Source organism: Candidatus Bathyarchaeia archaeon, from assembly GCA_041447175.1.
In the GTDB taxonomy this organism is placed as follows: Archaea; Thermoproteota; Bathyarchaeia; order Bathyarchaeales; family Bathycorpusculaceae; genus JADGNF01.
The window spans coordinates 1,123,304-1,353,989 of sequence record CP166960.1; the positions used below are offsets into that span (position 1 = coordinate 1,123,304).

The window sequence follows — 230,686 nt, forward strand, 5'->3', positions numbered from 1 at the left end:
ACATCAAATATGGACCACACATTTGGTCAAACAACCCAACCACCTTAGCTCTTATCAAAGCCTACTTCACTATCTTATGGATGGAATTGGAAGAGAAAACATAACCAACCGCACTTCCAGCCGATATTCATTCAATAACATGTAGGCATGTTGCCATTTGGGCTACCTTCCTACTTTTCCATCGTAGTTTACGGCATGTTGGCTAGTCTCCAGGCGTCCGAGCAGCAACGCGATATGTAGCGCAGGCGGCAACGTTGCTCCATAAAATTTGGAGAAAAAGAGAAATGACCACAAAAATTAGAACCCATGAACAAAACGCGCAAAGAAAACAAGCGATATTCGCTATTGCTTTGACCCTGCTACTGACTGTTTCTTCATTCATGACAGCTACGCCTATGGCTAACGCTAAAAATATAGAAACCTTCGCATTTCTAACAGTCGCGCCCTCACCAGTTGGCTTAAACCAGCAGGTAACCATCGTTATGTGGCTTAGCATGCCGCCCCCTACAGCTTCAGGATACGTCGGTGATCATTGGATATTCAACGTGGATGTAACAAAACCAGACGGGTCAACACAAAAACTAGGACCGTTCGAATCAGAGGCTGTGGGCTCATCATGGACGATATACACCCCCGACCAAACAGGCACATACTACTTCCAAATGACATTTGCTGGCCAAAGAGTTAACGGCACAAACGCATATGGGTTTGCACAGGTAGATAACTACTATGAACCCAGCAAAAGCTCTACAACATCACTCACCGTACAAACCGAACAAATAAGAATGAAAACCGAAACACCTACTCCAACGGGCTATTGGTCTCGACCCATAAACGCCGAAAATCGCGAATGGTACACAATCGCTGGAAATTGGCTACAGACAAGCTATAATGCCTCATTCGCGCCTCTCTATGGCACAGGCGGTGGCTTTAACCCCTATACTACTGCACCCGACACCGCACACATTGCCTGGACAACCGAGTTTGACTTGGGAGGCATAGTCGGCGGAGATTACGGTGCCGCAAGCTACTACACTGGGCAATCTTACGAGAACAAATTCAGCACACGAGTAATAATGAACGGGCGCCTCTACTACAACACACGTCTAGGCTCATCTGATTGGTCAGGCGTAACTTGTGTAGACCTTCGGACAGGAGAAGAACTCTGGTGGAAGAGCGGCACAATCATAAGCATGGGTCAAATACTCAACTATGACTCAATGAATCAGCATGGAGCCATACCATACTTATGGTCCACGAGTGGAAGCACGTGGAAAATGTACGATGCCGCAACCGGAACTTGGATTCTTGACATTGAAGGCGTACCTACCGAGAGAGCTATTAGTAAATCTATTCTACTCGGCGAAGATGGCTCAATAATTATTTATTTGCTTTCGGGCGCCAACAACTGGATGGCTAAATGGAACTCAACAACCGCAATTTCACCGACAACAACCCTAGCATGGACAGTTGGCGAATGGCGCCCCACCACTGGAGGAAAATACAACTGGACAACAGGAATTGAGTGGAACGTTACGGTGCCTGATGTTCCAGGGTCACAAAGCATCGCAAAAGTCGGCTCTGGAATAGCCCTCGCATACTCAGTGCTAGACACGACACCAGTAACCGTTGTACATGTTGGCTATAACTTAACAAACGGAGCTCAAATATGGGTCCAAAACCGAACAAACCAGTATGACTATTCGATCGTCAGCACAGGCGTTACGATTTGGGGAATGTTGCTGAACGGTGTCTACACTGAATGGGTAAAAGAAAAAATGCAGTGGTACGGCTACAGCGCCTATACTGGAGAACAGCTGTGGGTGTCTGAGCCTTACAACACTAGCGATTGGGGCATGTATCAAACAACCATAGGAGCAGCAACTTCAATGGCTTACGGCAAATTCTATGCAACTGGATACGATGGATGCATACACTGCTACAACACAACCACTGGAAAAGAACTATGGACTTTCTATGCAGGAAGCAGCGGATTTGAAACCGTCTACGGCACATGGCCCTTCTGGGGCTCTATTGTTATTGCAGACGGCAAGGTTTACGCATCCACAGGTGAGCACTCCCCTAGTTCGCCTTTGCCTACAGGAGAGGCACTTTACTGTGTCAATGCTGAAACTGGAGAAGGCATCTGGAACATAACGGGATTGTACGAGAACATGGCTGTTGCAGACGGCTATATGGTAACATTCAACGGCTACGATAACCGCATCTATTGCTTCGGCAAGGGCCAAACAGCCACCACAGTAACAGCATCACCAAAAGTCACCACACAAGGCTCCACTGTACTCATTGAAGGCACAGTTACAGACCAATCACAGGGCGCGCAGAGCACACCAGCCATCTCAGACAGCGACATGACCGCCTGGATGGAATACCTGTACATGCAGCAGACGAAACCCGCCGATGCAACAGGCGTCATAGTACACTTAACGGCAACTGACCCCAACGACAACACACAAGACATCGGCACAGCCACAAGCAACGCACTAGGCAACTACGCTTTCGAATGGACGCCCCCAGTTCCAGGACTCTACACCGTGACAGCTACATTCGAAGGCTCTGATTCTTACTACCGCAGCGAAGCAGGCACCGCATTCATAGTGTCGGAAGCAACCGCAACCACACCAGCAACGTCAGCTTCAGCAGGCACAACCACCCCAGCAGCATCTACGCCAACACCTGTGCAGTCGTTTTCGCCTTTGCCCAGTGACGCTCCACAGCCACCCACAAGCGGCACTCTAACAACCACCTACATCACCATAGGAGCAGTCATAGCGGTCATTGTTGTAACTGCTGCAGCGCTTGCGCTAAGACGGCGGAAATAAACAATGACAAAAAACCAACAACCTTCCCCATTTTTTGTTTCAAAGAAGTGGAGAATCACAAAGGGACTGAGTGGGCTTTGGAGATGATATCCAACTTTGCTCGTTGGGTTTTCATTTCTTCTCTCCTAAATTTCCCGTTCCAGAGCCCCAGCAAACCCTTTCCTCTGAAACTTCTGTTTCTTCACTTGGTGGCTGGTTGACCAGATGAAAGAGCCAAAAACGTCTGCAAAACAAAGACAGCCCCAACCAACAGTAACCAAACTCAAACAGCCAAACTTTCAATTCCCGTTAGTTGGGATTACCCTTTGAAGCATTCGTAAGCCACAAAACGAGAGTGCCTCGTATGGTCACTTTCAATTCCCGTTAGTTGGGATTACCCTTTGAAGCGCGATTAGCGTTTTCCGCAGCCACAGAGATTATGTTTTCTTTCAATTCCCGTTAGTTGGGATTACCCTTTGAAGCAGCGAGGAGTGCAGCGTGGAGTGCAGAGAGTGCAGCGACTTTCAATTCCCGTTAGTTGGGATTACCCTTTGAAGCGTTGCCTTCTTTATGCTGATGCCTAACGCGCGTATAGGCTTTCAATTCCCGTTAGTTGGGATTACCCTTTGAAGCCTGCGCAGACGCCCTTTTGGAGCGGCTGAAAACAGATGCTTTCAATTCCCGTTAGTTGGGATTACCCTTTGAAGCTTTCAGGCTTGCGTATGATCATTTCGGAGTAGAGCATGTCTTTCAATTCCCGTTAGTTGGGATTACCCTTTGAAGCGCTTCTCAAGGGGGAGAAAAACGGCGCATCTGCCTCGGTCTTCAATTCCCGTTAGTTGGGATTACCCTTTGAAGCCGCTGGGCTGGGCTATCTGCCCGCCATCAATTGCACTCTAATCTTTCAATTCCCGTTAGTTGGGATTACCCTTTGAAGCGCCGATACTACACTGAATACAACGATGTTGCCTATGTCTTTCAATTCCCGTTAGTTGGGATTACCCTTTGAAGCCACCACGCATAGCATCGGAACCTGCCAATACGAACCAACCTTTCAATTCCCGTTAGTTGGGATTACCCTTTGAAGCTTCCGGTATGACAAAAATCCTCAAGTGACACGCACTCTAATCTTTCAATTCCCGTTAGTTGGGATTACCCTTTGAAGCTTGCAAATAGGTCGTAGAGGCTTTGCATGTATGCGGCTACTTTCAATTCCCGTTAGTTGGGATTACCCTTTGAAGCCAAAACCCAAATCGACAAACTCTTCCGCTTCCTTAATGACTTTCAATTCCCGTTAGTTGGGATTACCCTTTGAAGCTTACTCCGCTGCTTCCATGGGCAACGTCTACAACTTTCAATTCCCGTTAGTTGGGATTACCCTTTGAAGCAAACGCAAAAAGGTTCACTGGGTACTCTTTGACATCTACTTTCAATTCCCGTTAGTTGGGATTACCCTTTGAAGCGGAGCAACGCTTCGCTAGGGTTGTGCGTCATCCGGGTTTCTTTCAATTCCCGTTAGTTGGGATTACCCTTTGAAGCGGGGCATACAGTTCTGTTCCCTCCACGTTTTGACGACATCTTTCAATTCCCGTTAGTTGGGATTACCCTTTGAAGCGCCTGCAGCGATGGTTTGATTTGAATAGTTCCAGGTTACCTTTCAATTCCCGTTAGTTGGGATTACCCTTTGAAGCCAATCCTGCGGCTCATCGACAACCGCATCGTAGTAGTCAACTTTCAATTCCCGTTAGTTGGGATTACCCTTTGAAGCGCAGAACCAAGTGAGTTTTGATTTATACCCTGAAGACAACTTTCAATTCCCGTTAGTTGGGATTACCCTTTGAAGCCGAGCCAAAATATGCTCCATTCTCGAATTCGAGGCAAATTTAATCATCATTCAGATAGGTAGCTTCGATTATCACTAAAACGTCAAACACCTTATAAACATAATCGAATAAACAGCGCGCCGCCGCGGGTTAACCAGAATACACTCCCTTTCTGGCATCAAACAAAACGACGCCTCTCAAGCTTTGACCGATGTCAGAGAAGCAACCGTAAAAAATCAACTGCCTACCCGACTATGTTCGAGTTTCAGAATTCGGTTGTTGTTTCAAAAGCTCTTATCGCAGCAACAAACATAACCAAGTTAAACCCAACCAGAAAGCCAAGGGAAATAAGTAACTCATTTAGCGGGATAGTGTAGTGGATTCCAAAAGCGTAGAAGTCTGAGCCGATTCCAAAGCTTCGCATGCCGTTGATGAAATGGGTCAGCGGGTTAAGGTAGGCCGCGGCTTTTAGCACGGCGGGCAGGGAATCCAGCGGATAGAGGGCGTTGCTGGCAAAAAACAGTGGTAGGGTGAGCAGGGTGATTATAGCTTGGCTAACGTTATGGTCACGGACTTTCATAGCGATGGTGCTGGACAGGAACATAAGTCCCGTGGCGAAAATCACGGCAAACAACGAGACCCCTCCTACGGCGACCAAGGTTTCTGCAGCGGTTAAGCCGAAAAAGAACTGGATGCCTAAAACGTAGCCGAAAGCAATCACGATAACGGTTTGGATGAGAGCTTTGGTTATGCCGCCCAATGTGACTCCGATGAGTATCTGGGAGCGGGGCATTGGGGAAACCACAATTTCTTTCATCAACCCGTACTGTTTGTCAAATTGCACGTTCTGACCCGCATAAAGGCAGGTGAAAAGGATAGTCATACCTACAACGCCTGCCGCCATGAAAGTCATGTAGCTAACGGTGACCACGCCTTGAGGGTTAGGGGCAGGAGAAAAGAAGATGTTGATATTGTTAGACATAGAAATGCCATACAGAACAAGCCACAGCACGGGCTGAATCAACGCCGAGAAAAGAAGCGCTTTGGAACGAAAGAACTTAACCATGTCGCGCCAGTAAATTGCAACAAACCCTTTCTCCATACCTTTCGCCTTCGTTTTCAGTGGGTGTGCCCCATATGCCCCGTGTTTTCAGGGTTTACTTCGCCAAGTCCTCGACCAGTATAGTGAATGAAAACATCATCCAAAGTGGGCTCCACCATTTTGACACTCAATATTTCGATGTTTTCTGCGCGGAGGGCATCAATTATGTTTGTGAGTAGATGGCTGTTTTCTTTGAGGTGAACAATCAGGCCGTCAGGTGAGTTTTGAATGTGAACGATGCCAGCTATTTCTTGGAGGAGACTACTGGTTTGTTTGTCGTCGCTGGTTTGAAGATGTAAATAGCCTTGACCGATTGATTTTTTCAGATTCTCGGGAGTTCCGTTAGCGATGATTTTTCCTTTATCCATGATGCAGATGATGTCGCTGTTTTGGTCAGCTTCATCCATGTAATGTGTCGTCAAAAACACGGTTACGCCTTCACGGTTTACTTTTTTGATGTAGGACCAGATGCGTTTTCGAGTCTGCGTATCCAAACCGATGGTGGGTTCATCAAGGAAAAGCACTTTAGGCTTAACCAAAAGCCCTCGAGCAATTTCCAAGCGGCGCTTCATGCCACCGCTCAAGTTTTTTGTAAACTCATTTCGTTTTTCGTTCAGTTCCACCAGCTCTAAAAGCTCGTCGATTCGGGGTCGGCGAACCTCTTTGGGAATTTCATAGATTCTGCCGTGAAAATCAAGGGTTTCCCAGACGGTGAGGTCGCGGTCTAATCGTTGGTCTTGAAAGACTACGCCTATGGATTTGCGGACGTTTTCTTTTTCGTTTTGGACATCAAACCCCGCAATGGTTACTTTGCCTTCTTGGAGGGGCAACAGGGTTATTAGCAAGTTGATGGTGGTGGTTTTGCCTGCGCCGTTAGGTCCCAAAAACGAAAAAATCTGCCCTTCTTCGACGTTAAAGCAGATGTTGTCGACTGCACGCAGTTTCCCGTAACTGTAGGTTAATCCTTCAACGGTTACAGCATGTTTGGTCATTTAATACTCGAGTCCTGTCAAACGTTCGTAGCGCCGTTCGGTTAGCCCATTTATGGGTGGATTATCCAGCCGAATATATGTGCTGTGGCTTACGCACGCATTTAAACATTTCTCAGGCCTCATGCAGCCTAACAGTTACGCCCTCAAGTTGGGAGCAGTATGTTTACCTTCCAAGCAGCGTTTTCCGCCTGACAGCCCCCGTGTACACACTAAAAGCAAGAACCGCCGCCAACAGAGCAACTTTGTAAAGGGACATTCCTTGAAAAAGGGAAACGATCAGCAGAGCTGCTGGCAAAGCGCTCAACAGGAGATAAACAAACGGGAACAGTTTCAAAGCCCGTCGGTTAACGTTTGCCGTCCCGCCTTTTCGGAAGAAAAGCTCAGGCAACTTGCCCATGCCAACTGTGCAGGACTTGCAGTAGTAGCAGGTTACGCAGCCATGCTTACCCAACTCAAAGAAAATCAAAAAAACCACTAAAGCAAAGAAGCCAAGCGCAGCCAACGGATAGAAAAGGGCACAGGAGAGGGCGCCTAAAGCAATCCACAAGATAATAGTCAAGTTGCCCAAGTACAATTCGCTCTTTGAATATTCCTTTCTGAAATGACCCGAAGTTTCCTGCGTCATGGTTTTATCAGCTTGCCTTGCGCGACAATTTTTCTGGCTACACGTAAAGACAGCGCTGAGGTAGTTAACATTGCTGGTAAACCTTGGGAACGCGGCATAAGCGAAAGGTCAGCAACCCAAAGACCATGAGGCAACCAACTATGATGCATTGTTTCCACGTCCGCCTTGGTCAACAGAACAGTGCCCCCCAAGTGTCCACCGTGAATCATACCATCAACAAAGGGTCCCGTCACGCCTGCTGCTTGCATTATTTGTTTTGCCTCCGCTTTGGCTTTCTCAAGACCCCCATAATCCTCCTGGGTCAGCGGTTTTGTCACTGTTCCGTCGGCGGCCACAGAACCCTGTTCAGTATCTGCCAGCTTAATCATCATGCCCACCCTGTCCTCGGCAGCTACGTCTTTCCAAGGCTTGTGGAACCAGAAAGATAACAAGTCAAAATAGGGGGAAAGAATATAGTTTTCCCGTTTGATGAACCAAGCCATAGGCGGCTCTTTAAGCATCCGTGAACCCTTAGACACCCCACCCACGGTAAGCAAAACATCAACCCACAATTTGTCGCTGGCAGGTAAGTGGGAAGCCCGCAAAATTTGCGCTGTCCCAATGCCACCAGCAGATAAGATAACAACGTCGGCTTTGATTACTTCTGTTGATTTGCCCTGAGAAACCGTAACGCCGCGGGCTTGGTTGCCTTCTAAGAGCACCTTTTGAACGCGGGTGTTTGTCAGCAGAGTAATGCCTTTGCCTAAGTAGTCGTTGTAGACGCGTCGGCTGTCCCATTTAGCTCCCGTCATGCAGCCTAATTCGCAGTAGCCACACCCAACACATTTGTTGTGGTCAACTACCTTCGGTGTCGGTTGGGGGGAGTAGCCAAGTTGTTTTGCCTTATCAAACATTTGCTGTGTGAGAGGACGCCAACGTTCTCTCGGAGTAGGGGTAATTGTTAAGGTCTGCTCAATTTCCTCAAACTCCGCTGAGAGGTCCAACCCAATTTCTTTAAGTCCAGTCTCTGCTCGGATGAAGGCTCCGCAGGCAATTGAGGTGCAGCCGCCTTCAGTGACGCCCCTAAAAATCGCGAGGTCATCGCTTCCACGGGTAACGGCGTAATGAGGAAAGACGCGTCGGATGGAGTTTTCACCTTTAAGAAGCCATGAGCCCCGCAGGGAACTAAACCAAGAAATCTTGTGCGTCAAAGGACTAAACGGCTTTCCCGCTTCCAGAATTGTCACTTCAAAGCCGTTCTGAGCCAATTCTCTTGCGGCAACTGACCCGCCAGCGCCAGACCCCACCACAATCGCCTTCATTTTAGTCCCTCCGCGTTGCCAAAGTTGAGGTCTGCCGTGCATTGGGCGCAGCCGTTGGTCATGTACTCCTTAAACTTCATGCACACATTTGGCTGCAATCCCTTTATGACGCCCTCATCCGCGGCGCTAAGAACTTCGCAGGTCAGCTTGGAGTATTTCTCAGCTAATGCGCATCGGTCAATGATGGCTTTTGCTTGCGAATTGTCAAGCCATTCCAAACGGAACTCGATGCCTAAAACACGGTACAAAACCTTCGCCGCCTTAGCAAGGTCTTTGGGGTTGTTACTGACACCGAGCCTGACCCGAGTTTGCCTGCCCAATTCTTCGCCTACCGCAAACAAGGCTTCCCGTCCCAACGCTACAGCTTTTTCGTGTCCGACAAGAGCTGCTAATTCTTCGACGAGGATTGCGTGGGTTTGAGCCATGTTTGCTCTTTGCTGCTTAATGCTTTTGGAGACCTCGGTTTCTGTGTGTACTGGGGGTGTTGTTGAGTTTTTTTCAATAAGCGATTGCAGAGCTAGCGTTGTCTGACGGGAAACCTTGGCGAGCTCTTTTCGGATAACAAATTTTGGAGTCCAACAACTAAGAATTAGAAGCCTAACACCCATGCTATCCACCGGGTTTTTCGACCCCGCCGAGGTGCACTTCACCTTCAGGGGACACACCACTGTAAAAGGAGTTTATGATTTTTTCGAGTTTCTGAGAAACCACCCGACGCTTCAGCTTCAGGTTTGGCGTCAACTCACCACCGTCAACGCTTAAATCATTTACAAGAATTGCCCATTTCTTTATCTTTTCTGGGTTTGAGAGGCGACGATTCATTTCTTCAATAGCTTCATCAATGGCAGAAAGCGTTGTATGGTCGTAGTGCGCCTTGTCTACCCAAGCTATTGCGGAGCAGTATGGTTTGGATTCGCCCACCAGCAACGCTTCCGATACGAAGGGCAATTCCCGTAGCATGCCTTCGATTTTTTCGGAGTAGATGCATTTGCCATAGGAGGTTTTGAGGATTTCTTTTTTACGTCCATAAATGATGAGGCTGCCTTCAGCCGTTAATTTGCCAGTGTCACCCGTCAGTAACCAGCTGTCTTTCAGGGGAGACGCCATTGACTCATCAAAATAGCCCACAGTAACTTGAGGACCCCTAACCAGTATTTCTTCATCGTCAGCTATCTTAACCTCGGTAAAAGGCATAGGCTCTCCCACAGTGCCCAACCTGTTTCGTCCCAGCCGATTCAAAGTCACCAACGGCGCTTCAGTTAATCCATAAGCATCGTGAATTTCAACGCCCAAGCTACGGTAGTTTTCCAGAAGTTCACGGCTGGAACTTGCGGACCCCGTGATAAGTTGGGCACATTTATTTAGACCAGCTCGCTTAAGCAACATGCTCCTCAGCAGCCTTCTGGTCACCCGTTTAAGCAGAGCGCTCTTGGTTTTTAGGTAAAATCTGCCCAACGGATTGGTTTTTAAGGCTTCCCAGATTTTCTCGTAGATACGAGGAACCGCGAAAAAGATGTTGGGTCTAACGGTTGGGAGTGTTTCTTGGAGTTTTCTAAAGTCTTCCAAGAAATAAATCTCCAAAGGTGCAGGGGCAAAGTATGGAGAATAAGCAGCCAAGATGCCTTCAACAACGTGCCCCATAGGCAGAAAGGACAAGTAACTGCATTTTCGAGTTCGTGTTTTCCACGGGGTGATGGACACTAAAGATTCTGCCATGTACCGAAGGCTATGATGGGTAAAGATGGCGCCTTTAGGCATACCAGTGGTTCCTGAAGAGTACCGAAGAGTTGCTATGTCCCCAAACCCAACAGGCGCCTTAAACACGACGGGGTCTTTGCCTTGAGAAAGAAAGTCGCCCCACGAAACAACAGCTCGTTTAACATCTGGAGATGTTGGAACATGACAAATGGAAACTATTGACACATCTGGCGTTAGTTCATCGGCTCGAGCAAGCAACCGCGGCATGCCAATAAAGAAAAGTTTTGCGCCACTTGCTTTTAAAACATCATTAACGTCAACGGGCGGCGCCGTATAGTAGAGCGGAACGCTCACCGCACCAACGAGTCCTATGGCAATGTCCACAGCTAAATATCGGGAACTGTTCAGCCCAGTCAACGCCACACGGTCCCCCGCATTAACCCCAAAAGTTTTCATGGCACTGGTCAGAGCCAAAATGTCTCGGTGCATCTCTAAAGCAGATTTCTTTACCGCTTTTCCCTCAATTAGGTCGAAGTAGGTGACGGGGTAGCTTTTGCTTTCTAACCGAAAAAGAACTTGCTCAAACACGGTGTGACTGAAGCGATGCATGAAACTGTTGTAAACTGCGTAGTCAAGCAGGTTGGGCAGTATTTCCTGCCACTTAAAATCGTAAGGTCCCAAAAGGCAGTCGAGGTTTTCTCGGCTGAAACGGCGGTTTTCACTAAAGTAGGGTGAAAGGGCGATAAGGGCGTCGGAGACTTTGTGGTTGCCTGTGAAGGCTCGTTGGAGCTTAAGCAGGGTCTTCATGGAGGACGCCGACATAGGCAAGCAGATGGGGGTTGGCAGGGTACAGGCTAATTCTGTTTTTGCCCAGTTCTGCACAAAATCCAGAAGGTCACCAAGCCGTGGCAGCGACTCATACGGCGAGACCACATGAAAAGTCTGCCCAGCCGCTTTAGGCTCAAAAGTTAGCTGCACAACAGCTTTTGCAACATAGTCGACCGGAACAATGTTAATTCTCAAGGAGCGGCTGACAGGCATAAACCGAAGGTTACCCATCAAGAAAAGCCGCAAAGGGAAGTAAAAAGTGTTGAAGGTTTTGATAGCGCCTGTTTTTGAATCACCCACAACCATTGACGGACGAAAGATGGACACGGGCAGGTCCTTCTGGGCAGAGTGCACCAGCAGTTCGCCTTGGTATTTGCTCTGCTCATAAGCAGTAAAAAAACCAAACTTGTCAGTCAACTGGTTCTCCAATATGGTGCCTGTTGCGGCTCCTGCCACATAAGCCGTAGAGAGGTGAGACAAACGTTCTAAGCGGTGGTGTTTGTTTGCTTCTTTGGCAAAGGCGATTACGTTAGCGGTTCCTTGAACGTTGGTTTTTCGGAGTTCCTCAAGCGGAAGCAAACGCCAGTCAGCGGCAGTGTGTATTATGTAGGTTGTTTTCGCAGCGAGGCTCAGGTACTCTGTTTGGTCGATTCCGAAATTTGGTTGGCTGATGTCCCCGGGAATTGCGTGGATTCGTGTTCCTAAAGCACGGGTTAGTTCGGGGTAATCCCACCATTCGCGAGCTAACTTTGCTTGAGCACTGGGCACATCGTTGGCTCGCACTAACGCAAAAATAACCACAGCCTCGTCGGCAACAAGAGCCCTAGCAATATGGGTAGCTATAAACCCGTTGGCTCCAGTAAGCAGGATGGTTTTCAATCTAACCACTCCGAAAAGTTTGCTTCTAAAAAGGCTCGAAGCAGAGGGACATTTCGTTTCTCAAGCTCTAGATACCAGGCGTAGCCTTTTTGGAGCTTAGTTTTTATCGTGTTGTAATGGTTGAAGAGGGCTTCCACGTTGTCATGTAAGACTTTGTATCGGTCGGGGTCTTCGTGGTCAACATACAATTCGGGTATGTCTAAATCAGAGTAAAAGTCTTTAATTCGCAGGTCATGTCCGATAGCCGTCTGCGGAACATGACTATGTAAAGAAAGAACCCCCGCATGATACCGGGAAGTGACCAGTAAATCTAAACTTCGCAGTATGCTAGTCATTTGCGAAGCATTATATTGAGTGGAGCTGAACACTTTGGTTCGGTCGGCATGCTTCATTTGCTGTTGAAGTTTATTTATGAAAACAGTATCCAACCCCTCCATGCTAAGAAGAGCTATGTCTTTATCGTATCGTTCAACCATTTCGTCAGCTTGAACAGCAAGAACATCAACAAGCAAATCACTTTTCATGCGGCACTCCTTTGAATTTTGGAAATAGTAGGGCCATCGGTAGCAATACGCTTTTTTGCCCCAAGGTCTGATTCGCACGGGCCACAAGTAAATGTCCTCTGCTGCCACCCCCACCACATGTGATGCCTCAGGCCAAACGCGTTTGAGCAGGTTTTGGTCTTGGGGTTTGGGCTGAAAAGCAAAGGCGTTGTCAGCTGTGACTTGAATTGGGGCTTGCACGTTCCAGTTTCGGAGCCGTTGAGCGGCGTTTTTGGTTCGGGCGAGTATGAGGCAGGTTTTACGTGCCTCGCGTCGAATTAACCAGCGGTTAAATCGGGATGCTTGGCCAGCGTCAACAGCGTAAGAAATGCAGGGTTTTTTCATTGCATGAGCGTATCTTGTAGCAAGCAAGTATGACCAGAGGAGAACTGAGCTCCAAGTGTCCATGTAGCAGCTGCCTTCGACCAAAACGACGAAATCATGTTCTTTAACCAACTTCTTAAGGTCTACGAAGAAAAGCGAAGGGCGGATAGGTCTGATTTTTAGATTTGGTCCCTCTTGCAGGTATCGCCGCAGATTTGCTTCGTTAAGAGTTGGGACAGTGACGCAGACGTCTGGACCCAGAACTGAACGTATCTCATCAATGCTAACAAGCAGTTTGGCTTCAGCCCCTGTGTTGTTTGCCCCATTATAACCAACGAGCAAAATCTTCGGCTTCAAATTGACCCCCTCGAATGTTTGTCAGTTCTGGGCTTTTTTTGCGAGCTCTGTTGCCCAACTTCTAATTTCGTCCCAATCACGCAAATCGTAGACGCCAGACTCAACCTCTTTGAAGCCGTGTTTTTGAAGTTGCGCCTTGTAGCCTGTTTTCATAGCTTTTCGTGTTAGGAATCCCATCTTGTTGTAGTCCAAAATCCCACCAAAGAAACCCACCGATATAGGCTTGAGTTGGTACTTTAAGATTTTGTCGTCTAACCCAACTTTTCTTATTTTCGCAACTATAGCTGTTTTTCCCTCTTTCTCCTCAACAGGCTTCAATGAACTGATAAATAGCGCCAACTTTTTGGCTTCAAAGCCGCTGTGGAATTCTTTCAGAAAAGCCTCGGCTTCGCCAACCCAGTTGCCCATCGCCATGCCACTCCCAACAACCACCAAATCGTATTCGGAAAGGTCCTTTACTTTTTCTTCCTTCGCATTTACGATTCGTGTTTCAAAACTGTGTTCTCGAAGAACTTTGGCGATTTCCTCTGAGGTGCTCTTTGTCGCGCCATACCGTGTGGCGTAAACAAGTATTGCTTTCTTGGATTCGGTGTTCATTTTGATTCACCTACTGTCTTCAGGAAATACTCGGTATGACGAGCTAAAGAAGCCGAGTGCAGGTCCATAAAAGAACCGGATGTTCGACCATACTGCACGAGGAAGTAGTCAGTGAATGCGGTCCAAAAGACCGCCAAAAATTCTGAGGCAAGCATTTGAGGGTCAGCAGGTTTGATGAGACCCTGCTTCATCATTTTATTGAAGACTGAAGCCCAAAACATTTCGCCTTGATTAACCAAATTAACGTATGACTGCATGATTTGGTCATTGTGGTATAGCTCGATGTAGAAAATTCTCAGAACTTTGACTGTGGTGGGGTCGGTTATCCAGTTTGTGAACACCGTTCCTGATTCGGATAAGAAGCCGTCGACGCCCATTTTGGTGATGAGTTGTTCTGTTGTGTCGTCTCGTTCAGCTATTGTGTATATTCTTGTCAGGGGATACTGGAGGATTTTTTGGAGGATTTGGTTTTTGCTTGCGTAGTGTTTGTATATGGAGCTTTCTTTGATGCCTACGGCGGCTGCGATGTTTCTTATGGATATGTTGTTGTAGCCTTTTTGTGCAAAGAGGTCTATGGCGGCATCGATTATTTTTTCTGGGGTTGTTTTTTGTCCGGGGGTTTTTGTGGGTCTGCCTGTTTTTCGTTTTTGGGTCAAACCAATTCACCAAAGCTAACGATTGTTAGCTTTAATGCTGTGTACAGAAGACCCATATAAAGCCAACCACCGTTAGCTAACCGCAAAAACGAACCACACCCTAGAACAAAAAAAGACCACTACACAAAGCCACAGGTGCCGTCCGAGTAACTCTGAGTTGTCATCCCACAAGGGTCAAATAAATGCCTTCTCATCATCCGGCAAGAAAACATAGTCACCGTCAACAATAAAGGTTTAACACAATTCTGTCTGCAGACGGGCGGCTTGAGAAAGGTTTATCTGTTCACGTGTTCAAAATTTATTCACCGGATTTTAGGAGAAAATTAAATGAACAATCAGAAAGCTAGGTTTTATGCGGTTTTTGCAATATTTCTATTGGCGTTTTCAGTTGTTAGCATAAGCATCGGTGCAGTCAATACACAGGAAAATGTACAGGCAACATACGCGTTCATTGCAGCAAGCCCCAACCCCGCGGGTCTAGGTCAAGAAGTCGCAGTAAGCTTCTTCCTCTCAAATGTTCAGCCAACAGCAGGCGGTGCAGGAGGAGAAAGATTCCACAACTTCACCGTTGACGTAACCAAACCTGATGGAAGCGTAGAAACGTTTGGGCCATTCACTGCAGACCCTGTCAGCGCAGCCTTTTTTGTGTTTACCCCTGAGGAGCTTGGCGAGTACACCTTAGTCTTCAAGTATCCTGGAGAATTCACACCCGCAGGCACTGGCCCCTTTGGTCCAGTTCCAGACACAACCTATCTGCCCAGCGAGAGTGACCCATTGATTCTCACAGTCCAAGAGGACGCTTTACCCATTTTAATTGGTAATCCTGCCCCCAGCAGCTATTGGACCCGACCAATAAACAACCAAAACTACGCGTGGGAAAGCATCTCCAACAACTGGCTCATGGCAGCATGGGATAGCACCTCTCGCCAGTTTGACCAAGGCGCATGCTACGTTCCCTACGGCACTGCACCTGACTCGGCACATGTCCTGTGGACTAAAGAGTTGACTTTTGGAGGCTCAGTTGGCGGCGCACTTGACAGCGCGCAGTTCCATGACGGCAGGTCATATGAGCAGTTTTTCAAGCCGCCAGTGGTCATCAGCGGACGATTGTACTACAACGAAATTGTCGCTGAAGAACCCATGACTTCAACTGATGTAAACACGATTGTATGCGTTGATATGGTTGATGGCAGCACCATTTTCACCATTCCAAATGCAACTCTGTCTTTTGGTCAAATCTACAACTACATCTCCCCCAACCAAGCCGGCGCATTAGCCTACCTGTGGGAAACTAAAGGTACAACATGGCGGATGTTCGATGCGTACACAGGCCAATACATATTCACCATTGAGGGCGTGCCCAGTGGAACAATTCTGCTCAATAGCAACTTTTATGGAGAATCACCCAAAGGCAATGGAGACGTCCTGGTTTACAGTGTCAACTCCACTGCAACTCCACCGACACTGACGATATGGAACTCGAGCAAGTGTATTCCAACGGCTCCAGATGGACCAACGGGCACCAGCACGGGTTCAAATGCTTGGCAGTGGCGCCCAGTAGCGTATACGGGTTCGGTTTTGAATGCAACAGGAAACTCCTCGCTTTACCTGCAGGCATATAGCACGTTTGCAGAAGTTAACACTGATGGACGACAACTAGTCACCGAGCTGGAAGACTTTCCAGTTGGCGGCTCTATCGGGCAAGTAGGCTACGATAACACCATGTACATCTACAACGGGACAGCAGCAATTTTGACGTTCCCGCAGGTCAGCACTTGGGTTGCTTACGACATGACGACCGGCGAAAAAATGTTTGGACCAACAACAATAGATGTTACGACACAATTCCCAGAGAACGGCACAGCGATTTTTGCAAACGTTATCAGTTCGGCGCGTCAAATCTATGAGGGTGGCATATTGCCTCTTTGGTGTAAGGAATCGCTGCAGTTCTTCACTTGGAACCTTCAAAATGGAGAATTCATGTATTCTACTGAACCATTAAACACCAACGGTTTTGCTTTGTACAACTGGGAGAGCAAAATTGTGACTCCAGACGGCTACATGTTTAACTGGGGCTACGACGGTTTTGTCCACGCATACAATGTCACGACTGGCGAGTATTTGTGGAATTTCAGCACAGGCGATGCAGGGCTCAACACACCTTATGGTGTGTGGCCAACCTACAACGGCATCACCATTATGGATGGTAAACTGTTTACGCAGACCAGTGACCACGGCAACGGAGTTGAACCGCTCTACCAAGGCGAAGGCTTGTATGCTCTTGACTACAAAACAGGCGAGCAATTGTGGAACGTTACAGGCTGGTGGGAACAACCAGTTATCGCTGACGGCATATACGTAGCTCACAACTGCTATGACAACCAAATCTACGCCATGGGTAAAGGACCCAGCGAAGTAACGTTGTCACAGATATCAACAGTTCAAGCACCAGGGACAGAAATACTGATACAAGGAACAGTAGGCGACATATCTGCTGGAGCTAGACAGAAAATGGCAACGGGCGAATTTAACTTCATTCCGTTAGTTGCCGATAAATACCAAGGCGTCTACATGAACTACATCTACCAGCAACAGGAATGCCCCGCAGACGTTGAAGGAGTTCCAGTGCTTTTAGCAGCCTTTGACCCTGACGGTAACCCACTGGAAATTGGCACAGTTATGAGCGATGCTTTTGGCACGTTTAACATGCTGTGGACTCCACCATCGACAGGCATATACAAGATTGTTGCGACCTTTGAAGGAAGCGATTCCTACTGGCCATCATATAATCAAATCTCTGTTGGCGTTTCACCGTCAGCTGCGGGAGGCGGTCAAACCCCCACACCATCAGCGCCACCCACTGGAACAGGTAGCCCAGCAGTTTCGCCCAGTTTGACATCCACCCCAACAAGTGCGCCTTCGCCGACTGGAGGCACCCCCGTCACAGTCTACATAGCCATAATTGCAATTGTAATCATAATTGCGGTAATTGCAGCGGCAGTCATCCTTCGAAGACGTTAATAAAACCCTTCTTTCCTTCTTCTTTTTTTGTTCCCAGAATTGTTGAAGCGTAGCCGTTTTTCAGGTTTTTTTGTAGGTGGGCAAAAAGGTTTAATACACATTTGCAGGCTTGTTTTTGTTCAGCACGGATGGGAAATGAGTGAGAGTTGTTGTCCACTGGAGTGGCGGCAAGGACTGCTGCACCGCGTACCACAAAATCATTGAACAAGGTCACGAAGTCGCGTGCCTAGTCACCTACGTTTACATGGAGCCCTACATTTTTCACAGCTTCAAGGTCATTGAGCAGCAGGTTAAGGCGCTTGGTGTGCCGCATGTTTTTGTGAAAATCACTGACAACCGTTACGACGACATCATGGGAACTCTGGAACGGCTGCACAAAGAGCAAAAGGTTGAAGCTATCGTCACTGGCGACATTGATAACGTGCATCACAGGAGGGTTTGGAGGGAAGCCTGCAAAAAATTGGACATGAAACTAATCATGCCCTTGTGGGACAGACCGTTAAACTTGATTCCAGGCAGCCGCTACCGTAAACGCATCATGAACATGGAGCTATCAACGGGTGTTAAGGCGATCATGAGCTGTGTTGACCAGCGGTATTTTACGCCTGAATGGTTGGGACGCAAGATTGACAAGCAATGTATTGAGGACATGAAGCCACTCGTGGGTCCAGCCGGCAAGGGCATAGATGTTTCAGGTGAACCTGGCGAGTACCACTCTACGACGTTAGATGCACCGTTGTTTAAGCAGTCCATTGAGATTACCAAGTTCACTAAACGCAATAAGGTTGTGGATTTTGGGGGTTCGCCGTATCGGGAAGGCGACTTCTTGTACTTGGACATTGAAGAAGCAGTTCTAAGACCCAAGAAAAACGCAGAACCCCAATAGGCATTCATAAGGCGCCAAGAAAGTTACTTGGCGAGTTATTCGCCAGTGTATTTCTCAGGTTTAGGCGGACGTACAAGTTTATAGCTTTGTTTTAGCGTTGTAAAGAAACCTTCGCGGCGGATTTTACGGAGAATTCTTCGGGGTGAGCGGCTAAACGCCATGTGGAAACGCATCTGGATTTTAGTCAAAGACTCATAATCGAAATCATCAGTTTTCACGTAAAGCAAGAAGTCTTCTTCGCGGTTGTAGAGCTTGTTTTGTTTGACTTCATCGTAGAGGACGCTGTCTGGGTAAGCCACGTAAATGTTGAACCTGCACCAGTCAGGGTCTAGTTTAATGGCGAACTGTAGGGACTTTTCCATGTCTTCAACGGTTTCGCCAGGGATGCCCATGATGAAGGAGCACGCGACTTGCAGGTGTTCTTTGCGGCACATCTTCACGGCTTGTTTTACTTGTTCAAGGGTTATCCGTTTGTTTAGCCGCTCCAGTATACGTGGAGAACCTGATTCAACACCAAACCAGATGGTTTCGCATCCAGCCTTGTGCATTTTGTGCAAAAGTTCCTTTGAAATCAGGTCTGGACGTGTGTCGCATGCCCAGCGGATGTCGATGTGGCGACGGTTGATTTCGTCGCAGATGCCTTCAGTAACTTGCTTTTTGATGGTGAAGTTGTCGTTGATGAAGTAGATGCCTTTGGAATTGTACTTTTCTTGCAGATACTGAATCTCGTCAACAACGTGGTTTGGGCTGAAGGTGCGACAGGCGTTTCCCCAAAGTTTTTTGGTTTCGCAGAAAGCACAGTTGAAGGGGCAGCCGCGTACGATACTCATGGTGTCAGCGGGTTTGACGCTTAGAAACTCTATGGTTCGGTCGTAGAGCTCCATAGGCAGCAGGTGCCTTGCGGGTATGGGCACTTGGTCAAGGTCTTTGATGAATTGGGGCGGGTTTTTCATGATTTTTCCGTCGAGTTTGTAGCCTAAGCCCGCAATAGCTAAAAGGGGTTTGCCGCCGCCGTTTCTTTGGGTTAAGGTGGTGGCAAGCTCTACCATGGCTTGTTCGCCTTCACCCATGACAACATAGTCGATTTCTGGGATTTCTAGGATGCTGTCGGGAACGTAGGATGCGTGCCATCCGCCAACCACGATTTTGCAGTTGGGCAAAACGGCTTTGATGGCTTTAGAGGTTTCAACGCATCGGCGAAAAGTTGCTGAACCACAGGTTATGCCCACAATTTCGGGATTCAGCTTTTGGACGAGTTCTTGGACTTCGCGTATGGTTTTTTTTAGCATGTAGTTGTCTAGAACCTGCACATCAAAGCCAGCTTTCTCCAACGCGCCCGCAACAAAGGACAAGCCAAGCGGGGGCAATTTTTTCCCGAGGTACCAGGGTGCGTCTGAGGGTGGCGCAGTGGTCATGAGCAGTATGGTCATAGGCGGGTTCTCCAAGTAAAAGGGAAATGTGTGGTTGAGGGTTGCTTGGGGCAATTCTGACCAAATTTGAGGGGTTTTCCCGATAGGCTGGTGCGGTTGTGCCCCAAACGCGGACATTGCATATCAGCTTGATATCTTGCGAATTTTATAAGCATTATTGAGCACGCATGCTTCGGACCAGTGGAGGTTTTGGAGCAGAAAACTTTTGGGCAGTTTGTGGCAACGTTCATAAGCCAACGGTAGCTCTATAGGGGTGTTAACTTGATGGTGAACACGTGGATGGCTGACGAAAACTCCGCATTTAACCTGCCCGTGAAAGTGGTTTGGCTTTGCGGCGGCAAAACCGCGGACATTACCCCAAATCAGCCCATGAAGTTCAAAATGAGCGAAGCCCAAGAACGCATCAAGAAAAACCGCTGCAAGGTGCGCATGAAGTCCCAGATGGCGACCATTTTTGATTATGACAAGCTGGAGGTCAGCTTGTTTGATGGTGGACGGATGCTTTTGAAGAACACGACGGATGAGCAGGCCACTATGCGGGCTTATCGGGAAATTCTGCAGTTATTAAATGTTGTCTTATAGGTAAGCTCTAGTAAAAGGCTTGGTTTGTCTTAATGTTTTCGACATTGTTCCTTGTGTGGAACGATTTGTTCCGCAACCAACAATAAACCATAGAGCCCTTCTAAATTGTGGTGCAAACATGAAGCCCGCTGTCTGGGTGCTTATGGGCACCCTTTTGGGAGCGTTGGTTGGGTTACCCGTAGGTTACCTCATTACCCAAACCACAGTTGCAGCTTTGGAACTGCAGACGCAAGTGGCAGACCTCCAAACCCAACTGGGCACCCTGCAAAACCAGAGCGCGACGCTTTTGACAGAAAACTTGGAGCTCCAAACAGAAAACGCAGCCCTCAAAGCAGTAAACAAAGAGCTTCACGAAAACAATTCAGCGCTCCAAACTCAAAACATAATGCTCCAAAATCAGGCTGACGATTTTTTGCAGCCCCGTTTGGTCACGTTGTTGGGCAACAGGGACTGCAACTGGGACGCCTCCGACATGCGCCTGTACATTCAGGGTGAAGTCTGGAACGTGGGTGCGGTACCTGCCCACAACTGCAGCCTCCACGTGACTTTGTATCGGGGCAACGTTTCCATACAAGACACCCAAATCGCATGGGCAACATTGAAAACGGTAAATACGTGAACGTCTCAGAAGACCTGCATTACCGCGGCTCAGCACTCACCAACTGGACCATAGTCCCCACCTGTAAACCGTAGAAAACAGAAACCACACTTCACTACTACAATTAAAACAGCTCATTTTAGATTATTCAAAAGTTTTAAATGGACAATGAATCATAAACTTGGGCGTTTCTGAAAGGGAGATACAGGAGAATTGACAGGAGACATAGTAGAAGTTAATTCGCTAGTTAAAGAGTACGGCGAGTTCCAAGCCGTCAATGATATTTCTTTTACCGTTCGCGAAGGCGAAGTTTTCGCTTTTCTGGGACCCAACGGCGCAGGCAAAACCACTACCGTAGAAATTTTGGAGTGCATCCGCCCGCTCACAGGTGGCTCGGCAAAGGTCTGCGGCTACGACGTAACCCGAGAGTCGGAGGTCAAGGAGATTAAGAAACGCATCGGCGTGCTACCTCAAGACTTCAACGCCCTTGACAAGCTTTCCGTGAGGGAGAACATCAGCCTCATCGGCGACATGTACGAGAAACATATCAATATCGACGAAGTCATCAAGATGCTAAACTTGCAAGACAAAGCAAAAGCCAAGTTTGACAGCCTCTCAGGGGGATTAAAACAGCGGGTCGGTGTTGCCGCTGCGTTGGTAAGTGACCCTGAACTGGTCTTCTTAGATGAACCCACAACTGGTTTAGACCCCAAAGCGCGGCGAGATGTGTGGTCGGTGATTTCAAACCTGAAAAAGCTGGGCAAAACCGTGTTCCTCACCACTCATTACATGGAGGAAGCCCAAACGCTGGCTGACCGCATAGCCATCATTGACAAAGGCAAAATCGTCGCCAGCGGCTCCGCACAGGAACTTATCTCCAAATACGGTGGACTCAAAATCCTAATCATACGCAAAGCGCCCAAAACGTTGGCTGACATCCTGAAAGCCAATTATGACCAAATCAACCTCAACGGCGAAGGAGACATCGAGATAAAAATCGATAACGTAGACGAGCTTTGGCGCATTATGGGGAACCTGACGAATATGAAGGTGAGCAGTGATGTTGAAATTCAGACCCCCACAATTGAGGACGTGTTCCTCAAAATTACAGGCACTCGAATAACGGACGAGGGGGACCTTAAACAATGAGAGTCATAACCGTTTTCAAAGCCGTCACCAAAAACTGGCTGCGCAGCCGTGCGGGACTCTTCTTTAGCATCATGTTCCCAATTTTGCTGCTGGTCGTGTTTGGCTCCATATTTGGAGGCACAGGCGGCGCCAGCCAATACCGTTTGTTTGTGCAAAACCAAGACCTCACAGCAGACGGGCAACCAACCGAGCTTTCAAACGCCTTCATAACCGCATTAAACAGCACCGAAACCTTCGCCTTAAACCATGTGCCAGCAGACGAGAACGCAACCGACTACGCACAGGAAGAGTTAGGTGCCCTTGGCGGAGACATACGCGTCCTTATAATTTCGGAGGGATTCCAAGATGACGTGCTTAACGGCACCATGGGGGTTAGAGTGGGCATATGCTTAGACACTCTGAACAGGACCTACGAGTATTTCTCGCCTTATATGAACGACACCGAAAAAATCATGCTTCAGGAAGGCTTCAGCCAGATGGAAGAGTTTACCCAAGCCTTCCCGGACATCAACGCGTCCTTAACGCTCATGCTGGACTCCTCCGACCAATCGGCTGGCGTAGTACAAAGCATCGTATCGAGTGTGACAAACGCCTTCAACTATGAGTTGATAGGCGCCGAGAACGTCATCGTTATAGACCACGAAGCTGTTTCGAGCACGCAGTTTCGAACCATCGACTTCTATATTCCGGGAATCACTGCAGCTTTCATCATGACCAACGGCATTATCGGCTTAACCTCAACCAACACAGAATTTAAGCGACGCGGCATCATAAAACGCCTCTCAATCACGCCTCTGACCAAAATGGACTGGATCCTTGGATGCATCCTCAGCCAAACCCTGCTTAACCTGATCTTAAGCTTCATCACGATTAGTATTGGCTGGGTCCTCTTTGACGTCCGCGTGATCCCAGATGCCTTAACCATTCTGCTGATTTTCTTGGGCTCCGTCATGTTTTCAGGTATCGGCATGATATTCTCAGGCGTAATTAAAGACATCGAAGCTGCCAACGCTATCGGAAATGCAGTTGCTTTCCCAATGATGTTCCTGTCAGGCACATTTTTCCCGCTAGAGATAATGCCATCTTACCTTCAGGCGTTCTCAAAAGTGCTGCCCTTAACCTACTTCGCCGAGGGACTCAAAGCAACAATGATAACACACTTCGCCGACACCATAATCTACAACATGGCAATTGTAGGCGTACTCGCCGTGGCATTCATCTTGATAGGGGTTAAAGTTACCCGATGGAGAGAAAAATAGCATTTCTCTCTTCTTTATTTTTGTTTTAAAGAAGGATATGTTTTTCTTGCATTTATTCTGATTCTCAGAGTAACCTTCAAAAGTCACTTCTAAGCTAGAAAAGAGTTAACATGATAATTCCTTTGTTAGATGTCACGTTGCAGGGGTTCCCCGAATGGTCCCTTAGCGAACGCGACGTAGATGTCGTTGAGTTTCTGGGCGAAGAAGAATTCCACTTCTTCACCTTTGAAGGACTCAAACGCCGACTCGGCATGCACCCCGAAACCCTCTCACGTATCCTTAGCCGCCTTGAAGCTGAAGGCGTTATCAAAAAAAGCAGCGAGGGCTACACTGTAACAAAGGAAATCGCCAAAAAACTCCGCCACCAAGCAGGCAACAATGGCGGTTCAAGAGTGATGCTGCTGCAGACGTTTTTGCCCTCCGACTTGCCCGTGGAAGCGTTGGTTGAGAACCTGCGGGGACGATGGTTTGGGCTGCTGAGATGGTTGGGGCTCTCAGAAAATCAGGAAGGCATTGCGTTAAAATGGGTCACTGAAGATGGCGCCATCCAAATCGACGCCAAAGTCACGTTAAATGCGCTGTCAATTGAAGCTAAATACCTGCATGGGTATGACCAAAATCTTGCGTTGAAGGCGGCGTATCAGTTGATGACGCACATAAGCAAGCTTAGCGCCCGCTCGCATGCGCAGACACCTGTGGCTAGGCATGTTGGCTATTTTGGAAGTCAAGACTTCTACTATATGCCCGCCTAAAATTTTCCACCCTTCTTTTGTGATGGACTTCTGCAGTGTCTTAGTCAACAAATACCATTTTGCCCATTATATTCTGTAGAGGTGCAACAAGCATGACTCAACTGGTTAACAGTTTAGAATTCCTCAAATCGTTCAGCGACGCCACATCCGCTCTCGTGCAGAAACTCTCCAAAAGCGTCGTCAGCGTCAACGCCCGCATGTCAAGGGGCACAGGAGTCGTTCTGGACAAGCAAGGATACATCGTCACCTGCAATCATGTTTTGCAGGGATGCAGCGCCGTCCGAGTAGGACAGGGTGAAAGAACCTTTGAAGCCCACGTTGTCGGTGCAGACCCATACAACGACCTCGCCTTACTCAAAGTAGAACAAGGCAACTTTGAACCCATCACTCTGGGAGACAGCGACAAACTCAGCACTGGACAATTCATCTTAGCCGTAGCAAACCCGTTTAACCGTAAACAACCAACCGCAACCACAGGCATAATCACAAACCCCGAAGGCTCCGTAAGGGGCTTTAGAGGAACATCCATGGAAAACGTCGTCGCCACCGACGCCAAACTCAACCCAGGATTTAGCGGCGGACCCCTCGTGGACGCCGAAGGCAACCTTATCGGCATAAACACCGCCTACGTCTGGCAACGCGGCATCGCCATCCCCGTCAACAAAGTCAAAACCGTAACTGACCGCCTCTTAACAGGCAAAAAACCCACCAAAGCATACCTTGGACTCATAGCCAACACGGTAGCTCTTCCGCAGGAGATTCAAGACGAAGCAGGTTTAGATCAGGAGACAGGCGTGATGGTGTTTCAGGTGGAAGCCGGCGGACCAGCCCGATTAGCGGGAGTAACCATGGGAGACGTCATTGTGGCGTTTAACGGAAAACCCGTTGTCGAATTCTATGACCTGCCACGGCTGCTCTCGGAAGATGTCGCAGACAAACAAATCACAATCACTGTGATTCGCGAAGAAAGACTCCTTGACCTGACAGTCACACCAACCGCCAAAGAGGAGGGAAACGATTGAAAACTGATTTAGCTTCACCTGAGATTATGGCACCAGAATCGCCACAGCCACTACATCCTTCACCTGGACCTCACCGACCCTTCCCCTCACCAACACCCCACATAAGCCTACGTGAAGCCTCCTACGTGCCCATCCCCTATATTTCTTAAACGGGGAAAACACCCTTTTTCTAACTACACGAAAAAAAGTAACTGCCCCGAAAACGTAGAGGGGAAGGGGGCTATTGGAAACGTAGCTGACCTACTTGGGGTAGGGTTATCCGAATTTGTAATGTTTGCGGATTTTCTTCTTGATATCCCAAGTGCATTTGAGCCCAACAGGGAAAACCACGTAGTCGCCTGCCTCAAACTCCACTTTTCCCTCGGGGCAGCTAACTTCAGCTTTGCCCTCTAGAATCAGGCAAGTTTCCTGCTCGTCGTATTCCCATGGGAAAGTAGATTCTTCTTTCTCCCAAGTGGGCCACGCTTGGGCTTCTTGCTGTTCATCTTGGGTGGGTTTTTTCACTGCAGGTTTCATTTTTTGTCCTCCAATTTGCTCATTGAAGTGTAGTTTTTGGCGGTTATAGGTGTTGCCGTTCACTGCTCACGTTTCTTTGAGTAAGAACAGCAATGTTGCTAAGCACTCGGTAAACCACAAGCAAATGGTTGTTACGTATTCGTTCACTTCGAATGAGCTCCAAGTTAACTTTATCTTCCAAAAACCTAAACAGGTTGGTTGATTCTTTGCCGACGATTACAGGCGAAATCAGCAGCGCCATCTCATCCACTAACCCTTCACTGAGCAGCACACTTGTTAACCCGCCGCCGCTGTCAGTGAGCACCGTTCGTACGCCAAAGTACATCGAGAGCTTATCGAGGGCAACTTTGAAATCTATGTTTTCGTCGCCAGCAACAATCATGTTGAAGTTGCGTTCCTTCATGTAGTTGATGTAGTCTTCAGGGGTTTTGCTTGTAACGATAACGATTATGTCTTTGCAGTAACAGGAACGCCTATACACATGCAGCATACCTTTGAGTTTGCCTCTGCTATCAACTAGCACCCAAAAAGGTTTGGTTTCATCTTCTTTTACAATTGGCTTGTTAAAGTCCGCGGGGGCTTCAGGCGGAACATTTTCAGTAAAGGATTCCACGCCTGTGCGGGCAGTCTCGGACCCAATCAAATGGGCATCAGCTTTTATCCTGTCCGCAACCTCATAATGTAAGCCTATATCTAACTCGTAATCTTTTATCGACCCATCAACACTGATGGTGTTGAACATAATAACGCGGGGCACCATTCATTCACGCCTATTCATCGATTGACTATCCGTTTCAAAGGATTCTCTGTAACTCCAGAGCTATAATTATTTCGAAACGGCAACAGTGCGCTTAAAAACTTTCTCTTGATTCAACATTATCCATTAGTTTTTCGACAACCGTTTTAGTCTGAAGAATTTGCGCCGTGGTACATTTTCGGTTCAACTCCAAAGTGACAGGCCCCGCGTAATGGTACTGCGCCAGTTGGGTCATGAAATCCCGTAGCGGAGGCGTTTCCTCAAGTAGCGGCTCATGCATCAGGCTACTTAGGTGGATGTTACGTAAACGGTTATGGTAGGTCTCCAATAGGCTTTGAGTAACTCCTATGGCGGATGCATGACAGAAATCAAGCGTCACACCCATGTTGGGGTCGACTATGGCACTGAAAATTTCTTTCAGTTCCGCCACGTTTTTGCCAAACCCCATCGAGGGGTAGGACAGGTTTTCCAAAGCCAACGTGATTCCCAAGTTTTCGGCGTAAGGCGTGATTTCTTTAAAGATTTCCTTTAACAGACGTGTTCTATGCGCGAAATCAAGCAAGTAAGAGACGTTAGAATGCACAACCATCACTGGCGCGCCGAGGAGATAAGTAAGGTCGGCGGAGAGTTTGCCGTAGTAAACTGCACGGTGAACTTCAACAACGTCCGTCACGGGCAAAGTGGCAGCGTGAACGGTGAGGCAATTAAGTCCGTGTTCTTTGATGAGTTTTTTAACCTCGTAAGCTGCCATGTCGTTTCGGGGTTCTATGGTTTTTAGGTTAAACTCCAAGTTTTCAAAGCCAAGGGATTTCACTGCTGCTATGTTTTGGTCTAGTTTCTTTTCACAGAAAATCCCGTTGGAAAAGCTCAGCTTCACTTCTTTTTCACCAGACCTTGATAGTGAAGCGGCTGTTTTTGTAGTTATTTTTTCGCTTTTACTTTTCCCCTGAAGGAAGTACCTGAAAGGGGCATGCTTATTTTTGGTTGTTGTGGTTGTAGTGTTACAGTCACAACAGTTTTTATAGAAAACAAACCAAGAAAACCATGCGGAACGGGAAAGCCATAGCAAGGTAGAACACCTTGACCTTGGCGGGTCAACGTTACCTAGATGCGCACAACATAAGCTCCTCACGGATTTTCGTTTAGTACGCATCAAGTGACTGTGCGACCCGTCCAAGGAAAGTTTTCACAGCAGACAGGAACACCTTTGCGGTTCAGGTTCATGAATTAAACATACGATGTACAGTGTTTGTGTTTATTTCAGTCAATCAGAGTTGGCTCTTGCCGCATTTTTCTGCTACACACATACCGTTTTATCTCATTTAGATGTTATAGGTTAATGCCGACTCTGAATCGCAGCAACGCAGTGCAATTGGCGGGTCACCGGCAAGTTGCGGGCAGCTAACGCCATCTCCCCCACTGGTGGTTTCTTGTCCTCCCCACAGCAAGACGGTGATCTGCCGAGCCAACGTTCTGTAAGCAACAAACCGAACAGATGTTGTTGTGTAATTGATGCAGCATTAATTTTTATTGCCTTAACTCCTAATAAATTACAGGTGACAAAAAGAGTACATAGCAACCAAATGGGTTTGGCGGGTCAGAACCTTTGGTTAACGTGACCCGTTTTTCTCCTTTCTCCTTTGAGTTCACGTTGATCTTTCTTTCTGGTCCGCCAAACCAAACCGAGAGTTATTTTGTCTCTTTTTTCTTGGAAGCTGATGATTCGGGGTTGAGTTGTTTGTATAGCGAAAACAGGAAGGTGTCTATTCGTTCACGGGTGCGTCCAAAATCTACGGTTCCAGTTATGGTTGTAACGGGGGTTTCTGCTGAAAGAGCTACCTGCGTTTTGTTTTCGCCTGAAGCCGCAGCTTCAGCCGTTATGTTCGAGGCGTAAGCCATAAAGGTCCCTTTGGTTTTGGTTTTAAGCTTATGAGTTTCGTTGTCGGATTCTTCAAGCGTCCACTCTAAACTGGAAACAGCTTTGACCATAGCTTCCCACACCTTACCAAGTGGGTAATCCAACTCTACAAGCTCGTTCTCTTTGCGCAAATACGCCATACTTTCCACGAAGATTTCGTAACAAAACTCGTATTTAAAAGGTTCATCCCAAAAACAAACAGCAACTCATACAGAGGCTGCTATAGGTTGTCGACTACGTCTCAAAAAGAAAGCAACCCCTACCAAAAAAACTGCACCAACTGCAAGTTCAATCCAGAACCACCCGTTCACCCAAATAGGCAAAGGAGAAGGTGAAGGTGACTTTGCGGTGGTGCTTATTGAAACCTCGTCTATTGTGCTGATGGAGTCATGTCCGATGTAGAATTCTGTTCCCAGAGCAATGTTTCCAACGGGATTTCTGACGCCCGACGTAACTGTAACCTCCTGCTCAACGCCATCCACGTAGATGTGCATGCCATCGTCGAGGCTGCGAACAAACAGGACATGCAGCCATTTGTTCAGCGATACCACGGGTTGAGTTGTGACAATTTCGTTAAAGACACCACTTTCGTCTAAGAGGAACCCTCGAAGAGCACCCAACTGGGGTGACGTAGCGTTTTCTGGGGACACACCATTTATTGCAAAGCCCATGATTCGAGTGGGGTACTTGTCTGGGGTTCGCATGGCTTCAACCATGATGTTTTCGTATTCTACCCCCTTGTATTCTTGAACGTTAACCCAAGCCTCAATGGTAACTTCCCCACTGATGTCAAGGGTTGGTGAAGCCGTCACGTAAGTGTAGTCGGTTCCGTTAAACCGCAACGCATTGCCTTCCATGCCTTGGACAAGCACAGGCGTGTAAGTGTTGTCGCTTGAGGGTTCCAAAACCACGGGGTTGCTGTCGGCATAGTCAGGGGTTACACCGTTAGGGAAAACTTCGTCAAAATGCCACAAACCCACCATGGCTTCTGCTTTGGGTGTATCGGGAAGCGTTGACACTGCGGTTTCTGAAGGCAAAACGTAAGGTGCCTCCAAGGGAAAATTGTCGGCGTTACCTTCGTAGACCACATAGGCTTTGTCTGGTGTGGTGTTGCTTTCCCAATAGTTGCCTTGTTGGTTGCGGTCCCAAAACTGAGTGTTATAGGTGGAGGTTGTGCCCACGGGTTCACTGTTATCTACAAGGTTGTTGTTGAAGAAGGTGTTGTTGTTTGGGGCTGCGAAATAGGAAGTAAAGTAGATGCCCCACCCGTTTTGGGTAATGTTATTGGCTACTATGATGCTGTCAGAGGACGCAATGTACATGCCGCTCTCTTGGTTGCTGGACAGGTTGTTTCCAAAAACTACCGAGTAAGAGGCGCCTAACCCTATACCGCGGTTGTTGCCGTAAATGTCGTTGTGTATTATAATGTCAGAGTAGCCGTCTATGGCAACGCCTGACTGAGCGTTCCCTGTTATTATGTTGTTTGAGATGGTGTTTTGGGAGCCGCCGCAGATGCGTATGGCGTCCTTGAGGGTCGCCGTGAGGCTGTTTTGGGTAATTGTGGTTTTGGATTGAACCGAACAGAAAACCCCGTAATATGTACCCACAATGGTGTTGCCTGAAATTGTGCAGTTATCTCCAGCGACTTTCACGCCAGTAGCGTAGTCTTTGGAGTCAGAGTAGTTGATGCTGTAGATGGTGAAGCCTGAAAGCGTCACGTTGTCGGCGGCTAACGTGAAAACGGGTCGCCCTCCGCGGGTTACTCCGCCTTCACCCACAACAACGGCGCCGTTTGGCTCTTGGCTTACGAGCGAAAGCGGTTTGTCGACTATGGGGTTTTCCGTGTATTCGCCTGATTTAACGACGATTACGTCGCCTGGGGAAGAGTTCTTGATAGCTTCACTTATGGTGGGGTAGTCGTCGGGGACTAAGAGGGTGTTTGAATTCGCAAGCTGGGCATTCACAGCTGCGCTGAGTATGACTGTTAGCGTTAAAACTGCAATCAAAGCCAAAACGCTCATTCGGGAAGAGGCGGAGGGTTTCACCATCCATCACCATGTATCCTAAATGACCATGCACTTATTAGCTCTCTCTAGAGAACGGCATGGTTCCCCAAAAAGAACAATGCAAATGGCAGGCGTTCACGGTTCACTTCAACTGTCCCCTCTCCTCTCACCAGCAGGGTCTTTTCTACATGCCTCTTTTAACCGTTCAAAGCAAATGCTTGACCGAAGGCTAAGCCCGTGAAGAAGAAAACACTACAGGTAACCGCCATTGAAAATGAATTACTCGTCGACGTAACGTTCTACAAGTTTCCCGCTGACCTACTCAAAGACTTCACCTTGCTAGTTGCCAAACGTTACTATGCAGGAAGCCTAACAGCGGCAGTGAAAGACCTGATGCAGCAGGCAGTTTCTGACCAAGAATTCATGCAAGAACATGTTCGTCCACAATAAACCACGAGTCAAAACAAAAAAAGCAGGCGAAGAAAAAGGGAATTTTGGTGGTTCCCGTTATCGCCCTCTTCTACGCAAAACGAAAACCAGAACTGCAGCTACAACAACTACCGCAATGACAACGATTATTAGAATTGTCTGGATTGAGGAAAGGTCAAAGCCTGAAGTGCTTGAGGCATCCCAGAGGTTTGTTTCAGTTAGGGTCCAGACGATTGAGAGGGTTTCCTTGGGGTCTGTTGTGTGTTCGAGTTCGGTGTCTTGTTCTACGATTACGCCGGTTGCTTTGTCGATGTAGAAGCGGGTAGTGCTTGTGCCAACAATTGTGGTGTCAGTTTCGTTGTTCTGAATTGGGAGGATTATTTCAATCAGGTTGGTGTCTCTGTCTCCGCTTGGATAGTTGCGGGTTATTGTTTCGTTCACGGCGTAGGTATCGTTACTTGCGGGGTGAAGGAGGTCTCCGGCGGTTATGTTTGCGCCCACCAAAATTTCCAGTGGGGGTGCATTAAAGCTGTGATAGTAGCTTTGCCCGGACTCAACATCCTGCGTGAGCAGAAACGCATACTGCGTGCCGTTATCCAAATTCCAAGTGTAGGTTGCGGTAGCGTTCACACCTGTAACATCTGAAATCTGAACGGTGTAGCTGGCGGTGCTGTTCACGTCTGCTAACCCAGCGGGTTCAGGTTCAGTGGCGTTTTCAGTTGACCAGTGAGACGTCACCGAGTAAGTGAACTGGTCACCCCGTGCCACGCCTGGAACACGCGTCTGAGCAGAAACTTGACCCATTAGCCCAACACACAAAACAGCTAACAAGGTTACCGTGATGGCTACTTTGGTATTCATGTAAATCACGCTTAATGGTTGGGTCAGCTTTTTATGGTTTTTCCCAAAACCGCCCACTGCAATTTTTATTTTCTACCTGAAGCAACAGGTTGCCGTTTACTTTGAACCAAGAAGACCTGAAGGCTTACCCAGCAGGTTTCTTATCGGGAAAAAGTGTGGTCATCTTTGGTTGGTTTCGTTTTCACGGAAACAAACGGGTTATTTTTTATGTAAAACCGCCAAGGCATATGTTTCCATTCGTCAGCGTAATCCACACCTACTCGTTTTGCGCAAACAATATCCTCCTCAGCCACGGTCACACCATCGTCTTTGACGCAGAAAGGCAAGGCACAGAGGTCAAAACCGTTCATCTGCTTGTTGATGCCCATTGCCATGCAGAGCCTGCTGGGTCCATTGGTTAAATTCGCCAGGTTACCTTTAGCAGCGGGTCGGCGTTTAAACATAAGGTCCACGCCCTCAAGCGGTTTTAGCGCCCTGAAAAACACTGCCTCAGGCTTCCCCGGAACTGCCCCTGCAGTGACGTTAAAACAGTGGTACATGCCGTAAATTAGGTAAATGTAGGCGTGTCCTTTGGGTCCAAACTGGGTGTGGGTACGTCGGGTGCGGCGGTTGCCAAAGGCATGAGAAGCCTTGTCTTCGGGTCCAAGGTAAGCTTCAGTTTCAACAATCATACCAGAAACTTTGCCTTCACTGGTTTCATACAGTAAGGTTTTTCCCAGCAACTGTTTTGCTACCGTTAGCGAGTCTTGTTGATAGAAGTCCCGTTTCAGCATCATGCCTTAAAAATACCTCTTCAGCGGCAAATAAGGGTTCCCACACCAGCACTTCAGCATAAAGGGCGGTTTGATTGTGGCAAGGTTGCTTGCCTGTGGAGAAGTTGCCGCCGAATCGCCAGCCCTAACACTGCAGCATAAACCAAGTCCACTGCTATAACGAAGAAAAGCAGGTTGTATCGGATGCCTGCAGGGATAAAGGCGTATGCGAGGAAAAAATGGAAGTTGCATATTGCTGCATGGAGGTTCATGGAGCCCATCAGAAGCGCCACGACGGCTATTGGAACAGCAGCGTAGAGGGAGGTTTTCTGTCTTATCCTAAAAAGCAGGATATAAGTTAACACGACCGTTGGGGCATAGTAGGTAAAAGCGCCCAAAGCGCCCAGAGGCCACCTCAAAGGAGTCACTTCGTAGGCAACCCGCGCGACAGCTATGGCGTAAAATGTTGTGGCTAAATCGACACCCAAAAAGCCAAACTGACGCCCAACAAAGAAAACAAAAAGTTACTCCAACGCACGTATGAATCAACATGCAACTGGGGGCGGCTTCGGTTTTGCCACCATAGATACGAGAAACCGGAAAGGGGAAGCATAAGGATTAACAGGTATGTCAGCCCCAGCCAAGCGTCCCCGCTACGGATTAGCGCGAGGATGCTAAATATGGAGATGACGCCAACCGTGGCCAAGAACATTTGCCCTAAAACTCTTCAGTGGATTTATGCGCATGCTCCCCCAACAGTATGCTGGTATCGTAGGTTATAAGATTTCTTCCGCTGTTAGATTTCGGGTCAGACTCGCGCTATTGTTCTTAAGGGTTTTATGGAGGAAATTGTTATAGGCAACTTCAACAAACCCTAACAGGGAAGCTCAAATTATGACCAAAGTAAGCGCCACAATAGGTCAAAAAAAACGAATCGCTCTTATCGCTCACGACAACAAAAAAGCCGACCTGCTGGACTGGGTCAAATACAACCGCGAAACCCTACTAAAACATGAACTGTACGCCACTGGAACCACAGGCAAAATCTTAGCCAACGAGTTGGGCTGCGAAATCACGGTCTTTGAAAGCGGGCCGTTAGGAGGCGACCAGCAGATAGGCTGCCGCATCGCTGAAGGTCAGATTGATTTTTTGATTTTCTTCTGGGACCCCTTAGAGCCGCTGCCCCATGACCCCGACATAAAGGCGCTGTTGCGTGTCGCTGCAGTTTGGAACATTCCAGTGGCTTGTAATCGGACTTCGGCGGACTTTATTGTTTCTTCGCCCTTGATGACCCAAGATTACCAGCGTATGCTACCTGACTACGAGACGTACAGGCAACGGTTCAAAGATAGGCAAATCAGGCTCTAACGCTAAACACTGCTTTTTTCTCTTTCAAGAAAAGGTTGGCAAAAGTCTTTTTAGAAGCAGACCCAAAATAAGAACATCGTATGTTTCTTCAGCTTCCAAGAGCCGCCACTGTTCATGAATCTACAAGAAAGGGAGAGAGAAAATGATTCACCAATATGACGCCGTAATCGTTGGCGCAGGAATCGCAGGGTTAACAGCAGCTCTGCAAGCCTCCCAAACCTGCCATGTTGCGGTTCTTAGCAAAATCTACGCTCCTCGCGCTCACAGCGGCTCCGCGCAGGGCGGCATCTCTGCAGCGTTGGGCAACGAAGAAGAGGACCACTGGGAGTGGCACATGTATGACACTGTCAAAGGCGGCGACTACCTCACTGACCAAGACATCGCCCAGATTCTCGCCCGCGAAGCCCCCCAGCGCCTCATCGAACTCGAACATCTGGGCGTGCCCTTTAGCCGCAACACCCAAGGCAAAATTGAGCAGCGGCGGTTTGGGGGACACACCCGCAACTTTGGGGAAGCTCCTGTTCGCCGAGCTTGCTATGCTTCTGACAGGACAGGACGCGTAATTATGGATGCTCTCTATGACCACTGTATGGTGCGGGGTGTAGAGATTTTTGATGAAGTTTTTATCACTTCCCTTTTGCGTTCAGAGGGCAAAGTTTGCGGCGTCGCGGGGTACAAGCTGGCAACAGGGGAACCCATGATTTTCCACGCTAAAGCAGTTCTGCTGGCTACTGGCGGCTGCGGACGCATCTTCAAAACCACTTCAATGGCGTTTGCCGCCACAGGCGACGGCTTTGCTTTAGCTTACGATGCAGGCGTGCCTTTGGAGGACATGGAGTTTGTTCAGTTTCACCCCACAGGCATCCACAAACTGGGGATTTTGGTTAGCGAGGCAGCCCGAGCGGAGGGCGGAATTTTACGAAACGGCAAAGGCGAAGCGTTCATGGAACGGTACGCGCCGACGTTGAAGGATTTGGCGCCACGCGACATAATTTCCAGAGCCATCCTCACCGAAATCGCAGAAGACAGAGGCATAAACGGCAAGGATTTTGTGTATTTGGATTTGTCCCATCTGGGCAAGGCGCAGTTGGAGCAGAAGCTTTCGGAGGTCACCTCGTTTGTCCAAACGTATCTGGGAATTGATGCGAGCCAGTCGCCTATTCCTGTGGCTCCAACCTGCCATTACATGATGGGCGGCATCCCCACAGATGCAGTTGGACACGTGTTGGCTGATGGAAAAAACCAAGTGCTTGGGGGATTGTATGCAGCGGGCGAATGTGCCTGTGTAAGTGTCCATGGCGCCAACCGTTTGGGGACAAATTCGCTGATTGATTTGGTGGTTTTTGGCAAACGCGCGGGAACCGACATCGCCAGATATGTTGCCCAGAACAATTTGCCCTCACTGCCTTCTGGTGCAGAATCCGCAGTGAAGGAGAAGGCGCAGGGTTTGCTGGAGTCTCAGGGAAACGAGCGGATAAGCCAAATTCGGGCGGAAATGCAAAAAACCATGACCCAACAGTGCAGCGTGTTTCGCGACCGCCCAAACTTGGAGGAGGCGTTGTGCAAGATTGGAGAGCTAAAAGCACGTTACGCTCAAGTTGGGTTGTCGTTTAAGGGGAAACGTTGCAATTACGAGTTAGAGGACGCATTGGAGCTGGGAAACATGCTAAAGCTCGCTGAAGCCATCGCGTACTCAGCGCTGTTGCGGCAGGAAAGCCGCGGTGCCCACTTTCGCAACGACTATCCTCAACGCAACGACCACGACTGGCTCAAGCACACCCTGCTTGCCCAAACCCCAAACGGAATCCAAGTGGACTACAAACCCGTCACGGTCACGCGGTTTAAACCAAGAGCAAGGACTTACTGATGCAAGTCAAACTGCGCATTTTTCGTTTCGACCCCCAAACCGACCTCCAACCCCACTATGACACCTTCACCGTTAACTCGGAGCCTACCGACAGAGTACTGGACTGCCTCAACAAGATACGCTGGGAGCAAGATGGCAGCTTAGCCTACCGCATGAGCTGCGCCCATGGCATCTGTGGCTCCGACGGCATGACCATCAACGGCGTTTCAGCGTTGGCTTGCCAAAAACTCGTCAAAGACTTTCCGCCTGACAAAGAAATTCTTATTGAGCCGTTGAGTGTGTTTGCGGTGGTGAAGGATTTGGTGGTGGATTTGGAGCCTTTTTTTGAGCGTGAAAAATCCGTTCACCCATCGGGAGGCATTGCGTTAACAGAGGCAGCGGAAGACGTGGAGCATCTGCAGTCGATGGAGGAGCGTGCACGGTTTGATGACGACATTAAATGCATCATGTGTGGCTGCTGTGTGGCGGCGTGCCCTGTTAATCAGGGAGAAGACCCGGCATATGTGGGTCCAGCGGCGGTGGTTAGGGCGCACCGATACATTTTTGACTCCCGCGTAGGCGACACTTTGAAGCGGCTGCAAATTATGGATACCCCGCATGGTGTGTGGAGCTGTAAGAGTTACTTTAAATGTACGCAGGTTTGCCCAAAAAAAATCCAAATAACAAAGCACATCGTGGAAGTTAAGCGTAAAATCCTAAGTGACCTAAGACACAAAAAGTGACCCCAACTCGGGTGGGTGCGGGTAGGTCGACTACTTTTGGGTAGACCCTTAGCACTCTACGTTTTGAACAGTTTATAGCTGAGAAGTCCCATTTAGAAGTGATGCACTATGACTTTAGAGGGTTACTCGGAGTATAAGAGGCGGGAATTTTGCAACGACGTCAAATGCCCCGTGCAAATGACCCTTAACGCACTTAAGGACCAGCCGGAAACCTACGAGTTGATTCGCCAAACCTGCAGCACCGCCTGCAGGTACACTACATGGCAGTTTCACCATTGGCTTATAGAAAAAGGCTATTTGATTGTCCGTCAGAAGGAAAAAGTTGAAAAAACAAAAGCAACCCCTTAAATGTGAGCAAAAAATTCAAAAAGAAGCAACATCACACTTTTCAATAACTTAGTTTAACTCAAAATTAAATAGTCAATAATATATTTTACGCAAAAAGAAATCAATTCTGCAAACAAACAAGTGTCGACCTGAGATTACACCTGAGCAAAAGCGATAAATATTATGTCCTAATATACCGTTGACCTTGATTTTGTTGAGGGAAAGTAAATGTCAAGAATTGTTAAACCAGAAGAAACATCAGAAAATACATCGAAGAAAGTCTTGCGCTTTCTAAACGCTGCAACCACAAGCGAAGAAATTGCAAACGCAATTGAAGTACCCGGTGAAAGAGACGTTGACCTAAAAATTGCTCAACGCATCTTGGACACCAAAACAAAAAGCGGTCCATTCACCACATTGACAGAAGTAGCCGACATCCCCCTGATAGGCCCAAAACGTTTCAGCGCAATAGTCGACCAAATTGGCACGATGCAGGAAGGGGTAGAAAAACAGAGAACACAATTCAAAACCCTAATCGCCGCCAACCCAAACTACTTCGGAAACATGACCAGCAAGCTGGTAGCCGAAAAATTCAAGCCGATAGTTCCAATGGCAACAAACACGAAATATGAAGAAATTGTCTGCGTAGGCTTATACCCCGAAGACAACGTTTTGGAAGCTGTAATCAAAGTCAAATTACCTAACGGCTACCTCGGACCTTTATGCGCCCAAGGGAGCAAAGAATACGTATCATTCTACATTGACTACAACGACGGCGCAGGCTTCGAGTTAGCAGGCGCAACCGCAGAAGTAAACGTCCATGACCTCTCATCAGTTGACGGTGAACACATCTATTATGCTGTAAGAACCTCATTCACACCCAAAAAACAACACTTCTGCAATTCTCCCCAAATCGTAAAAGTGCGCGCAATTCTTTCATGGCAAACAATTCCCACAGGACCCAACTACCCGCCAGCATGGGGCAACGTGGTGGAATGCTGGGTACAAATCAAACCATATAAAACACTAATCCTTGCCCTACCCGAATTCACGAAAACAGAAAACATGGTTTTCGTCGGCGACAAACTCGAAGTCAAAGCCATGATTGAAAAATCAATAGCCGCCGAAGAGATGATGAAGAAAGAAGGCAAAATTGAAGCAGAACGCGCTAACTTCAAAGAACTTATCACCAAGAACCCCAACTATTTCGGTTCCATCAGTAAATCGCAAGAAAAATCGCCACTCATGAAAGCAGTAAAATCAATGCCGTCTTCAACCGTCAAAGATTTGCTACCCAAACTTGTAGTAAATCCCGACCTGCTCATTCCAGTAGTCCTGGTTGACCCCAAAGTAAAGTATGAAGAGCTTAAATGCGTGGGCCTTTACCCAGAAGGCGACCTCTTAGAAGCCATAATCGAACTGAAGCTGCCCTCAGGATTCAACGGTGACCTCTGCACGTTAGGCAGCCAAGAATACGTGGCATTCTACATCGACTGGGGCACAGGCTATCAATACGTCAACACCGCATCCGTAGCCGTCCACGATATCCCTAAAGCTGCAGACAAACACTTGTTCTACGCTGTCAAAGCCACCATTCCAAAAGAAATAATTGAATCAAAGCTTGAGGAATGCACAACTGAAAACGTAGTCAAAGTAAAAGCCATCCTGTCGTGGAATGCTGACCCCACACCTTATGGGCACACCTACACGCCAGCGTGGGGTAACGTGCTTGAGAAACAAATCCAGATCAGACCACTAAACGGTGCGAGCGCCGAATGCAAACTTGAAATTGTAAGCGGGATACACGTCGACGACATCGCACAGGTTGGAACCCAAAAAGGCTTAGCCATTAAGATTTATGCAGGCGACACTGTTCCAGGAACCTATGACCGCCCATTTGGTGGGTTGGTTGCGGTTTGGGCAAACATAAACCTCTACCAAGTCGAATACTATCGATTCAGATACAGCGAAGATAATGGTCTAACATGGAAAAACGTTATGGACAAACGAACCGCAAGAAGCATTTTCGGTTACAGCATCAAACGCGGTCCTGACGCGGATGGATGGTTTAGCAGAGCTGAATATGAAGACGACCTTGACAACTACAGTCTCACATCACTTGCGCAGTGGAACACAGCTGGCAAAAACGGAAACTATCTTCTCAAGTTGGAATTAGCAAACGGGGCACATACATTACTTAAGAGCAGCGAAGTGCACCTCGTCATCGACAATGTACAACCAAAACTGTTCACTTTTGGAGGAACCCCCACACCCTTACCAGCCAAAGGCGTAGTTATAAAAGATACAGCAGGCAACTATCGGAAATGCGGAACATTTACGGGACCAGAGCCTATTGTCATCTATGGCAACTTCAGCGACGACTACTTCAGAAACTACTCCCTGACAGTTTTCGGCGGAAACATCAACGTTTCAGGTGTCGGAATCGGTTCTGGAACATACGACCCCCCGACGAGCACAACCAACGAAACTGGGGTAATTGGAGCTGCTGACGGCGGAATGGGACAAGAACTGATGCAACTTAACCTCTGTGGAGTAACTCAATCTCCTGCAAAAGTCAAATGTGCCTACGGTGTGAAGCTTGGAATTTGGACGCGAACTATCGTAGGTTACATGAGCGGATACCAGTTCGACACCACAAGCCAACACCAAGAGGCATTCGTTACTTTCGACTGGGACCCCTCCGGCTGCCCAACATAAAAGCCCAGAAAACGTTGAAGATGTCTAAACATCTTCCCCCTTGTTTTTCTTTATAATCTTTTTAGCAATATTGCAGCTTATGGTCTTATCATAGGAAGGGTTATTTAATCGTTAAGCCAGAACACTCAACGGAGATATGAAATATGGATTGGGGAATGAAAAACCGCTTATCACAACTCATTCAGAAAGACGGCAAAGCCCTCTTTTTGCCCATTGACCACGGATACTTCCAGGGTCCAACTCACTGTCTGGAAAAACCCGCCGAAACCATAAAGCCGCTCTGGCAATACGCAGACGCCTTAATGCTAACCCGCGGCGTGCTCAGGAACTGCATTGACCCCGCAATCTCAAAACCAATTATAATGCGCGTGTCAGGCGCAGTCAGCGTAGTAGGCGACATGACCGCCGAAAGCATAGTCACATCCGTCAAAGAAGTCATTCGGCTCAACGCCTCCGCAGTTTCCATGTCCGTTTTTGTGGGAACAGGCGGCGAAAACAAAAGCCTAACCAACCTTGGCAAACTGGTGGATGAATGCGAAGACTACGGCATACCCACCATGGCGGTAACCTCGGTTGGGCGTGAACTGGAAAAACGGGAAGCCCGATACTTGGCGTTGGTGGCAAGAATCTCCGCTGAAATCGGCGCCCGCGTCGTTAAAACCTACTACTGCAAAGAAAACTTTGAAAAAGTCGTCGACGGCTGCCCTGTACCCATCGTTATCGCTGGCGGACCCAAAACGGAAACCCAGAAAGAAGTTTTTGACTTCGTTTATGACGGCATGCAAAAAGGCGCCATAGGCGTGAACCTCGGCCGAAACATCTGGCAAACCGCCCACCCCGCTGCGGCGATGCGCGCCATCCAAGCCATCATACACAAAAACTACAACGCCAACGAAGCCAACGACCTCTACGAGCAGGTTATCGCAGGAAAAGCATAACCACCCGTCGTCTTTTTTGGTGACGCGAATGCTTGTTGCCATGTACTACAACAACAAAGATGTCCGCATACAAGAAATGCCAAAACCCACAATCGGCGACGATGAATTTCTCCTCAAAGTCATGGCGTCAGGCATCTGCGGAAGCGACGTCACCGAATGGTACCGCGTCCCCAGAGCCCCCAAAGTGTTGGGGCATGAAGCAACAGGCGTCATTGAAGAGACGGGAAAAAACGTCACCAAATACAAGATGGGCGACCGCGTCTTTGTCTCGCATCACGTGCCCTGCAACACGTGCCGTTACTGCCAACGTGGACATCACACCGCATGCGAAACACTACACACAACCAACTACTACCCGGGCGGCTTTGCGCAGTATATTAGGGTGCCAAAAATCAATGTGGAAAACGGCGTATACCCCTTGCCCAGCGACATGTCATTTGAGGAAGGCACCTTCATTGAGCCACTAGCTTGCGTGGTTAGGGGACAGCGGCTCGCGGGGCTTAAAAAAGATGACACTGCATTGATAATCGGTGGCGGTTTAGCAGGAATTCTTCATACACAGTTGGCTAAGGCAAATGGCGTGCAAAACGTCGTGGTTTCCGACATTAACCCGTTTCGGTTAACCCAAGCCGAAAAATTCGGCGCAAACCACACGATAAACACCAAAGAAAATGTCCCCCAAAAACTCAAAGAAGCAAACAATGGGCGCCTAGCTGACCAAGTTATTGTTTGCACTGGAGCAACACCCGCGGCTTTAACGGCGTTGCAGTGTGTGGATAAAGGCGGCTCCATCCTGTTCTTTGCTGTACCCGACCCCACCGTGCGCATTCCCGTGCCCATCACGGACTTTTGGCGCAACGAAATCACCATGCGAACCAGCTACGGCGCTGCCCCAGAAGATTTGGAGGCATCGTTAGGGTTGCTTTCGCACCAGAAGTTAAATGTACAGGACATGATTACCCACAGACTGCCTTTGACGGAGGCAGCGGAAGGATTTAGGCTGGTAGCTACTGCAGGGGAATCACTGAAAGTGATTTTGCAACCCAACAATCCATAGCCACATCCTTCCTGTTGCAGGTTAGATTTCGAACCGTTCCACAATTTTCTGCTCTTTCTCGCCGGTGATTTCAGCCACCACATGAAAATACTTCTGCAGCCCTGAGGTTTCGATGCGCGGCTTAAGCAGCTCATCTATCTGAAAAACCCCGGCAGAGTTGGACATGCTGATTTTTATAGTGATTGGCTTAGCGTCGGGGGACTCGTTTTCTAGGATTTCGACTTTTTCGATGCTTAGAGCAGAAACGGCGTGAATGTCCACTTTCCCTGCGCTGAACGGGATGCGGGCGCGTCCAGCCTCCATGTCTAAGGCGTCTGCGATGCCCACGATGCCTGCCTCCAATGTTAACGGGTTATTGTTGGGCAAATAGGGGCGTTCATGCGAAACAATGGCGTGGAGAACTTCGGAAGTGAGTATGGCGGCTTCTTCTTCGGTGTATGCGGGTTTGAGGCATGCTTCAAGAAATTCCAGCGCCAACAAGCCACTGTACATCTCGTGGTGGTTCCGAATGACCACCATGCCTAAGTCGTGAAAGATGGAGCCTAAAACCACCACAACCTCCGCATCCTCGTTTCGCATGCCGTAGTCTTTAACGATGCTGGGCGTTACCTGCCTGCCGATGAGGATACGCAAAAGCTTCAACGCTAAGTTTGAGACGATTTTTACGTGGGTGGGTCCATGGTCAGTGTAGCCCAAGCGGTCAATAGCCATTACATTGCTGCACCGCCAGTAAGTGTGCAGTTTACGGTTTTGCTTAACCGAATCCATAACTTGCTGAAGCTTAGGGTTATCTCTGTAGGGTATGTTAAAAGTGTAAGACATCAGGCGGCACCTCAAACTACAAAGCTTATTGTGCATCCTGAAAATTTAAACTTACGTCAACCGATAAGTTAATCTGAGGTGCGGTCAAGCATCGGATTCTTTTTAGGAGGCGTATAGGTGGCTTTTTTGGCTTTCTTCATTGCTTGAACGCCTTCGTCCCAGGTCATAAGCGGCGTAATCTTTACTTGCCTGGGGGCACCGCCAGCCATGAACAGCATAGAAACCACCGCCGCATCCACATTGTTTGGCAACTCAAACAACGCAACCACATCAAACTCACCAAACGAGAGAAAAGCGAACTCAACTTTGCCACCCAAATTCTCAATTGCGGGACGAACAAGCTCAAGCCGGTTTTGGGGCTCTTTGATTAGGGTGTTCCAAGCAATGTTAGTGTAAGATAACTGCACCAAGTAGAAGGGCATTTCTAAAAACCTCTCTAGAAATTCTTTTGTGACCCAAGATAAACTTTACCTTCAGAGTGGAAGCGTCGCCCAATTTGTGGGGCAACTCTCTGTTGAAGCGTTTTTTGTGAAAACGGATAAACAGGCTTTTAAGCAACGTCTTCCACTCTTCAAAGCAATTAACCCGAGAGATGTGTTGGATGGGTAAGAAAAAAGTGTTAAACGAAGGAAACCTCAACGAAATGGTTTACCCTTCACAAGGCGAATTGCTAGGTGTAGTTACGAAGTTACTGGGCTTTGACCGCATCATGGTCAAATGCCAAGACGGCAAAGAGCGCTTATGCCGCATCAGAGGAAAAATGAAACGCAGAGTCTGGATACGCGAAGGCGACGTGGTTTTAGTTTCGCCGTGGGACTTCCAAACCGACACACGCGGTGACGTTACATGGCGTTACACTCACGGGCAAGCAGAAATTCTGCGCCGAAAAGGCTTCCTCACCGTTTAAACAACCCAATCTTCTTCTTTGTTTGTTAAACCCTTTTATGCTCCTTAAACGATTTTGCTGACGGATACGTTATGTCAAAAGCCCGCGAAAGAATCACCCGCCAAGAAAAAAGAATCGAACGCCGAGACCGCATGCTCGTCCACGACTTCAGCAACGAACGCGCAACCATCGAAGAAGTTTTTGACCAATCCACACGGATGGTTCTGTACCGGTTTCTCACCAGCGGCATCCTGCACGAAGTGAACGGTGTGGTGAGCGCGGGAAAAGAAGCGCGGGTTTACTGGGGCAAAACTAAAACTGGGGAAGAGCGGGCAGTCAAAATCTACTTGACTTCGTCTGCGGAGTTTAAGAAGGGCATGCTCATGTACATTGAAGGGGACTATCGTTTTCGAAATGTCAAGCGGGACACACGCTCGCTGATTTCGACGTGGGCACAGAAGGAGTTTCGGAACTTGGATGCAGCCGAGAAAGCAAAGATTCGGGTGCCCAAACCCATCGCTGTCGAGCGAAACGTGGTTATTATGGAGTTTCTTGGGAAAGACGGCGTTAGTGCCCCTTCGCTTAAGGAGCAGTCGCCAAAAGACCCCCAGAAAACATACAAGCAAGTGATAACATTCATGAAGCGGCTGTACCGTAAAGCCGAGCTCATCCACGGGGATTTAAGCGAGTACAACCTGATGATTTGGAAAGGAAAACTGGTTATGTTTGACATGTCCCAGTCTGTGCCCACAACTCACCCACTCGCAAGCTCTCTTTTAAACCGAGACATAAATAACGTGAATAGGTTCTTTAAGCGCCAAGGCGTAGAAGTTCTGTCAAACGAAGAAGTTTACAAACAGGTTACAGGTAAAAATGTCAAATCTTAATTCATTTGTACGAATACCCAAAGAACGTGTCGGCGTACTCGTTGGCCCTGAAGGCACCGTGAAACGCGACATTGAAGAACGGTTACAAGTTAAACTAGAAATTGCCAGCGAGGATGGCGGGGTGACAATCAAGCTTGACGAACAAGCCCCTGATCCATCGTTGATTTTACGAGCAAAAGACGTAGTTACAGCAATCGGCAGAGGCTTTGCGCCTGACCAAGCATTTCGCCTCATCCGTAATGAAGATGCCATCTTTGACTTTGTTGATTTACGGACGATTTTCGGCAGGTCCGACTCGGATATTCGACGTGTAAAAAGCCGCATAATAGGCATGAACGGCAAAACCCGACGCACCATCGAGGAACTAACAGAAGCGGATGTGGTGGTTTACGGGCACACAGTCGGCTTCATCGGCGACTTCAGCGAAATTGAAGTGGTAAGGCACGCGGTTCAGATGATTATTCAAGGCAGCGAACATCACACCGTCTACAATTACCTACAAAAGAAACGCCGCGAACTCAAAAAAGAAAAACTCGAACTCTGGGAAAGAAAAGAAGAATAAACATTCCGCACAAAACAACCTTTTTTAGTCAACAGAAATACCAAAATAGCCAAGAGTCAGGCTGAGTTTTTAGCTTCTAATCAATTTTTGCTCCATTTTTCAGCAGAAAAGAAAAAAGAAGAGGATGGGGGCTATTTGTTGCGTCTTCTTAGGACAAGAGCTAATGCGGCTACAACTATTACAACGGCGGCTGCTGCTATGGCTAGATATGTTGTGGTGGGCAATGCGCTAGTTGGGGGAACAACAGCGGTTGACGGTGAAGAAGAGGAGGTCTGCACTGGTAACGTAGGAGATGGAGAGGGGGTCTGTGAAGGCGCGGTAGGTATAGGCGAAATAGCCGTAGGTGAGGCTTTGGGTGCTTCTTGCACGTTTATGGCGGTTTCCGCAAATGAGCTGTAGTATGAGTTGGAGCCTTCGAAAGTAGCGATTATGGTGTAGGTGCCTGGGACTTCAGGTGTGAATGCATATGAGTAGTAACCGCTTGCATCGCTGGTGGTTGTGCCAATTTCGTAAAAGTTGCCGTTAGGGTCAAGTGTTTCCAGCTTTACTTCCACGCCCATCGCATTTGCGGGCATCGGTTGCTGCATAAACATATATTCCATCCATGCTGCCATGCTTTCGTCAGATATCGCCGGCGTGTCCTTGAGGGTGAAGTCTAAAATGCCGTTGGTATTACGCCTTCCCGCGGGTGACTGGTCAGTGACTGCGCCTTCCACTAATACGTTATTTCCGAATGTTGAAACCTTTGGTGAAGCGGTAACTGTGGTGGCGCTAGGTCCCTTGCCGAACGCGTATATCGACATGTCGTAGTAATTCAAACCCACGACAATGCCATCTGCGATGTACACGTTTGGCTCAGTAGGGGACATCCTGCCGCCCCAGAAGAGTATACTCCATACTTCTTCTCCAGTCTCTGCATCGACACAACGTAAGTTTGGTCCACGCCACAGTGGCTGCGTAGGAGAGTGCTCGCTTGAGACAGTGTAGATTTTTCCGTCAGCAATACAGGCAATGCCGATTGGATAGTTGCCAGCATAGGGGGATTCGTCGCCGACTGTTGTGGCGTTGTAGGTCCATAGGATGTCTCCGGTCGTAAGGTCATAAGCTCTTAATTGTCCGCCGTAGCCATAGGAAAGCAGTTTTCCTTCATAGATGGTCTCACTCAAACCGTAAAAGTTGAAGGCTTCCTCGGGTTGAGTTGGACCCCAAAGGAGCTGCATTGTATCAAGGCTGTAGCCCCACCGCTGCAATGTCATTCGTTCTTCAAAGAGAAAAACACCATCTTCGGGGTCTACCTCTCCTAGACCTACGCCGTAGCTTGTTAAGCCGCTGCCTGCAGCTAAGTCGGGTACGGATTGGGGTGGCGTAAAGGTTTTGTTCCACAGCAGTGTGCCCTCTTCACCGGGTTTGAGGCTTAAACACCACAGGTTACCTTCTTCAATGTAGGTGCCGTTGTTCTTGCCAGCAGTTCCACCGATTACAAAGTCGTCTTGACGAACCGTTAGTAAGCTTCCCTTCATTGCGGGTGTGATTGTCACGTTTAGTGACCAGCCTTGGTTACCATCGTGAACATAGTATCCAAGAGGTTTAGCGTCGCCACCGAAGGCGCCTCCCATAGGTCTCCATTGCCAGTAGTTGGTTCCAGTTGAACCCCCAAGCATGGAGGGTATTGCAGAGGAATTCCACACTTGCAAGTATTGTACTCCGTCGATTGTGTTAAGGCTGTAACGCAATATGCTACCGTCTATGCCGTAGACTCCGGTACCGCCAGCAGAAACATTAGCTACTTTTGCCACAGACTGCAAAGTATATCCATCAAGCATCTCCCAAGTCTGCTTTCCCAGCTCGGAGGTATTATTCTCAGGTAGAGTGACACCAGATGTTCTCCACAAGTAGGGGAAGCCTCCGTGCTGGTTTGGTGACTCATAATTGTAGATCTGCCCAAATGCGGGTTTCGTGCTGTTTTCGAAAGACAACAGCTCGCCTGTGTACAGGTCAATGACTAACCAGCCGCTTGTGGAGTGGGCGGTGTTGCGCCAGTCGAGGATAAGTTTTCCTTGGATAATTATGGGATTGCCTAAGTTGATGCCTTGATAATGCGAGGTTGCATAACCGGTGTCGCCAAACCATTGGTCCATAATGCCTCCAGCGTAATAGGGCATTGTCCACAGTATGTGAGCGCTTTCAGTGGCTATACCATGCCCATAGACCTCATTTGGGGTAAACATGCTGGTCACGTAGGCGCTGCATCCGGGTGCGATGCTTTGCGCGTCACCGCCTAGCCAGTTCCCGGCAATGGAGGACCAGTCCCTATTTGCGCTGTTTATCGGGCGGGTCCAGTAGCTGGTGGGAGCGGGATTTTCGTACCAGCCTGTAACTGGGTCTTCTTGTACGGTAAGGTATACGGGTTCGCTTGTGGCGGGTCCGTAGACGTCGTTGAGGCTTGGGTCATTGATGGGAACTCCGGAGGCACTGGGAAGACCCGTTATGGTGTACGCAGGCATCTGAACTACGATTGCGTAGGTGCCTATTTGGGTGGGTGTGTATGTGGTGTATGAGCCGCCTACGGGGTCAGAATCAAATGGTCCTAGCGTTTCGGTTGTTCCGTCAGGTGCAGTTACGTCCACGTTAAAGACCCATCGGTCACCGTATCTGCTGTCTTCAGCAGCGGTGGGGGGAACCCAGTTGCACCAAAAGACGATTAAAGCTTGTTGGTTCACGCCTACGGTTCGTGGTGAAACACCGGCATAGCACCAAGCGGGAATGCTCAATGGCGGGTCGTGAGCGGCTGTTATTGGCAAAGCTACAAGTGCACCAGTGATAGTCAACGTTAGTAGTAAAGCAATTGCGGCAGCTAATAGTTTATTTCTAAAAATTTTCATTTCGTTCTCTCTCCAATAATGGTGGTTTCATATATGATTTGGTGCGGTTATAAAATTTTTTAGAAATCAAGGCACACGAGCGCTCTTGACAAACATATTTTATCAAATTTAACGCATAGATGAACCACTCACTACACTAAAGACACAAATCACCTAAAATTCAAAAGAACGCTCGTTTCCTGATTGGGGGCTCTTAGAGGCACAACACGCACTCAAAGAGCAACGCATTTGCCTCCCGCACTCAAGATCGTAATCATCCTACGCGTCTTTGGGCCAAAGTCGTCATCGCCCACCAAACCAAAACAACCGTTCGCAGCATTAAAACATTCAGGCATACCCATGCTTAGAAGACGTAGACTTCGTTTATGCTTATGATGCCGTTGTCATCCACGAGTCGTTTCAGCTCTGGCAGCAGTGGCTCCAGTTTCTCCTGCTCGTCAACAACCTCTATAATTAGGGGCATGTTCACGGTGACGCCTTCCAAATGCAATGTGCTTTTGCCGCGTTTGCCAAACCCGTCCACGCCAGTCCAAGCAGTGGCTCCTGCAATGCCCGCTTTTCTGAGCAGGTCCATGATGAGGGTTTCTAAGCGTTTGCCACATAGTTCGTCGTTCTTTTTTATACGTATGGTTAGGTTCCACATTTTCTGCATCAACGCAGCAAGCCCTCCAGAATGATTGTAGCTATGGTTCTGCCGCCAATGACTGCGCCAAGCGACAAGCCCACGTTTGCAAGAATGTTGACTGCTGCAAGGTATAAACTGTTGTTGTCCAGCAGGTTGCTGGTTTCCAACGCAAACGAGGACATCGTGGTCAAGGAGCCACAGAAGCCCACGGCAACCATCAGGGAGTATTTTGCGTCAAAGTTTAACGCCAAAGCAGCCACTGAGAAAGCACCTAAAATGAAGCTACCCAAAATGTTCACGAGCAAAACGTTGACTTTTAATGCGCCAAACAGGATTGGGGTTTCGGTGATTTGGTACCGTAAAAGTGCACCCAGCACTGCGCCTGCCGCCAGTAATCCGATTTCTATCAGTTGCGTTTTTGTGCCCACCTACGTTGTCTCCGCTAAGGTAGGCATCATCAGCGACCGCTGTGGCGCGGTTTAGACATTCACTGTCTAGGCTAATGCCATAGCCACCTCAAAACGGGGTTAAACAATATTAATACTTATCTCCACACAAAAAGCGATGAATATGCTGAGTAAAATCAAAGTGACGCCATTAGCTGCGGAAAGCTTTGGAGTCCGCTCCATGTGCACGCTCGTGGAGACGCCAGATGTTGCGGTGCTGCTTGATGCAGGGGTTTCGTTGGCGCCATACCGTTTCCGTTTGCTTCCGCATCCCTTGGAGTTTGAAGCCATAGCTAAGCTTCGGGGACGCATTGCGGAGGCGGCTGCTAAGGCTCAGGTAGTCACCATCAGCCACTACCACTTTGACCATCACACACCCAGCTACACTGATTGGCTGGTTAACTGGACAAACGAAGGCGAAACCGCACGCCAAATATACCAGGGCAAAACCGTGCTTATGAAGAACCCTAAAGAACACATAAACGCGAGCCAGCGGCAAAGGGCATGGATGTTTCAGAAAACAGGCGGCAAACACGCCAAAACCATGGAAACAGCAGACGGCAAAACCTTCAACTTCGGCGAGACGGCGGTGCGGTTTTCAGGTGCAGTTCCGCATGGCCCGGCAGATTCCATGCTGGGCTGGGTCATCATGACAGCCGTACAGCACGGAGAGGAAAGGTTTTTGCATGCACCCGATGTGCAGGGACCAATGGAAAAAGCAACTGCAGAATACATCAAAGCAGAAAAGCCGGATTTGTTGATGATTGGGGGGCCACCATTTTATCTGGGCGGCTTTAAGGTGGATGAAAATCAAATCCGTAAAGGCAAAGAAAACCTTCAAAGCATCGTAGAGGCGGTTCCCGTAACCATCATGGAACACCATGCACTGCGGGATGCCCAGTGGCGCACCGTGGCTGAACCGCTTTTTAAGGCAGCTGAGGTTTCAGGAAACAGGTTGGTGACGGCGGCAGAGTTCGTGGGGGAGAAGAACTTGTTTTTGGAGTCGAGGCGAAAGCAGCTTTACGCCGAGTTTGAGCCTTCAAAAGAGTTCCTGCAGTGGACCCATACGAGTGATACGCAAATTAGCCGCGTTAAACCGCCAATTTTAAAATGAACCCCAAGGATGGGGGGTTTATTAAATGAAGGAAGGGAGGTTATTCTGTGGGTTCTTGCTGTTTTTTCCATTCGTCTTTGGTTGCGTTGATTATCTTTTCCATGGTTTGGGGTTCTTGCATGTCGGCGATGGCGTTGGTTAACTCGTATTTGATGAGATAACTCATTTGGCTGGGCATTAGGGGTTCAGGGGTGCCTGTTTGATAGAGTTTTAGGGCACGCAGTCCAAAGCGCACCAGAAGGCTTTGGAGTTCGGTTCTGAGGTTTTCAAGTTCGTTGGCGCTGTTGGTCATGGTTTGGGCGTATTCTTTTGATTTCTGGGGGTCGGTTAGGTTATCGCGTTCAGTCATTCTTACACATTCCTAACCTGTTAGTGTCAGGGTAAGATTATAGCTTTTCCATCTTATCCATAAGGAGGAGCTTGGTGTCCGCGGTATTCTGTAGGGAACTCTGTATTCGGGATTCACAACAATTAAATCACGTCTTCTATATAGTTATCTTGATAGGTATGGTGGACTATTCAGAAATGCCATGCGTTTCCTGCCAGCGGCATAGTGCAAAAAACAAAGAATCCCGCTGCATTCCAGGTAAATGTCGAAAACTTAACGAATGGCTTATGGACAAAGAGACGCCTAAAACAGAAAAACTCAAGGCGCCTATAAATCAAGAAATTCCATACATCGTCTAAAATAAAGTTCAACTTTTCTTGCCCTTTTTAAGGCTTAATTTTGACAACATAGAAGTCGTATCTTCCGCCATTGCCAACCGAGTTAGTCCACCCAACCAAAACAAAGCCACCATTGTCTACAGAGACCGCGGCATAGGCTTCTTCAAAACCGCTTCTGCCCACGGTGCCGCTCCAAACTTCCCGCCCAACATCATCAACTTTGAAGAGCCAAAAATCCCGTTGCCCATTCCCAAAAGAAAAAGTCGTTCCAACAACCAAGAACTCGCTATTGGGCAACGTTTTTCCTTCGGGGTCAAGTTTGAAGAAAAGAAAATCATAGTTGCCAGTTCCTGCAGGGGCGCTATACCCTGCAACCATGAAAAAACCGTTTTCGGTTACTGCGACTGCTCGTGCAGCTGTTTCAGAAAACTCGGGGTAGGTTTTGCTCCAGAGCGGGTTGCCAGAGCAGTCAAGTTTGGCGACCCCAGCTTGAGAGGCTGTGGCGTTGTTTGCAGGTTGGGTTAAGCCTGCAACCACGAGGTTGCCGTTTTGGTCTGTTGTTGCCGAGAACAGCTTGTTTATGCCTTCATTTGCCTTTAACGTGCCATTCCACAGCAGGTTACCTTGCAAGTCCAGTTTAACCACGTAGCCTTCAACAGCGCCAGAGGGCAAAAAGGTGTTCCCAGCAACCCAGAAGCCATCCTGTAAGCTGTGACACCAGCGGAATTCTGCGCCAAGGTTAGGGCAAAAAGTCTGATTCCAGAGCTGGTTTCCGTTGCTGTCGAATCGAACAGCACAAGCTACGGTTTTGCCTTGTTCAAAAGAGGTTGAAGAACCTACAACAACAAAGCCGTCTTCGACGCTTTCAACAAAAAAAGCGCGGTCATCACCGGTTCCGCCAAAAGTTTGCTCCCACATAAGTTCTGCACCTTAGCCACATCAAACGTGTGGGGGCAGAGATTATTGCAACCGTTGAAACCGAAATAATCATGACAATTAATGCTGTGGTAACCAAAAGATGCGTGTGTGGTTTTGGCTGAGAACACTCAACCGGGCAGTTAAGTGATTGGAGAAAAAGGGTTAAGTGTGGTCAGATTTCGTCAGGAAATTCGCTGGTTGTTGCGGTTTCTTCGCTGCTTGTGAGTTTGGTGAAGAGCATTTGCAGGGTCCAGATAAATGCGTTGTAGTTTGTCCAGATGGCTGCAGTTTTGAATTTTTTCTTATCGCCGGATTCGGTTGTGTTTTCGTTTTCGTGGAAGGCGATTAGCAGTTCTTTGTGGTCAGAAATCATGAAGCAGGGCAAACTTTCAGCGTCAACCATGCCTGTTTTGCCTTTGGGCATTTGGAGTTGGTCAAGGAAGAACTGGCTTTTGGGCGAGTTTTCGGTAAGCAGGGTGATGTTGAGGGTTTGCTGGTACTTTTTGAGTTTGTCAGTGAAGTCGCTGTAGTAGAGTTGGCTAAGGTATTCGCTTGGGGCAAAGATTTGAAATTCGCTTTGGGTGCGTTCAAGCAGTTCTTCAGCTTTGATGATTACTTGCTGTTCGCCTTCAAGCATTTGGAAAAGCTCTTTTTTGGCTTTTTCCACCTTAATCTGGGGCATGCTCAGCCAAAGTTCCACCAAATTGGCTTTCTCTTTTTCGAGAAGCTTGATGTTCATTTTCTGCGCATCCACCAACAAGTCGATGGCTTCGTCCAAGGGGACAGCTGTGAATTTGAGGGGTTTTTCAAAAACGCTGAAAAGGATGCCTTTCTTTTCTAAGTCGCGCAGGATACGGTAGGTTTCGGTGCGGTGCAGAGAAATTGCTTCGGCGATTTCGCCAGCTTTCTTTTCGCCTACGCGGGCTAAGTAAAGGTAAACTTTGATTTCGTTTTTCATCAAACCGAACCGTGCAAGGGTTTCTTCAATGGTGCTGAGTTGTTTGGTGAAGCCTTTATCTCGTTTGACGAACCGGAGGGAATCGTTGCGGTCGTCATGAATTTTTATCAAGTCTCTGTTTTGACTTTGGATTGCAAGTTCCATTCTATGTCCCTTCTCATGTTTCTCCGTCTGAATCTGTGCTACCGATTCGGCTGACTTAATATTAGATGATTACGACCTTGCAATTAGGCTTGAAAATACTGATTCTTAATTCAGTTTTCCCGTCCAAACTCGAGGAGTTGGCAGCATTTGAGGTTCTGTTTCGGAGTCTTTGAGTTTAAGTTTTTAATGTGAAGTGTGTGCAGTCTAAAACGTCGCGCGTCATTGTTTGTGCGAAATAAATAAAGAAGTAGTGTGGATTGTTGAAGAAGAATTGTTTGGCAGGCGTTTGCAGCGGGGTTGAGTTAGGGTTTTGTTGTGCGGTCTTTTGGGAAGTCGTTGCATTTGTAGATGTGTAGAGGTCTTTGGGGGTCTATGCGGCACCGTTTTCTAGCGTTTTTCCGCCGGATGATCGGTGCCAACTGAAAGAAGGGGCATTTGGCACAGAGAGTTGTCATAATGGTTCCTCCGAGGGGGTGCGCATCTTTAACCGACACGCTATTGTCGTTGCAAATATATTTGAGCGCAATATAAGTTTTCCGTATAAAAACCTCCCGCACAAACACCCAAAACAGGAAAACCACGCACTTTAATCAGCCAGAAACACAAGTTGCATTCGCCCAAACAGACACCCCACGCGCATCCAAACAATGAATCGACACCGGCAAACCACTCAAAGTTGCATTTTCCGCCGCAAAAAACACTGCGCAGGCGCCGTTTCCAAAGTAAACCACAGAGGGCACATCCACCGCAACCCAACCCGCAGGCGCATCCTGCTCATAATACGCCTCTAAACCACCTATCGAGGCAGGTTTACCCTCATTAGAAACACCGCAAGACAGGGTAACTTGACGACGCGTCTCATTCAACTGCACGTAGGAGCCGCTGACTTCAATTGCCGAGGTCACATTTACAGTGTAGCCTGAATTGTAACTTGAACTTAACCCCGCGGCATCCAAAGCAACATCAACAGCCATGCTTGAAACGCCCACACCGTTTGTGCCCCAAGACAAACAAACCCCCTCCGCATACGCTTGGCCAGTTACTGGAGCAAAATCCAAAGCCAAGGTTTCCCAATGTGAGTGCCCTTCAGCGGCAGCTTCAAACTGCGCCAGATTCTCCGCAAGGACTCCCGGGCTTCCTCCATTTGAAGCATTCACCAACGCACTGACAACCGTGTGCTCAACCCCCTGCTTAAGAGCCACAAACCCCAAATCGACACCAGAAGAGAAAGAGGGCGAGTTTTTTTGGATTTCATTCACGTAAACCACTGTGGAAATCAAAACAAAACCACCACCAAAGACGTGATGATAAGCACCTGCCCAGAATTACGCCGTTGCGCCGCCATTAGTTCAGCTCCGCAAGCTGTAACCGAACACGTAAACGGCGTATGTTCCGCCGCCTACACTGGCGCACAGGTAGTCCGCCGCCTCGACATGGTCACTTACCGCGCCGCCGATACAAATTGCCACACCATTTAGTGGTACCATGTCCGGGTCAAAGACGGAGAGGTTAAACCAGACCGTTGGCGAAACCACCGCTTCAAAGCAACTTTGCACCGCCGACCAGTTTCTCTGGTCCAAAAGCAATCCCAGATTCCCATCGCAATCCAAGCTTGAAAGCAGGTTAAGCGCAGAAGACGACGTAGCGCTGCCGTTTGGCTCCGAGGAGAGCCGCTGCACTGTAGGAATGAGGGTTAATGAGGAAAGCAGTAAAACTGCGGCGAAAAACGCCTCTATAACGCGTATCTGCCCTCGCTTGTCACCAAAAAAGCCGCGTTTCATTTCACAACATCTCCAAAGCGCAGTGTCAACATGCAGAGGGCACCGTCAATGGTGACGGGGTAGATATAGAGGTTGGTTTCGGAACGGGAGAAGTCTGCGCCAAAATCCAGCGGAACCTGCGGGTAAGCCACCCACTCAGCAAAGTCTGCCGTGCCGTTGGTGCCCTGCAAAACGATGATTGTGGGGCTTGCATCAGTAAAATCTGTGAGGGCATAAGAGTTGTCGGGCAGTGAGGTTAGGTTAGATTGGTAAGTGTAGCTGAACGCGCAAACCGCATCCACAGTTGCGCCAGAAACTTGAGGCGCCACAGCTAACGTGTTGTTGAGGGGCTTAAACCCAAAAACGTGAGGTTCGGCTGGGGCTCAGTAGACAGGTGACTAAACGGGAAAACTTGACAGGCAGTTATGCGTTCGTCAAAGAGGGCGCGGGCAAAAACCACAAACACTGCCTGTCCAGCTTCTGAGTTGGGCAAACTGAAAGTTGCCTCCGCTGCGCCTTGGCTGGAGGTTTCCCCAGAAAAGTCAGGGATTTTTTCACTTTGGCGTCTTCCATGTTGTGATGAGGGAAGGCTGCCAAAAAATGGATTAAGCTATTTGTGCGTCAAAAAACCTACAAATTACACAGATAAAGCAGGGAAATGCCACGGTATTTGAGCTCGACAAAATTTCGGTTAGGTTAATGTTGACGAGAAAAACTGCTCAAAATGCAGAGTCTGTATTTTTATGACACCCGTTAGCAGGTTATTTGTTTGTCTTATGCATGTTGTTATGTGTTTTTGTTATTGTGGTTGTGTGTGTTAGCTAATGTACGTACGTTAGTTTCGTGTTTAAGCGTCAGGGTTTGTTTGAACGAATTTTGAGGCGTGTGTTGAAATATGATGTTGTTGTGCACGGTTGTTCTGGTTTTGTGAAGAAATGTTTATATAAAATTTGTGTGATTGGACAATCATTTCAGCTTGTGTCGGTGAAGCAGCTCTTGCCTAAACAAGAAACAAACTGTCTCAAACAAAACCTCGATCAAGTAGACCACCAAATCCTCAACTTGCTCCAAGAAGATTGCCGCCTGAGCTTTAACAAAATCGCCGCTAAAACCCAAATCTCGGTTGGCACGGCCTACAACCGCATCAAAAACCTCGAAGCCGCGGGTTTAGTCAAAGGCTACACCGCCGTCGTGAACCCCGCAAAAGTAGGGCACGCATTAACAGCAGTTATTTTCATCCAGGTAGACGGAGAACATTTGCCCGAGGTTGAGCAGCAAATCGCCGCAGAAAACAAAGTGGTCGCAATCTATGACATAACGGGCGAGTTTGACACCGTTCTAATAGCCAAGTTCAAAGACCGCGTTGAACTGAATAATTTCGTTAAGCATTTAGCCGCTTCACCCCACATCAAACGGACGATAACCGCCGTATCCTTAGAAACCGTGAAGGAAGATTTTAGAGTCAAGCTTCCGTAAAGTCAAGAAAATCTAAAATGTGAGAAAAAAGAGAGATGTAGCCATGTCAAAAAACCCTACACGAATAACCGTTGCGTTTGATCAAACCACAGCTGCCTTGCTAGAGAAAATCAGCAAACAAACAGATATGTCACAAAGCGAAATCATGCGCCGAGCCATCAAATTCTACAATGACAACCATGAGTTAACAGACCAGAATACCCGCAAAAAAGCATACGCATACATGGATTTGCTGCTGGATGGAGAACACGTCATTTTAGATGTTGACCATTGGCTGCTTTTCCTGCAATTAGTCGAAAACAGCCCTGACGCCGACAAGTTTTGGGACGAACACCGAGAAGTAGCCCGCGCACACAAAGACCAACTGAGAAGCAAAGTCCATTCAGCCGAGGAGCTTTTGACGCGGCTTTCGATGTGTAACTTTTACCGACTAACCAAAAACTCTGAAAAAGACTTCACGTTAATCTTCGGCTCGGAATTGCCCAAAAAGTTTGTTCGCATATTTTTAGAAGAATACTTTGCCGCCATGATGATTAAAGCAGAAATCAGAGAAAACTTTACGAAGCTTAACATTTCAATAAAGACAGAGCCGAAATAAACAGGCGATAAAGAGGGAAAGTTGGTTTTTAGCCAGCGTTACTCTTCAACCATGATGAGTGTTAGGGTGGAGCGCACTTTTGGTAAGGCGCGAACGTTTCGAGTGACAGTTTCTTTGAGTTGCGCCATTGTTTCAGATTTAATCTTGGTTAAAATGTCGTAAACTCCGTATGAGAAGTAGGCTTCTTCTACGCCGGGGATGTCTTTGAGTTCACGCAAGACCTTATCTTCAAAACCTGACTCAACGTTTATGAGGACAAAAGCTCTGGGCATACGCGTTTCTCCTTTGCTACCTTAAGAAAGTTTCGGAATTAAAATATTGTGCCCCAGAGAACAAGGTTTATTGAAATCCCTTAAGGAGCACCCACGAGGCTGGTTCTTGAAAAGCCTAAGCCGCGTAGGTAGACTATGTTTTCTTTAGCCTCTACCCCTCTACGCTTTCCCTCACGTTGGTTTGGACAGGAAAAGACCCAATGAGCCCATCTGTGAAGCCAATATTGAAAACAAAACTCGCGATAACGTTCTTCTGAAGTCGTCTAAGTCACACTGTAAGAAAACTGTTTACGTGTCACTTTCCCAACAGCACAAGCAACAATAAACAAATAAACAAGCTTAGAGCTCCTGTTAAAGTGATTAACGTGTCAGAGAAAAAACGTGCCTCCAACGAAATTGAAATCGACTTCGACCGATTAGCCCGCATCGGCAGCAAACTCAACGAACTACTCACAAGAAAAACCAAAGGCACCGCCGAAGCATACGCGGTTCTGCGGTTTCTTTGTGTCTGGTATGAGGAAGATTTGGGGATAGCATTTGCACCTGACTTTGAAGCGGAACTGCACAGGGTAATCAAAGAGAACATTGAATGCCAAGACAGTGAGCTAAAGAAGCCCGCGGGCGCATAATAGTTTGTTTCCACATGTGCTGATTGATGGTTTTTCATTCAGGAAAAATTTTCAAACCTTGATTTTTAAGAGACGCAAAGTGTTTTAAGTCGAAGGTGTAGAGGCTGGCGCCATTGTTTATTGCGATAGCACCTATCATAGCGTCCGTTCTGTGAAGTGGGGTGCCATTTTTCTCAGCTTCAAGTTCAAGTCTGCTTGATAACAATGCGTCTTTTTTTGTATATTCAAAAATTGGTAACTGCAGGATTTCTTTGACAGATTTGCCATATTTGTATAAACCAAACAAAACTTCGTGTATGTTTATTACTGTAGTGCATACTTCTGTGCCACTTTCCAGAATTCGCTTAATTGCTTCATCGCCCCTCTTGGACTTTTTATCTAATATTTCAATCAGAACATCTGAATCAGCAAGAATCATCGTCTACGTTCAACTCGGGCTTCATATAACTCCGAAAGCATTTTTTCTTTGTCCGAAAATTCAACACTGCCTCTTAGCTTCAGCAGTACCCGCCTTGAATCCTGACATTCTGCGAGTCTTTCAAAAAGGTCGCTAAAACTTTCATTCTCACGTTTGAGTGACGTCAACTTATGGTAAACTTCATCCCGTATGGTGATTGTTTTAACCAAAGAATCACCAACAGATATGTGTTTAAACATGCATTTAAACACTGTGACATTTTAGCAGAGGCTATTTTGGTTTGTTGTAAGGTTCCCTAAGCAGGTTTGCCTTGAGGAAAAGCTGTTTCAGTTCCTCGTCGGTTGCCCCGTTGCGCATGGGGGTTAGGATGTCGATGAGGTTGTCGTTGCGCATCAGGCAGGGTTTTAGTTTGCCGTCGCTGGTTACCCTCATGCGGGTGCAGTGCATACAGAAGTCGCTGTTCTCTGTTGGGTGCACCACTTCCACCGTCACGTCGGGCAGGTGGTAGATGAGGCGGTTGTGCATGAGTCTGCGGGTTTCAATTTTTAGGGCGCTGTCTCGGAGCATGGCTTCTTGCTCGGTCAAAAAGCGGTGGTGCTTAGAGTAGTACTCGTTGCTCACGTTGATGGGGTCCAACTCGATGAGCTGCAAAATCACGCCCATGTCTCTGGCAAAACCAATCATTTCCGAAACGTCTTTAACGTTTACTCCGCGGAGAACGACCATATTCAGCTTAATCAGAGAGAAGCCTGCTTCGATGGCTGCTTTGACGCCTGCGAGGGCGTTTTCAAGTTTGCCGCCTGTGAGGTTGTGGTAGGTTTCAGGGTTTAACGTGGACAGGCTTATGTTGACCCGCTTAAGCCCCGCCTTACGCAAAGGCAAAGCCAACCCGTCCAGCAGCAGGCCGTTGGTGGTCATCGAAAGGTCGCGCAGCCCAGAAATCTCCGACAGCTCCTGGACCAACTCGACAACGTCGACGCGCATCAACGGTTCCCCTCCCGTCAATTTGATTCGGTAAATGCCAAGGCTGACGGCGGTTTTGGCGATGCGCACAATTTCTTGCAGGGTCATTTTTTCCTCGGAAACGTTGGCATGGGCAACTTCGCCTTCGCGGTGGCAGTAGGTGCATTTTAGGTTGCAACGCTGGGTAATTGAAATTCGCAGATTCAGAAGCGGTCTGCCGCAGTTATCCTTTAAAACCATCTTCGTTATTCCCGAGCATGCTTAACGATATGACCAACCTCGGGTGATATAAGCCGTTCGACCGCAATTTGCACAGCGTCAGGAGAACCAGGTATGCAAAACAGCGCTTTCCCTTGGGCGACGCCAGCCGCCGCGCGGGACATAACCGCCGCGGAGCCGTTCTTGTCAAAGCTTAAACGGCGAAAAATCTCGCCAAACCCGGGCAGGTTTTTCTCAAAAAACGGCGAAACCGCTTCGATGGTGACGTCTTTGTGGGTTACGCCGGTGCCTCCGCTGAAAACTGCTGCTTCGACGCCGCCGTTGTCTAAGACGCTGTGGACGGCGTGTTCAATCATGGTTTTGTCGTCGGAAACTACGCGCCGAAACATCACTGTGTGCCCCGCCGCCTTGAGCAGAGCTTCGATGGTGTCGCCTGAAACGTCGGTGGTGTCTTCGCCTTGCTGCATGGCTTGGTAGCGGCTGGTGCTGCATATGAAAACAGCGAAGGCTACTTTGCGGGGGGCATGTGCTTTGTGGGTTTTGGTGGTTTCGCTCATCAAATCACATCTGCTTAAGCTTTTTAACCACGTGAATATCTTCGATGGCGGTGCTGGGGTATTGTCCGCCTGCGTCTTTTTCGTACTGTTTAGTCATGTCCCAAACCGTCAACAACCCCGCTGAAACCGCCGTTAAAGCCTCCATTTCTACGCCCGTCTGCGCCTTCGTCTTCACGACCGCGGTGACTGCCACTTCTGTTTCGCCGACCACTTCTGCCGTCACATCCACCTTGGTGAGCGGCAGGGGGTGACAAAGGGGGATTATTTCGCTGCATTTTTTTGCGGCTAAAATCCCTGCAATCTTGGCTGTGTATAGGGGGTCGCCTTTGGCGATTTTGCCGCTGCGTATGAGGGTTATGGTGGGGGGTTTTAGCTTGATTTTTCCTGTGGCGGTTGCTTCACGAAATATTTCAGGTTTGGCTGATACGTCTACCATGGTCAACTTTGTTTCACTCCTTGAGAGGGCGGTTTCTTTTGGTTTTCAGCTTCCCAGACTTCAATTAAGTTCTGTACCGCTTTTGCTTTTGGGGAAGCTTGGTTAAATCTGTACATACGAATTCTGCCATATGTCCTTTGCTGCAAGATGCCTTCGGACTCCAAAAGCTGCAGGTGCTTGCTTGTGGTGGTGAAGTTTACGCCGATGCGTCGGGCAATGTCTGACACGTTCAATTCGCCCAGACGCTCAATCAGTTTGAGGATTTTCATCCGCGGTTTAGAAGAGAAAACTTCCTCTAACTCCACATGCTTCACCTTGCTCCGCGTTCAAGAATCAGCCTCAGCGACTTTGCCAGTTCTTCAGCTGAAACCGACGGCAAAGAAACCCGCGATGTCCGACCACGTTCCGTTGAAACCTCGGATTTCAAAATGCCCAACACTGATAGCCGCTTCATGTAGTTCCACACTTGCGTGTGGCTCACAGGGGTTTGCCCGTATTCTTCGCAGGCTACCGCGTAGGCTTTTTCAATCTCAGTTAGGGTTGCGTAGGCTTCGGCGCTTTCCAAAAAAACCTCCGCGGCGCCCAACAGGAAAAGCTGCTCATGCAGCCCTAAGCTGTCTAACTCGCTTTTCTGCAGGGTGGGAATTATGTTGGAGAAGGCTCTGCGGACGCATTCAGGGGTCACGACCTCTAAGTCTTCGGCGTTGGCGTAGGTTCCCGCGCGTCCAAGCAACTCGATGCCAAAACGTGCGTTTCCGCTTTCATCTTGCGCAAGGTCCGCCACCAACGAAACCACATCCTCAGGCACAGCGTAAGGTTCAAACGCCAGCGACACACGTTCACCCAAGATGTCTTCAAGCTCGACTTTCCCGTAACGTTCCAGACGAATTATGTTTCGTTGCAGGGTGCTTTTGGCGCTGTCGTCCAGCCTGCGGGTGGCTTCCAAGTCACGCATGATGCAGACCAATGAAATGCGTTGGGGTTTGTTTTGTCGCATCTCCTGCATCCGCGTCAAATTATAAACCGCATCCGAACCCTCGGCTTCAATGAGGCTGTCAAACTCGTCTAAAGCCAAAATCACATAGGCGTTTTCTTCGTCCAGATGTTGCAGCAGCGCCCGTAAAAGCTCCTCGGCGCCGTAGCCTCGCTGCGGAAACGTTGGCTTTAAGATTTTCATGACATGCTGCAGTATAAGCAGCAGTTTGCCTCGGTTCTCACGGCAGTTAACATGTACATAATGGAGGTTTACGCTGCGTTTATGCGCTTCCACAATCAGGTCGGAGCCGAAACGTTGGCATAACGCGGTTTTTCCGGTGCCGATTTCGCCAGTTACGATGACGCGCTGCGCCATTTTGTCAGGTATGCGTAGCAGAAAACTGAAAAACTCCGTGAGTAAGCGTTGTTCTTTTTCTCTGTGAGGCAGGCGGCGGGGAATGTAGTTTATGTCCAGTTTTGCCTCGTCTTTGAACACGCTGTGACCAAACTTCACGGTTAAACCTCAAGCTGCAGTCGTTCGCCGTCTTGTGGTGTATAGCTTAGACGCTTTTAAGGTTACGTCTAATAAATCCGTTAGGGCACTTTGAAAATCTTACGCATTTGAGAGGCTGCGCTTAAGGGTGTGGACGCCGCGTTTGCGAATTAAGTAGCCTAGATTCATAACCAAAGACAAGCCGATGAACAAGCCGCTCGAGAAAGCAAAAACATGGACACCAAAACCAAAAGGTTCAAAGTACGAAGCGGCAAAACCCAAAACCAAGAAGGTCATACCCCCAGCCAACATGTTGGATTCAGAGAGCTTCATTTAGACACCACCAAGTGGAAGGGCACTCATTGTTTTAAGAGTTCCCCCTGCTTCGAAGAAGAACCCCAAAAAAGCTGCGAAATTCCGTGTAAATGCGGTTTTGAAAGCGTGAAAAAAGGGGTTGCAAAACCGAAAAAGAGGACGCTAATGAAAGAAATCATCATAAAAACCTTTTTAAAATGCCTCTAGTACTGTTTTTTCCGTCATGATACCCAAATACTTCTTCCTAACTAAAGGCGTAGGCCGACACAAAGAGCAACTTCAATCGTTTGAGTTGGCACTGCGAGACGCAGGCATTCAACACTGTAACCTCGTCGCGGTCTCCAGCATCGTGCCCCCAGGATGCGAACTGCTTTCCAGGGAAAAAGGCTTAAAGATGGTTAGCCCTGGAGAAATCACATTTGTCGTCATCGCCCGAAACGCCACCAACGAACCCCACCGACTTGTCGCTTCCTCCATAGGCGTCGCAATTCCGTCCGGCAAAAACCAGTACGGCTATCTGTCGGAGCATCACAGTTTTGGGCAAACCGACGAAACCGCAGGCGACTACTCTGAGGACTTGGCAGCCACGATGCTTGCCACAACCATGGGCATCCAGTTTGACCCCGAAACAGCTTGGGACGAGCGAAAACAGCTTTTCAAAACCAGCGGGTTAATCATCAAAACCGCGAACATGACCCAAACTGCTGTAGGCGACAAAAACGGGTTGTGGACAACAGCGATTGCGGCAGCAGTTTTTGTTCCCCCAGAAAACGGCAAACCGCCAAGATCAGCCAAAACCGCCAAATAACCCCTACGCTTTTCTTTCTTTTAAACAAGAATTGGTATGACTAAGTTTTAAAAAAAGGAAACATTGTTTGCGGTTAAGATTTGCGCGATTCCAATATTCCGCGGCATTTGTCTGCGTACTCGCAGTACTCTAAGCATGCGGCAGTTTTGTCGGGACGCTTCCACTCCGCACCACATTCTGTGCAGACGGTGCGGTCTTCGTCACTCCAGATTTCCAAGTCTGCGCCGCAAACGTGGCATTTGATGAAGGCGGGTTTGGGCTGAAGCAAATCGCGCAGGCCAGGGCATGTCTCAGGACTCTTCACCAGGGGCTTGTCGTTAGGGCTCAACTATTTCACCTCCAACCTTTACCTCATACTCCTTGATAGGAAGCTGTTTGCCTGAAGCTGCAAGGGCTTTGTCAACGGCCCACTTTAAGCCAGTGCAGCAGGGTACCTCCATGTGGGCAACTGTTATGCCAGCGACGTTGTTTTGTTTGAGAATTTCTGTGAGTTTTTCAGCGTACGCCAGGGCGTCGTCAAACTTGGGGCAGCCGATGGCCACCCATTTGCCCTGCATGAGGGTGTCATGGAAGTTTTTGACTGCCACGGGGGCGCAGTCAGCGGCAACCAGCAACTGCACGTTTTCATAGAACGGCGCCTTCACAGGGAGAAGGCTGATTTTGACGGGCCACTGGGGCTTCTTGGGTGCGGGGCTTGTGGCGGGGGTAACTTTTTGGGCTTTGCTTTTGAGGTATTCGTGTACTTCTTGCTCGTCGAAGGCTTCTGCTTCCCGTTCCGTTATCGTTATGGCGCCTTGCGGGCAGTGCCCCAGACAGGCACCAAGCCCGTCGCAGTAGGTTTCTTTGATTATCTTGGCTTTTCCGTTTACGATTTGGAGGGCGCCCTCGACGCAGTTGGGGATGCAGTTGCCGCATCCGTTGCAGAGGGCTTCGTTTATGTTCACGATTTTTCTTTTAACCATGCGTTTTTTCTCCTTGGAGGCATTTTCCGCCTGTGGGGCAGAACTTTTCGGCGTGGTGCTCGATGGATTTTAGGATGGGGTCGAGGGTTTCGCGGTTGACGGAGTAGACGTGTTTTTTGCCGTGGTTTTCGACGAAGACTATGTTGCAGGCGAGCAGCGGCTGGAGGTTGTGGGATATCATGCTTTGTTCTTGTCCAAGCGCGGCGGCAAGTTCGGTTACGCTCATGGGTTTGGTGAGGAGTTGTTGGATGGCGGCGAGTCTGGTGGGGTTGGCGAGGTTGGTGAAGAAGTGGTGGCAGATGGTGGTTAAGCCTTTTTTCATGGTTCACGCCTTAAGTTCATTTGCATGAATACTACTTCATATGAATAACTATTCATATAAACTTGTTGGTGAACAACCAACACCACACCACCAACCTATTTGGATGCTATTAGCAATTGTATGCAGAACCTATAGAAAAACTACGCAAGGAGCGTTTAGGTTTTAGGGGTTCTAGGTCTCTTACGTTTTCACCGTTTGAATAGGGAGCAACTTTGTTTAGGTTTATTTGTGTGTTCATTTTACCACTCTTCGCTCCAATCTTCTGATTCATCCACTTCGCTTTCTGATTCACTCTGCCAATTCTCAGAATCGGCATTAATCATTGGTTCAGTTTTAACGGTTGAACTATTACCGCTTTTTTCAAAAAACTCGTTAGGTTTGACTTGTCTAAAACCGAAAACGCGGTCAAGGAATCCCCTAAGACTAAGTGTGGGCTTTGGCTTCTCTTCAGGCTTCAAATTTTTAATGTAGTCCGCTTTGATTACTTTGTTAACTTGAAATGGCTTACCACTTTGTTTGAAATCTGGACTTGTAAACGTTGAACCTTCAAAGAACCATGTTTTAGGTTGCATCTTACTGAAATCAATCTTTTGGGCTTTCTCAATTCTTCTAAGGTTTGGCGTGATGTCTTCGCTTGCCAATTTCCCAATACACGGTACTTGCTTAGACCTTATAGTTTTTGAGAAATCGGTTAAGCGTTGAGATGCTGTATAGAATGCTTCTCTGTTGTTTCTTGCTTCATTAAAGACCGTTAGGAATTCTTCCATTTCCAGCCTTCCAGAACTTCGGTTATTAAAACAGTCTTGAGCCTCTTCAATGAAGTAAGATATAGCGTTAGTGTTTTCGTGATTCGCTGAATCGGCTTTTTCTTGTCTCTGTAAAGCGTCTAAGTAGTTAACTATGGTTCTAACAAAGAAGCCACGTTTTGAAGGCTTACGGGTTTTCAATCTAAACAGAATGTCTTTATGGGTTTCAAGTGCTAATTTAACAAGGTTCCAGTTAGCCAGTGTGTAATGTTCCATATCTTCAGTGCTTTTAAGTTCTTGACTGATAATGTCACGTTCTTGAATGGTGAACACTGGAACCTTTGAGGCACTGTAAAGCCATGTTTCGCTTCCATCATAGGCTATGCATCGGACATCAGGCTGTTTTTGTAACGTTTGGAATATGTGAAACATTAGTCTGCTTTTGCCATGACTTTTAGATGCTACAATGTGGACTCCACCAGACTTTAAGCCTTGAACTAAGAAGTCTTCAAAAGTCACGTTTTCGCTATCTTCTATGATGTTGGACTGCTTGTCAGCGTTTTTAGCGGTGTTTGGTTTGCTTGTTATGTTCTCACACTCCATTTTTATCTAAAGTATAAGGACAGGGCTAGATTTAAGGTGAATCTTCGATAAGCTTCGATTGAACCGCTTTTGTGAAACTGAAGGTTTAAATAGGCTTTTTTTGGTTTTTGGCGATTTTGAGGGTTACATATAGCCACATATGTCGTTTTTTGGGCTAAATTATTTTTAGAGCTAAAAATTTTGAGGATACACCGATTTTAAGGAAGCCTTGTTAAAGATTTTCTGTAAAGGTTTACACTGGTTTTTGGAAAAGATTTGAAAAAGGTTTAACAACTTTTTTTGGTTTGGTATGTAATAACTGTTTTGGAAAAGACGTGTTTTCTGCTACGGATTTTTCTGGGAGCACTTAAAATATTTTTCTTGGAAAGGTAGGGGGAGTTAAATTTTCTCCAATGTCGTATTTTGTATTTGAGCATCTATATGAAGCATAAACTTTCCTCTGCACGGTGGAAAATCTTCGGAAAAAACAACATAATCTATTTCATAGTCGCCTGTACCACTGATTTGATAAGCATTCAGGTATCCTGTCCAATCAAAAATAAATGGATTCAAACCCAGATATGCAACAGTGGGTGTTGAGAAGTTAATGTGTAGTGCGTCCAAATATCTGACGGCTTGAGGAACAATGGACACTGTTTCTTTTATGACTCCCCTCCATTTTAATTCTACAAGTTCAAGGATTCTTTCATTTCCAGTTGCAAGGTTTCTAATGCGTTCAATATATGCAAAGCAATTTCGAGCGATTTTGTCTTTGTGCTTGTTGACAACCTTTATGTGGTAATATCGTCCAGCTCCCACTTGTGGTGCATCCGCATTTTCATAATTATTTTCATCCCTATCGAGACCAAGCTCGTTTCTCCATTTGGGGTTCCAATTTCGTTCTTTTACTTTCTGCGAAACAAGGTTTGGCAGACTTTTAAAATCAGTAAAAGGAATGCAATTTGTTTGAATAAATTTGAGAAGACCATCATCTTTCTTTACACTTTCTTCTTGAAAAGCCAACACTTCATAATCTTGAAAGGTAGCAATAGCTAATTCCTGATGTGAAAACAATGAACCTCTATACACACCAGTATCTTCGAAAGAATGTTCCTTGAACAATTTTTCCCTTTTGAAGTCTATAAACAGAAAATATTCTGAAGAACGAAGCTTCGTGAAAATGTTTTCTTTAACACCTCTAAGCGTTTGTTCAGTTACAGCGATATATGGTTCAAAACCCATTTCTATTAACTTGTCTCTAATTTTCTCAGCGATTTCGACTTCTTGTGAGTCTTTTCTTTGCCCACAACTAATGAAAACTCTAGCTTTTTTACTCATTTTTTCCACTAATGGGCTATTTCTAATCTTATTTAGGTTTAAGTTTTTGCATTAGAAAAAGTGAAAAAGTTCGGTAAAAGAAAAATTTTTTAAGGTGGCAATTTTAATCAGCGTTATTTCTTGATTAAACTAGGTATTTTTATATGTATATCGCCACAGAACAATTTTTTCATGGTGCTCCGCATTTTGGACATTTATGTGTTTTGTTTAGGTCAAAAGTGGTTTGACAATACTTACAGATTTTGAAATTGCTATCAGTCAGCGGATTGATTTCTCCACTGAGAGCTTTTTCCTTGTAAACCTCTTCAGTCATGTAGCTTGTGCATTTCTCTGCTTCTTTACCGTCTTTTAGGCTGAAACCAAATTTGGCGCAGTAAACGGATGTGAATGTAATCATTTTTGGGTTTGGCATAAACAACCCAGTGTCTATTACCTCACTGTTACTGTATGACCTGTAGTAATGGCAGTTTTCGCATAAAGTCATTTTTTTCCTGTTTTCTTCCCACTCTCTTATTGCCTGTTTAACGCATTCTGGATGCAGCTTTTTTCCTTTCCATTCAGGGTGGATTTCCGTTGATACCCATTTTTGCACACGAGCAATAAAACCGAAACCTTTTCCGCACTTGGGGCATTTTCCACTCATGATTTCCACGGGGCTTCTGTTTGTAGCTATTTTCTTTTTATAATTTGCGTTTTTGTTACACCAAATTGCTGACCATTTTAGTGTTTCAAAATACATAACTCGCGTCACAAGCTTGTTCACTAAATTGTGTCCTAAATGTTGGAAAGCGAAAGCAAGCTTGTAAACAGACCCACTCAGACGGCGGGAAAACTCTACGACAAATTCTACATTTACATACCTGCTGAACTATCCAAAGACAGCGCATTTCCCTTTAAGGCTGATGAAAAAGTAAAAATCAAAATAGACGTAAAAAACAAACGGCTAATAATAGAAAAACTGGAATAAAAGAAGTTCTTTCGTCACATATATGCACATATTATTTTTAGTATTATTCTATTGATTGTTATTGTATCTGTTATCATTAGTTATTACAGTTAAGTAATTGTCTACTATAATATTTTCAAAGTTTTTGATAACGAATCAATTAATGACAATAACTCTTCGACGTTCATTATCTTTACTGAGTTTTCTTCAGCCATTCGTTGAACTGGTTTTGGAGTGAAATTCTCTGGTCTATTCGTTAAGATTATCCATAAAATTTTTTCAGTGGGTTTAGGACAATCCCTAAACCTTGACAATCTGTCTTTCATCCAGTCTTTTTGGTATCGTTGATAATACTTCGTATGCTTGGTTTCCTCAACAAATAACTTGTGACCGCGAATTTCCATTATTAGGTCTACTCCTTTCCCTTCGTTTTGCTTCCAATCAAACGGATGTTCAGGATTATTAAAAAATATGTAATCTCCAAAACCAACTTCTCTTAATTGTGGCAACACCTCTTTGATTTCAAAATCATAACCTATTTGGCTTCGAGGCTCTAACTGGTAAGTTGCTCTAAAGTAGTTCCACCTCTCAATTTCTTGCAGAGTTAGTTGGCGATTTTGTTTAGCATATTTCAATCTTCTATATTCTAATTGTTCTGTATGACTTCTCAACTTTACACCTGAACTGAAAAGTTCAGGTGCTTGCGCTCAGGTTTTTTGAATAATAATTTTTCATTAGGAGCTACCTGATAGAAAAAATTAGAATGTTGTGGTTATGCGTTCACGCCGATGCTTCTCAGCATCACGATAATGTTCTTTTCTGGCTGTTACTTCGATACCTTTTATCTCTTCGATTGTTACCCTAAATCTTACCCCATCTCTAATGCCAATCTGTTTCAAAGGCAAGCTGATTTGTCTCAACAATTTACAGAATTAAGTGCCAGAGGATTTTTTCACCTCAATCGTCTGATGTTGTATTTATTTATTCACCTGAACAAAAAAGGCTCTAATCCTTCTTAATTTGTATCGATGAATGATGTTGCACCTTCGCTAATGTTTTCAACACATTTTGAATAAGAATTCCTTTTCGAGAATATCAGTCTCACATCTATTTCCCTGATAAAAAGTAGAATCACTACATTCTCACCTAAAAATATTGCAATTAATATTTATGTTTTTTGGTTTTTGAACGGGTAACGGAAAATTATTGTTAAGGCAAACAAAAATTTTTAAATACTACAAAATCACAAAATGTGTCATAAATAAAATATTTTGGTGTTTTTGTATGGAATCAAAATTTAGAAATGAAGGATTTGTAACTTTGCAAATTCACAAAGAGGCAAAATCACAAATTGAATATTTGGCAAAGCTTCTAAATAAGCCACAATGTACTTTTCTGGATGAGCTAATTTATCAGATGTTTGTTTTAGGTGCAAGTTACAAGAGTGCAAATGTCAAATACGAGAGCAGAGTTACAAGCGGTGAGCTTATAGTTAACTTCTATGGAGATAGCCGTTTAGTTTCTGGACATTTTCCATGTAAAGGCATGACAGAAAGTCAGATTGAATTAAAAACAAATGAAGAAACTGAAAATGCCTTCAACAGTGGCAAGGAGCAAAAATAGCCATGAGCACAGAAAACATCAAGAAACCTTTGAGCTTGGAGCTAACCGTTAACACTAAAAACTCTGATATTGAACGCCTCACGAAAGAAAAGCTTGAACTTGAACAGCAACTTGAAATTGAAAAGAAAGCAAGAGAAGAGCTTGAACAAAAAATAACTGAACAAGAAGCTTCACCTGAAGAAGGCTCCGCTTCTGGAAGCGTTCCGTTAACACACGAACAAAAACAAAAGGAAAACCCATATGGAAAGTATGGTGACGGATTCTCTCAAGGATTTGATAGTCACAGTGACATGGTCGAATTCTTACAGAATAAAGCCCATTTTGGAAGCGGAGAAGAAAAAGTTAGGGCAAAAGACACGCTTCAAAACCTCTTAAGGCAAAACATACAAGCTATAAAGAAAAGTGGTCAAACAGTAATTTTTGAAGATGACTTCAGCAGTATCGACCCTTCCACGGGACAAAGAGAATCCCTAATCAAAAGAACGCTGAGACTGCAAAATGAGCAGGAACGCCAAAAACTTTTGGAGAGCCGATAGAATGGAAAATCCATGTAAAGTTCAGAGCGTAACTAAAATTGTCAGCGATAACAAAAATGGTTTCTGCGTGGAAAAAACCGCAGTCACAAAAGAATTCAATCAAATATTCCACAAATGGAGCGAGAAAAACAGAAAGGTCGAACTTCTGCCCTTATCCAGCTTAGGCAAAAAAGAGCCAAAAAAACATATAGACACCATTATCCTGTTGAAACGAGAAGCAATTGACACTTATTCACTTAAACCTTTAACGGGTTTTTTCAAGCAGAGAGTAATCTTAGATGTTAGACCTGACCTTTCAAGCTATTACATCACCATTGGAGCTTTAGGAAATTTTGTAATGAACAACCTTGCGAATGGAAGCAGTCAGCCTTTAGCATTAAAATCGCCTTTAATCAATGTGAAACGTTTTCCTGAAGGACGTGTCAATCTGGAAGAATGCCGAGAGCTATTAAACAAAGGTTATAGGCTTTTCACGGAGATGCCTGACGGAAACTTGGTTATCGAGCTTTCGCTTCCGAAAATAGGTTTTCGCTAATGTATTTGTTGGATGGTCTATGAAGAGAAGTATACACCTTATTCTCCGAGACCATAAATAGGAGATTAAACAATGGGGTTCTTTAAAGAATTAGACAAGCAGATTTCACGAGAAGTTTTGCAGAGGATACCGCTGTCTTCTAAACTCAGGCTCAATAAGGAAGGTTACTTTAACAGATTAACTTCTGAAACGCGAACAGTTCTTGAAGGCAAAGATTGGGCACACTTTTGGCTAGACTGCAACTGGTTAAAGAAGCCGTCATCTGATGATAGTGCAGAGTTATCTGAGACATTCCAAGGAAGGAATTCTTTTTCAGATTACAGCTTATCTGAATGCTTCATAGTAGTCGCTAATTCACTGAAGCAACTAATTGATTCTAATCTGGAAGATGAACAAGTAACGAAGTGGCTTTGGGAATATTACAAGCGTGCAAAGTCTGAGATTAACACAAGACTAAGCATGCCCCATTTCAGGGAAGGCATTAATGAATTTGAAGATTACATCCAAACAAAAAGCCAACACGTAAACAAAATTCATCTAATGGAACACGCACGCAAACATGGTGATATTTGCCCTTACTGTGAAAACAAAAACGTACGAAGCTACAACACAAGCGAATGGAAATGCTATGCGTGTGGAAAACGCTTCCGAAAGCATTGACTTTGAAAAAATTCAAATTACTAAACAACCTAATTTAGCGATGGGAGCTAATCTCGATGAGTAAAGAAAGCGAAGGGGAACCCATAGAAGAGATAGAGAGTATGCAAATTAATACTCCGCAGAAAAGTCAGTCGAAGAAAGATGAAACTGGGTACATTGGGCTGATAGAAGCTATTAAGCCTCTTGTAGAGATATACCTCAATCACAAGAAGGATGAATCGGAAGCCGCTACAGACTATTTTCAAAAAGCGTCAACACATAACCGTAACATGCTCTATGTCATGACAGTATTTTTGGCGGTCATAATTGGATTTATGAGTTGGTTAACTTACTCTGGTTTGGTATCTGGTGATGCTTTGCTTTTCTTGGTTGGAACGGTTACGGGTTATATACTTCTCTTCATTCAGAAACTAATATCGCCAACTAATGAGAAAACAGAAGATAATTGAATGCCCATTTGCGCTACTTACACGCATTCTATTTTCATATATGCACTAATTGACCACGCCACTTTTTTTACGATTGGCTTTTTTGACCATGGGGGCGTTTTAAGCCTATTTTGGGGTTATTTCTGTAATTAAGAAGTTTTTTATGTCGAAATTTTTCGCACCTTAAGCCTGCATTTTTATGGAAATTTGAGGGTTCACGGTCTCATCGCTACCTCTCCATACAGGGAACACGGTAAACAATTGGCTACACGCACCCACGGAAACAACAGCAAGAAAAGCAAACGGTGCCTCATTCTGTTTTTCGGGCAATTCCGTCTTTATTGTGAAAAAACTTTAAAATGAAATGAATAAATAATAATTATGCCAAAAATCGATGCGTTTAGTTTGATGTTGGGAGTATTATTATCAATTGTAGTTACTGGCTGCTACAATAGTGCTTTTTATTTTTTCCAGACTCCTGATAAAATTACAGAGTTCAATAGCGCTTTTTTGGCTACCCTTCTTACATTTGTTTTGTTTGCTTTTTATGGTCTGTTTTTCTTTTTCTTTTTAAAAAGAGGAAATGATGTAGCATCGAAAACGGCTACAGCGAATAGCACCCCACAAAAGCCATTTGATAGAGTTAGAAATTACGAAGATTGAAACTGTTAAAGAGGCATTCTTAAGTTATTTCAAAATCGGAAGTTCAATTTTGACAGGTGGTTTAACAGCTTTAGTTGTTCTGATAATAACTCTCTATTTTAGTCATACTCTTGACTTAGTAACGGCAATCATTGAAGCTATATTGGTGGGGGTTGTAATGGGTACTGCTTTCTTGGTAAATAACCGCCGTTATAAACGATTTCTACAGCGTTATGATAGTTGGCTAACTAAAATTGAAAACAAAACACCTCTTCCATCTGTATTCGAGATGACTAATGAGGTATAAAGAGAATATAGTTTTAGATTAAAAACAAGAAAAAGAGTATAGCTCTTCTATTATGTCCTTCTTTTTGCTTCTTCTTGGAATTTGTTAATTGCATCTATTGCTTTCCGCATTGTTTCGGCAAGTTTAGCTTCAAATCTGTCTTCTAATTCTTCGATTTTCTTGTCTTGCTGTTCCATTTGTTTTTGCTGCTGTTCAATAATGCGGTTAAGGTTGTGAAGCGTCTTATCGTTGTTGTCTCTAATCGCACGCATTTGGTCTCTCATAACTTCAATGTCTTTTCTTGCTTGCGTCCCGTGATTGACACTCATAAACTGAAAAGCCTTATTGTAGGCATCTATCACGGTTGTTTGGCTAATAGCGTACTTCTCTCTTGCACCTTCACGTTTGTGACCGAAAAGAGTATCCTTAATTTCTTGCGTTAAGTTAGCTCTCAATAAAGCGTCATTGTAAGCGTCTCTTAGGCTCTTAGTCTTAAACTTATCCGCTTGCTCTTTCCCATAGGTTTTTTCAACCATGCCCTTGATAGCGTCATTTATGAAACGAACAGACAGCCGTTTTTCCTTTTGGCTTATGAAAAGCGGTGTTCTTTCAGTCGCATCTTTTTTTAGCTGACCATTATTTTCACGTTCTTTGAGCATCTCTCTGATGTCATGAACCGCTTCTTCGCTGATGCACGTTCTCTGTAACACATTGGTTTTTTCCCTATACATCGTAATGGGGTAATGTCCTTCACATTCTTGGATGTTGGGCAAATCCTCAAGGCTTAGACTGCTAACATCGGTCTCAGAAAATCCGCTTTGATACAACACCAATAATAAGGCTCTGTCTCTGATTTCTCCGTGCTGATAAATCTGTTTCATTTGCTGGTTTTCTGGAATCCATTCCCGAACCACTTTATCTTCTATTCTTGCATCCACATTCAGTTCTCCGCGTTTAAACCTCAAAGGTACTCTATGAGCCGAAAAGAAGCTTTGCACAGGAGTAAGCATCCCATGTATGGTTGACGGAGAAAGGTTTTGTGTAACTAAAGCATTCTTGAAGTCTATCAATTTATCCTCAAAGAATCCGCGTTCTTTAGGATTGCTGCTTTGTAAATCTTTGGCACGCTTTAGAAATTGTTCTGTTGGTGTAATACCAATGAAGGCAAGCCATTTAGGGTATCGTTGCTTGTAGTTGTTCTGTGTTCGTTCTCCAACCTTGGAAAGCCACTCTTTAACGTAGGCATCTTTTTCCCAATCTTGCTCTGCTCTTTTTGTGGTCATTGAGCGGTCACTCCTAATGGTTTTGTTCTCCCTCTAAAACTTTCGGTAAAACCGCTTAACCCTGTAGTTTCTAAAAATCGCTCTAACCGTAGCCTCTCTATAGAGGGGTCTACCTGCGAAGGTTGCCAGAAGAGATATGTCTCACCAAAAACTCTGTTAACTCATGAAATTCCAAGGCCGAACCACAACCGCCATCATAACCTACCCCCCAAACCAAATCCTACTCATCAAACGCTCAACCCCGCCCTTCATCGGGTACTGGGCACTGCCCGGCGGAAGAGTAGACCCCGGCGAAACCGTCGAGCAAACCATAGTCCGAGAAGTCAAAGAAGAAACAGGGCTGAAAGCGGAAATTGTGCGCAAAGTCGGCGAATACCACGAACAAGGCGTCGAAAGCGGATACGAATACGACTATCACCCCGCATGCTTTCTCGTCAAACCTGTGGGGGGAGAGCTTAAACGGCAAGAATCAGAAATCGCCGAAATCAAACTCTTCAGCTTCGACCAAATTCCACCTGTCCTGGCGTTTGTGCATGCGCGGATGATTAAGGACTATTTGGCTCAAGAAAATCAGAGTGGCGTTTCCTAACTGCCAGCCGCCGCCTTCAAGCCGACACAGCAGGACGATAGCAGAAATTAGTTGGAAAATCAGCGGCACGTATAGGCTATTTTGCTTGGGGGTACGATTGCATTACGCCAAAAACGTTACCTTCGGGGTCTTTGCAGTAGGTCATGTAGCCTACTCCGGGAACCGCCATTTTTGGCATCAGAACTTGACCGCCCGCCTCAGTTACTTTCTGAATTGCCTCCTCAAAAGAGGCAACATTAATCGTGTTTGTCGTGGCTTGCACGGTTTCAGATTTCTCCGCGATGGCACCATTTATCCCGGGCTCGGCGTCGTCTCCAGTTGTGATTAACCAGTAGTTTACAGGCCCATTCCACTTGTCGATTTTCCAGCCGAAAACCCTTGTGTAAAACGCAATCATTTTTTCAGGGTTGGCGGCAGGAATCTCAAAATGTATTACTCGCGACAGTTTTTCACCTCCAGAAGTTTGAAAAGGACCTTATTTTTTCGCGGCTTGGATGTTGAACTCTTCGCTGGCACGTAGTTTTTGACGAAGGGTCTTGAAGGCTTCTTCGGGCGTCACGCCTTCGCCTATGCACAGGCGAACATAGTCTGAAACAACGGAGACTTCAACATTGCGAGCTTCCAAGGTGGAAGAAGCGGTTTTTCTTCCCAAATTTAGGTCTCCTTGTGGTTTATCGACGCCTCTACATCGTGCGATATTTTGCAGAGTTTCATTAAGTATTGGCGGTACTTCACCATTTCTTTATCGTGGGCTTCTCGACCTTTAACCGACCAATCGTACAGTTTAAGTATGCCAGCATTTGAGTAATCATCAGGTGTTAGGCGCTTTGACCCCTCTTTTTGCGGTTTGCGTTCATACCCGGTTTCTTCACTACAAACGGTTGATGCTTGCATCTTTAACTCCCCTTAAAACCTGAATTCTCTCTTAAGGTCTAATGGTCTGACTGATTACTCTGTTTAGACAAAAAATATTTAAAATCTTGTTGCTGTGCTCAAACAACCACTATCATAGCCTGCGAAACAAGCAGGTTATGCAGCTTCTTCTTTCGCCCTGAATTTCTCTTCAATTAAAGACAAAAGCTCTTCAGGCTTCACAGGTTTAACCAAATAGGCATCCGCACCCTCATCCAGCGCCTTAACCCCTGTTTCTAAGGAAGGAAACCCTGTAATCATGATTTTTATGCTGTTATGCATGGTTTTTTGCATCTTAACCAGCAGGTCGGTTCCATCCATGTCGGGGAGGCGAATGTCTATGAGGGCTAAATCGTAACTTTTTGCTTTGGATTTGTCAATCGCCTCTTTAGCGGTTTCGGCTACGTCAATTTCGTAACCGCTTTTCTGAAGAATACGGGTGAACGTCCTAAGAATGGACTTATCATCATCCACAACAATTACGCGTCTTCTTAAATTACCCAAAGGATTACCTTCCTTGTGGTTTAAGCTCAAACCGTTTGTTCAACATATGTACTCTACTCTGAAGAGCAAGATTGGATAGCAAAGAGTTTAAAGCTTCGCCCAACTTGGGACTCTACATAAATCTCAGTGGTTCATCCTTATAAATTATGCTTTCTTCAAGAATCATATCCGACTCAAAAACAGTCACAAACCCCGCTTTTGCAAGCAGACAAGACGTTAATTGAGGGTTTAACAACAAACGCAGTAGGCTTATATAGGTAAGAAACAAAATAACATATTGTAACACTTAGTTGTAGCAGACTCATTATAACACATCACGTTCAGGTTAGGGTTGCGTTGACAGAAAAGGATATTTTGAAGTTTCTGCAGAACTTGGGTTTCTCAAAACGTGAAGTTCAAGTTTACATGTTTCTAGCTAAAAGCGGAGCTCAATCCACCAGTTTTGTAGCAAAACGTCTGAAAATGGAGAGAGTCCAAGCCTACCGAACATTCAAAAAGCTACAGGAAAAAGGCTTCATCGAAGCCACCCTTGAACGCCCCACCCGATTCACCGTTGTTCCCTTCAGCAACCTCTTAGAGTCATTTATTGAATCCAAAAAAATCGAAGTGGAAAACCTAAACGAACAAAAAGAAAGCCTAATAAACTCCTGGAGAACCATCAGCTCCCCCGAATCCGACTACGCCGTCGCAAAATTCAGCGTCATAAGCGGGAAAAAGAAAATCCACTCAAAAATGCTGGGCATGATTGACGAGTCTCAAAAAGACATCTACATCTTAACCACTGGGTTGGGGGTTATCCAAGAAGATTTAGGCGGAGTTTTTGACTCAGTGGTAGATACGGCGAAAAATCATAAGATAACAATCAAAATCATCGCAGACATAACCAAAGAAAACTACCGCATAATGGAGCGCCTACAAAAAAGAATCACCGGAAACGGCTTCCAAGTTGAAATGCACCACCTAAACCTAAACGCCCGCTACTTCCCCCGCTTCCTCATAAAAGACGAAGAAGAAGCCATCCTGTATGCATCCAGCGGAGATGAAGCATCCATTCTCAACATTGAGGACGAAGGGTTATGGATAAACGACAAAATGTTCATCTCCATTCTAAAAGCATTCTTCAGCCAAATGTGGCAGATAGGCATCGAAGCCGACAGAAGAATCGAAGAGCTTAAAACAGGCATACCCATAGGCGAAACCGTGGTTATAAAAGACCCCCAGCAGGCATGGCAAAAAGTAGTCGAGATGCTGGACAACGCCAAAGAAGATGTTATCCTAATCACATCTTCTCAGAGTTTGATTAGCCTCTTGGAGAAGGATCCTTTTGAAAAACACCACAAACCCGGCGTCAAGTTTAGGCTTATGGCACCTATTGATTTTGACAACTTGGAGGCGGCAACGAAGCTTTCTTCAGCCTACGAAATCAAACATGTACCAATTAACTACATGACCATGATGCTTGTGGATGACCGAAACCTGTTCATGTTCAAGTCCGCGCCAATTGACGACGTCTCAGATGAATCCTTCTTTTACCTTAACGACACTTTCTTCACCAACGACAAACGGTCCAGCGAGCGGGTCAGAGAAATGCTTAACGACACTTGGAAGCGAGGCATGGAAATCTCTGAAATTTCAGCTCAAGCCGCAGGCATGAAGCTGCCAAAGATGACTGTTTCAATAATGAGTCCCGTGTCAAAAATTGTTGACACCATGCTCAAAAGCAACATAAACGCGGTTATTGTGACGCAAAAAGGTGAGCAAGTAGGCATCTTAAGTGACCGCGATATTCTTAAAGAAGTCGTAAAATCAAGAAAGGACCCTGAAAACGCTTTGATTAAGGATTTGGATTACACGCCGCTGATAACGTTAACTCAAGAGCAAACCATGACCGACGCGCTAAGAATTCTAAATAAAAAAGGAACCAAACGAATGGCAGTAGCTAAAGAGGGGCAACTCATCGGTTTACTGACGCAGGACATGACGAAGCGGCTTAAGGTCGCTACAACCGCAGCATCCTAAACAGTTGCCGCAAAAAGGTTCAATTCACAATATTTCAGGTTTGGAACGAAAAAAATTTGAATACACAGACGGGTGTCGTGGCAAAATCAATCGCGGCAACGTTCGGCGGTTTTTTCTGAAAGGCAACCGTTATTAACATACAAACCCAAAAGCATAGCGGTGAAATAAAATTTGAAGCCTAAGCTTCAGCCGCCAATGATAATAGTGAACTTCAAAACCTACCTTGAAGCCACGGGACAAAGAGCCGTGGAGCTTGCCAAGCAAGCTGAAAAGGCAAGTAAAGAAACAGGCGTCTACATTGCAGTAGCTCCCCAATCAATCGACCTGAAAGCAGTTGTTGACGCCGTGGAAATTCCTGTTTACGCCCAACATATAGACCCAATTAAAGCGGGCAGCAACACGGGGCACATTTTGGCCGAAGCGGTTAAGCAAGCAGGCGCCGTGGGCACACTCATTAACCATTCGGAAAGTCAAATGACGTTGGCTAACATCGACGCCGTGATAAAGCTCGCCAAAGAACATGACCTCATATCCTGCCTGTGCACCAACAACCCCACCACCAGCGCTTCAGCAGCCTACCTTTGCCCTGACATCATCAGCATTGAGCCGCCTGAACTCATCGGCACAGGTGTCGCCGTTAGCAAAGCCCAGCCGGAAGCAGTCACCAACACAATTAAGCTGGTTCGCAAAGTCAACAATGATGCAGTGATTTTGTGCGGGGCAGGCATAAGCCACGGTGAAGACGTCAATGTCGCTCTCAAACTGGGTGCTCATGGAGTGCTTGTTGCAAGCGGCATAGTGAAGGCAAAGGACCCTTACAGGGTGCTTCGGGAGTTTGCTGATTCCGCAACGGTGAAGCCTCAATGAAGGTCGAAGCTGAATGTTCAGCGTGCCTGCTTTCAAGGGGCTGCGCTGAAACTTACATGTCCACCACTAACCCTGCGTTGCGGTTCCGGTGCATGGCGGAAATAGTGAAGCTGGTGAACCGCGAATTTAAGCCCACCTCAAACTCCGCCGATTTAGGCACCAAACGCGACAAGATAATCAGGGAATTAACAGGCAACCCTGACCCCTACCAGCGTACCAAAAAACAAAGCAACGAAAAAGCCAAAGAGCTTTTGCCCTTCGCCAAAAACTATGTTGACGAAGGCTACAGCCAGCAAGACCGCTTCAAACGAGCCTGCCTTGTCGCCATCGTGGGCAACATCATGGAGTTTGACATTCCGGGACACAACTTCACCCTTAAAGACCTGCGCAAAACAATCAAGGACGCCGCCAAAGACCTGGTCATAGACGACATAGACAAAGCCTACGACTTAGCGGAGAAAACGGGCAAGCTACTGTATTTGGCGGATAACGCAGGCGAAATCGTGTTTGACACCATCCTTGTTGAACAACTCAAGAACATGGGGGTACATGTCACGTATGTAGTGAAGTCTGCGCCAGTCATAAACGACGCCACCATGGAAGACGTGGAGTTCAGCGGCATGGACAAAATCGCCGACGAAGTCATAACCACAGGCGCCGACGCCGTTGGCTTGCAAATGAAGCTGGTTAGCCCCGAATTCCTAAAAACTTACAAAGCCGCAAAGCTGGTTTTCGCCAAAGGCATGGGCTACGCCGAAACCCTAACCGAATACGAACTCAAAAACCCGCATTTCCTGATGTTTCGCACCAAATGCACGCCCGTGGCTAACTATTTCTGTGTCCCTAGACACAAAAATGTCGCCAAGCTGATGCCTTAACATGGACACGCCCACCCTGAGGCTGAGCCGAACCGAACTGGCAAACTTTCAAGAAGCCACCCAAAAAGAGTGGCTCATAACCAACGGGCTGGGCACCTACGCATCCAGCACAGCTTTAGGCGTGAACACCCGCAAATACCACGGGCTACTTGTAGCCGCCCTGCATCCCCCCGGCGACCGAACCGTCTGCTTAGCCAAGCTGGATGAGGAAATCAACGTGGACGGCAAAGTGTTTTTGTTGGGGGTTAACCAATTCAGCGACGCCCTTTTCCCCCAAGGCTTTAGACATCTGCAAGAGTTTTCGGTTTCACCCTTTCCAACCTTCACTTACAGGGCAGACAAAGTCTTGGTAAAGAAGACCGTTTTTTTGCCTTACGAAAAAAACGTCACAGCAGCAGTTTACGAGGCGCAAAACGCAGGCAACTCAGAGGCGGTCTTCAAAGTTACGCCGCTGGTAACTTGCAGGCACTTCCACGCGGTCGTGAACCTAAAGGACAAGCCGCTGCAATTCACCCAACAGAACACCAGAAAAGAAGCGGAACTAATCTTCACCTCACCCAAAGCCACCGTAACCTTAAGGGCTACGCAGGGCGAATTCTACGTGCATCCAAATTGGATTGAAAAACTGTTTTACCGAGAAGAAGCTCAACGCGGCGAAAGCAGCATCGACGACGCCTATCAACCAGGCTACTTCCAAGTAACCATCGCACCATCCAGCCGAGTGCAGTTTGCGGTTCTGGCAGCGGCTTCCACCAGTAACCAGCAAAACGCGGAAAGCCTAGGCGCATCTGGGACATCCACGGCTGATGTGTTACGCCTTCTGGGTAACGAGAAACAACGCCAAAATGCCCTTCTGACGGGGTTCTACTCGACGCATCCTGAGGCACCCCCAAACGCTTGGCTAAGCTGGATTCTTTTAGCGGCTGACAGCTTCCTCGTCAAGGGCTTTGGCGATTCAAAGAGCGTTATTGCAGGGTATCACTGGTTTGAAGCTTGGGGCAGGGACACCTTCATCGCCCTGCCAGGCTTGATGCTCGTTTTGGGAAGGTATGGGGAGGCGCAGAAGGTGCTTTTGGGATTCAACAAGTTTGCCAAAGCGGGGTTAATTCCCAACTTTGTCAGCGACGCCACAGAGGAGCCCGCACTCAACACGGTGGACGCCACCTTATGGTACGTCAACGCGGTTCTGCAGTACCTAAAATACACGGGAGATTTCAAATTCGTTCGCAGCCAACTTTGGGAAAGCCTCAAAACAATCGTGCATAGCCACATGAGAGGAACCCTTTTTGGCATTCACGTAGACGGGGACGGCTTGCTCATACACGGTGCAGGTTTAACTTGGATGGATGCTGAAATTGACGGAAAAGCCGTGACACCCCGCAGAGGAAAAGCGGTTGAGATACAGGCACTCTGGTATAACGCGTTGCAGACAATGCAGGTTTTAGCTGGTGAGTTTGGCGAACAAAAGCGTTCCGAAGAGTATGCAGCTTTGGCGGACAAAGCCAAAACAAGCTTTTCAGCGAAGTTTTGGAACAAACAACGAAACTGCCTCTACGACGTTCTCACCGAATCTGGACCAGATGCTTCGTTAAGGCCAAACCAAATCATCGCGGCGTCCTTGGATTTCACTATGCTGGACAAAGTCCAAAACCAGCAAATCGTGGACTTAGTGTTAAAAGAGCTTTGGGCGCCCTTTGGGCTGCGGACCCTAGAGCAGCAGAACCCCAACTACAGGGGCATCTATCAAGGCGATAAAGGCAGCCGAGACCGAGCCTACCATAACGGCACCGTGTGGCCTTGGCTTTTGGGACCCTTCACAACAGCGTTTCTGAAAGCCAAAGGTGCAAACGCAGAAAATCGGCGAGTTGCCGCCCAAACCTTCCTTGACCCCTTGTTTAAGACGCAAATTCAGCAGGCAGGGTTAGGAACGGTTAGCGAAATCTTTGACGGACAACAACCCCACAACCCAAGGGGCTGCATCTCGCAGGCATGGAGTATAGCTGAGCCCCTTCGGGCGTATATGGAAGATGTTTTGCAGGTTAGACCAAGATTTGAAAAGCAGGTTTTGGCAACTCCATAAACCCTCCCTAACCCGTGAAACTATCAAGGCGGTTACTGGGGTAGGTTGGCTACCTGTTCTATCGACCCCTTCCCCTCTACGTTTAGACAGGCAACAAATTGAAGCTATGGCTTGCCTTACGTAGCGGTTATTTGCAGGGTTTTCTTGAGTTCAGCCGCCGCGGTTTCGGGAGTAACCGTGTTTATGTACATCCCCGTGCTTTTTTCAAAGCCTGCCCAAGTCGTCAGCTTCGGATAAACCTCCAAGTGCCAGTGATAATAGTCCTTAGCGTCAGGGTCTATCGCTAAATGGAAGCCATAGTTGTAGGGTGGGTCATTAACCAAATCCTTAAGCGCCTTAAGCATGTTTTTTAGGGTCTGCGCCAAAGCCGCCGTTTCCTGCGGGGTCAAGTCAAGAAAGTTGGGTGCGTGCCGTTTAGGAAGAATCCAAAATTCCATAGGGTGCACACTGGCGTATGGCGCAAAAACAACAAAGTGTTCCCCGTCAAGAATTAACCGCACGGTTTGCGACTCTTGCCTTATGAGGTCACAGAAAACGCATCTGCCATGCTGGCGGTGGTAGGTTTGGGCTGCATCCATTTCCTGCTGCACAATTTCAGGCACAAAGGGCGTGGCAACGATTTGGCTGTGAGCATGCGACAGCGAGGCGCCAGCTTCTATGCCGTGGTTGCGGAATATCTGCACATATTTAACGTAGGGTTTTTGGGATAAAGCGGACAGACGGTCCTTGTAAGCGTTAACTATGTGGATAACCTGCGGCAAGGGAGCGTTTGAGGGGTGATCCATGTGGTTGGGGGATTCAATCAGAACCTCATGATGCCCTATCGCGTAGCCAAAGTCAGCGCGTTTTAGGATTTGTTCCGCGTCCTCGGAGTTTTTGGGGGGAACAAAAGCGGGATAAAGGTTGGGGATATTGCGTAGAACCCAGTTTTGGAAGCGGAAGGTGCCTTGTTCGTGGTCTTTTTTTATGCCGCCGTCGGAGGGCAAGTAAACCAACACCGCGGGAGGCGTTACATGTTCATTTCCCGGGCAGAGAGGGCAATTGGCTGTTTGGGCTTGTTCGGTTTTTTGTTTGGAAAAGTCCGTGGGTCGGCGGGCACGTTCAGTTGCGATGATTACCCAGCGGTTCAGAAGGTAATCTTTCCTAAGCTCGTTATAGGGCATACGCTTGGCTCCTGATGCCAACAAGAAAGAGCTGGAAGCTTTTAGCGTTTGCGCATATAGTCTCTTTTCCAACCAGCAAGCAAGTCAAGAGGAAAACGCATGACGTTAGTACAGGGGAGCTTCCTCAGAGGTGGTTTTTTTGCGTTTAACCACGATTACAATGATGGAAACCGTTGTGACCACAAAAACCACAGCCAAGAAGGTAGCCAGATACATCAGTATGCTGATTGTGCCGTTGGTTGCCTGCAGGTCTTCAACCTCTAACTGCAATGCAGCTGCTTTGCTGTTAAGGGTGTCAACGATGACTTGCATGTTGGTATTGTTAAATTCTAATCGTCCCATTTGCGCCTCAAGAGTGGAGGCCTGGTTTAGGTAAAGGTCGTTTTCAGCCTGCAATGAGGCTAGGCGGGTTTGGAGTTCAGTGTTGTTCTCTTGAAGGGCTGCAGCGTCAATTGAAAGGGAAGTGCTTTCAACTTGGGCTTGGTTAAGCTGTGTCTGAAGCTGGGTGTTTTGGGATTGCAAAATTGAAATTTCTGCTTGAAGGCGATTGCTGGTGGAGTTGAGGCTGTTTAGCTGGTCTTGCAGGGTGCTGATTTCGTTCAGTAGGGAAGATTTGTCGCTTGTGGTATTATTCATAAGAGATGTGTAGTTAGCTAGCAAAGAAGTGTAGGTTGAGTTAAGTTCAGTTAATTGGGTTTGTAGTCGTGTGCTTTTTGCTTCTGCTTGTTGCAGCTGGCCTTGAAGGTTTGCAACCTGTACGCCCAGACTGGTTAGGTTTGCGTCTAACTGTATGGAAGTGGTCTGCAACGCTGAATAGGTGGGGTTTTGCACGATGCCGACAACAAGGTTTGAGAAGCGTTTGGTTCCTACTTCAACGGTTGCATAAATGTAGTTGTTGTTTAAGGGGTTATTTGGAATAACAACTGTGTAAGGCTGGTTGAATGAGGACCCTGCAGTCCAATTCCTAAACGCCATCAGTTCTTGGTCAACCAAGTACACTGAGGCATAGTTGGACATGTTTAACCAAATTTGGACATAAGCGTTTCCAGAAAGGTAAGTGTTGAGGGTCAAGGAAACGGTGAAGACTGCGGTGTCTCCTGCCTTGAGGGGGGTTGTTGGACCGGTAACAGAAAGATCCATCAAGTTGGAGTCAGTGAAGCGGGAAGTGAGAGCCTCCGCGTTTGGTGCAGATGCAAAAAGGGTTAAAGCCAAAATGGTTAGGGTCAAGACTGCAAAGAGCCGCTTCTTGATGCTTGTTGTATTCATGTTCAACTCGGTGCCCACGTTATTCCACATGGGATTTAACGGTTACGGACCAAAAATTAATCCTTGTGCGTCACAAAAAGCACAAATTTTCTGCGTCCCGAAAAAAGAGAAAAGGCGGGTGTAGCCTAACCGCGATTATCGAAGCTACAGGAATCGTCTTGGGTCAGTATCTATATCAACAATGGTGGCTCGGTCAGCCGCTAAAGCCTTATCCACTGCTGCCTCCAACGCGCTGGGCTCAGTTACTTTTATGCCTATGCCGCCTGCGTTTTCCGCAAACAGAGCAAAATTGTAGTCGTAGAGTTCAGTTTGGCTGCTTTGGTAGCCTTCCACTTTCTGCTCCTGCAAAATCATGCCCAAATGCTTGTTGTTAATGAGGAACACTTTGATGGGCAACTTGTACTTGAGCGCGGTTGCGAAGTCCCCCATGACCTGCGTGAAGCCGCCATCGCCCGTTACACATATGATTTGGCGGTCAGGGTAAGCAATCGCCGCTGCCAATGCACCCGGCAATCCCGAGCCCATTGAGGCTAAAAGCCCGCTCATGACTAACTTTTGGGTTTTCTTCATCTGGAAGTTACGTCCAAACCACCAGCAGTTCTCGCCCACATCCAGCGAGAAAACCGCGTTTGAAGCGACTTTGTCGGTTAACACTTTCATGATGTAGGGTGCACGGATGGACTTTGCGGAGGAGTTGGCTTCTTGGGCGAGTTTGAGGTTCCAGTTTTCTTTTAGCCGCGAGATTTCGTTAAGATAGTCGTTGTTGGTTTTGGGTTTCACTTTTGAAGCCAACTTGGGAATAAGGATTGCGCTGTTGCCCAGCAACCCGACTTCTACGGGGTACTTTTTGGCGATGTTTTTCATGTTTATGTCAATCTGCACGGTGCGTTTTTGAGGCAACAGGGTAAAGTCGCTAAAAGATGAGCCAATCACGATAAGCAAATCTGCGTTGCGGACAAGGTCAGCAGCAGCCGTGGAACCTAACCCACCGTGACACCCCGCCAAAAGCGGATGGTCTTCATCAACCACGCCCTTTGCCCTAAACGTGGTTACAATGGGGGCGCAGATTTTGGTCGCTAAAGCCACAAGCTTGTTTCCCTGTCCTCGGCAGCCATAACCCGCCACAATCACTGGACGCTGCGCGGAGTCAACCACTTGGGCAGCTTTCTCAACCACAGAGTCTTCAACGCAGAATGCAAGGTTGGGCATGCGCCCCTCAAATGGGAGGAGGGGAGCGTCATAGGGAAGTTTCTGAACATCGTTAGGGATGCCTATGTTGCTTACGCCCCGGTCCAGCAGTGCAGTTTTTATGGCAAGCGTTGCAAGCATGGTGGTTTGCTCTTCAGACATGAGAATTTTGTTAAAGACACATATGGGCTCAAAGAAGCTGTGTTGGTCAATTTCTTGGATGCTTCCCGGACCGATGAATTGCCGTGCCACCATGCCAGAGAGCACCAAAACGGGGGAACCATCAAGGCTTGCATCGTACAAGCCTGTCGCGAGGTTTGTGGTTCCGGGTCCTGAAACAGATAAGCATGCGGCTACGTGCCCCGTGAGTTTTCCGTAAGCGGACGCCATGAAAGCGGCGACTTCTTCGTGGCGCACTTGGATGTATTTGACTTTGCTACTTTTCCGCACGGCATCAACCACACCCAACGTGGAGGTTCCAGGCACTCCAAAAATGTAGGTTACGCCCCAGTCAGCAATTTGGTCTACGAGAACTTCTGAAACGGTTTTGCCGGCTTTTTTTGTGTCCTCGGTTTTTTGGTTTAGGCGGACAAAACTGGTTTTGGGAACCCCGCATACGGGGCAGACCCAGTCGTCGGGTAAATCTGAGAAGGGGGTGCCTTGTTTTTCTTCATCATAAATGTAGTTACACACGGTGCATCGGTATTTTGCCATGTTAAGAGCCTCGAAAATTAACGGATTAACTTACGTGTTTAGGGTTTATCTGCCTTTTGGAAAACCAAACGCGCTCAAAACAGAAAAATGGGTAAGCAGAAAAGTGGATTGAGTTCGGCGTTTGCGGAAGTTGCTTTAGGATGGCGAACCACCTAAGCAGTTCCCACCGAACCCAACCCAAGTCTATCGACGTTTTTGGCTCCTTTAAAGGTTTGTGATTACAGTTCTGCACATACTTTTCTTCAAAAAAAGCAAGTCCCAGATTTTAGAAGATGGTTTCTGCTGCACGCTTAGGGGAAAAATCTAAGAAAACCGTTGTTTCGGTTGATTTATGCGTGGATTTCTTGAAACACCGCCACGGAAGTCACAGCCACAGGCAGAGAGATGGGAACGATTTGGTCAGCTTCAATGAACTTCATGCGTATGAGTACGTTTTTGCATTTGTGTCCACTGCAGCCGTATAGGAACAGGTCAGGGTCGCCGTTGTTGCCTGAGATTATTTTAGTTTTGGAGTCGCAGTTGCGGCAGTGGTCGGCGCGTACTTCACCCTTAAGGATGTGTCCGTCAACGAGAATGACGCTCCAAGATTTGTGTTTAGCCCAACTCACAGTATCTACACCACTAAATCAGAATTATGCGCAAATTTTAACGCGCGCCATTATGGGTTACTGCAACAATAGCACCAATAAGCTGAATAAATTAATATGTGGTTGCCAACGTGCAATAACTCCGTGATAAACAAAAGAAGCGAGAAAAAACCAAAACAGAAAAACACACCCAGAAGGTAAACACTGCTCCTTTTGAAGCTCAACTTCTTGTGTGCAATTTACCCTTAAACGGAAGCTTATCAGGGCAAACGTTCATGAATATGTTAACCCCCAAAACAAATGCGAATTAGATGAACAAAAGGTATTTAAAACCAAGAGTCACTCGCAAAAAATGCGCCTTCTCAGAGAACAAAACAAACGGACATAGCAATGGTATAAACACATAAACTACACAAAACCGCCGAAACCGCCCAATTCGAAAACGCAAGAACCAACGTTGAAAAATACGGAAGCAATACCCACTCAGAGAGCCCGAGAGGGTTGGCAAAGCTTTTATGCGCCCCCCAGTTACATTATGGCGTACATTCTGTTGCTAACCAATTCAAGAAGTGAATAAAAATGGTTAACGAATTATCTCCCAGCCAGTTACGCCGAACCTGCAACCCCGAATCCTTAAAATGCCAATCTTCAGAGGAGTTGATTCCGCTTCAAGAAATCATCGGGCAGGAAAGAGCCGTCCGCGCCCTCAAATTCGGGTTAGGCATCCAAGATAAAGGCTTCAACATCTACGTGGCAGGATACCCCGGCACAGGCAGAACCACAGCCGTCAAAAACTTCTTGGAGGAAACCGCCAAAAAACAGCCCATCCCCTCCGACTACTGCTACGTCAACAACTTCAAAGACGAATACACTCCAAAAGCCATCAAACTGCCCTCAGGAAAAGGCAAACTCTTCCAGAGAGACATGAAAAACTTCATCGAAGACACAAAACGTTCCCTGCTTAAAGCCTTCCAGAGCGAGGACTACGCGGCACGTAGAGAAAACACAGTCAAACAAGTGGAAACCCAACGTAAACAACTCATCGAGCAACTCAACGCAGACGCCCAGAAAGAGGGGTTTCTGATTCAAAGCAGCCCCATCGGCTTGCTCATTGTTCCAGTCATTAAAGGTAAACCAGTCAGTGAGCAAGAACTCCTCACCATGCCCCCCAAAGACCGCAGCGAAATCCAAGAGAAACGAGCCAAACTGGAGTCGGACATGCGGACGACGATGCGGCAATTTATGGATTTAGACCGCAAAGCCCACGAGGAAATCGACAAACTTAACCGAGAAATCGCCCTCTACGCCATAGGAAACCTCGTCAACGAGGTTACGGAACAGTACAAGGGGTTCTCTGACGTTGCCGATTACCTCAAAGACGTACAAGACGACATACTAAACAACGTGGCTCAATTCATAAAAAACCCCGAAGAAGAACGCCAACGCATGCCCTTCCAGTTGCCGTGGAGTGCACGGGAATCTTTTTTCAAAAAATACGAAGTAAACGTAATCGTAGACAACTCACAAGTCACAGGCGCCCCGGTTGTTATGGCGACAAACGCAACCTATCATCACCTGTTTGGAAGAATCGAAAGGGAAGCCCAGTTTGGCGCACTCGTCACGGACTTCACCATGATTCGCGGGGGCTTTCTGCATCAAGCAAACGGAGGATACCTCATTGTACCTGTGGAGGAGCTTTTAACAAACCAGTTCTCCTACGAAGGCTTGAAGCGGGCGCTGAAAAGCGAACACATAAACGTGGAGGAACTGGAGGAACGCTACGGGTTTGCCGTAACCAAAAGCCTCAAACCCGAACCCATCCCCCTCAGCGTGAAGGTCATCGTAATTGGCGACCCCTACGTTTACCAGCAGCTTTTCGGTTTAGACAAAGAATTTAAGGAACTCTTCAAAGTCAAAGCGGAATTTGACACCAGCATGGCACGCACCGATGAGTGCCTCGAAAAATATGCCGCCTTCATTTGTACCCTGTGCCAAAAAGAAAACCTCAAACACCTTGACCGCACTGGCTTAGCCAAAATCATTGAACACAGCAGCCGACTCGCCGACGACCAAATGAAGCTCTCAACGCGGTTTGCGGAAGTGGCTGACATCGCACGTGAAGCCAACTTTTACGCCACCCAAGAAAACGCCCAATACGTAACTGGCGCACATGTAAAGCGGGCTATTGAAGAGAAGATTTACCGCAGCAAAATGATTCAAGAAAAACTTCAAGAAATGATAAACCGCAACTTTATCCTCATCGACACCGAAGACCAGAAAGTTGGGCAAGTCAACGGGTTGTCCGTGGCGAGTATAGGTGACTTTGCTTTTGGCATGCCCAGCCGCGTAACGGTCAGTGTGGGTTTAGGGAAGGAAGGCGTGGTGGACATTGAGCGGGAAGCCAAAATGGGGGGACCAATCCACACCAAAGGCGTGATGATTCTTAGCGGCTACTTGAATGAGAAATACGCCAAGGACAAACCTCTCACGTTAACTGCAAGATTGGTGTTTGAACAGAACTATGAAGGCGTCGAAGGAGACAGCGCCTCCAGCACGGAGCTGTACGCAATTCTGTCAAGCCTGTCAGGGTTACCCATCAATCAAAGCATCGCAGTCACGGGTTCAGTGAACCAGAAGGGGGAAGTGCAAGCCATCGGCGGCGTAAACCAGAAAATTGAGGGGTTCTTTGAAGTCTGCAAAGCCAAAGGGCTCTCAGGCAAGCAAGGTGTGATGATTCCCGCAAGCAACGTGCAGAACTTGATGTTAAAAGAGGAGATTGTGGAAGCTGTGGAACAGGGAAAGTTCCATGTTTACTCAGTGAAATCCATTGACGAAGGCATTGAGGTGCTTACAGGCAAAAAGGCAGGCAGTCGAGGAATTGACGGCTCCTTTGAAGAAGGCAGCGTAAACGCGTTGGTGGATAAGCAGTTTCAAAAAATGTCTGAGGAATACGCCAAGTTTGCTTCGGTGCTAACCCCAGAAAAACACAGAGCCTCCGACGACAGCTAATCTATTAGCAAGGTAAAGTTACTACCTTTCTCTTTTTTACTGTAGGTAGGGTTTTATTTTTTCCGCAAGCGCATCAAGAGTTTCCCTGTCAGCTATGCCAAGTTCTTCAAAGCGGGGCATCTTTCGGCCTTCAAATCTGGGAATGACATGTACGTGCAGATGAAACACTTCTTGCCCCGCAGCCGCGCCGTTTTGCTGAATGATGCTGATGCCGTCTGCTTTTACGGCTGTTTTGACTGCTGCGGCGATTTTTTTGGTGACTTTGTGTGTTTGGGCCAGTAAATCGTCGGGGGTGTCAAAGATGCTTTCGTGGTGGGTTTTGGGTATGATGAGGGTGTGGCCTTCACTTACAGGTCGGATGTCCATGAAAGCTAAAACTTGTGGGTCTTCGTATACGACGCTTGAGGGTGATTGTTTTTGTACGATTTTGCAGAAGATGCAGTTTTCACTCATGCCCTTTCACCATAAAGTGATGTTATAGGGGTAGCCGATTTAACAATTTATATCTGTTGCGCCCACCGTCATGCACAGGAAGAGGCAGAGCATCTAAAGATAAACATTAGAAACATAAGAAGCTAAATAGATCAGTGCAACAATTTTATATCTCCTATCTTATCATAATGCATAACGAGAAGTTATAGGTGGAGAAATCCTTGACTGAACTGGAAGAAAAAGTCCGCGAAGAAGTCGGCAAAGTTCAGGACCCCGAAACGGGACAAAGCTTTGCGGAAATGCAGATGATAACAACCGTAAAAGAGGAAGAACCCGGCGTCGTGCGTGTAGAGTTTATTCCAACCAGCCCCTTTTGCCCCATCGCATTCAAACTTGCCACCGACATCAAAGCCGCCGCCACCCAAGTTACAGGCGTAAAAAAAGCCGTAGTTTACTGCCGCGGGCACATGATGGAGCAACAAATCAACGAAATGACCAACAAATAACGTGCCAGCAGCGTTTCCCTTTTAGAGCTGGCTTTTTGTGGTGTTCCAAGCAGCAAAAAAGCCCAAGGCAGTTGCGACAACACCGGTTAAAATCAGCACAACCAAGACCTCATCGCCCCCTGCAATTGAAAACAAGAAAAACATCCCAAAAAAGACAACTGCCATCCCTAAGAATCCTGCTGCCCAACCTTTGAATAAGGCTCGTAGTATCCTGCATGTCCCCAAGATTTCCTCTTGGTTTCAGCTTATAGACGTTATTTAGTGGCAATTCTGATTAGAGAACGGTTTATCGGATGTAGCCCGCGGTTTTACCTCGGGTTTTGTGGTCGTCTTCCACTGCAACGTTGTAGTCTTTAAAACCGGTGTGGAGTCGAGCGTGGATATCTGAGCGCAGTTTTGCGGTGTCACGTGCGTACCGTTTTAGCATGAAAACAATTTTGTAAAAGTTGACTGCTCGAGCTAATGTGACTATGAAGAATAGGCTAAACATGGCAAACATTAGGTAAGCGGGGTTTACCAAAAACAGCAAAGTACTTGTGACGCCTAAAGCAACCACATAAACCATGGTTCGAATTCTTCTAAAGTTCACCATAACCTTTCACCCACATTAAATATGCCGCAGTCTGCTTAAAACATTTTCGAACATGAAAAGCACTCAGTAATCAACAAGTTAAACAAAAAGGGGACGGATGGAGATTGCGCTTAGCCCAAAAAAGAGGAGGCGGATTATTTCATTCGGGTAAACGACCACGTGCCAATCGCAATCATAACCGCGTCAAACACGCAAATCACCCCGAGGTTAACCCACAACGGCTGCAAAGCCACATATGACCCCCCTAACAGGACCTGCCGCAACGCGTCCACACCGTAGGTTAACGGGTTGAAAACGGAAGCAGTCTGCATCCACCCAGGAACACCCTGCGCAAGAGGCCCGTTAATAGGGAACAGGGCACCGCTGAGGAAGAAGATGGGTAGGTTGATGAAGGTCTGGATGGCGCCAAAACTTTCCAGGCTGCCCATGAAGCTGGCGATTATCAGTCCAATGCTGACTAACCCAAAGGTGATAAGCAGCATGATGGGCACACTAATCAGAAAACCAACTGGGTCAATGCTTATGCCCAGTAGGGCACCGATGCCAAAGACAATTAAGCCTTGAATCAATGCGTCAGAGCTGTCACCAAACATTTTCCCCAAGAAAAGCGAAAAACGGGAAATGGGGGCAACCAAGATTTCTTTCATGAACCCGAATTCGCGGTCCCAAATGACGGATATGCCCATGAACATGGAGGTGAAGAGCAGGGTTTGTCCGATGATGCCTGGAAACAGGTACTGCTGATAGTCAATACCTGGAATGGCAAAATGCATGCCAAAACCTGCGCCGAAAATCACCAGCCACAAAATAGGCTGAACAAAGCTGCTGATGACGCGGGTGCGGTCACGCAAGAACCGCTTGACTTCTCTTAGCCAAAGCGTGTATAATCCGCGGGCTTGGCTCAATGAATCTTCCTCCGTTGAATCGCTGCAAACCCGTACAATTCCCGTGTGCTGTCGGCCCGTATGTTCCTGCCCGTGTAATGCAAAAACACATCTTCCAAGTTAGGCTCACGCAACAGAATTGAATCAATAAAGATTTTGTTGGCAGCTGCAACCTCCATAATGCGAGGCATGATGTTTCTTCCGCCGCGAACCGTGATTTCAAGGGCACCGTCAACAATGACGCATTGCATAAGCCCAAGCTTCTCGACAAGCAACGCAGTCAACTCGTCGATTTTGGCGGAGTTGATGGTGATTACGTCGCCTTCGAGGGTTTCTTTTAGCTTGGGCGGCGTGTCCAACGTGATGAGTTTGCCGTGGTCAATTATGCCGATGCGGTCACAGAGCCGGTCGGCTTCGTCCATGTAGTGGGTGGTTAAGACAATGGTTATGTCGTGGGTGTATTTGAGCTCTTTAATGTAGCTCCAGATGTGGTCTCGGGTCTGAGGGTCCAAGCCCACAGTGGGTTCATCCAGAAACAACACTTTGGGGTAATGAATTAAGCCTCTGCCCAGCTCAAGCCTGCGCCGCATACCGCCCGAATAGGTTCGCATCAAGTCGTCGGCGCGGTCTTCCAACTCAACCAGCTTGAGAATGCGGTTTATGCGGTCTTTCTGCTCACCAGGCGGCACGCCGTAAAGGTTAGCGTGCATGTACAGGTTTTCCCTGCCGGTGAGGCGGTCGTCGATGCTGGGGTCTTGAAAAACCATACCGATGCTTCGGCGAACCTGCATAGCTTGCTTAACTATGTCGTAACCATTGACCTTCGCGGAGCCGCCCGTAGGCTTCAGAATTGTGCAGAGCATGCTTATGGTGGTGGTTTTGCCCGCCCCGTTAGGTCCAAGTAAACCAAAAATTTCGCCAGGCTCCACCGCTATGTCAAGTTTATCCACGGCTTTGAACCCGTTAAAAGCGCGAGTCAAATGATTAGTTTCAATAACGTAAGGCATTGTTAGTCATCAAGCAGATGTTTTTTTGCATGGTGGACACAAGGCAAATTTAAGGGTATTTCTTCAAAAACACCAGTTTAGCCGTAAGGCAAACAAAAATGGTCATTGTTTTGCTTTTTGCCTCTTGTTAATTTGCCTGAGAACAACTGCAATTACAACGGCAACTGCAACCAACCCAGAAACACCCAACAGCCAATCCGACTGCAGCCCCGCCGCGATTTTTGGAGGCACGACTGACTGGGCAATCAAGGGGTATCGGTCCATGTTGAGGGGGTCAATCACGTAGGGGGTGTCACCTAAGCCGTCGCCATCGCCATCTTCTCCTTGATAGTCGCTCCAAAAGTTGCCTTCTTTGCCGTTGTCCCATGTGTGTATAGGCTCAGTGGTGTTGTAGTCGTCGCCACAGAGGCACCCGCCAAGCTGCTGAACGTTGTTGATGAAGGTGTTGCCGCTGATATCTAAGTTGGCAGGAAGGTTCCCCACTTGGTTGTTAGAGCCAAAAAAGATGCCGTTTTTGTTGTCGGCTAAGTAGTTGTTTGTGATTGTGTTGTTGTCACCCGCGACTAGGATGCCAACGATGCAGTTGGTTACGGCGTTGCCTGTGATGGTGTTGTTTGGCGTCCACGGGTACATGCCGATGCTGAAGTTTAGGATATTGAGGTTTTTGATGGTCAAGAACCCGATTGTGTTGGTTGCAGTGTCAACGCCTATAGACCAGGTTTCAGTGTTGTCTTCCGGCACAACCTGGTCGGGTCCTTGCCCGATTATCCACAGCGTCTGCTCCCCCGTGTAGGGACCCATCAACGTGTATCCTGCACCGTCTATGGTGATGCCTTCTTTTTCGATGACAACACCCTGCACGGTCACGTTACCCGTGAAAGTGTAGATGTCTCCGCTGCGTCGAATCGGCACCGAAGAGGGGTCAATAGAGCCGTCGGAGTGTATTCGAATCACCGTCCCCGTTGCTTGCGAATAAGCGGGTTCGGGGAGGGATAGCAAGGAGACTGCTAAAAGGGTTGCAGCAAGGAACACGGTTAAGGCAAGAGGTCTCGTTGCCGCATTCATAGCCATCAACCAAGATACGTACACAACGAATTTATGTTTTTAGCCCTCCGCGACACCGCTTAGGTGATGGTTAAATTGGGGCAATTGAGGAAAAGCCAAAATACTAAGCCCACGAAAGGTAAGGGCTAAGTGGCTTGATGAAGACCAGAAAAACTTACGTTTCTATTGATCGGTCGTTTTTAATTCTGTGCGTTATGGGAGCGTTCGCTATCCTCAGCTCCACCATGTCAAAAAGCCCCGTGCTAAACCCTTTTGCCACCAGCTTAGGCACCCCAAGCGACCTGATGGGATTTGTCGCAGCAGCCTCAACCATACCTGGCATACTCATCAGCCTACCCGCCGCGTCCCTCTCAGACGTCATTGGCAGAAGAAAGGTGCTTCTGTTTTCCGCGTTTGTTTTTGCATCAGCACCATTTCTGTACCTGTTCGTGGAAACTTGGTGGCAGCTGGCGTTGGTGCGGTTCTACCACGGCTTTGCCACAGCCATCTTCATACCCGTAACAGAGGCGACGGTGGCAGAACAGTTTCCCTTCCGATGCGGCGAACGCATATCCCTCCTCCATTCAATCAACGGCGTGGGGCGGACACTTGCTCCTCTTTTGGGTGGCGCAATTTTAGCGTTAACCAACAACGGCTTTCATGCAGTTTACTTGGCGGTTGGGGTTGCGGGCGTGACGACGTTTGTGATGGCGTTTCTGTTACTCACTGAAAAAAAGAAACCCGTTACCGAACCAGCAGATGCCAAAAAAGTAGCAGCCAAGATGGTTCACTGCTGGCGGGGAGTTATCCAAAACCGTGGGGCGGTGCTGGTTAGTCTGGTTCAGGCAAGCCAATACTACGTGTATGGCGCAGTGGAGTTTTTCATTGTGGGTTACGCGTTGGAGGTTGCGGGGCTGGATGCGTTTTATGCGGGACTGTTTTTGACCACGCAAGTTGCCACAGTAATTTTAACCCGACCAGTACTGGGCAGGCTTTCGGACAGGAAGGGACGCCGCATCCCCATCGTTTTGGGTTCAGTTCTGGGCGCCGCGTTACTGTTTGCCATACCCTTCACCACCCAGCTCTGGCTACTCCTACTCATCGCAGTCGGCTACGGAGTAGGCTTTGCCGCCGTAATCTCCTCCACCTCCCCACTTATGAGTGAGCTTGCACCTGCAGGTTTAGTGGGTTCATCCATGGGTTTTTTGAGTACCATGATGGATGTAGGGCAGACAATGGGGCCAATCGTGAGCGGATTCATTTTAGCCTCAGTTTTCCAATACACCGGACTGTTTGCCTCACTGAGCCTTTTGCTGCTGGCTTCCGCGGCGGTTTTTGCGGTCTGGGGAACAACAAAAAAGCAACAAGACAGTCCAGTTCAGTGTTCAAGGGGACAGTAACTTCTTAAAGCTTAAACACGTCTCAAAATGAGGAGGATGCTTATGTTTGTCCACGTTAGTGTGCGAACCAGCGATATGGATCGCTCTCTAAAGTTTTACACAAAATTTCTTGGACTTCAGATTGAGAGCCGCAAAGAAATCGTGCAGACAAATGCGGAGATTGTTTTTCTTCAGGACCCGTCGGGGAAAGGCGCCAAACTGGAGTTGACGCTTTACCGTGACCAGAAAAAGTTTATCCAAGCGGACTACGAGTACCGCCTTTTTGACCACTTAGCCTTCGAAGTGGAAGACATGCAACAGACGCTGAAGGCTATGCGGGAAGCAGGAGTGAATATAACTGATGAACCTTACCGTTTGAGCCCAACAGGGAGCCTGTTGGCGTTTGTGGAGGACCCAGATGGAACCCTCATCGAACTCATAGAAAAACAAGTTCCATCATAGAAAAAATGGTCAAAGAAGTAAGGAGGGGCGCCGTTTTCTTTTTGTTTAACCTGTCGCATAAGTGTGTCTTGTGTTCTTGTGTATGGATTAGAAAGTGTATCAAATGGCAACCACTATTTTCTTCGAATATGCGCATATTACGTTTAAAGGTTGTTTTCTCTGCCGTAATGGTTAAATTTCGCTTGCTTCCTCCCACTAATGGAGTGAATGGTTATGCCAGAAATGAATTTTGAAGGAACCGCCACCTGGAAAAGCGGCACCGAATGCGACCTATCCGTCAAAGGAAAACACATAGCCACCGTCAGCCCACCCCCCTCGTTTGGCGGAAAAGAAGGCTTCTGCGTCCCCGAAGAAATCTTCGCCGCCGCCCTAGCCTCATGCATGAACACCCTGTTTATTTTAATTGCCAAAAACAGCCAACTCGGACTCAAAAACCTCGCAACCAAAGCCGAAGTTAAAATGAACGTCGAAGGCATGGAGAAACTGATTTTCACCGACGTACACTTCTCGATGAATGTTGGATTGGAAAACGACACGGAATGGGACCGCAAAAAAGCCAACACCGTCTATGGCATGGCACAAAAAATCTGTCCCTTGCGGCAGTCTTGGGGAGAAAACGTCCCCATAAGCTTTGAACTCAACTTCGTGTAACCCACGAACCCTCTTCTTTTTTCCAGCATCTGAAAGCAGATAAGCCACTCTTCAGTAGTTTATCTGGAGATGTTTCGGTTGGGAACCGCTCGGGCGCCAATCACCTATAAAGGCAGAAGACTGGGCGTGTTGGTTTTGGTGGCGGCTCAACTTCTGGTCGGAGCCATCCATGTTGCCTTCGGGTTTTGGCTACTCTCCGCGCAAGGCGCAGCCACAGGTGCCGCTTTAAATCCTGGACTTGTTTACAGTGTTTACACCGTTCTCTTTGGCTTGTTAACCTTGGTTTTTGCAGCGGGGATTTGGCTGCGGAGAAGTTGGAGTTGGTGGGGCACCGCGGCGGTTGCGGTTTTTGTGATTGTGGCGGATTCGTTGACGCTGCTGGATTTGCCCAGCATCCCCGGAATCCCCAAATTTGCAGGGTTGGGCGAAATCACCTACAGCGTGCTGGTTTTGTTTTATTTGTTGGAGCCACAAACCCGAAAAGAATACGCGGTTTCTAAAAAATAAAAGAAGGGTTAGTTCAGCTTAAAAGCTGATTCTGAAGCCGTGCCCAAAGTAGCCTCGCGGCGTTTTGACGCGGTCGCCGTAGACTTGCTTTAGAAGCTTGACGTAGTCGTTGTTGTCGTCCATGCGGAACTCAAATTTGCCCGAGGTGGACTGGAATTCCAGTTCGAATTCGTGGTTTTCCATGTTTCCTTGCTGGAGATTTTTAAGTTTCAGCTTAAGCTCGCGTACGCCAGCATGGTCAACGTAAAAGTTGCCGGGTGTTTCATTTAGAGCAGTCGAGGGCGGCATTGACAGGTATCGTTGTGTGTATCCGAATGAGGCTTTGAGTTGGTCACCCCATTGCCCGAAAAAGCCTTTGCCTTCGGCTTTGGCTTGGTTACGTGCCTGCATTGCGGCGTCTTTGAGCATGTCGCTGGTCATTTGGGCAAAAATTAGGCGTTTGTCTGTGAGGACTCCGGTGAAGGTGTCGTAGCGTCCAAACGATTTGGGTTTTCGCAGTAGCAACACACCCAACACGGGTTCATTGTCTGCTTGCGGGGATTTGACAGGTACCTGACCTGAAGCAGGAGCAGAAACGGGTGTAGAAGGGGATGGTGAAGCAGCCACAGCGGCAGGCGCCGAAGAGGCAGGTTTATTTTGGGGCGCGCCGCAGCCGCGGCAGAAATTTGATTCTGCATCCACTTGGGCGCCACATTTTTCGCAGTAAGGCATCATTAATCACTGTCAAAAATATTTTCATGGGTTATTATAAGGTTTCTTCCCTTTCCCGATACTACAAAGCATCAATACACCGCAGGAATTCTTCGGCGTCGCCAACGGGGTAGCCTGAATAGAATTTGCTAAAGTACCCGAAAACGTGTGTGCACTTCTGCAGAAAAGGCTGCAGCTTCTCAGCCCACGCCACCACGTCTCTGGTTCGGTCAGTTTCCACCTTGCCCAAGGTGCCCGTAACGGCTTTGCGGTCGCCCCCCCCATCGAATATACAAGAAATCCGCCGTTGCCTGCTCCGTGAGGGGCATTTTGGCGGCGTCCACCCAAGCCAACGCAACCCCATGAACCCGCAAAAGCTCGAAAAGCTCTTCGGTAAGCAGGGACTTATTGCGTACCTCAACCGCATAACGATGCCCCTTTGGCAGCGTCGACAAATAGCGCTCCAGTAACGGGAAATGCTGTTTTCGAAACATCGGCGGAAACTGCAACAGCAAAACGCCCAGCTTCTCCCGCAGGGCGGCGGCGCGTTCAAGAAAAACGCGGGTTTCTTCCTCGCAGTTTTGGAGCATTTTAATGTGGGTGATTTTTTGTGGGAATTTGAGCGAGAACAGGAAGCCGTCGGGGGTTTGCTGGCGCCATTGGGTGATGGTTTTTGTGTTGGGGATGCGATAAAATGTGCTGTCTACTTCTACGGTTCCAAAGTGCCTTGAGTAAAATTTGAGGAAATCCTTGGACGCCAAATCCGCAGGGTAAAAGTTGCCTTTCCAAAAGCCATAGCTCCAACCCATTGTACCCACATGTAGCGGTGTGGCTAATCTTTTGCTTTGAGCATCAGCCAGTTTTTGTCGCCTCCCTTCTTTAACGGAACAAGCACAAACCGCCCCTGCAGCCGTTCCCCGCTGAGGATAACTTCCACCATTTTGGGCGTCCAAACCTTAGTCTCAAACGTACCCCTATCCCAAATCAGCACTTGCCCCGCGCCATACTCGCCTTTTGGTATTTCGCCTTCAAACTTGGCGTACTCCAAAGGGTGGTCTTCAACCTGCACTGCCAGCCGCTTCTCGTCAGGTGCCAACGGAATGCCTTTGGGAACCGCCCAGCTTTTGAGAACGCCATCGCGTTCCAGCCGAAAATCGTAGTGCAGCCTGCGGGCATGGTGTTCTTGGACAACAAAGATTTGGGTTTCGCCGCTGTTGGGGGTTTCGGGTTTGGGCTCGGCGGTTTTGGTGAAGTCACGTTTTGCCTTGTACTCCTGAAGCGGCTTGACCTCGCTAAGCTGGCTTAGAGTGCAGTCCTGAGGCTGCTTGTCGGCTCGAAGACGTAGAAAACGGGGCATACGCAGCCTTCCGTCGTTGGTGACCACTTGGTAGGCAACTTCACAAACCAGCGTAGGCTTTAGCCAAGTTACTTTCTCTGCGACGTCAGCCTCAAACGGCGCTGCATCGGTGGTGATTTGTTCGAATTGGTCATGTAGCGATTGGAGAAGCGCTTGCGAGAAGCCTGTGCCGACTTTTCCAACAAACACCGCCTTCCCAGATGCATCGTAGAGCCCCAACAGTAACGCGCCAAATGTGCTTGCCCGAGAGCCAGTGCCTTGGGTGAAACCAAAAATGACGCAGTCACAACTGTGGATTTTCTTGATTTTCAGCCAGTTCCCGCTTCGCACGCCCGCCTCGTAGGGGCTGCTTTTGCGCTTTGCCATAACGCCCTCCAACCCCTTCTGCATAACCGCCTCAAAATAGACCTCGCCTTTTTCCGCCACATAGTCTGCCAGGAAAACGTGCTCGCCCTCCTGTACAGACTCCTTAAGGATTCGTTTGCGTTCGGTTAGCGGCAAACCCAGAAGCAGCTTTCCGTCTTTTTCCAAGATGTCAAAAACTATGTAGGCGGCGGGTGTGTGGGCGGTTTTTAGGGTGATGTCGGTTGTGGAGGTGGCTTTTCCGCGTTCCAGCAACGCTTGGAAATCCACTTTGCCTCCAGTGAGAACCACAATCTCGCCATCCAAAACCACATCATAAGCCAGTTGTTTGAGTTCGCCCAGTTCGGGAAAGTTGTCCAAAAGCTCGTTTTGGTTACGGCTCCGCAAACTCAACTCGCTATCCACGTAAGCGATTGCGCGGAAACCGTCCCATTTAACCTCGAAAAGCCAATTCGCATCCGTGAAGGCGGCTTTGGCTTCTTTTGCCAGCATCGGCTTGTAGCGTGGGCGGGTTGGGGTCATTTCTTTTCCAACTGTTTAAGCGTTTCCTGCAACGCCGCCATCAAGCCCTTGACTTCCTCTTTGGGCGCCTTCTCAACCGTGATGGTTTCGCCTTTAAGCTTCTTTTGGATGAGCACTTCGAGGCGTAGGCGGTAGGTGTCGGTGTATTCGTTGATGTCGAAGTCGCCTGAGAGGTCGGCTATGATTTTTTTGGCAAGGTCTAACTCGGTTTTCTGCGGGGTTTTGAGCGTTTGGAGTTCTTCAAAGCCGCTGGGATCCACCACGTCGTAGCCATAACGCATCGTCGTCAACACCAACGCCCCTTTGTAGGCGTGCACCAGCACGGGGTATTCTTTGGTGCGCAGCGTAATTTTGCCCACGGCGGCTTTTCCCATGCTTTCAAACGCGGTTAGGAGCAGGCTGTAGGCGTCGTTGCTTTTGTCAGGCATGAGCGCGTAGCTGCTGTAAAAGTAGACGGGGTCCACGCTGAGGTAGTCGATGAATTTGTCGATGCGGATGCGCTTATCGGATTCGGGCTTCACCGCATCCAACTCTTCTTTGGTAAAAACCACGTACTGGTTTTTGCTGACCTCGTAGCCCTTTACGACTTCCTGCCAGGGCACCACCTTGTTTTCTTTAGCGCATACCTTCTCGTAACGCAGCGGTTGGTTGTCAGTTTTATGCAGGAAATGGAAGGTTACTCCGCGGTCGTAAACCATCGCGTAAAGCTTGACGGGCACATTGATTAAGCCGATGGTTATGCTGCCACTCCACATGGACCGCTGAGAGGGCGCACGTTTAGGCTTGGATTCGGTCTTCTGTTGGGGTTTTTCTTCTTGGACGGCTTGCGGCTTTTTTCTTGCGCGGGGTTGTTTCTCCAGTTACTTTGCCTCCAGTTTTTGTCGATTCTCAAAAATGTCGTTCCAAGGTTCCTCTTTGAGGCTTGGGACACTGTGAATATTGAACGTTGAGGGCTTTAACTTTTTCTTCAACGCCGCCCACGCGATTGGGGTGGATGCGGACGCGTCGGGGGTTGCGCGGAGGCTGTAGGGGCAAGCCATTGTTCTGCCGTGGCTGTTTTGCATGTAATCCACAAATACCTTGTTGGGCGTTTTGGTGTCCTTAAACTCGGAAACTACCTTGTTGTTTTCCTTCATAAGCTGGATGCCAACGGTGTGGACAAAGGCGCGGGTGTGCTTGAAAGTATATCGCCGCACGAGGGGAACCAGAATGTGCAGTCCTTTCTTGCCCGACGTCTTCACATAACCCGTCAGCCCCAATGCGTCCAACTTTTCTTTAATCAGAAGCGCCACTTCCACCGCAGCCTCAAACGTGGCTGGTGGCTCGGGGTCAACGTCAAAGAAGGCGAAGTCGGGGGTTTCGCGTTTGGGCACGGCTGAGAGGGGCATGTGGATTTCGACGGCAGCCAAGTTTGCCAACCAAAGCAGCGTGTCGAGGTCGTTGCATAGGACGTAGTTGACGTCGTGTTTGGCTGAGGGGGAGTATATTGTGGTGGTTTGAACCCAGTTTGGGGTGCCTTCGGGCGCGTTTTTGGCGTAGAACCCCTCTTTGTCTACGCCCTCAGGGTAACGGGTGAGCACGAGGGGGCGGTCTTTGAGGAAAGGCAGCATCTTGGGCGCAACTTTGATTATGTACTCAATGAATTGGGCTTTTGTGATTTTCTGCTGTGGAAACAGGATTTTGTCAAGGTTGCTGAAGCTGACCTTAGTAAGTTTCTCCATTTTGTACGCCTAAAAGATTATCTTTAAAGAAAGAGGCTTAAGGTGAGATTTAAAATTCACCGCATAGTCCCAACTCTACTGTGGGAAAAATATGAACTCACGTGGCTGGTTTGAGTTTCCAGCCTGTGCTTTCGATGGCTTCTTTGATGTTTTTGAGGGCTTCTTCCTTAGTTTTACCCGTGCAGGACAGGGGAACTTCTACGCAGTACGCGGTGAAGGTGCCTTCAGGGTGGGTTTTTAGGAGGACAGTGAATTTTTGAGGCTTCTCAGAGGACATGATAACCTTGTAGAGACCGTGTAGAAATATGAAGGTATCCATGAAAAAACTGAAAAACGAACCTATTTGCCGCCTATTAGCATCCAATTAGCAATTGTATGCAGAACCTATAGAGGGGAGGGTCCTGCCACAAGTGGGAACGAACAGTTTAAGTCCGTCTGCCCAATTGTTTCTGCGAGGAAACCCCCGTGCGTGAACTGGTCTTTGTGGGCTTAGGATTAAACAGCGAAAAAGGCATTACCCTGCAAGGCGTAGAAGAAGCCAAAACCGCAGATGCCGTCTTTGCTGAGTTGTACACGAGTTTGCTGCCTGACTTTTCCATGGAAAATCTTGAAAGTCTTGTGGGCAAAGAAGTCAAGGTGCTTTCACGGCGCGATTTGGAGGATGAGAACGGCAAGCTGCTCTTCGAAGCTGCAGAGGTGGGTAAAGTGGTTTTTTTGGTTCCCGGTGACCCCTTCATCGCCACCACCCATGTGACGTTGCGGGTTGAAGCTGCCAAACGCCAAGTGTCCACCCGCGTGGTTCATGGGGCAAGCATAATCAGCGCCATCATCGGTGTTTCAGGCTTGCACAATTACAAGTTCGGCAAAACCGTCACCATCCCCTTCCCCGAAAACTTTAGCGAAACCCCCTACAACGTCATCGCCCAAAACAAGCAGTTGGGTATGCACACGCTTTGCCTGCTAGATTTGAATGCCGTCGAAAAACGTTTCATGACCATCCAAGAAGCTCTTAGTCTGCTGCAAGGCATCGAGCAGAAACGCAAGCAGGGCATTGTTACCGAGGATACGTTGGCTGTTGGGCTTGCCAGGGCAGGAAGCAGCCAACCCACGCTTAAGGCGGACTTGGTCAGCGAACTTGTTAAGTACGATTTTGGGCAGCCACCCATGACCCTAATTTTTCCAGGACAAATGCATTTCTCTGAAGCAGATGCGTTGATTGCGTTTGCGGGTGCACCGCAGAAAATTCGGAGCCTAACCCCATGAACACCGATGCTCAGGCGCTTTCAGGAAAATACATTGCAGCCATGGAAAAAGTCGTCAAGGATATGACCCGCCAAAAAGGCGCGCTCAACATAAGCGAGGCATGTGTTGACGAGATTCTTGGTTACGTTGACGCGTACTTGCAGGATGCTAAGTATTTTTGGAGCCAAAAACAGTTTGAAACCAGCTTAACCTCCATTGCGTACTGTGAGGGAATCCTTGATGCGCTCAAACTCATCGGCGCAGTCACCGTTTCCACTGAAACAGTCCAAAAGTCCGCGGAAACGGAATAACCAAATTTTTATCCCAGCAAGCCAAATATGAAGGCAATGCCAAACTCAAAGGAGAAACCAACGGTCGTTTTGGCTTCAGGAGTCTTCGACCTGCTACATTTGGGACACGTAAAGTTCTTGGAAGAAGCAAAAGCCGCAGGCGGAAAAAACGCCCAGCTCATCGTCATCATCGCCCGTGACAGCACCGTGGAGAAAACCAAAGGCAGAAAACCCATCATGCCCGAAAACCAACGCCGCGCATTGGTGGAGTCGCTTAAGGTGGTGGATGAGGCGGTTTTGGGCGTGGAAGGGTTAGGCATTGACGATGTAGTCAAAACTGTGAAACCCGATATAATCGCTTTGGGCTACGACCAGAAAGAAATGGAACGCCAAGTTAAACAGTACGTCCAGAAAAACCAGTTAAGCGTGAAGGTAGTACGGGTTGGAAAATTTGAAGCTGAAGAGCTTGACAGCAGCTCCAAAATCCGCAAAAAAATAGTTGAGAAATACACATGATATACGAGCCAGTGACCAGCAGCCAAAAATTCAAAATCACCTTCGTACTCATCGCCCTAAACGTGGGTATGTACATTTACACGTCGGTTGCGGGGGGAAATTTTCTGGTCACAAGCGACCTCATGGTTTGGCAGTGGGGACAAGTCAACGGCTTAATACTGATTTATGGTTGGTGGTGGCAACTGTTTACCTCAATGTTTGTCCACGCAACCATCATTCACCTTGTGGGCAACATGTTTTTCCTGCTCATATTCGGGTTAAGAGCCGAAGAAATGTTCTCCTTACCCGAATACTTAGCCATTTACATTCTCGGCGGATTAGTCGGAAACCTACTTTCACTACCTCTGGGACTGGATTTTGTTTCAGTGGGCGCTTCAGGAGCCATCTTTGCCTTGTTTGGAGCATGCGTCATCTACGCCAGACGCAGCATTGGGCAATCCATTTTCGGCGCGTTAATCTTCGCCTTTTTCCTGCTGATAATCAGTTCAGGAGGAGAAAACGTCAACTACTTCGCCCACATCGGCGGATTAGTCGCAGGACTAATACTGGGCTACGTGTTTGCAAGGAAACGCAAACCCCAAGAAGTAATTTACCGCACCAGCTACTCGTACATGGCGCCGTTTTAAGCGGCTGGTTACGGAACTATCATTACTTCGACCTTAACTTTGTTTCCGTCTTTGAGGTTTAGTTGCTTACGCAGGCAAACGGGCGCGATAATTTCCAGAACCGAAACATCATAATGGCTACGCAGAGCTGTTATCAAGGCACCTTTAATTTTGTTATCAATTAAGACAGGGTAACACCGCACTAAGCCAAACGTGCGGTTCTCATTTTTAAAGCCCTCAACCTCCAAAGCGGGATACGCCGCCAGTTCCGTGCGGGCTTTAATGTCGTAATCTGTTTCAAGCCGCAGATTCAACGTTCCCGGAAAGGGCTTAAACCCCAACTTCTCGATAAACTGTTTAAGGTAAGTCTCTTTCCCAATGTAGTATGCGCCTTCCCCAAGACCAGTAAATACGGTGCCTTCCAGAGTTACGCTTGGCGGATAAGCAGCCTCCATCAAGAACTTTAAATTTGAATAAAGTTTCTGAAGTTCTCCAAGACCAGCTGGACCAATCTTTATGAGGCACCCATCATGAGTTATGTCGCGTTGTATCCAACCTTTTCGTTCCAAATCAATCAGGTACCGTGAAGCCGTCTGCTGGCTGGCACCCAGTTTTTCAGCTAAGTATTCGGTGCTGATTTTGGCAGTTCGTTTATGGGCACCCATCTCAGCCAGTTTTAGGAGCGTGAAGAGTTGCCGCCATTCTTGTACGTCAGTCATGACAATCCGCGATTTAAACTAGTATAATGTAATAGGTTCAAATGTTTTATATTTAAACAACTCTAAACGCGTAACCAGAAAACAACAAATCTCTCAACAAAAAAGCCTAACCCATGTTCTAAAAGCAAAATGAATGAGGATAACATGAAAACAGAGAACCAAACCGCTTCTGCATTTCTTTTCGACCAAATAAGCAACTACTGGACAGAAATAGCCCAAGCCAACCACACCGAAAAACAACTCTGCTTCGTCAAAAACAACATTCCACCACAAGGCTACGTTTTGGATTTGTGCTGTGGCAGTGGCAGACACACCCTTGCACTGGCCCAAACGGGATACGCCATGGTCGGGATTGACTTCTCGTTCCGTCTGTTAAGGATTGCAAAACAGAAGGCAGCCCAAACAGGAATCCACGTGACACTTGTGAGGGCAGACATGCGGTTTTTGCCCTTTACGCCAGAAACGTTTGCATCGGTGGTTAGTTTGGATGCCAGCTTTGGATATTTGCCCTCAGAAAAGCAGGATTTACAAAGCTTAAACGAGGCTTCCAGAGTCCTTGAGCACGAGGGGGTTTTGTTGCTGGACGTTTTCAACCGTGAACGCCTCATGAAACGCTACAGGAAAAGGTTCAGAGTAGACCTGAGTTTGTTTTACAGATTGTTACCGAAGCTCCCTCGGCTTGCGGTCCTGTTGAGGTGGAAAGAGTACCCTAGTTTTTACTTGAGGCAAACTCACAAAGTCACACGTGATGGGGGAAAACTGCTGGAAATGTGGGTTATTTTGGACAAAAAAACCAAAAATATCTACCTTGCTTCCCATGTTACGCGATTGTATGAGCCGCCGCAGTTGAGGGTGATGCTGGAAAAGGCAGGCATACGGGTATGCCGTGTGTTGGGTAACTATGACATGCAAGAATACCAGAAGGACTCTAAACGATTAATCTTCGTTGCACAAAAATGAACGGGTAATGTTGCAATTTTCAAAAAGGGTGAACAGAAAGGGGTTCTGCAGAAATGTTAAATAAATAATTCCACCGATATTTAATTAGGGAAGTTTTGGAGGTTTAAAAATGAAACTCCAAAAACAAAAAACCGTAATTGCTGCAAATTTTTTGATTCTGATGCTCATAGCAACAACGCTTTTGGTATATGTACCCAGCACTCAAGCCCAGCAAGAACTGCCCACGTATGCTTTTCTCGCTGTCTCCCCTAACCCAGTAGGAATCAACCAAGAAGTACTGGTCACCATGTGGCTAAACGTGGTGCCCTTAACGGCTGGAGGCGCAGGTGGAGACCGATGGCAAGACATGACCTGCACGATAACAAAACCTGATGGAAGCAACGAAACCATGGGACCCTTCACCTCAGACCCAGTCGGACTTCAATACTTCTTGTATACCCCAGACCAACTCGGCAGCTACTTCTTCCAGTGGAGCTTCCCAGGACAACACATAACAGGTACTGACCGATTCGGCAACCCTGTTGACGCCACCTACAGCGGAAGCACAAGCCCAGAAGTAGAACTCGTAGTTCAGCAAGAGGCTATTGAACCATACCCAGACTGGCCTTTGCCTGAAGACTACTGGGAACGTCCAATAGATGCGGAAAACAGAGACTGGTGGACAATCTCGGGTAACTGGTACAGCACTTCGGGTTCATCCCGCATCGGCGTGGGTGACTACGACTGCAAAGGAAGATTCAACCCCTACACGACAGCACCAAACACAGCCCACATCTTATGGACCAGAGAGATATACTTTGGAGGACTCATAGGCGGCGAATTTCTCACCAACCAGTACAACGAGGGACAAACATACGAGCCCAAATTCGGGCCCCCAGTGATTATCCAAGGACGCCTGTACTATAATGATGCGAATTCACCCCGATACGGATTCTACTGTGTCGACCTGCGAACCGGAGAGGAACTTTGGTATGAGAATGACACCAGTGTGGATTCAATGCATCAAAACATTTTCAATGTGAGATGGTACAACGCCATAACAATGGGACAAGTCTACAGCTACGAGTCCCCGAACCAACACGGAGGATTCGCGTATCTCTGGGAAATGACGGGCCCACCACAAAACATGTACTACATGTATGATGCCTTCTCTGGAGAACTCATACTAAGCATGACTAACGCGTCCACAGGAACAAGCGTGTTTACTCCAAATGGCGACCTTCTCATCTACATGCTTGACGGCACAAACAACTGGTTAGCCATGTGGAACTCAAGCAAAGCCATTCCACCGGCGGGACCAAACAGCACAGACGCATGGCAATGGCGACCTGACAACCAACAAGTGCTGGACTGGAACGACGGCATTGAATGGAACGTAACCACCCCAGATGTACCTGGCGTGCAAGCACTTGCGAAAATTGATTCGTATGACGGAACAATACTTGCCACCACTGGAAGCACATTCTTGCCTACACCTTCACAGATAGAAGTCGGCTACAATGCATCAACGGGTGAAGAAATGTTCAGGCAAAACCGCACCCTAATTCCTGGAGCTACAGCATACGGTGTTCAGGGACCCATGGCGGAAGGAGTTTACACTGAGTTCATCAAAGAAGAACTTACATGGTACGGCTACAACTCCACAACTGGAGAGCAACTTTGGGGTCCAACGGAATCCTACAACAACTCGTGGGGAATGTATTCAGGAGGGCAATCTGGAGGAACACATAACATCGCCTACGGGAAACTTTACGCTACTGCATATGACGGAATGGTTCACTGCTACGACCTGTACACAGGCGACCACCTGTGGGATTACTCGTCGGGAAACAGCGGATTGGAAACGCCTTATGGCACTTACCCCTTTTCGAGCGTCGGGTTTAGCGTGGCAGACGAAAAACTCTACGTATGCACAGGAGAGCACAGTCCAACTAAACCCATGTGGAGAGGAGAAAAACTACACTGCGTAAACGCAGAAACGGGCGAAGGAATATGGAGCATCCTTGGATGGTTCCAAGCCCCCGTTATTGCAGACGGCTATTTGGTGTCGCTCAACGGAGCCGACAACCGGCTTTACTGTTTCGGTAAAGGAAAAACCGAGACCACCGTTTCAGTTTCAACCGCACAAGCAGCAGTGAATGAAGGCATAGGCATAACCGGAACCGTGATGGATATGTCACCGGCACAGGCAGGCACACCTGCAATCGCGGATGAATACATGACGGAATGGATGGAGTACCAAAACATGCAAAAACCCTGCCCCATGGATGCCGCGGGCGTCCCAGTTAAGCTACAGGCAACCCGTTCAGACGGCTCAATAACGGATATAGGCACCACAACCAGCGACGCCAACGGAGTATTCCGCTATGCGTGGGTTCCGCCAGAACAAGACATCTATGAGATAGTGGCTACATTTGAGGGTTCAGATTCGTACTGGCGGTCGTTTGGAACCACAACCGTGACAGTTGGTGCAGGCGCAGGCGCAGAAGCCACTGCATCAGCCTCACCCACATCCGCTTCACCAACAGCATCGGCTACGCATGCTCCCTCCCCAGGCGCGGATGCCACTTCATGGATTTACATAGCCGCGGCGGTGATTGTTGTGGTAATAGTCATTGTTATCGCAGCGGTAATGCTTCGAAGACGCTAAACAGGCTCTACAACGCAACCACATTTTCCCTTTTTTCCTCTACACAAAAGAAACAAAAACCGTTGGACCAGATTTTTAAAAATGGAGGTTCTTGCCCCCAAAAGGAACCTCGATTAAGCTGAAGATTCAAGTAAAGATTTTAAGACAGCACACAATAGAAAAGGTGCAAAACGGTGCCGAGGTGGCAGAGTGGTTAACGCGCGGGCCTTGAGAGCCCGTGGACCTTGCGGTCCGCAGGGGTTCGAATCCCTTCCTCGGCGCCACACCAACTTTTCATTGACGCAGAGGGTCAGTGCTCTACTAAGAGGTTTTTGGCTGAGGTTTCTGGTGGATATTGTTAGCGTTTTCTACTAGTCCGGGTGTAGAGAAAAACGCCGATGAAAATGAAAACCACGATAACCGCGCCAATCACAGCGTATGTGTAAGTGCTTGGAAATGCAACTGTCCCAGATGGTTCAGTAGGTGTTTTGGTCACTGAGGCTGTTGGGATAAGGCTGGATTGGTCTTCGGATAGCTGAATAGGCAAAGGCTCAATACGATAAATACCCCAACCGTAAGGAAACTCGTACAGCTTTACGACCTCGCTCTCAGGGCTGACTTCAACCAGCACCGCCCCCGTGGCATTCACCAAAAAAGGCTCTGACTCCGCAAACTGATGGTCAGGGGTCCCGAACACACCGATGCGGTTTCCGTTTGGCAAACGTGCAGCTTCACCCCAATAGGGACTGTAGAGCTCTGGCGGAGCAGTCCAGCTCCAACTTACTTCAGCTGTCATGTCTTGTTCGTTCACGGTGATTTCTTGCATTGCACTGCGTCCATTGTCAAAGTCAGTGGTGTTCCCAAAATCGTTGTTAAACATGATGAAAACGTTTGGTTCCACTTGCATTACGTCGTGGCATCCAAACCAAAGGCTCTCCACGGGGTTTCCTTGGTCATCCAGCAAGGTGAAGTCGCCAAATTGTCCGCATGACCAGATTAAGTCGCCGCTGGTTTGGTTGATTTTGTAGAAGGTGTTGGTGTGGCGGCAGTTGAAGTAAATTATGCTTTCGTTGTAGAGCCACTGTACAGAGTTTGCGTGGGTGAAGTCAACAACGAGTTGGTCATCATCATATGTTGTGATGTTGTATATGCTTTGCTGGCTAAGAGGGATATGGTCGTAGGTGTCCCAGCTCCAAAGTTCCTCACCCAACGAGTTGTACTCAACTATTCTGTCGAACAGGTAGTTGGTTCCGTTGACTTCCCGCACATAATTATCCATGGTAAGAACCGTATCAGTTGAGGGATTGTAGTCGACGTCATGGTGACCCGCCACTTCATCAAAGTCCGTTTTTTCACCTGAAGAGAAATTCCAGAAGTGTATGTATGAGCCGCCTTCGCCTTGATATAGGAGCGTGTAGGGTTCAACGTAGGCAACTTCGCCTAGGTAGCTTGAGCCGTACCATTCGCGGAGATGAAGAAGGTTAGCTTGTGAATCCATCACTACCAGATAGCTTGCGACCGAGAGGTTGATGTTTGCGGGGTCATACTGGTACAGTCCAAAGGCGAAGTCGCCTTCCCATGATTCGCCGAAATTGGTTATGCGACAGGGTATGGTGAAGCTGGGGAGGGGTTCAGTGAAGATTAAGGGTATCGCGGAAAATAGGAGAAGCCCGATTAAAGCGGACACAAAAACTGCGGTGATTGGTTTTTTTGACCGCGAAGAAGGGCGGAAACAAATGTTCACGAGAATACGTCCTTATGCTATATTTTTAGGTATCCAATGTTGCTGATGTAACAATGCAGGTTGAATCTCTTTCAAGAACGTGGATACCTAGTTGGGAATACCATTGCTTCCTAAAAAAAGATTCTGTTCTGCTCAAATGCTTAGCCTAGCTCAAAGGAGGTTACTCCATAGATCTTATTCAAAGGCAAGGAGGGCGCCTTCTTTGTGTACATGCGTACCGTGCTAAAAACGGGCTCCATCCGATACGACTTCGCAAGCTGAACTGCGGCGGCGTTTGGTTCAGGCACATCCAAAAACACCGTCTTGCCCTTCGCCATCGCCGACAACTCACAAAAAAGGGCATGCGCCACGTTTAAGTCAGCAGCAAACAAGGGACCAATTTTGTAACCAACCACGCATTTACGGATTACGCCATAACCAGAAATGGTGCCTGACTCCTTTTCGCGAACCAAAAGAGCGGTTGCATCGCTTTGGAATAGCCAGCAGTTAAGGAAATTGTTGCGTAGGGCAGGAAAGAATTCGGCATCAAAAGCAGCAACTTCAGCAAAATCCGCTTTGTGAATCGGCGCGCAACGGTTCAATGACGAAGCATCGTTTATGATGCCGGCGTAGCGTGTGTTTTTGTGAGCAAACCTAAAGCCCTCTCGCGCGTATTTTTCCTGCATCGACAAGACGCCGTCTAAGCCTAGGTTAAGGTTACCGTAAATGCCCGCTACAAAACGCTGAATTGTGGAGCCCACACCCATTCCGCGGTACGCAGGGTTCACGATAAGAAGCCCTTCAAAAGCAAAATCCTCCGAGTACTTCACTACCGAAACGGTTCCCACGATTTCTCCTGCAAGTTTTGCAGCGTAAAAGCCGTTTGGGTCAGCCTGATAGAAGCATTGGGCGTCGTGGATGCCTGGGTTCCAGCCTTCTTTTTGTGCCCAAACTATGGCGGTTTGTACTTCACTCTCTTTCATGCGTTCAATTGTGAGGTTTGGGTGTTGGTGGGCGCTTTGGTTCATAACTGAAAGGGTAGGTTGTCGGCAATAAAATGATTTACTTAATCTGATTGAAAAAAGAAAAAGGTGGTTCCCAAAAAAGAAATTATGGGAGGAAGGGGAATTGGTTGACGGCGTGCTGGATTGGGTCAAGCACTATTGAGGGGAACAGACCCAAGATGATTATGGCACCGACAAGGATGAATATCGGAATCAACAGCTTGACGGGTTCTTTGATTCGTCCTTCATCAGCAGGTTCCTTGGCGTACATGACGTTGATTAAGCGGAACAGGTAAGCTGTTTGCAGTACACTCATCAGCACACCAATCACAGCTAGCCATGTGAAGTTGGCTTCAATTGCGGAGGTGAACACTAGATACTTTGCTATGAAGCCACCCAGAGGAGGAACACCAGCAAAAGATAGCGCCGCAATCAGCAAGGCAAAGCTTGCATACGGCATTCTTCTGCCTATGCCGGCAAAGTCCTGGAGGGTCTTAAAGCCATAGTGGTTCATTACACCTACAGTCATGAAACTCAGCGCTGTAGTGATTCCGCCGATGAGGAAGAAGTACAAGTTCCCCTGCAATCCAAGAGTCAAAACGCCTGCCGCGCCAGGGACTACACTGGTCATGGCAACCAAGTTGTATCCGACGTCGGCAACACAGATGTTTCCGATGAGCATTTTGACGTTGTTTTGGATTAGCGCGAACATGTTGCCTACAATCATGGTGAATGCCGCCATGAAGGCAAGCATCAGACGCCAGTCGAGAACCGCGGTGGGCGTTAAGATGAATATCAGCACTCGGATCAGCACGTAGTAGCTGCCTTGGTCAACGAGCGCGGAGAGGAAAGCCGATGAAGAGGAAGGCGCGGCGTTGTATGCGTCTGGAAGCCAGAAGTGGAAGGGCACGATTGCTGCTTCAATTGCGTAGCCAGCAGCTATGAAGATAAAGGCAAGTATCAAGAGGGATTTGTCAGCCAGCACTTCTAAGGCGGCTTTAACTGCCCAAAAGTTCAGGGTTCCAGTGATTCCGTAAACCAGAGATATGCCAAAAACAATGAACGCCGAGGCGATAACAATCATGACGATGTATTTGAGGGTGGCGTTGAGGCTGTTGCGGTTCTTTTTGTAAAGCATCAGAAAGCTTGAGCCTGCGGCTGCGGCTTCCCAGAAGATGAACAGCGTCAGTAAGTCGCCAGCGCAGACTGCGCCAATTAGAGCGGCGACCAGGAGAAGCATTATGGCAAAATATCGTTCTGAAGGTCTCTTGGCGGGGTCTATATAGAAGACGCTGTAGAGGATAACCACTGCGCTTACGGCGACCATGATTATGGTCATGTAGATGGATATGCCGTCAATCATGAAGGTACTTGCAAGTGATGACGACGCTGATGTAGTGTTTGCCAAGGGTATGTTGACAAAAGATTGGTCCAGAGGGATCTTGTAATATTCTAATGCGAGATTCGCTACTGCAGCAAACGCTACCGAGAAGACTAGCCCGAACCAGACTAGGGTTAACGCGGATACATGATTAGTTTTTCGAATAAGCCTAAAAGCAGGGATTGTTAGGAGTGCAAAGGCAACAAGGGTCACGATAGGAAAGGCGACGTCGAAGACGCTGACCATGATAGTTCACATCTTAAATTAATGCTACACCTTTAATCAGGTTTATAAAGAATGCGGGGTAGACGCCAAGAACTATCACGAAAGCCACCAAGATTATCATAGCCAACTTCATCGAGTTAGGTACATCCCTGATTTTCTTTGCCGCTGAAGTAAAGCCGTTTTCTGTCTTTGAGCGCCCAAGGAAAACTTTGTTTACGAACCGCAGAGAATATGCAAGGGAAAGAACTGTTGCGAGGAGCATGAAGACGGTTGGGATTGTGTAAAAGCCGTCTGTGCTGATGATTTCGAATGCGCCTACAAATATGAAGAATTCGCTCCAGAAGCAGGCGAAGGGTGGTGAACCTGCGATGCTTAAGGCTGCAATAATTGATGAGGCACCTGTAAAGGGCATTTTACTTGCAAGACCACCCATTTTTCGTATGTCACGTTCTTCGGTTTGATGCATGACTGAACCTGCAGAGAGGAAGAAGAGTCCTTTGCTTACTGCATGGTTTAGGATGTGAAGCACGGTGCCTAGAACTGCGACGCTGGCTACAACGATGCCTGTTAGGGTTACTGCTGCTTGTGTTGTTGAACCTGCTGCCTGCGTCAAGCTTAATGCTATTGCAGGCGGGAACAGAGAAAGCCCAAACATAACGTAGCCCATGTGGGCGATGCTGGAGTAAGCGATTATCCGTTTTATGTCGGTTTCTACGACAGCTATGAAGGCGCCAAAGAAGGCGGTGATAACACCAAAGATAGCCAAGCCATGGAGGAACGACGTGATAAACGCGGCATCATTTAGGTAAATGCCAGGTAATACAGTACATAGAGACAAACGTAGGATGGCGTAGGCGCCTGCGCTAATGATGACTCCGCTGAGAAGAGCAGACATGGTTGCGGGTGCTTCAGAGTGAGCGTCAGGAAGCCACATGTGCACTGGCACAACAGCCATTTTAACGGCGAACCCAGCGGTCAACGCCAGCAGAACCCACCGTGCCATTTCAAGGTATTCAGGGTTGAGAAGAGCGGTTTGGACGGCGAACATGTCGCTTTGTCCAGTGGTTATGAAGAGGGCGCCAATGCCCAGCAGCACGAAGACGGCGCCTGCATGGGTAAATATGAAGAGTTTGAAGGCTGCTCGGTAGCTGTCACGGTAGCCCCAGCCGCCGATGATGAAGTAAGCGGGAACCAACATAAGCTCCCAACAGAAGTAGAAAAGGAGAAGGTTTGAGGTGATGAAAACGCCAACTAAGCCGACGGATAGCAGTGAAAGTAGGCTGTAGTAAACGGGGAGGTTTTTCTTGCCTTCCAGGTATTTTATGCTGAAAATTGCGACAGCAACTATCAAGACAAGCGTGATTATTGCAATGGAGGCGCTTATGCCGTCTAAGAAAAGGCTGAAGTGCGCGTTTAAAACGGGAATCCAAGAGTAGGATTCGGTGTAAATGGAGTTGGATATGACGGTTGGGACTTCGCTTAGAATTAAACCAATATTGACTAATGCAACTGAGCCGACGATGGTTCCAGCAAGTTTAGGTGATTTTTTTGCAGAAAAATAGACAAAGGGAACAGCTAAAACGGGCAGAAGGAAGACTAACAGTAGGCTGTATGGCATGTTTCTGAAGCACCTATAGCCTCACATATTTGTCGCGAATTCAATATAAAACTATCATAAAAAATCAGCGGGTTAAGGGAAAAGTCAAAGGCAAAACAGGGTACGTTAAATTTAAAACAAAAAAAAGAAGGCAAAGAATTGCCTATTCTTCAACTGAACCCGCTTCAGAGGAAGCCAGCCAGGGCGGTGTTGATGAGGTTTACAAAGAAAGACGGGTAAATCCCCACAACAACCACGAGAACCACAAGAATCACCATGGCCAACTGCATGTACCGGGGCACTTCAAACTTCTTCTTGGGGTTCGCCAGCACTTCCGGATTCTTGGGGGGACCAAGAAACACTTTTGTGGTGAACCGCAATGCGTATGCAAGCGAGAATATGGTGGCAACCAGCATCAGCGCGGTTGGAATTATAAAGAAGGTCCAGCCGCTTTGGATAACTTGGAACGCACCCAGGAAGATGAAGAATTCACTTATGAAGCACGCAAACGGTGGGGCACCAGCAAGGCTTAGCGCGGCGATGGTTGACGATGTTCCTGTGACGGGCATTTTACCAGCAAGTCCGCCCATGTCGTTGATGTTTCGGATGGTCAGCACATGCATCACAGCCCCTGCTGCGAGGAAGAACAAGCCTTTGCTTAAGCCGTGAGTTATTATGTGCAGTACGGTTCCGGTTAACGCAGTGTTTTGTGCGACGGCTCCAACGGAGGTTGCTGCCAGCGGGATGAGTGAGACGCCAAAGAGGATGTAGCCCATGTGGCTTATGCTTGAGTATGCGATGACCCGTTTGATGTCAGTTTCTGCTAAAGCGACAAACGAGCCAAAGAAGGCGCTTATTACACCCAAGATTGCCAGAACCTGAAGGAAGTCGATTCCGAAGGTGGTTCCTGCTACGGCGGGGAAGAGCATTTCAATGGAGATACGAACGATTGCGTATGCTCCGGCGCTGGTTAAGACTCCGCCTAGAAGCGCGGACATGGGTGCGGGTGCTTCAGCATAGGCGTCGGGGAGCCACATGTGTACAGGGAAGATAGCCATTTTTACAGCAAAGCCAGCAGTGACTGCGATGAGTATCCATCGGACTATGCCTGGGTCAGCGGAGAGAATTTGAGTTGCAACCGTGGAGAAGTCTACGCTGTTGGTGACCATGAAGATTGCGCCTATACCCAACAGTACGAAAACTGCGCCTGCATGGGTGAAAACGAAGAATTTGAAGCTGTTCTTGTAGGAGTCTTTGTAGCCCCAGCCGCCGATGATGAAGTAAGCGGGAACCAACATAAGCTCCCAACAGAAGTAGAAGAACAGCAAGTTAGACGTAATGAAAACGCCAACTAAGCCGACGAACAGCAGAGACAGCAGTGCATAGTAAAGAGGCAAGTTCTTTTTGCCAGCCATGTAGTTAATCGAATATATTGCGGCGGTGAGCATCAAAACCATGGTTATTATCGCCATGGATATGCTGATGCCGTCAACTGACAGCGTAAACTCCGAGTTAAGCACAGGAATCCACGTGTATGATTCGGTGGCGCTGCCTTCGCTAAGTATTGTTGGCACGGTAGTTAGGATTAAGCCTAAGGTGGCAACCGCTACTAAGGAGAGCAGTATGGCTGCGGCTTTGGCGGATTTTTTCCCTGCAAGGTAAATGAAGGGAATCGCTAAAGCTGGAAGCAGCAAAACAGTTAACAGAACAGGAAATGCCATTTTAGAGACCTCCCATAGTAATGATAATCAGTATTACAAGCATTATGAAACCCACAAGCGCCGCAGCCAAATAATGCTGCAAGCTGTTAACAGGGGTTTTGCGGGCTTTTTCGGAAGAACGCACAGTACGGCGGGCGATAATGTCCAGCAGTTTATCCGCTATGGTATCAAGGGTCTTCACTTTTGAGGCGCCCTCCACTGAGCGTCCAGCAATGAGTATGAGCAGTTGGTCAGCGGCAACATCAAAGTACTTGTGAACGCCTCCCGCAAAGCGGACAACAGCGTTAGCAAAGACAACAGGGAACACGTTTAAGACAACAACCTCAAAGCCCTTCACACCTTTGGAGAACACCATGAAAGCTCTAGCAACGACTTTCTCGTAGAATTCGTCGACAAAGTAGCCATGGTTAAGCAGTTTTGCCAATGGATTGCTGGGGCTGCGTATTGTGGCCATTATGGTGGAGTTCTTCCAGTATGTGGCATAAACCAGTAGCCCAGTGGGTATTAGGATTAAGGCGAAGAGTGCTGTTTCCGAGTTTATGAAGGCACCAAGTAGGCTTAAGTCAGCTTCGAGACCTAAGAAGGTTCCCAGCCAAGGCATAACGAAGCCCCAGACAACACAAGCCACAGCAAGAACCACGGCTGGTGCGAGCATAAGCTTGGGGATTTCGTGAACATGGAGCTTCTTAATGTGTTCGGATTCGTTTCCTAAGAAGACCAGACGGATAAATCTTAGGCTGTAGGCGAAGGTTAAGGCGGTTGTTGCGTAAATTAGGATAGTCAGGATGAGTCCGCTTTCTTCGGTTATGCTGGTGATGATTGCGCCTTTGCTGAAGAAAGCCGCAAACGGTGGAAGCCCACTTGTGGTGATAATCATAATTAGAGCTAAGATGAAGGTTATGGGCATATACTTTTTAAGTCCACCCATGAGCCGCATGTCGCGCGTGCCTAATTCGTGGATGATTCCACCTGCCAAGAGGAAACCCAAGCCTTCGAAGAAAGCGTGGCTCATCATGTGGAACAAGCTTGCAAACCAGCCCAAGGAGGCGGCCGCTTGTGCACCCGAGGAGCCTAAAGCTGCCATCATGAAGCCCAACTGGCTTACAGTTGAGTACGCAAGGACACCTTTAATGTCTGGTGTGGATAGAGCCAAAGTTGCCCCAACCAAAGCGGTCAAAACACCTATCCACGCGACAGTGGGCAACCAGAGGGGTTCAAGTACAGAAACCATGGGTGCAGCGATGAGGATGAAGCGTGCGATGAGGTAAATGCCTGCTTTGACCATTGTGGCGGCGTGTAGCAGGGCGCTTACGGAGGTTGGTGCTTCCATGGCGCTGTAGAGCCAAGTGAACAGTGGAAGCTGCGCGGATTTAGCGACTGCCCCACCCAAGACGAGGAAGGCAACAGTGACTAGAGCTTCTGAGGACAATTGACCAGCAGTAATTGCGGTGATTGTGCCGTGGAAACTTAGGGTTCCTAAGCTGGCGTACAGGATGCCGATGGCGCCCAGCAGCATAGCGTCGCCGATGCGGGTCATGATGAATACTTTGTTGCCTGCTTTGACGGATTCGGGGCGGTTATTCCAGAAGCTGATGAGGGCGTAGCTGCACATGCCCACCATTTCCCAGAAGATGAACATTTGCAGAAAGTTGTCGCTGATAACTAAGCCGATCATGGAGCCGATGAAGACGAGCAGATAGAAGTAGTATCGTGTTAGGTTTTCTTCGTGCTTCATGTAACCTAACGAGTAGACTGCGATTATCAAGCCGAAGAAGCCGATAAGACAGGTGAATAAGACGCTTAGGGGGTCAAGGTAGACGCCTGCGTTTATGTTTCCAGGAATCCAGGTTGCGATTAGGTTTATGGTTTCCCCTGAGGAAACGGCGGGTATTAGGGTAAATGCCAAGAAAGCCGTTATCGACGCGATTACGATTACGTAGGCGTTTCGTGCTTTTGCGCTGAAGCGGCCGATTAACGGGACAAAAAGACAAGATATTAATGGAAGAATCCAGACGAGCCAAGATGAAAGGTCCGAGAACTGCATTATGCTTGTGCCTCACTATTTTCTTCTTGTTCAACCTCGACGGGTTGAACGATTTTGCTGATGTCGCTTGTGCCGTATTTTCTGGAGACAATGACCAGTAACGCCAAAATGACGGCGCTGACGGCGGTGTCAGTGGAGAAAGCCAGAATGAGAAAAGCCTGACTTACGCCCAAATTGTTTACGCCAAGCATCACAAAGTTTAGTGTGGCAGCTGTGGCGATTAGCTCAATGGAAACAAAAATTTTCAGTAAATGACGTTTGGTGAGCAAACCGTAAACGCCGATTGCCAGCATGACCAAGGATAAGATGACAAAGTCCATTATTGTTCAACGCTCCGTTTCAAGTTGCGCTTTTTCTTGTTATTTTGATAAAGCACAATAGCGATGCCAGTAGCCACAGTCAGTATAACTAAACCTTGCAGAACAACATCGAAAGCGTTGTAGTTCCATAAGGCATCCCCGAACGAAATGTCGGAGGTGATTGTGCTTGGGGAAGAGATGGAGAAGAAAATCATGGGCAAAGACAGGACTGCGCCCAACACCACAACCCCAAGTGATGTGGATAGTTTAGTTTTTTCAGCCGGTTTTTCGCTGAGCATTTCCCCTGACAAGAACAGAATCGATAGGGTGCCTATGCCTACAGCGAACTGGAAGATAGCCACGAAAACGGCTCCGTTTAAGGCGTAAAGAAGCGCCGTTAGAATGAAGGTCCCCGCCAAAGCGGCAACTGAATAAATTGCTTCATCGAGGAAAATTGCTAAACATGCTGAGATTATTAGTCCTGCACTGACGAGCTCAAGTATCATAGCTATGCCTCAGTTTTGTGATTTGCTTTTGGTTTTATGACCAAAGAAGATTTATCTGTTGTCGCTAGCTCAAAGATGTCCGTGCTTTTGATGGCGTTTCTTGGACAACTTTCAGCACATTGATAACAGAAGACACATCGGTCAAGCATGAACATGGGTCGCTTTTTACCGTCAACTTCCACCATTTCAATGGCTTTTGCAGGGCAGTCTCTGCTGCATAAACCGCAGCTTACACAGAGGTTTATGTCAAAGATTTGTTTGCCCCTGAAGCCTTCAGCGGGTTCACATTTCACGAAGGGATACTTGCCCGTTGCGGGTTTAGTAAATATGCTTGAGAGGACCCGTCGGAACATCGGAGATATTCGCGCTTTAGATTTCTTTGCCATATGTTATCACACCAAGGGATAGACCCAGTACGCTAAGCCAATTGTCAACATAAGAGACAGCACTGAAAGAGGCAACATAATGCGCCAGTTAAGGGTTACAACTTGGTCAATACGTAGCCTCGCAAACAGAACTGTCAAGTACTCAGAGAGTATAACGACGCCGATTACTTTGAGCACAAACCAGAGTGTGCCCCAGAACTCGGGCAGGAACCCAAATGGAACAGGCCCGTTTGCTCCGCCCAGAAACAGCACTGTTATGAGGGCTGCGCCGAAAACGACCTGTACATCGCGTGCAAGCTTTAGGAAAGCCAGTTTGCCGCCGCTGTATTCAGTCTCATGTCCAGCAACAACTTCGCTTTCGGCGTGAGGAACATCAAACGGGTCTTTTTCCAACTCGGCTTGCATGGTGATTATGAACAGGACAAATGCCCATGGAGCCAAAATGGCGAAAGGCAACCATTGTCCAGAAGCTGCAACAATATTGTTTATTGTGAGGCTTTGAGCCAAAAAGGCGGGTGCCAAAGCCAACAAAAACAGAGGGATGTCGTAACCCAAAAACTGGGTTAAAACTCTAGCAGCCCCAATTGAGCTGTAGGGGTTGTTACTTGACCAACCTGCCAAGAAAAGCAGAAAGTTCGCAACGGAAACCAGCGCCATGACAAAAATCAAGTCACCTTCAAAGCTTACGCCGGGAATCACGCTTGCGCCGTCGATGGGTAAGAAGGATATAGCGAAAACCAACACGGACAATGCAAGGATGGGCGCAAATCGGTAAACGTTTCGTTTCGATTCGCAGGGGGTAATGTCTTCTTTTGTGAGCATCTTTATGAAGTCCGCGAGTGGTTGCAGAATTCCGCCGGGTCCAGTGAAACTGGGTCCCATACGGTTCTGCATGCGGGCTTCAATTTTTCGTTCCACCCAATCGCAGAACATTGTGAAGAGTATTATGAATGCAAATCCTGGAAAGACCAGTACTCGGAATATCAGCAGCAGGTAGTCAATCATTGTTTTTCACCGTTTATCTGTCAGTACATGAGAAACATGGGTCTAAGCTTACAAAGTTTGGTGGTACATCAGCCAAAGGTTCACCAACAGCCGTTGTAAGGAATGCGGGTATGTTAGCGAAGGTTGGCGTTCGCACTTTGACGCGTTCAGGCATTGCGGTTCCGTTGCTTTTAACGTAGTAGAAAAGTTCTCCACGCGGAGCTTCCACACGGTTCACAACTTCACCTGGAGGCACAACCCTGGGCACTTTAACTCGAAATGGTCCCGTAGGCAGATGGTCCAAAGCATACTCGATGATTTTTATGCTTTCTTCGACTTCATCCATGCGGACATTCATTCTTGCCCAAGTATCGCCTTCTTTGTAAGTGATTAACTTGAAGGGTATCTCGCCGTAGGCTTCATAGGGCGCATCTTTACGAACATCAATATCGACACCTGAACCGCGGGCAACGGGACCAACCACGCCAAGTTTGAGCGCATCTTCCCGTTTGAGGGTTCCAATATTCTTCATACGCAAACCAATGGAGGGTTCCTCGCGGTATACTTTGGTGTAGAAGGGCAGCCTCTTTCGAAGGTCAGCCAAGGTGGACTTGATTTTGGGTACGTCAGTTTCTTTGAGGTCACGTCGGACTCCGCCTACAGTCATGGCGGAAGACACTACACGGTTGCCAGTGAGTATTTCAGTTATGTCCATTATGGGTTCGCGGTCCCGCCAGAAATAGTGGAACAAAGTTTCATAGCCGATTTCAAGACCAGCGTGCCCCAATGTTAGCAAGTGGCTGTGGAGTCTGTTGAGTTCCAGAATTATTGTGCGAAGGTACTTTCCTCGGGGAGGAACCTCGGTTTTTAGGATTTTTTCCACAGATTCGACAAAGGCGCAGGCGTGGCAACTGTTGCAGATGCCGCAGATTCGTTCTACCAAGTAGACATCCTGAATGTAGGTGCGGAATTCAGAAATCTTTTCCACTCCGCGGTGCACGTAGCCGATGCGTGGTTGAACCGCCTTCACGGTTTCGCCGTCAACAAACACTGCGAACTTTTCGGGCTCCAACAATGCGGGATGTTGGGGACCGATAATTATTTTGACTTGTTTACCTTGTTCAAATTTTTCTTCAGGCGGTGAGGGATTTAGTTTCACTTCGTTTGGGTTGACATCTTTTCGAAGCGGATACACGCCGTCAGGCCAGGTGTCAGGCAGTACAAAGTGCCCTTCAAGGGGGTTGCCTTCAAAAGTAACGCCGATAAGGTCGGTTACTTCGAGTTCGTGGAAAGCGGCGCTTGGTGTGATGTCGGTTACGGTTACAAGTTTGGGGTTTTCTTTGGGAACTTCAACCTGAATAGTTATGAAGGCATTGCTTGTGCGAACGTGATAGAAAACGCCTAGCGCAGCACCTAAATCAATGCCGGTAATGGATGTTACACCCGTTTTTTCGTCCGCATCCATCAGGGCTTTGAACACATCACGGTAACTGCCCTCTTTAGCTTTGATGGCAGCTGTTCCTAAGTAATCAGGGACTATCTCAACAGGTTTACCTTGAAGTTTTGTTTCAAGAATTTTTAAAATGTCTATGTTACTGCTTGGCGTTAGGTTTTACCTCCGTAGTTAATTTGGGTGCCGCTTCCACGGTCTCTTCTTTAGCCGCTTCGGATGCAGCTTCTTCTTTTTGGGGTTCTTCAGCTGCTTTTGGGGCTGGAGGAGCAGCCAATGCGTTTAACAGTTTCACTACGCCGTCGATTATGGCTTCAGGTCGCGGGGGGCAACCTGGAATATAGGCGTTGACTGGAAGAATTTTGTCGACCCCACTTAGAACGCTGTAGGACCCCTGAAAGACACCGCCAGAGCAGGCACAGGCACCGATGGCGACAACAAATTTGGGTTGAGGCATCTGGTCGTAGATGCGTTTTAGCCGTTCTGCACATTGTTTAGTTACAGAACCTGTTACCAGCAAGACATCGGCGTGTCTGGGGGAGGGTTCAAGTTTTATTCCGAAACGTTCCACATCGTATTTGGGTGTTAGCAAAGCGACAATTTCGATGTCGCAGCCGTTACATGCGCCTGAGTTAAAGTGAATAACCCAAGGGGATTTCAGTCGGGACCACATAGCTAAATTAGTCATTATTTTTATCTCCTTCAATTAAGAGTAAACCAGCTCCGAGCATCATGAGCAGGTAGAGGAGAATCATGGGAACGTTGATTCCTGCTTGCATGAAAGCAGCAAATGCCAAGAGCAAAACGGAACTGTCCAAGACGACAAAGTAAATGAGGTACTTGTAAAGGGACACGTTAACTTTGAGGCTGTGATAGGTGACTTTTTCTCCGCAAGCGTAGGCTACGCGTTCGTCGTATGTTTGTGTGGGTTTCGGCGCAGCCCTTCGTCCGAGAAGGTATATGATGGCGGCTGCAGAGAATATTAGTACGAATGCGACGATTGATTCAATAATCATTTATGGTTCTTTCCCCTGTGAAAAGAGTTTCTTGGACAAACTGACCACTTTTCCCGAGCGAAGTTTTCACACGTTTATGACGTCTGATGTTAGACTGAACATATTTAAGGTTATCGCAACCTATGCATTGTAACTGTTCAAAACTGTGTTCGATAACAACTACTAACGGAGGCGGCAAAAAATGTTTTCTCGAAGAGACCTCGCCAAATCCGGTTGGCGCTGAACGCATTATTCCACTCATGATGGTCCGAGCTTAACCTTCTTAGAGTGATATTACCCACATTTAAGGTTTAGCCATTGATAACGCACCATTTTACGATGCTTGACTACAAAAATAAAGCCAAAATGTATTAGTTTATGCTCAAAAAAGCCTGTTATTCCGTTTCTGCTGCACCATGCCATCGGCGCTCAAGATACAAAATCAAACTGAAAAGCCCGCGGCTGAAAATCACCAAAATGAGCAGCAGAAATTCATCATAAGTTCGCACAACCACTGTTTTTATGATTTCGGCTCCTATGAAAAGCTCCAAGCTCAAAGTCAGATACCCCGACAAAAACCGCGTGACACATGAGGGTTTGTAGGGACTTTTGAATTTACACTGCAAAAACCGGTATCCGACCAGTATTGCTCCGAAAGCGACTATTCCGCCGCCCAACACGTAAAGAACATCCGCTGCCATCGTAAGCAGAACGTAAATCACTTCATAAATGGCACCCCCAGGCACGTAAGCAACATCCCCGGGAAGAAACAGTTTACCGAAATCGGGCACAGTTAAACTTAAAACAGTGCCAAGCACTGAAAAAATTATCATAACAGCAATTATGGCAAGTGTGAGACGATTCCGCCCGTTACCGGAGGGCAAAGTGCATTCAGTCATAACAGCAGCCTTTGGTAGAATAGATGCACGTTAACGCCTAATATGATTTGTTCAATTTAGCATCAAATTGCGGAAAAAGAAGACAAGAGAAGGTTTGCTGGGCTTAGGCGACCCAAAATAGGAGAGAAAGAATGAACCCTTGTAATCAAAGGGATAGGCAACCCAAACCTTACAGCACCTTCCTTGTTTAGGGTGAAACACGGCTTCTCAAAGAAAGAAAGGGAAAAAATGAAGGTCATCGTCTTCGAAGAATCAAAGCAATTGCCGCAACCACCGCAATGACAATGATAACTGCTGTGATTATGTAGATTTCAGACAGCGGAAGCCCGCCTGGGGAAGGCGCAGCAGTTGGGCTCGGAGAGGGTGATGCTGTTGTGGTTGGAGTAGTTGTTGGTGCGGTTGCAGTGGGGGTAGGTGTAGGAGAAGTGGGCGCGGATGTTTCAGCTATTGCGGCTGCGGTTGACGCTGAAGATGGCCCATAGGATTGGGACCCGTTGAAGCCCGCCATTATCGTGTACATTCCTGGGCTTGGCGGAGTCCACATTAAACTGAACAGCCCCGAGGAGTCGCTGGTTACAGAGCCCAAATCGTGGGTGTTTTGGTTTTCGTCTATAGCTGTTAGTTGTACTGTTACGCCTGTCACGTTTGGTTCATCGATGGTGCTTTGGATCATGTACTGTGCCCATAAACCTTGGTCGGCGTCTGCTATAGCGGGGGTGCCTTTTAACGCGGGTGATTCATCCATAACTGCGCCTTGAATAAGCATGTTACCGCTTGAGCCGACCTGAGCTGCTTGAACCGTAGTTGAGCTTGGTCCGGGTCCAATGCAGTAAACGCGCATGTCGTTAAGATTTAGCCAAGTGTAGTAGCCGTCGGCAACTGCACTCATCTGCCATGAACTCATGCCGTACATTTGCCATTGAAGTTCGCCTGTGAATGCGTCCACGCAGTGTGTTCGTGCACCCTGATAGGGGGGTGCGTCAAGGGAGTGTTCTTCTTCAACCATGTAGACTTTGCCGTCTGCGATTGCAGCAACTTGTGTTGGATAGTCACCATAAACGGTGTTGGGTGTTATGGTGCTGTTGGCGGGGTCATCAGGGTCATTGCCCCAAGTGAAGGTGATGTTCCCAGTTAGGAGGTCATATGCTCTGAGCACTCCGCCGTAGCCAGCCACATATAGGTGCCCATAGCCCATACCAATTGGACTTGTCAACCCTGTTGTACCTGTGTAGTAGTTCCATGCAGGCGTCTCCATGGGTGTTGGACCCCAAATCTGCTCGCCCGTAAGCAAATCGATGCCGACCCATTGCATAGTTTGCTTATAATACAAAGTTGCAACGTTAGTATCAATGCCATCTGTTGGTCCAATGTTCACCGTTATGTTGCCAACGGGAGCAGGATAATCTTTCACCCACATTACGTCGCCGATGTTGCCGCGAGAAACGTTAAGGTTAATCGCCCACAGCGTGAAGGGGTCAGGAGTACCAACGATGCCAGCGGAGGTTCCAGGGGTCTGCTGCAGACCAGAACTTTGTCCAAAAATCAGATTGCCAGGAAAAACCCTCATAATTGTAGGCGCTGTAGTGTACAAACCGGTTTCTGGATCAAATGAGGAAGTTACGCCAAAGCCGCTGCCGCCGATGGGGGAGGATTTGGAGGGCAAAGTTTCAGATAAAGTCACATTGTAATCGTAGGCTGCACTCATGTTCTGGTTAGCGGTGCCAGGCAACCATTGGGTTACTCCGCTGGGGTTGTCAATTCCAGGTATTTTGGTGTTATTCCACTGCCATAGGTAGGAGGCGGTGCCGTTTTCGCCGCCGATGTTGTAAATTAACCATTCACCTTGTGGTCCATATGCGCGGGTGCCGACAGGAACGTTTGTTTCATTGAAGATGTTAACTCCAGACAGGGGGTCAATTGCCATCCACCCCGTGGAGGTCACTTGTATTGTAGAATTAGCTTGTGACACCAACGGGTCTCCGTTAACAATACCAGTGCCCGTAATTGGTGTATTTGTGACCCAAAGGTAGCCGTTGGGGTTTGTTCCGTGCTGGTTGGGTGACTCAAAATCGTAAAATTGTCCAATGCTTACGCTTGTAAGGTCAGGTCTTGTCCATAAGGTCTCGCCCGTTCGCAGATCCACGCAGGTAACGCCTAAACCAGTCACGGCGTTAGCAAGCGGGAGGCTAAAGTAGACACGCCCATACATGATTATGGGGTTATTGAATTTCAATTGGTACTGGGTACCAGAATAGAAGGTCATTTGGTCACTGATTGCATTGTCGCCGCCTACAACACCACCAAAAGAAATCGGTTTGGTCCACATCACGTGAGCGGTGCTTGGTGCCCAGCCGTAGGGGTTGTACTTGAGGTAGGTTGCTCCAAATTCGGCTTGCCCCAGCCATGCTGAAGCGATTTGAGCCCAGTTCTGGTTGTTAGCGTCAATTGGCCTATTCCAGTAGCTAACGGGCAGAGGGGCTTCTTCATAATATTGCACAGGGTCGGCTGTTACGGTGAAGGAGGTGTTTGCGCTGCTCCCTAAGTACATGTCTCCGATGTACACGCTGTCGCTGCCGTTTATGCCAGTGTATCCAGCACGTTCTAATGTTTGCCCAGGCCAACTAAAGTCAACCATGTAGGTGCCAACCATGTCGGGCACGTAAACGGCGTAGCTGGAACCCACAGGGTCAGAAACGCCATCGGTCACTACCGACTCTACTGAGCCATCGGGCTTGGTTACGTTTACGCTGTAGCCTTGCCATCGGTCACCAGTTGCGGCAACTGCCGTGGGCGGCGGAATATCTACCCAAAATACCAAGATGACGGTGGTGTCAACTTGAGCGGGGTTAGGAGAGGCTGTAACGAAGGAGTAGGTTTGGATAGTCCAGGGAGGGTCGTGTGCTTGTGCTGCTGGAAGAGAAAGCAGGGGTAATGCGAGGGTTAGTAGAAGTATTAATGAAAAAACCGTGATTTTGGTTTTATTTAATAGAACTTTCACTCTTACTCACCATGCTCTTGTTAGAATTCTGGAAGGTGCATAAATCAAAATGAATGTATAAGAGTTTGTTGGCAGCGATGTACAATTACAAGCTCAAGTCTTCAAATTTAAAACAAAAAAAACACGTTCAAAAGGCGTAAAGCGATACAAATAAACGTGAGCCCGCCAATAAAATGGTCACCAACCCAAAAAAAGCACAAAAACAGCCCAAAATTAACCGTTTACCCCGCTAACAAACTGGAAAAACAAGTAAAGTTAAAATGATTGGTCGATAGGTTTTTATGTGCGGGTTAAATCTCTAAGTTGTCCTAAACCTGTCAAAAGGGCAGAAAATCAGGATTGAAGTTGAATGGTTAGAAAAGCACGAATCCGGCTAACGAGCACCGATTACGAGAAACTGGAAGTAGTATGTGAAGAACTCAGAAGCATAGCCCAAAAAACAGGAGTCAAAATCAATGGTCCCGTTCCGTTGCCCACTAAACGCCTGCGCGTACCCGTATTAAAGGCGCCATCAGGCTCAGGCACAGCCACATGGGACAGGTGGGAAATGCGCATTCATAAACGCTTAATTGATATTGACAGCGAAGAACGCGTCATGAGGCGAATCATGCGTATCCGCGTTCCTGAAGAAGTTCACGTCACAATTGAGCTTATTTAGCTCAACTTTTTTAAGTAAAAATTTTTGTAGATTAGATTAAGGGTAGATTAGGTACCCTACAACTGCTAGTACTGCGCTTGCAGTGAAACCCACAGCCCAGACAGTTTTGTTCCAACTGTAGATTTTATAGCCATCCAGAATCCCAAAAGGTACCAAGTTGAAGATAGCTATGAAACCGTTCAGGAAAGCACCGATTGCAAAGATCCAACTGTAGGGGCTTGGTATGAAATAGGCGGATAGGAATATTGTGGAGAGGATTATGTTTGTGGTTGGCCCTGCAATGGAGATTTTTCCGATGTCCTCAAGCCGCGCTGGTCCAGAAATCATAACTGCACCAGGCGAAATCAGCTTGAAAGGCGACAGAAGAGTCAACGCGGTTACCAACGCACCCCAAGTTGTTAACCGAAATTCAGCCCATAAACCACTTTTCTGTGCGACCACTTTGTGAGCTATTTCATGTGCGAAAAAGGAAAGGGTAAGAAGAGCGGCTAAAGCGGAAAGCTCTAACGCGATGATACTGTTCCATTCCACGCCTAAGCCATAAGAAAAACCCACAGCACTCACCAGCAAAGCGCCGATGGCTAGGTGTTGAAGCTCTTTAGGGCTGAAGTAAACACGCCCGTTCACTTTGCGCGGTTGCCCAAAACTGACGGAGAACTGGTAGGAATCCTTTCGTGGTGCAAAAACGTCGGCGACGGTTTCTTGTCGTTGATTGTGGGCAACTCCGATGCGTGGGCACCCATGATTTTCAGGAAGGCGATGCTGGCTACAGAATTGTCCGCCGCAGTAGGGACAGTGAAACGGCATAAGAACATCTTGCCCACATTTCTGACAGTTCACGTTTAACATCAGCCTTTTCTTTGATATGGAAGGATTCTCGGTTTATATGTTTCCCTTATACCTCCAAAAAAAGCCTCAAGCCTATTCAAATTCATTAAAGGGTAAACGTGTTTGCCGCGCCGCACTTCTGGAACCTGAAAAACCGTACTTTACAACAAACCCCCACTATTATTTGCATTTTAATCAAACAAACATGAAAACAGCAACACTAAATACTTTTAAATGGCTAAATAGTTAGCTAAGTTATTAATATGGAACTGAAAGAACATTAACGAAGCATAAACCACGAGAAAGGAGAAAAGAGTATTTGATAAAAGCCAAAACTACAAGAACAGTGTTAACCTTAGTTGTTGCAAGTCTGCTACTTCTATCTCTAAGCAGCCAATTTGCCAACGCCATAACCAGCGGCGACCCCGAACTCACAGGAACAATTGAGAACCCCAGCGACTACATCACAGCGGTAACGATGGGCTCAATTATCCCTGTAGTTACTGAAACAGGCAAAATCGCCCTATCAGTAGACGGCGCAGGGTCAAACAGCGGAACCGCAATAATTGAAGCTGAAAAACCCTCTGCAAGCGCAACCGTTCGATGTGCTTACATGGCGGCTGCAACAACAGGCTTACGCAATTACCACCTTGTTGCAGGCAACATCAAAATTGATGGCGCCAACTTTGTTTGGAGCATCGAAACCTCCAGCAGCATAAGCTCATGGAACTACTGGGGCGACGTAACGAATTTGGTCAAACCCAAAATTGACGCCGCACCAGCAGGCAGGATTCCCTTCACCGTAACAGAATCGTCTACAGGCAGCATTGACGGCGAAATACTTGTCGTAATCTTCGATGACCCCGCAGCAGCAATAGAAAACACCATAGTACTACTTTTCGGAGCACAAGCAGTTGGAGGCGACACATTCCACATCGGTCTAGGTTCACCCATCACAGCCGAAGCTTTAACGCAGCCAATGGAGCTCTCATTAGGAATAAGCTTTGGCTATCAACCTACAGTTCAATACAGCGTTGTCGAAGTTAACGGTCAACGGATATCCACAAGCGCAGGCGGACAAGACGACGGCGCCGGAGCAAACGGAGCATTGCTTACGGTTGGCGGTCTTGACGACAGCAACGCAAACCCACCCAACCCCTTAACTACAGGCACCGCAGGACCCACATATGACGACGAATTATACACTCTCAACCCATTCGTAGAAGTCGGAGATACAACCATAGACGTCTTCACTAAAAATCCCTCCAACGATGACAACATATTCTTTGCCGCCCTTAACCTGCGAGCACAAACTGCTGTTGTAAACGAAGGCATTGTCCTGTCACCCCCATCAGCAGGGAACACAATAGGTCAACCGCACACAGTAACCGCGACACTTCAAGACAGTAACGGAGAAGCAATAGTTGGCAGAATGGTTACCTTCGAAATTATCTCAGGACCCAACACAGGAAACACTGCAATGGAAGACTCGGATGCAAGCGGACATGCCAGTTACACATACACTAGCGCCACTGAAGGAACGGATGTAATCAGAGCGAGCTTCATAAACAACCAAGGAGAAACAGTGTACTCAAACACGGTTACTAAGACTTGGTCACCTCTTGTTGTTACAAACGTGTACCTGTCTATGAACGCTCCTGTGCTTATGGCTGACGGTTCCTCCATGACCTGCACCATATATTATAACAACTTTGGCGGTAACCCCGCACAAAACACCGTTCTGAAAGCTCAACTTCCGCCCGAAGTCGTCTTTATATCGGCTTCAGACAGCGGAACCTACAACAGCGCACTACACCAAGTTGATTGGAACATCGGCACCATCCCACCTGATGGAAATGGCTACCGAACCGTTACCGTCGGTATCCCAAGCGGCACCCCCATAGGAACCGTACTACAACACGAAGCAGAAATCCAAACAACCACCCTTGAAACAGACTTCAGCGACAACATAGCCTCAAAACAGACAACCGTGGTACACTCACAAATGCCAACAAACACAGAAATGGGTCCAGTGATAAGCTACTCAAATCAAGGTCCTATAATAAACTGGCACCAACCCATAACCTTCACATACATTGACCCCGACGCAATAGCCGTAGACATCATCATTCACGTAAATGATGGTGGAGATGACATTACAGGCACCATGACTGGTCCAGCCCCGACATGGACGTATACGACCACATTTTATCCACGCCACGGATGGGCAATGGTAACATACATACCTCACTACCCAAGCGGCACAACTAACACAATCGATTTCACCTTCTACATTGACCCCGCAGGTTACGTTTATGACGTCATCACTAATGACCGCATTCAGGGCGCTACTGTTTGGCTTCAATGGTACAACACAGTCACAGGCAACTGGGAAAACGTACCCACAGGAGAAAGCCCCGCCGTGATGCAGCCTGATGTCAACCCACTAGTCACTAACGTTGATGGTCAGTACCAGTGGGACACCTTGGCAGGTTCTTACCGCGTACACGTGGAGGCACCGGGATACTACTCCGCTGACAGCATTGTGGTTACGGTTCCGCCGCCGGTCTTTGATCTTAATGTTGGTTTGACGCCTTTGCCTGTCACTTATGCTACTTCGGCTTCTGTTTGGACCACTAATGATGCGGGTGTTGAGCTTAGCGAGTTTAGTTTGGGTCAGACCGTCTTTATTCATTGGCATCCTAGCCCAGAACACACGGTTGTGGATATTCAGGTGCAGGATCAGGATGGCAACGTCGTGTTTGGTCCAGCGCTTACTCTTGCCCAAGCAGACTCACCCGTAAGCTTCACGCCGCCCTTTGCAGGGTACTTTACCGTGCTGGTTAACGGGTCACCGGCGTTTCACATCGCCGTTTCAACCCTGTTTGTGGTCCCCGAAAGCGCACTAGGCACCCTAATGGCCACCATCGCATGCCTCGCAGCCGCAGTCACCCTCCACAGCAACAAACACAAACACAAAAAACCCTAAACACCACCCCAACCTTTTTTCTTTGTTTTTTCTTTTAGCAAGTTTGTTTTTCGGCAGTCTTATTTTTGGGTGATAGGAGGTTCTTGTTTGTTGCTTTGTAAACACCCTAACATATACAAAGTACTTTGTGATACAAAGTTATATAAGTTGCAGAGCCAATAAAGAAGCGGAGACAAAGCAAGACATGACCACACAATTTGACCTCAAACAAGTCGAGCGTAAAACCTACATGTCTTACCACCAAGACGGCTTAATGGACATATTCATCGGCACATACATCACAAGTTTTGCCTTAGGAGTAGCACTAGACCTATACGGAAAACCAGGGTTTGGAGCCCTAATGCCAGCCATCCTCGTAGCCACGGTGTTACCACTCTGGATTGCTGCAAAAAGAAAAATCACAATGCCCCGAATCGGCTTTGTAAAATTCAAATCACACGACACGAACATGCTGGCAGTCACAATTTTGGGAGTGGCGGTTTTGGGTTTGGTTGGATTTTTTGTTTTCACACTCACCCAAGGAGGCGAACACCCCGCGTGGTTAGAGGCAGTTCTTCAAAACGGATTACTCGTGACGGGTTCAGCGGGGTTAGCAGCATGCGCACTGTTTGGCTACTCCACAGGAATAAAAAGACTCTACGCCTATGGGGCAGTAGCGTTTGTCCTTTTTGCAGTGGCACAGTTCAAAGGCATATTCTTCGCATACATTGTTTCGGCGTTAGGCGCCACTTTGATAATCACGGGTTTTGCGTTACTTGCAAAATTTGTAACAAAATACCCCCTGCAAGGTGACAAAACCATTGCCAACTGACGCAGAAAAAACCCCCAACATCAACCGCCTAATACACGAACCAGCACGGTTCATGATTATGGCGCACTTATACGTTGTAGAAAGCGCTGATTTTTTGTTTCTGCAACACCAGATGGAGATGACTCCGGGGAATCTTTCGGCGCACCTGCGGAAGTTGGAGGATGCAGAGTATGTGGAGGTGGTGAAGGAGTTTGTTGACCGCAAGCCGCACACTGCGCTTAAGTTGACAAAAAAGGGGCGCGATGTGTTTAGGGAGTATCAAACGACGATGAAGCGCGTTTTGGATAATTTACCCAAAGGACCCGAAGTTGACCCCTAACGGGCGTTTTTTGAAAAGGTAGTGTTTTGGTTTTCGGTTGGCTTTGTTGTTGTGTTCCGCAGTTTGTTATCAAAAAATTTAATAGCTTCAATTAATTTTTCTGATAAGGCGGAAATTATGACTACCCCAAAGCCAAACAAGCAAATTTTGGCTCTAAGCGAGCCCCACAAAAAGAACTATGGGAAGTAAATGCCATGACCGTTATAAAATCAGTTGTTTGCCCAATATGCGGCTGCTTATGCGACGACTTAGAAGTCACCGTAGAAAACAACGAAATCGTCAAAATGAAAAACGGCTGCGCAGTCTGCGAAGCAAAAATGGTTCACGGATACAAAACCGAACGCATTCTGGAGCCCATGATTCGAAAAGACGGCAAATTAACCCCTGTTTCTTTAGATGAAGCAATCAAGAAGGCAGCCCAAATTTTAACCGACGCCAAGTACCCCTTGCTGTTCGGCTGGGAGTGCTGCAGCAGCGAAACACAAGCCATCGGGGTGGAAATGGCGGAAGAATTAGGCTCAGCCATGGATAATGTGTGCAGCATCTGCCATGGACCTTCAATGATGGCAACTCAGGAAGCCGGCTTACCAACCTGCACGTTAGGGCAAGTTAGGCACAGAGCAGACTTAATCATTTACTGGGGAAGCAACCCCTGGGCTTCGCACCCAAGACACGTTGAAAGATATACCGCCTTCCCTGAAGGGCGCTTTGAAAAAAGCGAATGGACCAACTACATTCAGAGAATAAAAGGCGCTTCAAGCAAGAAAAAAATAGAGGCCGCCATGAAAAGAACTACGTTACGATATCAGCCTCCAGCACGCCCTAAAACATGCATTGTGGATGCCCCACCGAAAGATTTTCAGAAAATGGGGCGTAAGATGATTGTTTTTGATGTGCGGAAAACTATGACTGCTGAAGCTGCGGATTATTTTGTGCAGGTGGAGCCTAACAAGGACTACGAAATCATACAAGCCCTCCGATGCCTTGTTAACGATCAGGAGTTGGATGTTGACAAAGTCGGCGGCGTCCCAGTTGAGTACTTAACCGAAATAGCTCAAGCCATGGTTAACTGCGAGTTTGGCGCCATATTCTTTGGTCTGGGCTTAACAGCAACCGCAGGCAGATTCAGAAACATCGAAATAGCCATCAAACTAACTCAAGACCTTAACAAGAAAACCAAATTTGTCATCACACCCATGCGAGGACACTTCAACATCACCGGCGCAAACGTGGTCAGCAGCTGGCAAACAGGTTATCCGTATGCGATTGACTTCTCTCAGGGCTACCCGCAATACAACCCTGGCGAGTTCTCGACTATTGACCTGCTCCGACGGGGAGACAACGATGCAACCTTGGTAATTGCCTCTGACCCCGGTGCCCACTTCCCCAAGGTTTCGATGCAGCAAATGATGAAGCACCCCCTCATCGTCATTAACCCCGACATGAACTGCACCTCAAGAGTTGGGGATGTGCTGATTCCAACACAGTGGGGCGGCATAGAATACGAGGGCACCGCATACCGCATGGACCTTGTGCCAATTAGACTACGCAAAGTCGTGGAACCACCACCGGGAATCCTCAATGACGAAGAAATCCTCAAAAAAATACTAGACGAAATCAGAGCAATCAAAGCCAAAAAAGCAGGAAAACCAACATTTTCGGCATCAAACAAGGCACTGGCACCAGAAAAAGCAGAAATACCGACGAAACAACTCGTGAAACAAAAAATAGGCGCCTAACACTTCTTTTCTTTTTCTTCGGAAAGGCTTTGCGGTGCAGTTGGCTAAAATTTTAGTGTTGCTCTCAACCGCTTGGGGTTAAGTAAAAGGTCAAGCCCATCTGTAGCGCTTGTTACTTGCAGGTCAGCGGCAAGCAAAGTTTCAACGGCGCAGCCTTCCCTGCCCAAAACAATTATGCCCAACCTTGCAGCCTTCAGCATATCCTTGTCATTGAGTCCATTACCCAAAGCCACAACACGCGGGGCGCCCAGTTTGGTCACGAAGTCGGCTTTTTGAGCCGCCATATCCTTCTCCCCCAAAACATGCAGGTCACAATTGACGTCGTTTAGTTGTTCTTTGGCTTTTCCAAATTCGTCCGAAGTTACAATGAATAGCTGCAGAGACTTTGAGAGGGCGTTTAGTTTCTGTTTTACCTCAAAAGGCAGAACGCCATCCAAAGCCAACGTTCCGTTAAAATCCGAAACTAAATAGCCCAGTTTCATTAAGCCAAAGCCGGGCACATCAATCTCTAACATGGCAACAACCTTGTTTGAATTAGCTTGAATGGACTAATAGTTAAGCAGGTTTAAAATAAGCGTTTTTGGATATTGTTGCTTATGCGTTTTGGAAAATTTGCCAATCCAATTTTTTTCAGCATTTTGGACGTGGCAGCGTCAATTTTTTCTTGAGAATAAGGGTCAAACAGTGGAATGTAATTAGCAGGCATTTCAAATGACAAATACTCATCAAGGGATCACTGTTGGCTTATGTCGCGCATTTAGTTTCTTTTTTGTGGTGGGAACATTTATATCAAGCCATCGATATGACTGGATGATAATATCGAGGAGTTGAAAGCATCAACACCAAATACACAGCCATAGCGCTTGTCATAATCATTATTGTCGGCTCAGCCGCAGGATACCTAATATATAATAACTATGCAGCTAACTCAACAAACGCCCCCACTGAACTGCGCGTGTTCATAGCTGCCAGCCTAACTTACGCCGTTCAGAACATGACGGAAGGATTCGAGCAAGCTAACAACTGCAAATTACTTGTAAGCTCCGCTTCTTCAGGCGCACTCTACACCCAAATCACTGAAGGTTCACCCTGTGACGTCTTCATGTCCGCCGACAACAAATGGACCAATCAACTAAACAGCGCGGGTCTGCTAGATCAAAACAGCCCTAAAGAGTTAACTAGCAACAGCCTAGAAGTCATCTTGGCACCAGGCAATCCTGCAGGTATAACCTCTCTGGCAGATTTAACTAAACCAGGGGTTAAACTCGTCATAGCCGCACCCTCTGTTCCCGCAGGCAACTATGCAAACCGAACCATCTGGAAAATCGATTCCACATGGGGTAACTCCAGCAGCCCCAACTATGTCACTTCCGGCGCTTATGTCAATTACAATGCCAGCCTCTACAGCAACGTCAAATCCTATGAGACTAACGTCGAGAACGTTGTTGGAGCAGTTGCACTTTCCAGCCAAACAGGACTCTACGATGCTGGGATAGTATATTCTTCCGACGGCGTTTATGGTGATTTGACTGGTCAGCAGACAGAATTCCTCCCGATACCCGCAGACGTTAACCAAAAAGCCATATACGGCATAGCAGTCATAGGATCAACTAACCATTCAGAACTGGCACAGAAATTTATGGATTACTGGCTTACTGACGATGGACAAGCTTTGCTGGCATACTACGGTTTTGGAGTGTAAAAGCGCGTATAGCGCACTTTCCATCCTTTTTAACTATAGGTGTAAGTATTGACGGAAACAAGCTCTGACTCAGATCAAAAGAAGCTTGAGGGCTATACACCGCCAAAAAGTATAAACAAAGTTTTCTCATTTATCGACAAGAGTTCCCTTGTAATACTTGCCCTTATCGTTATCACATATTTTATTTTTATAGCGTTGCCCTTGGCATCGGTTTTTCTGAGGCTTGATACAACACAAGTTAGCACTCAATTACAGGCTTGGCAAGTTATAAGTGCCATACAACTCAGCTTATATACCTCAGCCATTGCAACCCTGATTGCATTTGTATTAGCAGTTCCCTCTGCTTATTTCATGGCCACACGCAATTTTCCCGGTAAACCTCTCGTTGATACCATAATGGATTTGCCCGTTGTATTGCCGCCGGCTGTGGCAGGTGTCGCCTTGCTTTACGCTTTTGCACCTCGGGGTGTTCTAGGGCCGCTGTTAACCAGTTTGAAAATCACTCTTCCCGGCTACACTGTAGCTGTCATCATTGCTGAAGCCTTCGTGGCATCCCCTTTTCTCTTCCGAGCTGCCAAAACAGGCTTTGAAAACCGAGACAAAGACATCTACAACAGCGCCAGAATTTTGAGCGGCTCCCGACTCCTTGTATTCTTCACAGTGTCTTTGCCGCTAACAATTCGCGGTATAATTTCTGGAACCATGCTCACTTGGGCTAGAGCTATGGGTGAATTCGGCGCCACTTTGATGTTTGCTGGAAACCTGCCCGGCATAACCACAACCATGCCGCTGGCTACCTATAACCTGCTCTACTCAAACCAAAGCGGCGCTATAGTGCTGTCTATAATATTGATTGCAATATCTTTCACAGTACTAGTCATCGTTAAACTGATAGAACAAAAAAGGTTCGGAGCCAAAAAATGATCCAATTAGACCACGTTACCAAAACTTACGATAAAAAATTGGTTCTTGAAGATTTATCTCTTGAAGTAAACGACAAAGAAATCCTCTGCCTACTTGGACCCAATGGTAGCGGAAAAAGCACTCTGCTAAATCTGATTTCTGGTTTAATACCTCAGGACAGCGGCAACATCTACATCAATAATGTGCTGGTCAGCGGAGTTACAAATTCCAAAAAGGTGAATTTGAAGCCTTCAGAACGCAAAGTCGGCTATGTCTTTCAAACAATATCCCTCTTTCCCCACATGCGCGTTGAAGACAATGTAGCATACGGTTTAAAAGCGCTGCATTTACCCAAGGATGAAGTAAGAAAGCGAACTGCGCAAATGCTGGATTTCGTCGAGTTATCAGAGTACGCAAGGTTTTATCCAGACCAGCTTAGCGGGGGACAGAGGCAACGTACTGCATTGGCAAGGTCGCTGGCTACGGAGCCGAAGGTGCTATTGCTTGATGAACCAGTTTCCGCCATCGACCCCCAGTTGAAGGAGTCATTTAGACTTGAGTTAAGAAACTATCTGCGGAAACTCAAAATCACAGTCATCTATGTCACACATAACTTATCAGAGGCGTTTATTATGTCTGATAGAATTGCTGTTATGGGCAACGGGCATATTGAACAGATTGGTTCAGGTAGCGAAATTTTTGGTAAACCACGTTCAACGTTTGTCGCCAAGTTTCTCGGCGTCAACACTTTCAAAGGTAAAGCCCTACGAACACGTGATGGCTTGTTGGAGATTGAAGTCAATGGCGTCTGCCTGCTGGCAGAGGCGGCATCTACCTTGGAGGGCAAAGAGGTTGTCGTTACATTGAAGACTGAAGATATTTTTTTATCGAAAAAGAAGCCCAGTACACAAGACAAGTTGTACAATGTTTTCGTAGGCACTATAATAGAGATGACGGTGATGCGTTCTACGGCGCAAATTTCAGTCGATGTAGGGTTTATGCTGAAGGCGCGGGTTCAACTGAGAACCCTTAAGAATTCGGCGCTAGGTGTCGGTGATAAGGTGCAAGTTAGTTTTAACCCTGAAGCCTTAAACGTGTTCGCTCAAGTTACCGATAAGAAATATGCAGCAAAAACCAGTAATCTATATCCCATGTTGGAACTAGAAAGGGAGCGAAGAGAAAGTTGAGTGAAATTACTTACAAAGCAATCAGTATAGTGTGCTCTCCTTTTCGAGAGCCGAAGAACATCCAGTTCAAGCGGTGGATTTGCAAACCAAAGATATCTGTAGTTAACGTAGATTGAATCGACGGGCATAAACGACGATTCAAACGTAGAAGCGAAAACAGTATAGACGCAGCTTTTCTATCGCCAGAATAACGAAAAACAGGTTAGAACGAGCACATTTATTACAAAATTTTTGGTCGGGAGAGCAGGATTTGAACCTGCGACAGCTCGGTATCTGTGGCCTGCACAGGCTTGAATGAAGCCCACCATGGGTAGACCTCTACAGCGTCTCCGTCCGCAAGGCGTGCTTGCAGGCTCGAGAGCTCTGCCAGGCTGAGCTACCTCCCGATGAAACCTTAAAAGTGCAGCGAGAGAATTTATGCTTTGTGGCAAAAGGAAAAAATTTTGGCACCCATCCACAGGTAACCCCAGCAGCAACGGCACCTGACATCGGTTGGGGGGCTGCTTGAAAAGGGAGCTGTGTTTTGGCAAGGCTTAAAACCTTCAACCCCAAATCTATGGGTACTGAAGGGGACTTGTGTTTGAAGGCGTTTAGCTTTGTTCATGCCGCCGACCTACATTTGGGGTACGCCCAGTACGGGTTAGAAGCCCGCCGACAAGACTTTGACGACGCCTTCAACGAGCTAGTTGACCAAACCATACAGCTTAAGCCCGATTTCATGATTATTGCGGGGGACCTGTTTCATCAGCCGCGCCCCTCAAATGTTACGTTGGAGAATGCGATTCGCAGCTTCAAACGGCTCCGCGACGCAGGCATCCCCGTGGTGACTGTGGATGGAAGTCACGACTCCGCGCCTAACTCCATCACCAGCACCATCCTCTACCCGCTGGATAGCGCAGGCTTAATCCATCACCTGCCGCGGCATGAGGGCGCCTGCTGGCGCAAAAACAGCGTCTGCTACGTTTACGGCATCCCCAACTACCGCAGCCGACACAAAACCGAAGAAGCCCTCCCCGCCTTCATGCAGCAAAACCCGCCCACGCCTGACTCCTCGGTGGGGAACGTTTTTGTGTTTCATGGTGCGGTGGATTTGGCGGGGGTTAAGCCGCCGTACATTGAAGCGGAACTGCGCCCTGAACTCATCCCGGGGGGCTTTGGCTACTACGCGGCGGGGCATGTGCATGAACCGTTCATGGGACAACTCAATGGGGGCATGCTGGTTTACAGTGGCTGCACCGAAACCGTCAGCTACGATGAACCCAAAAACACCAAGGGCTTCTACCACGTTCAAGTCGACGAACAGGGCGTTTTTCACCCCGAATTCATGCCGTTGGAGTCACCGCGGCGGTTTGTCGTGTTGGAGCAGGAATTCAACAGCGTTAACGCCCAAAAAATCACTCAGCAAACCGCCCAGATGGTTCAAGAAGCCGACGAAGAAGGCGCCATCCTCATCCCCGTGCTCAGGGGCGTGTTGCCTGCCGAAGCCAGCCGCGCCGAAATTGACCTTGCGCACATCCGTGCCGCCGCCGAAAAAGCCCTGCTGGTGCATCCGATTGTGCTGCTGCGGGAAACGGCGGTTTCTGATGAGGTGGTGCGCTCCATTTTTGAGAGCGAGTTCAAGGACTTGCGGACCAAGGCGTTTGAGTATTTTAGGGAAATTTTTGGTGAACGCTACAGCCGCGAGGAAGCTGAAAAAATCGCTCATGTTGCGGTGGGGTTGATTGAGCCGTTGACGCGCAAGCAAGAAGAGAAAGTCAAGCAAACGTTGGAGGAGTTGGGGCAGTGAAGGTTGAGGTTGTGCAGCTGGAGAACATCCGCAGCCACGTCAAATCCACCGTACCCTTCACACGCGGCTTCAACTGTCTGGTGGGCGGGTTGGGCTGCGGTAAAAGCAGCGTGCTCTACAGCATCGACTTCGCATTGTTTGGCGACCCCATCGGCAGGAGCTACGAGTACTTGCTCCGCGAGGGCGCGGACCAAGCCAAAGTGACCGTGCAGTTTACGCAGAATGGCAACACTTACGTGCTCACTCGTGGTCTGCGTCGCCGCGGCAGAAGCATTGGACAAGATTTTGAGGCGCTCAAGCTGTTTCATGACGAGAAGCTCATTGCCAGCCAGAAAGCTGAAGCCGTGGCGGAGCAGTTGAAAGCCATCACGGGGTTTGACCGTGACTTGTGGCGGGAAATTGTGTGGGTTCAGCAGGAGCACTTAAAGGAGCTGATTAACGCGCAGCCTCGACCACGGCAGAAGCGGCTGGATGACTTGTTTGGGTTATCGGATTATGAGGTGGCGTGGAGCAACGTTGCGGGTTACCTGCGGGACTACGAGATTGAAAAGCGAGTTTTGGAAAATGACCCCGACGTGAAAGGCAAAGAGAGGCTGGGCGACGAATACAACCGCGTCACCGAAGAATACACGCTGCTGGAGATGGAGTTGGTGGATGCTCAAGAGAAACTGGTTGCCACCAAACGCATTCTTGAAGACGCCGACATCCAGCTGAAGCGGCTGGAGGAGAAGCGGCTGGCAGTTGAGGAGCTGAAACGGCGGGAAGCCCGCATAAACGAAGGCATCGCCAACTCGCACCGCAACGCCCAAGCCCTAAACCGCAACATTGAGGGGAAACAGGCGGCTTTGGGGAACCTTCGGCAACGCCAAAGTAACCTTGAAAGCCAAATCCAAGCTTGCAAAACCAAACTCCAAAAGACGGGGATGCCCTGCGACCAGCCCGCGGAGATTTTGCGGTCGGTTCTGCACGACTTTGACAACCACATCAGTAACCTCAAAGGCGAAAAAGAAGCCACCTTCCGCAGCATGCAAACCGACCTAAAACGCATCCAGCAACTGTCCACCGAGAAGGAGAATCACTGCCCCGTGTGCCTGCAGCCGCTGAACGGTGAATACAAAGCCTCCATGATGCAGCGCATACAGGCAGAGAACGTTGAGCGGCAGACGCTGATTCGGCAACTTCAGGAGGAAATTGACAAGCTCCAGCAGACCAAGCTGGCGGCTAACGAGGCGTTTGGCAACATACAAACGCTAACTTCGCGGCTGGAAGAGCTCAAACAAAACATCACAGGCGAAGAAAAGAACCTTGCCGACCTGCTGGCGGAGCAGGAGCAGAGGCAGCAAGACGGCGGGGACCTACAGGCGGAACTGGAGCAGTTGCGGTTTGAGATTTCACGGTTTGATTTGTCGGATTTGGAGACGGCACGGGTGCAACGGGAGAAAGCATTCAGACAATACTACGCTACTGAGTCGGAACTGCGAACCAAGCAGAACCGCAAAAGTGACCTGCTGCGAAGCCTCGACTTGATTAAGGACCGGATTGATGGCGCACAGCAGAAGGTGGAGCGGGTTGAAAAAATCCAGAAAACCACCCAAATCCTCTCCGCCATCCGCGACGCCTACCGCAGCATCCAGCCTAAACTGCGCAGCGAATTCGTTAAGGTTTTGCGTAACTTTGTGCAGCAGGTGCTGGACAGCCTTGCCGGCGGCGAAGCACAGATGCTTAATGTGGTGGTAGATGAGAATTACACGCCGTATGTGAAAAGCGATTCAGGCGTGGACAGGGAAGTTGCGAACCTGAGCGGTGGGGAGCGCACGTTGGTGGCTTTTGCTTATCGGCTGGGTTTGGGGCAGCTGATTATGCAGTCACGGACGGGTCACGGCTTGGGCATGTTGCTGCTGGATGAACCCACAGAGAACTTGGGCACGGAAGATGGCAGCATAACACGGCTAGCAGAAGCAATTTCGCGCTTCAAAGCCATCGAACAAATCATTGCGGTGACGCATAGCGAGGACTTCGCCGAAAAAGCAAGCCACGTCATCGTCCTAGAGAAGGAAGCTGGAGTCAGCAAGGCATCTATAGCCAAAGGCGAATAAATTTGGGGGATAACATAAAAATCTCAGCTTAATGGTATGGTGAGGGGATAGTCTTTGGATCAAATCATTGTTGGTTGGTCAACCACGGAAGTTTTTGCAGTTCACAATCTAAGGTTAAGAGAAGGTCAATGGTTAATTGACGTAACTTACGCCGCCAGAAAGAAGACGGAGACAAAAGTCATAGGAGCAAAACTTAGCTGGGAAAAAATTTCACAACTGATACCTGAAGCGATATTCAAAAAGCCAACACAACAGTACTTAACTGACTCAAGGATAGTCTCGTTTGTTAAACTAAACATCAAAACCCAAAGAGTAGACCGTTCCAAAGGCGGGTACGTTTCCGAAGTTTCCCCCTCATCCATGGCTGAAAATGGAGCAATCCGCGTCAATATCGATACTGGAAACGAAATTGCCCTAGACATAAGACGAGCACGAGTGCGAAATTTCTGAGAAGCAAAAAATTCATAGCCAAAGGCAAACAACTTTTTCCGTTACTATGCTTTAATGAAAACTACTTCATCTAACTGTCGAAAGTGTTCGTCTCCGGTTACCACTTTGCCATTCAGGTTTCTTGCAGTGCACAGGATTATGGAATCCACCAGCCCCCAACCCTTGGTCGTTCCTTTCTGTTCCTCATTGACTTTTCCTGCTTCAGCGGCAGTTTCAAAATCCAACTCCACTATTCTGCTTGTTGCCCTTATGAAGTCTAGACGTTTTAGGCGACCCTGTGCAGTTTCGTTTCCAAGCTTGATTTCTTGCAAGAGTTTACGGCTGATTTCTGCAACGACCACAGTTGGGGTGACTGCATTCTCGTTTTCTATGTATTCTTTTGCGACCTCTCCTGCTTTGGAAGCCCTGAAGTACTCAAGCCACGCATAAGAGTCTATGATGAAGTTACAGTTCATGGAATTCAGCTTCATCTTCTTGGGTGAAAGAATTGAGTTTGCGATTGGACCCGAACATGGAAGTGGGTATTTTTTTTCGTTCAGCTATTAGTTTAGTTATGACTTCGTCGTGGCTTTTGGCGTGCATTTCTTTTTTGACTCTGTTGAGCATCTGGAGGGTTCTTTCGTTTACTTGAACGGTTGTCGGCAACTCTGACACCACTATAACTATAGTTATAGTCAAGGATTTAATTTTTACTGAACCGGAGTTTGGTTTATCAGCACAAGAAAAGGAAAGTTAAACGGGTTTAAGGACCCATAAGGCTACGTTCCAGTGTGTTGGGGCGTTGTCGCGTTCGGCTTGGAAGTGCTCGATTACGGCTTGGGCGTCCTGTTTGAGGTCGGGGTGGTCTTTGATGAACTGCTGCAGGGTAACAAGGATGGGGCTCACGTATAGTTGCCAGTCCAGTTTTGTGGAGACGCTCTGGTGGATTGTTTTTAGTCCCTGCTCGATGAGTAGCTGCTGCATTTCGTCAAGGGTCAGGTAGGCTTCTTGAGTGATGCCAAGGACTTTTAGGACATTGGGGGCTACGGGTTTTTGTGTGTAGATGGGTTCGGTTAGGATGATGGCGCCATTGGGTTTTAGCATGCTTTTGAGTTTGTTTAGGGCTTGGATTCTGCCGCCGTAAATGCCCACATCAAAGCCTAAAGCCGCGACGATGTCGTATTTTTTGTCGGGCGTAAATTTTGCTATGTCTTGGCAGGCATACCGCGCTTTATCATCAAGATGCAAAAGCTTAGCACGTGCATTAGCATACTCCACATACTCCTTGCCAAGCTCATAACCTTCAACTGTAACGCCAAAGACGCTTGCCCAAAGCAAAGACGGCGAACCCTTCCCACTGGCCAAATCAACAACGGACATGCCCGACGCCAATCCAGCAGCCTTACCCGCCAAAAACAACGCCTCCACCGAAACAGGATTAAACAAATCAGAATTCCTGAAAATCTCCTCAAACGATATGTTCATTGCCATGTTATCTCTCCTCCACATTATTCTCCAAGATGCCTATACCATCAACCTCAATACGTACGTTGTCGCCGTGCTTTAGCCACTTCTGCGGCTTCATAGCCATCCCCACGCCTGAGGGTGTGCCAGTGGCGATTATGTCGCAGGGCTCCAACGTCATTACTCGGCTTAAGTGATAAATGATTTGAGGTATGTTAAAGAGCATGTCGCGGGTGTTGCCGTCTTGTCGCAGTTCACCGTTAACCCACGTTTTAATGCCCAAGTTGTCCACATCACGAATCTGGTCTCGAGTAACAATGCAGGGTCCAATGGGCGCAAACGTGTCAAACCCTTTGCCTCGTGTCCACTGCTTGTCTTTGAATTGGAAGTCCCGCGCCGAAACATCATTGAAAATTGTATAGCCAAACACATAGTTCATAGCTTCGGTTGTGGACACATCTTTGGCGGTTTTGCCTATGACCACGGCGAGTTCTCCCTCGTAGTCCAGTTCCGTCACAAACGGGCGTTTGACGATGTTTTGGTTGGGGTTGGCTATGGCGGTGTGGGGCTTCATGAAAACCACGGGTTCCGTTGGGGGCTGCGTTTTGGTTTCCACCGTGTGGTCAACGTAGTTCCAGCCTAAACACAGGATTTTTGGCGGCGACTTGAGAGGCGCCAGCAGTTGCACTTGGCTAAGCGGAACCGAAACCGTCTTTAGCATGTCCTCGTCAGCTATTGCCAGCAGGCTTTCCACAGTCACCTGAGCAATTCGACCAAGAGCCACAAACTCCTCCAACGTAGCGGGTAACGTTGCATGCAGAACGGTAGCCAAAGCGGGCAACGAAAACAGAGACTGGCCCTGTAGAACTCCGTAAGATTCTTGACTTTTGTAGATGTAGCGGGCAAGTTTCATGTTGGCAACTCCGTTTGATATGCTTACCGATGGGCTTGCAGTAGAAAAATGTTTACGCACCCAAACGCCGCCAAAAGCCGCCAGTTTACCCCAATCTAAGCCTGACTTCACCCTTTCCCGACGTAACCTAAGCCCAGTTTTTATCCTGAATTAAAAAAGCAGCCCAAAACAAACTTTTCAGAAACATAGGGGAGACACGGCTCAGAGCGAAGACACTGCTGTGTGTTGGAGTTGCAAAAAAGAAAAAGAGGTGTAATCAGTGGTCCTTGACTTGGGCGTTCATTCGTTTTGCAAGGGCGTAGATTACGGGTATGAGTACTAGAGCTAATGCGATGGCAAAGCCCCATGCAATGTTGGCTACTATCGCTGTGACGCCTGGGAAGCTTGAAAAGATTGCGCCGGCACCAATCAGTAGGAAGATTGAGTACAGGACGAATTTGGCAAAGCCTGCTATGCCTCGGAATTCTTCATGGTCGTCCGTGATGGATTTAACCACTCCGTCGGTTAGTATGATGCCTGCACCGATAATCACGAAGCCGATAATCAAAGAGTACACCAGCCCACCTGAACTGAGCAGCAACAAGTCAAAGGCTATGTTGAGTATGACTGCAACTAGACCGATGAATAGCAGATTGCGTAGCATGTCAGCGATTTCCGCTTTCTTTTCACCAAACATGGGTCGTATAGTTGTTCCAACAAGAGAGGCTAGAAAATCAACCAACACAATGCCCAAAACAATAATCAAAATGCCACCCAAAAGCCTAGGAAGATACGCAGCAATGTCTACAATAAATTGGCCAGCGGGTCCGGAGATGTCCAAAAGCTGAACAGCAACTGTTATTGCAACCACAATGACAAAAGCATACAACAGCCCTCCCACAAAGCTTGAGAGGTCAAAGCCAGCTGACCTAAAAGATTGCCCGATTCGGCTACGGTCAAAATTTTTCTCTACGGTACGGTCCACGATGCGGTTAGCGATTTTTCCTACAGCCCAACCTATAATGACGCCGATGATTAGGATGATGATTGCCCCGATTACGCCGGGCAGTGCACTTGAAAAGTCGTTGACAAAATTATCGAAGACTTCAGTCAAGGTTAGCAGTGCGACAATTGAGAAAAGCATAAAATACACCATTTAACGTGTAAGTTTTATGACATATTAAATATTTGTGACTACAAAATGCAACAGCAAACAAAAAATAAGCTAAAAATCAAGCGCGCAAAATCGCGAAACACAGAAAGGAAAAGAGGCTAATCTTCCTCTTCAAACAGTTTACGTGAATTTATCCGCAAGGCATCTTCTTGTCCGCCGATAACACGGTAGGTGTTCTTTAGCGCCTTGTGGTGCAAAAACTTTTTCAGCAGAACCTTCACGTATTTCTTGTTCACGCCGATTGCATCTGTTTTGACGACAAGTTTGCCGTTGTCGTTGCTGACTTCGCCGCCTGACTTTTCTTTGAGGAAATCCGCCAACTGCGCGTATATGCTTTTCTCTTCGCCCTTCATTTTAGTGGCGTCAACTTTAACTTCAACCATTGAAATTTCACCCCGCCTTTAAACGTAAAAGCCCCATATAACCTTAATGCACCCAAAACCACACTGCAACATTACAGTTCGAAAAACCAACTACGCACCAAAGAATTAGGACAGTACATAAGGTTTTTTATGTCAGTTCGCCCGTCGAGTCCGTATCACCGCCTAAGCTCAGTGACTCTAGGCTTCATCATCCAAACTAACTCAGATGCAAACCACTCTTATGAACCTTACAGAAACCAAACAAAAAAAGCCGGGTAGGTAAGCTACCTTTCCGATAGACCCCTTCCCCTCTACGCTTTTTCCCCGAACTTTACCATTTTTTTAGGCTCAAAATTGGTTGCCCAAGTCCAAGTGTACGCTTCACCCTTTGCGATGCGGAAAATAACCAGCCCCGGACTGGAAGCCGTTATGCCCATGGTTTTCAGAAAAGGCCTGTCCGCAACAACCTTTTCGCGCATATTTGGCGTGTCAAGAAACTCCACTTCACCCGTAACCCGCAGCATGATGCCGCCTTCGGTTTTGTTGTTAAACCAGCAGACTTCCGTTTTGGGGTTCTTCTTCAACTGCCCAACCAACTCTTTAACGGTTCCTGACTGGAAATAGAAGCCCGTTTCATCCGCATACCACATGGCTAACGCACGTACCCGGGGTTGCCCTTTCTCGTCAACCGTAGCTAGGTAGGCAACAGGGTTTTCATTAGCAAACTTTACACACTCTTCAAAATTCAACGCAAACACCTCATGTTCTTTTGAAGGCTGACACATAAGAAACTTTCGAAAACAATCCCCTCCAACCGTCACGGCAAACACCTGAAGCGCCAAATTCACAAAGTTTAAATGCAACCCTATAATTCATATGAGGTTTCATCAGACTCTTGGACTCACGCTTGGACATGAGAACCTTGACCAAGCAAAATCCACCGTCAGTCTGAGAAAAAGGACAGTTAACTAGGAGGTAGAAAAAAGAGTGCTATCCAGAGATTGTGACGGCTGCAGCCAAATGAAACCGTGCAGCAGACGTTACTTTGACGTACAAAAAGGCAGCAGGGTATACTGCCCAGACGGAACCGCCCACTTAGTGGACGGACTATAAGATAAAATAATCTGTTTTTAAGCAGCTATGCGATGAAACCAGCAGGTGACTGCTGGTGGATATCTGCTTCTTTTTTTAGTTCTTTTCCCACAGAGCCAGTTCATGTAGGGGCATCGGCAAGAAACGGTTTTAATAGGTAATTCTCAGACTATACGTCCAGAGGAAAAATAATTGAACTACGCCAAAATTGCTGACGCCTACGAAAAAATCGAAGCCACCACCAAACGCCTAGAAATGACCGACTTACTGGTTGACCTGCTCAAAAACACGCCAACAACCCTAATCGGCAAAGTGGTCTACCTAACCCAAGGCAAACTGTACCCCGACTTTGAAGGCGTCGAAATCGGCGTAGCCGAACGCTTAGCCATACGCGCCCTTGCCCGCGCCAGCGGAAGAAAAGAAAACGAAATCGAAGCCGACCTGCAGAAAAGCGGCGACATAGGCGCAACCGCCCAAAACCTGCTTGCCAAAAAGAAACAATTCACATTCGGCGTGCAAAAAGCCCTAACCGCCCAGCGGGTGTATGAGGTGCTAGACAAGATGGCGCAAACCACCGGTTCAGGCGCGGTAGACACCAAAATGAACCTGCTGACGGGAATGCTCGCCGACGCCTCACCTAAAGAGGCAAAGTACATCCTACGCACCGTCACAGGGAACCTGCGACTGGGCATCGCAGACATGACCGTGTTGGACGCGTTGGCAATTGCTTACGGCGGCGGCAAAGAAAACCGCGAACTCATCGAACGCGCCTACAACATAAGCAGCGACCTTGGACGCGTCGCCACCGTAGTTGCCGAAAAAGGCATTGAGGGAATAAAGAAATTTCAAGTCACCGTTTTTGAACCTGTCCGCCCCATGCTGGCAGAACGTTTAGCTTCCCCCGAAGAAATCTTGGATAAACTTGGCGGCAAATGCGTAGCAGAATACAAGTACGACGGCGAACGAATTCAACTGCACAAAAAAGGAGACGCAGTTGTTCTTTTCAGCAGGCGGCTGGAAAAAATCTCGGACCAGTACCCCGACGCCATTGAGCTTGTGAAAAAAAACGTCACCGCAGAAGAAGCCATTCTTGAGGGCGAATGTGTCGCCATGGATTTGGAGACGGGAGAAATGCGCCCCTTCCAAGAGCTAATGCATCGCCGACGCAAATATGGCATCAAAGAAGCCATATCAGATTACCCCGTTTCATTGTTCATGTTTGACGCCCTTTACGTGGATGGCAAAGACTACACCCAAGAACCATTCCAGACCCGACGAAAAGCCTTAGAGCAAGCTACAGCGAAGAACCTTCGCTTGACGCTGGCAAAGCAGAAGCTGGTGCGAACTGTGAAGGCGTTGGAGGAGTTTTTTGAAGAAGCCATAGAGGATGGTTGCGAGGGAATCATGTGTAAAGCCGTTGGGGACACATCGGTTTATCAAGCGGGTGCGCGGGGTTGGCTGTGGATAAAGTACAAACGTGACTACAAGAGCGAAATGACCGACACCGTGGACCTTGTGGTGGTGGGTGCAATTCACGGCAGGGGTAGACGCGCAGGAGCCTACGGCGCGTTGCTGCTGGCGACTTATAGCAAGGAATCAGACGTGTTTGAGACAGTTACGAAACTGGGAACAGGCTTCACGGACAAAGACTTAGCGTACCTGCCTGAACTGCTGCGTCAACATGAAATTCCACGCAAACACTCACGGGTAAAGTCCCTGTTGGAGGCGGATGTCTGGTTTGAACCCGCCGTGGTTTTGGAAGTTTTGGGCGCAGAAATCACGTTAAGCCCCATTCACACCTCCGCGATGGATTCCATCCGCAAAGGCAGCGGTTTAGCCATCAGGTTTCCGCGGTTCACAGGGAAATACCGCACGGACAAAGCCGCTGAAGACGCCACCAGCAGCGCAGAGATTGTGCAGATGTATCAAAATCAACTAAAACAAATCAACGGCAGCCCCCCATAGACAAGCCGCTGACGAGGGTTACTTGACTTTTTCCAGCCGCAACGTATTCAACAGCAACAACAACGTCACCCCGTCATCGCCTGCAATGACAGCTGCCAGCAACCCCGTAACCCCAAAAACGCCCAACGCCCCCAAAACCAACTTTATTATCAGCGAAGCGGCGATGTTTTGCTTGGCGATTGCCATTGATTTTTCGCTTAGCCGCACCAAGTAGGGAATCTGTGCCAACTCATCTTTTACCAGCACGATATCCGCGGACTCCAAAGCCACATCCACCCCGCCAGCGCCCATCGCGATGCCCACATCTGAAGCCGCCAATGCAGGAGCATCATTCACGCCGTCACCAACCATCGCAACTAACCCGCCGTTGTGGCTTGTACGTTTGTATTCCTCTAAAATCCGCAGTTTATCCTCAGGAAACAGCTCCGCATGCACTTCATCAATCTTGAGCGAGGCAGCGGTATCCTTGGCGATTTCGTTTCGATCACCAGTGAGCATGGCAGTTTTGATGCCGCTTTGTTTAAGAGAAGCAACCGCATGCAACGCGTCCTCACGAACTTCGTCCACCACACAAACTGAAGCCATCCCCTCCTTGCCAACTGAAACACAAACCGCGGTGTGAGTGTCGTTCTCGCTGATTTGGTAGGCTTCTTTGCAGTTGCATTCGAACTCTTTCATTAACTCAGGGTTACCCACCGCCACAAAGTTGCCATCCACATAACCCACAATGCCTTTCCCGGGCATTTCGGTGACGTCCGTAACTTTGAATTGGCTGATGTCAATTCCTTGCTCGGCAGCCCTGCGCACGATGGCTTTTGCCACAGGATGATTACTGTACTGGTCAATGGCGGCGGCATAAGCCAAAGCGTCTTTTTGAGGACGCTGAACCGAACGAACCTCATGCACCGCAGGTCTACCCAGAGTCAAGGTGCCTGTTTTGTCAAAGACCACCGTCTTGATTCGCGTCAGCTTCTCAACATAAATGCCTCCTTTGATGATGACTCCGCGTTTTGCCGCGATGGTTATGGCGACAAAGATGGTGGCGGGAACCGAAATGATGAACGCACTTGGGCAAGAAACCACCAGCAATATCAGGGAACGGTACAGCCAACTCTCCCAAGAGCCGCCTGCAAGCAGCGGTAACCCAACCGCTGTGAAAACCGCCAAAGCGATGACGATAGGGACATATACTTTTGCAAAGCGGTCCACCAGCCGCTCTATGGAAGCCTTATGTTTGCCTGACTCCGTTACCAACTGCACAATACGCGACACCAACGTTTCTTCCGCTTTCCGAGTCACCAGGACCTTTAGAACCCCACTCGTGCTCAACGTGCCAGCATAAACACAGTCATTAACGGCTTTGAGAACAGGAACTGACTCGCCAGTAACCAACGCTTGGTCCACGCGTGAATAACCTTCCACCACATTGCCATCCAACGGGATTCTTTCGCCAGGCTTGACCAAAATGACGGCGCCCACACCCACAGCCCCAACCTCCACGGTTTTCTCGGAACCATCCGCGAGGACGCGAGCTTTGTCGGGAATGAATTTGCCCAATTTCTCTACCGTGCGGCGAGCACGGTCCTGAATGTAGCCTTCAAAGTATTCTGCTATGCAGTAAAGCAGAAGAACCATGGCGGCTTCAAAAAAGTACTCCAAGTAAAGCGCGCCCAACGCCGCAACAGCCATGAGAAACTCTACGCTGAAACGGCGTTCAACCAGCAACTCACGCAGCCCAAAGTAACCCACATAGCCAGCAGCGAAAACAACAACCAAATAGTAGATTATGCGGCTTACCGTTGCGGGGACGTTTAGTAGAGGAAAGGAAAAGCCCAACGGGACGCCACCAAGTAGCAAATCCAGAAGCCCTGCAACAAGAATGGTTGCGGCTAACGTTACGGCAAGCACAACCATAACCCGTTTCTCATCTGCTTCTTCTGTGGGTAAGCTGGGTTTTTCTGCACAGCTTTTTTCTTCAGAAGACAAAAGATGCCCCGTCACAGAAGAGGGAGAACCGCATTATTAAGCTATGCCAAAAAAGAAACTAAGAAAAGGGTGGCAGTTTAGGGTATGAACTGCTTATAAACGGGGTGACCCTTAAAGCGCAGCGTGGTTTCGGAACGCTCAATGGTTCCGCTGGGCAGCCGCATACAAATTGAACTGACAACTGCACCGTCTGAAATTAACCGTACACCATCTAACAGTTCCCCTTTAGTGACACCTGACGCTGCAAAAACCAACTCGTTACCTCGGGCTAACTCATCCTGATTGTAGGTTTTCTCCACATCGACACCAACAGCCTGCAGACGCTCCATCCGCTTGTCATCGTCCTTCTTGTCCCGCCAAACCTTAACCAGCATGGTTCCGCCCAGACACTTCACCGCTGTCGCCGCAATTGTTGCTTCAGGACCAGCACCGGCACCGATAAGCAAGTCAACCCCACTGTCGGGAGTGCAAGCAACTACCGCGGCAGCGATATCGCCATCAGGAATTAAGATAATTCGCACCCCAAGTTTTCGAAGGGTAGCCAAAATCTCGTTGTGCCGTTCACGCTCCAACATGATGACAGTAAAGTTGGTCAACGGTAAACCTTTAGCGCTAGCAACCGTCTGCACAATCTCCTCAATGGGCATGTCAGGGCTGAGTTTCTCCAAAATGTGGTTACTGCAGGCAATTTTGAAGTAGTACCCATCATCGGGAAGAACCTGAAAACATCCTGCGGGTGCACAAGCAAGCGCGGATATGGCATCTTTGCGTCCTTTACTGGCGGCAGTTGTTCCGTCAACGGGGTCAACAACAAACTCCAGTTTTGGACCGTTTCCAGTGCCCACTTTCTCCCGGTAAGCAAAGCTTGGAGCGTTGTCTTTGGGTCCTTCACAACAAATGATTTCGCCTTCGATGTCAGTTTGATGCAAAACTGCCCTACTAAACTCCACAGCTTGGTCGTCGACTAAATCACAGTTGCCTTGTCCAACATGAAGTGCAGCTCCAACTGCACCAGCGACGGTTATGCGAGTTAATGAGGGTGCTAATGCTCTTAGAGTTACCATCCTTCTTCCTCGTTGTACATATGCATACCTTTGTAGTGTTATTTCACAGCATATAAAACATATGTACGTAAAAGAAGGCACAGTTATAGGCAAGCTATGCTCAGATTCAGCTTTATAGCCAGTTATGGCTTAAACATTTGAAAATACAGTGTGCGTCTTAATTTTTTGTGGCGAATTTTAACATACCTTTGCCAAGTTAAGTGTGACTGTTCAGCAGGTAAATACGAATTTTAGTGCAGGGTTGTGTGGATAAGAACTTCCCTAATTTTATATACAAAAGCATCCAAGTCACGTTAAGGCGAAAAAGTTGAATTCAAAAATACAACTCGAAGAAAACGGATTGACTATTCAAAACCTACTAATTGAGGATGTTGAAGTCAGAGAATACTTCACAGAAGTCAAACCTGAAGACCTGGAAAACAGGTTCAGCAGTCAAAGTAGGCACTATTGCACTTAAGACGATGGGAACTGCTGAGAGAGTTGATTATATACAGAAAGAATTTAACAAGTTGGACACAAAGTTTAATGAAATTCTTCAGGGAACGGCAAATCAACTTTCTGAAAACATGAACAACATTTTTGGACAAAACGGAACGGTACTCACCATGTTGGAAACCAATTTTGGGGAAGAAGGCAAGGTGAATTCCATCATGGCAGGACATTTAGGTGAGAATGGAACTTTTTCGCATCAACTGGAGAAGTATTTTGGCAAAAACGGAATTTTAGTGAAGGAACTTTTTGACCCCATGACAGATGGAACACCACTTAACCTATTAAAGAAAAGCCTCTCAGAAGAACTAACAGCCATCAAACAAACTATAGACATCGAAAAAGCTAGAAAAGAAGAAAGGAAAAAGTCAATTCAAAAAGGCGGGGACTTCGAAGACTTATGCGAGGAACTTTTGGACGACATAGTTGGGAACCACAAGGGCGATGTGTTCTATAAAACAACGGTTGAGAAAGGTCAGAAAATGAACAGCAAGAAAGGAGATTTTGTAATCGACATCAATGGCAAAGCCGAATACCGGATAGTCATTGAAACCAAAGATTGGAGCAGTTTAACACTTCCCAAAATTAATCAGGAAATTGAAGAAGCATTGGAAAATAGAGGCGCAAAATACGGAATTTTCGTCGCCAAATATAATGAGTCATTACCAAGGGGCGTTGGATGCTTCAATTACTACAATGATGACCGTATAGTGTGCAGTTTAGGAAGCAAAGAGGACGAGGTAATTCATGAAGAAATCCTACATGCCGCATACTGTTGGGCTAGGGCAAATATTCTAAGGAAATCGGCGTTATGTGAAGAGGTTCGGTTCGAAGTAATTGACAGCAACCTCAGCCAAATAAAGAACGAATTGGATGCGTTCCAAACAATTAAAACCCAGTGCTCCAACATTTACAACGCGCAAAGAAAAATTGTCGAAATAACTGATGAAATTGCGGCAAACATTGAGCATCATATCCATAACATTCATATCGAAATGCGGAAAGGAGCAGAAAGAGAGATAGAAACCTGAAATTGACGGCGAAACAGAGTATGCTGCAGACTGCTGGACTGAAACGATAGTCAACAATCCTGCAGAAGCTACGGTTTTTCGTTAAAATCTTTTTTCGAAGAAAAAACCCAGACGGCCACAACCGCCACCACAACCGCCGCAGCAAGGAACCCCCACTGCAACCCGCCGCCAAGCCCCTCAACGGTAGCAGGAACAGGTGACGGAGTAGGCATCGCCGCTGTTGATGGGGAAGGAGTTGGCGAGCGGGGAGCTTGCAGGTCGCCTTCAGCGGTTTTAGGGCTTGATGAAGCCACATTTGGCGTACTAGTGGGCGATGGAATTGGGGGCGGGAGGGAATTTTGAGGCGCGATAGATTGCTCCGCGGCAGACCCAAACACTGGAACCGGAGCCTCTGGTTGTGCTGGAGGAAACGAAAAAGCGGCACCAACCAGAAGTAACCCTAAAGCAACAGCGAGGAGGGGTGCAAGAAGCATTTTGGGGTTTCTTAGACTCATTGCGTCAACTCTACGATTAGCTCTGTGATTAGAGAGGTGTGTGCAGTTATTTAATGCTATATTCCGTATGGTTTGTCCTAAACTTTAGAACAAGCTCCACAAAACTGGGGGTAGGTCTTAAATGGTTGAGGCAACTATTTCCGTTGGGGATACGTGTTTGTCTGCTGGGGAATCGAAAGAAGTTCTGAAGGGAACCACCTTTGAGGTTTACAGGTTCCTCCTCAAAAACGGCAAACCCGTGGGCATACGCGAGCTGCAACGTGCCCTCAACTTAAGCAGCCCAAGCGTGGCAACCTATCACCTTTCAAAGCTTGAGGACGCAGGCTTAATCAAACGTAAAGACGGCAACTACGTTGTCGCCAAATACCTGCTTGACCACAGCGTAAAAGTCAGCCATTTCTTGGTTCCCCGATACTTCTTTTACGCGTTCTTTGCGTGGGTAGTTCTGGTTTTAGAGTTAACCCTGATGAAACCCATGTTTGTAAGCCGCGAATACGTCTTCTCCACCGTTGCCACCGCGATGTTTGTCTTCTTCCTCTCCTACGAAACCGCAAAAACGTGGCTGAAAGGGAGCTTATAGAAAGCCTAATCAATCACACAAAGTAAGTCTTTTTCAATGAAGTTTTCTTTTAAAATTGCTTCTGTTTGGGGAATACCCATCGAACTGCACCTCACCTTCATACTGCTCATGGTGGCTTTCGCTGTTCTTTCGTACCCATCATATGTTACGTTCTTGTTGATTCTGTTTCTTTTCTTTTTTGTTTTAGTCCACGAACTGGCACACACTTTCGTCGCCAAACACTACAACATTAAAGTCCGTAAAATCGTGCTTTACCCCATAGGGAGTTTCCGAGATTGAAGAAATCCCCCGCATCCCCAGTATAGAATGGCGGGTAGCCATAGCTGGACCGTTGACAAGTTTTCTTATCGGTGGCTTGTTGTTGGCTGCCAATTTTGCGGTCCAAACCGCCGCACCCGTAACACCCATCAGTGAACCTCTCAACACCGCAGGGAGTTTCATGTTTGACTTAGCCGTACTTAACTTGCTGCTGGGCGGATTCAACTTGATTCCAGCGTTTCCCATGGACGGCGGCAGGATTTTCCGGGCGCTACTCGCTACACGCATGAAATTCACTGATGCCACAAAATACGCCTCATACATCGGCAGGCTTCTGGGCATCGGCATGGTGATTTTTGGGATTTTGTTTCCGCCATATTTCTTAATTATCGTGGTGGGTTTGTTTGTGTATGTTGGCGCCACCGAGGAGGCAAAGCAAACTATAATTTCCACAAACCTTGCCCGAGTTCGAGTCAGCGAGGTCACCTGCGCAGAAATTGGCACCGTGACGCCTAAAACCAGCCTTGCCGAAGCCTTGGAAACCATATTCAGGTTTCGCTACCACGATGCCATAGTTGAAGAGGACGGCAAATATTTGGGGCTGGTTGTCTGGAGTGACCTTGCCAAAGTTAAACCTGAACAGCGAAGCCAGATGCGTATCGAACAGTTGCCGTTGGTGAAGGTTTGGGTTTATCCGGATGAATCAGTGCTTGAGGCGCAAAAAATTTTGATTCAAAAAGGGCTCTCGGCAGTTCCAGTGGTTGACCGAAGTGACCCTGCTAAGGTTATCTGCGTTTTGACAACTGAAGGCATCGCGGCATCTTTGGATAGAGCAAAAAACCTGCACTAAACATCAAGCCGCTTCAGATTGCTTTAGGTAGCTTATGGTGAAGCTGGAGCCGCCGCTGTGCAAATCTGAAACCTCAACCAGAGCTCCAGTCGAGTCTTGCATAGCAATTTCGTAGTTGGGAAAGTCGCCGATGGTTCCCACTTTGTCGGCTATCTGCGCTTTTGCATCCATAAAGGTGATGCTGCCAAAATCCGCCAGCGTAGTTACGCGGTTGTTTACTTTGGGGCGTTCCATTACCCATTCTGCCGTAAACTGCGTTGATTCATAGATGAAGTTCTTTTGGAAGGTTTGCCCAGTGGTTTGGTCTGTTATGCGTACAGTCCAGTTGTTGGCTTGGCTGTCGACAAGAATGACGGAAGCAGTGAGCAGGTCTCCGGGGGCTATTTTTATGTCGGGGATTGGAACGGAATAGTTAGGCAGCAGCTCATACCATAAAGCGTAAACGGCTTCACCGTTTATGGAGTCATGTTCGGAGCCAACCTGAATCAGGGTTTCGTCGTTTTGTCCGCCTATACCAATCCATGCGGCACTGTAGGTGTTTGCTTCGGAAACTGAAACCGCCGGCACCACCCATGAACCGCTGACTGCAACCACATGGGGATGCTGAAAGAGAGTGCTTGAGGAAACCGAGTAGCCAGCCCATTCAGAGCTAACCAGATTTTGGGTTTGCAGACTTCTAAGAAACGGCCTCACCACTGAAGACAAAACCGTAACCGAGGCGACAAGAAGCACCACCCAAATAACGGTTAGAATGAGGGCGTTAGTTTTCCATTTCTTGGGTTGACTAGACAAAAAGGGGTTCACTCCGGAGCAGGCGCCCTTGAACTGAAAGTGGGCAAAGGTGGTTTAATTTAGGTTTAGTGGCACACTACACAGACAACAAAACGCCTATTTGGGCAAGGTAAATCAAAAAATTTGGTGGTTTAGCGTTTGAAGCTAAAGTTAAATTTCATGGCTGTATGGTTGAGGACAAAGTGCGAGAGGGTTCCAACGAGGCTTCCGCAGAGCCACGCCGCATTTGAGTCTTTAATGAAGATTATGGCAACTGCAAACATAGCCGACGCCACAAGAAAGCCGATGATGCCGGTAGCGTTGAAGACCACAAAGTTTTTGGCGATGCCCTCTTTGGTTTGCCGCTGCATCACAAAGTTGGCGCCAAAATGGGACAAGCCACCGATGGCGTTGCCAAACAGCCAAGCAAAGGTGGGGTTTGGAAACACGAACATAGAGCCCGCGAAGGCGGCTGTGCCCAGTAAGAAACCTACAACAGCGGCAAGGTTGAAAAGGATAAAACTTTTGAAAACCGCAAATTTGCTTGGTTTAGGCAATTCTTTGCGTCTCATCCTTAGGCTCCCAGAGAATACGTGTTCTATTAACCGCGATATAATACTTTTGTGATTCAACCATCAGAAACTACAGGGCAAAAGCGACCAAACTACACTCGCCAATTTTTGGGGATGCATCTTGGGTTTTTGGAGAAAAAGACAGGTTTTTTCGGGGTTTGGGGCAAAGGTTAAAGCCGTAGCCGCTTTTCTTGGTGCAGGTGGCATCGATGGTTGAAAACTTCTACGTTCATTTAGAGTTTGAAGGCAAAGACGGCGGCTGGTCCATCAACCTGCCCTTCCTCTGCAGCCAATGCGGCAAATGCTGCACCTTAGAAGATTTCCTAACAGCAGGTCCACTCAAGGGCACATCTGAAACGCATCCAGAAGCCCACGCCAAAGCCAACCGCTTCTACACCGAACTGGGCGACCTGTGGGCAAAAAACGAAGCGGAATACGACGACCACGTAGCCAACACGCCGTGCCCGTTTCTGAAGGGCAATCTCTGCAGCATCTATGAGGTTCGACCTGAAGGCTGCCGACAATTCCCCAACACCATGTTTGGAATGCTAACAACCGACTGCCCCGCCCTGACGCGGTTCAAGAAACAACGCACAGCCCTAAAAAGAGGCAGAAAATGCAAAGCAACCTACAACCAAACAGGAAAGACACAAAGAACAAACGGTTCTGAGCCAATCGAGTCGGCAAAGCTAACTGAAAAACGCTATCAGAAGTGCATTGCCAAATTGCGACAAGCAGACATAACCGATGATGAATTAACGATATTCAACCAGATCAACGGCAAAATTTGAGCCACTAATTCAGCCAAATAATTGGTTATTATGTTCTGGAAAAATCTTTAATCCCAAATCAGCCGCGTATTAGGTGTAGGTGTATTTTATGAATGAAGCAGGATACGTGAGGGTAGCTTCAACATCCGAGGTGCCAGTTGGAAAAATGAAAAAGGTCACCTTAGAAGACAAAGAGGTACTTATTGCAAACGTTAACGGAACTTACTACGCGATAGGCAACTTGTGTACTCATTTTGGGGGTGACCTCTCGCAGGGTACTCTGGAAGGAAACGTCGTTACCTGCCCGAATCATAACTCAAAATTTGACGTAATCACAGGAAAAGTTGTTGTGCCCCCTACCGAAGCCTTAGGCAGAGCCGAGATAGAAGACGAACCACAATATGCAGTCAAAGTGGAGAAGCAAGACATCCTGATAAAACCGTAAACTGCAACATTCGCCCTTTGAAGGCCCTCGCTTTCGCCGTCAAAGGTAATGGCTATGTTTTTATACGCTTCTCTGCGTATTTGGCAGTAGCATGAGGCTTAGACTTTGGCATCCAAACCCAACCAGGAAGCAGAACAGGCTCAGTCCCTTCCCCCAGACTATCGACCCATGGAGCTGGAAAAAGAAATCCGCGAATTCTGGCAAACAAACCAAATCCGCGAAAAACTCGAAATGCGAGAAAACCAGCCTAACAAGGGCAACTTAGGATACATCGAAGGACCACCCACGCTCAACGGTATCCCCCACATTGGCCACGCTCGCGGACGCATCATGAAAGACATCCGCTACCGATGGCGCACCATGCAAGGCTACTACATGCCTTTTTGGGCAGGCTGGGACTGCCAAGGTTTACCCGTCGAGCTTGAAGTTGAAAAGCTGCTTGGCGTTAAGATGGGCAAACGTGAACTCTTGGAGCGCGTTGGCATGGAGTGTTTCATTGAGGAATGCAAGAAAGCCATCATGCGGTACCATCAGATGTGGCTGGAAGCCGACACTAAACTGGGCATCGCCATTAACCAAGAGAAGGCGTACTGGACATATAAGGATGAATATATTGAGCGGGAGTGGCAAATCCTCAAATGCGCCTGGGACCAAGGCTTGCTTGAAGAGGGACACTACGTTGTCGCCTACTGCCCTAGCTGCCAGACCAGCTTAAGCAGCGCCGAAGTCGGCTATGAGGGCAGCTACAAAGAAGTCGAAGACCCCTCGCTCTACTTCAAATTCAAGGTGGCGGGCACCGAGAATGAGTACTTCTTGGTCTGGACCACCATGCCGTTCACCGTCATCACCGACACCATGCTGGCGGTTCAGCCCAAAGCGGAATACGTCAAAGTCCAAGTCGGCAGCGAAACGTGGATTATGGTTAAGCAGCGGGTAGAGCCCGTCATGGCGGAGCTGGAAATCAAAAACTACTCCATAATCCAGACCATCATGGGACAAGAGTTGGAAGGCACAGCTTACGAATATCCCCTCAAAGACCTCATCCCCCAACAGGCAGAACTCGAAGCCAAGCATCCGCTTGTGCACCACGTTGTGGGCGAGGAATTTGTGGATGTAGACACCGCCACGGGCGTAGTGCACCTGTCGCCTGGAAACGGCGAAGACGACTTTTGGGCAGCCAACCGCCGCGGCGTCCCCATCTTTGCCCCCTACGACGACGAAGTCAAATTCACCCAAGACGCAGGCACCTTCGAAGGCACCTTCGCAAGAGACGCCGACATGCAAGTCGTAGAAGCACTAAAAGAGCGGAACGCTTTTGTCAAGGTTAAACGGGTTAAACATGAGTATCCCACCTGCTGGCGCAGCCACCACAAGCTGGTCTGGCTGGCACGCAAAGAATACTTTTTGCGCACTGACAAAATCAACGCCAAAGTGCTGGAAGCCGCCGACAAAATCCAGTGCTTCTTTGACGAACCCAAAAACCGCTTCCTTGCCTTCCTCAAAGAGGCTAAGCCGTGGTGCATCAGCCGTGAACGCATCTGGGGCACACCTTTGCCCGTGTGGACATGCTGGAACTGCGGCGAAAAACGCGTCGTCTCCAGCAAAGCCGAACTCCTAAGCGCCGCCCAAGAAGAAATCCCCGCAAACTTTGAGCTACACAAACCATGGGTAGATCGCATCACGTTAAAGTGCAGCAAATGCGGCGGTGTCATGCGACGGGAGGATTTCGTGTTGGACACTTGGCATAACAGCGGCGCCTCCCACTTTGCCCGCTTCACCGACGCCCAAGTCGAAAAATACGTTCCCGCAGTTTTCCTCACTGAAGGCATTGATCAGACCCGCGGCTGGGCAAACTCGCTGCTGCTCGAATACGTCATTCTCACAGGCAAAGCAGAAGCCCCCTACAAGGCGTTCCTGTTCCAAGGCTTAACCCAAGACGCCAAAGGCAGAAAAATGAGCAAGAGCCTGGGCAACGTGGTGGAAACCAACAAGTTGCTCGCCGAAACCAGCGCCGACTTGAGCCGCTTTTACATGATGCGCAAATGCAGCCCCATCGACTTCATGAACTTTGACCTCAAAGAGCTCAACCGCCGAACTTACCAAGTCATCAGCACCCTCTACCATCTAAGCCGGTTCTTTTTGCAGAATGCCGAGTTTGACCAGTTCCAACCCACCAAGTACAAGGTCCAGTGGGCACAAACCAACGGGTTACTGGGCAACCCTGACCGCTGGCTTCTCTCTAAGCTGCAGGCAAAAATCGACGAGTACAACCAGAAACTGGAGGCATGCCAATTCAACGCCGCCGTCGCCATCCTTGAAGACTTCGTCATAGACACACTCAGCAGGCTTTATGTGCCCATGATTCGCAAGGAACTCTGGACCGACGAGCCCGAAACAAGGCAGCGTCGGCAGGCAATCTACGCCGTACTCCACACCGCACTCAAGACAGTCACACTCATGTTTAACCCCGTCACGCCCTATGTGAGCGAGGCGTTGTTCCAGAAAATCTACCGCAAACTCGACCCCGCACTGCCCGAGTCAGTGAACATGGAAAACTGGCCCGAACCCAACCCCGCACTGCGCAACCCGACTGTTGAGGCAGACTTTGATGTGCTCTTCAAATGCGTCTCCCTTGTTAACGCGGCTCGGCAAACCGCCAAGCTCAAACGCCGCTGGCCCCTGCGCACCGTCGTCGTGGTTGCACCCCAAACCGTCACTGGCGCCCTGCAACGCAGCGAAGACCTGTTCTTGGAGATGACTAACGTAAAAGGCGCCGAATATGCCTCCGCCACCGTAGAACACTCCGACAGCGAAGGCTGGGTCTCCGCCGTCGAAGCCGACACAACGGTGCTCATCAACGGAAAACGCGACGACCAACTCCTAGGCGAAGGCATCATGCGCGACCTCGCCCGCCGCGTCCAAGCCCTACGCAAAGAACTCGGATACATGCCCACCGACGTTTTAGAAGCCGCCCACATCGCCGAGCTTGACCCAGAAAGCAAAACCCTGCTGGGACCGTATCTGGAGGAGATGGCTTCGCTGGTGCGTACCCACAAAATCTACCTACACGGCAGCCAAAGCGAAGTGGAAGCGGAGTGGAGCCAGTCAGAGTTGGATGGCAAAAAAATCTGGATAACCATCCACTAAGCAAAGCTTAATACCAAAACCCTTTATTTTCTGTCTGCACAGCACTAAAGAAAGATGCACAAAAGTGGGCCGGTAGATCAGTCTGGCATGATCGCCGCGTTCGCAACGCGGAAGCCGCGGGTTCAAATCCCGCTCGGTCCACCATTATAGTTTTAAAACATTGAACTGTAGCACTTTTTATTTCTGCACTTGCCCCTTGCAGTCGAACTTGGGTTAAGGCATTTTTCACTGTCATTTTCCATTTTCAAGAAACCCATGAATTATGCTGATTGTGTATTTTGTAACTCGGCTGTTTTCACACAGGTCTTTTCTCTGCTTAGTTCTATCGATGTAACTTGCCCAATGGTCAAAAATTAGCTTGAAGTCTTTTCTTTGTACTATTTGTGTTGAAGCTGACGCGGGGTAAACAACTATTTTTCCAAAATCATAAACTGCCTTAAAATCTTCTCCAACATAACCCTTGAGAATTGTCCAGTTTTTAATATTTCGTCTGCTTGCAAGAAAAGTTGCAAGTTTGCTCCAGAAGGCATCAAAGCTCATATCTTGAGGAATAATAGGCTCTTTGTGCAGATTCATGGATTGCGAAGATTTACTTTTGCGATTTTCTTCCGGAATTAATTGAATCACTATTTTTTCATCAATCTTTCCATTCGAATACCTCTTAAAGACCATGTAAAAGTCCATGTCTGTTAGCAAGAGGAATTTCTTTTCAGCATTGACTTTCTCAAGCATTGAACAAGCAGTATAGGTGTTATCGATTTTTGCAGATGGTATGTTTCCTGTTTTTGTCATCGTGTGTGCTTTTACTTCTGCGACGATTTTACAGTCAAAGGAAACAAGGTCGAAGTTATGCCAGACTGAACCATCTGGCAATTTACCAACCTGAAGTTTTCGAGGTTCGAATGCGCATGCAAACCTTTGTTGCATATAGGTTTTGGCTAATTTTTCTGCTTCTTGACCTTTCTGGTAATTTAAAGACATGCCGTCCTTCACCAAATTGGTAATCTTCTATTGTCACTTCTTAGTTTTTAAAAACTTGCATATTCTGTTAACCAATTTGTGTACACAACGTACCAATGCTTTTTGATTCGTCTGAAGACGTGCAGTTCGAGTTTATACTGCTCCAAAGGTTCCTTAACCTTTTGTAGTGCTCGCCATTTTACCATTGTGAAAAAAGTGTTACTGTGAGGCGTTAACTTTCACGCTTCTTTGAAGAGTGAGAGGCACCCAAAACTCACTTATTTCGAGAAACGGAAAGTACAACAATAGAGAGTCAAAAACTGGCTACACTAAAAAAGAACAACGGTGACTTAATGGAACTCCCAACTCACTTCCTAACCTTCCTCTCCAACATTGAACCCACAAACGACCAGAAAAACGAAATATCCACTGCATACACAGCACTACGCTTAAGGCTGCAAGAGTGCGAGTATGCAGCTTACTTTCAAGGTTCGTTTCTATCGGGCTCTTACGGAAGAGGCACCGCCATCCGCCAAACCAAAACCGTCGACGTCATCGTTGTTGCAAGGTACAATCGAAGCTTCTGGGAACCACACCTTGCCCTCTCTCAACTAAAACGGCACCTCTCAAACCACTACTCAACGGCAACGGTCCAAAATGGTTCAATCCGCATTCCGCTGAGTCTTGTAGAGTTGAACATAACGCCTGCCATCACCGAGGAGCGCAAGTTCCTAAAAATCTCTAACCGAGACGGACACAACTGGGTGTACTCTAATGCGCATCGTCACGTTCAGTTAAGCGACGCCATGGATGCGTCCAAAAAAGGGTTATACAAGCCGCTTGTTAAGGCGCTTAAGTGCTGGCGAGACCACACGATGGCTGACGCGTGGAAGCCAAACTCGTTTTTGCTTGAGTGCTTGGTTTATGAGTTTGCAGCGAACTCAGCTTTGGTGTCGGTTCCTAAGGCGGTGGAGGGGTTTTTGTGGTACACCCACAACAAGTACCAACGCTTCAGGCAGTCCCGCGAGTCCTCGCCGTTTATCCGAGAAATCGGCGCCCCAGACGTAAACGTGGCAAAGAACTGGACACATGCGGATTTCTGCTGCTTCATGGACCAGGTGCACCATTCATGGATTTTAAGCCACCAGGCAGTGGACGCGCCAAGCAAAATCGTTTCCGTAGACAGATGGCACCAGCTGTTTGGCGACGTATTTCCAGCGGATGAATAAAAAAGATTGATTTGCTGTTCCAAAGACAGTTAAGCTATCAGATTTGCTTTTGTGGAAGTTCGATGGTGAATTGGGTGCCCTTGCCCAATGCGCTGTCAAAACTCACCGTTCCATCCAGCGCCTCGGTTAACCGCTTAACCACCGCTAACCCAAAGCCCTGCCCCTTGGACTTAGTTGTAATCAATGGCGTGAACAGACGGCTTTTTGCTTCTTCAGATATGCCTTCCCCGGTATCTTCCACTGTGATTTGCGCTTTTCCATCCGCAACTGCCACATTCAAAGATAGTTTCCCGCCTTGGGGCATAGCTTGAACCGAGTTCAAGACCAAATTGGTAAGGATTCTTCTCAAATATAATGCGTCAGTTTTTAACTTGGCAGAATCAACCTCAGAAGAGTAAACAACAGCTATGTTGCTAGGGATTTTCAAATCTGACAACACGCTTTGAATAATTTGCTCGACGGTTACCTCTTCGATTTTTGGCTGAAGCGGTCTTGCATAGTCTTGAAGGTCGGCTACTATCTTATTTACGTAGATTGTTTGGTCTGCAATTAAATCGAGGTTGCGCTGCAATTCCGATTTTGCTTTGCCTTCAGGAATATTTGCCAACTCTTTTTTAGCTAAGTAAACTGCGCCGGTGATTGCCGTTAGTGGATTGCGGATATCGTGTCCCACCATCCCCGCAGTAGCACCTATGGTGGCTAAGCGTTCGGCAGTTTTCAGCTTCTCGGTGCGTTCAGCCACAAGCTTTTCCAAATGCTGGGTGTGCTGCTTAAGGGCATCCTGAAGTTCATTGCGTTTTACAAAATCTTGGTAGCCCAATCGGCGGTAAGCGTGTATCTGCCATGCGCTTAGCAAGCCGATGATGTTTGCAAATGCTAAGCTAAGCAGCACCGTGAAGAGGGTTGGGATGTCGCTAGCTTGCAGGAAAACAATCACAATCAATGTTTGGCCAAAGGAAACTCCAGTGGCGAGAAAGAACTGATAAAGGAACCTGTTGGGGATTACAACATAAAATACTAGCACGGCCATGCCGGTGAGGACTACTTGGACTATGAAGTTTTGGGGTCGGGTGGCGTTGATTACTCCGCCTCCAAGCAAGAGAAGGATTGAACCGAAAAACACGGTTCGGTCATAGGAACGGTAACTGTTCACTTTACTTAAGTGTACAAACATCAAGCTGACCCCAACCAGAAGACTTAATCTCAGGGCTACAACGCCAAAGAACGCCCAGGTTAACCTGAAAAACGCGTAATCATTGAAAATAAACGCAGTTACAGGAATAGCAAACAGAAATATGCCCAGTTTTGCCCGACTAATATCGGTGCGGAGATAAAACTGACGATAACCCTCCTCCTGCGCACAAGATAATTTAGGTGATTGAAACTTGTCAAACATGGGCAACCTGTCCAACAGTTTCTCATTTCGGGTTTCTCGTTTATTAAGCTATAACCTACAAACCACGGCTTCGCTCATCTAAAGTTTAAACACTCAAACTCGACACACCTCACCAGTTACTGAAGCTAACAACTCGCAGAAGTATCCAAATTTAAAAGGTCAAAAGCCCTGACAAAAAACTGGACAGAATAAAAAAATACGCCGTTCAGCCGCGTTAGAAGCCAATTAGCCCATGACGCCGTCGTCACTTTGAGGGTTAATGCAAAAAGAGTAGTTATTTGTGTTTTTCTTCTTCGCTGTGGTAACATTTCTGTGTGAACGCAGGTGTGCAAACACAGTAGAAAAGCAGGTCTGAATCGCCCGTGTTGGTAATTCTCTGGGAGACCCTTGGCGGAATAACAACTACATCACCCTCAACCACATCAGTAGGCTCCAGGTCGCCAACGTAAACTTTGCCGGTTCCCTTCACGATAACGTAAATTTCTTGCACCCCCTCCAAGTAGTGCCACTTCGCAGTGACGCCTGGTTCAACTCGGGCGCGGGCAACAGACAATTCTTTGTCGCCTGCCGTAACCGAGCCCCAGTTTTCAGAAACGTGACAGCCCTCAGAGGTCAGGGACTCTTTGAGCGTGCTGGCTTTGATGATTTTTGGCTCCATGACGGTTCACTCTTGCGTTTGTTTTTCCAAAAGGTTTCAAGGTATATAAACAAAAAATGTAATTGACCAACACCACAAAAGACGGCTGCTGGTGCGAAAAGCTTAACAACCCAACATGACCACAGTTTAAAAAACGGAGGCTTCTCATGTACCACGAGTCAACTCGAAATTTCGATTCAAACAAACTCTTAGGCGCGGTCGGCGCTTTGCTGACTGCGATTGGTTCTCTGGTGCTTTTTTCAGGCGCTGTGGGCATAGTTGGAATCGTTGGATTAATTTTGGTGTTAATTTCCATGAAGGGGTTAGCCGACGACTTCAGAGAGTACGCTATCTACCGCAACGCTCTTAGCGGCGTTATCCTTGGCTTAATCGGCGTCGTCATATCCATCATCGTGTTTGCGTCGTTCTCGTTCCTGTCAGGCTTCATATTCCAGCACCCCATTGCGGGAGCATTCGGCATAGTGCTTGCCATCGTAGCATGGCTTTTAATGTTTTTATTCATGTTAATCTCAGGCATCTTCTACAAAAACGCCTTCAGCATATTAGCCTTCAAATCCAACGAGGGACTGCTCCGAACAGGCGGAACCCTAATCCTTATAGGCAGCATACTGACCATAATTTACATAGGCTTCTTTTTGCTGTTTATCGGCTGGATACTCATAGCCGCAGCCCTCTTTTCGCTACGTCCGCCAATGCAGTCTGCGCAGGCTTACACGCCGCCTCCCCCGCCACCTTCAGGTTCAGACCCCTCAGGAACGGTCAAATACTGCCCTTACTGTGGCGCTGAAAACAAAATGGGAGGCACCTTCTGCACTCACTGCGGCAGAAGACTAAACCCCACCTAACAGCCACAGCAGACCACTTTTTCCTTTTATTTTTCGCTGCTAATATAAAGCTGAGGCTACATGCATGTTTAAGGTGACGCGAATGGAACCAGCGGATTATCAGTCAGCCGTCGAGCTTGCCAACACCATGAACTGGCACATGACCACCGAGGACTTCGCATTCAACGCAACGCTGGAACCAAACGGCTGCTTTGCCTTGCGGGAAGGCAAGGAGCTTGTCGGCGTAGCTACATGCATTAACTACGGCGATGTCGGGTGGTTTGGCAACCTCGTCGTAAAGGAAGCCTACAGGCAAAAAGGCGCGGGGTCAGCCTTGGTAAACTACGCAGTGAACTACCTAAAAGGGGCAGGCGTAAAAACAGTTGGGCTCTACGCTTATCCACATTTGAAAGCGTTTTACGGCAAAATGGGCTTTCAAGCCGACGTGGAGTTTGTGGTTTTGAAAGCGGCATCCGTTTCCGCGGGTTCGATGGAGGTAGCAGAGGAAAAATGTGTTCGGGAGATGTGGACTCAAGATTTGTCTCAAGTTTCGGCTTTTGACGCAGGGTGCTTTGGGGGTTGCAGAAAAAAACTTTTGGAGCTAATTTTGCAAAACCCCAACAACACTGGCTATGTAGCCTTTGACCGCGGTGAGGTTGCAGGGTATGTGACCGCCAAGGTTTTCGGCGACACGGCAGAGGTTGGACCCTTAGCCTGCCAAAGAAGCCACCCCGCAGACGCTGCTGGGCTGCTTGGGGCGGTTTTGCGTGGTTTGGAGGGCAAAGAAGCATTCATGTATCTGCCCGCCTCCGAGTTGGAGCTTTTGCAGGTGGCTAGGGATGCGGGGTTTAGGGAAGAGTTTGGTCTTGTGAGAATGTTTTTAGGTTCCGTTACTCTTCAGCATTGCCTATACACCGCGGAATCTTTGGAAAGAGGATAAACAGTTTATGTCAGACGACTTTTGCCGCATCTTGGTAGAGAATTTCCTACGCGACTCATGGGTCAGCGTCAAAACATTGGTCGAAAAAGCAGAAGGGTTTGAAACACAAAACAGGCAACCAGTTGCCTTCTTCAAATTTAAAGACAACCAACGAATTAACCAAACGTTGGAGGGGAGCCATTTCTTTTTACGGGGGTCAGTGGAGTACACCAACCCGCAGCTAACGGTGGAGGAAGTTCAGGGCATAATCGGCACACGGCTTCTGGAGGTCTGCGGAAACTTTTTTTGTGAAAATGGCTTGCGGCAACCCGATGTAGGCGATGTGAAGCAGTTGTGTGAGTTAGTCAAGAAGCCCAGTGAGGGAAAAATCGCGGGGTTTCTGCTTAACACTGATGATGTAGAAGCAGACCGGTACAGCATGAACCCGCTGAAGGCATCCATTATGGAGAGCGGGCAAAGCGCGTTTCCAGCCGCAAACATAAACACCGATAACCTTGTGGTGGATGAAAAATTCGCCGCCAAATATGAGGGCACCCTGATTTGTAGGGGCGAAATTGAGCTCATCCGAAGCTTGCTGGCGGAGTCGAACGGTTCGTATTTGGATTTTGTGGACGCCGTCAAGTATACGCAGCTGGAGGGTTACTCGGAGGTTTTTGGAATGGACCTGTTTTTGCCTGCGCTGCGGATGCCGCTGACAACGTTGCAGTCCGAAAACACGCAGGGGCTGCTTCATCACATAATCAGCGAAGCCCACAAGGATTACAAGTCGGTGCAGCAAGCCTATGAATGCATGGGCAGAAGCATGACTAAGCGAACGACGCTTTTGACTGTGCCCCATTCGCCTAAAGGTTATGGGTCTAAACGGGCGGCAAGGGGTAAACTCTACTTTGACGATGACCACCTTGAGGGTGTACACGTGAAATACAAAGACACCCTGCTTTACCCCAACGCCATGGACCCCCAAGACATCAGCGTAGCTAAATGTGAAGACGAATTCACTGTTGCCCCCGAAAAACTCGCGCATTACGCTTATTTGGAAACTCCTTCCTCGCCGCAGTTCTTCTTGTACGCGTTAGGTTCCCCTGAAGATGCCGCGTTATGGCATGGGGTGGGAGCTTTTGGTGCGCCACAACTGCTTCAAAGCTACACGAACGCGCGGAGCGCCTGCCGAAACGGGCAACTGATGCAGGGACTGAAAGAGAAATATGACGCCCGCGTGGAAGCGCCGCTGCACTTGAATTTGGTGCCAGGCGGCATGTGGGTGCATCCAGTTCGCCGCAACATTGACGCCAGCATCGGCTGCGTGATGGACATGCATGACTTAGCGCGTATGGGCATGAAAATTGAGCATTTAGCAAACATCCAATAGAGGCGCTTTTCTTGTGAACCCCCTTGATTATTTGGCGACGCAGCTTTTCCGTTTATTTAGGCAGCTTCACCTGTCAAGGCTGATGGGGATGACAAAATCAACGCGGTGTTTCACGGATTACTTTAAGGGCTACGAAAAAGTAGAGGCGATTAGGGGAATTTTCGGCGACCAAACCGAGGAAGTGCTGGCGAATTTGAAGGTGGAGTTTGTGTGGTTTGGTTACATGGGCGTAGACAACCATGATGGGCATTTGATGGTGAATGAGCGCTACCTTAACAGCGGCGACAAAACCGACATCTACTTGGATGTGGTACATGAGCTTTGCCACGTGAAGCAATGGATGGACGGCAGAGACCTCTTTGACCCCCACTATGAGTATGTGGATCGCCCTACGGAGGTGGAGGCTTATCGGTACGCGGTGCTGGAAGCCAAACGCATAGGGTTAAGCAATGAGCAGATTTTGGCGTATCTGAAAACGGAGTGGATAAGCTCCGCTGACCTAAAACGCTTGATAAAAAACATGGATGTTGACCTTGGAGCAGTCAATTTCTGAGGTTTATGATAGGTCAGGGCTAACAGGTTATTTGGATTTTTCCTGAAGCAGGGAATAAATCTCTTTGGCTAAGTATTCCAGATACGCGGTTTTTTCTGCCAAGTTAAAGACTGTAACGGACGCTTCCCGAGTAATACCCACCACGTACCCCGTGTCTTTAGAGCGCCCCACAACGTACCACAAGTTGCCGTGCTTCATGTAGTCCTCAAACAGGGACGTATTATTCAAGTCGGGGCCATAAAGGCTGAGTTTATCCACGTTGGGGATGTCTACGTCGTCGAAGAAGGTGATTTTGGTTTCTTCAGGGTTTCGGTCGTGAAAAGCCTTCAATGTGTCAGGTGTAATGTGTGTGTTCACGATGATGCCTACTTTGCCAAAGAGGATTTCGCTGAGTTTGTTGGCGATGAGGTTTGCTGTGCGTTTGCGTTCCACCACCGCCAAAAAAGTGGTCTCTGCGTTTGATGCGAAGCTGAACATGGCTTCGACGGTGCGGGGAAAGGGCGCGCTTGTGCCGCGGTGGAAAACGTGGATGACGTAGTCGCTGCTGAAAATGCCAGTGAGCAAGTCAGGTTTTGGGGTAAGGTAGGTGACTTCGTTGACCAGTTTGAATTTGTAGTCGCCTTCCTCGAAGTCTTCTTCTACATGGTAGCCGTTGAGTTTAGCCGCAATTTCTCCAACTGTGAGGGGTTGGGAGAGCTTGAAAATTTTGCCAGCAACAACCATAAGAGTCACTGCCCACTTTAGTTAATTTGCCAAGCCTTAAGAAACTTTGCATAAATCCACATCCGTTCTAAGCAAGGCTTAAATAAAATCTGCTCGTTGCTTGCTTGGAACAACGGGAACACGTCCGAAGGTTTTGGGGTGCAGACGATGGTCAGTCAATTAAATGGAAAAAAAATTGCTTACTACTCAATGGAAATTGGGATAAGAAACGACATCACAACATACAGTGGCGGTTTGGGGGTTTTAGCAGGGGACACAATCCGCTCCAGCGCAGACCTTTCCGTGCCCATGGTTGCCGTGACGCTGGTCAGCCGTAAAGGATACCTGAAGCAGACGCTGTCGTCCACGGGGGAGCAGAAAGAGTTTCCTGACGAATGGAACCCAGAGCGCATCATGGATTTGGCACCCAAAAAAGTTGAAATTAACATTGAAAAAAGAACCGTGAAAGTGCAAGCGTGGGTTTATCAACATAAAAGCACCATCGGAGGCACAGTGCCGATACTGTTTTTGGATACGGATGTGGAAGGCAACCACGCAGAAGACCGAAGCATAACCGACAGCCTCTACGGCGGTGACAACAGGAATCGTCTAAAACAGGAAATGGTTTTAGGCATAGGCGGAACCCGAATGCTTGACGCGTTGGGGTACAGGATAAGCAAGTACCACATGAACGAGGGGCACTCGGCACTGCTCACTTTGGAGTTGCTGCAGAAATTTGACATGGACATCGACCGAGTCCGCGAACACTGCGTGTTCACCACTCATACACCTGTAGAAGCCGCCTTTGACAGGTTCCCCTACGACATCGTTGAGAAGGTGCTTGGAAAAGAGTTCCCCGTGCAGATAATCAAAGAGTTAGGCGGAGACGAAAACCTCAACATGACCCGCCTCGCATTTAACTTGAGCGGATTCCAAAACGGCGTCACCAAAGAACACACCAAGTATTCACTAAAGATTTTCCCGCACTACGCCATACGGGCAATAACAAACGGCGTCCACTCCAGCACATGGACCTCGCCAAGTTTTCATAAACTGTTTGACAAGTACATTCCCGGATGGGCTAGCGAACCAGAAATGCTTGTGCGCATTGAAAAAGCGCCTCTGTGCGATATCTGGGATGCCCACAACGAAAACAAGAAGAAGTTGATGACGTTTGTGGAAGAAAAAACGGGCGAAAAACTTGACGAGAACGTGTTAACGATTGGGTTTGCACGCCGAGCTACAGGCTACAAGCGGGCGAGGCTGATTTTCTCGGACCTAAGACAACTCAGGGAGATAAACAAGCAAAGACCTATTCAGCTTATTTTCGCGGGAAAAGCCCACCTAAGAGACACTAACGGCAAGGCGCTCATTAAGGAAATCTTTTGGTACAAACAACAACTCAAAGACGAATTAAAAGTTGTTTACTTAGAAAACTATGACATGGACATTGCCGCCAAACTCACTGCAGGAGTTGATGTCTGGCTTAACACGCCCCTTCCGCCTATGGAGGCTTCAGGAACCAGCGGCATGAAAGCCGCCCACAACGGCGTCGTAAACTTCAGCGTTCTAGATGGCTGGTGGATAGAAGGCTGCATCGAAGGCGTCACAGGCTGGGCGATTGGACCTGAACCAGAAGCACAAGTCACCGAAGACGAACGCAGACGACAAGAACTGGATGACCTGTTTAACAAACTCAAGTACCTGATTGCACCAAAGTATTACGATGAACGCGACGCGTGGGCAGCCATGATGAAAAACAGCATCGGCAAAGTCGCCTACTACTTCAACACCGACCGCATGATGCGCCGATACATAACCGCCGCATACTTAGGATGACTCCAAACAAACCCACATACCAGCCCCACCAAATTCGGCATGAAAAGAAGACAAGGTTCTGGGTCGGGTTGCTTTGTTGAACCTATTTGGCGTCTATTTGGATGCTAATATTAATTGTATGCAGAACCTATAGAGGGGAGGTCTACTCAACTGAACAAAATTTGAGCCTGAACAGGTTTTTCCTCTGAGTGCAGGTTTTTTGTGTCAAGAACGGTTACATGAGTCGTTTGTCTTTTGGCGACGCAGTGGGCTTTTTGGGCTCCACATGAATCGTCAAGTTCGCGTTGGGTAACTCCGTTTTCAACTCGTTCTCCAAGTGGTCTGTCAAATCGTGCGCTTCGCTAACGCTTAGCGAACCATCAACAGACAGGTGCAGCTCGCAGAAAACGAGGTTGCCGTTTCGGCGGGTTTTCATGTCATGGAAGTCTATGAAGCGGAACTTGTGACGAAGCAGAACCTCTTTGATTTTGGCTTCTTCTTCCTTACAGGAGTTATCCATCAAGCGCCCACAGGACTTGCATACTAACCCTATGCCCATTCGTGCGATTAAAGCGGCAACAACAAAAGCTAAAATCGCGTCCATAGGCGCCCAACCCGTAAGTTCAACAATAACCAAGCCAACCCAAACGCCAGCAGTGGAGATAACATCGGAGAGAAGATGTTTGGAGTCGCCTTCTAACGCGGCTGACCCGCTTTTTTTGGCGGCGCGGGCAAGAATCCACGACAAACCTCCGTTAATGGCGGTAGCTACAATCGAGATGCCTATCGCCAAGTTAATTTCAACGGGCAAAACCGACGAGAATAATCGTCCAATGGCAGCGTTTACGATGAGCAAGGCGGCGGCTATGATGAAGATGCCTTCAATTAGGCAGGTTATGTCTTCAATTTTTTGGTGTCCGTAGTTGTGGCTGTCGTCGGCGGGTTTTTCGGAGAGCCAAACAGAAAACAGCATCAACCCTGAAGCAACAATGTTCACGATGGATTCTAATGCATCAGAGAGCAAAGCCACGGAGTTAGAGACAAAGTACGCCAATAACTTCAGGGCTAAGATAAACACTCCGCCTACCAATGCTATGAGTGCAGCCTGTCGCTTTTGCATATGTATAGCTCTATAGTCGGCGCTTTTAGGATTTTTCTTTTGCGCGCAAAAAAACTATGGTTCGGTTAGTTAAACTGGGGTTTATCTGCAAAGCCACAACGTGCAAAGCATCTACTCCTTGATAAGTCGCCTGCAGAAGGAACTGCCCCTGCTAATAGTCGCCAATGCAGTGCATTGGGCTGTGGCGCTTTTAGCGGTTTAGTCAATTTGAGGGCAGGCTGCATCAGGTTACGGTTTTAACTTTTGCCGCCCTCTGGTTGGCCAGTAACCTAGTTTTGTATGGTCTTTCGTTGCGGGTGAGAAGCACGTGTAGCTGTCAACTTAGGGGGTTTGTTGCTGGGGTGTCGTCTTTGTTGACACCACATCCTTGAAGCTTTGCTTTGGCGTTCGTCTGCTACTTTGGCATTAGTGTGTTTTATGTTGCGGCTAGCGGTTTTGGGCAAAATGGATACGCTTAGCGTAGGGAAAGTCCACAATAGATTTAACTGGCATCCACAGATTAAGTCAGTCACGTAACCCCCAACCCCCGAGTAGAGTGATTTGAATTCAAAAAAAATTACGCGTATACTGCTTCAAGTCGTTGTCATGGTTGCTATCTTTGCTGCTTTGTTCTGGTATGTCGGGTCAAGCTCCAGCGGCGAAGGCAAATCGCTTCTTGAGATTCTGAGCAACATCAACCCCTACTATCTGGCGTTGGCGTTTGCAAGTTATTTTGGAATCAACGTGTTTTTCACCATCAGGCTGCAGCGGGTTTTGGCACGCGAAGGTGTCAAAACATCCTTTGGCAAAACGTTACTCGCCCAATATGCAGGTATGTTAAGCAGCGACGTAACCCCTGGCAGGTCAGGATACATCTTAACTCCAGTGTACCTTAAAGACCAAAATGTTCCTGCCCCCGTGAGTCTTTCAGGGATTCTGGGAATCCAATCCGTTGAGTTTCTCGCAAAAGTTTTAGGCGGAACCTTGGCGCTGGTTTTTCTGGTGCAAACCACCACTTTAAATCAGGAACTTTTGTTTTTGGCAAGTGCAGGCATTGGGCTTATGCTTCTGGGGGCAATTTTGCTGATTTTGATGAGCACATCTCAAAGGGCAATTGCGGTGATTCAGAGAATAGCCAATCACCGGTTTATTGCGAGGTTCACAGGCGGTTTGCTGGGTAAACTGGAAGAATACGCGGAGAACGCAAAGAAAATTCGTAAAGCATTCCCCGAAATTGCGGTTTTGACATTAGCGTGTTGGGTCTTGAAAGGGTTTGAATGGTACTTTGTGTCGTTGGCTTTAGGCATGACTTTGGGTTTAAGTCCGCTTTTGACTTGGTTAGCCTTCTTCCTGATTCACCCGCTGGTTACGGCATTGGGTTTTGTGCCCATAACTCCTGCAGGATTAGGCGCGCAAGAGTGGGGAATCGTGTTAGTATTGGGCTTTTTCGCCGTTGACCCCACAACAGCGTTGTCATTTGCTTTGGTTGCGCGGGCTCTTTTGATAATCGAAGACTTAATCGGGGTGCCTCAGATAGTGAAAACATCCAGCCTGCTGTTTACCAGAAAAACCAAAACAATCACCCCAAACCCCCCAGTTACTGAATGAGGCACTTTTGCCGTGAAATAGGGTTTTGATTTTAATATGATGAGGGGCAGGCGGGGTACCTGCGGGAGTTAAGAATTCAAAAGCGCAACCTGCGACAACTTTGTCATATACATCAAAACCAACAGCACCCTCCCCGGAGACTTGCCCTACGTAGCCGACATACCCAAAGGCAACATAACCATAAAAATCGGCGGAACAAACTACGACTTCAACACCGCAGAAACGGGCGTAACGCTTCGGTCAGGACACACCATGGCACTCTACGTTGCCGTACCTAACCGCGCCATGGTTTACGACCTTTCAACGCCGCTACGCATGGTCATTTCCACAATACAAGCAGTTTATTGCACCGAAACACTGGTCCAAACCGCCTAACCACCCTTTCATTACGCTCCAGTCAGCAAGTGTCAAGGTACATGGAGAGGGTAGCTGAGCTATCACCCGATAGACCTCTATCCCTCTACGATTTTTTAATACTGATCAGAAAAAGGAAGACGACAAAGGGGTTACAGGATGAAAGGCAGGCGACTATTTATCGTATGCTAACAATAATTGAGGCAGGGCTTCGCTTATGGACTGACCCAGGTCTAAGCCGGTGAGTTTTTTCAACTCGCTTTTTATGTAGAGGTCAAAGGGGTTTTGGGACGCCGCAAACTGCGCGAACGCTTTGCTTAAGTCTTCGGCTTCAACGTACATGAGAACTATATCGCCGTTGGGGGTGATTTGTAGGAAATCCCGTTCTTTAACAATGCCTGCGCGCTCTTCTGATTGGCAGAATTCTTGCCATTTTTCAGCTTTGAGGTCTTCAAAATATTTTTGTGTTTCTTGGGTTTTACCCGGTAGTATGGGTATGGCCATCACAACTGATTCCATGGTGTTCACGCGGTTAGGTCGCATCTTTGGATGTATAATGGTTGTGAACTGTGAATTCAGACGGAGCGGTTCTGAAAGCTTTATAGCGTTGACTATGAAAAATAAGGTGCTTACCTGTGGGTTTAACATGGATTCCCCTGAAGTTCTCATCAAAGCACGCGGCTTAACCAAACGCTACAAAGAGTTCACCGCAGTGGACCATATAGACTTCAACGTGTACAAAGGGGAATGCCTGGGTTTTTTGGGTCCTAACGGTGCAGGAAAAACCACCACCGTGCGCATGGTCTACTGTTTTCTGCCCATCACCGAAGGCGAACTGACCATTGCAGGAATGAACGTTGTTACTCAGGCAAGACAAATCAAAGGCTTAATCGGCATCAGCCCACAGGACGATAACCTTGACCCTGACTTCTCCGTCATCAAAAACCTCCAAGTTTATGCCAGCTACTTTGACATACCCAAAGCTGAAGCCACCAAACGAGCCATAGAACTGCTCAAATTCTTCAATTTGGAGGAAAAGCGGGACGCATCAATTATGGCGCTGTCAGGCGGAATGAAACGCCGCTTAATCATGGCACGCGCCCTAATTAACGAACCAAAAATCCTTTTACTAGATGAACCCACCACTGGTTTGGACCCGCAGGGCAGGCACATTGTTTGGGACGAAATTCGAACGCTTCGAAAACAAGGCGTAACCATCATCCTCACCACCCACTACATGGACGAAGCCGCAGCCCTATGTGACCGAGTCCTGATAGTTGACGCAGGAAAAATCATCGAAACAGGCGCCCCCGCGGAGCTAATCCGCAAGTACGCTGGAGAAGACGTGCTCGAAGTTGACTATGACCAAGCAGTGATGGAAACCCTCAAAAAGTTACCCGACGCTGAGGTGGAGGTTTTCGGCGATCAAGTCCGCGTCTTTGCCAAGCAGCACGGCGTCTTTGAGCAGGTCATCAAACAGTTTCCAGGCAAAAAAGTCACAATACGCAACGCAGATTTGGAGGATGTTTTCCTAAAGCTGACGGGGAGGAAACTGCGCGAATGACCCTGCCTAAACTAACATACCGCGTCTGGAAGGTGTGGCGTCGAAACGCAGAAGTCTTCACCAAAACAATATTCGTCAACTTTCTGCCTTCGCTGCTTGAGCCCATACTGTATTTGACGGCGTTTGGGCTGGGTTTGGGCGCATATTTTGGGGCGGACGCATTTCCAGGCGGCTACATCCAGTTCATTGCGCCAGGATTAATCGCCATATCCGTCATGTACGGAAGCTTCTTTGAATGCACCTACGCCTCGTTTGTGCGCATGTACTTTCAGAAAACATTTGACGCCATAATCGCCACTCCAATAAGCGTAGAGGAAGTCATCGCAGGCGAATTGTTGTGGGGTGCCACACGCGCAACCATAAACAGCAGCATAGTGCTTGCAGTGGTTGCTGTTTTTGGTTTGGTCTCCAGCCCACTGTTCCTGCTTATCCCAGTGGTTTCTTTCTTCGGCGGCTTACTGTTCGCATCTTTAGCCATGTGCTTCACAGCGATAGCGCCAAACATCGACTTCTTTAACTTCCCAGCCTTCCTCTTCATCACCCCCATGTTCATCCTAAGCGGAACCTTCTTCCCTATTCCAGACGTAATTCAGGGCGCCGCAATTGCCGTATTGCCACTAACCCATGTGGTAAACTTGATGCGGGGGCTGCTCACAGGCAACTTCACCGCATTGGCAGGATTAAACGCTCAAAGCATCGCCGCAATCGGGGTGGTTTGGATTGCCGTAGCAACACTGACCTTCTTTGTGTTGAGCATTTATCTGATGAAACGCCGACTCATCAAATAACAAAAAACACGCAAACGATAGGCAAAATCCGAGCCGTCAGGGGCTTAATAGTATTTTTTTAGGGGGTTTTGCGGGTCAGTTGCCAACTGCACATACAAGGGAACAAAAACGCCCTCCCAATCCAACGCCTTCTGCTGTTTCGTGTCTTGATTGACATGAACGTGATGTATTTGAAGCGCGTACTCCAATGCTTGACCTTGGGGGTTCTCAAGCTTTAGCATCTGCTCAAGATTCAAATGCTCAAAAACCCGCCGTATAGGACGCATCGAGTTGCCGTGACACGAAATCGCCACATTACAAGGATGAGAACCAAAACATTCCTTCAGCTGCTCCACAAAAGGCAAAATACGGCGTTCCACCATGTGAATGCTTTCCCCTTCAGGAGGCGCAAAATCGTATCCCCGATGAATCTTGGCAAACCACTCAGGGTCTTCGGCAGCGGCTTCCAGCTTACTCTTCCCCTGCAACGTGCCATAGCAGCGTTCGATTAGGCGGTCATCCACAAAAACAGGCACCGCGGGATGTTTTTCAAGCACAATTTCAAGGGTTCGTTTCGCCCGTTTCAGATGCGAGGTGAAGGCAAAATCAATTTTTTCCCGCGTCAATTGTTGGGCTACTTCTTGGGCTTGCAACATGCCTTTTTCAGTTAAGTCGGGGTCGCGCCATCCCGAAAAGATGTTGTCGCGGTTATCGGTGGTTTCAGCATGCCTAAACACAAACAGATTACACTTCTTCATAATTCACCTAACGCTCATGAAGCGGCAAAATGCCTCAATTCACTTATTTTATGTATCTCAATGGCGTTGCTGGCATGCTGCATTTTAGTTCTCATACCCGCGGTGAACAGAACAGTTTCTTTGTCGTCAAGCAGATGCATTTCGCAGAGTTTGTTTGCAACAGCGGATATGCGGTCTTTTTCCTGCCGATAATTCACCAAAACGGGCTGAACCCCAAACGTGAGCTCCAAATGCTTTTTAACATTGAGTTCAGGGGTGACGGCGATTATAGGTTGGGAAACTTTGAAACGCGCAATCATGCGGGCAGTGTAACCTGAACGCGTCAAGGTTACCACTTTGTCAACCGGCATGTTTTGGCAAATTCGCTGGATTGCACGGCTTACGGTGTCGGAGATGTTGATGAAAGCGGAGTCTTCAACGTTGCTTTTGACGGCTTTTTCGGTTTCGTTAGCTATACGAGTCATAAGCTCAACGGTTTCCACTGGATATTTGCCAACTGCGGTTTCACCCGAAAGCATCACAGCATCTGAGCCATCCAAAATTGCGTTGGCAACGTCGCTGACTTCTGCGCGGGTCGGTTTAGGCTGATGAATCATTGATTCAAGCATTTCGGTGGCTGTGACAACCAGTTTTCCCTGCTGATTACACATTCGTATGAGAGATTTTTGAACCAAAGGCACCCGTTCAGGCTCAATCTCAACACCCAAATCTCCGCGGGCAACCATTAACCCACTGCTGGCACCCAAAATGTCACGGGCATTCTGGACACCTTCAAAGTTCTCGATTTTAGCGATGATTCCGCCGTCAAAACCGTTGACTTGAGAGAGGTTTGTCACGTCTTCGACATTTCGAGCGAAAGACAGCGCGATATATTCTACATTATGGGTTTTTGCGAATTTTATGAGTTCAAGGTCGGTTCCGGTGAAGGTTGGAAGGGGTAAGTGCTTGTTGGGGATGTTGACGCCTTTGCCGTCTTCCACAACCCCATCATCCAAAACCAGCAAGTGAAGCTTTTGGGCTTTCTTTTCGACGACGCGAGTACGGATTTTTCCGTTGTCAATCAAAACCGTGTCTTCCGGTGCCATTTCTTCGTAGAAATTGTGGTTGAAGCATACCTCCCCGCTGTTAAACCCTACATCAAGAGTGTCGCCTGCTTTGAGGGTTCTTGGTTGGGCTGCTTTGATGCGGATTTCGGGTCCTTTTATGTCAAAAATTATGGGGATATCGGCGGTTTCGCGGACGTTTTCTATGATTGATTGGTATTGTTCAAGGTTTCCGTAAGCGGTGTTTATCCGTGCCCCATTCATACCCGCCTGAAAAAGTTTTGTAATGGTTTGCTTGGATGAACTGGCTGGACCTATGGTGCAGATGATTTTTGTTTTCTTCATAGAAACGCCCCTTAACCCTGTAAGAGTAGGTTGCTTTCAAGTAATGGTGACGGGGTATATTCAGGTTGCCATCAAAAACGCCTTTTGGGTTGGAAGGTTAGTTGTGGGGGCGTTTTAGGAGGAGAGGACTGATTTTTTTGGCGCGGTCGCTCCAGCCTAAACCCTGATAGAGAGTGTACAGCACATGCATGGGCATGATAGCCGTTTTCACCCCAACAAGGTAAATATGTTCAGGTGTGAAATCCATTTTGGCGCCCCATTCACCGTTGCTTATTTTGTATTGAAGGTCACCATGAACTTTCACGGGGACATTTGCCAAGTTGAATTCAAAATAGTGACTGCGAATGTACGCAGGGTATTCTTTTCCACCGATTTTGGCGTTTCGGCTTAATCGTTGGGTCTGGAAAAAAACGCCGGTGGGGTTACAATCTTTGACTGCCAAGAAAATTTCCACTGCACCTCTTTTGGTGGTCACAATTTCGACGCATTTGGGCTTCACGTTTACTGCTCGGAGGGCTTCAGAAAGTTCGCCTCCAACCATCCAATCTGTACGTTTTTTGGCTAGCCGTTTGTGGAGTTGCAGTAAAGCTGAGATGTAATCTGGTTTTATCAGCGTTTCAGTCTTGGTTGCTGGCTCTCTGAGCCTGTTTGCGCTGGCAGTGTACACACTCATCTTTATCCACTCGTAAATAAAGAAAAATTAATCACACGCAGCCAATAGTTGAACCATATTCGTTAATTCTCAATATAGTTTTTCTGCAAAATTTCGAATAAGCATCAAACAAAGAAACAGGTAATGGCGACTTGGCTTTGAACCCAAAACAAGCCTCTACAGATTCAGTTTATATTCAGAGAATTTAAGCCTAAGTGACTGTGCCCCAACAACCACAACAGAAACTTAATGTTTGAAAAGGTATGGGGAAAAGGGTTGTTTGAGGTTTTCCGCTTGGTTTCTTATGCTGGTTTATGAATAAACTGAGATAGATATGGGTAAAGGCATATATTTGCTCAGTTGCCCTTTTATCAGTTTACCCTACAGGCGCAAGGCCATGACTGACATAATTGACAAAATTCAGCAGCTAAAAAAAGAAAAAAACGCTGTCATACTTGCACACAACTATCAGCGAGGAGAAATCCAAGAGGTAGCAGACTACGTAGGTGACAGCATCGAACTCAGCCGAAAAGCAATGGAAGAGAAAACCGCAAAAATCATCGTTTTCTGCGCAGTAGATTTCATGGCGCAGTCAGCGGCTATTCTTAATCCAGAGAAAAAAGTTCTTTTGCCCACACTGGGTGCGCGTTGCCCCATGGCACAAATGTTAACAGTAGAAGAAATCAAACGCGCCAAAACCAAGTACCCCAAAGCCCCTGCAGTGCTGTACGTGAACACACTAGGGGAAGCCAAAGCCGAATGCGACATATGCTGCACCAGCGCCAACGCTGTGCAGGTTTTGGAGTCTTTGGATGCTGACACAGTGCTGTTTGGTCCCGACCGCAACTTGGGCGAGTATGTAGCGGAGAAAACAGGCAAAACAGTTATTCCAATTCCTGAATGGGGTTTCTGCCCAACCCATTTACTGTTTCAACCTGAAGATGTCACCGTGATGAAACAGATACATCCTAAAGCCGTTGTGATGGTTCATCCAGAATGCAGCAAAGAGATGCGCAAAGTGGCAGATTTCATAGGGAGCACTAGCCAAATGTGCCGTTACGCCAAAGAATCCAACGCAACAGAATTCATCGTTGGAACCGAAGAGGGCATTTTGCATCGGCTCCGTAAAGAAAACCCTGACAAAAAATTCTTTTTGGCGTACGGGGATGCGGTTTGCCCGAACATGAAGCTGACTACTTTGGATAGGCTTTATGCTTCGTTGAAAGAGGAAAAGTATTTGGTGGAAGTTCCTGAAAATGTGGCGTCCAAAGCGCGTGGTTCACTGGAACGGATGTTTCAGGTCAAAGCCTAACGTTAAAGGGCTAAATGGTAACGACCACAGTTTTTAGGATTTTGACGCCTTTTTTTGTTGCCAATTCGTCGCTTACGTGGCGAATTTCGGAAGCTTTGCCCCTGACGGCTATGGCTTCTAGGCAGTCGCGTTCGCCTATGTGTATATGCAGGGTGGAGGTGACAACGTCGGAGTGGTGATGTTGAACTTCGGTTAAGCCGCTTTCTAACCCCCTAACGTCGTGGTCGTACACCATCAGGATTATGCCTGTTTGTTGGGTGGTGGATTCTTCTTGGAGCCATTTGCGTTCAGAGACAAAGAGGCGGACTGCGTCTTGGATGGCTTTGCTGCGGCTTTCGTAGCCCATTTTTGCGGTGATGGCGTCGAAGTCTTGGAGGAGTTCAGGGGGGAAGGTTACGCCTACACGGGTAATTTTGGTCATGTTTATCGATAGGGAATTGGTGGTTTATGCCTAAAAGCTTTTATACAATCCAGCAGCGGAAGCGCCGACACTAATGGCACTTTAACGTGTTTGTGGAGCGATAGTGTCTGTTCGGACATGCGATTTCCATCGATACCTCTCTGTAAATACAGTCCCCACTTGCTGAGGTTTCGATGTTAAGGTGCTGCTGCATGCTTGCTATAGGTTTGCGAATGTGAGGTTATGGCTGTTTGAAGTGTCTTGTTTTGGTTTTTATTTGTCGTAGCTGTTGGCGCTAAAATGCCTCTGCAGACACTATCTATCGTTAGGTGTTTTCCTTGCATGATGTTTGCTGCGACTTGTTCTATCGTCTAGGCAAACGATTTCTTCTTGTGAACACATTTGCGCATCCAATGGTTAGAACCGTAAACGTAAGGGTTACAACTGCGGGGTTCATTTCGGGGACTGTGGGTGATGGTGAAGGCGACGCCGTTAATGAGGGCGATGGCGATGGACTATGGTTCGCTGTAGTTGAGTTATCGTTAATTGTTATGGTTTGTGTGTTGCTCCAACCGCTTGTCTCGCTCATAGTGAAACGTTTTTCATAGTTTCCAGAACCGCTCAGTGATGGAATGTAAACTTGAATATAGTGCCACAGCATTGCCTCTACTTGAATATCTACTTGAGAACCAGTGACAAAAGGATAGACTGCTGCAATGGGTATCCTTGTATATTCAGACGCTGATGCGCCCTGAAGGGTTCCTGAAGAATGCATGGAATAGGAGTAAAGGTCAGCCCAACTCTCTCCAAAGTGACCTTTGTATCTAACATTATAATACAAACGGTAGTTAGGGGCAACAGGCTGGTTTTTAATCGTGACAACTATGGACCTATTCTCTACATGATTCCCTTCGTGGATAGTCACATTTTCTCCCGTGTACGGGTTTACTTCAAAAGTTGGTGGAACATCATATGGGTGGGATTCAAACTGTAAGGTAAACTCCGGAATAGACAACGAAGACATAACCGTGAGGCTGTCTATGTTAAAGAAAACAAAGCCCGAATCACCCACGTTTCCCGCAGCGTCTTTAGCGTAAATAATCAAGTTGTGCATACCCGCCGACAAATCCGACAAAGTGGTGTTTCCTGTGAGGGTGGTGTTGGCTTGCTGGTCCACGGCGTAGCTGAGCTGGGTTGTTGGTTCGTTTACGCAGAAAGTTAGCGGCACCTGTCCGGAGTTGTAGGTTTTGTCGGCTACGGATAAACTGGAAACGGTAGGCGGCGTCGTGTCTACGGGGAAGTAGACGGTTGCGTTGCTACGGGTTGAAAAAACCGTCATGTTATCAAAGTCGGCGGTGGTTCCTTCGACATAAACGGTCAGGCTGTGGTTGCCTTCAGGCAAAGTCAAGTTTTCAGAGTAACAGAACTCTGGCAAACCTACACTGCCCCGTGTATAAACCTCGCATTCGTAGAGCACCCCAGCGTTTTCGGGATACCCGCTGGAACTGTCGTCCACATCTAAGGCATATAAAACTCGGGAAACGCCCTCATCCACAGGCACAGGCGAATGAGGGTTAGTTACGTTGAAGCTGAAGCTGAGGGTTCTGGAAGCGTAAGCAGTATTGTTTTGGGGACTGAACACGGCGATTGTTGGGGGCGTTGTTTCGGGGTACGGGTCAATCGGAGTCCAAAAAAACGAGAACGGGTTCGCGTCTACTTCATTGACAGTCATCGCGAACAAAAGGACAAAGAGAACGATTGCTGTGAGGACGATTTTTCTGTTCATTGCCTACTTGTCTTCCTTTTCCAGCAGATTATCAGCAATGTAGACGCAACGAAGAGGGGACTCATCCATGGAGAAAACTCGGGAATTGTAGGAGACGGAGACAGCTTCAAAGAGGCAGTTGGAAAAGGTGATTCTGCTTGGCCATCATTTTCATTTTTTGGGGGTTCACCTATTGCGTAGAGTTTGCTGTCGCTGGAGCCTACATATAATACGCCGTCGGCAACAGCTGGTGAAGATTTAACGATTCCACCCGTGGTGTAGGTCCAAATTATTGCGCCTGTAGTTGCGTTTAAGGCGTAGATTTTGTGTCCCGTCGTCGAATTTAGGAGATAAGAGGGCCCAGTGTCGTCTGAGCCCACGTAAACTATTCCGTCAGCGACAGCAGGTGAAGACTGGCTTATGGAGCCTATGGTTTGATTCCAACGTAAAGCGCCTGTTGCTGCATCTAATGCGAAAACTCCGCCAGCATGAAGAACACTTGACCCCCCATAAGTCGTGCAAACATAAAGCATTCCGTTGGCTACTGCAGGACAAGACATGTAACAGCCTCCGCTGACGCTTCCGTTCCAAACAAAAGCGCCGTTATACGCGTTGAAAGCCTGAACAACCTCCGTCGTCGCCCCCGCATAAACTAAACCCTCATCAACAGTCAGGGCATCTATACCATAAGCATCAATGTTTCCGTTCCAGATTGCGGCTCCTGTAATTGCGTCTAGAGCTTCAAGCCCCCGCGATGACCCAATGTAAACCACGCCGTCTGCAACTGCAGGAGAAGAAGATATCCAAGCGGATGGGTCATATATCCACAAGAGCTTGCCTGTTGTCATATTCAAAGCGTAAAGTTCGCCACCGTGACCCGCCTCAGCAACGTAAACGCTCACATAAACTACGTCGTTCGCTACAGTTGTGGCAGAAATAGTGTTGGGATAAAGAGAGTTAATCGGACTCTTCCACAGCAGATCACCCGTTGAAGCATTTATTGCAAAGACCATGTGCGCACGGTAACCACCTGCATAGACCACGCCGTTCACAACTGCGGGGGATGACCGCGCTGGACCCTCAGTGGTGAAGTCCCAGATTAAGGTGCCATCCTGAGCGTCTACGGCATAGATGCTTCCATCGTCGGAGCCGAAATAAACTCTGCCGTCAACAACGACTGGTGAAGTCTCGATGGCTCCTCCTGTGGTGAAAAACCAACGCGTTTGGTTCGTCTTAGGACCAGATGAAGACGAAAAACCTGTGTGCCCAACATCGTGGTGAAACATTGGCCAATCGTTGGAGTCTGATAAGTCTGCAGCGGTGGTTAATGACTCTATAGATGCAGTCGACGCCGTTTTTTCGGTTTTAACGTTGAATTGGGTTGTTGCTGACCAATTCGCGTTATACACTACAGATGCATTGTTGATAAGTGCACCCCAGTAGACAGTTATGTTGTGGCTTCCTTCAGTTAAGTCTGTCAATTCTACTTGACCACTAAAGTTGTGGTCAGTGGCAATTGAGTATTGTACTGCTTTTGGCCCTTGAACCTCCGTAAATCTAACTCCAGAAGTCATGTTTTGCCCATCTAAAGCGTAGAAAAACCCATTAATCCACCCCTCCGATTCGTTCGCGGGAAGGAAGAAATAGCTGCTGCTTTGTGCCGTGAACTCCACAAGAACCGGGAGGGTATTTGTGGATTCGTTCTGCGGAGAAGGGATTGTGATGTTCATTTCGGGGTTCATCCAGTCTGGGGGAAGCGGATTAGCATCTGCCACTTCAAGACCCACGTTGCCCAAAGCCAAAACGAGGAATAGTGTGACTGTGACTGCTATGACTGCTTTCTTGCTCATAGCCATCAGCAAGTAATTAGGGGTGCAACAAGTTAAAAGGGTGTTTGTCAAGGTTTCTTCTGTAAAGAAAACTTTTAACCAAACGAAAGGGCTGCCCCGTGACGCGGCGGGGTTTAGTTATTCCGCAAGTTATATGAGCCCAAAACGCTCCATTCACAAAGGATAAACATGAAAAGAATTGCCTGCCTGCTCCTCATCGCCCTCTTAGCCACCTCAACAATGGCATGCCTATGCAACGCAAACTTTTTTCCACCCCCCGCATCGCTTCAACATGTTTACATCCGCGACGACGGTAGCATAGACCCCCCATCGGTTCCCATCAGGCGAGAAAACAACATTTACACGTTCACAGAAGACCTCTCAAACTTCACGCTAAACATCCAACGCAGCAACATAGCAGTGGACGGCGCAGGACACGTTTTGGCTGGGAACAGCAGCGGGCAAGGCATCGTTATGCGAAACGTGGCGGGCGTCATTATTAGGGATTTGACGGTTAGGAACCTACGGGAAGGCATTGAACTCACCTCATCCGTGGACTGCACACTTAGCCGAGTAACGGTAACCAAAGCAGAGCGTGGCGTTTACCTGTATAATTCCTCAAACAACATTATCCAAAAGAGCACCGTGAGGGCTAACAGCGGCGATGGCATCGTACTTTTGGATGGCTGCAACAACAACAGCATAACCGACAGCTGGATAGCAGATAATGGCAACGGAGGCATAAGCCTTCAAGCTCCTAATACGCTTCTAAACCAGACTGCCTGCAACCAAAACAGCATCATAGGAAACAACATCACAGCCAACGCGGTCTATGGCATCTGGATTTTGTCCTCCTCCGACTGCCTGATCCAACGCAACACTATTGGCAACAGCCAGTGGGGCATCCAACTGCATGGGGAGAACTGTAAAAACACCACCATCATTTGGAACCAAATCCGAAGCTGCCGAGGCTTTGGCATCATTTTAGCTGGCAAAACCAGCGGCAACACCGTCGCCAAAAACACGTTGATGTGGAACCAAGTTGGCGTGGACCTCACCCTCTCAGAGGATAGCCAGTTTTACAGTAACAACTTTGTTTACAACTATCAGCAGGTTGACACCCACTACGTTGGAGGCTTGGAAGGGGCACCGTGGTCTTTGTCGCCTCGTAACTTTTGGGATAACGGTTCAGAGACTGGCGGGAACTACTGGAGTGACTTGTACCGAAGCGACGACGATGACGACGGCTACATTGACACACCCTACATCGTTGATGAAAACAACACTGACCATTACCCTTTAATGCAGACGTTTGGCAACGTCGAAGGCTACGCAATGCCTACTCAGTCGCCCAAGCCTTCAACAGCCGCCACGCCATCCGCCACTGCATCACCCAACGAAACTTATAATCCACATTCTACCCCCACATTCCCCATCGAAATCGCCTACCTCATAGCATTCACCATAGCCGTTGTCGCCATCGCAACAGCGTACACAGTCAAAAAACGCAAACCCCACCCAGCACCCAAACAAGACAGACAGACAAGCAGCTACGGGAAACGCGATGACGGACCTTGAAATAGCCAAAAGCGAGCTACACGAAGAAAAACTATCCTTAGCTATGGTTAAAGATGGAAACGTCCTCTACGCCACAAAGAGTGACCCCGTCACCAGCATGCTAGAGGCTATTGATAAACACGGCGACAAGCTGATTGGTGCGTCGGTTGCTGTTCACGAGTCGACAAAAGCCTTCGCCTTACTTTGCGCCTACGCAAACATCAAAGAGGTTTACTCAGTGAGGATAAGCCGCAAAGCATTGACGACTTTCAAAACCAGCAAAATCAGTGTGTATTGGAACAAACTTGCCGAAAACACCAAAAACAGTGACAACACAGCCAGTTGCCCCTTTGAGAGAGCCGCCGCAAACATAAATGACCCCAAGAACGCGTATCAAACCTTAAAGAAGCGGTTCTTAAACTCCAAAAAAACGTCTCAGAAAACCACGAACGATTTATATCGCAGCAAGGTGAAAGATTAATAGTGAACTCTTATGATCAACGAACCTTTTCATCTGACAGATGTAAATTTTGAAGAAACCGTCAACAAGAATCCCCTAATCCTGGTTGACTTCTGGGCAGGGTGGTGTGGGCCATGCCGCGCTTTGGCGCCCACAATCGCAGAGTTAGCTAACGACTTGACAGGCAAAGTGTTAGTTGCCAAACTTAATGTTGATGAAAACCCCAAAACAGCAGAAAAATTTCAAGTTTTCAGCATTCCAACCGTGGTTCTGATTAAGGGTGGACAAGAAGTGGACCGCATCGTTGGTCTGTGCCCAAGAAAACAATACGATGCCGCACTAGAGAAACACATGTAACAGCTTGTTGAACGGCAGTTATTGCTGCTGTAGTTTCATTTTTTCGTACATCTTATCAAATGTCCATTTGATGCTGGATTTGAGTTCTTTGAGGCGTTCTTCATCGACGTTTTTGAGGATGATTTCGCGGATTAAGTCGTCTTCGCGGACGATGTTGTAGCTAAACATTTTTTCAGGCGTCAACTGCTTAAGCCGCACCAACTCGGTATCTTTGTCCTGCATCTTTGCAAAAACACGCTCCACCAAAAAATTGGTAAACGGCATCGTATTCACGCTGAAATGTTTGCTTTCGTCAGGCAAAACGTGAATAGAATCGTCTTTTTCAATGTAAATTATCGCCAACGACTCATCATGAACCGTCTTAAGCGGGATTACGTTGTCGGGTTCCCCACCCATATAGCCTGTTGGGCGGCTGGGTTTAGGCGCAGGTTTCTCTTCAACTTCGGGGGAGGGTTCCGTTGGGGCGGCTTGAGCTTCAACGTCTTTAAGGCTACCTCGTTTGAAGCCCTTCTCAAGCAAAATGCCGTTGACAACCTCGAGGGTTAATTGAAGCTCCTTGGCTTCGGCGTCCAGTTCCGCGAGGCGCGTTTCTAAACGTTGTTTGAGGGCAACGATAGCTTTGATTCTTTCTTGGTCCTGCGACACATCATGCACCAGCTATTTGTATATGGCTTCTACTTATCAATTCTTTCGCTAAAACCCACATCACCCAAATTACCCTCCAACACGCCATGTTAGCGTTTCTTGTGGGTGAATCGCAACAATCACAAACGCTTAAGAACACTTTGCGCCTTGCCTTCTAAGGCTGTTTTAACGTTATTTTATGGAGGTGAACCAACTTTAACCTTTTAGCAGCGATGGGTTGGATTTTAGCAGTTATAGGCGGCGTGATTCTGGTCATATTTGGTTTAATCTCCATCTTCAGCAGCCCTTTCGTGGGCATCTTCACGGTCTCCCTCATAAGCGGTCTTGACGCATTATTAAGCGGCATAATTCTCCTCATCGCAGGCGTAATCGCCATCGCAGGCGCAAAATGGACTTCCCACATACTCTGGGGCATAATTCTCCTAATTGTGGGCTTCATAGCAGGCGGCGTCGGAGGCACGATGGTCTTCATCGGCGCTCTACTGGGGTTGCTTTCTCGACTAATGAAATCCAAATAGCAAAGGCACAGGTTACGCTACAACACACGCCACAGGAAAAAGGAAACAGAACAGACCTCAACCAAAGCGTATGCTAAGCCTTTGAGTTAGCATGTTTCCGGAACGGAGAGGCAGACAGAAAATGCACACATATCCCAGTTAGTAGGTTGGTCCAAGAGGCTTCTTCCAGAATTCAGCTTTGGACTCGGCTTTTTCTTGGCCACTTTGCGATTGAGGTTTTAGGGCACCACATTTTTTGCAGACCAAGGAGTCATCTTTCTGTTCTGCGCCACAACCTAAACACAGCCAAACCATATCTTATCCTTCAAGAAGCGCCACGAATCTTCTCAACTGAGATTTAACAAGAGAACAGTATTTGTGTTTTGTGCAAATCCCCCAAAACCCCCTTTCATTTCCAGCCGAGCAGAAAAATCAACAAAAGCTATTTACGCATAACCAGTATAGCTCAGCTTAGGGTTTTCGCGTTGGCAAACAGAATCATAGTGATAGGTGCAGGGATAGGCGGCTTATCCGCGGGGTGCTACGCCCAGATGAACGGATTTGAAAGCCAAATCTTTGAAATGCATAACCTTCCAGGCGGGCAATGCACAGCTTGGAAAAGAGGCGGCTTCACCTTCGACGGCTGCATACACCATTTAGCAGGATGTAAACAGGGTTACCTGCTGGAAGCCATGTGGAAAGAGTTAGGGGCACTGCCAAATAGGTGCATCATTTTTCCAAAAGACATGTGCCAAGTGGAAGATGAAAAGGGCAAACGCTTCACCGTCTACGTTAACCTTGAACAGCTTAAACAGGAAATGCAGGAACTCGCACCCCAAGACACTGCAGCCATAGACAGCTACATCAAGGCGGCACAAAAATTCACAGATTTGGACATGTTGGACATGCCCCTTTTGGACTCAGCGGGGTTTGCGGGGCGCTTTGTGAAAATGGCAACCCTCATGAAGTACGGATTACCCATGAGCCAGTTTGCCCAAAAATTTCAAGACCCCTTCATGCGCAAGGTTTTCCCCACCATTCAGTATGACTGGACAGAAACCCCGCTGTTTGTGCACCTGAACATGATGGGCAACTGTCACAGCCAAAACTACGGGGTCCCCGAAGGAGGCTCGTTGGAGTTTGCCAAAGCCATCGAACAGAAATACCGTAAACTCGGCGGAACCATAAACTACAACGCGAAAGTGCAAAAAATCCTTGTTGAAAACGACACCGCAGTGGGCGTTAGGCTTGCAGATGGTAGCGAGCACCGCGCTGATGTTGTGATTTCGGATGCGTTTGCTCACACCACCATCTTTGACATGCTGGAGGGGCGCTACATTGACGAGAACGTAGAAAAGATGTTTTCCAAACCCAAGGACGAAGTTGAGATGGGCATCCACGTCTCGCTGGGCGTAAACCGCGACTTGAGTAAGGAGCCGCGGGCGTTGGCGCTGTTTTTGGAGAAGCCCACAAAAATCGCTGACAAAGAACGCATTAAGCTGGATTTGGAGCTTTTCGGCTACGACCCCACATTAGCACCGGCTGGAAAATCAGTCATAAAGGCGCTTTTACCAACATCATACACGTTCTGGAACAACCTACGCAACGACCAAAAACGTTACAAAGCACAAAAACAGGCGATAGCCCAAACTGTACTAGAACTTCTGGAGAAGTGCTTTCCAGGCATAACTGACCAAGTAGAAGCTGCCGACGTAGTCACGCCCCTGACGACAGAGCGGTTCACAGGCATTAACGCCACCTACGACATCAGCTGGGGATTCACGGGTTCCCTGAAATTCATGCGTGGACAGCCTCGTGCGCTGCCCAAACTAAAAGGCTTTTATTTAGCGGGTGGACAGGCAGGACTGCCGGGATGTGCGGCTCAGGCAAGAAACATTATTCGCAAAATCTGTCAGCAGCACAACCGCAAATTTCGACACACCCAAAACTAAATCGCTTCGTGGGGTGCTTTGCCAAATTTTGCCACCATCCGATGTAGCCTCTGTAACTGTTGCTGTACATTAACAACAACAGGCACCGAGGTCCCCATGGGTTTACATCGCCCAGCCAAAATAGCTTGGGCAACAGCGTCCACAGTGGGTTCTGCGTCGATAACCGTGTATGCAACCCCAATTTGTGGAGCGTAATGGGCGTCGGTTCCTGCAACACGTGATAAACCAAACTGCACCGCCGCCTGCTCGGCTTTGCGTCTGCTACGGTGGAAGGGAAACGCGCGCGCATTCAAAGTCTCGATGGCGTCAAACTTTGCAGAGACATTTTTGCCCAAACTTCCCTTGAAAAGGGCATACGGGTGGCATGCAACCGCGACTCCGCCAGCATCATGAATTTTCTCGACTGTTACTTCTGCAGATAAGCCTCGCGGGATGACTTCACGGAGGTTGAGCCCCACGATGTGCCCGTCGGCGCTGGAAACTTCTATGCCGGGAATTATGAGGAAATCAGGGGTTTGTTTGGCGATTTTAAGCGCGCCCTCGACACGGTTATGGTCGGTAACGGCAACGGCGTTTAAGCCACGTTTTTTGGCAAAAAGAATCAGTTCTTTTGGTGTAATCATTGAGTCTGAACTGTAGCAGGAGTGCACATGGAGGTCAGCTTTGACGACCATTATAAAACCGCTGCCGCTTTTTTCTCTCGGGTTTTCTGCAGCAACTCATCAAGCTTTTTTCCGTCAGCATCAATCTTTTGAAACAGCGGCGTCGGCTTGCCAATCTTATGCCCCGCCTCCAACGGTGCAACAGCTTCGTCCCAACGCATCTTTGCCACACCCTCCGAAAAACCCAAAGTCCGCCATAATTCTTCTGCGCGGCTGGGCATGAAGGGCGCCGAAGTCACGGCAAGTGCTTTGACGATTTGGGCGGCGACGTAGAATATGGTTGCGGCTTTGGCAGGGTCAGTTTTGAGCAGTTTCCAAGGTTCCTTTTCGTTGAGGTATTGGTTGCCCATGCGGCTGAGACTGATGAGGGTGTTGGCGGCTGACTGGAGCTTTGCAGCTTCAAGGTCGCGGGCTATGGCGTCAACTTTCTCTTGTATCGTCGAAAGCAGCGTTTCGTCGTCGGCGTTCAGCCTCTCGGCAGCGGGAACTTCTCCAGCAAATTTAGAGTTGATGAAAGTTAAGGCGCGATGAATAAAGTTGCCAAAGGTATCGTTAAGGTCAGCGTTAATTTTTGAGGTGAAAACCTCCCAAGTGAAATCCGCATCCTTCGTTTCAGGGCGACTCGCAATGAGGAAGAAACGCCAGTAATCCACAGGGAACAAGTCAAGAGCTTCATCAATCCAGATGCCAATTCGGCGGCTTTTGGAAGCTTTTTCACCGCCAAACTGCAAAAACTCAGTTGCAGACACATTCCAAGGCAGATTGTAGTCTTCGCCGGACGCCAACAACAACGCAGGCAGAATGATTGTGTGGAAGGGGATGTTGTCTTTGCCCACAAAATACAGGGTCTTGGAGTTTTTGTTAAACCAGAATTCCCGCCACTTCTCAGGCTCACCCAACCGCTGGCACTGCTCGATGGTTGCCGAAACGTACCCCAGCACCGCTTCAACCCAGACATAGATGGTTTTGCCTTCGGCACCTGGAAACGGCGCAGGAATCCCCCACTCCACATCTCGTGTGACTGCGCGGGGTTTTAAGCCTTCTTTTATCCAGTTGAGGCTAAAGTTTTTGGCGTTGCCCGAAATCTGGTGGTTCTCCTCCAGAAACTTGCAGAGAGGCGCGGCGAATTTGGAGAGGTCAATATACCAGTGTTTGGTTTTTTTGATCACGGGCGGGTTTTGGCAGATTACGCATCGGGGCTCAACTAGTGTTGTGGGGTCCAGTAGCCTGCCGCATCGGTCGCATTGGTCGCCGCGGGCGTGCTCATAGTTGCAGTGTGGGCAGTGTCCTTCGACGAAGCGGTCAGGCAGAAACCGCTGGTCATGCTCACAGTAAAGCATTTCAGTTTCTTTTTCAAAGATGTAGCCGTTGCGGTAAACCTTCATCAGATGCTGCTGCACGAACTCCTTGTGCACGGGACTTTCGGTGCTGGTATAATTGTCAAAACTGGCGCCCCAACGGCGAAACAGCTCCGAGACGTAAGCGTGGTTGCGGTCGGTGAGCTGTTTAGGCGTGATTTTTTCCTTCATGGCTTCCACTTCAATAGGTGTGCCATGGGTGTCTGAACCGCTGACCATCAGAACATCTTCACCTTGAAGGCGGTAGTAACGTGCGGCGACGTCTGCTGAAAGAACCGAACCAACAAGGTTCCCTAGGTGCGGCGTCACGTTGATGTAGGGCCAAGCGGATGTAACAAGAACCTTTTCGGGCAAACTGTGTGTCTCCGACAAACCGTTTCGTGCCGCCCTTATTAAAATTACTACACATGTCTGAGGGAGGGGAAAAACAGGTATACCCGCCATACAGGTTGTGAGTACCCATTATGTGTAATTTTTCAACGCCAAAGCTACCTGCAGCTGACAACAAGTTTTTCTGCTAAAATCAATCACGAAACCTCTTATATAGAACACAAAAGCCTAGTTTATGGGACATGGCATTGCAGAAACACCCGATGCAACTCCAAAAACAAACACGTCAGCTAAATTTTTCAAAGCCGCCTGCTGGCATGGAGGCTTAACGTGAAGATTCTCCTGATAAACCCGCCCCAATCATACTATCCAGACTCAGACTTGGTGACTGGAAATCTGCCGCTGGGCTTGATGTACTTAGCCGCGGTTTTGGACAAAGAAGGGTACAAAGTGGAGATTCTGGACGCCTTCATGTCAGACGCCGCCTTCCACACCGTCGGTGACACAATCGAAGTCGGTTTGTCCTACAACAAAATCCGCGGCGAAATCCAAAGCCGAAAACCTGACCTCGTCGGTGTAGCCAACCCGTTCTCCTCCCAAATCGAACACGCCAAAAAAGTTGCCGAAGTAGCCAAAGGGGTGGATCCACAAATTTTCACCGTGGTAGGTGGTCCACATGCTTCAGTGGTTCCCGAAACTTTTCTGCAGGAGGCTAAGAGCGTTGATGTGGCGGTTATCGGTGAGGGCGAATATATCCTGCTGGATTTGGTCAAGTTCTTAGGCGGTACCAAGAAACTGCAAGACATTGAAGGCATTGCCTATCGCGAAAACGGGCAAATCAAACTGACGCATCCAAGACCCTTCATCAAAAACTTGGACGAACTGCCCTATCCTGCGTATCACTTGGTGGATATGGAGCAGTACCTTAACCCCGTTAAAATCGAGTACCGCAGCTTTAAACCCCGCGCGTTAGCCATGGTAACCAGCCGCGGCTGCCCCTACAACTGCTGCTTCTGCTCGGTACACCTACACATGGGAAAAGCCTTCAGAGCAAACTCAGCAGGCTACGTGGCTGACCACTTGCAGTTTGTGGTGGACAAGTACCGCGTAAAAAACGTGTTTTTTGAAGACGACAACCTCACATTTGACCAGAAACGCATGGAAGCCATCTGCGACCAAATCGTTGAGCGCAAAATCAAATTCAACTGGGAAACGCCCAACGGCGTCCGCGCTGACCGCCTCAACCTTGAATTACTCAAGAAAATGAAGAAGTCAGGGTGCCGCAGCGTCTTTTTCGGCATCGAATCAGGCGACCAAACGGTTTCTGACAACATCATACACAAAGACATAGACTTGGCAAAGGTGGTTGAGGTCGCCGAGATGTGTAAGCAGATTCATTTGACCAGCGGCGGCTTTTACATCATCGGGTTCCCAGGCGAAAAAATCGAAAACATGAAGAAGACCGTCGAGTTTGGTCTCATGCTGAAACGCGACTACAATGTGGGTATGCACCTGTTGGTTGCTACCCCCTCATACGGCACCAAACTGTATGAGGAGTGTATGAAGAAGGGCTACGTGAAGGAGGATTTGACGCCGCGGGCTTTGGCGGAGGTGCGGCAGACTATGGGTAAGCCCCTGATTGAAACGGAGGACTTCACCGCAGAGGATGTGCAGGAAATCGCCGCGTACGCCATGAAAGAATACAAGCGGCTGTCCATAATTAACAGCGTGAAATACCCCCGCAAAACGTTGGACACGCTGTTCCATAATCCGCATATCGCCGTGAAATTCATCAAAAAAATATTAGCCTAACGGGTAACTGAACGTATCAAAATGAAAACAAAAACTAACAACCTCGTTGTCTACGCGATGGGTTTAGTCTTGTTGCTGGTTGTGGCTTTTGCAGGCAACAGTTTCTTTGATGCCGCCGGGGCTTATAGGTCCTCAGATAGCTGGCCCATGTTCCACCATAACCCCGCCCACACAGGTACATCAGCGTCGGCGGCGCCCAAAACCAACCAGACCCTTTGGCAGTTCAACACGGGCGGACCCGCAGACTCGCCACTCGTTGCCGGCGGAGTGATTTATGTAGGGTCACTAGACGACCGGTTCTACGCACTCAACTCTTCGAACGGCAAAGTCATCTGGAACTACACAACAGGCGGAAACGTGTTGTCTCCTGCCGCCTTCGGCGAAGGCTTGGTGTTTTTCGGCTCAGAAGACTTCAACGTTTACGCCCTCAACGCTTCAACGGGAGCCTACGTTTGGAGCTACAAAACGGGCTACTTTGTGGACTCCGCCGTAACCTACTCAGCGGGCACATTGTACGTGGCTTCCGAAGACCACAACCTCTATGCCCTGAATGCAGCCGACGGAGAAGTCATCTGGAGCTACCAAACAAACGACCGCATCATGCTCTCTTCCCCAATGGTGGCTAACGGAGTTGTTTACATCGGCTCACAAGACAACAAAGTATACGCATTAAACACAACAACAGGCGATTTGATTTGGAGTTACGCAGCCGGTGACGAAGTTGTTTCCTCCTGCGCCGTCTCCGAGGACACGGTTTTCTTTGGCTCAAAAGATGGCTACGTTTATGCATTGAATGCCTCGGAGGGAACGGTTATTTGGGCTTATCAGACGGATGGACCCGTGTTTTCTTCGCCAACAGTCGACGACGGCAAGGTGTATGTGGGTTCTCAGGATGGCGATCTCTACGTCCTAAACGCTCAAGAGGGAAGTTTGGTTTGGGATTTTGTCACCGACGGAGGAATTTCGGGTGGAGCTCCTGTTTCGGCGGGTGTTGTTTATGTGGGTTCACAAGACAGCAAAATCTACGCCCTAAACGCCTCTTCAGGCGAATACTTGTGGAGTTATGCAACGGATAACATGGTGATTTCTACACCCGCCGTCTCAGACGGAACGGTTTATGTTGGGGGCTGGGATGGACGGGTATATGCTTTGGGGGCATTAAATGGTGAACTGCGGTGGCGGTTTGTGACGGGCGGCGCAGTAGATTCTTCGCCAACCGTCGCCGACGGCGTAGTTTACGTGGGCGCCTACAACGGAAACGTATACGCCCTGAATGCTTCAACGGGTGCGGTTGCGTTTGATGAGTTTAGCAGCGATGTTTTGTGGAGTTTTCACACGGCAAACATGGTTATGTTTTCTTCCCCCGCAGTCGTGTCTGAGGTGGTTTATGTGGGCTCTTATGACGGCAAAATCTACGCCCTAAACAGGTTGGATGGCAGGGAAATTTGGAATTTCACCACGGGGTATGCGGTGGTTTCTTCACCCACAGTTGTCGACGGTGTTCTGTATGTTGGCTCGGAAGACAGCAGCGTCTACGCCCTCAATGCCTCCACGGGGAAGCTGGTTTGGGAGTACGCAACGGGGGACCAAATCCATGTTTCTTCGCCTGCAGTTGCCAACGGAGTGGTGTATGTGGGTTCAAATGACCACAACGTCTATGCCTTAAACGCCTCTAACGGAGACTACGTATGGGTTTTTTCCACGGGTGGATTTGTGGTTTCTTCACCTGCCGTGGTGAGGGACACGGTTTATGTTGGCTCCTACGACCACAAAGTCTACGCGTTGGATGCATCAACGGGGGTGCTCCGCTGGAATTTTGCCACAGGCGATTACGTGGCTAGTTCACCAGCCGTTGCTGATGGTTTAGTCTATGTGGGTTCAGGAGACCACAAGGTGTACGCTTTGGATGCTTCTTTGGGGACAAAGCTTTGGGAGTTCACAACTGGCGCAGAGGTGGCTTCGTCGCCTGCCGTGGCTGACAACGTGGTCTATGTAGGTTCGTTTGACGGCAAACTCTACGCTTTAGACGCTGCCTCTGGGGAGTTTTTGTGGAGCTACCAAACAGGCGGCATGGTTGCTTCTTCGCCTGCAGTCGCAGAGGGTTCTGTTTTTGTAGGGTCCTATGACCATTTGATTTACGCTTTTGGCCCTGCAGAGAAAACAGGCACGCAGGGTTCACCTGAAATTCCTGAGGCGCAATCACCTTTTTCCTTGATTGCTGCGGTTGTGTTTTTAGTTTCGATGTTGGTGTTGTCTGTTTGGCTGCGAAAAGGGTACTTGCCAAAAAAAAGGGTGATTGAATAGAAAAAGAGGCAGTAGAAGAGGATCGCTTGTTAGCGTCCTTCTCTGACAACCACGGTTTCTGACAGGAAGTTAAAGATTCTCTGCCTCCGCTTGGGATACAAAGCCCAGCCGATGAGTAGATCCAGCAGTAAGAAGAAGGCTTTACCGACGCTTTCCAGTGCTGCATGAACCAAATCGATGCGGCTCCCGTCTAGCCGTACCACTCGTAGACGCATAAGCATCTTTCCGAAGGATTGCCCTGAAAGGCCCTCCATAAGCGTCCAGTATAGGAAGTAGAGAACGCCTCCTGTGCCAAAGTTGACAAATGGAAGCCAGCTTGGCAAAAACTCAAAAGGTTCCCAAGCAAACCATGTGAAAAACTCCAAAAGACCAACCAAGACGCCGATTATGATTACGTCTATGAGCCACGCAACAAAGCGTTCTCCCCACGAGGCTAAAGACAACTGGGATGCGATAGGCGCGGCTTGACGGGGAACATCAGATTCAAAGAAGACAGCGGTTCCGCATTTTGGGCAGAACCGGTCTTGGGGCGTTAATAAATTGCCACATTTTTTGCAGTAAGGCATGAATTTTCCTCGAACATATCTCTTCACTTCAGCTATATCTGGTTTTTCTAAACATAGATATTCCGCTGAATGGGTTTAAAGACTTAAATCTTTGCGCTCATCTGGGTAATTGAGGCGCTTACTTATGTCGTATTGTCAAAAATGCGGCGCCGAGCTAGACGAAGATGCGAAGTTTTGCCGAGTCTGCGGCGCACCGGTGGAAGCGAAACATACTGAACAAGAAACGTTCAATCACAAAAGACACAGGTCACCCTACACGGTACCCCTTGCCGTCGTGATAGTGGTTGTTTTATTTGGGGGATTAGTTGCGGCGGCAGCAATTGTACCGTTAAGGCAGACAGATTTTAGCCAGAAAGAAATCGCATCAGCCGTTCCTGACGTAAACACGGTCTACGTGAACTTTGAGGCTGACATAGCCGACGTTAATATTATTCCAACTGATTTGCCTGACCAACTTGTGAAGCTTGATGTTTCCGCGGTTGGTTCCACGGGGCTTTTTGGGTCAAACTCTGAGCCTGTTAAGGTGACGTTTACTAATCACACCCAAGACGGCATCCTCACAGTCACATCAAAGGTTTCCCGCACTGAATCATGGATTTCGATTTTTAACCTTGAAGTTACCTGTGACCTGTACGTGGATTACTCTGTTGACCTTAACATTGATGCTCACACCGCAGTGGGAAAAGTGAGCCTGAACTCCCAAGTTCCTGTGGTCTTCCAAAACTTAACGCTGAAAAGCACCACAGGCAGCGTTGAAACCAATCTTTCAGGCTCAGCTGTTTTGACTCAGGATGTTTCTGTTTCGACCACAACGGGCAATGTTGATTTTTCGTGGAATAATGTTCAGGTTTCAAAAAATATCTCCGTGACCTTGGCAACAACCACTGGTGAAGTAACGGCGAATGTTGCCCACTCCAAGGTTCTGGCGGGTAACGTGTCGATTAGTGCTCAGACCACAACGGGCAACGTAAACATTGGGGTGGACATAAGCGGCGACGTCGGCGCCCAGTTAACCTCCCACACAACCACTGGAGGCATAACCGTAGATGCCACGAGCTTTAACGGCGACAGCTCCCCAGTGTATTCTAGCAATTACCCTGCATCAAGCAATTTCCTTGTGGACTCACAAACCTTCACGGGCGGAATTCATCTTAAAGGGGGGTATCACAACCAAGAGCCTGAGAAGCCTTTTCCCGAACAAGCGCGTGACGCCGCCGTATCTTACATAAAGGCTAATCACCCAGACGCGGCGCAGTTCATAAACGGCTTTGACTGGGCAGGAGGCAGACAAACCCCTGAAGGTCTTGATGGGGCAGAAACATACTCATACGTCAGCCAAAACTGGAACGTAACCATCCACTACCCCGTGGTCCCCAACCCCAGTTACGCGGTTATGGCAAACTACACACACGGAGACGCCTCGATTGCTTGGGAGGGAACATGGCAGAATGGAGACATAGCAGAGACCAACTATGCAAGCACGCTTATGACTTCAATGCAGGAAGAAGCCCGCAACGACGTGATGGGGTACATAAGAGAAGTTCATGTTGAAACCGCACAGTTCATCAACGACTTGAACTGGAGTGGAGGCAGAGTAGACACGGGACTGTTAGGCGCTGAAAAATATGTTTATACTACCTTGATGCCGATTCCTGGCGGAGCAGGCTGGACCGTAGCGCTCACTTACCCGGTGGTTCCTAATCCTGTGTACACAGTTACGGCTAACTATACGCAGACGGGCGTCCTGTCACCCTACAGTGTCCTCTGGGAGGGCACATGGCAAGACGGCGCCGTAAATGAAACAAGCTACAGTTCAAACGTGCCTGTGACGCAGGAGCAAATCCGCGACTCAACCATGAATTACATTAAATTTAGCCATAACGAAACCGCGCAGTTCATGCAGGACCTGAATTGGACAGGGGGTAGAGTGGACAGGGGCTTACTTGTTGGCTCGGAACGTTACACTTACTTAAGCGGTGGCTGGAACGTCACCATGACATACCCTGTTGTGCTCAACCCGATCTACGCTATCACTGCAGACTACAAAGCTCAAGGCATAGGCATACCATACCGGGTAATCTGGGAAGGCACCTGGCAAAAGGGCACCCTAACCGAAACCAACTACACATTCGCCCAGTAACCCGCCGCCCTTTTCCTAAATCTTTAAATTGAAACTGCAACCATCTCAAAGGCAGACAAAGGTGACAATTTTGAGTGACGAAAAAAAGTTTACACCTGAAGAACTAGCAAAGTTTAACGGAAAAAACGGTAACCCCGCATACGTTGCTTTCAAGGGGAAAGTTTATGATGTCTCTGAAAGCAGCTTCTGGATGGACGGAGACCACCTTGGCGCTCACGAAGCAGGCAAGGACCTCACAGAAGAAGTAGAGATAGCGCCCCACGGACCTGAAAACCTGGACCGCGTCAAAGCGGTGGGTGTCCTCAGCCAATAGGGCAACCATCACGCTGTTAAGTTAGAGGTTGGGGGTTTCGTAGCGTATAAGCGAGAAAATCTCGTGCTTGTCGCCCAATAGTTTACGTCCACCGCAGTAAGCCAGCTCAATCAGAAAGCCTAAACCCACAACTTCGCCGCCGAGTTTCTCGACCAAGTCAATGTTGGCTTTAACAGTGCCGCCGGTTGCAAGCAAATCGTCGATGAGAAGAACTTTTTCTCCTTTTTTGATTGCGTCAGCTTGAATTTCAATGGTGTCCGCCTCATACTCCTTCTGGTAAGTCAGAGGTTCACATTCACCGGGAAGTTTACCCTTCTTTCGTATGGGCACAAACCCTACTCCCAGCGCGTAAGCCAAAGGGGCACCTAAAATGAAGCCTCGGGCCTCATTTGACGCAATAACATCAATGCTTTTGTCTTTGTAGTGAGCGGCAAGTTTGTCGATGGCTTCTTTGAAAGACGCTTGGTCTTTGAGCAGGGGCAAAATATCCCAGAAAACAACCCCTTTGAATTCGGGAAAACGCCTAATTTTTGCTTTCAAATCCATTTCATTTCACTCCATTAAACTAAAGCGCCAGTCAACGCGCAGCCACACTCGCAAACTTCTCTTTGCGCAGGCAACGCGGCAACTGCGTCCACAATTATTTTTTTGACTTTTTCCACGTTTGCACGCATTGTAGAAACGATTTCTTCTGTGCTGACAGGGTGGTCTTTCCAGCAGTCATAATCAGTAATCATCGCGGTGGAAGCATAGCAGAGTTCGGCTTCGCGGGCGAGAACACATTCAGGGACCATAGTCATGCCCACCACATCGGCGCCCCACATTTGAAACATCCGCGACTCTGCTTTTGTTGAGAACCGTGGACCTTCAATGCAAATGTAGGTTCCTGTTGGATGCGCAGTGATGCCTGCTTTTTCCGCCACTGCAAGTAGGGTTTTTCGTATCTCGGGGCACATGGGCTCAGCGACCGAAATGTGGCAGACCTTATCCTGCGTGTAAAATGACTGCTCCCGTTTGGTGGTTCGGTCAATGAATTGGTCAACAAACGCCAACTCGCCGGGTTTGTATTCTTCTCGCAGAGAACCCACAGTGGAGACCGCTAAGACCCGTGTGACGCCCAGCTTTTTGAAGGCGCATATGTTGGCGCGGCTGTTCACGTCGGTGGGACGGATGGTGTGTTTGCGTCCGTGACGTGCTAAAAACGCCACTTTCTTGCCTGCTAACTCGCCGACAGTAAACGAGTCCGAAGGGGCACCGTAAGGAGTGTTAATTTCTACTTCTTGGATGTTTTTGAGTAAATTGGGGTCGTAAAGACCTGTTCCTCCGATAATTCCGATTTCGGCTTGCATGAGACCGTACTTCGGTGGTTTGACCTTATAAAAATAGCGACCGAAAAAACAGTCAAAACAGAATTCCAACACATCAACAGTACAGAAACAAGAACAGTTGTTAATTATTTGCCATAGTAAAGGAAAAGGGGTTTAGGCTTACGGCCTGATTTCTTTTCGCAAGAAAAGAATGTAAGATGCAATGAAGCACACAACCATGCCAACTGTTATTGCAGTGAATTGGGGCCAACTTGCTTCTATGCCCTGATTCGGGTTAAAGGAGCTTAAGGGGCTTACATAAACCGAGTACCCGCTTAAGATAATGCTGCAAGCAGAACTGTAAAGGTAAGACGGCGAAATGCTCTGGATTGCATTTTGCAGAGACGATCTTTGCTCTATTCTTTGCATGTACAACTGCGTTTGGCTCTGGTCAAACTGACCGCTACTTGAGGTCACGAACTGAATTTGCTGTATGGGAACAATTGCGTTAGCTATGAATGAAGCCAGAATGGTTATGACAAATAAGAAAAATATCCAAGTGAAAACAGTTGTCACCATGGCAGTTGTTGTTTTCTTAAAAACGGTCGAGAACAGAAGGCTTAGAGCAAGCCAAAACCCAAGGTAGAGAATAGTAAGCAAGGTAAATGCAATAATGCGGGAAACTTCAGCGGCAGTTGGTCCAAAGCCTACAATGGGAATTGCTAAACCAACCATTATGCCGACCGTGCTCACCGCCATAAGAGAAAGCGCGGAAATTCCAGCTAAAAATTTGCCGTTTACTACGGCATCACGGTATATAGGTTGGGTCAGAAGAACGGATAGGCTGCCACTTGAACGCTCCTTGTTGATTGCATCAAAGCCTAAAGCTAAACCGATAACGGGACCAAAATACATCATGAGATACGTGAAGGGTAAACCAGCGAAGGCACTGGTAAATATCGAGAGAAAGTTTGCTCCTCCAAAACTTACGCTGCTTATTGCGCCTTGGCTCATGTTAGTTTTGATGGAGGTGGCACCCTGATAGGCAGACATCGTGGCTAAGGCAAGGATGAGAACGAAAAGGATTATGAAACGTTTACTTCCTAAATGGTCGGCAAGTTCCTTTTTGAAAACGGTAACAAAATTTGCCATTAATCACCCTCCTCGTAGTAACGCAAGAAAATTTCCTCCAAACTATGCTCTTTGGGCTTCATAAGCAGAATAGTGGATTTATGTTTGGTTATTGTTTCAGATATTTCTCGAGCTTGGTTTTTCTCCATATGCACGTACAGCCGACTGTTTTCCTGAGTGACGGAAGTTACTCCGCTGATGTTTTCGATTTCTTTTACCAACTCCGCGGGAGTTTCTGTTAACTCAAACTCTAAGATGGAGTTATTGACTGCACCAAGTTTACTGGACAAGTTTTCTATGGTATCGTCGGCGATGAGTTTTCCTCTGCGAATGATGAGAACACGTTGACAAGTCTGTTGCACGTCATGAAGCAGATGAGAAGAAAGCATTATGGTAATCCCATGTTCCTTGTTAAGCTTGATTAACATATCCCGAACTTCTTTAGTTCCTTTAGGGTCTAAACCTATTGTGGGTTCATCAAAAAAAGCGACCTTAGGCTGCTTAACCAACACTTCAGCGATACCTAAACGTTGCTTCATGCCTCTAGAAAACTTTTCCACCTTTGTATCTGCCCACTGCGTTAACCCAACGGCGTCAATAAGCTCTTTGATGCGGTTTTCTCGCTCTAAACTGGGCACGTCATTTAATTGGCAGATATACCGTAGGTTTTGTTTTGCTGTTAGGTCCTCGTAGTAACCTGCACCTTCGGGCAAAAGCCCCGCAACAGTGCGGACTTTTCGAGAGTCTTTTATGATGTCGTAGCCTGCGACGACTGCCGTTCCTGAAGTGGGAAGGGAAAGCCCCATCAGCATCAGGAGGGTGGTGGTTTTTCCAGCGCCGTTTTGCCCCAAAAACCCTAAGAGTTCGCCCTTGTTGATGGTTAAATTTAGGTTGCTTACAGCTTTGAAGGAGCCGTATTGTTTTGTTAGGTGCTGAATGTCGATTATGGATTCAGGCACTACTATCTCCTCTTAAACTTCCAGAACACCACTACAAGAATCGTGATGAATAAACCTGCTACGCCAACGCCGATTAAGCCCCATGAAGTTGAAGCCGAAACCGTAACACGCACTTGACCAGGGTTAGAACCCATTTCAATACTATCACCTTTCACGCTAACCATGTAATCGCCTGCAACAGCGTTTTCTGGGGCGGTTATGCCAACGTTAAACGTAGCTGCATCTCTTGCTCGAACTACATCTACTTGCGAAGGTGTAACAGTATAAGACCACCCGTCTGGAAGGGTAACATTAACCACCACGTCTGTTAGAGGCGTATAGCCAACATTGGTCACCGTTGCTGTAAATGACGCGGTTTCGCCACTGGTTGCGCTGAGCAGATAGGTGGACAGGGATAAATCTACGCGGTAGGAGCCGATTACGGTGGTTGTGAGGTTTGTTTCACCCAGCACTATGCCGCCTTCCGATTTAATCTGGACTGGAAGCAGGTAGGTGTCAAGGTTGACGGTACTTGGGGGTGTCACTTGCAGAGAGAATTCGCTGGTGTTGCTTGCGTACAGAAAGAGTCTAGTCACCTCGACGTCGCCCAGTCTAAAAACGGCTTTCCAGTTCGGAGGGGAATCAACCGACAGAAACAGAAGGCGGTCGGTGGTGCCCAAGTTTGAAACTGAAAGTGGGTACACTACGGAGTTTCCTGCTTCAACCGCAACTTCGGGAAGTTTGGATGTTAGAATGATTTCGTTGGGGGTTTCTGTTAAAGCCACCGTTAAGGGTAGGGAGTCGGTTATGTGTTCACCTGATGTTTCTGCAGTCTGAGCCGTTAAGGCGAAGGTATAAGTTAACCCAGTGGTGGCGTTGAGGGGTGATTTAACTTCAACCACCAAGTCTGCTGCTTGGTTGGGTTCCAGAAGAAGGCCAGTTATGTAGTCACCGCTTGTGGTTCTTATGAAGGCAGTCCAGTTTTCAGACTGTGAAATTGCGGTAACTGTAAAAGGTACCTTAACGCTGAAGGGGTTCGTTAAGGTTGCTTGGAACTTGACTGTTTCTCCTGGTGTAGATAGCTTACCCAGATATTGACAAGACAAAATGGAGGTACTTGGCAACTCGACCGTTACGGTGAAGGTCAGGGTTGTCGTTGCCTCTCCTATCGCAGAAAGAGTCAAAGTGTACGTTCCACTGGAGCCTAACGGAACCGCTACGTCCAATTGCAGGTTGACGTTTGAGCTTGGTGATAGGGCGGTGTTTTTAATTTCGTGGTCACTGTTATCCAAGACTTTGCCACTCCAACCAGACGGAGTTTGAACAGCGAAACCAACGGGTTCGATGCCAGTACCAACATTGCTCACTGTGAAGGGTAAAGCAAGTTTGCTGCCTGGACTTGCTGTTGTCCCCAAAATTGATGACGTTAACCAGAGGGTTTTGGGTAAGGAGACGTCAGCAATGGTGACATTGCCAGTGGAGTTTAAGGAAACGGATTTGGTGACTGTGACATAGCCAGCTTTTGAGAAGTGTAGGGAGTATGTGTTGAAACTGGGTAACTCAAAGCTGAATGTCCCGTCAGAGGAACTCTGGACGCTTTGGATAAGGTCACCTTTAGAAGAAAATGAGCCCACAGTAACAGTGGACAGCCCGTTGCCGTTCTCATCAGTTACTCTGCCAGAGACATACACAGGGTCACTGAAAGGATTATGAACTATCACCGAAAAGTTTAGCGATGCACGGTTTGCCCCGATGGCAGTTAAAGAAATGGGGTAATTCTTTTCTTCTAACACTGTTGAAGGGATACTAAGTTCTAACTGGAGAGAGATGCTTTGCCCCGAAGCAATAGCCACCTGCGCAACCTCAAAATTACTCTGCAAAACCCGCGCAGACAACTCCACAGGAGCAGAAACCACAAAATCAACAACCTCAACCCCATCACCCGAATACGACGCCACAAACGGAATCAAAACCCTATCCCCAGGAACAGCAACCAAACTCAAAGTCGAAGCCGAAAGCCCCAACGCAGAAGAGTAGGGGTCAGGTTGAGTTTTCACCATTACTGTGAAGTTAATGGACGAACTGGTTGTTCCGTGGGCAATTAACGAGAGATTGTAGTTGACATCTTGGGATAAGGAGGAAGGAACGTCAAGTTGCAGCTGGAGAGAGATGCTTTGCCCCGAAGCAATAGCCACCTGCGCAACCTCAAAATTACTCTGCAAAACCCGCGCAGACAACTCCACAGGAGCAGAAACCACAAAATCAACAACCTCAACCCCATCACCCGAATACGACGCCACAAACGGAATCAAAACCCTATCCCCAGGAACAGCAACCAAACTCAAAGTCGAAGCCGAAAGCCCCAACGCAGAAGGCAAAGCTATAGAGCCTAAGTGCTGCACTGCGGTTGCGACTTCAATTGTTTTTACCACTGCAATGTAGCCTACTCGGCTGATATGCAGTTTGTATGTTCCATAGTCAGCGTTGGCAATTACAAAGTCTCCTTCGGTGTTAGTGACGGTGGTCATGATGGCTGCCCCACTTGGGGTTTGGAGGGTAACTTGAGCATTTTCTAAACCAACCCCAGCGCCATCTGTGACTTTGCCATGAACTGCCGTTTGGGATTCTCCATAAACGGAGCTTAGTGAAGACGAAAAAACCAGAATTGAAGTGCAAAGCAGGACGATTAAAGATGCAACTTTGATTTTTGAGCCTTTTCCTGAAAACAGTTTTAGATTTCTCATGAGAGTTCCCCTTGTTTGATCCCCAGTTAGAGATATGGAAGATTATCACCCCTTAATTGGGACTAATAATTCCACGGATAGTGCAATCTCTTAGGGTATTAAAGACTTTCGAAAATTACACCCAGCCCATCACCTCACGAAACCTAAAAAAACGAAAGAAAAACCTTAAACAAAGTTAAAATAAAAAAGAAAATGTGCCTGAAAGTTATAGTTTGCCAATGGTTACAGAAACGACCCGAGTTTGTCCGTCGCGTATCGCCGTGAAGTCCACAGTTTGCCCAGGCAAGGTGTGCCGCTCCAAATAAGATAAGAGGTCGTCGGTATTGGCGATGCGGGTTCCGTTGATGCCTATTATGATGTCACCGCCTGTGATTATCTGAGAACCCAAAACCGTAACCCTCGTCGAGCCCCCAATGAGCCCGTTCATGGCGCCTACGGTTTCAACAAGCCACCCATAAGTGACGTTAGTGCCCACTGCTTGCGCAATTTGGTAGGTCATGTCGGTTCCCGCCGCGTTTATTGTTGGATGCTGGTCATAGACGCCGTTTTTGACAAGTGAAGAAACCTCGCGGAGAATCGTATCCGACGGAATCACAAACCCTAACCCTTCGGAGTTGCTGACTGCAGCGGTGGTTATGCCTACAACTTCGCCACGGTAGTTAATCAGGGGTCCACCGGAGTTGCCGGGGTTGATGGCAGTGCTGGTCTGGATAACGTCAGGGATGTTTATGTTCTGTGTGCCGTCTGTTTCGGTGATGGTTCTGCCTAACGCGCTAACGATGCCTGTGGTTAAGGTTCCTGACAAGCCATAAGGTGAGCCTACTGCCACCACAGGGTCACCGACTTGCAGGTTGGAGGAACTGACAAGGGTCACAGGCTGAAAATCCGCTGATTCACCGTCAAGGGCAAGAACAGCAAGGTCCGCTTGGGGGTCAGCACCCAACACCCTTGAGGGATAGCTGTCGCCGTTGGCGAAAGTCACGGTTACGTTGACGGAATTTTGAATCACATGATTATTGGTGACTACCACGGGGTTGCTGCCGACTAGGGTTACAAACCCTGAGCCCTGTTGCTGTGTGTACCCAACTAAGAAGCCGCCGAAAATGCTGTATTGCGGCACAAAATCCTGGATGACAACCACTGAAGGTCGAACTTGGCTGTACAAGGCGGCGAGAGAAACATTTTCAGTCAAAACGTAAGTGGCGTTTGGGTACGAAACGTAGGTGACGTTGGTGGGTGGCAAATTTTGCAGTTGCGCCTGCAAATCTCCGATGCGCCCATTAAAGGTGGCGTAACTAAGCGAGAAACCAAGTAAGCCGCCGCCAATCAACCCCACCAGAAGAATCGCAGCCAAAACAAGGGCAGAGAAACGTTTTGCTTTTCTGGTTTTTCGGGGCGGTTCAGGTTCACGGGGTGAAGGCGGTTGCGGAGGTGAAACCTCAGGAACGGTAGAGGCATCGGGGGGTTCATTTTGCGGGTTTTCCATCATGCGTCACCTCTTTTTCAAGGGTTAACGATGCTTCTGTAAGGGTGGAAGCCCCGTATTTACTGATATCGGAGAAAACCTCTTGGCTGGAAGTTTTGACGCTTAAAGGAGCCGCGGCTAAACTGATGTTTACTCGCCACCTCTGCGCTTCATGTCTACGAAGAGTTTCCAGATTTTTGACATGATGATTAGACAAGTTCACCAAACCCAGTTTTTGTTGAAAACAATTCGAAAAAAGGGAAGGAGGGATTATCCTCCTGCTCGGATTTCTCGGCGCAAGAACAGCATGTAAGCCGCAACAAAGCAAGCAATAGTGGCGACTGCTATGGCGGTGACTTGGGGCCAGCAGGAGGATATGCTTTGGCTGGCTTCAGGGTCACGGAAAGGTGTCCCAGATGTCCCAGACACGAAGCCAACTGAGATAGAACTGGATCCCGAACCGCCTCCCAGAATGGTTGAAGCTGCCTGACTGAACAAATACGACGGTGAAATGCTTTGGATGGCTGATTCAAGGGAGGTTCTTGTCTGCATTTGAGTTATGTATGTGGAGGTTTCGTTTTGGCGGAAAATGTTGACGGTTGCGTTTCCGAAATCGAAGCCGCCCTCGCCTCCAGGCTGCCTGAATGACTGGTTACTTGGAATCGTTATGGATTGAAAACCAGTTGGTGAAGAAACAGGCACTGCGGCGTTTGCAATCAGTGAAGCCGAAATTGCTACGATGAAAACAAAGAACAGCCAAGTTGAGATAGCGGCGAGAATAGAGGAGGTTGTTTTTTTGATGGCGGTGGAGAACAAGAGGCTCAGGGCAAGCCAAAACGCCAAGTATAGCACCAAGAGCAGGGTAAAGAAGACTATGCGTGAAACGTCTGCAAGTTCGGGACCAAAACCCAGTAGCGGAATGGAGACTCCGACCAGTATGCCTACGGTGCTGCCCGCCAGCAATGCCAGAGCGCCAACGCCTGCGAGGAATTTACCGTTAAGTATTGAATCGCGAAATATGGGCTGAGACAGAAGCACGGAAAGGCTTCCCGTGGAGCGTTCTTTGTTAATGGCGTCAAAGCCTAAAGCTAACCCAATGATTGGACCAAAATACACCATCAAAGTAACAAAGGAAAAGCCACCTAGCGAACCAGTAAAGACAGACATAAAGGTTGGGTTGAAGCTGTCACGCACGACGGCGGCGCCTTGATAAGCCGACAGGGTGGATAACGCAACTATCAAGAGGAAAAGCAGGATGTAGCGTTTGCTGCCCAACTGGTCGCCAAGTTCCTTTCTGCATACAGTCATAAAGTTTGCCATTTTTAGTCCGCCTCGTAGAATTGAAGGTAAATTTCCTCCAAACTGTACTCTTTGGGCTTCATGAGCAGAATCGTCGAGTTATGCTTGGTTATGGTCTCAGAAACTTCCCGTGCCTTGTTGGCGTTCATCTTCACGTAGAGCCTACCGTTTTCCTGATTAACCGAAGTGACGCCGCTTATGCCTTCTATTTCTTTAAGCATGTCGGGAGCCATCGTGGTCAGCTCGAATTCGATAACGGGTTGCTCGCGGCTCAAAAGTTTGCTGGAGAGGTTTCCGATGGTGTCGTCGGCGATGAGTTTGCCCGCGCGAATAATCAGCAGTCGATTGCAGGTCTGCTGCACGTCATGCAACAGGTGTGAGGACAAAACGATGGTGATGCCCTGTTCCTTGTTGAGCCTAAGCAGAAGTTCACGAATGTCTTTGGTGCCCTGTGGGTCTAAGCCGATTGTGGGTTCGTCAAAAAAGGCCACCTGCGGCTTCTTCATCAAAACTTCCGCTATGCCCAGCCGTTGCTTCATACCTCTGGAGAACTGCTCTACTTTTTTGTCGGCAACTTTGCTTAACCCCACGACCCCCAGCAGTTCTGCTACACGTTTATCGCGCTCTAGTTTGGGGATGTCGTTGAGTTGTCCGATGTAGCTGAGGTTTTGTTTTGCGGTCAAGTCCTCGTAGTAGCCTGCGCCGTCGGGGAGGAGCCCACAGACGGTTCGCACGGCTTTTGAGTCCTGCACGACATCGTACCCCGCGATTTTGGCGGTGCCCGATGTTGGCACACTTAGCCCCATCAGCATCAGGAAGGTGGTGGTTTTTCCTGACCCGTTTTGGCCCAGAAGCCCCACAACTTCGCCTTTGTTGACGTTTATGTTCAGGTGGTTTACTGCTGTGAACTCGCCGTATGTTTTGGTGAGTTCACTGGTTTGAATGATTGGTTGGGACATTTTTTCATCTCCGTTTGAATTTCTTAAAGACTAATACCAAAATCACGATGAACAGTGCCGCTATGCCTATGCCGTAGATGCCCCACGAAGTAGAAGTGGATATGGTGACGCGCACTTGGGAGGCACTGGAGCTTGTTTGGTCACTTGAACCTTCAACGGTAACCATGTAGTCGCCTGAAACAGTGGAGGAAGGCGTGGAGACTTCAACGGTGAAAGACACGGATTCCTTAGGACCAAGCGTTCCCACCTGTACTGGGGACACAGTGTAGTCCCAATCTGACTCTGGAAGGGTAACCTCAAGTGTGACGCCAGTAAGGGTGGAGTAGCCTGAGTTGGTGACTGCTGCTGTGAAGGATGTGTCTCCGCCGCTGGTGGTGCTAGTCAAGTACGTTGACAAATTCAAGGAGATACCGTAGGAGCCTGTGATGGTTGCGGTTAAGTTCAGTGAGTCCAATTCAGCGCCGCTGTCAGATTTTACGTGGATGGGAATGGAGTAGCTGCCCACAGAAACGGTGCTTGGAGGAGTTACGACAAGGGTGAGGGCACTGGTGTTTCCTGAGTATAAGTAAAGTGTGGTCACTTCGGTGTTTCCCGATTTGAAAACCGCTTTCCAGCCTGAAGGCACCTCAGCGGACAAGAAAAGACGTCTGTCTGTGACGCCCAAGTTCGCGACGGTTATGGAGTAGTCTGCGGTGTTTCCTGCCGTTATGGCAATTTCTGGAAGGGACGCGGTAAGGGTTACTTCGTTTGTGGCTTCGGTTAAAGCGACAGTTACAGGAATCGAACTGGATAAGTTGTAAGTGGTAGATTGCGCCTTCACTGTAAAGTTGTATGTTTGTCCAGTGATGGAGGAGGGGGCGGTTTCCACTTGGATGCCCAGATTCACTGATTGCCCTGCATCAAGAAGAACCTCTGTGACTGTTTCGCCTGTGTTGGTTTTTACGGAAGCGGTCCAATTTGCTGGAATAGAATCAACTGAGACTTTGAAGCGGGCGGCAACACTGAAAGGATTGGTTAAAGAAACGGTGAATTTGGCAGAGTCCCCGGGTGTGACTGATATTCCTGGGAAAGAACAAGACAGCAAGGATTCTTGGGCTGCAGCTGTTAAGCCCACGCTCAACTGTAAAGACGACGTTAGAGCTTGCCCAACGGGTTCTGCCTTCAACTGTAGATTATATGTTTGGTCTGTGGCTGCGTTGTCAGGCGAAGTCACCATGACAACCAAGTTTGCTGCTTGGTTTGCGTTAAGCAGTAGCTCGGTAACTGACTCCCCTGTTGAAGTCTCAACCGAAACGGTCCAGCCAGAGGGAACCAAATCAGCCCACACTTTAAACCGCATTGTAACACTGTAAGGATTAGTCACAGTAACCGCGAACTTGGCGGAGTCCCCCAAAGAAACCGACATCCCTGTGAACGGGCAGGACAGCAAAGAAGAATTACTTACACCTACGTTCACGTTGAAGCTCAAAGTGGAAGCTGTTTTGCCAGTCGCGGACAAAGTCAGATTGTGGATGCCTGAAGCGCTGATGGGAACCGTTACTTCTAACTGTAAGTTGGAAGTTGACCCTGCCGCCAACGAAAAGCTGTTAACTTCACGTCCCGTGGAGTCCAGAATCGTAGCGGACCAGCCGTCGGGGCACGACGCAGAGAACGTTACTGTTTGTGCGTCTTGGCCAGCATTGGTTACGGTGAAGGGGAGTTTTAGTGCGTTGCCTGGACTTGCAGTAGTGCCTATCACTGAAGAAGATAGCTGCAGGGTTTTAGGCAGGACGGTTTTGCCAAGGTTCATTGTTTGACTTTGCGAGCTTATGTTGACGTTTTTGGTGGTGTCCGCGTAGCCGTCTTTGACGAACGTAAGGGTGATTGATGTGGAGACTGGAATTTCGATGCTGAAGGCGCCAGTGGTTGAGGTGGAGACACTTTGCCGCAGAATCCCGTTGGAATCGTAAGCGTAAACAGTGACCCCGCTTAAGCTGTTGCCTGATTCATCTACTGCTGTCCCCGTGACAATACCCGTGGATGGAGAGGTAACTAACACGGTAAAAGCCATAGAGGAGTCTACTACCCCAGACGCATTTAATGAAATGCTGTAAGCTTGATTCACCGCAGCGGAGGATGGAACAGTGACCTCTAATTGAAGCGCAACACTTTGCTGGGAAGCCAAAACTATGGTAGAGACCTCAGAGTTACCGTTTAAAACCCTCACCTTCCAGTCTGATGGAGCAGAAGTAGAAAACGTGGTGGTTTCACTTTCGCCTCCAGAATTCTTCAAGGTTACTGGAAAAGTGATTTGGTCGCTGGGGTTAGCTACTTGGCTCAGAATCGAGGCGGTAAGGTTTAATGCTGGAGATAACGTCAGGGTGCCAAGATGCTGCCCAAACGTGTTCACCATTATGCTTTGGACAAGCTTAGCGTAACCTGTTTTGGTCAGGGTAAGGGTGTATGTTCCAAATTCAAGATTGACTATAGTGAAGTTCCCATATGAATCAGTGTATGTGGTTAAGACTTGCGCACCCGACGAACTGACGGTTACTGCAGCATCGCCTACTCCGGTGCCTGCAGCGTCAAGTATTGTGCCCTTAACAACGGTACTTTGCGTGGAGGCAAATGCGGGTGTTGTCGCCAACAAAGTCAGCATCGAAGCCCCGTAAAGCAAAATTAGGGCAAGAACAGATGCTTTTTTTCTGGCAACACGTGATTTAAAGGGTTTAGAGAGTCTAAACTTGTGTTCAGTGTTTGTTTGGTTCATTTAAGTCACCTTAAAATTTTGAGGTTTTTGAAAAACAGTTGGTTAAAAGATTTATCGAAAGAAGTCTCACGCTACACTTCAACAAAGAAAAGTAAGAGAAGGAAGAAGATTTTGCATCCCCTGAATCCGTTGCAGAAAAATCACCAGCTTCAGCGTGCCGTTTTGTGTGACTATGTCTTCTGGATATAACCAGCGAAGCCACAATCATAACCACCGCAACGGCGGCAATTACGACATAGATGAAGTCAAAAGAAGAGGAGGCGCCCTCTTGCTCTGAAGGCGAAGTTTGCTGTACAGGCTGGGGAGAAGGAGAGGAAAAAGGAGCCGCGTCAAAATCTTGTGCCGTGACCACCGAAAGCTCAGGGTGAAGAGTTTTTATCTCGTTAACCACTGAGGATACGTCCTCCACGTTTGCGTCGGCGAATACTTTAAGGTTGGAAATTTTTCCTGCGTTGCCGGATATTGATTGAGCGTCAGAGAGACTCATGTAAACGGCGCCTGAATTGAGGAGCCCAGAGGGCGCCCCGTATATGCCCACCACTTTGAAGGACTGTTCAAAAAGGGTAATCGTATCACCGATTTTTGCATCGAGAGACTCGGATGTACGCTCACTTACAATGACTACGCCGCTGTCGGCTGCTTGCAAGTTCCGTCCTGCAGTTATGTTTGTGGGGAGAACTGGGCAGACATCAATAATGGAGGAAGACAGGGGTACCCCCATTACGGTGTAGAAGTTAAAAGTGGGTTGTTCTTGTGGATTAGGGGTTATGGTTAAGTTTTGGTTTTCAGACACCTGTAGAGTTGGAGCAACGGCAACAACCCCGCTGATTGAGCTAATGTCAGAATATGAAGATTCATTCATCAAAGAAACACCAAGTCGCATAAATGATCCCCCGTCAAACACTGAACCGTTGAGTTCTTGACTGGGCAGGGGGAAGCTTCCAAAATCACCAAATTGTCCATCCCTGGTTCCAAACTGGCCAGGAGCAAAAGTCCCGTCGGGAAAAGCTGACCCAAAGTTGGTCATGTTTTCAGGAGCCAAACCGTTGAATACAGGAGAGAGGCTACAGTCAATTTCAACTAGCTCAACGCTTGATGCCTCAGCGGCGGTTTGTAGGGTGGATGCTTCTGCATCGTTATAAGACTGCTGAGGTTGGGCAGCGGCTACGGATACAGGGGCGGAAATCAAAAGCACTAACAAAAAAACAAAGAAAAAGGACGCGGCAGTCGTTTTGTGCTGACCGCAGCCAGAAGACCTTAAAAGAAAAGTGGATGGTAAGCCGCAAAAACGGTTTGGCATGGCAAAACTATTTTCATCACCTATCGGCGCATTCAAGATTTTCGTTTCTCCCAAGTTTCGAGCTTGCTTAACCGAACTTCCAGATATTTCTGCCAAGCTCCGGGACGGCTGAGGATAAAGAGGGGCAGCTCAAACCGTCCCGAAACCGGTCGAGTCTTCGGAGAGTGGGGTGTGTTGCGTTGCTCTCGGTCTTTGAGGGGCTCGAATTGTTTAAAATCATTTTTCAGGATTACACCCAATTCTCTCCCAAATCTGTCCCTACATTTTTGAATAGAAAAAGTTCAGAGGGATACGTTTATAGCTGGAACCAAGTAAGGGTTGTTAAAGAATCTCTGCGGAGTAAAAATCATGCCTGTCAATGCGCGTCCGTTGAAGTATCTGCTTGGGTGGCTAATCGCTGGAACTCGAGGAGGCATGACGCGTGCAGAAGTTATAAAAAAGATACATGATACTCCGCAAAACGCAAACCAGTTGGCAAACGCCCTTAAGTTAGACTATAAAACGGTACGGTACCATCTGGAAGTTCTGGAGAAAAACCATATCGTGACATCGGTGGGGGACAAGTATGGGGCAACATATTTTCTGACCCAAACCATGGAAGACAATTACGCCGTGTTTGAGGAGATTCTGAAGAAAATATGGAAAAAATAGAAAAGGGAGAGAATGAAAGAGGAACTTAACAATGAGCAGGAAACTAAAAATCGTAATCGCTATAACAGCGTTGATAGTTTTAGCGGTAATAACAGGGGTTATGGCTTCATACATATACACTAGCAGTACTCAAGCACAATCAAGCTCTCCATTCTCTCGACAGCCCCAAGTGGTTGCCTTCTCAGATTTACAACTCTACTACGTTGCCCGAACCGTCTTCTCCGCCATCAACATCACGCTTCTAGTTGTTCTCATAATAACCTACGCTGGCATCTACTTGAAGACCCGCTCGGAGTTCACCATTGGACTGCTGCTTTTTGCCATCGTCTTTCTTATAAAAGACTTAGCGGCAAGTCCCTTCATCCCTGGAGCGTTCGGTTTTGGGCTGTTCGGGTTGGGTCCTTTCGTGTTGTGGTGGATTATTCTGCCGGACTTGTTTGAACTCATCGCGCTCTCAGTCCTAGTCTATCTGAGCATCAAGTATTAAGCCGCTGTAAGGAACGCTAATATCACAGCAGAGCCTATAATGGGGAACAGGAAGGTTTTTCGTGCAGCCCCAACCCCAAACTCCAAATCAAAACAAGCCGAACAGGTTAATTAACGAAAAAAGTCCCTACCTGTTTCAACACGCCTACAACCCCGTGGACTGGCACCCATGGAGTCCTGAAGCGTTTGAAAAAGCCAAAGCTGAAAACAAGCCCATCTTTCTAAGCATCGGTTACTCCTCTTGCCATTGGTGCCATGTTATGGAGAAAGAATGCTTTGAGGACCAAGAGGTTGCTGAGCTTTTGAATGCGTCGTTTGTCTGCATCAAGGTTGACCGAGAAGAACGCCCCGACGTTGACGCCGCGTATATGGCTGTTTGCCAAGCGATGGGAAGAAACTGTGGGTGGCCGTTGAGTATTTTGATGACGCCGCGTTTAAACCCGTTTTTTGCCGGCAGCTACATACCTAAAGATAGCCGTGGAGGCATAGTTGGGTTGATGGAGCTTGTGCCTCAGGTTATGCAGATTTGGCGGATGCGAGGAAACCAACTAGACATAATGGGCGCTGAAATCAGGAGCCGCGTTGAATATATGGAGAAACGCACCCCAGAAAACGAATTGGGAAAGGCAGTGCTGGAAGAAGGTTATGAAAGTTTGGCGCAGAACTTTGACGCTGAACACGGCGGGTTTGGGCGAGCGCCTAAATTTCCCCGTCCTCACAGCCTGCTGTTTCTGCTACGCTATTGGAAGAGCACCGGCACCCAAGACGCTTTGGATATGGTGGAGAAGACGCTGCGGCAGATGCGGTTAGGCGGCATATTTGACCAAGTAGGGTTTGGCGTTCACCGTTACAGCACCGACCAGCGTTGGTTGGTTCCGCATTTTGAAAAGATGCTCTACGACCAGGCGTTGCTGGCGTTGGCGTACACGGAGATGTATCAGGCGACGGGGGCGGGCAAATTCAAGCTCACCGCGAAGGAAACGTTGGAGTATGTTTTGCGGGAGTTAGCGCCTTCAGAAGGCGGGTTCTATTCGTCGCAGGACGCGGACACCGAAGGGGAAGAAGGCAAGGTTTACCTGTGGACCATGCAGCAAGTCATGGAAGTCTTGGAGCCCGCGGACGCGGATTTGGCGGTTCAGCTGTTTGGGTTATCGGCGGAAGGTAACTATATCGAGGCTGCCGTTGGAAGAAAGAACGGCAAAAACATTTTGCACATTGCAGAACCCTTAGAGGAAATTGCCGCATCAAAAGGCGTATCCCTTGATGAACTCATCGCCAGAATGGGCAGAATTCGCAATGCCCTCTTTGAGGCACGCAAAACCCGTACGCCGCCAGCCACTGACATTAAGGTGTTGACAGACTGGAACGGGCTGATGATTGCGGCTTTAGCTAAAGCAGGCAAAGTTCTTGAAGAAGCCAAATTTGTGGATGTAGCAAAGAAAACGGCGAACTTCTTTTTGACCCAAATGCGAAACTCAGAGGGGTCACTGTATCATCGTTACGCAGGGGGTGAAAGAGCTGTGGAGGGTTTTCTGGATGACTACACCGCTTTAGTGTTTGGGCTACTTGAGCTCTATGAGGCAACATTTGACAAACAGTACCTAAATTCCGCCGTGGAGCTGACTCAGAAAATGAACACGCTATTTTGGGATGACCAAAACGGCGGATACTACTTCACAGCGGCAAAGCCAGCCTCAGGAATGCCCAGAATGAAACAGATTTACGACGGCGCCTCACCATCAGGCAACTCCCTAGCGCTGCTCAACCTACTGCGGCTCAGTGTTTTGGCTGACGAACCGGTTTTTGAGGAGATGGCGCGCAAACTTGTTAAGGCGTTTTCGTTGGAAGTGCAAAGCGCACCAGAAGCGTACACTTGGCTGCTTGCAGGCGTGAATTTTATGGTGGGACCATCTCAGAGCATCGTGCTGGTTGGCGACCCTGAAGGAAAAGACACAGAAGAAATGTTGAGGGCTTTACGAGAACAGTATCTGCCCAACATGATGGTTCAGCTTCGGGAACCAGCGGATACAGGCGTCGGCTATGAGCAACTGGAGGGCAAAGCAACCGCGTACGTTTGTCTTAATCAAACGTGCATGCCGCCGACAAACCAGACGCAGAAAATGCTGGAGTTACTTGGCGCCAAATAACGCTAAACCCACGTTCTTTTGTGATAAAACAAATAGTTTTCAAGAAAGAAAAAACAAAGAAAGAAAAAGAGAACTCAGCTTACTTGCTGAGTTGCTTGCGCATTTCTTCGTAGGTGTTCTTGATGTCTTCAACAGACGCGTCGTCTTCGAGGGTGGATACGTCGCCGATGGGTGCGCCGACAAGGACTGCTTTGAGGATTCTGCGCATGATTTTGCCGCTTCGCGTCTTAGGTAGCTTGTTGACGATGACGATTGCGTCTGGGGTGGCAATGGGGCCGATGGTGACGCGTATGTGTTTGACGAGTTCTTTGCGCAGGTCTTCGCTGGGCTGTACACCGCTACGCAGCACAACAAATGCGACTGGGACTTCGCCTTTGACAACGTCTTCTTTGCCCATGACTGCGGCTTCAGAGATTGCTGGGTGAGAAACCAACGCGGATTCAAGCTCGACGGTGCCGATTCGGTGACCTGCAACTTTGAGAACCTCGTCAGCTCTGCCCAGTAGCCAGAAGTAGCCGTCGTCGTCGCGGACTGCGTAGTCGCCTGTGTAGTAGGTGTTTGCCCATCTGCCAAAGTATGTTTGCTTGAACCGTTCGGGGTCTTTCCATAGGGTCTGCAACATGCCAGGCCAAGGAGATTTCACCACGAGGAAGCCTTTGGTGCCAGCGGGGACAGATTGACCCTTGTCGTCGTAAATGTCGGCGTTTATTGCAGGCAGAGGAAGCGTTGCAGAGCCGGGTTTTTGTGGGGTGAGTTCGATGCCGCTTAGGGGTGCAATCATGAATCCGCCTGTCTCGGTCTGCCACCAGGTGTCGATTATTGCGAGTTTTTCTTTGCCGATGACGGTGTAGTACCATTTCCATGCTTCAGGGTTTATTGGTTCACCGACGGTGCCCAAGATGCGTAGGCTGCTGAGGTCGTGTTTGTTTGGCCATTGTTCGCCGAACTTCATGAACATGCGAACTGCGGTGGGGGTGCCATAGAGGATGGAAATGCCGTGACGTTCGATGATGCTCCACCATCGGTCTTGAGCGGGGTAATCAGGAGTGCCTTCGAACAGAAAAGCGGTTATGCCTAAGCTCAGGGGGGCGTAAACGTTGTAGGTGTGTCCTGTAATCCAGCCGATGTCGGCAACGCACCAGTAAATGTCTTCGTCAGTTGGGTTAAATGCCCATTTAAGGGTCCAGTAAGCCCAAACCAAGTATCCGCCTGTACCATGTTGAACGCCCTTGGGTTTGCCTGTGGTTCCAGACGTGTAAAGGATGAACAGGGGGTCGGTTGCTTGCATCTTTTCAGGTTCAACATATGCGTTTGCGCCAGCTTGTGTTAAAACGTCATCATACCAGAAGTCTCTGCCCTCTTGCATCTGGACTTGTTGACCTGTGCGTTTGACGACGATTACTTTTTCTACGGAGGGTGTAGTTTTGAGGGCGCGGTCAGCGTTGTCTTTGATGGCGATTGGTTTGCCTCTGCGGAAGGAGCCGTCGGCGGTTAAGAGAACTTTGGCGCCTGAATCATTAACGCGGTCCGCTAGGGCTTCGGCGCTAAATCCACTAAAGACGACAGCGTGAACCACTCCGAGGCGTGCCGCTGCAAGCAGGGTTATGGGGAGTTCAGGTATTACTGGAAGGTAAACAGCAATACGGTCGCCTTTTTTGAGTCCGAAGTCTTGGAGAACTTTGGCTAGTTTGTTAACTTCTCGGTAAAGTTGGTAGTAAGTGTAGGTTTTGACTTCTCCAAGTTCGCCTTCCCAGATGTAGGCAAGTTTGTTTTTTTTGGCAGTTTTCACGTGCCTGTCTAGGGTGTTGTAGGAAGCGTTCAGTTCGGCGCCGTTGAACCACTTGTAGAAGGGCGGGTTTGAATCATCAAGGGCTTTTTCGGCGGGTTTAAACCAGTCTATGGCCTTTGCTTTTTCTGCCCAGAACGCTTGAGGATCCTTTAAGGATTGTTCCCAAATCTGCTTCCGTTTTTCTCCGGAAGTGATTGTTTCAGAGCTTGGAGAATATTTTTCGTTAAATGGTAAGCTAGCTTCTGACATTTCTTTTCCATCCGAATTTGGCTGGACAACGTTGAGATTTAAAGAATATAAGCTTTATTGGTTTTTGATTCTATTGACACCCCCTTTGAGTAGGAGTGCACCACAGCGGTTAAACTACTCAAACGCAAGCGGTGTTCTTTGTTTGATGTTGTGTCCGTACAGTCACATACCCTTAAAACGAGACCGCGAGTCTAGAAATAAACGGTACTAAGTTTTAGGAGGTGTGATTTAAATGTCTGACAAAAACATAGATGTGACGGAGCGGATGCAGAAAATCGGCGAGACAATCACCGAGTACCGAGAAAAACTGGTTTCTACTTTTAAGGACATGGAGGTCGACGTTAAGGATTGGCATTTTGCAGTTGGCAAAACTGAGAACGAATATACAGTGGAGGTTAACATAAAGATCGGCATAAAACCGAAGAAAGAGTAGAGGCAGAGGATAACCAAACGCCGATTCTTCGCCAGCATCTTACACTCGAAGAACCTTTTTCTTCATGATTCTCGGGTTGAATACTTTTGCCTTGTATCTGTATTTTTTGTTGTGTTCAGGCAGATTTTGAACTTTTTTATTTCGGTTTATTTTTCTGTCAAGCGCAGTACAGAATGCGATCAGTGTTTTTCAGTTGGCGGTCTGGAAATCTTACTGACAAACCTTTTCATCTTTTAGGGTATTTCGTCTGTACTACACGCGTGTTGTGGCTGCGGTTATGCGAAGTGTAACCTTCTGGTTGCCGATTAAAGTTGGCTACATCATTATTCAAGTGGTTGGGCACAGCAGTTGTTGAAGGTTGAAGTTCGCCAGAAAAATGAGGCTAAACAAAAAAGGAAACCGATGCGCACATTGAAATGGAGACAGAAGGATAGCTATATTGGGAGTTTGAGGTTTAACTTTAGGGAGGTTGCCACCAAAACAGATAAAAACACGGGGGGCGTCCATGAAAATGGCAATCGGTGAAAATGATGCCTGCTGAAGTAACTAACGTAGAAAAATTCGTCGAAATGAGCGCAAACGCCAAGTTCTGCGCGGTTAAAAGGCTGAAAGGCTCGGTTAAGTTGAAGCTTCGCACGCCAAGCACTTTGTACACGTTGAAGGTTGAATCTGGAAGAGCAGAGGAAACCATCAAGAAGCTTAAGTGTGAAATTAAGGAAGTTTAGCTTTTCTTCGCCACTTTGTGGCATCTTTTAAATTCTATTTTTACGCAGCAGTTTTTTTGTAAGAAGTTTTTGTTGTGTTGCATTTTTGAATGTGGGAGAGATTTGGGAAAAAATTCGTAACTCATAAAAACACTCCTTTACGCCTATATAGATAGTGGGTGATGAAAATGAAGAAAATTGCCCTTTCCGCGTTTATATTGACACTTTTGGTTGCCTCAACAGCTGCTAGTGTTTTTGCGCAGCCTCAAGCTGTGCCAGGGGTTTATGTGGGGGACACATTCACGTATCAATCCATCTACTATTGGAACTCTACAAACCCCAACGATGTTGTGCCGGCATACTTAGCAGCCCAAAATGAATCCACACTGCAGGTCACTGTGCAGCAGGTTGCAGGGTCTACTGCGGTTGTTGAAGAGGTTTTTACGTACAAGAATGGGTCACAGGTGTCTACTACTGAAACAGACGAAGTTAACAGCGGAATCACGGGGACGGTGCTGCTTTACGCGGCGAACTTGACGGCGGGCAGCTTGCTTTTTCCAGGGTCAGAGTTGCCTTATGTTATAAATGGCACAAGTTTTCGCGACTTCGCAGGTGAAGCCCGACAAGTGAATCATATCGAGGTGAACAACACCGGCGGGGAAGACACAGCATATAGCTACATGGACCTTTACTTTGATAAACAAACAGGCGTTCTTATCGAATACTACTTGACCAAAGTCTACACAGAACTGCCAACCCAAACCACAACACAACACCTTGTTCTGCAGGACTCCAACGTGTGGACAATACCCGAGTTTCCAGCCGCACTAATGGTGCCACTGTTTTTAGCAGCCTCAGCTGCGGGTTTAACGCTGGCAGTAGTTCAGAGAAAGCGCAGGGCAAGAGATGCCCCAGCAGCTTAACCTGCATATCCGTTAACGAGTCAGGTTAACCACCGTTTGCAAAAAGAATCCGCTTTCAGTTTTTTGAGATTCGGGCTGCTTTTCTGGTTTAGCGTTCAATTTTTGCTTCGTTAACGTTTTTAAATGGGCAGAAAAGGCGGCGTTTGGTCAGGGGCGGCGGCTTTTGACTGAGCCAAAAGCGTAACATAACCAGCCATAATGCATGTAGTAAGAATTCATATAGTTTTAAAGAAGGTGCACTCATAATTTTGGATGTGCCTCAAATGCGACCATCCGCCCGCGCCAAACGAGCCTTAACGCCAATCTTGGCTACGTTACTTATAATTGTGATAGCGGTAGCTGCAACCGCCGTAACCTACGCGTGGATTTCGACCAGTGTAGAAAACGCTACCGAGCAGGCGGGAGTGTTCCTGTTTGAAGCAAACGTAGCTTTCCCCACCCCAGACACCATAACCTTAGATATTGGAAACTCGGGAACCTCCGACGCACAGATTCTCGCCGTTTATGTAGCGGATTCGTCGTCAAATTTTGAAAGCCAAACTTTGTCTGCTGCGATTCCGGTTCCGGCAGAAGAAATAATCAGTTTCAACATAACTTATCCTTGGACTGAGGAAGGCACATACAAGTTCAAGGTACTGTCCACTGCGGGACAACAAGCATTAACATATGTTGCCAAGGCACCCGCAGAGCCAATGGACACTGGGTCGCCCACGAGTCCCCCGACACCTACACCTTCACCTACGCCCACTCCAACCCCAACGCCCACTCCAACACCTACAGCAACCCCAACGTCTACGCCATCACCGACTCCTACACCTACGCCAACCCCAACACCAACTCCGACGCCTACACCTACACCATCACCGACACCAACGCCTACTCCTACCCCTACGTCCACCCCAACTCCAACGCCCACCCCGACGCCAACCTTAACATCAAACCCGAACAAACCAGTAAACATCAAGTTCACAGCGGAGGGATTGAAAAACTTCTCAGGCGGAACCATAGTCACCATTGACGGCACACCCTACGACTACTATGACTTGCCTTGGACAACTTTCAAGTGGGTTCCAGGAACGACCCACAAAGTGGAAGCATCAACGCCTCTTAAAGGCTGGGATGACAACATCTTCAGGTTCGTCAGTTGGACCAACGGTAACGGACTGAAAGAGGTTTCAGGAACTTTTACAGTACCCGAAAAAGACACAACAGTCACAGTAAACTACGAGCAGACAACCGTAACCATAAACTTCGCGACAACAGAGATGTCTAAACTAAGCGGCGGAATAGTCCTTGTAATCGATGAAGTAGGATACGACTACTGGGATTTACCCTCAACTTATTTCATATGGGAAAAAGGAACAACCCACACTGTAACAGCCGTAACACCACTCTTAGGCTGGAACCACCTTATCTATACCTTCTCCAGCTGGACCAACGGCAACGGACTAGAAAAGGCCTCAGGAACATACAAGACACCGGACACAGACGCTAACGTTATAGCAAACTATGACTCAAGCAAATAATGTGAAGAAGGAGAAAAAGGTTCGTTCACCTTTTTACATCAATCAACAGATTTCCCGTTACAGGTTTGGATCGTTGCACAGTAAGCATAGACCAACTAGCTGCAAAAGCACCCTGCTTAGCACTCAAAGCGGTGTCGCCGCCGGCAATGACAACCACATCGCCCTCCTTTGGGTCAAGATGCCCATGGATCAAACGGGCAGCATCAGGAAATGCCACTTCAATGTCTTCACTGACAGATTCAATACGCAAACGTCCGTCCTGAAAAACAACGACCACTGCACAAAGCGCACCCGCAGCAACTGCCATGTCACGCTGTTCAATGCCTGACCTTACTTTGCTGTTGCATCCTCGCACCAGAAAAGCAAAATTGAAGTCGTACCCAGACAGCTCTGACCGCAAAAACGCCACCCGTTTAGGAAAAAACCTCTCCAGTTCTCTCCAAATATGTAAACCTTCCACGGTTAGTACGCAACCGGCTCTGGAAATGCCCATCAAACCTGCATTGACTAACCTTTGTACTATAGTGCGGATGGCGCCTTCGCCGACAGCTATCTGTTCTGCAAGGCGGTTACGTCCGATTCTTCCTTTTGACATGAACTCCAAGGCACAAAACAAGTGGAAAACTCCAAAGGATAAAGGAGGACCGGGAGCTTTCACTTCCACTAAGCGTTCAAGGAACTGTTTTAGTGCAGTCCCTGTGTTACTTTCGTCTCCATACATTTTTTGTGTCACCTCCCAAGATTTTAAACACTGGTTTTCTTTAGCACAAACACGCTTGCCGCAAAGAAAGCCACACCAAAGCCTATCAGCAACACATAGGATAGCCAAGGGAAAGCTTGACCTAAACCGGCTGCACGCAAGGTTTGACTCGCTGGAGTAAGGGGCAAGATGTAGAGCACCCATTTAGCGGCTTCAGGCATTGCATCTAAGGAGAAGAAGGTACCGCAAAGAAAAGTCATCGGCAGAATCACTAGACTGTTGAAGGTGCTCATGCCCTGATGCGAGTTTATCACCAACGCCACCAGCACACCAAACAGTGCAAACACAAAGCACGCCGTAAACAGACTCAGCAGAAAGACGGGGCTGACGATTATGGAGGGTTCAAGAAACAGCCCCACAAGCAGGATTGCCAAGGAGCTTATTAGCCCACGCACTACTCCAATCAAAGCTTTTCCAGTAACAATGGAATACAGGCTAACAGGCGACATCAGCAGTTCGTCGAAGCTTTTGTAGAAGAACCGGTCCACTTGAAGCTTGGAGGAGGCTCCGCTGAAACTGGTCGAAAAAGCCGTCAACGCAACAATGCCAGGGATAACGAACGCTAAGTAGCTGACGCCTTCAAAGCTGACGTCGCGTCCCAACCCGTAGCCAAAAGCCACCAGGTACAAAAGAGGCTGAATTAGGCTGGTGGCAACTACTGCGCGCCAGTGCCGCTTCAGATTTCGCAAATCCATCCACAAAACAGAATAAACATCACTAAGGGCAGTCAGCATTATGCGTCACCTACTCTTTGACCTGTTAACTCTACAAAGACATCTTCCAAGTTTGAGTCACGGATAGTCACGATTTTTGCCTCCGACCCCAAAGTCTGCACGTAAACATTGGCGCTGGCGCGGTCGGCAAAATACTTGTAACACGTCTCTTTGCCCACAAGGGATTCCACTGCAACCAACCCCAACTTTTCACGCAACGCCAACGGTGTATCCAACGCTATCAGTTGCCCATGATGCATGATACCTACGCGGTTGCAGAGGGCTTCAGCTTCCTCGATGTAGTGGGTTGTGAGGAAAATTGTGGTGCCATCCAGATTCAGGCGGCGCACCAAATCCCAAAGGCGACGTCGCCCTTGAGCATCCAGCCCTACTGTGGGTTCATCCAAAAACAGCACCTTCGGGTCATGCAGCAGAGAACTGACGATAGCGGCTCGTTTTTTCATGCCCCCCGAAAGCGTGTCAACCATGCGGTCAGCGTATTCGGTAAGCTCAACGTACTCAAGCAGCTCTTTGATACGGCGTTTCCGCTCTGCCCCACCCAAATGATGCAGGCGCGCATGGAACTCCATGTTTTCGCGTATGGTTAAATCGCGGTCTAAACTCAGGTGCTGCTGAGCTACGCCAATTACTTTTTTTACTTTGTCAGCCTTGCTCACCACGTCGTAGCCGTCTATCTGCACCGAACCAGACGTGGGTTTAGTGAGGGTAGTCATGACACGTATGGTGGTGGTTTTACCTGCACCGTTAGGTCCTAGGAAACCAAAAATTTCTCCTGAACGAACAGTCAAATCTAAGTTGTTGACGGCGTTTAATTTGCCGTAGGTTTTGGTTAGTTTTTCAGCGACTATGAATTCACTCAACTTCATCTCTCTCCCTTGTTTAAGTTGGGTTTTTTATGCCATCATGCTTTTTGAGTGCCTCAGCAACCGCAATTTTGGTTGTGGAGCCAATTAACTCGCCAATTTTGGTGTGCCCACTTGCCAACATGAGCGGTTTACCAAGTTTACCTGAAGCAACAATAACATTGTCGGTTCCGGTACCTGTTGCTTGGTTATTGCTGTAGGTACTTTGCACATCTAAATCTTGAAGGGCTGCGGTTTTGGCTTCGGTTGCCGTTATGACAGCACGCGCCATGGCACCTCCGCGTAAAGCAGCGTTGGTAAGAAGAATGACGTTTATTGTTCCTGCTCCAACAAATTTGCCGTTTCGCTCCACATAAGACGCCACATCCACGCCGGTTCGCAAAGCGTTGCCCTTTGCTCCTGCGGTGGCTAAACAGCAAACTGTTAATTCTTCATAGGTTTTTTCGCAGACTGCTAAGTTATCCATATCCACGCCTGTCCCCAAAAACGCAATAGACCGAGGAAGGATGCCCAAGGTTAAAGGGAAATCGTGTTTGTATGCACGGAAATTTTGCATTGTGTATTCGGAGAGTTTCAGTGGAGTGTAAGTGTTGCCGATGTAGGGCACTTTTTTGTAGCCGTCCAAAGTAGAAAGCACCCTGCGTGGCTCGCCAAAGCTGACAAGTAAAGTGTTTAGCCGAAAGCCCTTGTAGATGTGGTAGATTACTTTGGCGTCCACGTCCGTTAACGATGTTTTGATTTCTTTTTCACTCAATTTTTCGTTATAGTTATTCATTTTTTGGTCCAGTCCTTGTTATTTTCTTTTTTTCGCCTGACCTCCCAGTAAGCCCTCGACTTGCTGGGGAAGCGACGGTCGTTGTTGTTTCTTGATGTTCTCAGTAGCCAGTCACAGCCCGTGTTCAACGGTCACCTGCAACCCTTCAATTGTGTTATACTGCGCAGGGTTAACGTCTTTGAGACAATGCCATCGCCGACGGTCGTTGACCGTGCTAGGGCAAGGATAGAGGGCACAGTCTCTGTGGGAAATGGGGTGAAAGCTGCCCTGAGTTGCGTCATGACGTTCTTTCCGTTATGCATAGTTAACTGCAAGTTGAGCGTGCGACCGCAGTTTTCTTGCCTCAATTGCTTGGGACGTTAAGGGTAAAACCTGAGGACGCCCCAAAATTGAACTGGTTACTTTACAGCTGATGCCGTAAACCGCGTCAATGTTTTCTTCTGTTAATACCTCTTCAGGGGTGCCTAACGCGAAAATCTGTCCATGCCGCAACATCACCATTCGGTCGGAGAAACGGCTAGCCAAGTTCAAGTCGTGTATAGAAACGATAACTGAACGGTCATTGGTTTGAGTTAAGCTCTTGAGCATGCACAGAATCTCAAGTTGATGCTTTATATCAAGAGAGCTTGTGGGTTCGTCCAAAAGCAGAAACTGTGGCTGCTGAGCAAGGGCACGCGCCATGATGACTTTTTGTTGTTCACCGCCGCTGAGCTCACTGAAGTGCCGCATTGCTAACTCGCCGATTCCCAGAAAATCCAGTACTTCTGCAACTATCTCATTGTCTCGTTCGCTTAGGTTCCAGTGGATGTAGGGTTTTCTTCCCATCAACACGACATCGAAAACGGTGAAAGCAAACGCGCTTGTGGAGTTCTGAGGAACATACCCCATTATTTTAGAGAGCTCTTTTAGGCTGAGCTTCGTCGAGTCCTGCCCGTCAATTAGCACTGTGTTTTGCGTGGTTTTCAAGATGCGGTTTATGCATTTCAGCAGGGTGCTTTTGCCAGAGCCGTTTGGCCCTACGATGCTCAAAATTTCTCCGGGTTTCACCTCTATTTCGATTTCTTTTAAGACTTGAAATCCAGCGTAGCTGAACGAAAGTTTATTTATTTCAAGTTTCATCGCCAACTTTGCCTCCTTTTACTTACTAATATATAAATGAAGAATGGGACACCCAACAGCGAAGTCACAATTCCAACGGGTAACTCCGCGGGTTGAAGAATCAGCCTACCCACAGTGTCGGAGCATAAAAGCAAAACCGCACCAATCAAGGCGGCTGAGGGGATAAGGAATCGGTGGTCGCTTCCAATCAGCATTCGGGCAATGTGGGGTGAAATTAAGCAGACAAACCCGATGACTCCTGTGAAAGCGATTATTGTGGCAGTTGCCAAAGTCTCTAAAACCATGGTTATCGCGAGGACTCGTTTGGAGTTGACGCCTAGACTGGTCGCCACATCCTCGCCCATGCTTAAAACGTTGATGTTCCAAGATTGAAACACCATAAGAACCACCGTAATCACCACAATGGGTACAACAATCATGATGCTTTCCCAAGTTGCCGAGTTGAGTCCACCCATGAGCCAGAAAACCACCGCCCGCACGGCTTCATGTTCGGGGGCAATGTACTGAATGAGGGAGAGCAAAGCAGAGAACAGAAAACCTATAGCGACACCCGCCAAAATTATGGTTTCTGTCGATATGCCCCTTAAGCGGGCAATTCCATAAACAAGCAGCATAGCAAGCATGCTGAAAACAAAGGCGTTAGCAATAACCAAGTAGTTGCCGATTCCGGCAATGACGCCCACGCCGAAAACGATGGCTAGAGCGGCGCCAAACCCTGCGGCTGAAGAAATCCCCAGAATGTAGGAGGAAACAAGGGGATTGCGCAACACACCTTGCATTGTTGCCCCTGAAGCGGCAAGACCAGCTCCAGCGATAATTGCCAAAGCGATGCGGGGAAGCCGCAGGTCCATGATGATGGTTTGCGTAAGGCGGGTTCCAGGGTTGATTCCTAGGGTTGGGAAAAGCTTTGCGAAGATAACATGCATAGCCTCGTTGAAGCGTGGAGAACCAGCGCCGAGGCTAACTGAAACAACAATAGCTACAATTAAAGCTAAAAAGATGGAAACTATGGCAAGAATTTTGCGTTTCTTGCCTTTCTTGTAGAGGCTGTTTAGTTCAGCGGCTGTTGTCATGGGTATGCGTACACTCCTGAGATGTCAGCTCCGAAAAACTTTTGATTCACTTCCGAATTTAATGCTGCAGGGTCGATGTCTGCGAATAGGGTGGGCTGACACCATTTAGCCCAGTAGAGGTAGCCGACCACACAGCGGATTCCACCTCGTGCAACCCAATCGCAGACGTAGACCTTCCCGTTTTTGATGGCGTCAATATCACCCAAAGCTGGACGGTTCAGAATTGAGTCCCGAATAGCTATGAAGTCTGCTTCAACATGGTCAGGGCTGCTAACCATGTAAATTATGACTTCAGGGTTTTGCTCAACAACGAATTCCGCGCTCAGCACAGGAGCATATTCCGTCTGGTTTTCCGCAATGTTGATTCCGCCTGCTTGGTCTAAGCCAGGAGTCACAAAAGTGTTGTAGGGCTCATACCATTCAAGCATCACACGCGGTTTCTGGTCTGCAGTCAAGTCCACTAGGCGAGTTTTGACCAACTCGTTGTAGTGTTGCACGTATTCAACGTATTCTTGGGCGATGTCTTGGCTGCCAACAATTGAAGCCATCGTGCTGACAAGTTTACAGCTGAAGTCAATCACAGTCTCATTGGAGTGCGCAGTCGGCTCTGGGTCTGAGGGGTCCGCGATAAAGATGGGTACACCTGAGTCTCGCAGTTGATTCATGAGCACCTCGTTGTAGGGCAACATGGAGTCCGCAAACAAAATGTCAGGCTGCAACTCCAAAATCATCTCCACGTTGGGCAAATATGAGTTATCGGCAACGGCTGGGATTTCAAGAACTGAAGGGGGAAGGGTTGAGCTCTTGTCGCGTCCAACAAGTTTGTCTTCACAGTTGAGGGCGCATAGAATCTCGGTTAAGCCGGAGTTTATGCTGACGATGCGTTCAATTGGTTGGTTCAGCGTCATTTGGGTGCCTGCGCCATCGGTGACGGTGATGATTTCGGGGTAGGCGAAGGTGTTGTTTATGGTTACGCCGTAGAATTTCTGAATCATTTCTGCGTGTACTTCGGAGGGGTTAATGTCCGCGAAGAGGGTGGGGTGGAACCATTTTGCTAGGTAAAGCAAGCCTATGGCGCGGCGGCTGACTAGAGCGGTGTTTTTGATGATGTAGACTTTGCCGTCTTGGACTGCTTTGACTTCGTCCATGCCGGCGCGGTTCATGATGTTGCTTTGCAAAGTTGTGAAGTCTGAGAATTCTTCTCCGTCAAGGTAGGTGGACATGCGTAGGATTATGTCGGGGTTTTCGCCCAGGACGTATTCTGCGCTCATTTGGGGATTTTCTGTTGTGGCTGTTTCGGCGACGTTAATTCCACCTGCGGTGACAATCATTTCGTCGTAGGTGGAGTTTGGTCCTGAACTGAACCAGTCCATGTACCATTCAAAGAAGACGGTGGGTTTTTCTTCGCGTGTTAGGTTGGCAACTCGTTCCGTGACCAGATTCTCGTAGTACGTCTCGAAGGCGATGAGTTCTGCGGCTTTGTCTTCCGCTTCCAAGATTACGCCCAAGTTTTGTATGAACGAGTTGCGCCGTGGCGCCATGGACATTTCAATCATTACGGGTATGCCTGCGTTGCGGAACATGTCTTGGATTTCATCAGAGAGACCTTCATCGGCAATGACCAAGTCAGGCTCTAATTCAAGAACGAGTTCGGGGCTGACGCTAAAAGAGGTCTCGGCGACCACAGGCAAATCCAGCACGGATTGAGGCACAATGGCTTCTTCGTCGCTGGAAAGTTCGCTGCGTCCCGCGATTTGGTCTTGGCAGCCTAAAGCACAGATGAGGTCGGTGCCATCGATAGCCACTATACGTGTTAATGGAAGGGTCAACTCGATGGAGGTTCCGAGTTTGTCAACTACTGTTACGGTTTTTGGTTCGGGTGTAGGTGTTGGCGTTGGGGTAGGCGTTGCGGTTGGTGACGCTGTTGGTGTGGGGCTAGAAGTTGTGGTTGGAGTGGGTGATTGGGTGGTTGTTGGTGAGGGAGATGGTGAGGCGGTTGGAGAAGGTGAAGCGGAAGCAGTTGGGCTAGCAGTGGGTGCTACGGTGGGAGTAGCGGTTGGGGTAGCCGTTTGTGTTGGGGTAGGTGTTGAGGTGGGGGTTGGAGAGGGCGAGGGGGAAGATTCGGGAGAGGTGCTGAGAAGGGTGTATGACCCGTAAGCGGCGACGCCGATTACTGCGGCGATAATTACAATAGCGATAATTGTAGTTGTTTTATTCATCGATATCACCTCCCCAGGTAATTGTTCCAAGTGATTTCTGGACCAGAATCTAAGTTGCTTCGAACTGCCGAAGCGATGGGGGCGGCGTTAAGCTCTTCTAACCGCAGATAGCGCCCTTTCATTTCGTCACAAATCTGCTTCACAAGCCCAAACGTCAGGAAACCTCTCTCGGTGTCGATGGCGATGGCTTTTACGCCTGCGTAGCCTATTTCGCGGGCTGCTGCTTTTGCTTCTTCGACTGGGTCGCCGCCTTTGAGAGGAACATTAGCGCGTCCGTCTGAAACCAACGCGATTAGGGGTATGGCTTCTTTGTCGCGTTGTAAGTGT

General features: G+C 48.0%; 237 protein-coding genes, 3 tRNA genes, 1 CRISPR repeat array and 1 riboswitch (2 of these 242 cut by a window edge). Of the genes, 104 read left to right on the top strand and 136 right to left on the bottom strand.

Annotation, left to right across the window (positions count from 1 at the left end; all coding sequences use genetic code 11):
* Both ACBZ72_05875 and ACBZ72_05880 read left to right on the top strand, forming a co-directional pair.
* Nucleotides 1-104, top strand: the 3' end of a protein-coding gene (locus tag ACBZ72_05875; protein ID XES78398.1) for a TrmB family transcriptional regulator. 793 nt of this gene lie to the left of the window's left edge; the window shows 104 of its 897 coding nt (coding positions 794-897); the start codon falls outside the window, past its left edge; its stop codon occupies nt 102-104.
* Nucleotides 105-284: 180 nt separating this feature from the next.
* Nucleotides 285-2,843, top strand: coding sequence for a PQQ-binding-like beta-propeller repeat protein (locus ACBZ72_05880; GenBank protein ID XES78399.1), 2,559 nt, complete (start codon nt 285-287; stop codon nt 2,841-2,843).
* A 275-nt stretch (nt 2,844-3,118) separates the two neighbouring features.
* Nucleotides 3,119-4,666: direct repeats of the CRISPR family, unit length 37 nt; unit sequence CTTTCAATTCCCGTTAGTTGGGATTACCCTTTGAAGC.
* A gap of 244 nt (nt 4,667-4,910) precedes the next feature.
* On the opposite strand, the gene ACBZ72_05885 is transcribed toward ACBZ72_05880, so the two are convergent.
* The 9 genes from ACBZ72_05885 to ACBZ72_05925 form a co-directional block, all read right to left on the bottom strand.
* A complete protein-coding gene (locus ACBZ72_05885) occupies nt 4,911-5,747 on the bottom strand; it encodes an ABC transporter permease (GenBank protein XES78400.1) in 837 nt (278 codons plus the stop codon).
* A gap of 17 nt (nt 5,748-5,764) precedes the next feature.
* Nucleotides 5,765-6,739 carry an ATP-binding cassette domain-containing protein gene (locus tag ACBZ72_05890; GenBank protein XES78401.1) on the bottom strand — a complete coding sequence of 325 codons (975 nt, stop codon included), beginning with the start codon at nt 6,737-6,739 and terminating at the stop codon, nt 5,765-5,767.
* A gap of 163 nt (nt 6,740-6,902) precedes the next feature.
* A complete protein-coding gene (locus ACBZ72_05895; protein ID XES78402.1) occupies nt 6,903-7,307 on the bottom strand; it encodes a hypothetical protein in 405 nt (134 codons plus the stop codon).
* A gap of 53 nt (nt 7,308-7,360) precedes the next feature.
* Complete coding sequence (locus tag ACBZ72_05900) at nt 7,361-8,665, bottom strand: GMC family oxidoreductase N-terminal domain-containing protein (GenBank protein ID XES78403.1); 1,305 nt, start codon at nt 8,663-8,665, stop codon at nt 7,361-7,363.
* Nucleotides 8,662-9,273, bottom strand: coding sequence for an L-2-amino-thiazoline-4-carboxylic acid hydrolase (locus tag ACBZ72_05905; GenBank protein ID XES78404.1), 612 nt, complete (start codon nt 9,271-9,273; stop codon nt 8,662-8,664). Before ACBZ72_05905 ends, ACBZ72_05900 begins: the two co-directional genes overlap by 4 nt.
* Nucleotide 9,274: 1 nt before the next feature.
* Nucleotides 9,275-12,079 carry an SDR family oxidoreductase gene (locus ACBZ72_05910; GenBank protein ID XES78405.1) on the bottom strand — a complete coding sequence of 935 codons (2,805 nt, stop codon included), beginning with the start codon at nt 12,077-12,079 and terminating at the stop codon, nt 9,275-9,277.
* Nucleotides 12,067-13,293 carry a polysaccharide pyruvyl transferase family protein gene (locus ACBZ72_05915; GenBank protein XES78406.1) on the bottom strand — a complete coding sequence of 409 codons (1,227 nt, stop codon included), beginning with the start codon at nt 13,291-13,293 and terminating at the stop codon, nt 12,067-12,069. Before ACBZ72_05915 ends, ACBZ72_05910 begins: the two co-directional genes overlap by 13 nt.
* Nucleotides 13,294-13,314: 21 nt before the next feature.
* Nucleotides 13,315-13,890, bottom strand: coding sequence for a flavodoxin domain-containing protein (locus tag ACBZ72_05920; protein ID XES78407.1), 576 nt, complete (start codon nt 13,888-13,890; stop codon nt 13,315-13,317).
* A complete protein-coding gene (locus ACBZ72_05925) occupies nt 13,887-14,546 on the bottom strand; it encodes a TetR/AcrR family transcriptional regulator (protein XES78408.1) in 660 nt (219 codons plus the stop codon). Before ACBZ72_05925 ends, ACBZ72_05920 begins: the two co-directional genes overlap by 4 nt.
* A 327-nt stretch (nt 14,547-14,873) precedes the next feature.
* Here ACBZ72_05925 and ACBZ72_05930 point away from each other — a divergent pair, with 327 nt between their 5' ends.
* Both ACBZ72_05930 and ACBZ72_05935 read left to right on the top strand, forming a co-directional pair.
* Nucleotides 14,874-17,567 (top strand): hypothetical protein, encoded by a 2,694-nt coding sequence (locus ACBZ72_05930; GenBank protein XES78409.1) that lies wholly within the window; start codon nt 14,874-14,876, stop codon nt 17,565-17,567.
* 139 nt (nt 17,568-17,706) lie between these two features.
* Entirely contained in the window at nt 17,707-18,453 is a 747-nt protein-coding gene (locus ACBZ72_05935) for a diphthine--ammonia ligase (protein XES78410.1), read from the top strand.
* Between the two features lie 35 nt (nt 18,454-18,488).
* Here the strand turns inward: ACBZ72_05935 and ACBZ72_05940 are convergent, their stop codons facing one another.
* Nucleotides 18,489-19,883, bottom strand: a complete 1,395-nt coding sequence (locus ACBZ72_05940; GenBank protein XES78411.1) for a radical SAM protein — start codon at nt 19,881-19,883, stop codon at nt 18,489-18,491.
* A gap of 279 nt (nt 19,884-20,162) precedes the next feature.
* Between ACBZ72_05940 and ACBZ72_05945 the strand changes: the two genes are divergently transcribed.
* The 7 genes from ACBZ72_05945 (at nt 20,163) to ACBZ72_05975 (ending at nt 25,394) form a co-directional block, all read left to right on the top strand.
* Complete coding sequence (locus ACBZ72_05945; protein XES78412.1) at nt 20,163-20,465, top strand: hypothetical protein; 303 nt, start codon at nt 20,163-20,165, stop codon at nt 20,463-20,465.
* 118 nt (nt 20,466-20,583) lie between these two features.
* Entirely contained in the window at nt 20,584-21,084 is a 501-nt protein-coding gene (locus ACBZ72_05950; GenBank protein ID XES78413.1) for a hypothetical protein, read from the top strand.
* 192 nt (nt 21,085-21,276) lie between these two features.
* Nucleotides 21,277-22,212: an ABC transporter ATP-binding protein gene (locus tag ACBZ72_05955; GenBank protein ID XES78414.1), complete on the top strand. Its 936-nt coding sequence runs from the start codon at nt 21,277-21,279 to the stop codon at nt 22,210-22,212.
* Entirely contained in the window at nt 22,209-23,471 is a 1,263-nt protein-coding gene (locus ACBZ72_05960; GenBank protein ID XES78415.1) for an ABC transporter permease, read from the top strand. Before ACBZ72_05955 ends, ACBZ72_05960 begins: the two co-directional genes overlap by 4 nt.
* A 110-nt stretch (nt 23,472-23,581) precedes the next feature.
* Nucleotides 23,582-24,223, top strand: coding sequence for a hypothetical protein (locus ACBZ72_05965; protein ID XES78416.1), 642 nt, complete (start codon nt 23,582-23,584; stop codon nt 24,221-24,223).
* A 92-nt stretch (nt 24,224-24,315) separates the two neighbouring features.
* Nucleotides 24,316-25,245 (top strand): S1C family serine protease, encoded by a 930-nt coding sequence (locus ACBZ72_05970; protein XES78417.1) that lies wholly within the window; start codon nt 24,316-24,318, stop codon nt 25,243-25,245.
* A complete protein-coding gene (locus ACBZ72_05975) occupies nt 25,242-25,394 on the top strand; it encodes a hypothetical protein (GenBank protein ID XES78418.1) in 153 nt (50 codons plus the stop codon). The genes ACBZ72_05970 and ACBZ72_05975 overlap by 4 nt, the downstream gene beginning before the upstream one ends.
* Before the next feature lie 106 nt (nt 25,395-25,500).
* On the opposite strand, the gene ACBZ72_05980 is transcribed toward ACBZ72_05975, so the two are convergent.
* From ACBZ72_05980 to ACBZ72_06000, 5 genes are all read right to left on the bottom strand, one after another.
* Nucleotides 25,501-25,761, bottom strand: coding sequence for a cupin domain-containing protein (locus ACBZ72_05980; protein XES78419.1), 261 nt, complete (start codon nt 25,759-25,761; stop codon nt 25,501-25,503).
* Nucleotides 25,762-25,804: 43 nt separating this feature from the next.
* Nucleotides 25,805-26,518 carry a dihydrofolate reductase family protein gene (locus ACBZ72_05985; protein XES78420.1) on the bottom strand — a complete coding sequence of 238 codons (714 nt, stop codon included), beginning with the start codon at nt 26,516-26,518 and terminating at the stop codon, nt 25,805-25,807.
* A gap of 94 nt (nt 26,519-26,612) precedes the next feature.
* On the bottom strand, nt 26,613-27,395 hold the full coding sequence (locus ACBZ72_05990) for a sugar phosphate isomerase/epimerase family protein (GenBank protein ID XES78421.1): 783 nt from the start codon (nt 27,393-27,395) through the stop codon (nt 26,613-26,615).
* 812 nt (nt 27,396-28,207) lie between these two features.
* Nucleotides 28,208-28,576 carry a hypothetical protein gene (locus ACBZ72_05995; GenBank protein ID XES78422.1) on the bottom strand — a complete coding sequence of 123 codons (369 nt, stop codon included), beginning with the start codon at nt 28,574-28,576 and terminating at the stop codon, nt 28,208-28,210.
* Between the two features lie 66 nt (nt 28,577-28,642).
* Complete coding sequence (locus tag ACBZ72_06000) at nt 28,643-30,481, bottom strand: NosD domain-containing protein (GenBank protein ID XES78423.1); 1,839 nt, start codon at nt 30,479-30,481, stop codon at nt 28,643-28,645.
* Nucleotides 30,482-30,540: 59 nt separating this feature from the next.
* Between ACBZ72_06000 and ACBZ72_06005 the strand changes: the two genes are divergently transcribed.
* Both ACBZ72_06005 and ACBZ72_06010 read left to right on the top strand, forming a co-directional pair.
* Complete coding sequence (locus ACBZ72_06005; GenBank protein XES78424.1) at nt 30,541-30,675, top strand: hypothetical protein; 135 nt, start codon at nt 30,541-30,543, stop codon at nt 30,673-30,675.
* A 4-nt stretch (nt 30,676-30,679) separates the two neighbouring features.
* A complete protein-coding gene (locus tag ACBZ72_06010) occupies nt 30,680-30,892 on the top strand; it encodes a hypothetical protein (GenBank protein ID XES78425.1) in 213 nt (70 codons plus the stop codon).
* A 57-nt stretch (nt 30,893-30,949) separates the two neighbouring features.
* Here ACBZ72_06010 and ACBZ72_06015 read toward each other — a convergent pair whose 3' ends face one another.
* From ACBZ72_06015 to ACBZ72_06025, 3 genes are all read right to left on the bottom strand, one after another.
* Nucleotides 30,950-31,732 (bottom strand): hypothetical protein, encoded by a 783-nt coding sequence (locus ACBZ72_06015; protein XES78426.1) that lies wholly within the window; start codon nt 31,730-31,732, stop codon nt 30,950-30,952.
* A 140-nt stretch (nt 31,733-31,872) separates the two neighbouring features.
* Nucleotides 31,873-32,508, bottom strand: coding sequence for a DNA-3-methyladenine glycosylase (locus ACBZ72_06020; protein XES78427.1), 636 nt, complete (start codon nt 32,506-32,508; stop codon nt 31,873-31,875).
* 50 nt (nt 32,509-32,558) lie between these two features.
* Nucleotides 32,559-32,972 carry a hypothetical protein gene (locus ACBZ72_06025; GenBank protein ID XES78428.1) on the bottom strand — a complete coding sequence of 138 codons (414 nt, stop codon included), beginning with the start codon at nt 32,970-32,972 and terminating at the stop codon, nt 32,559-32,561.
* Nucleotides 32,973-33,378: 406 nt separating this feature from the next.
* Here ACBZ72_06025 and ACBZ72_06030 point away from each other — a divergent pair, with 406 nt between their 5' ends.
* From ACBZ72_06030 to ACBZ72_06060, 7 genes are all read left to right on the top strand, one after another.
* The gene (locus ACBZ72_06030) at nt 33,379-33,852 is read left to right on the top strand and encodes a methylglyoxal synthase (GenBank protein ID XES78429.1); all 474 of its coding nucleotides are present in this window, start codon (nt 33,379-33,381) and stop codon (nt 33,850-33,852) included.
* 142 nt (nt 33,853-33,994) lie between these two features.
* Complete coding sequence (sdhA, locus tag ACBZ72_06035; GenBank protein ID XES78430.1) at nt 33,995-35,719, top strand: succinate dehydrogenase flavoprotein subunit; 1,725 nt, start codon at nt 33,995-33,997, stop codon at nt 35,717-35,719.
* The gene (locus ACBZ72_06040; GenBank protein ID XES78431.1) at nt 35,719-36,441 is read left to right on the top strand and encodes a succinate dehydrogenase/fumarate reductase iron-sulfur subunit; all 723 of its coding nucleotides are present in this window, start codon (nt 35,719-35,721) and stop codon (nt 36,439-36,441) included. The genes sdhA and ACBZ72_06040 overlap by 1 nt, the downstream gene beginning before the upstream one ends.
* Before the next feature lie 108 nt (nt 36,442-36,549).
* Entirely contained in the window at nt 36,550-36,789 is a 240-nt protein-coding gene (locus ACBZ72_06045) for a hypothetical protein (GenBank protein XES78432.1), read from the top strand.
* A gap of 207 nt (nt 36,790-36,996) precedes the next feature.
* Nucleotides 36,997-39,486: a ComEA family DNA-binding protein gene (locus tag ACBZ72_06050; GenBank protein ID XES78433.1), complete on the top strand. Its 2,490-nt coding sequence runs from the start codon at nt 36,997-36,999 to the stop codon at nt 39,484-39,486.
* A gap of 143 nt (nt 39,487-39,629) precedes the next feature.
* Nucleotides 39,630-40,424, top strand: a complete 795-nt coding sequence (gene lsrF, locus ACBZ72_06055; protein ID XES78434.1) for a 3-hydroxy-5-phosphonooxypentane-2,4-dione thiolase — start codon at nt 39,630-39,632, stop codon at nt 40,422-40,424.
* Nucleotides 40,425-40,452: 28 nt separating this feature from the next.
* The gene (locus ACBZ72_06060) at nt 40,453-41,481 is read left to right on the top strand and encodes a zinc-dependent dehydrogenase (GenBank protein ID XES78435.1); all 1,029 of its coding nucleotides are present in this window, start codon (nt 40,453-40,455) and stop codon (nt 41,479-41,481) included.
* A 21-nt stretch (nt 41,482-41,502) separates the two neighbouring features.
* Here ACBZ72_06060 and ACBZ72_06065 read toward each other — a convergent pair whose 3' ends face one another.
* Entirely contained in the window at nt 41,503-42,303 is an 801-nt protein-coding gene (locus ACBZ72_06065; protein ID XES78436.1) for an HD domain-containing protein, read from the bottom strand.
* Between the two features lie 68 nt (nt 42,304-42,371).
* Complete coding sequence (locus tag ACBZ72_06070) at nt 42,372-42,725, bottom strand: GYD domain-containing protein (GenBank protein ID XES78437.1); 354 nt, start codon at nt 42,723-42,725, stop codon at nt 42,372-42,374.
* Between the two features lie 179 nt (nt 42,726-42,904).
* Here ACBZ72_06070 and eif1A point away from each other — a divergent pair, with 179 nt between their 5' ends.
* The 3 genes from eif1A (at nt 42,905) to ACBZ72_06085 (ending at nt 44,638) form a co-directional block, all read left to right on the top strand.
* Nucleotides 42,905-43,210: a translation initiation factor eIF-1A gene (gene eif1A, locus ACBZ72_06075; GenBank protein ID XES78438.1), complete on the top strand. Its 306-nt coding sequence runs from the start codon at nt 42,905-42,907 to the stop codon at nt 43,208-43,210.
* A 71-nt stretch (nt 43,211-43,281) separates the two neighbouring features.
* Nucleotides 43,282-44,076 (top strand): serine protein kinase RIO, encoded by a 795-nt coding sequence (locus ACBZ72_06080; protein ID XES78439.1) that lies wholly within the window; start codon nt 43,282-43,284, stop codon nt 44,074-44,076.
* Nucleotides 44,063-44,638 (top strand): pre-rRNA-processing protein PNO1, encoded by a 576-nt coding sequence (locus ACBZ72_06085; GenBank protein XES78440.1) that lies wholly within the window; start codon nt 44,063-44,065, stop codon nt 44,636-44,638. Before ACBZ72_06080 ends, ACBZ72_06085 begins: the two co-directional genes overlap by 14 nt.
* Nucleotides 44,639-44,769: 131 nt before the next feature.
* Here ACBZ72_06085 and ACBZ72_06090 read toward each other — a convergent pair whose 3' ends face one another.
* From ACBZ72_06090 to crcB, 3 genes are all read right to left on the bottom strand, one after another.
* Nucleotides 44,770-47,520, bottom strand: a complete 2,751-nt coding sequence (locus tag ACBZ72_06090; GenBank protein ID XES78441.1) for a PQQ-binding-like beta-propeller repeat protein — start codon at nt 47,518-47,520, stop codon at nt 44,770-44,772.
* 343 nt (nt 47,521-47,863) lie between these two features.
* Entirely contained in the window at nt 47,864-48,172 is a 309-nt protein-coding gene (locus tag ACBZ72_06095) for a DUF190 domain-containing protein (GenBank protein XES78656.1), read from the bottom strand.
* On the bottom strand, nt 48,172-48,573 hold the full coding sequence (crcB, locus tag ACBZ72_06100; protein XES78442.1) for a fluoride efflux transporter CrcB: 402 nt from the start codon (nt 48,571-48,573) through the stop codon (nt 48,172-48,174). Before crcB ends, ACBZ72_06095 begins: the two co-directional genes overlap by 1 nt.
* Nucleotides 48,574-48,586: 13 nt before the next feature.
* Nucleotides 48,587-48,667, bottom strand: a riboswitch (Fluoride riboswitch).
* Nucleotides 48,668-48,715: 48 nt separating this feature from the next.
* Here crcB and ACBZ72_06105 point away from each other — a divergent pair.
* Nucleotides 48,716-49,705 carry a hypothetical protein gene (locus ACBZ72_06105; protein ID XES78443.1) on the top strand — a complete coding sequence of 330 codons (990 nt, stop codon included), beginning with the start codon at nt 48,716-48,718 and terminating at the stop codon, nt 49,703-49,705.
* 40 nt (nt 49,706-49,745) lie between these two features.
* On the opposite strand, the gene ACBZ72_06110 is transcribed toward ACBZ72_06105, so the two are convergent.
* Nucleotides 49,746-50,054, bottom strand: a complete 309-nt coding sequence (locus ACBZ72_06110; GenBank protein XES78444.1) for a hypothetical protein — start codon at nt 50,052-50,054, stop codon at nt 49,746-49,748.
* A gap of 176 nt (nt 50,055-50,230) precedes the next feature.
* Between ACBZ72_06110 and ACBZ72_06115 the strand changes: the two genes are divergently transcribed.
* On the top strand, nt 50,231-50,392 hold the full coding sequence (locus ACBZ72_06115; GenBank protein XES78445.1) for a hypothetical protein: 162 nt from the start codon (nt 50,231-50,233) through the stop codon (nt 50,390-50,392).
* 27 nt (nt 50,393-50,419) lie between these two features.
* Here ACBZ72_06115 and ACBZ72_06120 read toward each other — a convergent pair whose 3' ends face one another.
* From ACBZ72_06120 to ACBZ72_06150, 7 genes are all read right to left on the bottom strand, one after another.
* Complete coding sequence (locus tag ACBZ72_06120) at nt 50,420-51,289, bottom strand: hypothetical protein (GenBank protein ID XES78446.1); 870 nt, start codon at nt 51,287-51,289, stop codon at nt 50,420-50,422.
* 172 nt (nt 51,290-51,461) lie between these two features.
* The gene (locus tag ACBZ72_06125) at nt 51,462-52,391 is read right to left on the bottom strand and encodes a TrmB family transcriptional regulator (protein XES78447.1); all 930 of its coding nucleotides are present in this window, start codon (nt 52,389-52,391) and stop codon (nt 51,462-51,464) included.
* Between the two features lie 302 nt (nt 52,392-52,693).
* Nucleotides 52,694-52,846, bottom strand: a complete 153-nt coding sequence (locus ACBZ72_06130; GenBank protein XES78448.1) for a hypothetical protein — start codon at nt 52,844-52,846, stop codon at nt 52,694-52,696.
* Nucleotides 52,847-52,981: 135 nt separating this feature from the next.
* Complete coding sequence (locus ACBZ72_06135) at nt 52,982-53,671, bottom strand: hypothetical protein (GenBank protein XES78449.1); 690 nt, start codon at nt 53,669-53,671, stop codon at nt 52,982-52,984.
* A 69-nt stretch (nt 53,672-53,740) separates the two neighbouring features.
* The gene (locus ACBZ72_06140; protein ID XES78450.1) at nt 53,741-54,172 is read right to left on the bottom strand and encodes a hypothetical protein; all 432 of its coding nucleotides are present in this window, start codon (nt 54,170-54,172) and stop codon (nt 53,741-53,743) included.
* Nucleotides 54,169-54,480, bottom strand: coding sequence for a hypothetical protein (locus tag ACBZ72_06145; GenBank protein XES78451.1), 312 nt, complete (start codon nt 54,478-54,480; stop codon nt 54,169-54,171). Before ACBZ72_06145 ends, ACBZ72_06140 begins: the two co-directional genes overlap by 4 nt.
* 2 nt (nt 54,481-54,482) lie before the next feature.
* Nucleotides 54,483-54,644: a hypothetical protein gene (locus ACBZ72_06150; protein XES78452.1), complete on the bottom strand. Its 162-nt coding sequence runs from the start codon at nt 54,642-54,644 to the stop codon at nt 54,483-54,485.
* Nucleotides 54,645-55,147: 503 nt separating this feature from the next.
* On the opposite strand from ACBZ72_06150, the gene ACBZ72_06155 reads away from it, so the two are divergent.
* Together ACBZ72_06155 and ACBZ72_06160 are read left to right on the top strand one after the other, a co-directional pair.
* On the top strand, nt 55,148-55,627 hold the full coding sequence (locus ACBZ72_06155) for an Lrp/AsnC family transcriptional regulator (GenBank protein XES78453.1): 480 nt from the start codon (nt 55,148-55,150) through the stop codon (nt 55,625-55,627).
* Nucleotides 55,628-55,670: 43 nt separating this feature from the next.
* Nucleotides 55,671-56,225, top strand: a complete 555-nt coding sequence (locus ACBZ72_06160; GenBank protein ID XES78454.1) for a ribbon-helix-helix protein, CopG family — start codon at nt 55,671-55,673, stop codon at nt 56,223-56,225.
* 38 nt (nt 56,226-56,263) lie between these two features.
* Here ACBZ72_06160 and ACBZ72_06165 read toward each other — a convergent pair whose 3' ends face one another.
* Entirely contained in the window at nt 56,264-56,497 is a 234-nt protein-coding gene (locus ACBZ72_06165) for an Lrp/AsnC family transcriptional regulator (protein XES78455.1), read from the bottom strand.
* A gap of 365 nt (nt 56,498-56,862) precedes the next feature.
* Here ACBZ72_06165 and ACBZ72_06170 point away from each other — a divergent pair, with 365 nt between their 5' ends.
* Complete coding sequence (locus ACBZ72_06170; GenBank protein XES78456.1) at nt 56,863-57,126, top strand: hypothetical protein; 264 nt, start codon at nt 56,863-56,865, stop codon at nt 57,124-57,126.
* 34 nt (nt 57,127-57,160) lie between these two features.
* Here ACBZ72_06170 and ACBZ72_06175 read toward each other — a convergent pair whose 3' ends face one another.
* The 8 genes from ACBZ72_06175 to ACBZ72_06210 all read right to left on the bottom strand — a co-directional run bounded on the left by ACBZ72_06175 (nt 57,161) and on the right by ACBZ72_06210 (nt 61,520).
* Nucleotides 57,161-57,544: a type II toxin-antitoxin system VapC family toxin gene (locus ACBZ72_06175; GenBank protein ID XES78457.1), complete on the bottom strand. Its 384-nt coding sequence runs from the start codon at nt 57,542-57,544 to the stop codon at nt 57,161-57,163.
* Nucleotides 57,541-57,783 (bottom strand): antitoxin VapB family protein, encoded by a 243-nt coding sequence (locus ACBZ72_06180; GenBank protein ID XES78458.1) that lies wholly within the window; start codon nt 57,781-57,783, stop codon nt 57,541-57,543. The genes ACBZ72_06175 and ACBZ72_06180 overlap by 4 nt, the downstream gene beginning before the upstream one ends.
* 31 nt (nt 57,784-57,814) lie before the next feature.
* Entirely contained in the window at nt 57,815-58,747 is a 933-nt protein-coding gene (gene moaA / locus ACBZ72_06185) for a GTP 3',8-cyclase MoaA (protein XES78459.1), read from the bottom strand.
* 5 nt (nt 58,748-58,752) lie between these two features.
* A complete protein-coding gene (locus ACBZ72_06190; GenBank protein XES78460.1) occupies nt 58,753-59,283 on the bottom strand; it encodes a molybdenum cofactor biosynthesis protein B in 531 nt (176 codons plus the stop codon).
* 4 nt (nt 59,284-59,287) lie between these two features.
* Nucleotides 59,288-59,719, bottom strand: a complete 432-nt coding sequence (gene moaC / locus ACBZ72_06195; protein ID XES78657.1) for a cyclic pyranopterin monophosphate synthase MoaC — start codon at nt 59,717-59,719, stop codon at nt 59,288-59,290.
* Between the two features lie 2 nt (nt 59,720-59,721).
* Complete coding sequence (locus ACBZ72_06200) at nt 59,722-60,024, bottom strand: ArsR/SmtB family transcription factor (GenBank protein XES78461.1); 303 nt, start codon at nt 60,022-60,024, stop codon at nt 59,722-59,724.
* Between the two features lie 5 nt (nt 60,025-60,029).
* Nucleotides 60,030-61,208 carry an ORC1-type DNA replication protein gene (locus tag ACBZ72_06205; GenBank protein XES78462.1) on the bottom strand — a complete coding sequence of 393 codons (1,179 nt, stop codon included), beginning with the start codon at nt 61,206-61,208 and terminating at the stop codon, nt 60,030-60,032.
* A 99-nt stretch (nt 61,209-61,307) separates the two neighbouring features.
* Nucleotides 61,308-61,520 (bottom strand): hypothetical protein, encoded by a 213-nt coding sequence (locus ACBZ72_06210; protein XES78463.1) that lies wholly within the window; start codon nt 61,518-61,520, stop codon nt 61,308-61,310.
* Between the two features lie 205 nt (nt 61,521-61,725).
* Between ACBZ72_06210 and ACBZ72_06215 the strand changes: the two genes are divergently transcribed.
* Nucleotides 61,726-62,310 carry a pyruvoyl-dependent arginine decarboxylase gene (locus ACBZ72_06215; protein XES78464.1) on the top strand — a complete coding sequence of 195 codons (585 nt, stop codon included), beginning with the start codon at nt 61,726-61,728 and terminating at the stop codon, nt 62,308-62,310.
* A 73-nt stretch (nt 62,311-62,383) separates the two neighbouring features.
* On the opposite strand, the gene ACBZ72_06220 is transcribed toward ACBZ72_06215, so the two are convergent.
* The 6 genes from ACBZ72_06220 to ACBZ72_06245 all read right to left on the bottom strand — a co-directional run bounded on the left by ACBZ72_06220 (nt 62,384) and on the right by ACBZ72_06245 (nt 66,903).
* On the bottom strand, nt 62,384-62,638 hold the full coding sequence (locus ACBZ72_06220) for a phosphohydrolase (GenBank protein ID XES78465.1): 255 nt from the start codon (nt 62,636-62,638) through the stop codon (nt 62,384-62,386).
* On the bottom strand, nt 62,628-63,272 hold the full coding sequence (locus ACBZ72_06225) for an ATP-binding protein (protein XES78466.1): 645 nt from the start codon (nt 63,270-63,272) through the stop codon (nt 62,628-62,630). The genes ACBZ72_06220 and ACBZ72_06225 overlap by 11 nt, the downstream gene beginning before the upstream one ends.
* Complete coding sequence (locus tag ACBZ72_06230) at nt 63,265-63,594, bottom strand: ArsR/SmtB family transcription factor (protein ID XES78467.1); 330 nt, start codon at nt 63,592-63,594, stop codon at nt 63,265-63,267. Before ACBZ72_06230 ends, ACBZ72_06225 begins: the two co-directional genes overlap by 8 nt.
* A 239-nt stretch (nt 63,595-63,833) precedes the next feature.
* Nucleotides 63,834-64,943 (bottom strand): hypothetical protein, encoded by a 1,110-nt coding sequence (locus ACBZ72_06235; protein ID XES78468.1) that lies wholly within the window; start codon nt 64,941-64,943, stop codon nt 63,834-63,836.
* A gap of 378 nt (nt 64,944-65,321) precedes the next feature.
* Nucleotides 65,322-66,260 carry a hypothetical protein gene (locus ACBZ72_06240; protein ID XES78469.1) on the bottom strand — a complete coding sequence of 313 codons (939 nt, stop codon included), beginning with the start codon at nt 66,258-66,260 and terminating at the stop codon, nt 65,322-65,324.
* 169 nt (nt 66,261-66,429) lie between these two features.
* Nucleotides 66,430-66,903 carry a hypothetical protein gene (locus tag ACBZ72_06245; GenBank protein ID XES78470.1) on the bottom strand — a complete coding sequence of 158 codons (474 nt, stop codon included), beginning with the start codon at nt 66,901-66,903 and terminating at the stop codon, nt 66,430-66,432.
* 135 nt (nt 66,904-67,038) lie between these two features.
* Here ACBZ72_06245 and ACBZ72_06250 point away from each other — a divergent pair, with 135 nt between their 5' ends.
* Nucleotides 67,039-67,227, top strand: coding sequence for a hypothetical protein (locus ACBZ72_06250; protein XES78471.1), 189 nt, complete (start codon nt 67,039-67,041; stop codon nt 67,225-67,227).
* Nucleotides 67,228-67,331: 104 nt separating this feature from the next.
* Here ACBZ72_06250 and ACBZ72_06255 read toward each other — a convergent pair whose 3' ends face one another.
* Nucleotides 67,332-67,877, bottom strand: coding sequence for a hypothetical protein (locus ACBZ72_06255; protein XES78472.1), 546 nt, complete (start codon nt 67,875-67,877; stop codon nt 67,332-67,334).
* A gap of 613 nt (nt 67,878-68,490) precedes the next feature.
* On the opposite strand from ACBZ72_06255, the gene ACBZ72_06260 reads away from it, so the two are divergent.
* The 7 genes from ACBZ72_06260 to ACBZ72_06290 all read left to right on the top strand — a co-directional run bounded on the left by ACBZ72_06260 (nt 68,491) and on the right by ACBZ72_06290 (nt 71,937).
* Complete coding sequence (locus ACBZ72_06260; GenBank protein XES78473.1) at nt 68,491-68,829, top strand: hypothetical protein; 339 nt, start codon at nt 68,491-68,493, stop codon at nt 68,827-68,829.
* 2 nt (nt 68,830-68,831) lie between these two features.
* Complete coding sequence (locus tag ACBZ72_06265; protein ID XES78474.1) at nt 68,832-69,365, top strand: hypothetical protein; 534 nt, start codon at nt 68,832-68,834, stop codon at nt 69,363-69,365.
* Nucleotides 69,366-69,432: 67 nt separating this feature from the next.
* Nucleotides 69,433-69,900: a hypothetical protein gene (locus ACBZ72_06270; protein ID XES78475.1), complete on the top strand. Its 468-nt coding sequence runs from the start codon at nt 69,433-69,435 to the stop codon at nt 69,898-69,900.
* Nucleotides 69,901-69,972: 72 nt separating this feature from the next.
* Complete coding sequence (locus tag ACBZ72_06275; protein ID XES78476.1) at nt 69,973-70,560, top strand: hypothetical protein; 588 nt, start codon at nt 69,973-69,975, stop codon at nt 70,558-70,560.
* A gap of 56 nt (nt 70,561-70,616) precedes the next feature.
* The gene (locus tag ACBZ72_06280) at nt 70,617-71,009 is read left to right on the top strand and encodes a hypothetical protein (GenBank protein XES78477.1); all 393 of its coding nucleotides are present in this window, start codon (nt 70,617-70,619) and stop codon (nt 71,007-71,009) included.
* Nucleotides 71,010-71,369: 360 nt separating this feature from the next.
* Nucleotides 71,370-71,651: a hypothetical protein gene (locus tag ACBZ72_06285; protein XES78478.1), complete on the top strand. Its 282-nt coding sequence runs from the start codon at nt 71,370-71,372 to the stop codon at nt 71,649-71,651.
* Nucleotides 71,623-71,937, top strand: coding sequence for a hypothetical protein (locus tag ACBZ72_06290; protein ID XES78479.1), 315 nt, complete (start codon nt 71,623-71,625; stop codon nt 71,935-71,937). The genes ACBZ72_06285 and ACBZ72_06290 overlap by 29 nt, the downstream gene beginning before the upstream one ends.
* Before the next feature lie 50 nt (nt 71,938-71,987).
* On the opposite strand, the gene ACBZ72_06295 is transcribed toward ACBZ72_06290, so the two are convergent.
* Nucleotides 71,988-73,199, bottom strand: a complete 1,212-nt coding sequence (locus ACBZ72_06295; protein XES78480.1) for a tyrosine-type recombinase/integrase — start codon at nt 73,197-73,199, stop codon at nt 71,988-71,990.
* 163 nt (nt 73,200-73,362) lie between these two features.
* Here ACBZ72_06295 and ACBZ72_06300 point away from each other — a divergent pair, with 163 nt between their 5' ends.
* Nucleotides 73,363-73,788: an NUDIX hydrolase gene (locus tag ACBZ72_06300; protein ID XES78481.1), complete on the top strand. Its 426-nt coding sequence runs from the start codon at nt 73,363-73,365 to the stop codon at nt 73,786-73,788.
* 76 nt (nt 73,789-73,864) lie between these two features.
* On the opposite strand, the gene ACBZ72_06305 is transcribed toward ACBZ72_06300, so the two are convergent.
* The 4 genes from ACBZ72_06305 to ACBZ72_06320 all read right to left on the bottom strand — a co-directional run bounded on the left by ACBZ72_06305 (nt 73,865) and on the right by ACBZ72_06320 (nt 75,204).
* Entirely contained in the window at nt 73,865-74,233 is a 369-nt protein-coding gene (locus ACBZ72_06305; GenBank protein XES78658.1) for a VOC family protein, read from the bottom strand.
* 30 nt (nt 74,234-74,263) lie between these two features.
* Complete coding sequence (locus ACBZ72_06310) at nt 74,264-74,440, bottom strand: hypothetical protein (GenBank protein XES78482.1); 177 nt, start codon at nt 74,438-74,440, stop codon at nt 74,264-74,266.
* A gap of 2 nt (nt 74,441-74,442) precedes the next feature.
* Nucleotides 74,443-74,682 carry a hypothetical protein gene (locus ACBZ72_06315; GenBank protein ID XES78483.1) on the bottom strand — a complete coding sequence of 80 codons (240 nt, stop codon included), beginning with the start codon at nt 74,680-74,682 and terminating at the stop codon, nt 74,443-74,445.
* Nucleotides 74,683-74,817: 135 nt separating this feature from the next.
* The gene (locus ACBZ72_06320; protein ID XES78484.1) at nt 74,818-75,204 is read right to left on the bottom strand and encodes a response regulator; all 387 of its coding nucleotides are present in this window, start codon (nt 75,202-75,204) and stop codon (nt 74,818-74,820) included.
* Nucleotides 75,205-75,540: 336 nt separating this feature from the next.
* Here ACBZ72_06320 and ACBZ72_06325 point away from each other — a divergent pair, with 336 nt between their 5' ends.
* The 4 genes from ACBZ72_06325 to ACBZ72_06340 all read left to right on the top strand — a co-directional run bounded on the left by ACBZ72_06325 (nt 75,541) and on the right by ACBZ72_06340 (nt 81,048).
* Nucleotides 75,541-77,223: a CBS domain-containing protein gene (locus ACBZ72_06325; protein ID XES78485.1), complete on the top strand. Its 1,683-nt coding sequence runs from the start codon at nt 75,541-75,543 to the stop codon at nt 77,221-77,223.
* A gap of 195 nt (nt 77,224-77,418) precedes the next feature.
* Nucleotides 77,419-78,090, top strand: a complete 672-nt coding sequence (gene tpiA / locus ACBZ72_06330; protein XES78659.1) for a triose-phosphate isomerase — start codon at nt 77,419-77,421, stop codon at nt 78,088-78,090.
* The gene (locus ACBZ72_06335) at nt 78,087-78,968 is read left to right on the top strand and encodes a DUF89 domain-containing protein (protein XES78486.1); all 882 of its coding nucleotides are present in this window, start codon (nt 78,087-78,089) and stop codon (nt 78,966-78,968) included. Before tpiA ends, ACBZ72_06335 begins: the two co-directional genes overlap by 4 nt.
* Before the next feature lies 1 nt (nt 78,969).
* Nucleotides 78,970-81,048 carry an amylo-alpha-1,6-glucosidase gene (locus tag ACBZ72_06340; GenBank protein ID XES78487.1) on the top strand — a complete coding sequence of 693 codons (2,079 nt, stop codon included), beginning with the start codon at nt 78,970-78,972 and terminating at the stop codon, nt 81,046-81,048.
* Nucleotides 81,049-81,164: 116 nt separating this feature from the next.
* Here the strand turns inward: ACBZ72_06340 and galT are convergent, their stop codons facing one another.
* The 4 genes from galT to ACBZ72_06360 form a co-directional block, all read right to left on the bottom strand.
* Nucleotides 81,165-82,211, bottom strand: a complete 1,047-nt coding sequence (gene galT, locus ACBZ72_06345; protein ID XES78488.1) for a galactose-1-phosphate uridylyltransferase — start codon at nt 82,209-82,211, stop codon at nt 81,165-81,167.
* 105 nt (nt 82,212-82,316) lie between these two features.
* Nucleotides 82,317-83,507: a hypothetical protein gene (locus ACBZ72_06350; protein XES78489.1), complete on the bottom strand. Its 1,191-nt coding sequence runs from the start codon at nt 83,505-83,507 to the stop codon at nt 82,317-82,319.
* A 114-nt stretch (nt 83,508-83,621) separates the two neighbouring features.
* The gene (locus ACBZ72_06355) at nt 83,622-85,379 is read right to left on the bottom strand and encodes a thiamine pyrophosphate-dependent enzyme (protein XES78490.1); all 1,758 of its coding nucleotides are present in this window, start codon (nt 85,377-85,379) and stop codon (nt 83,622-83,624) included.
* Nucleotides 85,380-85,708: 329 nt separating this feature from the next.
* Nucleotides 85,709-85,987, bottom strand: coding sequence for a hypothetical protein (locus ACBZ72_06360; GenBank protein XES78491.1), 279 nt, complete (start codon nt 85,985-85,987; stop codon nt 85,709-85,711).
* 558 nt (nt 85,988-86,545) lie between these two features.
* Between ACBZ72_06360 and ACBZ72_06365 the strand changes: the two genes are divergently transcribed.
* A complete protein-coding gene (locus ACBZ72_06365; GenBank protein XES78492.1) occupies nt 86,546-88,975 on the top strand; it encodes a Lon protease family protein in 2,430 nt (809 codons plus the stop codon).
* A 36-nt stretch (nt 88,976-89,011) separates the two neighbouring features.
* Here the strand turns inward: ACBZ72_06365 and ACBZ72_06370 are convergent, their stop codons facing one another.
* Nucleotides 89,012-89,428 carry an HIT family protein gene (locus tag ACBZ72_06370; GenBank protein ID XES78493.1) on the bottom strand — a complete coding sequence of 139 codons (417 nt, stop codon included), beginning with the start codon at nt 89,426-89,428 and terminating at the stop codon, nt 89,012-89,014.
* Nucleotides 89,429-89,628: 200 nt separating this feature from the next.
* Between ACBZ72_06370 and ACBZ72_06375 the strand changes: the two genes are divergently transcribed.
* Together ACBZ72_06375 and ACBZ72_06380 are read left to right on the top strand one after the other, a co-directional pair.
* Nucleotides 89,629-89,913, top strand: coding sequence for a metal-sulfur cluster assembly factor (locus ACBZ72_06375; protein ID XES78494.1), 285 nt, complete (start codon nt 89,629-89,631; stop codon nt 89,911-89,913).
* 37 nt (nt 89,914-89,950) lie between these two features.
* Nucleotides 89,951-90,175 (top strand): hypothetical protein, encoded by a 225-nt coding sequence (locus ACBZ72_06380; protein ID XES78495.1) that lies wholly within the window; start codon nt 89,951-89,953, stop codon nt 90,173-90,175.
* A gap of 24 nt (nt 90,176-90,199) precedes the next feature.
* Here ACBZ72_06380 and ACBZ72_06385 read toward each other — a convergent pair whose 3' ends face one another.
* The 4 genes from ACBZ72_06385 to ACBZ72_06400 form a co-directional block, all read right to left on the bottom strand.
* Nucleotides 90,200-90,505, bottom strand: a complete 306-nt coding sequence (locus tag ACBZ72_06385; GenBank protein ID XES78496.1) for a hypothetical protein — start codon at nt 90,503-90,505, stop codon at nt 90,200-90,202.
* 134 nt (nt 90,506-90,639) lie between these two features.
* Nucleotides 90,640-91,410: an ABC transporter permease gene (locus ACBZ72_06390; GenBank protein XES78497.1), complete on the bottom strand. Its 771-nt coding sequence runs from the start codon at nt 91,408-91,410 to the stop codon at nt 90,640-90,642.
* Nucleotides 91,407-92,396: an ATP-binding cassette domain-containing protein gene (locus ACBZ72_06395; GenBank protein ID XES78498.1), complete on the bottom strand. Its 990-nt coding sequence runs from the start codon at nt 92,394-92,396 to the stop codon at nt 91,407-91,409. Before ACBZ72_06395 ends, ACBZ72_06390 begins: the two co-directional genes overlap by 4 nt.
* A gap of 102 nt (nt 92,397-92,498) precedes the next feature.
* Nucleotides 92,499-93,461: a NosD domain-containing protein gene (locus ACBZ72_06400; protein ID XES78499.1), complete on the bottom strand. Its 963-nt coding sequence runs from the start codon at nt 93,459-93,461 to the stop codon at nt 92,499-92,501.
* Between the two features lie 137 nt (nt 93,462-93,598).
* Here ACBZ72_06400 and ACBZ72_06405 point away from each other — a divergent pair, with 137 nt between their 5' ends.
* The 4 genes from ACBZ72_06405 to ACBZ72_06420 all read left to right on the top strand — a co-directional run bounded on the left by ACBZ72_06405 (nt 93,599) and on the right by ACBZ72_06420 (nt 96,439).
* The gene (locus ACBZ72_06405) at nt 93,599-94,840 is read left to right on the top strand and encodes an MFS transporter (GenBank protein ID XES78500.1); all 1,242 of its coding nucleotides are present in this window, start codon (nt 93,599-93,601) and stop codon (nt 94,838-94,840) included.
* Nucleotides 94,841-94,882: 42 nt separating this feature from the next.
* Nucleotides 94,883-95,281 (top strand): VOC family protein, encoded by a 399-nt coding sequence (locus ACBZ72_06410; GenBank protein ID XES78501.1) that lies wholly within the window; start codon nt 94,883-94,885, stop codon nt 95,279-95,281.
* Nucleotides 95,282-95,494: 213 nt separating this feature from the next.
* A complete protein-coding gene (locus ACBZ72_06415) occupies nt 95,495-95,932 on the top strand; it encodes an OsmC family protein (protein ID XES78502.1) in 438 nt (145 codons plus the stop codon).
* Nucleotides 95,933-96,010: 78 nt separating this feature from the next.
* Entirely contained in the window at nt 96,011-96,439 is a 429-nt protein-coding gene (locus ACBZ72_06420; GenBank protein XES78503.1) for a hypothetical protein, read from the top strand.
* 18 nt (nt 96,440-96,457) lie between these two features.
* On the opposite strand, the gene ACBZ72_06425 is transcribed toward ACBZ72_06420, so the two are convergent.
* From ACBZ72_06425 to ACBZ72_06455, 7 genes are all read right to left on the bottom strand, one after another.
* Nucleotides 96,458-97,150, bottom strand: a complete 693-nt coding sequence (locus tag ACBZ72_06425) for a zinc ribbon domain-containing protein (protein XES78504.1) — start codon at nt 97,148-97,150, stop codon at nt 96,458-96,460.
* Between the two features lie 61 nt (nt 97,151-97,211).
* Nucleotides 97,212-97,370: a hypothetical protein gene (locus ACBZ72_06430; protein ID XES78505.1), complete on the bottom strand. Its 159-nt coding sequence runs from the start codon at nt 97,368-97,370 to the stop codon at nt 97,212-97,214.
* Nucleotides 97,360-97,938: a DUF72 domain-containing protein gene (locus ACBZ72_06435; GenBank protein ID XES78506.1), complete on the bottom strand. Its 579-nt coding sequence runs from the start codon at nt 97,936-97,938 to the stop codon at nt 97,360-97,362. Before ACBZ72_06435 ends, ACBZ72_06430 begins: the two co-directional genes overlap by 11 nt.
* Before the next feature lie 23 nt (nt 97,939-97,961).
* Nucleotides 97,962-99,371, bottom strand: a complete 1,410-nt coding sequence (gene ligD / locus ACBZ72_06440; GenBank protein ID XES78507.1) for a non-homologous end-joining DNA ligase — start codon at nt 99,369-99,371, stop codon at nt 97,962-97,964.
* Nucleotides 99,368-100,126: a Ku protein gene (locus ACBZ72_06445; GenBank protein XES78508.1), complete on the bottom strand. Its 759-nt coding sequence runs from the start codon at nt 100,124-100,126 to the stop codon at nt 99,368-99,370. The genes ligD (ACBZ72_06440) and ACBZ72_06445 overlap by 4 nt, the downstream gene beginning before the upstream one ends.
* 105 nt (nt 100,127-100,231) lie before the next feature.
* Nucleotides 100,232-101,092 (bottom strand): non-homologous end-joining DNA ligase, encoded by an 861-nt coding sequence (gene ligD, locus ACBZ72_06450; GenBank protein ID XES78509.1) that lies wholly within the window; start codon nt 101,090-101,092, stop codon nt 100,232-100,234.
* A 97-nt stretch (nt 101,093-101,189) separates the two neighbouring features.
* A complete protein-coding gene (locus tag ACBZ72_06455) occupies nt 101,190-101,411 on the bottom strand; it encodes a type II toxin-antitoxin system HicB family antitoxin (GenBank protein XES78510.1) in 222 nt (73 codons plus the stop codon).
* Between the two features lie 146 nt (nt 101,412-101,557).
* Between ACBZ72_06455 and dph5 the strand changes: the two genes are divergently transcribed.
* Genes dph5 through ACBZ72_06475 form a run of 4 tightly spaced genes read left to right on the top strand, consistent with a single transcriptional unit; the run spans nt 101,558 to nt 103,766 of the window.
* Nucleotides 101,558-102,355, top strand: a complete 798-nt coding sequence (gene dph5 / locus ACBZ72_06460) for a diphthine synthase (protein XES78511.1) — start codon at nt 101,558-101,560, stop codon at nt 102,353-102,355.
* A complete protein-coding gene (locus ACBZ72_06465) occupies nt 102,352-102,645 on the top strand; it encodes a DUF357 domain-containing protein (protein XES78512.1) in 294 nt (97 codons plus the stop codon). Before dph5 ends, ACBZ72_06465 begins: the two co-directional genes overlap by 4 nt.
* Before the next feature lie 36 nt (nt 102,646-102,681).
* Complete coding sequence (locus ACBZ72_06470) at nt 102,682-103,140, top strand: adenylyltransferase/cytidyltransferase family protein (protein ID XES78513.1); 459 nt, start codon at nt 102,682-102,684, stop codon at nt 103,138-103,140.
* Nucleotides 103,137-103,766, top strand: coding sequence for a rhomboid family intramembrane serine protease (locus ACBZ72_06475; protein XES78514.1), 630 nt, complete (start codon nt 103,137-103,139; stop codon nt 103,764-103,766). Before ACBZ72_06470 ends, ACBZ72_06475 begins: the two co-directional genes overlap by 4 nt.
* A gap of 8 nt (nt 103,767-103,774) precedes the next feature.
* On the opposite strand, the gene ACBZ72_06480 is transcribed toward ACBZ72_06475, so the two are convergent.
* Nucleotides 103,775-104,464, bottom strand: a complete 690-nt coding sequence (locus ACBZ72_06480; protein XES78515.1) for a DUF120 domain-containing protein — start codon at nt 104,462-104,464, stop codon at nt 103,775-103,777.
* Nucleotides 104,465-104,608: 144 nt separating this feature from the next.
* On the opposite strand from ACBZ72_06480, the gene ACBZ72_06485 reads away from it, so the two are divergent.
* The 3 genes from ACBZ72_06485 (at nt 104,609) to ACBZ72_06495 (ending at nt 108,337) form a co-directional block, all read left to right on the top strand.
* A complete protein-coding gene (locus tag ACBZ72_06485; GenBank protein XES78516.1) occupies nt 104,609-105,424 on the top strand; it encodes a class I SAM-dependent methyltransferase in 816 nt (271 codons plus the stop codon).
* A 109-nt stretch (nt 105,425-105,533) separates the two neighbouring features.
* Nucleotides 105,534-108,074, top strand: a complete 2,541-nt coding sequence (locus tag ACBZ72_06490; GenBank protein ID XES78517.1) for a hypothetical protein — start codon at nt 105,534-105,536, stop codon at nt 108,072-108,074.
* A 175-nt stretch (nt 108,075-108,249) separates the two neighbouring features.
* Nucleotides 108,250-108,337 (top strand) — tRNA-Ser (locus tag ACBZ72_06495).
* Nucleotides 108,338-108,411: 74 nt separating this feature from the next.
* On the opposite strand, the gene ACBZ72_06500 is transcribed toward ACBZ72_06495, so the two are convergent.
* The 15 genes from ACBZ72_06500 to ACBZ72_06570 form a co-directional block, all read right to left on the bottom strand.
* Nucleotides 108,412-109,797, bottom strand: coding sequence for an aryl-sulfate sulfotransferase (locus ACBZ72_06500; protein ID XES78518.1), 1,386 nt, complete (start codon nt 109,795-109,797; stop codon nt 108,412-108,414).
* Nucleotides 109,798-109,937: 140 nt separating this feature from the next.
* The gene (locus ACBZ72_06505; protein XES78519.1) at nt 109,938-110,759 is read right to left on the bottom strand and encodes a GNAT family N-acetyltransferase; all 822 of its coding nucleotides are present in this window, start codon (nt 110,757-110,759) and stop codon (nt 109,938-109,940) included.
* Nucleotides 110,760-110,886: 127 nt separating this feature from the next.
* Complete coding sequence (locus ACBZ72_06510; GenBank protein ID XES78520.1) at nt 110,887-112,407, bottom strand: NADH-quinone oxidoreductase subunit N; 1,521 nt, start codon at nt 112,405-112,407, stop codon at nt 110,887-110,889.
* Nucleotides 112,408-112,420: 13 nt separating this feature from the next.
* Nucleotides 112,421-114,004: a NuoM family protein gene (locus ACBZ72_06515; GenBank protein ID XES78521.1), complete on the bottom strand. Its 1,584-nt coding sequence runs from the start codon at nt 114,002-114,004 to the stop codon at nt 112,421-112,423.
* Nucleotides 114,005-114,168: 164 nt separating this feature from the next.
* Nucleotides 114,169-115,704, bottom strand: a complete 1,536-nt coding sequence (locus tag ACBZ72_06520) for a NuoM family protein (protein ID XES78522.1) — start codon at nt 115,702-115,704, stop codon at nt 114,169-114,171.
* A 1-nt stretch (nt 115,705) separates the two neighbouring features.
* Nucleotides 115,706-117,748, bottom strand: coding sequence for an NADH-quinone oxidoreductase subunit L (locus tag ACBZ72_06525; protein XES78523.1), 2,043 nt, complete (start codon nt 117,746-117,748; stop codon nt 115,706-115,708).
* Nucleotides 117,748-118,068 (bottom strand): NADH-quinone oxidoreductase subunit NuoK, encoded by a 321-nt coding sequence (locus tag ACBZ72_06530; GenBank protein ID XES78524.1) that lies wholly within the window; start codon nt 118,066-118,068, stop codon nt 117,748-117,750. Before ACBZ72_06530 ends, ACBZ72_06525 begins: the two co-directional genes overlap by 1 nt.
* Complete coding sequence (locus ACBZ72_06535; GenBank protein ID XES78525.1) at nt 118,068-118,553, bottom strand: NADH-quinone oxidoreductase subunit J; 486 nt, start codon at nt 118,551-118,553, stop codon at nt 118,068-118,070. Before ACBZ72_06535 ends, ACBZ72_06530 begins: the two co-directional genes overlap by 1 nt.
* Nucleotides 118,554-118,555: 2 nt before the next feature.
* Complete coding sequence (locus tag ACBZ72_06540; protein ID XES78526.1) at nt 118,556-118,939, bottom strand: 4Fe-4S binding protein; 384 nt, start codon at nt 118,937-118,939, stop codon at nt 118,556-118,558.
* A 6-nt stretch (nt 118,940-118,945) separates the two neighbouring features.
* A complete protein-coding gene (locus ACBZ72_06545) occupies nt 118,946-119,944 on the bottom strand; it encodes an NADH-quinone oxidoreductase subunit H (protein XES78527.1) in 999 nt (332 codons plus the stop codon).
* 13 nt (nt 119,945-119,957) lie between these two features.
* Complete coding sequence (locus ACBZ72_06550; protein ID XES78660.1) at nt 119,958-121,514, bottom strand: NADH-quinone oxidoreductase subunit C; 1,557 nt, start codon at nt 121,512-121,514, stop codon at nt 119,958-119,960.
* 1 nt (nt 121,515) lies between these two features.
* Nucleotides 121,516-122,061, bottom strand: coding sequence for an NADH-quinone oxidoreductase subunit B family protein (locus ACBZ72_06555; protein ID XES78528.1), 546 nt, complete (start codon nt 122,059-122,061; stop codon nt 121,516-121,518).
* The gene (gene ndhC / locus ACBZ72_06560) at nt 122,054-122,389 is read right to left on the bottom strand and encodes an NADH-quinone oxidoreductase subunit A (protein ID XES78529.1); all 336 of its coding nucleotides are present in this window, start codon (nt 122,387-122,389) and stop codon (nt 122,054-122,056) included. The genes ACBZ72_06555 and ndhC overlap by 8 nt, the downstream gene beginning before the upstream one ends.
* Nucleotides 122,390-122,763: 374 nt before the next feature.
* On the bottom strand, nt 122,764-123,267 hold the full coding sequence (locus tag ACBZ72_06565; protein XES78530.1) for a DUF1622 domain-containing protein: 504 nt from the start codon (nt 123,265-123,267) through the stop codon (nt 122,764-122,766).
* 235 nt (nt 123,268-123,502) lie between these two features.
* Nucleotides 123,503-126,265 (bottom strand): hypothetical protein, encoded by a 2,763-nt coding sequence (locus tag ACBZ72_06570; GenBank protein XES78531.1) that lies wholly within the window; start codon nt 126,263-126,265, stop codon nt 123,503-123,505.
* Between the two features lie 349 nt (nt 126,266-126,614).
* On the opposite strand from ACBZ72_06570, the gene rpsJ reads away from it, so the two are divergent.
* Complete coding sequence (gene rpsJ / locus ACBZ72_06575; protein ID XES78532.1) at nt 126,615-126,923, top strand: 30S ribosomal protein S10; 309 nt, start codon at nt 126,615-126,617, stop codon at nt 126,921-126,923.
* Between the two features lie 36 nt (nt 126,924-126,959).
* Here the strand turns inward: rpsJ and ACBZ72_06580 are convergent, their stop codons facing one another.
* Nucleotides 126,960-127,763, bottom strand: a complete 804-nt coding sequence (locus ACBZ72_06580; GenBank protein ID XES78533.1) for an AN1-type zinc finger domain-containing protein — start codon at nt 127,761-127,763, stop codon at nt 126,960-126,962.
* Between the two features lie 307 nt (nt 127,764-128,070).
* On the opposite strand from ACBZ72_06580, the gene ACBZ72_06585 reads away from it, so the two are divergent.
* The 4 genes from ACBZ72_06585 (at nt 128,071) to ACBZ72_06600 (ending at nt 133,609) form a co-directional block, all read left to right on the top strand.
* Nucleotides 128,071-130,740, top strand: a complete 2,670-nt coding sequence (locus ACBZ72_06585) for a hypothetical protein (protein XES78534.1) — start codon at nt 128,071-128,073, stop codon at nt 130,738-130,740.
* Nucleotides 130,741-130,924: 184 nt separating this feature from the next.
* Nucleotides 130,925-131,551, top strand: a complete 627-nt coding sequence (locus ACBZ72_06590) for a hypothetical protein (protein XES78535.1) — start codon at nt 130,925-130,927, stop codon at nt 131,549-131,551.
* Nucleotides 131,541-131,870 carry a winged helix-turn-helix domain-containing protein gene (locus ACBZ72_06595; protein XES78536.1) on the top strand — a complete coding sequence of 110 codons (330 nt, stop codon included), beginning with the start codon at nt 131,541-131,543 and terminating at the stop codon, nt 131,868-131,870. Before ACBZ72_06590 ends, ACBZ72_06595 begins: the two co-directional genes overlap by 11 nt.
* A gap of 194 nt (nt 131,871-132,064) precedes the next feature.
* Complete coding sequence (locus ACBZ72_06600; protein ID XES78537.1) at nt 132,065-133,609, top strand: molybdopterin-dependent oxidoreductase; 1,545 nt, start codon at nt 132,065-132,067, stop codon at nt 133,607-133,609.
* A 44-nt stretch (nt 133,610-133,653) separates the two neighbouring features.
* Here ACBZ72_06600 and ACBZ72_06605 read toward each other — a convergent pair whose 3' ends face one another.
* Nucleotides 133,654-134,124, bottom strand: a complete 471-nt coding sequence (locus tag ACBZ72_06605; GenBank protein ID XES78538.1) for an HAD family hydrolase — start codon at nt 134,122-134,124, stop codon at nt 133,654-133,656.
* A gap of 440 nt (nt 134,125-134,564) precedes the next feature.
* Here ACBZ72_06605 and modA point away from each other — a divergent pair, with 440 nt between their 5' ends.
* The 3 genes from modA (at nt 134,565) to ACBZ72_06620 (ending at nt 137,401) form a co-directional block, all read left to right on the top strand.
* On the top strand, nt 134,565-135,311 hold the full coding sequence (gene modA, locus ACBZ72_06610; GenBank protein ID XES78539.1) for a molybdate ABC transporter substrate-binding protein: 747 nt from the start codon (nt 134,565-134,567) through the stop codon (nt 135,309-135,311).
* A 201-nt stretch (nt 135,312-135,512) separates the two neighbouring features.
* Nucleotides 135,513-136,235, top strand: coding sequence for a molybdate ABC transporter permease subunit (gene modB / locus ACBZ72_06615; GenBank protein XES78661.1), 723 nt, complete (start codon nt 135,513-135,515; stop codon nt 136,233-136,235).
* On the top strand, nt 136,232-137,401 hold the full coding sequence (locus ACBZ72_06620) for an ABC transporter ATP-binding protein (protein XES78540.1): 1,170 nt from the start codon (nt 136,232-136,234) through the stop codon (nt 137,399-137,401). Before modB ends, ACBZ72_06620 begins: the two co-directional genes overlap by 4 nt.
* 232 nt (nt 137,402-137,633) lie before the next feature.
* On the opposite strand, the gene ACBZ72_06625 is transcribed toward ACBZ72_06620, so the two are convergent.
* Nucleotides 137,634-137,787 (bottom strand) — tRNA-Tyr (locus ACBZ72_06625).
* A 137-nt stretch (nt 137,788-137,924) separates the two neighbouring features.
* Between ACBZ72_06625 and ACBZ72_06630 the strand changes: the two genes are divergently transcribed.
* From ACBZ72_06630 to ACBZ72_06640, 3 genes are read left to right on the top strand one after another with little or no spacing between them, the layout of a single operon-like run.
* Nucleotides 137,925-139,187, top strand: coding sequence for an exonuclease SbcCD subunit D (locus ACBZ72_06630; protein XES78541.1), 1,263 nt, complete (start codon nt 137,925-137,927; stop codon nt 139,185-139,187).
* Nucleotides 139,184-141,283: an AAA family ATPase gene (locus ACBZ72_06635; protein XES78542.1), complete on the top strand. Its 2,100-nt coding sequence runs from the start codon at nt 139,184-139,186 to the stop codon at nt 141,281-141,283. Before ACBZ72_06630 ends, ACBZ72_06635 begins: the two co-directional genes overlap by 4 nt.
* Nucleotides 141,284-141,337: 54 nt before the next feature.
* Nucleotides 141,338-141,733, top strand: coding sequence for a hypothetical protein (locus ACBZ72_06640; protein ID XES78543.1), 396 nt, complete (start codon nt 141,338-141,340; stop codon nt 141,731-141,733).
* 44 nt (nt 141,734-141,777) lie between these two features.
* Here ACBZ72_06640 and ACBZ72_06645 read toward each other — a convergent pair whose 3' ends face one another.
* The 7 genes from ACBZ72_06645 to ACBZ72_06675 all read right to left on the bottom strand — a co-directional run bounded on the left by ACBZ72_06645 (nt 141,778) and on the right by ACBZ72_06675 (nt 146,353).
* The gene (locus tag ACBZ72_06645; GenBank protein XES78544.1) at nt 141,778-142,188 is read right to left on the bottom strand and encodes a type II toxin-antitoxin system VapC family toxin; all 411 of its coding nucleotides are present in this window, start codon (nt 142,186-142,188) and stop codon (nt 141,778-141,780) included.
* Nucleotides 142,178-142,411 carry a hypothetical protein gene (locus ACBZ72_06650; protein ID XES78545.1) on the bottom strand — a complete coding sequence of 78 codons (234 nt, stop codon included), beginning with the start codon at nt 142,409-142,411 and terminating at the stop codon, nt 142,178-142,180. The genes ACBZ72_06645 and ACBZ72_06650 overlap by 11 nt, the downstream gene beginning before the upstream one ends.
* Before the next feature lie 54 nt (nt 142,412-142,465).
* The gene (locus ACBZ72_06655) at nt 142,466-143,203 is read right to left on the bottom strand and encodes a methyltransferase domain-containing protein (GenBank protein XES78546.1); all 738 of its coding nucleotides are present in this window, start codon (nt 143,201-143,203) and stop codon (nt 142,466-142,468) included.
* Nucleotide 143,204: 1 nt separating this feature from the next.
* Entirely contained in the window at nt 143,205-144,200 is a 996-nt protein-coding gene (locus ACBZ72_06660) for a fumarylacetoacetate hydrolase family protein (GenBank protein ID XES78547.1), read from the bottom strand.
* A gap of 145 nt (nt 144,201-144,345) precedes the next feature.
* Nucleotides 144,346-145,212, bottom strand: coding sequence for a hypothetical protein (locus ACBZ72_06665; GenBank protein ID XES78548.1), 867 nt, complete (start codon nt 145,210-145,212; stop codon nt 144,346-144,348).
* 128 nt (nt 145,213-145,340) lie between these two features.
* The gene (locus ACBZ72_06670; GenBank protein XES78549.1) at nt 145,341-145,625 is read right to left on the bottom strand and encodes a 60S ribosomal protein L22; all 285 of its coding nucleotides are present in this window, start codon (nt 145,623-145,625) and stop codon (nt 145,341-145,343) included.
* Nucleotides 145,626-145,915: 290 nt separating this feature from the next.
* The gene (locus tag ACBZ72_06675) at nt 145,916-146,353 is read right to left on the bottom strand and encodes a pyridoxamine 5'-phosphate oxidase family protein (GenBank protein ID XES78550.1); all 438 of its coding nucleotides are present in this window, start codon (nt 146,351-146,353) and stop codon (nt 145,916-145,918) included.
* Nucleotides 146,354-146,888: 535 nt separating this feature from the next.
* Here ACBZ72_06675 and ACBZ72_06680 point away from each other — a divergent pair.
* Nucleotides 146,889-148,661 (top strand): ATP-dependent DNA ligase, encoded by a 1,773-nt coding sequence (locus tag ACBZ72_06680; protein ID XES78551.1) that lies wholly within the window; start codon nt 146,889-146,891, stop codon nt 148,659-148,661.
* An 18-nt stretch (nt 148,662-148,679) separates the two neighbouring features.
* On the opposite strand, the gene ACBZ72_06685 is transcribed toward ACBZ72_06680, so the two are convergent.
* Both ACBZ72_06685 and ACBZ72_06690 read right to left on the bottom strand, forming a co-directional pair.
* Nucleotides 148,680-150,647, bottom strand: a complete 1,968-nt coding sequence (locus ACBZ72_06685) for a heavy metal translocating P-type ATPase (protein XES78552.1) — start codon at nt 150,645-150,647, stop codon at nt 148,680-148,682.
* Between the two features lie 77 nt (nt 150,648-150,724).
* Nucleotides 150,725-151,711, bottom strand: a complete 987-nt coding sequence (locus tag ACBZ72_06690) for a fructose-bisphosphatase class II family protein (protein XES78553.1) — start codon at nt 151,709-151,711, stop codon at nt 150,725-150,727.
* 307 nt (nt 151,712-152,018) lie between these two features.
* Here ACBZ72_06690 and ACBZ72_06695 point away from each other — a divergent pair, with 307 nt between their 5' ends.
* Complete coding sequence (locus tag ACBZ72_06695) at nt 152,019-152,168, top strand: hypothetical protein (protein ID XES78554.1); 150 nt, start codon at nt 152,019-152,021, stop codon at nt 152,166-152,168.
* A gap of 109 nt (nt 152,169-152,277) precedes the next feature.
* Complete coding sequence (locus ACBZ72_06700; protein ID XES78555.1) at nt 152,278-153,231, top strand: hypothetical protein; 954 nt, start codon at nt 152,278-152,280, stop codon at nt 153,229-153,231.
* 68 nt (nt 153,232-153,299) lie between these two features.
* Here the strand turns inward: ACBZ72_06700 and ACBZ72_06705 are convergent, their stop codons facing one another.
* Nucleotides 153,300-153,725, bottom strand: a complete 426-nt coding sequence (locus ACBZ72_06705; GenBank protein ID XES78556.1) for a hypothetical protein — start codon at nt 153,723-153,725, stop codon at nt 153,300-153,302.
* Nucleotides 153,726-153,882: 157 nt separating this feature from the next.
* Between ACBZ72_06705 and ACBZ72_06710 the strand changes: the two genes are divergently transcribed.
* The 3 genes from ACBZ72_06710 to ACBZ72_06720 are packed head-to-tail and all read left to right on the top strand — an operon-like array spanning nt 153,883 to nt 155,413.
* Nucleotides 153,883-154,305 carry a winged helix-turn-helix domain-containing protein gene (locus ACBZ72_06710; GenBank protein XES78557.1) on the top strand — a complete coding sequence of 141 codons (423 nt, stop codon included), beginning with the start codon at nt 153,883-153,885 and terminating at the stop codon, nt 154,303-154,305.
* A 36-nt stretch (nt 154,306-154,341) separates the two neighbouring features.
* Nucleotides 154,342-154,584, top strand: a complete 243-nt coding sequence (locus ACBZ72_06715; protein XES78558.1) for a hypothetical protein — start codon at nt 154,342-154,344, stop codon at nt 154,582-154,584.
* Nucleotides 154,585-154,636: 52 nt separating this feature from the next.
* Nucleotides 154,637-155,413 (top strand): CBS domain-containing protein, encoded by a 777-nt coding sequence (locus tag ACBZ72_06720; GenBank protein ID XES78559.1) that lies wholly within the window; start codon nt 154,637-154,639, stop codon nt 155,411-155,413.
* 3 nt (nt 155,414-155,416) lie between these two features.
* On the opposite strand, the gene ACBZ72_06725 is transcribed toward ACBZ72_06720, so the two are convergent.
* Nucleotides 155,417-156,205, bottom strand: a complete 789-nt coding sequence (locus tag ACBZ72_06725) for a G1 family glutamic endopeptidase (GenBank protein XES78560.1) — start codon at nt 156,203-156,205, stop codon at nt 155,417-155,419.
* Between the two features lie 131 nt (nt 156,206-156,336).
* The gene (locus ACBZ72_06730; GenBank protein ID XES78561.1) at nt 156,337-156,756 is read right to left on the bottom strand and encodes a hypothetical protein; all 420 of its coding nucleotides are present in this window, start codon (nt 156,754-156,756) and stop codon (nt 156,337-156,339) included.
* A gap of 209 nt (nt 156,757-156,965) precedes the next feature.
* On the opposite strand from ACBZ72_06730, the gene ACBZ72_06735 reads away from it, so the two are divergent.
* From ACBZ72_06735 to ACBZ72_06750, 4 genes are all read left to right on the top strand, one after another.
* On the top strand, nt 156,966-157,547 hold the full coding sequence (locus ACBZ72_06735; protein XES78562.1) for a YkgJ family cysteine cluster protein: 582 nt from the start codon (nt 156,966-156,968) through the stop codon (nt 157,545-157,547).
* An 88-nt stretch (nt 157,548-157,635) separates the two neighbouring features.
* Nucleotides 157,636-157,971: a Rieske (2Fe-2S) protein gene (locus tag ACBZ72_06740; GenBank protein ID XES78563.1), complete on the top strand. Its 336-nt coding sequence runs from the start codon at nt 157,636-157,638 to the stop codon at nt 157,969-157,971.
* A 105-nt stretch (nt 157,972-158,076) separates the two neighbouring features.
* Complete coding sequence (gene ileS / locus ACBZ72_06745) at nt 158,077-161,118, top strand: isoleucine--tRNA ligase (protein ID XES78564.1); 3,042 nt, start codon at nt 158,077-158,079, stop codon at nt 161,116-161,118.
* Between the two features lie 66 nt (nt 161,119-161,184).
* Nucleotides 161,185-161,262, top strand: a tRNA-Ala gene (locus tag ACBZ72_06750).
* Nucleotides 161,263-161,349: 87 nt separating this feature from the next.
* Here the strand turns inward: ACBZ72_06750 and ACBZ72_06755 are convergent.
* A complete protein-coding gene (locus ACBZ72_06755; protein ID XES78565.1) occupies nt 161,350-162,099 on the bottom strand; it encodes a hypothetical protein in 750 nt (249 codons plus the stop codon).
* Between the two features lie 332 nt (nt 162,100-162,431).
* Here ACBZ72_06755 and ACBZ72_06760 point away from each other — a divergent pair, with 332 nt between their 5' ends.
* Entirely contained in the window at nt 162,432-163,307 is an 876-nt protein-coding gene (locus tag ACBZ72_06760) for a hypothetical protein (GenBank protein ID XES78566.1), read from the top strand.
* A gap of 37 nt (nt 163,308-163,344) precedes the next feature.
* Here the strand turns inward: ACBZ72_06760 and ACBZ72_06765 are convergent, their stop codons facing one another.
* Complete coding sequence (locus ACBZ72_06765) at nt 163,345-164,718, bottom strand: sensor histidine kinase (protein XES78567.1); 1,374 nt, start codon at nt 164,716-164,718, stop codon at nt 163,345-163,347.
* 259 nt (nt 164,719-164,977) lie between these two features.
* Nucleotides 164,978-165,361 (bottom strand): cupin domain-containing protein, encoded by a 384-nt coding sequence (locus tag ACBZ72_06770; protein ID XES78568.1) that lies wholly within the window; start codon nt 165,359-165,361, stop codon nt 164,978-164,980.
* Nucleotides 165,362-165,507: 146 nt separating this feature from the next.
* Between ACBZ72_06770 and ACBZ72_06775 the strand changes: the two genes are divergently transcribed.
* The 4 genes from ACBZ72_06775 (at nt 165,508) to ACBZ72_06790 (ending at nt 169,047) form a co-directional block, all read left to right on the top strand.
* Nucleotides 165,508-166,206, top strand: coding sequence for a DUF996 domain-containing protein (locus ACBZ72_06775; GenBank protein XES78569.1), 699 nt, complete (start codon nt 165,508-165,510; stop codon nt 166,204-166,206).
* Between the two features lie 82 nt (nt 166,207-166,288).
* On the top strand, nt 166,289-167,125 hold the full coding sequence (locus ACBZ72_06780) for a GNAT family N-acetyltransferase (GenBank protein XES78570.1): 837 nt from the start codon (nt 166,289-166,291) through the stop codon (nt 167,123-167,125).
* A 7-nt stretch (nt 167,126-167,132) separates the two neighbouring features.
* The gene (locus ACBZ72_06785) at nt 167,133-168,494 is read left to right on the top strand and encodes a hypothetical protein (protein ID XES78571.1); all 1,362 of its coding nucleotides are present in this window, start codon (nt 167,133-167,135) and stop codon (nt 168,492-168,494) included.
* A 13-nt stretch (nt 168,495-168,507) separates the two neighbouring features.
* Nucleotides 168,508-169,047, top strand: a complete 540-nt coding sequence (locus tag ACBZ72_06790; protein ID XES78572.1) for a hypothetical protein — start codon at nt 168,508-168,510, stop codon at nt 169,045-169,047.
* Nucleotides 169,048-169,074: 27 nt separating this feature from the next.
* Here ACBZ72_06790 and ACBZ72_06795 read toward each other — a convergent pair whose 3' ends face one another.
* Nucleotides 169,075-169,770: a hypothetical protein gene (locus tag ACBZ72_06795; protein XES78573.1), complete on the bottom strand. Its 696-nt coding sequence runs from the start codon at nt 169,768-169,770 to the stop codon at nt 169,075-169,077.
* A gap of 147 nt (nt 169,771-169,917) precedes the next feature.
* On the opposite strand from ACBZ72_06795, the gene glgP reads away from it, so the two are divergent.
* Nucleotides 169,918-171,588 (top strand): alpha-glucan family phosphorylase, encoded by a 1,671-nt coding sequence (glgP, locus tag ACBZ72_06800; GenBank protein XES78574.1) that lies wholly within the window; start codon nt 169,918-169,920, stop codon nt 171,586-171,588.
* 214 nt (nt 171,589-171,802) lie between these two features.
* Here the strand turns inward: glgP and ACBZ72_06805 are convergent, their stop codons facing one another.
* Complete coding sequence (locus tag ACBZ72_06805) at nt 171,803-172,687, bottom strand: cation diffusion facilitator family transporter (protein XES78575.1); 885 nt, start codon at nt 172,685-172,687, stop codon at nt 171,803-171,805.
* Nucleotides 172,688-173,227: 540 nt separating this feature from the next.
* Here ACBZ72_06805 and ACBZ72_06810 point away from each other — a divergent pair.
* On the top strand, nt 173,228-174,274 hold the full coding sequence (locus tag ACBZ72_06810) for a YbhN family protein (protein XES78576.1): 1,047 nt from the start codon (nt 173,228-173,230) through the stop codon (nt 174,272-174,274).
* A 141-nt stretch (nt 174,275-174,415) separates the two neighbouring features.
* Nucleotides 174,416-174,649: a hypothetical protein gene (locus tag ACBZ72_06815; protein XES78577.1), complete on the top strand. Its 234-nt coding sequence runs from the start codon at nt 174,416-174,418 to the stop codon at nt 174,647-174,649.
* Between the two features lie 153 nt (nt 174,650-174,802).
* Here the strand turns inward: ACBZ72_06815 and ACBZ72_06820 are convergent, their stop codons facing one another.
* Nucleotides 174,803-175,147: a hypothetical protein gene (locus ACBZ72_06820; GenBank protein ID XES78578.1), complete on the bottom strand. Its 345-nt coding sequence runs from the start codon at nt 175,145-175,147 to the stop codon at nt 174,803-174,805.
* A gap of 127 nt (nt 175,148-175,274) precedes the next feature.
* On the opposite strand from ACBZ72_06820, the gene ACBZ72_06825 reads away from it, so the two are divergent.
* Together ACBZ72_06825 and ACBZ72_06830 are read left to right on the top strand one after the other, a co-directional pair.
* Nucleotides 175,275-176,192: an ABC transporter ATP-binding protein gene (locus ACBZ72_06825; GenBank protein ID XES78579.1), complete on the top strand. Its 918-nt coding sequence runs from the start codon at nt 175,275-175,277 to the stop codon at nt 176,190-176,192.
* The gene (locus tag ACBZ72_06830) at nt 176,189-176,980 is read left to right on the top strand and encodes an ABC transporter permease (protein XES78580.1); all 792 of its coding nucleotides are present in this window, start codon (nt 176,189-176,191) and stop codon (nt 176,978-176,980) included. The genes ACBZ72_06825 and ACBZ72_06830 overlap by 4 nt, the downstream gene beginning before the upstream one ends.
* 44 nt (nt 176,981-177,024) lie before the next feature.
* On the opposite strand, the gene ACBZ72_06835 is transcribed toward ACBZ72_06830, so the two are convergent.
* The 3 genes from ACBZ72_06835 to ACBZ72_06845 form a co-directional block, all read right to left on the bottom strand.
* Nucleotides 177,025-177,717, bottom strand: coding sequence for a histidine phosphatase family protein (locus tag ACBZ72_06835; GenBank protein ID XES78581.1), 693 nt, complete (start codon nt 177,715-177,717; stop codon nt 177,025-177,027).
* 14 nt (nt 177,718-177,731) lie between these two features.
* Nucleotides 177,732-179,105: a pyruvate kinase gene (pyk, locus tag ACBZ72_06840; GenBank protein XES78582.1), complete on the bottom strand. Its 1,374-nt coding sequence runs from the start codon at nt 179,103-179,105 to the stop codon at nt 177,732-177,734.
* A gap of 97 nt (nt 179,106-179,202) precedes the next feature.
* Nucleotides 179,203-179,778, bottom strand: coding sequence for a hypothetical protein (locus tag ACBZ72_06845; protein XES78583.1), 576 nt, complete (start codon nt 179,776-179,778; stop codon nt 179,203-179,205).
* 376 nt (nt 179,779-180,154) lie between these two features.
* Between ACBZ72_06845 and nadA the strand changes: the two genes are divergently transcribed.
* Nucleotides 180,155-181,069 (top strand): quinolinate synthase NadA, encoded by a 915-nt coding sequence (nadA, locus tag ACBZ72_06850; GenBank protein XES78584.1) that lies wholly within the window; start codon nt 180,155-180,157, stop codon nt 181,067-181,069.
* 10 nt (nt 181,070-181,079) lie between these two features.
* Here the strand turns inward: nadA and nikR are convergent, their stop codons facing one another.
* The 3 genes from nikR to ACBZ72_06865 all read right to left on the bottom strand — a co-directional run bounded on the left by nikR (nt 181,080) and on the right by ACBZ72_06865 (nt 185,084).
* Nucleotides 181,080-181,490: a nickel-responsive transcriptional regulator NikR gene (nikR, locus tag ACBZ72_06855; protein ID XES78585.1), complete on the bottom strand. Its 411-nt coding sequence runs from the start codon at nt 181,488-181,490 to the stop codon at nt 181,080-181,082.
* A 343-nt stretch (nt 181,491-181,833) separates the two neighbouring features.
* Nucleotides 181,834-183,255: a hypothetical protein gene (locus ACBZ72_06860; GenBank protein XES78586.1), complete on the bottom strand. Its 1,422-nt coding sequence runs from the start codon at nt 183,253-183,255 to the stop codon at nt 181,834-181,836.
* A complete protein-coding gene (locus ACBZ72_06865) occupies nt 183,252-185,084 on the bottom strand; it encodes a PQQ-binding-like beta-propeller repeat protein (protein XES78587.1) in 1,833 nt (610 codons plus the stop codon). Before ACBZ72_06865 ends, ACBZ72_06860 begins: the two co-directional genes overlap by 4 nt.
* Nucleotides 185,085-185,252: 168 nt before the next feature.
* Here ACBZ72_06865 and ACBZ72_06870 point away from each other — a divergent pair, with 168 nt between their 5' ends.
* The 3 genes from ACBZ72_06870 to trxA are packed head-to-tail and all read left to right on the top strand — an operon-like array spanning nt 185,253 to nt 187,437.
* Nucleotides 185,253-186,641, top strand: a complete 1,389-nt coding sequence (locus ACBZ72_06870; GenBank protein XES78588.1) for a nitrous oxide reductase family maturation protein NosD — start codon at nt 185,253-185,255, stop codon at nt 186,639-186,641.
* Nucleotides 186,628-187,101 carry a DUF1893 domain-containing protein gene (locus tag ACBZ72_06875; protein ID XES78589.1) on the top strand — a complete coding sequence of 158 codons (474 nt, stop codon included), beginning with the start codon at nt 186,628-186,630 and terminating at the stop codon, nt 187,099-187,101. Before ACBZ72_06870 ends, ACBZ72_06875 begins: the two co-directional genes overlap by 14 nt.
* A gap of 15 nt (nt 187,102-187,116) precedes the next feature.
* A complete protein-coding gene (gene trxA, locus ACBZ72_06880) occupies nt 187,117-187,437 on the top strand; it encodes a thioredoxin (GenBank protein ID XES78662.1) in 321 nt (106 codons plus the stop codon).
* A gap of 18 nt (nt 187,438-187,455) precedes the next feature.
* Here trxA and ACBZ72_06885 read toward each other — a convergent pair whose 3' ends face one another.
* A complete protein-coding gene (locus ACBZ72_06885; protein XES78590.1) occupies nt 187,456-188,082 on the bottom strand; it encodes a hypothetical protein in 627 nt (208 codons plus the stop codon).
* A gap of 212 nt (nt 188,083-188,294) precedes the next feature.
* On the opposite strand from ACBZ72_06885, the gene ACBZ72_06890 reads away from it, so the two are divergent.
* Nucleotides 188,295-188,600, top strand: coding sequence for a hypothetical protein (locus tag ACBZ72_06890; protein XES78591.1), 306 nt, complete (start codon nt 188,295-188,297; stop codon nt 188,598-188,600).
* Nucleotides 188,601-188,738: 138 nt separating this feature from the next.
* On the opposite strand, the gene ACBZ72_06895 is transcribed toward ACBZ72_06890, so the two are convergent.
* Nucleotides 188,739-188,894, bottom strand: coding sequence for a hypothetical protein (locus tag ACBZ72_06895; GenBank protein XES78592.1), 156 nt, complete (start codon nt 188,892-188,894; stop codon nt 188,739-188,741).
* Nucleotides 188,895-189,064: 170 nt separating this feature from the next.
* Between ACBZ72_06895 and ACBZ72_06900 the strand changes: the two genes are divergently transcribed.
* Nucleotides 189,065-190,531, top strand: coding sequence for a phytoene desaturase family protein (locus tag ACBZ72_06900; GenBank protein ID XES78593.1), 1,467 nt, complete (start codon nt 189,065-189,067; stop codon nt 190,529-190,531).
* Here the strand turns inward: ACBZ72_06900 and ACBZ72_06905 are convergent.
* Together ACBZ72_06905 and metG are read right to left on the bottom strand one after the other, a co-directional pair.
* Entirely contained in the window at nt 190,528-191,205 is a 678-nt protein-coding gene (locus ACBZ72_06905; GenBank protein XES78594.1) for a CehA/McbA family metallohydrolase, read from the bottom strand. The two genes, ACBZ72_06900 and ACBZ72_06905, sit on opposite strands and share 4 nt — an antisense overlap.
* The gene (gene metG / locus ACBZ72_06910; protein XES78595.1) at nt 191,205-192,905 is read right to left on the bottom strand and encodes a methionine--tRNA ligase; all 1,701 of its coding nucleotides are present in this window, start codon (nt 192,903-192,905) and stop codon (nt 191,205-191,207) included. Before metG ends, ACBZ72_06905 begins: the two co-directional genes overlap by 1 nt.
* Nucleotides 192,906-193,211: 306 nt before the next feature.
* On the opposite strand from metG, the gene ACBZ72_06915 reads away from it, so the two are divergent.
* Complete coding sequence (locus ACBZ72_06915) at nt 193,212-194,693, top strand: radical SAM protein (GenBank protein ID XES78596.1); 1,482 nt, start codon at nt 193,212-193,214, stop codon at nt 194,691-194,693.
* 21 nt (nt 194,694-194,714) lie between these two features.
* Entirely contained in the window at nt 194,715-196,997 is a 2,283-nt protein-coding gene (locus ACBZ72_06920) for a PQQ-binding-like beta-propeller repeat protein (protein XES78597.1), read from the top strand.
* Between the two features lie 29 nt (nt 196,998-197,026).
* Here ACBZ72_06920 and ACBZ72_06925 read toward each other — a convergent pair whose 3' ends face one another.
* Nucleotides 197,027-197,563 carry an RDD family protein gene (locus tag ACBZ72_06925; GenBank protein XES78598.1) on the bottom strand — a complete coding sequence of 179 codons (537 nt, stop codon included), beginning with the start codon at nt 197,561-197,563 and terminating at the stop codon, nt 197,027-197,029.
* A 124-nt stretch (nt 197,564-197,687) separates the two neighbouring features.
* Between ACBZ72_06925 and ACBZ72_06930 the strand changes: the two genes are divergently transcribed.
* Together ACBZ72_06930 and ACBZ72_06935 are read left to right on the top strand one after the other, a co-directional pair.
* Complete coding sequence (locus ACBZ72_06930; GenBank protein ID XES78599.1) at nt 197,688-199,703, top strand: zinc-ribbon domain-containing protein; 2,016 nt, start codon at nt 197,688-197,690, stop codon at nt 199,701-199,703.
* A gap of 61 nt (nt 199,704-199,764) precedes the next feature.
* Nucleotides 199,765-200,016 carry a cytochrome b5 domain-containing protein gene (locus ACBZ72_06935; protein XES78600.1) on the top strand — a complete coding sequence of 84 codons (252 nt, stop codon included), beginning with the start codon at nt 199,765-199,767 and terminating at the stop codon, nt 200,014-200,016.
* Between the two features lie 21 nt (nt 200,017-200,037).
* Here the strand turns inward: ACBZ72_06935 and apt are convergent, their stop codons facing one another.
* The 11 genes from apt to ACBZ72_06990 all read right to left on the bottom strand — a co-directional run bounded on the left by apt (nt 200,038) and on the right by ACBZ72_06990 (nt 213,797).
* Nucleotides 200,038-200,562, bottom strand: coding sequence for an adenine phosphoribosyltransferase (gene apt, locus ACBZ72_06940; protein XES78601.1), 525 nt, complete (start codon nt 200,560-200,562; stop codon nt 200,038-200,040).
* 14 nt (nt 200,563-200,576) lie between these two features.
* The gene (mtnP, locus tag ACBZ72_06945; GenBank protein XES78602.1) at nt 200,577-201,365 is read right to left on the bottom strand and encodes an S-methyl-5'-thioadenosine phosphorylase; all 789 of its coding nucleotides are present in this window, start codon (nt 201,363-201,365) and stop codon (nt 200,577-200,579) included.
* Between the two features lie 138 nt (nt 201,366-201,503).
* Nucleotides 201,504-202,475, bottom strand: coding sequence for an ABC transporter permease (locus ACBZ72_06950; GenBank protein ID XES78603.1), 972 nt, complete (start codon nt 202,473-202,475; stop codon nt 201,504-201,506).
* Nucleotides 202,475-203,413, bottom strand: a complete 939-nt coding sequence (locus tag ACBZ72_06955) for an ABC transporter ATP-binding protein (GenBank protein ID XES78604.1) — start codon at nt 203,411-203,413, stop codon at nt 202,475-202,477. The genes ACBZ72_06950 and ACBZ72_06955 overlap by 1 nt, the downstream gene beginning before the upstream one ends.
* A gap of 2 nt (nt 203,414-203,415) precedes the next feature.
* Nucleotides 203,416-206,136 (bottom strand): carboxypeptidase regulatory-like domain-containing protein, encoded by a 2,721-nt coding sequence (locus ACBZ72_06960; protein ID XES78605.1) that lies wholly within the window; start codon nt 206,134-206,136, stop codon nt 203,416-203,418.
* A gap of 205 nt (nt 206,137-206,341) precedes the next feature.
* Nucleotides 206,342-207,622, bottom strand: a complete 1,281-nt coding sequence (locus tag ACBZ72_06965) for a S1C family serine protease (GenBank protein ID XES78606.1) — start codon at nt 207,620-207,622, stop codon at nt 206,342-206,344.
* Nucleotides 207,603-207,818 carry a hypothetical protein gene (locus tag ACBZ72_06970; protein ID XES78607.1) on the bottom strand — a complete coding sequence of 72 codons (216 nt, stop codon included), beginning with the start codon at nt 207,816-207,818 and terminating at the stop codon, nt 207,603-207,605. The genes ACBZ72_06965 and ACBZ72_06970 overlap by 20 nt, the downstream gene beginning before the upstream one ends.
* A gap of 53 nt (nt 207,819-207,871) precedes the next feature.
* Nucleotides 207,872-208,921, bottom strand: coding sequence for an ABC transporter permease (locus tag ACBZ72_06975; protein ID XES78608.1), 1,050 nt, complete (start codon nt 208,919-208,921; stop codon nt 207,872-207,874).
* A 2-nt stretch (nt 208,922-208,923) separates the two neighbouring features.
* Nucleotides 208,924-209,859, bottom strand: coding sequence for an ABC transporter ATP-binding protein (locus ACBZ72_06980; GenBank protein XES78609.1), 936 nt, complete (start codon nt 209,857-209,859; stop codon nt 208,924-208,926).
* Nucleotides 209,860-209,863: 4 nt separating this feature from the next.
* A complete protein-coding gene (locus tag ACBZ72_06985) occupies nt 209,864-212,608 on the bottom strand; it encodes an NEW3 domain-containing protein (GenBank protein ID XES78610.1) in 2,745 nt (914 codons plus the stop codon).
* Nucleotides 212,609-212,618: 10 nt separating this feature from the next.
* Nucleotides 212,619-213,797 (bottom strand): ABC transporter permease, encoded by a 1,179-nt coding sequence (locus ACBZ72_06990; GenBank protein ID XES78611.1) that lies wholly within the window; start codon nt 213,795-213,797, stop codon nt 212,619-212,621.
* 459 nt (nt 213,798-214,256) lie between these two features.
* On the opposite strand from ACBZ72_06990, the gene ACBZ72_06995 reads away from it, so the two are divergent.
* From ACBZ72_06995 to ACBZ72_07005, 3 genes are all read left to right on the top strand, one after another.
* Nucleotides 214,257-214,559: an ArsR/SmtB family transcription factor gene (locus ACBZ72_06995; protein XES78612.1), complete on the top strand. Its 303-nt coding sequence runs from the start codon at nt 214,257-214,259 to the stop codon at nt 214,557-214,559.
* 31 nt (nt 214,560-214,590) lie between these two features.
* Nucleotides 214,591-215,046, top strand: a complete 456-nt coding sequence (locus ACBZ72_07000) for a hypothetical protein (protein ID XES78613.1) — start codon at nt 214,591-214,593, stop codon at nt 215,044-215,046.
* A gap of 61 nt (nt 215,047-215,107) precedes the next feature.
* A complete protein-coding gene (locus ACBZ72_07005; GenBank protein ID XES78614.1) occupies nt 215,108-217,192 on the top strand; it encodes a thioredoxin domain-containing protein in 2,085 nt (694 codons plus the stop codon).
* A 79-nt stretch (nt 217,193-217,271) separates the two neighbouring features.
* On the opposite strand, the gene acs is transcribed toward ACBZ72_07005, so the two are convergent.
* A complete protein-coding gene (acs, locus tag ACBZ72_07010; protein ID XES78615.1) occupies nt 217,272-219,230 on the bottom strand; it encodes an acetate--CoA ligase in 1,959 nt (652 codons plus the stop codon).
* Between the two features lie 232 nt (nt 219,231-219,462).
* Here acs and ACBZ72_07015 point away from each other — a divergent pair, with 232 nt between their 5' ends.
* The 4 genes from ACBZ72_07015 to ACBZ72_07030 all read left to right on the top strand — a co-directional run bounded on the left by ACBZ72_07015 (nt 219,463) and on the right by ACBZ72_07030 (nt 222,816).
* Complete coding sequence (locus ACBZ72_07015; GenBank protein ID XES78616.1) at nt 219,463-219,663, top strand: hypothetical protein; 201 nt, start codon at nt 219,463-219,465, stop codon at nt 219,661-219,663.
* A gap of 530 nt (nt 219,664-220,193) precedes the next feature.
* Nucleotides 220,194-220,388: a hypothetical protein gene (locus ACBZ72_07020; protein ID XES78617.1), complete on the top strand. Its 195-nt coding sequence runs from the start codon at nt 220,194-220,196 to the stop codon at nt 220,386-220,388.
* A gap of 167 nt (nt 220,389-220,555) precedes the next feature.
* Complete coding sequence (locus tag ACBZ72_07025; GenBank protein ID XES78618.1) at nt 220,556-221,290, top strand: hypothetical protein; 735 nt, start codon at nt 220,556-220,558, stop codon at nt 221,288-221,290.
* Nucleotides 221,291-221,538: 248 nt separating this feature from the next.
* A complete protein-coding gene (locus ACBZ72_07030) occupies nt 221,539-222,816 on the top strand; it encodes a hypothetical protein (GenBank protein XES78619.1) in 1,278 nt (425 codons plus the stop codon).
* Between the two features lie 25 nt (nt 222,817-222,841).
* Here the strand turns inward: ACBZ72_07030 and ACBZ72_07035 are convergent, their stop codons facing one another.
* From ACBZ72_07035 to ACBZ72_07070, 8 genes are all read right to left on the bottom strand, one after another.
* On the bottom strand, nt 222,842-223,537 hold the full coding sequence (locus ACBZ72_07035) for a DUF4443 domain-containing protein (GenBank protein XES78620.1): 696 nt from the start codon (nt 223,535-223,537) through the stop codon (nt 222,842-222,844).
* 23 nt (nt 223,538-223,560) lie between these two features.
* Nucleotides 223,561-224,310, bottom strand: a complete 750-nt coding sequence (locus ACBZ72_07040) for an ABC transporter permease (protein ID XES78621.1) — start codon at nt 224,308-224,310, stop codon at nt 223,561-223,563.
* Nucleotides 224,310-225,170 (bottom strand): ABC transporter ATP-binding protein, encoded by an 861-nt coding sequence (locus ACBZ72_07045; GenBank protein XES78622.1) that lies wholly within the window; start codon nt 225,168-225,170, stop codon nt 224,310-224,312. Before ACBZ72_07045 ends, ACBZ72_07040 begins: the two co-directional genes overlap by 1 nt.
* A gap of 19 nt (nt 225,171-225,189) precedes the next feature.
* Entirely contained in the window at nt 225,190-225,948 is a 759-nt protein-coding gene (locus ACBZ72_07050) for an adenosylcobinamide amidohydrolase (GenBank protein XES78623.1), read from the bottom strand.
* 294 nt (nt 225,949-226,242) lie between these two features.
* Nucleotides 226,243-227,067 carry an ABC transporter ATP-binding protein gene (locus ACBZ72_07055; protein XES78624.1) on the bottom strand — a complete coding sequence of 275 codons (825 nt, stop codon included), beginning with the start codon at nt 227,065-227,067 and terminating at the stop codon, nt 226,243-226,245.
* Nucleotides 227,064-228,140 (bottom strand): FecCD family ABC transporter permease, encoded by a 1,077-nt coding sequence (locus tag ACBZ72_07060; GenBank protein ID XES78625.1) that lies wholly within the window; start codon nt 228,138-228,140, stop codon nt 227,064-227,066. The genes ACBZ72_07055 and ACBZ72_07060 overlap by 4 nt, the downstream gene beginning before the upstream one ends.
* Nucleotides 228,137-230,359, bottom strand: coding sequence for an ABC transporter substrate-binding protein (locus tag ACBZ72_07065; GenBank protein XES78626.1), 2,223 nt, complete (start codon nt 230,357-230,359; stop codon nt 228,137-228,139). The genes ACBZ72_07060 and ACBZ72_07065 overlap by 4 nt, the downstream gene beginning before the upstream one ends.
* A gap of 5 nt (nt 230,360-230,364) precedes the next feature.
* Nucleotides 230,365-230,686: the 3' portion of a putative cobaltochelatase gene (locus ACBZ72_07070; GenBank protein ID XES78627.1), read on the bottom strand. 1,748 nt of this gene lie beyond the right edge of the window; only the last 322 of its 2,070 coding nucleotides appear in the window; its start codon lies beyond the right edge, outside the window; it ends in the stop codon at nt 230,365-230,367.

Bases quoted from the DNA above. Each gene is read 5' to 3' on its own strand.
- ACBZ72_06870 (XES78588.1), top strand. From the start codon at position 185,253: ATGAAAAGAATTGCCTGCCTGCTCCTCATCGCCCTCTTAGCCACCTCA.
- ACBZ72_06760 (XES78566.1), top strand. From the start codon at position 162,432: ATGGAACTCCCAACTCACTTCCTAACCTTCCTCTCCAACATTGAACCC.
- ACBZ72_06830 (XES78580.1), top strand. From the start codon at position 176,189: ATGACCCTGCCTAAACTAACATACCGCGTCTGGAAGGTGTGGCGTCGA.
- ACBZ72_06985 (XES78610.1), bottom strand. From the start codon at position 212,608: ATGAACCAAACAAACACTGAACACAAGTTTAGACTCTCTAAACCCTTT.
- ACBZ72_06875 (XES78589.1), top strand. From the start codon at position 186,628: ATGACGGACCTTGAAATAGCCAAAAGCGAGCTACACGAAGAAAAACTA.
- ACBZ72_05905 (XES78404.1), bottom strand. From the start codon at position 9,273: ATGGGTGTTAGGCTTCTAATTCTTAGTTGTTGGACTCCAAAATTTGTT.
- ACBZ72_06120 (XES78446.1), bottom strand. From the start codon at position 51,289: ATGTGGGAGCAAACTTTTGGCGGAACCGGTGATGACCGCGCTTTTTTT.
- ACBZ72_06470 (XES78513.1), top strand. From the start codon at position 102,682: ATGCCAAACTCAAAGGAGAAACCAACGGTCGTTTTGGCTTCAGGAGTC.
- ACBZ72_06065 (XES78436.1), bottom strand. From the start codon at position 42,303: ATGTCTTACACTTTTAACATACCCTACAGAGATAACCCTAAGCTTCAG.
- sdhA (XES78430.1), top strand. From the start codon at position 33,995: ATGATTCACCAATATGACGCCGTAATCGTTGGCGCAGGAATCGCAGGG.
- ACBZ72_06665 (XES78548.1), bottom strand. From the start codon at position 145,212: ATGCTTTTCTCAATTGTCGCACTGCTAACCTTGACTGAAGTCTTCGAT.
- acs (XES78615.1), bottom strand. From the start codon at position 219,230: ATGTCAGAAGCTAGCTTACCATTTAACGAAAAATATTCTCCAAGCTCT.
- ACBZ72_06030 (XES78429.1), top strand. From the start codon at position 33,379: ATGACCAAAGTAAGCGCCACAATAGGTCAAAAAAAACGAATCGCTCTT.
- ACBZ72_06275 (XES78476.1), top strand. From the start codon at position 69,973: ATGGGGTTCTTTAAAGAATTAGACAAGCAGATTTCACGAGAAGTTTTG.
- ACBZ72_06425 (XES78504.1), bottom strand. From the start codon at position 97,150: ATGCCTTACTGCGAAAAATGTGGCGCCCAAGTGGATGCAGAATCAAAT.
- ACBZ72_06775 (XES78569.1), top strand. From the start codon at position 165,508: ATGTACCACGAGTCAACTCGAAATTTCGATTCAAACAAACTCTTAGGC.
- ACBZ72_06520 (XES78522.1), bottom strand. From the start codon at position 115,704: ATGGCATTTCCTGTTCTGTTAACTGTTTTGCTGCTTCCAGCTTTAGCG.
- ACBZ72_06755 (XES78565.1), bottom strand. From the start codon at position 162,099: ATGTCTTTAAATTACCAGAAAGGTCAAGAAGCAGAAAAATTAGCCAAA.
- ACBZ72_06905 (XES78594.1), bottom strand. From the start codon at position 191,205: ATGGTCGTCAAAGCTGACCTCCATGTGCACTCCTGCTACAGTTCAGAC.
- glgP (XES78574.1), top strand. From the start codon at position 169,918: ATGGTCAGTCAATTAAATGGAAAAAAAATTGCTTACTACTCAATGGAA.
- ACBZ72_07015 (XES78616.1), top strand. From the start codon at position 219,463: ATGTCTGACAAAAACATAGATGTGACGGAGCGGATGCAGAAAATCGGC.
- ACBZ72_06455 (XES78510.1), bottom strand. From the start codon at position 101,411: ATGGATACCTTCATATTTCTACACGGTCTCTACAAGGTTATCATGTCC.
- ACBZ72_06060 (XES78435.1), top strand. From the start codon at position 40,453: ATGCTTGTTGCCATGTACTACAACAACAAAGATGTCCGCATACAAGAA.
- ndhC (XES78529.1), bottom strand. From the start codon at position 122,389: ATGATTATTGAATCAATCGTCGCATTCGTACTAATATTCTCTGCAGCC.
- mtnP (XES78602.1), bottom strand. From the start codon at position 201,365: ATGCAAGCCGAAATCGGAATTATCGGAGGAACAGGTCTTTACGACCCC.
- ACBZ72_06605 (XES78538.1), bottom strand. From the start codon at position 134,124: ATGTTAGAGATTGATGTGCCCGGCTTTGGCTTAATGAAACTGGGCTAT.
- ACBZ72_06785 (XES78571.1), top strand. From the start codon at position 167,133: ATGTCAGACGACTTTTGCCGCATCTTGGTAGAGAATTTCCTACGCGAC.
- ACBZ72_06385 (XES78496.1), bottom strand. From the start codon at position 90,505: ATGGTGAACTTTAGAAGAATTCGAACCATGGTTTATGTGGTTGCTTTA.
- ACBZ72_06045 (XES78432.1), top strand. From the start codon at position 36,550: ATGACTTTAGAGGGTTACTCGGAGTATAAGAGGCGGGAATTTTGCAAC.
- ACBZ72_06285 (XES78478.1), top strand. From the start codon at position 71,370: ATGCCAAAAATCGATGCGTTTAGTTTGATGTTGGGAGTATTATTATCA.
- ACBZ72_06395 (XES78498.1), bottom strand. From the start codon at position 92,396: ATGCCTTACGTTATTGAAACTAATCATTTGACTCGCGCTTTTAACGGG.
- ACBZ72_06260 (XES78473.1), top strand. From the start codon at position 68,491: ATGGAATCAAAATTTAGAAATGAAGGATTTGTAACTTTGCAAATTCAC.
- ACBZ72_06735 (XES78562.1), top strand. From the start codon at position 156,966: ATGGTTGAAAACTTCTACGTTCATTTAGAGTTTGAAGGCAAAGACGGC.
- ACBZ72_07000 (XES78613.1), top strand. From the start codon at position 214,591: ATGAGCAGGAAACTAAAAATCGTAATCGCTATAACAGCGTTGATAGTT.
- ACBZ72_05940 (XES78411.1), bottom strand. From the start codon at position 19,883: ATGACCATACTGCTCATGACCACTGCGCCACCCTCAGACGCACCCTGG.
- ACBZ72_06820 (XES78578.1), bottom strand. From the start codon at position 175,147: ATGGAATCAGTTGTGATGGCCATACCCATACTACCGGGTAAAACCCAA.
- ACBZ72_06600 (XES78537.1), top strand. From the start codon at position 132,065: ATGACCGTTATAAAATCAGTTGTTTGCCCAATATGCGGCTGCTTATGC.
- ACBZ72_06085 (XES78440.1), top strand. From the start codon at position 44,063: ATGTCAAATCTTAATTCATTTGTACGAATACCCAAAGAACGTGTCGGC.
- ACBZ72_06020 (XES78427.1), bottom strand. From the start codon at position 32,508: ATGATGCTGAAACGGGACTTCTATCAACAAGACTCGCTAACGGTAGCA.
- ACBZ72_06805 (XES78575.1), bottom strand. From the start codon at position 172,687: ATGCAAAAGCGACAGGCTGCACTCATAGCATTGGTAGGCGGAGTGTTT.
- ACBZ72_06780 (XES78570.1), top strand. From the start codon at position 166,289: ATGGAACCAGCGGATTATCAGTCAGCCGTCGAGCTTGCCAACACCATG.
- ACBZ72_06280 (XES78477.1), top strand. From the start codon at position 70,617: ATGAGTAAAGAAAGCGAAGGGGAACCCATAGAAGAGATAGAGAGTATG.
- ACBZ72_07060 (XES78625.1), bottom strand. From the start codon at position 228,140: ATGACAACAGCCGCTGAACTAAACAGCCTCTACAAGAAAGGCAAGAAA.
- ACBZ72_06175 (XES78457.1), bottom strand. From the start codon at position 57,544: ATGATTCTTGCTGATTCAGATGTTCTGATTGAAATATTAGATAAAAAG.
- ACBZ72_06190 (XES78460.1), bottom strand. From the start codon at position 59,283: ATGAGCGAAACCACCAAAACCCACAAAGCACATGCCCCCCGCAAAGTA.
- lsrF (XES78434.1), top strand. From the start codon at position 39,630: ATGGATTGGGGAATGAAAAACCGCTTATCACAACTCATTCAGAAAGAC.
- ACBZ72_06825 (XES78579.1), top strand. From the start codon at position 175,275: ATGGATTCCCCTGAAGTTCTCATCAAAGCACGCGGCTTAACCAAACGC.
- ACBZ72_05980 (XES78419.1), bottom strand. From the start codon at position 25,761: ATGAAACCTGCAGTGAAAAAACCCACCCAAGATGAACAGCAAGAAGCC.
- ACBZ72_05920 (XES78407.1), bottom strand. From the start codon at position 13,890: ATGAACACCGAATCCAAGAAAGCAATACTTGTTTACGCCACACGGTAT.
- nadA (XES78584.1), top strand. From the start codon at position 180,155: ATGACTGACATAATTGACAAAATTCAGCAGCTAAAAAAAGAAAAAAAC.
- ACBZ72_06845 (XES78583.1), bottom strand. From the start codon at position 179,778: ATGAGTGTGTACACTGCCAGCGCAAACAGGCTCAGAGAGCCAGCAACC.
- ACBZ72_06890 (XES78591.1), top strand. From the start codon at position 188,295: ATGGGTTGGATTTTAGCAGTTATAGGCGGCGTGATTCTGGTCATATTT.
- ACBZ72_06080 (XES78439.1), top strand. From the start codon at position 43,282: ATGTCAAAAGCCCGCGAAAGAATCACCCGCCAAGAAAAAAGAATCGAA.
- ACBZ72_06540 (XES78526.1), bottom strand. From the start codon at position 118,939: ATGGCAAAGAAATCTAAAGCGCGAATATCTCCGATGTTCCGACGGGTC.
- ACBZ72_06365 (XES78492.1), top strand. From the start codon at position 86,546: ATGGTTAACGAATTATCTCCCAGCCAGTTACGCCGAACCTGCAACCCC.
- ACBZ72_06895 (XES78592.1), bottom strand. From the start codon at position 188,894: ATGGTTTGGCTGTGTTTAGGTTGTGGCGCAGAACAGAAAGATGACTCC.
- ACBZ72_06105 (XES78443.1), top strand. From the start codon at position 48,716: ATGCTGAGTAAAATCAAAGTGACGCCATTAGCTGCGGAAAGCTTTGGA.
- ACBZ72_06485 (XES78516.1), top strand. From the start codon at position 104,609: ATGAAAACAGAGAACCAAACCGCTTCTGCATTTCTTTTCGACCAAATA.
- ACBZ72_06690 (XES78553.1), bottom strand. From the start codon at position 151,711: ATGGTAACTCTAAGAGCATTAGCACCCTCATTAACTCGCATAACCGTC.
- ACBZ72_06335 (XES78486.1), top strand. From the start codon at position 78,087: ATGAAGGTCGAAGCTGAATGTTCAGCGTGCCTGCTTTCAAGGGGCTGC.
- ACBZ72_07055 (XES78624.1), bottom strand. From the start codon at position 227,067: ATGAAACTTGAAATAAATAAACTTTCGTTCAGCTACGCTGGATTTCAA.
- ACBZ72_06005 (XES78424.1), top strand. From the start codon at position 30,541: ATGGTTCCCCAAAAAGAACAATGCAAATGGCAGGCGTTCACGGTTCAC.
- ACBZ72_06645 (XES78544.1), bottom strand. From the start codon at position 142,188: ATGAACTGTAACTTCATCATAGACTCTTATGCGTGGCTTGAGTACTTC.
- moaC (XES78657.1), bottom strand. From the start codon at position 59,719: ATGGTAGACGTATCAGCCAAACCTGAAATATTTCGTGAAGCAACCGCC.
- ligD (XES78507.1), bottom strand. From the start codon at position 99,371: ATGACCCCAACCCGCCCACGCTACAAGCCGATGCTGGCAAAAGAAGCC.
- ACBZ72_06235 (XES78468.1), bottom strand. From the start codon at position 64,943: ATGGAGTGTGAGAACATAACAAGCAAACCAAACACCGCTAAAAACGCT.
- ACBZ72_06125 (XES78447.1), bottom strand. From the start codon at position 52,391: ATGGAACTTGCAATCCAAAGTCAAAACAGAGACTTGATAAAAATTCAT.
- ACBZ72_06445 (XES78508.1), bottom strand. From the start codon at position 100,126: ATGTGGAGTGGCAGCATAACCATCGGCTTAATCAATGTGCCCGTCAAG.
- ACBZ72_06265 (XES78474.1), top strand. From the start codon at position 68,832: ATGAGCACAGAAAACATCAAGAAACCTTTGAGCTTGGAGCTAACCGTT.
- ACBZ72_05995 (XES78422.1), bottom strand. From the start codon at position 28,576: ATGGCGTATTTGCGCAAAGAGAACGAGCTTGTAGAGTTGGATTACCCA.
- ACBZ72_06770 (XES78568.1), bottom strand. From the start codon at position 165,361: ATGGAGCCAAAAATCATCAAAGCCAGCACGCTCAAAGAGTCCCTGACC.
- ACBZ72_06070 (XES78437.1), bottom strand. From the start codon at position 42,725: ATGCCCTTCTACTTGGTGCAGTTATCTTACACTAACATTGCTTGGAAC.
- ACBZ72_06960 (XES78605.1), bottom strand. From the start codon at position 206,136: ATGAGAAATCTAAAACTGTTTTCAGGAAAAGGCTCAAAAATCAAAGTT.
- ACBZ72_06565 (XES78530.1), bottom strand. From the start codon at position 123,267: ATGACTGAATGCACTTTGCCCTCCGGTAACGGGCGGAATCGTCTCACA.
- ACBZ72_06245 (XES78470.1), bottom strand. From the start codon at position 66,903: ATGAGTGGAAAATGCCCCAAGTGCGGAAAAGGTTTCGGTTTTATTGCT.
- ACBZ72_06505 (XES78519.1), bottom strand. From the start codon at position 110,759: ATGAAAGAGAGTGAAGTACAAACCGCCATAGTTTGGGCACAAAAAGAA.
- ACBZ72_06040 (XES78431.1), top strand. From the start codon at position 35,719: ATGCAAGTCAAACTGCGCATTTTTCGTTTCGACCCCCAAACCGACCTC.
- ACBZ72_06435 (XES78506.1), bottom strand. From the start codon at position 97,938: ATGGGTTGGAGCTATGGCTTTTGGAAAGGCAACTTTTACCCTGCGGAT.
- ACBZ72_06480 (XES78515.1), bottom strand. From the start codon at position 104,464: ATGACTGACGTACAAGAATGGCGGCAACTCTTCACGCTCCTAAAACTG.
- ACBZ72_06225 (XES78466.1), bottom strand. From the start codon at position 63,272: ATGGTTAAAAGAAAAATCGTGAACATAAACGAAGCCCTCTGCAACGGA.
- ACBZ72_06180 (XES78458.1), bottom strand. From the start codon at position 57,783: ATGTTTAAACACATATCTGTTGGTGATTCTTTGGTTAAAACAATCACC.
- ACBZ72_05965 (XES78416.1), top strand. From the start codon at position 23,582: ATGATAATTCCTTTGTTAGATGTCACGTTGCAGGGGTTCCCCGAATGG.
- ACBZ72_05880 (XES78399.1), top strand. From the start codon at position 285: ATGACCACAAAAATTAGAACCCATGAACAAAACGCGCAAAGAAAACAA.
- ACBZ72_06300 (XES78481.1), top strand. From the start codon at position 73,363: ATGAAATTCCAAGGCCGAACCACAACCGCCATCATAACCTACCCCCCA.
- ACBZ72_06110 (XES78444.1), bottom strand. From the start codon at position 50,054: ATGACTGAACGCGATAACCTAACCGACCCCCAGAAATCAAAAGAATAC.
- ACBZ72_07020 (XES78617.1), top strand. From the start codon at position 220,194: ATGCCTGCTGAAGTAACTAACGTAGAAAAATTCGTCGAAATGAGCGCA.
- ACBZ72_06240 (XES78469.1), bottom strand. From the start codon at position 66,260: ATGAGTAAAAAAGCTAGAGTTTTCATTAGTTGTGGGCAAAGAAAAGAC.
- ACBZ72_06865 (XES78587.1), bottom strand. From the start codon at position 185,084: ATGAGCAAGAAAGCAGTCATAGCAGTCACAGTCACACTATTCCTCGTT.
- ACBZ72_05950 (XES78413.1), top strand. From the start codon at position 20,584: ATGAAGCCCGCTGTCTGGGTGCTTATGGGCACCCTTTTGGGAGCGTTG.
- ACBZ72_06965 (XES78606.1), bottom strand. From the start codon at position 207,622: ATGGAAAACCCGCAAAATGAACCCCCCGATGCCTCTACCGTTCCTGAG.
- ACBZ72_06525 (XES78523.1), bottom strand. From the start codon at position 117,748: ATGCAGTTCTCGGACCTTTCATCTTGGCTCGTCTGGATTCTTCCATTA.
- ACBZ72_06655 (XES78546.1), bottom strand. From the start codon at position 143,203: ATGGCAATGAACATATCGTTTGAGGAGATTTTCAGGAATTCTGATTTG.
- ACBZ72_06715 (XES78558.1), top strand. From the start codon at position 154,342: ATGAAGTTTTCTTTTAAAATTGCTTCTGTTTGGGGAATACCCATCGAA.
- ACBZ72_07025 (XES78618.1), top strand. From the start codon at position 220,556: ATGAAGAAAATTGCCCTTTCCGCGTTTATATTGACACTTTTGGTTGCC.
- ACBZ72_06795 (XES78573.1), bottom strand. From the start codon at position 169,770: ATGGTTGTTGCTGGCAAAATTTTCAAGCTCTCCCAACCCCTCACAGTT.
- ACBZ72_07050 (XES78623.1), bottom strand. From the start codon at position 225,948: ATGAATAACTATAACGAAAAATTGAGTGAAAAAGAAATCAAAACATCG.
- ACBZ72_06230 (XES78467.1), bottom strand. From the start codon at position 63,594: ATGAAAAAAGGCTTAACCACCATCTGCCACCACTTCTTCACCAACCTC.
- ACBZ72_06975 (XES78608.1), bottom strand. From the start codon at position 208,921: ATGGCAAACTTTATGACTGTATGCAGAAAGGAACTTGGCGACCAGTTG.
- ACBZ72_06095 (XES78656.1), bottom strand. From the start codon at position 48,172: ATGCAGAAAATGTGGAACCTAACCATACGTATAAAAAAGAACGACGAA.
- ACBZ72_06140 (XES78450.1), bottom strand. From the start codon at position 54,172: ATGAAACGCGGCTTTTTTGGTGACAAGCGAGGGCAGATACGCGTTATA.
- ACBZ72_05900 (XES78403.1), bottom strand. From the start codon at position 8,665: ATGAAGGCGATTGTGGTGGGGTCTGGCGCTGGCGGGTCAGTTGCCGCA.
- rpsJ (XES78532.1), top strand. From the start codon at position 126,615: ATGGTTAGAAAAGCACGAATCCGGCTAACGAGCACCGATTACGAGAAA.
- pyk (XES78582.1), bottom strand. From the start codon at position 179,105: ATGAAGAAAACAAAAATCATCTGCACCATAGGTCCAGCCAGTTCATCC.
- ACBZ72_06545 (XES78527.1), bottom strand. From the start codon at position 119,944: ATGATTGACTACCTGCTGCTGATATTCCGAGTACTGGTCTTTCCAGGA.
- ligD (XES78509.1), bottom strand. From the start codon at position 101,092: ATGGAGAAACTTACTAAGGTCAGCTTCAGCAACCTTGACAAAATCCTG.
- ACBZ72_06400 (XES78499.1), bottom strand. From the start codon at position 93,461: ATGAATGCGGCAACGAGACCTCTTGCCTTAACCGTGTTCCTTGCTGCA.
- ACBZ72_06210 (XES78463.1), bottom strand. From the start codon at position 61,520: ATGAAGCTCTCTGAATCCAACATGTTGGCTGGGGGTATGACCTTCTTG.
- ACBZ72_06555 (XES78528.1), bottom strand. From the start codon at position 122,061: ATGACTAATTTAGCTATGTGGTCCCGACTGAAATCCCCTTGGGTTATT.
- ACBZ72_06475 (XES78514.1), top strand. From the start codon at position 103,137: ATGATATACGAGCCAGTGACCAGCAGCCAAAAATTCAAAATCACCTTC.
- ACBZ72_06350 (XES78489.1), bottom strand. From the start codon at position 83,507: ATGTGGAATAACGTGGGCACCGAGTTGAACATGAATACAACAAGCATC.
- ACBZ72_06370 (XES78493.1), bottom strand. From the start codon at position 89,428: ATGAGTGAAAACTGCATCTTCTGCAAAATCGTACAAAAACAATCACCC.
- ACBZ72_06340 (XES78487.1), top strand. From the start codon at position 78,970: ATGGACACGCCCACCCTGAGGCTGAGCCGAACCGAACTGGCAAACTTT.
- ACBZ72_06920 (XES78597.1), top strand. From the start codon at position 194,715: ATGAAAACAAAAACTAACAACCTCGTTGTCTACGCGATGGGTTTAGTC.
- ACBZ72_06930 (XES78599.1), top strand. From the start codon at position 197,688: ATGTCGTATTGTCAAAAATGCGGCGCCGAGCTAGACGAAGATGCGAAG.
- ACBZ72_06355 (XES78490.1), bottom strand. From the start codon at position 85,379: ATGGCAAAATACCGATGCACCGTGTGTAACTACATTTATGATGAAGAA.
- ACBZ72_06295 (XES78480.1), bottom strand. From the start codon at position 73,199: ATGACCACAAAAAGAGCAGAGCAAGATTGGGAAAAAGATGCCTACGTT.
- ACBZ72_06995 (XES78612.1), top strand. From the start codon at position 214,257: ATGCCTGTCAATGCGCGTCCGTTGAAGTATCTGCTTGGGTGGCTAATC.
- ACBZ72_06090 (XES78441.1), bottom strand. From the start codon at position 47,520: ATGAAAATTTTTAGAAATAAACTATTAGCTGCCGCAATTGCTTTACTA.
- ACBZ72_06015 (XES78426.1), bottom strand. From the start codon at position 31,732: ATGAATACCAAAGTAGCCATCACGGTAACCTTGTTAGCTGTTTTGTGT.
- ACBZ72_06835 (XES78581.1), bottom strand. From the start codon at position 177,717: ATGAAGAAGTGTAATCTGTTTGTGTTTAGGCATGCTGAAACCACCGAT.
- ACBZ72_06700 (XES78555.1), top strand. From the start codon at position 152,278: ATGAACAACATTTTTGGACAAAACGGAACGGTACTCACCATGTTGGAA.
- ACBZ72_06250 (XES78471.1), top strand. From the start codon at position 67,039: ATGTTGGAAAGCGAAAGCAAGCTTGTAAACAGACCCACTCAGACGGCG.
- eif1A (XES78438.1), top strand. From the start codon at position 42,905: ATGGGTAAGAAAAAAGTGTTAAACGAAGGAAACCTCAACGAAATGGTT.
- ACBZ72_06980 (XES78609.1), bottom strand. From the start codon at position 209,859: ATGTCCCAACCAATCATTCAAACCAGTGAACTCACCAAAACATACGGC.
- ACBZ72_06315 (XES78483.1), bottom strand. From the start codon at position 74,682: ATGCAAGCATCAACCGTTTGTAGTGAAGAAACCGGGTATGAACGCAAA.
- ACBZ72_06740 (XES78563.1), top strand. From the start codon at position 157,636: ATGAATGAAGCAGGATACGTGAGGGTAGCTTCAACATCCGAGGTGCCA.
- ACBZ72_06670 (XES78549.1), bottom strand. From the start codon at position 145,625: ATGGTTGAAGTTAAAGTTGACGCCACTAAAATGAAGGGCGAAGAGAAA.
- ACBZ72_06160 (XES78454.1), top strand. From the start codon at position 55,671: ATGTCAAAAAACCCTACACGAATAACCGTTGCGTTTGATCAAACCACA.
- ACBZ72_06115 (XES78445.1), top strand. From the start codon at position 50,231: ATGCCATGCGTTTCCTGCCAGCGGCATAGTGCAAAAAACAAAGAATCC.
- ACBZ72_05930 (XES78409.1), top strand. From the start codon at position 14,874: ATGAACAATCAGAAAGCTAGGTTTTATGCGGTTTTTGCAATATTTCTA.
- ACBZ72_07065 (XES78626.1), bottom strand. From the start codon at position 230,359: ATGAATAAAACAACTACAATTATCGCTATTGTAATTATCGCCGCAGTA.
- ACBZ72_06130 (XES78448.1), bottom strand. From the start codon at position 52,846: ATGACAACTCTCTGTGCCAAATGCCCCTTCTTTCAGTTGGCACCGATC.
- ACBZ72_06730 (XES78561.1), bottom strand. From the start codon at position 156,756: ATGAGACGCAAAGAATTGCCTAAACCAAGCAAATTTGCGGTTTTCAAA.
- ACBZ72_06510 (XES78520.1), bottom strand. From the start codon at position 112,407: ATGGTCAGCGTCTTCGACGTCGCCTTTCCTATCGTGACCCTTGTTGCC.
- ACBZ72_06165 (XES78455.1), bottom strand. From the start codon at position 56,497: ATGCCCAGAGCTTTTGTCCTCATAAACGTTGAGTCAGGTTTTGAAGAT.
- ACBZ72_05945 (XES78412.1), top strand. From the start codon at position 20,163: ATGGCTGACGAAAACTCCGCATTTAACCTGCCCGTGAAAGTGGTTTGG.
- ACBZ72_06590 (XES78535.1), top strand. From the start codon at position 130,925: ATGACCACACAATTTGACCTCAAACAAGTCGAGCGTAAAACCTACATG.
- ACBZ72_06465 (XES78512.1), top strand. From the start codon at position 102,352: ATGAACACCGATGCTCAGGCGCTTTCAGGAAAATACATTGCAGCCATG.
- ACBZ72_06535 (XES78525.1), bottom strand. From the start codon at position 118,553: ATGATACTTGAGCTCGTCAGTGCAGGACTAATAATCTCAGCATGTTTA.
- ACBZ72_07035 (XES78620.1), bottom strand. From the start codon at position 223,537: ATGTATGGAGACGAAAGTAACACAGGGACTGCACTAAAACAGTTCCTT.
- ACBZ72_06860 (XES78586.1), bottom strand. From the start codon at position 183,255: ATGAACAGAAAAATCGTCCTCACAGCAATCGTTCTCTTTGTCCTTTTG.
- moaA (XES78459.1), bottom strand. From the start codon at position 58,747: ATGGTTTTAAAGGATAACTGCGGCAGACCGCTTCTGAATCTGCGAATT.
- ACBZ72_06050 (XES78433.1), top strand. From the start codon at position 36,997: ATGTCAAGAATTGTTAAACCAGAAGAAACATCAGAAAATACATCGAAG.
- ACBZ72_06620 (XES78540.1), top strand. From the start codon at position 136,232: ATGATCCAATTAGACCACGTTACCAAAACTTACGATAAAAAATTGGTT.
- ACBZ72_06530 (XES78524.1), bottom strand. From the start codon at position 118,068: ATGGACTTTGTCATCTTATCCTTGGTCATGCTGGCAATCGGCGTTTAC.
- apt (XES78601.1), bottom strand. From the start codon at position 200,562: ATGGATTTGAAAGCAAAAATTAGGCGTTTTCCCGAATTCAAAGGGGTT.
- ACBZ72_06490 (XES78517.1), top strand. From the start codon at position 105,534: ATGAAACTCCAAAAACAAAAAACCGTAATTGCTGCAAATTTTTTGATT.
- nikR (XES78585.1), bottom strand. From the start codon at position 181,490: ATGACCAAAATTACCCGTGTAGGCGTAACCTTCCCCCCTGAACTCCTC.
- ACBZ72_06405 (XES78500.1), top strand. From the start codon at position 93,599: ATGAAGACCAGAAAAACTTACGTTTCTATTGATCGGTCGTTTTTAATT.
- ACBZ72_06515 (XES78521.1), bottom strand. From the start codon at position 114,004: ATGCCATACAGCCTACTGTTAGTCTTCCTTCTGCCCGTTTTAGCTGTT.
- galT (XES78488.1), bottom strand. From the start codon at position 82,211: ATGCCCTATAACGAGCTTAGGAAAGATTACCTTCTGAACCGCTGGGTA.
- ACBZ72_06215 (XES78464.1), top strand. From the start codon at position 61,726: ATGATACCCAAATACTTCTTCCTAACTAAAGGCGTAGGCCGACACAAA.
- ACBZ72_06705 (XES78556.1), bottom strand. From the start codon at position 153,725: ATGAGTCTAAGAAACCCCAAAATGCTTCTTGCACCCCTCCTCGCTGTT.
- ACBZ72_06415 (XES78502.1), top strand. From the start codon at position 95,495: ATGCCAGAAATGAATTTTGAAGGAACCGCCACCTGGAAAAGCGGCACC.
- ACBZ72_06950 (XES78603.1), bottom strand. From the start codon at position 202,475: ATGGCAAATTTTGTTACCGTTTTCAAAAAGGAACTTGCCGACCATTTA.
- ACBZ72_06925 (XES78598.1), bottom strand. From the start codon at position 197,563: ATGCCTTACTGCAAAAAATGTGGCAATTTATTAACGCCCCAAGACCGG.
- ACBZ72_05970 (XES78417.1), top strand. From the start codon at position 24,316: ATGACTCAACTGGTTAACAGTTTAGAATTCCTCAAATCGTTCAGCGAC.
- ACBZ72_07040 (XES78621.1), bottom strand. From the start codon at position 224,310: ATGCTGACTGCCCTTAGTGATGTTTATTCTGTTTTGTGGATGGATTTG.
- ACBZ72_06410 (XES78501.1), top strand. From the start codon at position 94,883: ATGTTTGTCCACGTTAGTGTGCGAACCAGCGATATGGATCGCTCTCTA.
- ACBZ72_05960 (XES78415.1), top strand. From the start codon at position 22,209: ATGAGAGTCATAACCGTTTTCAAAGCCGTCACCAAAAACTGGCTGCGC.
- tpiA (XES78659.1), top strand. From the start codon at position 77,419: ATGATAATAGTGAACTTCAAAACCTACCTTGAAGCCACGGGACAAAGA.
- ACBZ72_05890 (XES78401.1), bottom strand. From the start codon at position 6,739: ATGACCAAACATGCTGTAACCGTTGAAGGATTAACCTACAGTTACGGG.
- ACBZ72_05885 (XES78400.1), bottom strand. From the start codon at position 5,747: ATGGAGAAAGGGTTTGTTGCAATTTACTGGCGCGACATGGTTAAGTTC.